The organism is Photobacterium sp. J15, assembly GCF_963870815.1.
GTDB classification, from domain to species: Bacteria; Pseudomonadota; Gammaproteobacteria; order Enterobacterales; family Vibrionaceae; genus Photobacterium; species Photobacterium marinum.
This window is the reverse complement of the sequence record NZ_CAWMUI010000001.1, coordinates 632503-863188: the sequence shown is the minus strand read 5'-3', so window position 1 is coordinate 863188 and position 230686 is coordinate 632503. Positions and strand designations below refer to the sequence as shown.

Below are 230686 nucleotides of genomic sequence, written 5' to 3'. Positions count from 1 at the left end.
CAATGGCATACTCAGAGCAAACAAAGCAATCACTATAGCCTGAGGCAATGCATCATAGTTATTAAACGCCATTTGGCTCAAAACACTCATCACAGCAACAGCAGGCATCACCCGGTTGGCAAATTTGGTTGCCCTGATGTAACGGGCCTCCGGGAACATTACCGCCAACTCCTTTCGCATCGGCCAGGTTGCCATGTACTGCTGGCCATTTTGGAAGCACTGCCAGATCGAGATTCTTTGACTCATACAACACCAAAACTCAAAAAAAATAGTAAAGGTTCAAATTTAGTGACAATAAACTTGATTGAAATTAAATTTTTCTAAAAATCTTTTTGTTAAATTGCTTAACTATCGCTATCCTAAGCACGCCTAAACTAATTGTTGCCTGTAATCACTGTTCTGGCAACCTAGGGCGACCTCCAGGAAGGACCGGAATTGCGGTAACCTCAATTCTTATATATGGACATAATACATACGAATTTAACCCTGTGTAGGCAGACTTAAACAATCGTCGTCTATTCTTTGGGTACTTTTTTCAGTTGAATATCAACTCTCAGACAGATTATAGGTAGTCACTCATGTCTAAGCTGGTTTTAGTTCTTAACTGCGGTAGTTCTTCTCTAAAGTTCGCAGTAGTTGACGCAGTATCAGGTGAAGAGCACCTGTCAGGTCTAGCAGAATGTCTGCACCTTCCAGAAGCACGTATCAAGTGGAAACTTGACGGTAAGCACGAAGCACAACTAGGCGAAGGCGCTGCTCACGAAGAAGCACTGTCTTTCATGGTTGATACTATTCTTGCTTCTAAACCAGAACTAGCTGAGAACCTAAAAGCTATCGGTCACCGTGTTGTACACGGCGGCGAGCAGTTCACTCAGTCAGCTCTGATCGATGAAGTTGTACTTAAGGGTATCGAAGACGCAGCGACTTTCGCTCCTCTGCACAACCCTGCACACATCATCGGTATCAAAGCAGCTCAGAAGTCTTTCCCAAGCCTTCAGAACGTTGCTGTATTCGACACTGCGTTCCACCAGTCTATGCCTGAAGAAGCGTACCTGTACGCTATCCCGTACAACCTGTACAAAGAGCACGGCATCCGTCGCTACGGCGCACACGGTACTTCTCACCTGTTCATCACTCGCGAAACTGCGAAGCTGCTGAACAAGCCAGAAGAAGAACTGAACATCATCAACTGTCACCTAGGTAACGGTGCTTCTGTTTGTGCAGTTAAGAACGGTAAGTCTGTAGACACTTCTATGGGTCTGACTCCACTAGAAGGTCTGGTAATGGGTACTCGTTGTGGTGACCTGGATCCTGCAGTTATGTTCCACCTACACGACAAGCTGGGCATGAGCGTTGACGAAATCAACACTATGTTCACTAAAGAGTCTGGCCTTCTAGGTCTGACTGGCGTTACTTCTGACTGCCGTTTCGTTGAAGATAACTACGGCGACAAAGAAGAAGCAACTCGTGCAATGGACGTATTCTGCCACCGTCTGGCTAAGTACGTTGCTGGCTACACTGCAACTCTTGAAGGTCGTTTGGACGCAATCACTTTCACTGGTGGTATCGGTGAAAACTCTGCACCAATCCGTGAGATGGTTCTTAACCGTCTGGCTATCCTGGGTGTTGAAGTTGACTCTGAAGCTAACCTGAAAGCTCGTTTCGGTGGTGAAGGTGTTATCACTACTGAAAACAGCCGCATCCCTGCAATGGTTGTTTCTACTAACGAAGAACTAGTAATCGCAGAAGATACAGCTCGTCTGACTAATATCTAATCTAGTGATTCTCCCTATGCCTTGGGCATAGCGATTATTAACGGCTGGCTTAGGCCGGCCGTTTTTCATGGCATTCTGCTATATAGGAAAGCTATGACTTATTCTTGTGGTGCTGTTCAATAACGGTTCCCAAATCGTTATTGAACAGCACTTTCGTGTCAAATAGTTGAGGAATCCACAGTGTCCCGTACTATTATGCTTGTTCCGGTTGGTGCCGGAGTTGGTCTTACCAGCGTAAGCCTTGGTGTTCTACGCGCAATGGAACGCAAAGGTGTTCGCGTTTCTTTCTTCAAACCTATTGCTCAGCCACGTCACGGCGGTGAGCAACCAGACCTGACAACTACTATCATCCACGCTAACAGCGATATGAAAGTAGCAGAACCTTTCTCAATGGTTCGTGCGGAAGAGCTTATCCGTAACGACCAGAGCGATGTTCTGCTGGAAGGTATCGTTGCACGCTTCAAAGAAGCAACAGCTGATTCAGAAGTAGCTCTGATTGAAGGTCTGGTACCAACTCGCAAGCACCCGTTCGCGAACCAGATCAACTTTGAAATCGCAAAAACGCTGGATGCGGAAATCGTATTCGTTGTTGCACCAGGTACAGATAACCCTGCACAACTTAAAGAGCGTATCGAAGTAGCATGTTCTAACTTCGGCGGTATCAAGAACGAGCAAATCTCAGGTGTTATCGTTAACAAACTGAACGCTCCTGTAGATGCTGAAGGCCGCACTCGTCCAGACCTGTCTGAAATCTTTGACGATGCAGATAGCACTGTTCCTTCAAACGTTGAAGTAATGCAAGTGTTCAACTCAAGCCCAATCCGTGTACTAGGCTGTGCACCTTGGAGCGCTGAGCTAATCGCAACTCGTGCAACTGACATTGCACACCACCTGAACGCTGAAATCATCAACCACGGTGAAATCGAATCTCGCCGCATCAAGAGCATCACTTTCTGTGCACGCTCTATCCCGCACATGGTTGAGCACTTCCGTCCAGGTTCACTGCTGGTAACTTCTGCCGACCGTCCTGACGTTATCGTTGCAGCATGTCTTGCAGCAATGAACGGCGTTGAAATCGGTGCCCTACTGCTGACTGGCGGCTACGAGCTGCCTAAGCCTGTAATGGAGCTATGTGAGCGCGCATTCGAAACTGGCCTTCCAGTTATGACAGCACAAGGTAACACTTGGCAGACTTCTCTGAACCTTCAGAGCTTCAGCCTGGAAGTTCCTGCTGACGACAAAGAGCGTGTTGAGCTGGTTAACGAATACATGGCAGGCCACATCGACGGTCAGTGGATTGAGTCTCTGACTGAAGGTTCGACTAAAGAGCGTCGCCTGAGCCCTCCTGCATTCCGTTACGAGCTAACAGAACTTGCACGTAAAGCAGCTAAGCGTATCGTTCTTCCTGAAGGTGACGAACCTCGTACAGTTAAAGCAGCAGCTATCTGTGCTGAGCGCGGCATCGCGGAATGTGTGCTTCTGGGTAACCCAGAAGAAATCAAGCGTGTTGCTGAGCAGCAAGGTGTTGTTCTGGGTTCTGGCGTAACTATCATCAACTCTGATGAAGTACGTGAAAACTACGTTGCTCGCCTGGTTGAGCTTCGCGGCGCGAAAGGCATGACGGAAGTTGTTGCTCGCGAGAAACTACAAGACTCTGTTTTCCTTGGCACAATGATGCTGGAAAACGACGAAGTAGACGGCCTGGTTTCTGGTGCGGTACACACGACTGCTAACACAATCGTTCCACCATTCCAGATCATCAAGACTGCACCTGATGCATCTATCGTATCTTCTGTATTCTTCATGCTTCTGCCTGATCAAGTACTGGTATACGGTGACTGTGCAATCAACCCAGATCCAAACGCTGAGCAGCTAGCAGAAATCGCTATCCAGTCTGCAGATTCTGCAAAAGCATTCGGTATCGAACCTCGCGTTGCTATGATCTCTTACTCTACTGGTGAATCTGGTAAAGGTGCCGACGTAGATAAAGTACGTGAAGCAACTCGCATCGCTCAGGAAAAACGTCCAGATCTAGTTATCGACGGTCCTCTACAGTACGACGCCGCTATCATGGAAAACGTTGCTGCTTCTAAAGCACCAAACTCTCCAGTAGCTGGTAAAGCGACTGTATTCGTATTCCCTGACCTGAACACTGGTAACACGACTTACAAAGCCGTACAGCGTTCAGCAGACCTGGTTTCTATCGGTCCAATGCTTCAGGGCATGCGCAAGCCTGTTAACGACTTGTCTCGTGGCGCACTGGTTGACGATATCGTTTACACAGTTGCACTGACTGCGATCCAGGCGAAACAAGCTGACGACGCAAAAGCTTAATCGTTATTAACGACTAAGTGACTGAAAAGCGCCTCCGCCATGCGGGGGCGTTTTTGTATCTGACTGTTGGATTTTCTAACAAAAAAAGAGTGAGGCAATAAAGTCACTCACTCCGTGATAGTGTTTCTCTTTAGGGGGAACAAAAGAGTTATCAGCTATCCAAATACCATTACGCCAAACATGGCATAGTCATTAACAGTTCATACAAGAATTAGCTTTGATACTGGCTGGCTTGTTTAATGTCGCCATCTCCTGATTGAATTCCTGTACTGATTGATAACCAAAGACTTTCCAGTCGCGGCTACCGCTATACCCATAAGTAACCAGCAGGGTGTAAATCCACTCACGACGGGTGTTGCTGACTAAACGCCGAATCACCTGATACAACTTTTCCATTTGTTGGCTCCTTATTATGTCGCTCGTTATGGACACAATCTAAGCCTGCATACTTACAAAGCTAATACTAAGCCTCAAAAAAACAGTACTTTTCTGTCAGCAGTGCAAATCATGCTAGAAAACCAATAGTTTTTTGCTAAAAATACGTACTATCTCTGCATTCCAAGGTAGTCAGGTGATGAAGTACAAACTTGAGAAAGTCCCTCAACGACCGGGCATGTCCTGGCGCCACCAAATACAAACCGCACTAACAACAAATTCGGAAACCCATTACCATCATGAATTTGAGCTGAATTTGCAGGTAGCGAGTAAAGGGCAGATCCGCCTGGGACAATTTCAGGGAGAGTTAAATGAATATCATCTGGTGCTGATCCCGCCACATATGCCTCATGCTATTGAGCTGAATACTAAAAACCGGGAGGAAAAAGCAGAGTCTCACTCGGTCTGGTTTAAGAAAGAGTGGATTGCCAATATGATTTTCAGTTGCCTGGAATTAAGAAAGATGGAAACGCTGCTTAAACGTTCAGACAAGGGCATCTTATTTTCGGAACAAACCGCCAGGTTGGTACATAGCCTGTTAAAGCGCATCGACTATAGCTCAACGACTATCCATCAACTAGCCATATTAATTGAAATTATTGCAATACTTTGTCAGGACAAAGATGCAGTAACTTTAGTGCCTATATCCACGCAAACAGAAGAAAGCAAAGAAGATGAGAATAAAGACAAAATAGAAAAGCTGTCGGCGTACATAAACCAGAATTATGCCGAGAACATCACTCTCAGCCAGCTGGCAAAACATTTATATATGAGTGAAAGCAGTATTCACCGCTTGTTTCAACGGCATTTCGGGGAGAGTTTCAGCCAGCATTTGAAGAAAATCCGTCTCAGTCATGCAGCCCGCTTACTGGAAACAACAACCCTCAGTGTGGGGTATATTGCTGATGCCGTCGGCTACCGTAACCAGGCCAACTTCAACCGCAAATTCAAGAGCTATAAAAACTTAACCCCGAGGGAATACCGCAATAAATACCGACAGTGACAGGAAGCAAAAAAAGACCATAGTACCGAAGTACTATGGCCAAACTCAGACTCGATAATAAAACAAGGAAAACAACTAACGAATTAGTTAATAAACGTAGAACTAGGAATAAGGAAACTTTATTTACCGCGCAGGTAAATGATCCAATAACCCATACCGACAAATACGCCGCCACCGATGATGTTACCAATGGTCACCGGGATCAGATTATTGAGAATAAAATTGCTCAACGTCAAATCGGCAAAATCAGCCGGGTTCATGCCGCTCATCTGCCAGAATTCTGGTGAAGCCAGGTTCTTAATTCCAATTGCCATCGGCACCTGGAACATATTCGCGATACAGTGCTCAAAGCCTGCAGAAACAAACATTGCCACCGGCAGCACCATTACAATGATCTTGTCTGTCAGGGTACGGCCACTGAAAGTCATCCACACCGCCACACAAACCAGCACGTTACACATGATGCCCAACGCAACAGCCTGGAAGAAGCTGTGATGCAGCTTATGCTGGGCAATTTCCATGGTATTGATACCAAGGCCGCCATCAGCTGACATGTACTGTTTACTAACCAGCATAATACCCACCAGTAGCAAAGCACCGATAAGGTTACCGATATACACAACACCCCAGTTTAACCACAGGCTCTTCCAGCTTATTTTACCGCTGGCTCGTGCAACCAAAGTCAGCACCGAGCTTGTAAACAGTTCACCACCAGTGATCACAACCAGGATAAGGCCAAGACTGAATGCCAGTCCGCCAACAAATCGAGACATTCCCCACGCCATATCACCCGCTCCTGTGGTGACTGTCGTGTAAAACACAAATGCAATTCCAATATGCATACCGGCGGTCACCGCCAGTAACAACGACTTTATTGGATCTTTGGTCGCTTTACCGACACCGATCTCAGCCGCCTTCTCCGCCATTTGAGGCGGTAACAAAGAATCAAAATGACCCTGACTCATATTTATTGCACCTGATACTCACTGAAACACATAAAAAGCGTTGCCGGATATTGAACTTTATTCAGATAAAATTCAAGGCTAGATCACAACAAAAACTCGATAAAAACGAATCAATACTTCGAATATACCGAATCAACAGATAAAGTAAACATACATCAACATTTCGGTAATTCTATTGATCAATTTGCACAAAATAGCACTCACAATACCACGGCCAAACCACGTGAGTTCTTATCTGCCATAGCCGGTAAGAGCTGGTGATTTTGCTTCTCTTCGACAAAGCATCAACCAAAAATCAACAGATCGATGCCATAACAACATTCGGTTTAGCCGAAACCGACATCCCCCCAGTCATTGCTCTGGCTCATTCAATCACATAACTGTTAAGATGATTTCATTGCAGGTAAAAGGAATCACCGCATATTTATGGAATTATTCAACACTTTCGGCCTGTTTCTGGGCTCGCTATTCGCCAATACCCTGGCCTCCCTCTCTGGAGGCGGCTCAGGTCTGCTTCAGTTTCCCCTACTGATTTTTCTTGGACTGCCATTTGGTATTGCCCTCGCGACCCACAAAGTCGCCAGCGTTGCTTTAGGAATGGGAGCGGCAGTGAAACATATTCGATCCGGAACCTTAGACTGGAACCTGACCCTGGCAATCATTCTCGCCGGTATGCTGGGCGTTATTCTCGGCGCGAACCTGATCCTGTTTGTACCGGGCCGGATTGCTGAAGCTATGTTGGGCGGGTTAATTCTCGGGCTGGGAATTTATTCACTGACGAAAAAAGAGCTAGGCCAACAGGAAGAGACTCGCAATCGTCATCGCACCGGCATCATTCTCGGTGGTTTGGGCCTTGCTGCGATCGGTGTATTAAACGGTTCACTGACTGCAGGAACCGGGCTTTTCGTAACCCTGTTTTTGATCCGCTGGTTCGGATTTGACTACAAGCAAGCAGTAGCGCTTACCTTGGTCAGTGTCGGATTGTTCTGGAACGGCATTGGCGCAGCAGCTATCTATCTGGCAGGTGCTGAGATATATTGGCCGTGGCTTCCGGTATTACTCGCAGGCTCCCTGCTTGGCGGCTATCTCGGGGCTCACCTGGCGAGCCAGAAAAGCAATGCCCTCATTAAACGCTGCTTTGAGCTGCTAACCTTTGTCGTCGGTTTTAAGCTACTGCTAAGTATCTGATCTGACAAAAAGCAGACATAAAAAGAGCGGCACTCCGGCCGCTCTGAGTCATTCAGTTAAGTTGCATTTATGCCAGTTCTACCTGGCAAATCACTTCACCAGAGAAGTCCAATACCTTCAGGGTATTATCTTCCAGCATACCGTAGCTAGCTTTATGTTCGCCGCGAGGGATAGTGACAGAACCCGGATTGTACAGGTACAGCTCACCTTTCTGCTCAGCGACCGGAAGATGAGTATGACCAGACACAATCACATCACCGGCACGCAGGCGTGGATGCTTGTCACCGTTATAAAGGTGACCATGAGTCAGGAACAGGCGACGGCCGTTTGGCAACAGAACCAGGTTGTAATCAGCCATCATTGGGAAATCGAGCAGCATCTGATCGACATCGCTGTCACAGTTACCACGAACAGCAGTGATGCGAACAGCGTATTGATTCAGCTGCTCAGCCACTTCAATCGGGGCATAACCGGCAGGCAACGCATTACGCGGACCATGATTAAGCACATCGCCCAACAAGATCAAGTGCTCAGCGCCACTTTGTTCAAAAGCCGCCAGTGTCTTTTTGGTGCTCTCGGCACAGCCATGGATGTCAGATGCAAAAAACAACTTCATAAGGGGAAATTACCAGCTAAAACAGGATACGCCGATCCTACACTTATCACTGTGACATTTCTAATCGCAAATCCCGGCGTCAATCCTCTTTGAGACAGGTGAATCCTGGCTAATCAACCCGCAACATGCCATTAAGCACAATATTGTTGTAACTCACCATTCCCAACACTTTGCCATCTTCAATAACCGGCGCGCGGCTGATACCGAAACGCTCAAACAGACGGGCACAATAGCGGACATCCATCCCCGCATTTACCGACAGTGCCGGTTTCGTCATGATCTCATAAACATTGGTGCGCTGAGGTGAACGGTCAATTGCCAGCACTTTCTTGGCTATGTCATTCATCAGAACAATGCCGTACTCGTCATCGTCATGTCGTTTATTGACGATCAACGCCTTCACCTGACGCTCTTTGGCAATCTCCACCGCTTCAGCCACTGTGGTCAACCCCTCAACGATGGCGTAGGTATCCATCATCACATCCCTGACCCTGATCACCTTCTTGCTCATATTCTCTCCTCAACCACCTTGGTCAACGACTCAACCTGGTGCGCCACCCCGACCGCATCCTCTACATCAAGCTGAACCGCAATCCCCTCTCCGGTCCCGCGGTCGAACTCACCAACTTCTTCAATTGTTTCAAGAATCGATCGCGCCAAATGCTCTTCAACCACAAACAGCAAGACATCACGCTGGACTTCCAGATTCAGGCCGAAAAACGTCTTCTTTTTGCGAAGCCCTTCGCCGCGGGCATTGTTAATCACCGTTGCGCCGGTCGCCCCCGCAGCCCTTGCCGCATCCAGTACGTCATCCGTTCTGGAATCTTCAACAAATGCAAGTAACAACTTAAATCGCATTACTCTTCCTCCTTGCGCCCCCGCCATACCGACAACTGGGCATAGCCCATCACAGTGATCATCGGAAACAAACTGGCAAAAGCGATTAAACCAAAGCCATCCAGCATCGGGTTGCGTCCCGGTACATTCGACGCTAATCCCAACCCCAATGCTGTAACAATCGGCACTGTTACCGTAGAGGTTGTCACACCACCCGAGTCATAAGCCAAAGGAACAATAGTCTTGGGCGCAAAATAGGTCTGGATCACTACAATAATGTAACCGACGAGAATGTAATAATGCAGCGGATCACCGGCTACAATCCGATAACTTCCCAGCGCAATCCCAAACGCCACCCCTAGGGCAACCGCAATTCGCAACCCGTTAACCTTAATCGTGCCACCTGACACCTGATTAGCCTTAATAGCAACGGCAATCAGAGAGGGCTCAGCCACCGTCGTACTGAAACCAATCGCGGCTGCAAACAGATAAACCCAATAATACTCATCCCAGGGTACCGGTTGCGGTATCACCTCATCCGAGTCGAACAAAAAACCGATGTCTGTCAGCTGAGCTGCCATCGACTCGCCCAGTGGAAACAATGCCAGTTCCAGCCCCATCAGAAACAGGGATAAACCCAGTATCACATAAACGAAGCCCAGTAATACCCGATGCCAATTCGCCACCGGTCGCCGCAGCACCGCGAGCTGAAAGCCAAATATAATGATTGCGATCGGCAGCACATCCCTGACTGTCGTCGCCAACGTCTCAAAAAACAGACTTACTACTGATGTTAGCTCAATCATGCGTCCTTCAATTAATGCACCAACATGCCGTATCCCATAACAAAAATCATCGGAGTCAGCGAGGCAAAGGCAATCAGGCCAAAGCCGTCGATCATCGGATTACGTCCTTTAATTGATGAAGCCAACCCGACCCCGAGCGCAGTCACCAATGGTACTGTGATAGTCGAGGTGGTAACCCCGCCAGAATCATAAGCAATCCCGACAATGCTCGGCGGTGCAAACCAGGTCATCACCATCACCAACACATAACCACTGATAATCATCCAATGGATCGGCCAGCCTCTGATTATTCGAATCACCCCGAGCATAATCGCTATTCCAACTGACAGGGCAACCGTCAACCGCAACCCTCCAGCGTAATCATCCATCACCTCGAAGTTTTCTTCGATCAAGCCGCCCTCAGCGGCGACTTCAGCCGCTTCTGCCGCCACCGCAGTCAGCGCCGGCTCAGCAATGGTTGTTCCGAATCCCAGGCAAAATGCGAAAATAAGTAACCAAACCAGGCTGCCTTTACTGGCAAATGAACGAGCCATGGATTCGCCGATAGGAAACAGCCCCATTTCCAGGCCGAATATAAAAAACGTCAGACCGGTTACGACCAATACCAAACCAAGCAGAATGGACCCCAAAGCAGGCAAAGGCTGCTGCAATACCACCAGCTGAAAAAAAGCAATCACCACAATAATGGGCAGCAAATCGCGCAGACTGCTTAACATTGCTTTTAGCATTGCCACCACGCCCTTCATGCTGCCTCCTGCACTGCATCCATTCCCTTACAATTAAGGTAGTAGTCATTTACATTCATAAACACTATTTTTGTTCAAGGCGAGATACCAGACACATTATTTCTGTATCGTGCAATTTTGCCCGAATTCATCATCCTGAGAACTCGTATCCGGCTCTCAAATTTTCTTTTCTCTTGAGCAAACTGAACAGCAATGCGTTGATTAGGCTATGATTATGTGAATCGTTTATAATTGTTTTAATACTCTGATTAAGTACATTACTTCAGCTTTAACCACGGAAAGTAAGGACTATGGACGGCATGAATATTTTGGTAACCGGTGGTACCGGACTTATCGGCAAAGCACTTCTCGGCCATTTCTGCCACGATCACGTTACCGTACTCAGCCGCAATCCCAACCGCGCTTACCAGCGTCTCGGCCATCACATCAACGTCATCAGCGATTTAGATCAGTTAAGTGACTTAAATAACATCGACGTGGTGATCAACCTGGCCGGAGAGCCGATCGTTAGCAAGCGTTGGAGCGACCGTCAGAAAGACATCATCTGCAAGAGCCGCTGGGAAGTTACCCGTAAACTGGTAGACAAGATCAAAACCAGCAGTAATCCGCCCCACACTTTTATCAGTGGTTCAGCCGTTGGTATTTACGGGGATCAAAAGGCAAACTGCATTGATGAAAACTGCGAAACTGACGCGGATGATTTTGCCCATATGGTTTGCCAGAAATGGGAAGAAGCAGCACTGGAAGCTCAGTCAGATAAAACCCGTGTCTGCCTGCTCAGAACCGGGATTGTACTGGCTAAACACGGCGGAGCGCTGGCGCGGATGCTGCCGGCTTACCAGCTTGGGCTGGGCGGGCCGATTGGTGACGGCAAGCAGTATTTTCCATGGATCCATATCCACGATATGGTGAAAGGTATTCTGTTCCTGCTTAAACATCCTGAAACTCAGGGCGTCTATAACTTTACCGCCCCGAACCCGGTGACGAATAAGGAGTTCAGCCAGACCCTGGCTCGGGTGCTGCGCCGCCCGCACATCATGAAAACCCCGGCCTGGGTGCTAAAAGCGGCGATGGGAGAGTCTGCTACCTTGTTGCTCGACAGCCAGCGAGCCATCCCGACCCGTCTACAGCAAGAAGGTTTCCACTTCTGCTTCCCGAACCTGGAACATGCACTGCGAGAAACGTTGGGCTAAGAGCGAGAAGCGAGAAGCGAGAAGCGAGAAGCGAGAAGCGAGAAGCGAGAAGAAAAATTCCTCTTTCCTCTCGCTTCACAAACATAAAAAACTCGCTATCCCCTTAACGGCAGCAATAGCTGCCGGATCATCGAACGAATAATGATCACCACCAGTAATAAAGACAGCAAAGGCACAACCAGCCATAAGGCTGGATGCCATTGCAGCGGTAACTCAAAGCCCCACTTCACCAAAGCGGCCACGACCGCCTCAGCACCGGCGGCTGCCATTATGCCGGCAATCAAAGCCATAATGCCGTACTCACTCCACACAGTAGCAGAAATCCGCTGACGGCTGGCTCCCAGAGTCCGATACAGTTTTAGCTCTTCCTTACGCTGAGACAAACTAAGCCGCAGCAATGTCAGCACCAGCAATAAACCACTACTGACACCCAGTGCCGCCAGCACAGACAACGATAGCGACACCTGCTGCAATATTCCCTGAATTCGCTCAGCCATAATCCGCAAGTCCAGCAGAGTAACGGTCGGGAAATTACGGCCGAGCTGGTTCACCAGTGCATTCTGTTCGGCCTCTATCCGATAACTCACCAGCCAGGTCGCAGGCAGTTCAGCCATAACATCCGGAGTAAAGATAAAGTAAAAGTTCGGCCGCATATTACGCCACTCAACCTGACGAATACTGGTAACGGTCGCGCTGAAAGGCTGACTGTTAACGTTGAAAGTCAGCTCATCACCTAAACCTATACCCAGCCGATCCGCAATGCCGGATTCCACCGAAACGCCGCCCTGAGAGTGCCAGTCGCCTTCCAACAACACATTGTGAACAGGCATAGTCTTGCGCCAGGTAAAATTCAGCTCACGCCTGAGTGACTCATCACTCAGCTCACCGGAGGCTTTCTTCGCCTCAACATCCTGTCGGTTTATCGCCGTCAGGCGGCCACGAACCACAGGGTAGCTGTCAGAGCGAACAACCTGGTTACGATCCAGTTCACTGATATAGGCCTCTTGCTGCTCCGGACTGATATTCAGAGCGAAAACATTCGGCGCATTTGCAGGCAGCGTCTGTTGCCAGTCGGCCAGCAAATCAGTTCTGAGCAACCAGATAACCGCCAGCAACATCAACGAGCTGGTGAGCGCCGCCAACTGAGCTCCGGTTGCCATCGGGCTACGACCAATCCGGCTTAATGCTAATCTGACCGCTGCACCCCACTTACCGCGCCGCAGCAAAGCAACAAACAACAGTCCGAATATAGCCAGCACCACCAACAGAACCGAGAGACCTGCCAGTGTCAGCCACATTAGAGTATTACTTCCAAACCAGAACAGCGCAGTCACTACCGGCACCAGAATGAGCACATAACCGCGCCGCTTCACCGGCCAGTCCACCTGCTGTTGGATCACAGAAATAGCCGGCGCATCTACCAGTCGAAGAAGAGAAATACCAACTCCGGGGATGGCAACCAACAAAGCAACCAAGAGGCTAACGGCGAAAGGCGTCACACCAATCCCCGGCAAAGGATCCGGCAGCGCATCAGACAAAGGCAGGCGCAGCAAAAATTCCAGTCCCCATCCCAGTGACAAACCGGCAACTGCCGCAATACCAAACAACATCATCAGCTGCCTTGATAACCAGCGCCACAACCAGGCTTTTCCAGCCCCTAAGCTTTTCATCATGGCGACAGTTTCAATTCGAGTGGAAGTATAGTGCAGGCAGGTCAGCACCAGTGTGGCCGTTGCCATCAGGATCACCAGAATCAGTGTTAGGGATAAATACTGCCTTGCCCGCTCAATCAAATCACCGGTTCGGCCCTGCGACGTTTCACTGATCCAACGCTGACCAGGTTCAAGTGTTATCCCCTGCTGCAACTGAGCCAACTTTTCGTCCGGGCCAACAAAATACGCCCGGAACTGTACCCTACTGCCGGGTTGAACAGCCCCGGTTCTGTCCAGATCGTCACTATGGATCAAGACAGCAGGCATCTGACTGAAAGGATTAAAAGACAGCTCAGGCTCCTGAACGATCCGTCCGCTGACCTTCAGTTCAGCATCACCAATCGAAACGACATCGCCCGGCTCGACTTCCAACAGAGAAAACAGGCGTTCAGCCAGCCAAAGCTCTCCCGGACGTACCTGATGCTGAACATCTTCACCTTTTTTGAGTATCAACTCGCCGCGCAGCGGAAAGTCACTCTCAACCGCCTTGGCACTAACCAGTTGCATCTGTTGCTCACTAAAGGCCATCGTACCGAAGCGCGTCTGTTGAGAGACCGTCAGCCCCTGCGTCCTTGCCTGTTCAAGCACAGCATCATCGATAGGGTTCGGTGATCGAAACACCAGATCAGCCGCAATCATCGATCGCCCCTGATCCACCATGATCTTTTCAACCCTGACCACCAGCGACGACAGGGCAAACACACAGCCGATAATCAGGGTCAACGCAACTGCCACTGGCCACAGCTGCCCGTGCCATAATTCTCGCCAGCACCACTTCAGCAACAGTGAAGGTTTGCCGGGCAGAGTCAGCTGGCTGGTTTCACTCATTTCCGTCATGCCGCCTCCACACATCCACCCTGAATCCGAAATACCCGATCACAGCGGTCAGCCAGCTGTGGATCATGAGTCACCAACACTAGGGTCGTACCATGCTCACGGTTAAGCGCAAATAACAAATCAATCACAGTTGCGGCCGTATGCTGATCCAAATTTCCTGTTGGCTCATCAGCAAACAGTACTCGTGGCCGAGTCATAAAAGCCCGTGCCAACGCTACCCGTTGCTGCTCACCGCCGGAAAGCTGAGCCGGTAAGTGAGTCTCCCTGCCCGCAAGACCAACCTGATGCAACAACTCAGCGGCGCGTAGCTCATCCCCTTCCTCATCTTTAATAATCGATGGCAGCATCACGTTTTCCAGCGCGCTGAGCGAGGGAATTAACAAAAAACTCTGGAAGACAAACCCAATCGCATCACTGCGAAGTGCAGCTCTGGCCTCATCATCCAACCGGGACAACGACTGCCCGAGCAGCTCAATCTCACCACTGCTCGGGGTATCCAAACCGGCCAACAAAGTCATCAACGTGGATTTCCCGGCACCGGACACCCCGACCAGCGCAATTGCTTCTCCCTGCTCGACCTCAAGGGAAACATCCTGCAGAATGGTGAGAGACGATGTTGCTGTCGTCACCTGTTTGGATACTGATGAAGCCTTAATTACGGATGTAGACATGATGCGATTCCTTTCCGTTGTCCTGTTGGTGTTTTTTTCATTCAGCGCCTTCAGCAATACACTGCTGGTGGTCGGCGATAGCCTCAGTGCCGGTTACCGAATGCCTGCTGAGAAAAGCTGGCCGGTGCTTATGGAGTCTGTCCTGGAGCAAAAAGGCCATTACATCACTGTGGTCAATGCCAGCATCTCAGGGGATACCACGGGAAATGGCCTTGCCCGCTTGCCTAAATTATTACAACAACATAAACCAGACTACGTCATTATTGAGCTGGGAGCGAATGACGGGCTACGTGGTTTTCCTCCTTCAACTATACGCAAGAATCTCAGTCAGATGATCACTCAGGTACAGGAACAAGGCGGCAAAGCCATGCTGGTACAAATCCGCGTCCCGCCAAATTACGGCAAGCGGTACAGTGAGGTTTTCAGCAATATCTATCCTCAACTGAGCCAGAAATACGATGCCCCGCTGCTACCTTTCTTCCTGGAAGAAATTATTCTCAGACAGGAATGGATGATGGAAGACGGATTGCATCCCAAGCCGGATGCCCAACCCTGGATTGCGGAATTTATGGTGAGTGAGTTGATGCCACATCTGTAACGGAGCCTTCCTGCATGGGGGTTACTACAGGCTTAACACTTCATCCTAAAGTTGTATTTTTTTGTCTTCAGGAGGATAAAAAAACAAACATTGGCTAAGCTTCAACCTGTCAGAGAACAGAAGTGAGTGCTTATGTTAAAGGGATATACCATTACGTTTGCAACTGTATCAGCCCTATTGGTTCTTAGCGGTTGTAAATCAACTTATGATGACACCTATGAGCTTTATCAGGACTACCGCCTGCAAACAAACAATAAGGCTTATGCCATTGGTACCAACAAAATTGCCGGTGCCTCATGGGGAGCACGCAATACCAGAGAAGCGGCAGAACTGGCCATCAAAACCTGTGAGGGCCTAGGTGGTGTGAACTGTAATATCGTTGATGTTAACGGTTCTTCACTTTCCAAATAATCAGCCTCTCTTCCCTTATGGCTATAATCTGATAAGTGACAACAGCAAATAGTTAAATTCCCCCTGAGAGAGCAGTTTTAATTACAAACTGTTCTCTTTTTATATCCCCCTCTTCCGCAACTTTTCCGATAAAACAGGTACTAATAGATAATCAAGCATATCCCGTTTGCTATAAGGGCAGTTAATTTGCCATAAGAGCAGTCAATTAAGTACATTCAGTTAAACCCAACTAATACAACATTCAGGAAACACACTTAAGGAACAAGAATGAAAGAATCCATCCTGATCACCGGATGCAGCAGTGGTATCGGGCGCTACTGTGCCGAGCAACTTCATAAAGCTGGCTATAACGTAGTTGCCAGCTGCCGCCGTCACGAAGATGTTAAAGCCCTCAGGCAACAGGGGCTCAATTGCGTACAACTGGATCTGGACGATACCACTTCAATTCACCAGGGACTGCAAGAGTGCTTGGCTATTACCGGAGGTCGACTTGATGTTTTGTTCAATAATGCCGCCTACGGCCAACCCGGCGCTCTGGAAGACTTACCGACTGACGCCCTGCGCCAGCAGTTTGAAACCAACCTGTTCGGCTGGCATGAACTGACTCAGGCTGTCATTCCGATTATGTTGCAGCAAGGCAGCGGCAAAATCGTACAAAACAGTTCAGTACTCGGCCTCGTTGCCATGAAATACCGTGGAGCCTACAACGCCAGTAAATTTGCTCTGGAAGGTTATACCGACACCCTACGACTTGAACTTGACGATACCCCTGTTCATGTCAGCCTGATCGAACCCGGCCCTATCGAAAGTCACTTCCGGGCCAATGCCAAAAGCAAATTTGAACAGCATATCGACCTGAATGCTTCCCGCCATCAGACCAGCTACCGTAAAACACTGGAAAGGCTCGGTAAGTCGTCACCATCGAGTAAGTTTACCCTGCCACCAGAAGCCGTACTCAAACCGCTACTCAATATCCTTGATAGCCAGCGGCCAAAGCCCCGCTATTATGTCACCCAGCCAACCTATATTTTTGGCTTCCTGCGCCGTCTGCTGCCAACACGAAAACTGGATATGTTACTCAGTAAAAGTGCCTGACTCGCACTCCCTCAATCAGCAATGTATTAAGACCGGCTCGGAAAATAACAGCAGCACAGATTGAGGGAGTTCTTACAAATACATTCAAAATCAGCCTCCTAACAGAGGTTCTCCATTATTATCATCTGGCGCTTAACGACAAAAAAACACTACCTGACAATCACATTTAGGACTGTTAGAACACAAAAAACTCCCTGTTGCGCCTTAAAAGTGATAATTTCCACCAAAAAAGAAAGAAACGTCATATTTGTGTCACACAATCAGGTTAATTTAAAAGGGTAAATTGAAGGGGAGCCCAGAAATCCCCCCCCCATTACAGTTACTCATCCGATTGCTGAAACTAACATCCAAAGGTGTGGTTATGACGTTGCGCCAAATCAACATTCTCTGTGTCTGTGTGACACTTGCCCTGATGCTGACAATGCAAAATTAAAAAGGAGAGCCTGGCTCTCCTTTTTTCTATCTCCCTGTTTTATGACTCTAACTTCACTTTCCCCCTTGATTTCCATCGATAACCCCCCATAACTATTAGCAAAGACTGATTAAGTGAAGAGCAGCAACATGTATGAGAAACTAGCAATCGAACTTAACGAGCAAAACCTGCAACAAGTTATCGAAACCTCCATGCAGACCCCGGTGGTGATCAGCTTCTGGGCACCATCCATGCCTGAAACTATCGAGGTGAATAACACGCTGGAAAAAATAGCTGCGGAGTATCAGGGACAACTGGTACTGGCCACCCTGGACTGTGAAACTCAGCAGATGGTTGCAGCCCAGTTCGGTGTTCGCGGCTTACCAACAGTTGCGCTGTTCAAAAACGGTCAACCGGCTGACGGTGCCGCCGGCCCGCAAACCGAAGAAAGCCTTCGTGAAATGCTGGCCAAACACCTGCCAAGCCAGGAAGAGCTGAAACTAAAAGAAGCTCTTGCACTGGTAGACAGCCAGCAACACAACCAGGCACTGCCAATCCTGCGTGAACTGGCCGCTAAATTTGAACAAAACAGCATCATCAACTTAGCTATCGCTGAATGTCTGATTGAAACAGCTCAGTTTGATGAAGCAGAGCCACTGCTGGATAGCATCCCAATGCAGGATCAGGACGCTAAATACAAAGGGCTGATGGCTAAGCTGGAACTGCATAAAAAAGCAGGCAATTCACCAGAAATCCAGTTGTTGGAACAACAGCTACAGGCAGATCCGGCCAACACCGATGTAGCTTACGAGCTAGCCGTGCAGTACAGCCAGGTAAACCGCCCTCAGGATGCGTTGGAGCTGTTGATTAGCATTCTGCGTAAAGATATGAACTTTGCCGACGGCAATGCCAAAAAGACCATGATGGATATCTTGTCTGCACTAGGCCAAGGCAATGCGGTTGCCAGCCAGTACCGTCGTCAGCTGTACTCTTTGCTGTACTGATTCACCAAATACTGAATCAGGTACAGTCCCCATCAAAGAAGCCGCGATATTCTCGCGGCTTTTTTACTCTTTGCTACCCTGATTGGCGTGGCGGCACAAACCTTCAATAATCGGGCAACGGGCACTGTCATCACCCGGACACTGAACCGTCAATGCCTCAAGGGTTGTCTTCATCTCCATCAGCTCAGCAATCTTGTGATCAATTTCAGCCAACTTCTGCTCGGCCTTGGCTTTCACATCCGCACTCTTCCTTTGCGGATCGCGTGAAAAATCTAGCAGCTCCCGACATTCATCCAGATTAAATCCCACCAGACGCGAGCGGCGGATCAGCAACAGCTCATCAATATTAGTCTGGCTGTAGTAACGGTAGCCATTCGAGGAACGGGAAGGCGGCGTAATCACACCTTTATCCTCGTAGAAACGGATTGTTTTGGCAGTCAGGCCGGTCAGCCTGGCAACTTCACTGATGTTCACTATTCATCCTTACAGTTTCTGGAAGGTTATAGAGTTATTATTTCTCTATTGATGACAAAAACACAACCGAAAATCTTACTGAAACAATTTCATTGACATTCCACTTGATGGAAGGTTTATCCTCATGCCATCGTTATAAAAAGACTGCCTGGACAGTCAATCAAGCGCTATTGTTTGATAGCTAAGGTGAAACAAATGGCTGAGTACATTCTCCCGCTCAGCAAAGTTCGCTGCATGAATTGTGCGGGAAAAATCAAAGCATCCTTATCTGCCCTGCCCGGTATTGAGTCGGTAGACGTTGATACCCGACAAGCGGTTGTTCGCGGGGAAACGACACTCCCTCCTCTACTGCAGGCCGTTACCGACCTCGGCTATGAAGCCGGATATCACCACTCGCTGGGATTAAGCGGTTTGTCATGCTGTAAGTGTGTCAAGAAAGTCGAAACCGAACTGGCCGCTCATCCGGCAATAGCTGATTTCAGCGTCAGCAAAACCCATCTGTCGGTCACAGGTACTCTTCCCGAGACAGAGCTGATCAGCATTATTGAAAAACTGGGGTTTCAGGCCATCACCCGCCAGCATCACAACCTGCCGCTTGAAGGGCTGTCATGTGGCAAATGCGTAGCAAAACTGGAAAAAGCTTTTACCGAAACGCCGGAGATTGAACAGATCAGCATAAGCAAAACTCAGGCTGAAATCACCGGCTTCCTTACCCGTAAATCTGCCGTAGCCGTTGTGGAAAAAACAGGCTTTCAGGTTGTCGATGACAATACCGTCATTCTGGCACTAAGCGGCCTCAATTGTGGCAAGTGCGTCGCTAAAGTCGAAAAAGCACTAAATGAAAATCCGCAAATATCCAAATTCAATGTCAGTAAAACCCGTGCCGAAATCAAATCAGCGGTAGATGCAGATGGCCTGGTTTCGCTCATCAATGATCTGGGATTCTCAGCAAAACTGACTGATAGCTCAAAACCTGAAAACAGCACAGCACAAACAGAAACAGAAACAGAGTCCATATTGACGCCTGAAGCCACTCCGCAAACCGCAGCGGAACCAGCGCCGATTGGCAACCCAACTGACAATAGTAAGAGACAAAGAGAAAGCGACGAGACAGTTCAATTACTGCTGTCAGGGATGACTTGCGCCAGCTGTGTCGCCTCCGTCGAAAAAGCCATTATCGGAGTGCCCGGTGTCAGTCATGCCAACGTCAACCTTGCAGAAAGAACCGCTCTGGTAAGCGGTCATGCGCCAGTCGAGAGCATCATTTCAGCCATTACTGATGCCGGCTATGGTGCGGAACAGAGTGAAGATGAACAAACCCGCCGTCAAAAACAGCAACAGCAGAATGAACAAAACTTCCGCCAACATGTCCGCAATGCCATTATCGCTCTGGCTGTCGGCATTCCGATGATGGCATGGGGTGTTTTCGGCGGCAGTATGATGATTGACTCAACTACCAGCCAGATAGGCTGGGGATTGGTCGGGCTGATTACTTTTGTCCTGCTATGCACTATCGGCCGTCATTTTTACATCAATAGCTGGAAAGCCTTTAAACATCACCGCGCGACGATGGACACGCTGGTGGCTTTAGGTACTGGTGCAGCCTGGCTTTATTCGATGATGGTAGTGCTGCTGCCGGATCTCTTCCCCGATCAGGCCCGCCATGTCTATTTTGAAGCATCGGTGATGATCCTCGGGCTTATCACTCTGGGGCACGCTCTGGAAGCACGGGCACGAAGCAGGACATCCAAAGCGCTCGAACAACTGATCGACCTGCAACCACAAACTGCCATTATCGTCAGCGACGACACAGAACGCGAAGTACCGCTGGCCGAAGTCAAAGTCGGTATGCTGCTACGCCTGTATCCGGGAGCCAAAGTCCCGGTTGATGGTCGTATTGAACAAGGTCAGAGCTACCTGGATGAGTCCATGCTGACCGGTGAACCGCTGCCGGCGAACAAACAGCCCGGCGACAAACTTCATGCCGGAACTATTAACCAGAACGGCAGCCTGCTGTTCCGCGCCGAACAAATCGGCAACGATACTATGCTGGCACGGATCATCAGCCTGGTTCGTCAGGCACAAAGCAGTAAGCCGGCATTGGCACGAATGGCAGATACCATCTCAGCAATTTTTGTTCCTGCCGTGATGATTATCGCGATCCTTACTGCCATGATCTGGTATTACGTCGGGCCTGAGCCATCCTCTATCTACATGCTGGTAACGGCAACCACAGTGCTGATCATTGCCTGTCCTTGTGCACTCGGACTGGCAACACCGATGTCTGTAACCGTCGGAGTCGGCCGCGCCGCAGAATACGGGGTGCTGATCCGCAATGCAGAAGCGATGCAAGTTGCCGCCGACGTAGATACTGTCGTACTGGATAAAACAGGCACCCTTACTGAAGGGAAACCAAAAGTCATTGATTGCCGGAGCTACAGTGAAATAAGCAGTAAGCAACTGCTTACTCTTGCAGCCAGCCTGGAACAAGGCTCCGAACACCCGCTGGCTCGCGCTATTGTCACTGCAGCGGAAGAAAAGTCCCTTCTGCTAGTGCCACAATCAGAGTTCAAAGCCTTACCCGGCTATGGTGTACAAGGCAAGGTAAGCGGTCACCAACTTCTGCTCGGTAATACAAAGTTGATGACTAAACACGACATTGATATTTCAGCAGCCAAAGAAGATGCCAAAGTCATTGCCAGCCAAGGAGCGACTCCGATCTATGTTGCTGTGGATCATCAATTGACCGGACTGATGGGGATCAGTGATCCGCTCAGAACTGATTCAATAGCAGCAATTAAACGCCTGAAGAAAATGCGACTTGAAGTAGTAATGCTGACAGGTGATACCGAGATCACCGCCAAAGCCATCGCCAAACAAGCCGGTATTGATACCGTAATTGCCGGAGTACTGCCGGATGGTAAAGCGGCTAAGATAGCGGAGCTCCAACAGCAAGGTAAACGCGTAGCCATGGTCGGTGATGGCATCAACGATGCGCCAGCGTTAGCTCAGGCCGAAGTCGGGATCGCCATGGGCAGCGGCAGTGATGTTGCCATTGAAAGTGCCCAGCTGACTCTGATCCGCCACTCACTTAATGGCGTGGCTGATGCGCTTGAACTGTCTTCAGCGACTCTGAAAAACATGAAGCAGAACCTGTTCGGGGCATTTATTTATAACAGCCTGGGTATCCCCGTGGCAGCAGGGGTTCTGTTCCCGCTAACCGGCACCCTACTCAGCCCGGTTATTGCCGGAGCAGCGATGGCCCTGTCGTCCATTACCGTGGTCAGCAATGCCAACCGCCTGCGACTATTCACCCCAAATCACCAGGAGAAATAATATGGTTGCACTCATCGGCCTTGCCGCTATCGCCTTTATCATCTGGTGGTTCTGGCTACATCCGGAAACCAAAAGCTAAAGCCTGCCACCGTTAGCTATTCAAACAGATAACTGATATAACCTTGTCAGTTATCTGTTTTTTCCCGGTGTATCATGTTCAAATCACTGCTCACCAAAGCCCTGCTTCTCCTTCCTTTTGTCGCAGGCCAAGCACTTGCCGAACCTATGGTATGGCTGGCAAAAGATGAACAACGACAATTTGTTCTTCTCGGCTCTATACATGCAGGAGAACAAGACTTCTACCCTCTACCGCAGGCATTTCTGGACTACTGGCCAAAAGCTGACAGTCTGGTGGTCGAAGCCAATATCCTTAAGCCGGTTGATATTCAGCTCGACCGAACTATTCCTTCGGCTAATGCCCTACTGCAAGCCCAAGATAAAGAAACTCTGGCTGATATTGCCAAACAAACCGGACTGCCCTACCTTTCCCTGCTCCACAGCCCGCCATGGCTGGCAGCCGTTAATCTGCAAATGGCGATGGTTTCCGGTGTAGGCCTTAATCCGGAAAAAGGAGTCGATATCGTCCTTCTTAAACGGGCTGAGCAGCAAAAATTACCGGTACTTGAACTGGAAGGCGTCAAACAGCAACTGGCCGTGATGGAGGAACTGCCGGATCATGGTCAAGATATTCTGCTCTCAACCATTCGCGACTGGGACAAGATGCAATCGCAGCTCTCCTGCCTCATTTCAGCGTGGAAATCCGGTGATCACCAGCAACTCAACGAGCTGTTTGAAGAAAGTCAGTATGGAGAAGCCACGGACGAAAAGCTGATTTTTGAGCGTAATCGTAACTGGGCACAACAACTGACCCAAAGCCCGGATTACCGCAAAGGTACCTACTTGATTGTTGTAGGCGCGCTGCACCTATTTGGAGAGCAAGGATTGCCTTCATTGCTGGAAAAAGAAGGGATGACAGTGACTTTGCTGACCAAAGGACAATCAGCGGCGTGTCAGTTGGCAAAAGAATAAAGAGTTGTAGAGGCTGAGCTCTGGATGCGCTGCCAAACTGCGCTATTTTCTTTCAACAACACCAAAACGAAAAAAGCCAGCTCAATGAGCTGGCTTTCAAATGGTGGTCGGTGAAGAGCCAATTCCAAATCCTGGGAACCCCCGACCCTCTGGTCCGCATTTTACCAAGAGCTCTGGATACGCTATCAAACTGCGCTATTCTCTTTCAACAACACCAAAACGAAAAAAGCCAGCTCAATGAGCTGGCTTTCAAATAGTGGTCGGTGAAGAGCCAATTTCAAATCCTGGGAACCCCCGCCCCTCAGGTCCGCATTTTACCAAGAGCTCTGGATACGCTATCAAACTGCGCTATTCTCTTTCAACAACACCAAAACGAAAAAAGCCAGCTCATTGAGCTGGCTTTCAAATAGTGGTCGGTGAAGAGGGATTCGAACCCCCGACCCTCTGGTCCCAAACCAGATGCGCTACCAAACTGCGCTATTCACCGACTTGTAAGCAACAAACTATTCTAATCTGCCACTTGAAATAGTGGTCGGTGAAGAGGGATTCGAACCCCCGACCCTCTGGTCCCAAACCAGATGCGCTACCAAACTGCGCTATTCACCGACTTGTAAGCAACAAACCATTCTAATCTGCCACTTGAAATAGTGGTCGGTGAAGAGGGATTCGAACCCCCGACCCTCTGGTCCCAAACCAGATGCGCTACCAAACTGCGCTATTCACCGACTTGTAAGTAACAAACTATTCTAATCTGCCACTTGAAATAGTGGTCGGTGAAGAGGGATTCGAACCCCCGACCCTCTGGTCCCAAACCAGATGCGCTACCAAACTGCGCTATTCACCGACTTGTAAGCAACAAATTATTCTAATCTGCCACTTAAAATAGTGGTCGGTGAAGAGGGATTCGAACCCCCGACCCTCTGGTCCCAAACCAGATGCGCTACCAAACTGCGCTATTCACCGACGTTATTAACAGCACTCTGTACTGCTGAGGCCGCTTATGTTACTCGCCGGAAAAAATTACGCAAGTACTAAACAGGATTTTTTTATAATATAAATTCGTTTGCTCATCAAACCATCAACTGTCTGGAAAAACTGACAATTCAGTGATCACTGCCGCAGGCATATAACACAATTGTTAAACAACACACCTACCATTGATCCAGATCATCGTAACAATTTTGTTTCATTGCGTATCTTGTAACCACTCTCTCACGACAAAAGGACTGCATATGGAATTTTGGCTGGATCTTTTATTTGGCAATGCCGTTGGGCTGTCTTCAATGATCGTGATATTCGGAGCTCTGGGATTAATGCTTTTTTTTGCGGGGTATTTTATTTACAAAGCCCTGTCATCACCTTCTCCTCACTAGAGCCATTTGCAAACGTAACCGCTTGCACCAGGATCAATTGTCGGTGTTGATCCTGGATTTCTTTTTGCTCTCCGCTCCGGAATGAAACTTGGTATAATCAAAAAACCATAGTCAGATTCCGAACCACCATGTCAGATTACGATGATCTCGATCTCTTCCGAGAGATGATGTCCGACGTCTCGCCAATCAAGCAAGATCAGGTCGAAACCGTTCAGAAACAAAAAGTCACTGACGCTCATATCGCCCGACGACTTGCTGCTCAGACACTGTCTGATGGCGACCCTGAATATTTGTCACTCGACTACGCAACCATGTTAAAGCCCGACGATATGGTTGAGTTCAAACGCGATGGCGTCCAGGACGGAGTTTTCCGTAAACTTCGTCTGGGCAAGTATGAAATCCAGGCCCGACTTGACCTGCACCGTAAAACGCTGCAGGAAGCTCGTGATGAAGTCCTTAAGTTCCTGAAACAATGCCAGCGGATGGATATCCGCACAGTGATCATTGTACACGGCAAAGGGGAACGCTCTAATCCACCAGCACTGATGAAAAGCTTTGTCTCTACCTGGTTACAGCAAATCAGTGATGTAATGTGCTTTCATTCAGCCCTGCGACAGCACGGTGGCAACGGCGCACTCTATGTCATGCTCAAGAAGAGCCCAGAGAAAAAGCAGGAAAACCGAGAAAGGCACCTAAGCCGAAAAGCATGATCTTACAAAAGAAAAGAGGAGCAACCTGCTCCTCTTTTCTTTTAACTCATATACTCGTTTACACCTGCACCACTACCCGTAACGCCAGCAGAATCAATACCACACCGGACAGGCGATCAATCAGCTGCGCTTTGTGCTTCAGTTTATCCAACACTTTAGGATTGGATAGCACAAAAGCAATCAGGGTGTACCAAAGCCCGTCCACCAGCAAAGGAGTCGCCACAATCACCGCCCGACTGGAAACCTCTGTTCCCACAGCGACAAACTGACTGAACAGTGCCAGGAAAAACAAAGCCAGCTTCGGATTCAACAAAGAAATCATCAAGCCATCACGGGCGGCGAAAAGTAAGCGGGTTGGCTTCCCGGCTGCTAGCTTTGCCGCTACACCACCTTTGGAACGTAAGGCATTCACACCAAGGTAAGCAAGGTAAGCCGCCCCTGCATAGGTGATAAATGTAAACAGGGTTGGTGACTGCTTAAGGACCACGGCAAGGCCAAGTAAAGTCAGAAATGCATAGAATCCTACGCCCATCGCATGTGCCCATGAGGTAACCACCCCATGCAGGCGGCCACCAGCCAGACTGTGTTTGGCAACCACAGCCAAACTCGGCCCCGGAGACATGGCACCGAGGATACAAATCATTAATAACGAAAGCCAAATACTGAAAGTCATTCTTTTACTCCTTTATGCTGACACCCAAGTTATCAGCCAGAAGCTATAATCTGAAATCAAAAGAACTCATCACAGTTATGATCTGAAATCATAGAGATGGAATACATAGAACTTTGCATCACAGCCAGTACCTGCTCCCTCAACCAGCGATGCGAGGGATCACTGTCGAACCTCGGATGCCACAACAACCAATACCTGTGCTCGGGAGCGTTGAAAGGAAGTGGTTTATAAATGATAGGAAACATCTGCTGCATGTTCGATGCGATATGCTCCGGGATCACCATCAGCATATCGGTGCGGCAAACTGTCTGAAATGCGGAGCTAAAGAAAGGTACTGAAAATTGGATCCGGCGTGACAGGCCACGTTCTGCCAGTTCTTTATCAACAAAACTGTCCTTATCACCGCCACCGGATACTGACATATGACCATAGCGGATGAAATCGACAGCGGACATGGTTTCATTTACCGCAAGAGGATGGGAGCTGCGCATCACACATACCGGATAATCAGCACCAATCTGAGTGCCACACAACCCCGGCGGGATACTTGGCAACATAGTGGAGACCAGCTGAATATCGAGATCAGCCAACCTGGAAAACTGATCCGGCGACCACAACTGATACGCCAACTTAAGGTTCGGTGCCTGGCGCTGAACCCGCTCGACTATCTCCGGCAAAATATATTGCGCCACATAATCCGATGAAGACAGCACCACTCGCCCTTCCCAGCTTTGCGGCTCAAATTCATCACTGATAAACAACTCCTGGCACTCTGCCAGCAAGCCATCGAGCTTTTGTTTGAGCTGCTGTGCTTTAGGAGTCGGCAAAAGGCGGTTACCGTCCCTCACCAACAGGGGATCACCAAACAGCTCTCGCAACTGATTAAGCTGGCGGCTGACCGCCGACTGGGTAATGCACAAATGCTCGGCTGTACGGCTGACATGGCATTCATCCAGCAATACCTGCAAGGTGCGCAATAAATTAAGATTAATCGACTTCATCCGACCATCTTATACCAGGTTGCAGCTCCGATCCGGCATTAATTTGCGTACTCTTTCAGGCGATCAACCTGCTGTGATGTCAGAGCTTCCATGCAGTCCAGATACCCCTGACCGGCCCCGCTACCAGAACCATAACTGGCCATCACAAAACGGCATTGCTGCTCCCGCCAGGTTCGAAAAGCAGTAACGGATTGACTAAATGCAGCCTCAGCGCCGATATCAGCAGAACTGATTGCATCCAGCTCCGCCATACTGCCCTGCACCTGCTTTTCGAGAGCTTGCAACTCTTCATCCACCTGCTGGTAAGCCTGTTCAAGACACTGACTCAACGCCTGATGACCTTCACTTTTCTCACTGCAATCGGCCAGTGATGAAGCAAAAACCGGTGCGGATAACATTACAAGGACCATCACAAAAACAAGGCTGAATTGACGTAACATCGGCATATCTCCTTTCATAGCCACCAGGCGCAGCTAACCTCTCGAACTGATATCAGCTCTTCGCTATAGGTGCGAAACTACCACTGGTCAGAGACAGCAGGTCCTGAGGAGCCAGTTCAATTTCCAGACCACGACGGCCGGCACTGACACAAATCGTTTCAAACTGTTCAGCAGAGGCATCAAGAAAAGTCGGCAAGCGTTTCTTCTGACCCAGCGGGCTGATACCACCGACAATATAACCTGTCGTTTTTTCAGCAATCTTCGGATCCGCCATGTCGGCTTTTTTACCACCAGCGGCTTTGGCTGCGGCTTTCAGATCCAACATGCCAGATACAGGCACAACAGCCACGGCTAGTTTCTTGGCATCGCCATTTAACGAGAATAGCAGGGTCTTGAAAACTCGCTTCGGATCCTGCCCCAGCACTTCAGCCGCTTCATGACCAAAGTTGGTATTGGCCGGATCATGGTCATACTGATGAACGGTGTAATCTATCTTTTGTTTCTTAGCTAATTTAATCGCAGGAGTCATAACTCTCTCATGCTTGTTATTTGTGTGACATATTAAATCAATATATCTGACCCACCGATAATAAAAAAGCCCCGGCACAAAACCGAGGCTTTTTTGACTACCGCATGGATTAATCACATGCCTGAGTTCGGCGATTATTTATAAACAATCTCACCTTTAGGTGCGAACTTGTTCACATCAACCGGGCTGTTTGTTTCCAGGAAGTCTTTCAGTACTTCTGCATCAACAAAACCAGTGTTCACATGGCCTGGGTGGTTAGTCAGCTTAGGATAGCCGTCACCGCCTGCTGCGTTGAAGCTTGGTACTGTGAAACGGTAAGTTTTCGCCATATCCAGTGACTGACCACCGATCTTAACGTCATGGACCGTACCGTTTTCAACCACCATTGAAATACCGTAGAACTGAGCGTAAGCACCAGAATCGATTGGCTTGGTTGCAACAACATTCAGGTAATCCATCACTTCTTTACCTGTCATGTCGTTGTAAGTCACGATGTTGCCGAATGGCTGGACAGTCAGAACATCTTTATAAGTGATGTTACCGCCGGCAATAGAATCACGAACACCGCCAGAGTTCATTACCGCGAAATCTGCTTTCGCACGCTGCATGTGAGAAGCAGCAATCAGACGACCCAGGTTAGTTTGCTTGAAGCGAACAACGTTACGGTCACCTTCCAATTTGCCGTTAGATTCAGCAATTTTCACATTCAGTTTCGCCTGGCCACGATCCTGGTATGGCTGTAGGAAGCTCTTCACGTCCTGGTTCTGAGCAATCTCATCTTCGATGAAGACATACTTCTTACCACCGTCAGCAAGCTTCACTTTCTTCTTCAGGTTAACTGGGATCAGGTCATAGCTAACCATCTGCAGCTCGCCGTTCTTGAATTCAAAGTCAGCGCGACCTACGTATTTACCCCACTCGTGAGCCTGTACGATCCAAGTACCGTTCTGCTGGTCCGGCTTACACTCATCACCTGGCTTGAAGTTCTTGTTATACATGTTCGGACCTTCCATGCAGACAGGCTCTTGCGAGTGACCACCTACAATCATGTCCAAATCACCGGAATCCAGGTAGCGAGCCAACGCTACGTCACCCGGTGCGTTAATACCGTTATTAGCGTTAGCATAGTGACCCATGTGAGTCGCAGCGATGATCACATCCGGCTTTTCAGTCTCTTCCAGCTCAGCGATCAATTTTTTCGCTTCAGCTTTCGGATCGCGGAAGTCAACATTCGAGATAAATTCAGGGTTACCGATTTTCGCTGTATCTTCAGTAGTCAGGCCGATTACCGCAATCTTGATGCCCTGACGCTCGAAGATCTGGTATGGCTGGAACATACGTTCGCCAGTAGTCTTGTCGTAAATGTTTGCTGAAAGCATTGGGAATTCAGCCCAGTCTTCCTGTTGGCGCAATACTTCAATCGGGTTATCGAACTCGTGGTTACCCAATGCCATTGCATCGTAGCCCAGCATGTTCATACCTTTGAAATCAGGTTCTGCATCCTGAAGGTCCGACTCAGGAACACCGGTGTTGATATCACCACCGGACAGAAGCAACGTTGTACCACCTTCAGCGGCAACTTCCGCACGAATCTCGTCAAGCAGAGTCTTACGCGCTGCCATGCCGTATTCGCCTTTAGAGTTCTGCCAGAAACGGCCGTGGTGGTCATTCGTATGCAAGATAGTCAGTTTATAGGCTTTGTCCTGCTGCCACGCAGGTGCGTTGTCGCCAGCCTGGCCAGCGCAACCGGCCATAGTTGCCAGTACTGCCGCCGCTAATGCTGTTCTTGCAAAGAAACGTTGCTTCATGGGGATCCCCTTAACCATAGGTATAATTCTTCTACAAAGCGACACACTAATACCCCTCATCCTCGCCGGAATATCCACTGCTCCGGAGCTGTAGGGAGGGTTAAGTAATAGTGTTCACTCTTCCATGTAAATGGTCTAAGTAGCTGTTTCTACTTATTTCAGTGGCGTCAGTTTAAATTAATTAGTTAACACGTGCGTTGTGATTTCATCAATCTGTTGACTGGATCACTTTACCGATAATTTGTTAGCTCAATACTTTGAATACATGCAAAAAAAAGCCCCGCATATGCGAGGCTTTTGATATCATTCTCAGTTTTTCAACGAGCAGTAAAACCGCTTCGCGTCACATTATGCACTGGCCAGCTTGCGTGCAGGGTGTTTTACAAACACCGCGACGATGGCCGCAAAAGCCAGGAAGAAACAGTAATAAGAATGGCTGACCACAGCCAGTGGCGACAGACCGAATACCGAACCAAGCAGCAGCGCCTGAGCACCGTATGGTAGCAATCCCTGAACTACGCAAGAGAAAATATCCAGCAGACTTGCCGCACGTCGCGGTGTCACACCATTTTCTGCCGCCAGCTCTTTCGCCACGCCACCAGATACAATGATGGCAACTGTATTGTTCGCCGTACAACAGTTAGTCAGGCTGACCAAACCGGCAATACCCAACTCGCTGGCACGCAAGTTCTGTCCTTCGGTATGATCTTTACTAAACACTCGGATAATGCGGCTGATCAGTGACGTCAAATAAGCCAGACCGCCCTGCTGACGCATCAGCTCACTAATTCCGCCAATCAGCATCGACAGCAGGAAAATTTCCTGCATATTACCGAAACCGGCATAGATGTCCTTACCGTAAGCAGCCAGGCTGTAATCTGCCGAAGCAAACAGGCCAACACCACCTGCCAGCAGAATACCAATACTCAACACAACAAACACATTCACACCTGACACAGCCAATACCAGAATGGTGACGTAAGGCAGCACTTTCAGCCATTCGATATCTGTTGCGGCAGGCACTTCCGTCGGCGTACTGCTGAACATGAAGATCACAATCGCAGTAATCGCTGCCGGCAAAGCAATACGAATATTCTCACGGAACTTGTCTTTCATCTGACAGCCCTGAGAGCGCGTTGCAGCAATGGTCGTATCCGAAATGATTGACAGGTTATCGCCAAACATAGCACCGCTCAGCACGACACCGGCAGTCAGCGCAATATCCATACCCGCAGCCTGAGCGATACCCAGCGCAACCGGTGCAACGGCTGCAATTGTACCCATTGAGGTACCCATCGCTGTTGCAATAAAAGCAGAAATAACAAAAATGCCCGGCAGGATCATGCTGGCTGGCAGCATAGACAGGCCAAGGTTAACCGTTGCATCCACACCACCCGTTGCTTTTGCAACAGAAGCAAAAGCACCGGCAAGCAGGTAAATCATACACATGGCAATAATATCGCCATGACCGACACCGCGAAGAAACTGCTCAATTGCCTTATTGAGCTTTTCCTTACTAAGCAATAACGCTACGATAACGGCTGGCAACGCAGCAACCGGCGCCGGTAGCTGGTAAAAAGCAAAGTCCACACCCTGCATAGTCAGATAGCTGCCAACACCAATAAACAGGGAAAGAAAGATTCCCAATGGTAATAGCGCCAAGGCTGATGGGGCATGCGTTAAATCAGATTGTTTTGTTGTGTTTGACATGATGACTACAGGACATCTTTTTTAAAATTTGCCCTAGACTAAAACTTAGCTATAGATGTGTCAACATCTAGACGTCTAAACATCCAAATCAACACTCTCCCGCCTTCCCATCTGATTTCAAATTAACCATCAAAAATCACCCGGAATACAGAACCTATACGGGAAGTCTCCGAACAACTGGCTCAGAAAGCCCGTGATGCAGCCATTCAGGCCCGTCAGCTTTCGTAACTTTCAGAACAACTAAGAGATGATATATCCCGGTTTGAGCTATAAATTAGAAACTGAGCAATATTATTAATAACTGTTATCAAATTTATGCCGCCATAACACTTTGCCATGGCGGCATTTTTTTGACTCTCATGCCAACAATAGCGTCAAATCACCCACTTCTTGTGTCAACATATGTCGTTTTATATGTGAATTGTCACTTTTTCGTGCATATTATGCTGAATGCCTATAAAATCCGCCGTGAACAATACTTGAGAACCCCCCCACTCTTTGAGACTCCAACAACAATGAAACTTACATTAAAGCAAAAACTCATTGGAGCCAGTTTGTCGGCAGTGGTCATTATGGCTACCGTCCTGACATGGCTCGCAGCGGGTCAACTATTTGATCAGACTCGTAGCGGAATTTACTCACGTGCTGACAGCCTATCGGCTGCGGCAACCGAAGGCATCGCGGACTGGATTTCTATCCGTAGCGATATTGCCTCGGCATTTAATGACTACAGCACAGAAGCCGATGTCGTTCCTTTCCTCCAGCAAGCGCGAAAAGCTGGCGGTTTTGATGACATCTTTCTGGGTACTCCTGCTGGCGGCATGTACCGCTCGCATCCGGAACGTAACCGTGCAGATTATGACCCTCGTACCCGCCCTTGGTACAAGGATGCACAAAACGCAGGTAAACAGATCATCACAACTGCTTATCGTGATGCGATCACCAATGCTCTGCTGGTAACCATCGCAGAACCTGTGATGAAGAACGGTACTATGGTTGGTGTTGTCGGTGCCGACGTACTGATCGACCAGTTGATCAACGACGTAATCAACTTGGATGTAGGTAAAAATGCCTACGCCATGCTAATTAACAAGCAAGACAACAGCTTCCTTGCCCATCCTGACGAATCCCTGCTGCTACAGCCAATCAGCCGTTACAGCCAGGAAATCAACATGGCCAGCATTGAAGCAGCGATCCAGTCAAACAGCATTGAAACTGTCACTATCAACGGTCAGGAAAAAATGCTGTACTTCGCCCATGTACCAGGTACTGAGTGGATTCTGGGCATTGAGATGGATCGCGCGACTGAAGAAGCAAGCAACACCAGCCTTCTGCGCCAGCTTATTACCACTTCTGTCCTAATCACTCTTATTGTTGTCAGCGCCGTTGCATGGCTGGTTGGCTTCCTGTTCCGCGATCTTGGTCGTGTCTCTGAAGCCCTGGCTGAAATTGCCACCGGTGAAGGCGACCTGACTCAGCGTCTGGAACCTCGCAGTGATGATGAAGTTGGTCAGCTTGCCGATAACTTCAACCGTTTTGTCGGCAACATGCACGGCATGGTAAGTCGTCTGAGCGAAGTGTCTGCAGCCCTGAGCCAACAGGCTCACATTACTGCTTCTCAGGCGGAAGAGCGCAGCACGCGTATCCAGCACCAGCAAGATGAAATCAACATGGTCGCTACCGCAATCAATGAGATGGCAGCAGCTACTCAGGAAATTGCCGGTAATGCGGACAACACAGCGCAAACCTCCAGCGAAACAGTGGAAGTTTCCGAGCACGGTGCCACTCAGGTAGGCCAGAGCCAGCAATCAATTTCCAGCCTGGCAGGTGAAGTGGAAACGGCAACAGAGGTAATTGAAGAGCTCAACACTCACGCTCAGAGCATCAACACCATTCTGTCTACGATCCAGGGTATTGCCGAGCAGACTAACCTGCTGGCACTGAACGCAGCAATCGAAGCAGCGCGTGCCGGTGAGCAAGGCCGAGGTTTTGCCGTGGTTGCTGATGAAGTACGTGTGCTGAGCCAGCGTACTCACGCTTCAACGCAAGAAATTCAGCAGATGATTGAAACACTGCAGCAGACAACCGGTCGTGCCGTCGGCATTATGGAAGACAGCCGCCGCCTGGCTGAAACCAGTGTTGACGATGCCAACGCCGCCTCTGCCAGCCTGTCGCAAATCAACAGTGCTGTTACCAACATCAGCGACATGGCAACCCAAATTGCTTCTGCCGCTGAAGAGCAGTCTTCTGTTACATCAGAGATCACCCGTAATACCGAAGGGATCCGCGATGTTTCCAACGAACTGGCAGTAGAGGCCGATGAAGCAGCTAAACAGGCTGCCGAGCTGTCTCACTTGTCGCACGAGCTGCAGCAGGAAATCAACCGCTTTAAGCTGTAAAAGCAAACACGCTTAACGCAAAAACGGGAGCCCAAAGCTCCCGTTTTTTTATATCTGTACAATCGATACCATTCAGTTATCCCTCAGCACCTCCCCCCAGCCCAGCACATTTCATCGCCACAGAGATTAAAAACACCTCAAACGGATAGATTGTATGACAAAAAAGCATAATATTACTTCACTTAATAAACGCAAATGATAATGTGTCTCAACAACAATTATTCAGTGCGGTAGAAAAGCCATACATCAACGCTCTCTGTCCATCTTCCCCACAGCGAGAGAGGTATTTCACGCCGCGCCACAGAACAGCAAACACAATGAAACTACTTTTAAAACAGAAACTCATCGCAGCAAGCCTGTTCACCGTGCTGCTGATGGCTGGCTCGCTGACCTGGCTGGCAGCCAATGAACTGCAACTCCAGACCCAAAACGATATCAATACCCGGGCCAGAACCCTGGCCGCAACAGCAACTAAAAACCTTGCCGACTGGATCACCGTCCGCAGTGAAATTATCCATAGCCTGGACCACATTACAGACAAGCCAGCTCTTGGCTCCTACCTGCAACAAGCAAAAAAAGCGGGAAACTTTGATAATATATATGTTGGTTTTCCGACCGGGAATTTCTACCGGGCTGACGAATCCCGCTCTCGAAATGACTATGACCCACGAATTCGTCCCTGGTATAAAACGGCGAAACAACAGAATCAGCAAATCATCACCTCGGCTTATCGCAGCGTCACCAGTAACGCTCTGATGATCACCATTGCAGAACCTGTCAGCGAGAATGGCTCACTCAAAGCGGTCATCGGTGGTGACATCCTGATTGAACAACTGGTTGATGATATTACGCGTCTGAAGATCGGTAAAAATGCTCAGATAATGCTTATCGATAAACAAACCCAGTCTTTCTTAGCTCACTCGGAAAAAGCCTTACAACTACAGCCTGTTACCCGTTACAGCAATGTGCTGAGTATGAAAAATATCAGTGACACCATGCGAAGCCACGAAGTCGAAGCTCTGACTATCAACGGAAAAGGAAAGCTGCTTTACTTCACTCCGGTTCCAAAAACACAGTGGCTGCTAGCGATCGAGATGGATCAGGAAACTGAAGAAGCAGGCTACCACCATCTGCTGCAGAAACTGATCATTTCCTCTGTCATCATTACTTTATTTACCGTCATGCTGGTTGCTGCTTTGGTGAACTTCCTGTTCAGGGATTTAGGGCGAGTATCAGCAGCACTGGCAGATATTGCCAATGGTGAAGGTGATTTGACCCAGCGTCTTGAACCATGCAGTGATGATGAAGTCGGTCAGCTGGCACACAACTTCAACCGCTTTGTCGGCAATATGCACAGTATGATGTCACGCCTTCAGCAGGTTTCTAATACGATGAATCAGCAATCTGAGCTCACTGCCACGCAAGCTGAAGAACGTAACAAACGAATTCAGCATCAGCAGGATGAAGTCAATATGATCGCCACCGCCATAAACCAAATGGCCTGCGCAACTCAGGAAATCGCCGATAACGCAAACAACACAGCCAAAACCGCGGAACAGAGTGTCACAATATCGCAGCATGGCTCAGCCCAAGTAAGCCAGAGCCAGCAGTCAATTTCGAAACTGGCAGGTGAAGTAAAAACCACAACAGAAGTGATTGGTGAGCTTGATGTTCATGCGCAAAACATCAACACCATCCTGTCAACGATTCAGGATATCGCTGAGCAAACCAACTTACTGGCACTGAATGCGGCAATCGAAGCAGCCCGTGCCGGTGTGCAGGGACGAGGTTTTGCTGTCGTGGCTGACGAGGTGCGAATACTGAGCCAGCGAACGCACAGCTCAACGCAGGAAATTCAGCAAATGATCGAAAACCTGCAACGTACCACCAACCGGGCTGTTGGCATCATGAATGACAGTCGCCGCCTCTCTGATACCAGCGTCGATGATGCCAACTCTGCAGCAGCAAGCCTTGCACAAATTAATAGCTCGGTTAACAACATCAGTGATATGGCAACCAGAATTGCTTCTGCGGCAGAAGAGCAATCATCAGTCACGACCGAGATCACCCGCAACACAGCCGGAATTCGTGACGTAGCGAACCTATTAGCTACAGAAGCAGATGAGGCCGCTCAACAGGCAGCCAAACTTTCTCTGTTATCACAGGACCTGCAACAGGAAATCGGTCAGTTTAAGCTATAAAACCAGATGGTGGGGAGCAGCTTTACAATCATCAATTCCGCTTCTCACCTGTCTCCGGCTTCTCTTTTTCTATCATCTCCATCCTTCCTTTTTACCATATCTGTCAGTCCCTAAATGGTTTAAGTTATTCAACCAATGGTCGCACTTTACCTGTGCCGAGAAGCATGATTTCAACTAATCCCTAATCAACAATCCTTTCGATTCCTCATTCTCTTGGGCTGAACTTTCCTTTTTGCCCTATCAGATTCATTCGCACAATTAATCACTTACCACAGAAAAAGTGTGACTTGGGTCACATTTTGATGCATGATACTCAGTTCCCTACACATTCATATCAACAAGAAAAACAGCCTTTAAGAAAAGAATGAAACTGACACTGAAGCAAAAAATCATTGGCTCCTGTTTATCTGCCGTGGTGATAATGGCCACTACGCTTACCTGGCTGGCAGCAAGCCAGCTCGCCAACACAACCCAGAAAGGTATTTACGATCGCGTAGAAAGTCTGTCCAACGCGGCTTCCACCAGTATATCGAACTGGATTTCCATCCGTTCCCAAATTGCCAAAGCCGCAGGGAACTACACCCGCCACGAAGATTTTGTCTCTTACCTGCAACAAGCTCGTCAGGCTGCCGGGTTCGATGATATCTACTTCGGTACACCTACCGGTGAAATGATCCGTGCACGTACCGAGCGTAATCGCGCCGGGTATGACCCTCGTATACGCCCTTGGTACAAAAAAGCAGTCAATGCTGGTGAGCAGGTTATTACTTCTGCCTACTTAGGCGCGGCAACCAATGCCCTTCAGATTACAATCACTGAGCCGATCTACCATAACGGTAAGCTGCTTGGTGTCATTGGTGCCAACGTCCTTGTTGAGCAATTAATAAATTACGTCATCAACCTGGATGTTGGTACCAACGCTAATACCATGCTGCTGAGCAATAATGGTACCTTCCTGGCTCATCCTGATAACAGCCTGATCCTGGAACCTTATGACCGTTTAAATCCCAAACTGACCGTGCCGCATATTCGTGAAGCAATCCAAAAAAGAACCATTGAGACGGTAACGATCAACGATGTAGAAAAACTGTTTTACTTTACCGAGGTACCAAACTCAAACTGGGCATTAGGTATCGAACTAGACAAAGCAACAGAAGAAGCAAGCCAGAAAAACCTACTGCGTAACCTGCTTGTTATTGCTTCAGTAATCACCCTACTGGTTGTCGCAGCAGTTTCTTATCTGGTTAACTACCTGTTCCGAGACTTAAGCCGTGTTTCTGATGCCCTGGCAGAAATTGCCACCGGTGAAGGCGACCTTACCCAACGCCTGGAACCACGCAGTGATGATGAAGTCGGCCAGCTGGCGCACAACTTCAACCGTTTTGTCGGCAACATGCACGGTATGGTTTCGCGTCTGAGCGAAGTGTCACAAGCACTGAGCCAACAGTCAGACCGAACGGCTCAACAGGCGGAGGAACGCAACACTCGCATCCAGCATCAACAGGATGAAATCAATATGGTCGCGACTGCCATCAACCAAATGGCAGCTGCCACCCAGGAAATTGCCGGAAACGCCGATAACACCGCCAAGACCTCTGGCGAAACGGTGACTGTTTCAGAGCATGGTGCTGAACAAGTGAATCTAAGCCAACAATCAATAACCAACTTGGCTGGAGAAGTAGAAACCGCAACCGGTGTAATCGAAGAGCTAAACACCCATGCTCAGAGCATCAACACTATCCTGTCTACCATTCAGGGTATTGCTGAGCAGACTAACCTACTGGCACTAAACGCGGCCATTGAAGCTGCTCGTGCCGGTGATCAGGGCCGTGGCTTTGCCGTGGTTGCTGATGAAGTACGAGTCCTGAGCCAGCGAACTCACGCTTCAACACAAGAAATTCAGCAGATGATTGAAACGTTGCAGCAAACAACAGGGCGGGCCGTTGGCATAATGGAAGACAGCCGCCGCCTTGCTGACACCAGTGTTGACGACGCCAATGCCGCAGCGGCCAGCCTGTCACAAATAAACAGCGCAGTAACCAATATCAGTGATCTGGCTAATCAAATTGCCACAGCAGCTGAAGAGCAGTCATCCGTCACATCGGAAATCACCCGTAATACAGAAGGGATCCGCAATGTGTCGGATGAGCTGGCGTCAGAGGCGCAAGACGCAGCTCAGCAGGCAGCCGAACTGTCTCACCTGTCACAGGAGCTGCAACAGGAAATTGACCGTTTTAAGCTATAAAAACATGTCGCTTCACCATATCTAGAAAGCAAAAAGCGAGGGCCCATGGCTCTCGCTTTTTATTGGCATGCTTAATCTGTTAGCAACAGATATCAATTTGCCAAATCATTCTGAGCTTAAGCTTTACCAACATCGGTCGCCTCTCTCCTTATATAAGAAATTGGGTGTCGTTATTTCCATACACGTCATAAACCCAATCAAAACAAAAATATCTTTTCCAGACTCTACAAATCGCATGCCCAGTAGGCAGCAACTTGATAACGATGAAACTATCTTTAAAACAAAAAATAACCGGAGCCAGTCTATCGGCTGTCGCTGTTATGGCTACAGTTCTAACCTGGCTGGCAACCACTCAACTTTATGACCTGACACGCACCGGCGTTCAAACCCGCTTAGAAAGCTTGGCTCAGGCAACCACCGATGGCATTGCAGACTGGGTAGCAATTCGCACCCAGATAGCTCATACAGTGACAGAGTACGCAACCGACAAAAACATTATCTCCTACCTGCAGCAAGCACAAAAAGCAGGAGATTTTGATGATGTATTCCTTGGCACCGTCAATGGTGAAATGTTCCGTTCTCACCCTGAAAGAAACCGCGCAGGTTATGACCCACGAGTTCGTCCTTGGTATAAACTTGCCGTCAGTGTCGGTGAGCAAATGATTTCACCTGTGTATATCGGCAGTTCAACTAAAGCTCTGACAATTTCGATTTCAGAACCTGTTTACCAAAACAATAAATTGGTTGGCGTGCTTGCCGCTGATGTACTAATCGATCAACTGATCAACGATGTCATTAACCTCAATGTCGGTATCAACGCTCAAGCGATGCTGTTTAGCCGTAACGGCTCTGTTCTGGCTCATACAGACAAAAGCCTGATCCTTGAGCCCTTCAACCGCATAAGCCCGAAACTGACTCTTCAACGTATCCTACAAGCCAGTGCCGAACATTCCATGGAGATAATTTCAGTCAACAGCAAAGATAAAGTCTTCTACTTCTCTGAAATCCCCGGTACGGACTGGATACTTGCATTCGAAGCTGACAAGGAAACAGAACTGAGTAGTTACAATGAGTTATTTAGAAAGCTCATTCTTATCGCTATCGCAATTACGCTGGTAATGATTGCGCTCGTTGCCTCTCTGGTTAACTACCTGTTCCGCGACCTGGGCCGGGTTTCTGATGCGTTGGCTGAAATAGCTACCGGCGAAGGCGACCTTACCCAGCGCCTTGAACCACGAAGCGATGATGAAGTCGGCCAGCTGGCGCACAACTTCAACCGTTTTGTCGGCAACATGCACGGTATGGTATCGCGCCTGAGCGAAGTGTCACGAGCACTGAGCCAGCAATCAGACCGAACCGCTCAACAGGCGGAGGAACGCAACACCCGCATCCAGCATCAGCAGGATGAAATCAACATGGTTGCTACAGCCATCAACGAAATGGCGGCTGCCACCCAGGAAATTGCCGGTAATGCTGATAACACGGCCAAAACCTCTGGCGAAACAGTAACGGTTTCGGAACATGGTGCTGAGCAGGTTAACCAAAGCCAGCAATCGATCACTAACCTGGCCGGTGAAGTAGAAACGGCAACCGATGTAATCGAGGAGCTGAACACCCATGCTCAGAGCATCAATACGATCCTGTCTACCATTCAGGGCATTGCCGAACAGACTAACCTGCTGGCACTGAACGCAGCCATTGAAGCAGCACGAGCCGGTGAGCAAGGCCGAGGCTTTGCCGTGGTTGCCGATGAAGTCCGAGTACTGAGTCAGCGCACTCACGCTTCAACACAAGAAATTCAACAAATGATTGAGACACTGCAACAGACAACAGGACACGCCGTCGGCATTATGGAAGACAGTCGCCGACTTGCTGAAACCAGTGTCGATGATGCCAATGCCGCGGCAGCCAGCCTGTCACAAATCAATAGCGCAGTAACCAATATCAGTGATATGGCGAACCAAATTGCCACAGCAGCTGAAGAGCAATCATCTGTGACATCGGAAATCACCCGCAATACCGAAGGGATCCGTAATGTCTCTGATGAACTGGCATCAGAAGCTCAGGATGCTGCCCAGCAAGCTGCCGAACTGTCTCAGCTATCGCATGAACTGCAGCAGGAAATCAGCCGCTTTAAGCTTTAAATCTGGCTCTGCGTGCAAAATCAAAAAGGCGCTCCACCAGGGAGCGCCTTTATTTTTGTCTTAAGATGAAACAGACATTCAAATAAAAGAGGCTCACCACAATGGCGAGCCTCTTTTATTTATCACTGATTTTAAGTAAATCAGATCAAACTAAATACGATTGCCGATACAGCAAGTAAACCAGCAAACAGAATAAAGTAAGTACTGAATTTACCGCGGTACTCTTTCAAGGCATCAACTTTATATACTGCCAGCATTGGCATGATAAACAGAATCATCGCAATTACCGGGCCGGACAGGGCTTCCATCATCCCCAGAATACTTGGGTTCATTACCGCAGCAAACCAGATTGCGAAGAACATGAAAGCAATACCCAGCTTATCCAACTTACCTGGTGCCATTTTCACCTGCTTCTGCAGCATACCGTTCAGGCTCTCCCTTGCGCCCATAAAGTGGCCAAGGAATGAAGATGAAATCGCGATGAAAGCAATCAGCGGACCAAGCGTAATTATAAACGGACTGTTATGAACATTAGCCAGGTACGACAGTACGGATACATTCTGCGCTTTCGCTTCCATCAACTGTTCCGGACTCAGGCTCAATACACAGGAGAAAACAAAGAACAGAACAAATGAAATCAGCATGATTGAAGTGCGCTTCAGGATCTGTTCTGATTTCTGACCGGCTTCTTTACCGTAATGACGACGCTGTACATTAGCAAAGCTAGAAATCGCCGCGGCATGGCTGAAAGCAAACACTGTTACCGGAATCGCCAACCACAAAGTCACGGAGAAACCTTGCCAGTCCTGCATGATAGCCAGATCCGGCATCTGCCAGTTCGGGATCAGGTAGAACGAAAGACCAGCCAGAATCGCAGCCAGCGGGTAAACAATCACTTCAAAGGCTTTCAACATCACCTTTTCACCGGCCATCATGATCGCAATCATAGCGAACACAAGCACGCCAGACAGCATGATGCGGGACGGCGAGTCCATACCCAGCTGATTAACAATAAAGCTGTCGACTGTATTTGTCAGACCCACACCGTAAATCAGCAGGATCGGGAAAATAGACAGGAAATACAACAGAGAGATCAGGCGACCCGCGCTGGCACCAAAGTGCTCTTCCACTACATCGGTAAAGTCGGCATCCGGCTTGGATGAAGACAGAACGAAACGGGCCAGACCGCGGTGGGCAAGAAATGTCATTGGGCCTGCCAGTACGGCCATAATCAGCAGAGACCAAAAGCCCCCGGCTCCAATATTGATTGGCAGGAACAAAATACCGGCACCGACAGCAGTACCGAATAAGCTCAACATCCAGCTGGTATCGTGTTTAGTCCAGCGAGAAACTGTCTCCTCTGTATTACCCAGAGGTATATCATGAGATAATGACACGTCACACCCTACATCTACGAAATTTTACTCGGCACTGAGTATACAGATGCAGAATTAAATACTCACAAATGAACCGACAAAGATATCGCTCTCATTCCGCGCCATGCCTAGGTATATGGTCCAGTGATATTGGAATGACTAATGAATATCTCCACCAAAACCGCAATGAGCAGATAGATTCACTAAATTTTTACGATTTTCATTTTTTTTATTTTTTATAAATTTGCTCAAAAAACAAACAGCCCAACAGGTAAACCTGCCGGGCTGTTGGCTTTTCCGGATAAATCCGATTATTTAATATCGATAGGCTCGAAACCTTTGATCAGATCATCCAGCTGTTTAATCTGCGCCAGGAACGGCTCCAGTTTATCCAGCGGGAATGCAGATGGACCGTCACAGCGCGCCTGATCCGGCGTTGGGTGTGCTTCCATAAATAGGCCGGCAATACCAGTTGCAATACCGGAACGAGCCAGATCAACTGTTTGCTCACGACGACCACCAGATGCAGCACCCAGCGGATCACGACACTGAAGGGCGTGAGTCACGTCAAAGATAATCGGGCTGCCTTTAGAAGCCTTCTTCATCACATCAAAGCCCAGCATATCCACTACCAGGTTGTCGTAACCATGCAGAACACCACGCTCACACAGAATTACCTGCTCGTTACCGCACTCCGCAAATTTTTCAACGATGTTACCCACCTGACCAGGGCTCATGAACTGAGGTTTCTTCACGTTGATCACTGCACCAGTCTTGGCCATAGCTTCAACAAGGTCTGTCTGGCGCGCCAGGAATGCTGGCAATTGGATCACGTCAACAACGTCAGCAACAGGCTGAGCCTGGTACTGCTCGTGGATATCGGTAATGATCTTCACACCGAAAGTGTCTTTCAGCTCCTGGAAGATCTTCAGGCCTTCTTCCATGCCCGGACCACGGTATGAATGAACTGAAGAGCGGTTTGCTTTGTCGAATGACGCCTTGAATACGTAAGGAATGCCAAGCTTGTCAGTCACTTCAACATACTTCTCACAGATCTGCATTGCCAGATCACGAGATTCCAGTACGTTCATACCGCCAAACAGGACAAACGGCTTATCGTTGGCAACGTCAATATCACCAACTCGAACAACTTTCTGTTCCATCATATCTTCTCTTCTCATTCTAAAAAGAGAGGCAATAGTGTTGCTATTGCCCCTGAATGTATCACCAACAATCAGTGTAGGGTGACAGGCTCTTCGTAAAGAGCCTCAACCTGTAATTTCAGCAGCTCAGCCGCCGGATCTTCCGGGCACTGCTCAATGAAATATTCGTAATCCATTGCCGCCACATGACTGCATTCGAGCTGCTGATAAATATAGCCGCGATCGCGAATTTCATGCGGATCTCCCGGACGGAATGACAGTACCATATCGCTGCATCGCAGGGCGTCGGCAAAATGTTCCTCCCTAAGCAGGGCACTCTTCATAACCGTCAGCCAGCGGGTAAGGATATCGCTGTTCTCAGCAGAATTCATATCCGACGACTGAAGTTCAACAAACGGCCCGCGATGACCTTTCAGCCACGCACGCAGCGTATGTTTGCTCAGGTACTCCCCGTCAAATGGGTTGATGTATTGCTGCTCACCGTCATACCAGTCAACCTTGAGGATAAACTGAGTCGGAAAGCCGACACTGGTCACCGGCAGATCAAGATGTCGGGCAAGGTAGAGGAATATAGCCCCCAGGCTTACCGGGATCCCTTTCTTACGTTCCAGTACTTTATCCAGAAAAACATTGTCGGAAGAAAAGTACTGCTGATGGTCACCGTGGAATCCCCACTCGCGGTAAAACAAACGGATCAAGCCTTCCAGACGCAGATGCGGATTCAGTTCATCCATCAATGCCTGTTCAGCTTCCTGAGCAAGTTTCCGTAGTTGGATACGTACCCAGCCAGCCGGAAACGCAGGTTTAACAGCGGCTGTCATTTCCAGCGCACCTTCCACCAGCGGCATTTGTTCCAGTTCTTCATCAGTAAAACGTAACATGATTACCCCAGAAATGATGTTTTAGTCACAGCAATCTTTGCGGCGGCCATCACCCAGCCAAGCGAGCCCAGGAAGGCAAAGGTCTTGAACACCTTATTTTTGCCATGGTGCAAAGTGAAATAGCCCAAAGCAATATAAGCCAGAACACAACTCAGCTTTTGCGTCAGCCAGCTTCCGGATTCAGTAAACGGCATAAAACCGGTCATGAAAATCAGCACAATACCGGTCAACAGCACCAACGTATCCACAACATGCGGCGTGACTTTAAGGAATTTTTTCTCAATCAGCGACGAGTTAGCCATTACCATCAGGTATCGGGCGACAAACAGCAGAACACTCAGTGCAATGGCTGTCATGTGAAGGTGTTTAAACGCAGCGTACATATTTTAGTTCTCTCTATCCTTGCCAGCAGCCCATGGTTACCCGGTCAAGGCCGGCATAATCCTGTACTGTTGAGACCTGGCTATATCCCAGTTCCAGTAAAATATCCCTTACCGCCTCACCCTGCTCGAAGCCGTGCTCCATCAGCAGCCAACCGCCCTGTTGCAGGAACTGACGCCCCTGTTCACTGATAATACGTATATCAGCCAGGCCGTTTTCATCTGCCACTAAGGCACTTTTCGGCTCAAAACGCACATCGCCCTGTTCAAGGTGCGGATCGGTTTTATCAATATAAGGCGGGTTGCTGACGATAACGGCAAAACGTTCGTCGGCAGTCAAAGGGCTGTACCAGCTTCCGGAAAGGAAACGGGTATTTGTAATTTGCAGATTCTGGCTGTTATCACGAGCCAGTTGCGCCGCTTCCGGACGAAGGTCAATCCCGGTGACCTGCAGATCCGGACGCTCTGAAGCAATTGCCAGCGCAATCGCTCCTGTACCAGTCCCGAGATCCAGCACCGAGCATGGTTCCGCCGGAATTTTCTCCAACGCCAGCTCAACCAAACGCTCTGTATCAGGGCGTGGAATTAAGGTGTGCGGCGCGACTTTCAGCGACAATGACCAGAATTCACGCTCACCGACAATATATGCCACTGGCTCACCTGCCAAGCGACGCTGCAATGCCGCATCAAACGCAGCCTGCTGCTCAGTGTCGAGAATCTTTTCCGGCCAGGTCAGCAAGTAACTACGCGGTTTATCCAGCACGTAACACAGCAGAACTGCCGCATCAATTTGCGGGCTTTCAGAGCCCGCATCAGCTAGCTGTGCGGCAGCCTGCCGCAACAGCGTTTCAATGCTCAGTGACATTAATTTTGCTCAGCCATCGCCGCCAGCTGATCGGCTTGGTGCTCTTGCAGAACAGGCTGAAGCAGACAGTCCAGTTCACCTTCCATCACTTCGTTCAGGCGGTAAACAGTCAGGTTAATACGGTGGTCAGAAACACGGCCCTGCGGGTAATTGTAAGTACGGATACGGTCAGAACGGTCACCCGAACCCAGCAGGTTACGTCGTGTGCTGGCTTCTTCAGCATGACGCTTCTCTTCTTCCGCTTTGATAATACGAGCCGCCAGAACAGACATCGCTTTCGCTTTGTTCTTGTGCTGAGAACGCTCATCCTGACACTCAACCACAATACCGGTTGGCAAGTGAGTAATACGGATAGCTGAGTCCGTGGTGTTTACGTGCTGACCACCCGCGCCTGATGCACGGAAAGTATCAATCTTCAGATCGCCAGTGTTGATTTCCGGAATTTCTGCTTCTGGAATTTCAGGCAGAATCGCAACAGTACAGGCAGAAGTGTGAACACGGCCCTGGGATTCAGTTGCAGGTACACGCTGAACTCGGTGGCCGCCTGATTCAAACTTCAACGTACCGTAAACGCCTTCACCGTTCACTTTGGCAATCATTTCTTTGTAACCGCCATGCTCTGCATCATTGGCGCTCATCACTTCGACACGCCAACCGCGACTTTCCGCATACTTGCTGTACATACGGAACAGGTCACCGGCAAAGATACCCGCTTCGTCACCACCCGCACCGGCACGGATTTCGATGAAACAGTTACGCTCATCGTTCGGATCTTTCGGGATCAGAAGAACCTGAAGCTCATCTGCCAGACGCTCGATTTCAGACTTAGCTTCCTTAACTTCTTCCTGCGCCATTTCACGCATGTCAGGATCGTCTTCCATCGCCATCATTTCTTCAGCTGTCGCCAGGTCTTCTTTGGCCTGCTGATAAGCCTGGAAACACTTGGTTACTTCTTCCAGTTGTGAATACTCACGGGAAAGCGCACGGAATTTATCCTGGTCACCGATCACATCAGGATCGCTAAGCAGGTGCTGAACTTCTTCGTAACGCTCAACCAGCGTTTCTAGTTTGACTAAAATAGACGGTTTCATAATCGACTTAAATTGTGTTCCGGTAATGGCAGCGCAAGAGCGCGCCTGATATTAATTTTTTTGCGACTCCAGACCCAGACTTTCACGAATCAACGCCAGTTTTTCCGGCTCACCATGATGGGCGGCCTGCTGCATTGCCCGGGTCGGGGCATGGATGAGTTTATTGGTCAGCTTGTTACTTAACTCTGTCAAAACTTTCTCTGGCTCACCACCGTTTGCCAGCGCCTGAAGGCCACGGTTAAGCAACTCTTGTTTAATTTCCTCGGCATAACAGCGGTACTGGCGAATGCTGTCAACCGCTTCAAGCGAGCGAAGCCAGCTCATAAAAGCGGCGCTCTCTTCGCTGACTATGGCTTCAGCCTGAATCGCAGCAACTTTGCGCTGCTCACGGTTCTTCTCAACGATACTGTGCAAATCATCGACAGTATACAGGTATGCGTCGTTAAGCTCACCGACTTCCTGTTCAATATCGCGCGGAACGGCAATATCAACCAGCAGCATTGGCTGATGGCGGCGAGCTTTGAGGGCTTTCTCAACCATCCCTTTACCGACAATCGGCAGCGGACTGGCTGTTGAACTGATCACGATATCAGCTCGTTGAAGATGGTCAGGGATATCCGGCAAACCAATCACTTCCGCACCAAATTCCAGCGCCAGGTTAGCCGCGCGTTCTTTGGTTCGGTTTGCCACAATCAGCTTATTACACCCCTGCTCGACCAAGTGACGGGCAACCAATTCGATGGTTTCACCAGCACCGACCAACAGGACGGTCGCATCAGACAGGGATTCAAAAATTTGCTTGGCCAGCGTACAGGCGGCAAAGGCTACCGATACAGCATTACCGCCGATATCAGTTTCCGTACGCACTCGCTTAGCCACGGTAAATGATTTGTGGAACAGTTTTTCCAACATGCCGTGAACCGCATCGTGGTCACGGGAGTCAGAGTAGGACTGCTTGACCTGGCCCAAAATCTGAGGCTCACCAAGCACCAGAGAATCAAGACCACAAGCAACACGCATCAGGTGTCGCACCGCCGCTTGTTCTTCGTGAAAATACAAGCTTGGCATCAACTCTTCAGCACTAAGCTCGTGAAATTGGCTCAACCAGTCAATGAGGATCCCCGGCCCGGTCTGTGTCACATCACAGTAAAGCTCTGTTCGGTTGCAGGTAGAGACGATAACGCCGCTGTTTACTTCCGGGTGGGCTTCTAACTGCTGCAATGCCTTTTTCAGCTTTTCCGGTGGAAATGCAACACGTTCGCGCAATTCGACCGAAGCTGTTTTATGATTTATTCCTAATGCAAGCAATGTCATGGAGACGGTGTACCAACTTCGCCGGTGAAAAAGATCCAGGGCGCGATTTTACTTGATGCCCCACCGTAATTAAAGAAACTAACGCAATCAATCTGGCATTACTGACTTATCAAACAGGTTTGAACACCATAAATTCCCCACAAAAACAGCGCCCACGAAACAATGTTCCGCCTGATTACACGCAGTACCAGTGATGTCCCGATATCAATTCTTCACTGCAACAACATGAGCAATTCATTGTTGTAGTTGGTATTATGGCTCAAATCTCGCTATTGTTTGCCTAAACCCACAAGATAACCATAAATTATGCCATCGTTCTCATTTTCAGATCGGTTTTCACGTCCGGTCCGGCAACTGCTGGGGGGCGCTTTTCTTCTCTCTGCCCTGGCTGGCTGTGCAACCCAACCAGTCAATGTACCGACGGTTGACTGGGAGATTCATCAGGCATCACTGGAACAACTGAATCAATATCAAGCCAAAGGTAAACTGGGTTACCGGGGAAAACAGCGTTTCGGTGCTAATCTGGTATGGCGTTCATCACCACAGGCAGACCACTTACTACTGACCAACTTCCTTGGGAAAACCCTGCTTAAACTTGATGCAACTCCGGTTCGCGTCACTCTTGTTTCGCACGACGGTGCAATACACCGCGGTACTGATGCTTCAAGCCTTATTCGCCAACTGACTGACATTAACCTGCCGGTCGAACAAATGCGTGACTGGCTGATTGGCCTGCCGACTGCCGCAGATACCTATCAGCTCAACAGCGAAAACCGGGTCGCCTACCTGGCCAAACAGATTGATGATCAACTGTGGCAGCTTGATTACAACGAATACGACACGTCTGTGACGCCGGCCCTACCCACCCGCATGCTACTGTCACAAGGCCAGGTTAAAATTACCCTCGTCATCAATGACTGGCTAATACCGGAACAACAATAAAGCATGAGCAACACTATGATCACCCGCACAACCCGCTGGCCGGCACCGGCCAAACTTAACCTGTTCCTTTACATTACTGGTCGCCGCCCAGACGGATACCACGAATTACAGACTCTGTTTCAGTTCCTTGAGCACAGTGACACCCTGACCATCACCGCCAATGATTCTGGTGTAATCAACCTGTCTCCTGCTATCGAAGGAGTTAAAACAGAGGATAACCTGATCTACCGCGCAGCCGATACCCTACGCCGCGCAGCCGGAAGCACAGCCGGTGCGGACATTCATCTGGATAAAATTCTGCCGATGGGCGGTGGTCTGGGTGGCGGTTCATCCGATGCAGCAACAGCACTGGTTGCCCTCAACTACCTTTGGCAAACCAACCTGAGTGTTGATGAACTGGCAGAAATCGGCCTAAAACTCGGTGCCGATGTGCCGGTTTTCGTTCGCGGATTCAGCGCATTTGCCGAAGGTGTCGGGGAAGAACTGCAGCCGGCAGAGCCTGAAGAAAAGTGGTATTTAGTGGCAAAACCGGACGTCAGCATTGCAACTGTTGATATTTTCACCCATCCGGAACTCACCCGTGACACGGAAAAAAGGTCGCTGGAAGCACTATTGGCGGGGGTTTACGAAAACGATTGCGAAAAAATCGTTAGAAGACTGCACCCTAAGGTTGATAAGGCGCTTTCGTGGCTGTTAGAATACGCGCCGTCAAGATTGACCGGCACTGGCGCTTGTGTTTTTGCTGAATTTAGCACTCATCAAGAGGCCATTGCAACACTGAAAAATTTACCTGGCTGGCTCCAAGGATTCGTCGCTAAAGGTGTCAACACATCTCCTCTTTTGACAGCCTTGCACGCAAATTCTAAGGATAGTCAGTAACTACAACTTGGACGCAACCTGAGGTTTCCACCGTGCCTGATATGAAGCTGTTTGCTGGTAACGCCACACCAGAACTAGCCCAACGCATCGCTGACCGTCTCTACATCTCACTAGGAGACGCTACAGTTAACCGCTTTTCCGATGGTGAAGTATGTGTTCAGATTAATGAGAACGTTCGTGGTAGCGACGTATTCATCATTCAATCAACTTGTGCGCCAACCAATGACAACCTAATGGAATTGGTTGTAATGATCGATGCACTTCGCCGTGCTTCTGCAGGACGTATTACCGCTGTAATCCCTTACTTCGGCTATGCCCGCCAAGACCGCCGTGTCCGTTCAGCCCGTGTACCAATTACGGCAAAAGTTGTTGCCGATTTCCTTTCTAACGTTGGTGTTGACCGCGTTCTTACTGTTGACCTTCACGCAGAGCAAATCCAGGGCTTCTTCGATGTTCCTGTAGATAACGTATTCGGTAGCCCTGTTCTGCTGGAAGATATCCTAGAGAAAAGCCTGGAAGATCCAGTTGTTGTTTCCCCTGATATCGGCGGTGTGGTTCGTGCACGCGCTATCGCGAAACTACTGGATGACACAGATATCGCTATCATCGACAAACGTCGTCCACGTGCGAACGTTTCTCAGGTAATGCACCTGATCGGTGACGTTGAAGGCCGCGACTGCATCATCGTTGACGATATGATCGACACCGGTGGTACACTGTGTAAAGCAGCTGAAGCACTGAAAGAACGTGGCGCTAAGCGTGTATTCGCTTACGCAACTCACCCGGTATTCTCAGGTAACGCACCAAAAAACATCAAAGAATCTGTGATCGACGAAGTGATCGTGACTGACTCTATCACCCTGTCTAAAGAGATGGTTGACACCGGTAAGGTATCTGTCCTGACTCTGTCTGGCATGCTGGCTGAAGCTATTCGCCGCATCAGCAACGAAGAGTCAATCTCTGCGATGTTCGAGCACTAATCTGCTCATGCTGTCGACCTGAACTGACAGCAGCAAAACATCCTGACGCCCCGCAATCTGCGGGGCGTTTTGCGTCCAGTGATATCAATCTGGCGCGGTTTGGTATAACATATCGCGCGTTTTAAGCCCCTAAGACTTGAGAGACCAGCGTGAGTAACAATATTCGTCTATTAGTTGGCCTGGCTAACCCTGGCGCCGAATATGCTAAAACCCGCCACAATGCGGGAGCATGGGTAGTAGAAGAACTTGCCCGAGTGCATAACATCAGCCTACGGGAAGAATCAAAATACTTTGGCCTGACCGGCCGGATCCAGGCTAACGGCCACGATCTTCGCTTGTTGATCCCGACCACATTTATGAACCTGTCAGGTAAATCTGTGGCGGCTCTGGCTAAGTTCTTCCAGATCAAGCCAGAAGAGATCTTAGTTGCACATGATGAATTGGATTTACCACCGGGCGTGGCCAAGTTCAAGAAAGGCGGCGGCCACGGTGGACACAACGGCCTGCGCGACATCATCAGCAAGATGGGCAATAACAAAGATTTCTACCGCCTTCGTGTTGGCATCGGCCATCCGGGCGACAAAAACAAAGTGTCCGGCTTTGTACTGGGCAAAGCGCCGGCCAAAGAGCAGGACAATATCGATGCTGCGGTTGATGAAGCCGTTCGCTGCATGGATATCCTGCTAAAAGATGGCCTTAACAAAGCGCAAAACCGACTACATTCATTCAAAGCTGAATAATGTACTCACTCTAATATAATATTGCTCTGCCCATGCGGTACTAAATTATCGTTATTGGCATAGTTGTTTCACAGAATCATCACCAAAAGGGTTTCAAACCATGGGTTTTAAATGCGGAATCGTCGGTCTGCCTAACGTAGGTAAGTCCACACTATTCAACGCCTTGACAAAAGCGGGTATCGAAGCTGCGAACTTCCCGTTCTGTACTATTGAACCAAACACCGGCGTTGTACCAGTGCCAGATCTGCGTTTGGATGCACTGGCGGAAATCGTCAATCCTGAACGCGTACTGCCTACCACAATGGAATTCGTTGATATTGCAGGCCTGGTTGCCGGCGCATCGAAAGGTGAAGGTCTGGGTAACAAATTCCTGGCAAACATCCGTGAAACAGATGCAATCGGCCACGTAGTTCGCTGTTTCGAAAACGACAACATCGTTCACGTTGCTGGTAAAATCAGCCCGCTGGATGACATCGAGGTGATTAACCTTGAACTTGCACTAGCTGACCTTGATACCTGTGAACGTGCAATCCAGCGCCAAGCAAAACGTGCAAAAGGCGGCGACAAAGACGCTAAATTCGAAATCGCGGTACTGGAAAAAATGCTTCCGACACTGACAGAAGGTGGTATGGCACGTTCTGTTGAGCTGACAAAAGAAGAATTTGCAGCTATCAGCTACCTGAACTTCCTGACGCTGAAACCAACCATGTACATCGCGAACGTTAACGAAGACGGCTTCGAAGACAACGAGTACCTGGACATGGTTCGCGAGCACGCTGCGAAAGAAAACGCAGTCGTTGTTCCTGTTTGTGCGGCAATCGAATCTGAAATCGCGGAGCTTGACGATGCAGACCGTGAAGAATTCCTTGCGGACATGGGCATTGAAGAACCAGGCCTGAACCGTGTGATCCGTTCTGGCTATGAACTGCTTAACCTGCAGACCTACTTCACAGCCGGTGTTAAAGAAGTACGTGCATGGACTATCCCTGTAGGTGCAACTGCGCCACAGTCTGCCGGTAAGATCCACACCGACTTCGAAAAAGGCTTCATCCGTGCAGAAGTTATCGGTTACGACCACTTCATCGAATTCAAAGGTGAAAGCGGTGCGAAAGATGCCGGTAAATGGCGTCTTGAAGGTAAAGACTACATCGTTAAGGACGGCGATGTAATTCACTTCCGCTTCAACGTTTAATTCTGCAACTGCCCAACAAGGCAAATAACAGACAAAAGTAAGTAAGCCAGCCATGTTGCTGGCTTATTTTTTATCTCTCTGACAATTAAGTGAAAAGAGTGCAACCCCTTCAAACCCAGTGAATTAGGCCTAAAAATAAGAATGTCAGTTTGGCATTCGCCCATTTCGCCCAAATATCAAGCGAACAAACGTGTTTTCTGAAGATATTAAAAAAAACTGTTGACGCTATTAGCTGGGATGAGCATAATGCGCCCCGTTCCCGAGACAACGGTCACTAAGAAAGACCGGGGTTGGGAAAGACAAAATGGCTACGTAGCTCAGTTGGTTAGAGCACATCACTCATAATGATGGGGTCACAGGTTCGAATCCCGTCGTAGCCACCATCCTCCCTTTTTATTGGGATGATGTAAAATATGCGGAAGTGGCGGAATTGGTAGACGCACCAGATTTAGGTTCTGGCGCCGCAAGGTGTGAGAGTTCAAGTCTCTCCTTCCGCACCATTATCTCTTCTTCGTTAAGAGATGACTCTTAGAAAGAGTACCCTGTAGGGCTATCGCCAAGCGGTAAGGCAACGGGTTTTGATCCCGTCATCCCCTGGTTCGAATCCAGGTAGCCCTGCCACCTTTTCAAGGTGTTGATTGTCATTTATAGTCGGCATTCTTAAAAATGGCTACGTAGCTCAGTTGGTTAGAGCACATCACTCATAATGATGGGGTCACAGGTTCGAATCCCGTCGTAGCCACCATCCTCCCCTTTTGTCGGGATGATGTAAAATATGCGGAAGTGGCGGAATTGGTAGACGCACCAGATTTAGGTTCTGGCGCCGCAAGGTGTGAGAGTTCAAGTCTCTCCTTCCGCACCATTATCTCTTCTTCGTTAAGAGATGACTCTTAAAAAGAGTACCCTGTAGGGCTATCGCCAAGCGGTAAGGCAACGGGTTTTGATCCCGTCATCCCCTGGTTCGAATCCAGGTAGCCCTGCCACCTTTTCAAGGTGTTGATTATCGTGTATAGTCAGCAACCTTAAAACAAAATGGCTACGTAGCTCAGTTGGTTAGAGCACATCACTCATAATGATGGGGTCACAGGTTCGAATCCCGTCGTAGCCACCATCCTCCCTTTTGCCGGGATGATGTAAAACATGCGGAAGTGGCGGAATTGGTAGACGCACCAGATTTAGGTTCTGGCGCCGCAAGGTGTGAGAGTTCAAGTCTCTCCTTCCGCACCATTCTCTCTTATTATTAAGAGACTACTCTGATAAAGAGTACCCTGTAGGGCTATCGCCAAGCGGTAAGGCAACGGGTTTTGATCCCGTCATCCCCTGGTTCGAATCCAGGTAGCCCTGCCACCATTTAGCTTAACGTCTATGACGGTAAGCGTTGCGGAAGTGGCGGAATTGGTAGACGCACCAGATTTAGGTTCTGGCGCCGCAAGGTGTGAGAGTTCAAGTCTCTCCTTCCGCACCATTATTCTTTAGTTAGAATCACCAATTTTCTAACTAGAAAATACAATCAGAGAAACTGCTGGCAACAGCAAACCAAAATGCGGAAGTGGCGGAATTGGTAGACGCACCAGATTTAGGTTCTGGCGCCGCAAGGTGTGAGAGTTCAAGTCTCTCCTTCCGCACCATTCTCTCTTATTATTAAGAGACTACTCTGATAAAGAGTACCCTGTAGGGCTATCGCCAAGCGGTAAGGCAACGGGTTTTGATCCCGTCATCCCCTGGTTCGAATCCAGGTAGCCCTGCCACTATTTAGCTTAACGTCTATGACGGTAAGCATTGCGGAAGTGGCGGAATTGGTAGACGCACCAGATTTAGGTTCTGGCGCCGCGAGGTGTGAGAGTTCAAGTCTCTCCTTCCGCACCATTATTCTTTAGTTAGAATCACCAATTTTCTAACTAGAAAATACAATCAGAGAAACTGCTGGCAACAGCAAACCAAAATGCGGAAGTGGCGGAATTGGTAGACGCACCAGATTTAGGTTCTGGCGCCGCAAGGTGTGAGAGTTCAAGTCTCTCCTTCCGCACCATTATCTCTGATTACTTCTCTGCTAAAGAGAACGCTCCGAAAAGAGCATCCTGTAGGGCTATCGCCAAGCGGTAAGGCAACGGGTTTTGATCCCGTCATCCCCTGGTTCGAATCCAGGTAGCCCTGCCACCTTTTCAAGGTGTTGATTATCGTGTATAGTCAGCAACCTTAAAACAAAATGGCTACGTAGCTCAGTTGGTTAGAGCACATCACTCATAATGATGGGGTCACAGGTTCGAATCCCGTCGTAGCCACCATCTTTCCTTTCGAAAGATGATACCACTGTGCGGTGGTGGCGGAATTGGTAGACGCGCTAGCTTCAGGTGCTAGTGTCCGCAAGGACGTGAGGGTTCAAGTCCCTCCCTCCGCACCAAAATTCAAGTCTTATGCCTTTGGCATGAGCAACAAAATATGCGGAAGTGGCGGAATTGGTAGACGCACCAGATTTAGGTTCTGGCGCCGCAAGGTGTGAGAGTTCAAGTCTCTCCTTCCGCACCATATTTTGAAAGTTTGAATCACCAATTTTCAAACTTGAAAATACAATCAGAGAAATTGCTGGCAACAGCAAACCAAAATGCGGAAGTGGCGGAATTGGTAGACGCACCAGATTTAGGTTCTGGCGCCGCAAGGTGTGAGAGTTCAAGTCTCTCCTTCCGCACCATTATCTCTGATTACTTCTCTGCTAAAGAGAACGCTCCGAAAAGAGCATCCTGTAGGGCTATCGCCAAGCGGTAAGGCAACGGGTTTTGATCCCGTCATCCCCTGGTTCGAATCCAGGTAGCCCTGCCACCTTTTCAAGGTGTTGATTATCGTGTATAGTCAGCAACCTTAAAACAAAATGGCTACGTAGCTCAGTTGGTTAGAGCACATCACTCATAATGATGGGGTCACAGGTTCGAATCCCGTCGTAGCCACCATCTTTCCTTTCGAAAGATGATACCACTGTGCGGTGGTGGCGGAATTGGTAGACGCGCTAGCTTCAGGTGCTAGTGTCCGCAAGGACGTGAGGGTTCAAGTCCCTCCCTCCGCACCAAAATTTGAAAGTTTGAATCACCAATTTTCAAACTTGAAAATACAATCAGAGAAGTTGCTGATAACAGCAAACCAAAATGCGGAAGTGGCGGAATTGGTAGACGCACCAGATTTAGGTTCTGGCGCCGCAAGGTGTGAGAGTTCAAGTCTCTCCTTCCGCACCATTCTCTCTGATGACTTCTCTTTTAAAGAGAACGCTCGAAAGAGCACCCTGTAGGGCTATCGCCAAGCGGTAAGGCAACGGGTTTTGATCCCGTCATCCCCTGGTTCGAATCCAGGTAGCCCTGCCACTATTTAGCTTAACGTCTATGACGGTAAGCATTGCGGAAGTGGCGGAATTGGTAGACGCACCAGATTTAGGTTCTGGCGCCGCAAGGTGTGAGAGTTCAAGTCTCTCCTTCCGCACCATTATTTAGAAACCCACCTTTTGGTGGGTTTTCTTTTGTCTACAGTAAATGGTAGATTACAGTTTTTACAACCTACCAAATGATCGTATCTCTCTGGTTGTGAAGCCGAATGTTTTGATAACACTCGGCTTTTTCTTTACCTATACCCAACACTTTAATTTCTTATACCTATCTCAGGATAAGCAAAACAGGTATCACATCCCCATCGCGTATTTCAAAACCTGCTTTTTCAACGGTCCTGCGTGTTCGGCTAACTTAAGCCCGGCATTACGCATCAGTTTTATAGGCAGCAGTGAATTACTAAACGTGGTATAGAAAACATCCATTCCAGTTTGCATCAACAGGTTATCAGGGCGACGACGACGTTCATAAGCTTTGAGTACCGAAGGCACCGCCCACTCTTTGCCGGCCTTCTCAATTTCATGCAGTAACACATCAACATCCTTGAAGCCTAAATTAACGCCCTGCCCTGCAAGCGGGTTGATCGTATGGGCAGCATCGCCCAGCAACACCACGCCCGGTTTAGAGTAATCCTGCGCATGACGACGAGTCAGCGGGAAGCTACCGTGGTTAAGTACCTTGAACTCACCCAGCTCTTCCGGGAAATGTGCTTTGATCTGCTCATGCAGCTGCGCAGGTGTCATTCCACTTAACTGGTGGATTCGCAGCGGGCTGTCATACCATACCAGCGAAGCCTGATGGCCAGGCAACGGCAAAAAAGAACGGGGACCATTAGGCGTAAACATCTGCCAGGTTATATCCTGTTGCGGCAATGCAGTTTCAACATTGATCAACATGCAATGCTGACGATAATCCCAAGCTGTAATACCGATTCCCGCCTGTTGGCGAACCTGCGAATTAGCCCCGTCAGCACCAACCAATAATCGTGTCTGGAGCAAGCGGCCATCACTGAGTACAACCCGATATCCGCCTTCTACTGCTTCAGCCTGCTCCATCCGAGCCGGGCAAAGCAAAGTCAGTGTCGGGTAATCACTGAACTGCTGCCATAAACCTAACTGAATTATTCGGTTTTCGACAATGAACCCCAGCCGATCCAGATTCATTTCATCCGCACTAAAGCGTGTCCGGCATTCAGGATGCTCCCAGGTTTCCAGGCGCTTAAAAGGGCAAAGGCGCATTTTCAGGATGTTGTCCCAGGCTCCCAACCTTGTCAGGAGGGCAACCGAATTAGGAGAAATCGCAGACACCCGCAAGTCCATCGGCTGTTCCGGGTGATAAGGCTGAGGCTCCTTTCCTTCTATCACGGCAACGCTCAGTCCCTGCTGTGCCAGTCCTAATGCAGTCGCAGCACCGACCATACCGCCGCCTGCAACCACTACATCATATTGTTCCATATCTGCTCTCATCTCAGTGCTATACAGAATCCGGCAACCGTTGTTTCGAACCGGACAAACTAAACAGAATCATTCTCAACATGTTACCTGATTCCCTTTCACCGGACAGCGATAATTAGCTGACAATAAAAGATAATACACCTCACTCCGAGACAACGGTGCTAACTCCCGTCCGCTTTGGAAGCCAAATGCCAACTAGACTATAGACAGAAATCAGCTTGCCGGGCTAAATCCACATTTTATTCGGGGTGGTGATGATCTGGTCAGGCAGAGCTTAAAGCAGTACAATACGCCGCTTGCTACAGCTAACTGCTGCTCTTTCGCCGCTGTTAGCCGAATGATGCAATGTTGAATGCAATGAATAAAACACTACGAGCGAAGAGTTAGACATGGCTAAGAAACTGCTTATTAAAACCTGGGGTTGCCAGATGAACGAATACGATTCATCAAAAATGGCCGATCTTCTAAATGCAGCCAATGGCTTCGAGTTAACGGAAGAACCAGAAGAAGCAGACGTTCTGCTACTAAACACCTGTTCAATCCGTGAAAAGGCTCAGGAAAAAGTTTTCCACCAGCTTGGCCGCTGGAAAACACTGAAAGATAAAAAACCAAGCCTGGTGATCGGTGTTGGTGGTTGTGTAGCAACTCAGGAAGGTGACTCCATTCGCCAGCGTGCTCCTTATGTTGACGTAATCTTTGGCCCGCAAACCCTGCACCGCCTGCCAGAGATGATCAAACAGTCTCAATCTGACGATGCACCTGTAATGGATATCTCTTTCCCGGAAATCGAGAAGTTCGACCGTCTGCCAGAACCACGTGCAGAAGGCCCGACCGCATTCGTATCCATCATGGAAGGCTGTTCTAAGTACTGTACTTACTGCGTAGTACCATACACCCGTGGTGAGGAAGTAAGCCGCCCGCTTGACGACGTACTATTCGAAGTTGCCCAGCTTGCAGATCAGGGTGTACGTGAAGTTAACCTGCTGGGACAGAACGTTAACGCATACCGTGGTGCAACTCACGATGACAATATCGCAAGCTTTGCTGAGCTGCTGCGCCTGGTTGCTGCTATCGACGGTATCGACCGTATCCGTTACACCACCAGCCACCCAATCGAGTTTACTGACGACATTATCGAAGTGTACGAAGATACCCCTGAGGTAGTCAGCTTCCTACATCTGCCAGTACAGAGCGGTTCTGACCGTATCCTGACGATGATGAAACGTCCTCACACTGCAATTGAGTACAAATCAAAAATCCGTAAGCTGCGCAAAGCACGTCCTGACATCACAATCAGTTCAGACTTCATCGTTGGTTTCCCGGGTGAGACTGATCAGGACTTCCAGGACACCATGAAGCTAATCCGTGATATTGACTTCGATATCAGCTTCAGCTTTATCTATTCTCCTCGTCCAGGCACACCTGCGGCAGACTATCCTTGTGATCTGTCTGAAGAAGTGAAGAAGCAGCGCTTGTATGAACTGCAGCAACAGATCAATACTCAGGCAATGCGTTACTCTCGCCAGATGCTGGGTACTGAGCAGCGTATCCTGGTTGAAGGTCCTTCGAAGAAAAACATCATGGAACTTCGCGGCCGTACTGAAAACAACCGCGTGGTTAACTTTGAAGGCTCAGCAGAGCTGATTGGCCAGTTCGTTGACGTGAAAATCACCGACGTATTCACTAACTCACTACGTGGTGAGCTGGTACGTACCGAAGCAGAAATGGATCTGCGTGTGGCGATGTCACCATCCGAGGTAATGGAAAAAACACGTAAAGAAGATGAATTGGGTGTAGGCGTATATACTCCATAGTAAGAATGAGACGCCAGTCTGAACACAAGTAGGACGCGCCCTGAACACATGGTCGCCCGGCAACCCGGGCGACCGCAATGAGAGGCAAATCTTGAGCAAAATTATCACTAAAGAATTCAATCTGGAACCCGCCGATAACCAGCGTCTTTCCAGCCTTTGTGGCCCTTTCGACGATAACATCAAACAACTTGAACGCCGTTTGGGTGTAGAAATCAACCATCGCGGCAACAGCTTCAGCGTGGTAGGTAAACCACACACCGCCCAGGCAGCAGTGCACATCATCAAAACCCTGTACGTTGACACTGCCCCGGTTCGCAATAACATTCCTGACATTGAGCCTGAACAGATTCACCTTGCCATTAAAGAATCCGGTGTCCTGGAACAACATACTGAAAGCTCAATCCCTTACGGTAAAGAAGTTAACATCAAAACCAAAAAGGGTGTGATCAAGCCGCGTACACCGAATCAGGCTCAGTACATCAGCAACATGGTTACCCATGATATTACCTTTGGTATTGGCCCCGCCGGTACAGGTAAAACTTACCTTGCGGTAGCTGCCGCTGTTGATGCCCTTGAGCGCCAGGAAATCCGCCGTATCCTGCTGACCCGCCCAGCGGTTGAAGCCGGTGAAAAACTGGGCTTCCTGCCAGGTGATTTAAGTCAGAAAGTCGACCCTTACCTGCGCCCACTGTATGACGCCCTGTTTGAAATGCTGGGCTTTGAGCGCGTAGAAAAGCTGATTGAGCGTAACGTAATTGAAGTTGCCCCGCTGGCTTACATGCGTGGCCGTACTCTGAATGATGCCTTCATCATTCTGGACGAGAGCCAGAACACCACGGTCGAGCAAATGAAAATGTTCCTGACCCGTATCGGTTTCAACTCTCGTGCCGTGATCACCGGTGATGTTACTCAGATCGACTTGCCTCGCGGTGCCCGTTCCGGCCTGCGCCATGCAATCGAAGTACTGTCGGATGTAGACGAAATCAGCTTCAACTTCTTCCAAGCCGATGACGTTGTCCGCCATCCGGTCGTCGCACGTATCGTTCAGGCCTATGACAAATGGGAAACTGAAGATCAGAAACAACGCAAGCTTGCCGAGCAACGCCGCCGTGAACAACAACAGGCTACAGCTCCCCTTGCCGCAACAGAAAGTAACAATTAATGGCAATTTACCTAGATCTACAATACGCCACTGAAAACCAGGAAGGCATGCCGGGCGAAGCCGAGTTTCAACAATGGCTGGATGCAGCAATTACGCCATTCCAACCTGATGCTGAAGTCACAATCCGCCTGGTTGATGAAAAAGAAAGCCACGCACTGAACCATGAGTACCGCGGTAAGGACAAACCAACCAACGTTTTGTCATTTCCGTTTGAAGCCCCTCCGGGCATTGAGATGGATCTGCTGGGTGACTTAATTATCTGCCGTCAGGTGGTTGAAAAAGAAGCTCGAGAGCAGAATAAACCGTTAAATGCCCACTGGGCGCATATGGTTGTACATGGCAGTCTCCATCTGCTAGGTTATGACCATATTGAAGATGATGAAGCTGAAGAAATGGAAGGCTTGGAAACGGAAATCATGGTAAAGATGGGCTTTACCGATCCGTACGCCGAAGAAAAGCTGTAACCTTTTCCGAAAGCCGTTGTCGAAGATTTAAATACAATCCCGTGGCACCGCCACTCAACTGACAGAGAATTATTTCTTACAAGCAATGAACGAAGATAACTCGCAAAATTCTGAAGGTCCGAGTAGAAAGTCCTTCTTTGAACGTATTGGCCAACTATTCCAGGGTGACCCCCAAAACCGTGAAGAGCTGGTCGAAGTTTTCCGTGATTCGGAAGAAAACGATTTGATCGACCATGACACCCGCGACATGCTGGAAGGTGTAATGGAAATCTCGGAAATGCGTGTTCGTGACATCATGATCCCGCGCTCCCAGATGGTCACAATCGAGCGTTCTCAGAAGCTGGAAGACCTGATTGATTTAATTGTTGATGCCCAACACTCCCGCTATCCGGTGATCAGTGACGATAAAGATCATGTTGAAGGCATTTTGCTGGCCAAAGATCTACTGCGTTACCTGCTCCCGAACAGCGAACCATTTGATATGGACAAAGTGCTTCGCCCGGCCGTTGTCGTGCCGGAAAGCAAACGCGTTGACCGCCTGCTGAAAGAGTTCCGCGAGGAGCGCTACCACATGGCAATCGTGGTCGATGAGTTTGGTGGGGTATCCGGTGTTATCACCATTGAAGACATCCTGGAGCAAATTGTCGGCGAAATCGAAGACGAATTCGACGACGAAGAAGAACAGGATATCCGTCAGTTAAGTAAGCATACTTTCTCGGTTAAAGCACTGACGACCATTGAAGACTTCAACGAAATGTTCCAGACCCGCTTCAGTGATGAAGAGGTCGATACGGTTGGCGGCCTGGTTATGACCAGCTTCGGTCACCTGCCAAACCGGGGGGAAATCGTTGAACTCGACGGCTATTCGTTTAAAGTGACGTCGGCCGATAACCGCCGGGTTATTCAGTTGCAAGTGACAGTGCCGCATGAAGCACATCAACCGACAACGACATCATAAATAATGAAAAAAACTTCATTACAAACGCTGGGGCGGCTTTTGCCAGCCGCTCCGGCGGGTGCGCTCGCCACCCTTTCGTTTGCACCTTATAACCACTGGTATCTCGCACCGGTTTCTCTTTTTGCCTTCTTTTACCTGCTCCAAAATCAAACGGTCAAACGTTCAGCCCTGATCGGCTTCCTGTGGGGACTGGGCCTGTTCGGCACCGGGATCAGTTGGGTACATGTCAGTATTGATACTTTTGGCGGCATGCCAAAGATTGCCAGCCTATTTTTAATGAGCATACTGATAGGCTACCTGGCACTTTTTCCTGCAACCTTTGGTGCCCTTTTCAATCGCTTTAACCGCGGTCGCCCGTTCCATCAGTTGCTTCTGAGCGGTCCGGTACTATGGCTGCTACTCGACTGGTTCCGCGGTTGGTTCCTGACCGGCTTCCCCTGGCTTTGGATGGGCTACAGCCAAATTGACAGCCCACTGGCATCCATAGCACCAATTCTTGGGGTTGAAGGAATCACACTGGCATTGATTCTGTGCAGTGCCGCGCTTGTTGCAGCCTTGAGCTACCGAAATTGGAAGCCTCTGCTGATCCCAGTCGCAATAATGATAATCAGCACCTTTGCCAGTACGATTCAATGGGTAACCCCGGCTCCGGAAAAAAGTGTCGACGTAGCCCTGATCCAGGGCAATATCTCACAGGCCATGAAATGGCTGCCAAGCCAGCGCTGGCCAACCCTGATGAAATATACCGACCTGACCCGTGAGAACTGGGATGCAGATATTATCATCTGGCCGGAAGCGGCAATCCCTGCACTGGAGACCCAAGTACCAAGTTTTCTCCAGAACCTGGACAGTGCAGCTCGCTACAATCAGACCACAGTGATCACCGGAGTGTTGGATCAAAAGCCTAACGGGGAGTACTTCAATAACATTCTGACGTTGGGTATGAATGAAGCAAGCTCTTACAAGTACGAAACAGCCAACCGCTACAGCAAACACCATCTGCTGCCGTTCGGCGAATTTGTCCCGTTCGGTGAATTGCTGCGTCCACTGGCTCCTTTCTTCAATCTGCCGATGTCATCTTTCAGCCGGGGGGAATTTATCCAGCCCAATCTGGAAGCCAGCGGCTATTCACTGGCACCGGCTCTTTGCTATGAAATCGCCTTTAGCGAACAAGTTCGGCAAAATGTCAGCCTGGACACAGAGCTATTGCTGACCCTGTCAAACGATGCCTGGTTCGGTAAATCTATCGGCCCATTCCAGCACATGGAAATTGCTCAGATGCGTTCTCTGGAACTCGGCAAGCCGTTGCTTCGCGCCACCAACAACGGCGTCACTGGCGTTGTCGATCATACCGGCCGTATCGTTAAGCAAATCCCGCAGTTTGAAACCGCTGTATTACGGGCAACAGTTGTACCAACAGAAGGCCTGACACCTTACACCACGCTGGGCAGCTGGCCACTCTACTTTTATGTATTGTGCTCACTTATGCTGTCTGCGGCTCTGATCCGCCGCAAGAGCAGCCATTTGCGAGATCACCGTCCACAAGCCAGTGATTAACAGCAAAAAGACGCAGAAATAGCTGAATATAAACTGAAAAGGCGAAGATTAATTCTTCGCCTTTTTTTCCGTATTGCTAAGATAAAATCAGAACTCACCTCATACGGAAACACAATGAAAGCCATCAACCGACTCTTTACTATGCTGGGCTCACTGGCCCTGCTATGTGTTGCCTCAGGCTCTGTAGCCAACGAAGATCTTGATACTCAGGCGACACTGGAAAAATTCCAGACAGCGCCACAAACTCAGCCTTTTTTCAATTCAGCCTACGGCTACGCTGTATTTCCGTCTGTCGGCAAAGGAGGCTTCTGGGTTGGAGGGGCTTATGGCAGTGGTAGCGTCTATCAGAACCACCAACTCACCGGCACCGCCAAACTCTACCAGGTCTCATTCGGCCTTCAGTTCGGAGGACAATCTTACAGTGAGATCATCTTTTTCCAGGATAAACGGGCTTATGAGCGTTTCACCAGCGGCAGCATCGAATTGGACGCTCAGGCATCAGCAGTTGCCCTGACAGAAGGCGCTCAGGCTAAAGCAGGAACCGCCGGACTGAGTGCAAGCTCCGGTCAGCAATATGTCGATGCCAACTATACCAACGGACTGGCTGTCTTTACTTATGCCAAAGGCGGCATGATGATTGAGGCTTCTCTGGCGGGACAAAAGTTCAGTTATGAACCTCTGGGAAAAACCAAGTGATTTAAACGGCATTCAGCATTTTGTTAAAGCCAATGAGTGCCGCATTTACCAAAGCAACCTCACTGTCACATTCCGCTTGATCATAATCACGATATTAAATATGGCAATATCGACACATAATTAGAAAATAAATCTCAATTTATGCTCCATTATCAAATGATAATTTGGCTGAATATCACTATTTCAAATTAACCCTCTGAAAACATCAATTCTTTTTTTGATATGCATTTGATTTCTTATAGTTCTTTCTGAAAAAAACAATTTCTTTGTCAACACTTGGGGCTGAGGAGCCATTACTACCTCATAACAACAAAGATATAAACAAGGAAGAAAAATGAGAACCATACCTACTGCAACAGCACTGGCTGTGCTCATTGCTACCTGCCCGGCCCTTGCTCAAAATAACGAACTTATTACAGATCAGATCATCGTTAAATACCGCAGCCACAGCCCTGTTATGCTCGCGGAATCAGCCACGGATAACAGTGTGGCTCACTTACAGCAAATTACGGACAGTGAAGTGCTTTATGTTCGTCCAAGTTCTAACAACACTCATGTGCTAAGAGTACCGGATCAGCAGGATCTGGATACAGTGATTAAGCAGCTTCGCCAGGATCCTAACATTGAATACGCCGAGCCTGACCGCATTATGTGGCCGACAGCGATTCCTGACGATCCCGGCTACTCTCTGCAATGGCATTATTCTTCTGCGGTAAGTGGTATAAATATGCCAAAAGCCTGGGACATCACTACAGGCAGCCCTGATGTTGTTGTTGCGGTCATTGATACCGGTGTTCGCTTTGATCACCCGGATCTGATGAATAACTTACTTCCTGGCTATGACTTTATTAAGAACGCCGCAGGTGCCCGTGATGGCGACGGCCGCGATGCTGATGCAACAGACGAAGGTGACTGGCTGGTTGCCGGTCAGTGCGGAAGAAACTACCCGCCTCGTGACAGAAACTCATCATGGCACGGTACCCACGTAGCCGGTACCATTGCTGCCGAAGGCAACAACGGACAAGGTGTCACAGGTGTATCCTGGAATACCAGAATCCTGCCTGTAAGGGTATTGGGTGCTTGTGGTGGTTACACATCTGACATTACAGACGGTATGCGCTGGGCGGCAGGTCTATCTGTTCCGGGTGCGCCAGCAAACCCTTATCCAGCCCAAGTACTGAACCTGAGCTTGGGTGGTCAGGGAGCATGTGGTTATACCTATCAGCAAACAGTCAATGAAGTACGTGCTGCAGGTGCAACCGTTGTTGTTGCCGCCGGTAACGACAACCTTAACGTCCGTGATTTTAATCCGGGTAACTGCCAGGGTGTAATATCTGTAGCCGCCAACAACAAAGAAGGTAACCGCGCTTTCTACTCTAACTTTGGTGACATGATTGATATTACTGCGCCAGGTGGTGGTCGCTCTGAAGGCATTCTATCGACTTACAACACTGGTAAGCGCCAAGCCGAGAAGAACAGCTACAACTACTCAATGGGTACCAGTATGGCAACCCCACACGTTGCCGGTGTCGCAGCTCTGATGTATTCACTAGATGCAAGCCTGACTCCGGATCAAGTCGAGCAATACATCAAAGAAACCGCTCGTCCGTTCCCAGCAGGCAGTACCTGTAACACTGCGATCTGCGGTACAGGTATTATTGATACTCTCGCAGTTCTGGAACGCGTGAAAGGTGTTCAACCTACACCAAAACCAACACCACAGCCTGGTACCGTTGACTGCAGCAACATGCCTTTGTGGTCAGCTTACAATGTTTATCAGACTGGCGAACAGATCCAGCAAAATGGCGTCGCTTACGAGGCAAAATGGTGGAGCCAAAATCAATCCCCTGCAGATAACAGCTCTGATTGGGGCGTATGGACTAAACTTGGGCAGTGCAAATAACCAACTGACTTAAAACCAACAGCGGGCCAATCGGCCCGCTGTTTTTTTATTGTGTTTTTATGTTTGAAGAAGAGTACGAGTTTTCAATTAATACTGGTGATATTCAAGGAGACAACGGTCGACGGGTAAATTGGGTATGACCACAATGCGGACACGGTTCAAGCCGTTTTACATGGGTGAACTGTTCGTGGTAACCACATTTTTCGCAAACCAGATTACCAAGCCCGACAATCTCACCGGCCTGATAGACGCCCTGGTGCTGTAGGTCATCCATCACTTCGTGCCATTCGAGCTGAGTCTTATCGGTTGCTTCCGCCAGACCACTCCAGATGGTTTCTGACACTAGTTTATAGAACGGACTTTCAGAAAATGGCTCAGGGCTTTCCTTCACACTCTGGGCAAATTCTTGCATATCGCGCTTGAGGTAAGCTGAAATCAAAGCCAACTCATCTTTGGTCATGTCGCTGGCAGCCTGACGATACTTAGCAGTGAGCTCCCCCCAATGCTTTAGCTCATCCGGACTGTGCTTCAAAGTTTCTGTCACCTGCTCAAGCAGAGCTTCGTATTCCTTTTTTTGCTTAGCCATAGGTCACCTCCTAGTTCTGTGGCTCAATTCTGGCTATTTGAGGAATAAACTCCTGCAATCTGGATAAGAACTAACAATTACTCTCCGAATTGGCCTCAGCTATTGTTGACACCTCTACCTTTAGTTATTCTATGTCGATTATATTGAAAGTGTATGTACTTAACTCACAAAATCCTGGATGTCATCGATGCAAGAACAATATCGCCCACAGGACATTGAACAGAAGGTTCAAGAGCACTGGGACAACAACAAAACCTTTGTTGTAAGTGAAGACCCAAACAAAGAAAAATTCTACTGTCTCTCCATGTTCCCGTACCCAAGCGGTCGACTGCACATGGGTCACGTTCGTAACTACACCATCGGTGATGTGATTTCTCGTTACCAGCGCCTTCAGGGCAAGAACGTTATGCAGCCAATCGGCTGGGACGCATTCGGCCTGCCTGCAGAAAACGCCGCGGTGAAGAACAAGACAGCACCTGCTCCTTGGACTTACGAAAACATTGAATACATGAAGAACCAGCTGAAACTGCTGGGCTTCGGTTACGACTGGAAGCGTGAATTCGCGACCTGTACGCCTGAATACTACCGCTGGGAACAAGAGTTCTTCACTAAGCTGTACAACAAAGGCTTGGTTTACAAGAAGACCTCTTCAGTTAACTGGTGTCCGAATGACCAGACAGTACTGGCAAACGAGCAGGTTGAAGACGGCTGCTGCTGGCGCTGTGACACTCCGGTAGAGCAGAAAGAAATCCCACAGTGGTTTATCAAGATCACTGAATACGCTCAGGAACTATTGGACGATCTGGAGCAACTGGATGGCTGGCCTGAAATGGTTAAGACCATGCAGCGCAACTGGATTGGTCGTTCTGAAGGTGTAGAACTGAAGTTTGCTGTTAAGGGCCACGAAGATCTGGAAGTGTACACCACTCGTCCGGATACCCTGATGGGTGTAACTTACGTTGGTATCGCAGCCGGTCACCCACTGGCAGCAGCAGCGGCAGAAAACAACCCTGAGCTGGCAGCATTTATCGAAGAATGCCGTAACACCAAAGTTGCTGAAGCAGAGCTGGCAACGATGGAGAAAAAAGGCATGGCGACCGGCCTGACTGCGATTCACCCGCTTAACGGCCGTGAAGTACCGGTTTACGTCGCTAACTTCGTTCTGATGGACTACGGTACAGGCGCAGTAATGGCTGTCCCTGCACACGACCAGCGTGACTTTGAATTCGCAACTAAGTACGGCCTGGATATCATCCCGGTTATCAAGCCTGCTGACGGCAGCGAGTTGGACATCTCTGAAGCAGCATACACTGAGAAAGGTGTTCTGTTCGATTCGGGTGAATTCGACGGCCTGGGCTTCCAGGAAGCATTCGATGCGATTGCGGCGAAACTGGAATCTGAAGGCAAAGGCAAGAAAACTGTTAACTTCCGTCTTCGCGACTGGGGTGTATCTCGTCAGCGTTACTGGGGTGCGCCAATCCCGATGGTAACGACTGAAGATGGTGAAGTTCATCCGGTACCGGCTGACCAGTTGCCGGTGATCCTGCCTGAAGACGTGGTAATGGACGGCGTTACCAGCCCAATCAAAGCTGACAAGTCGTGGGCTGAAACCACAATCAACGGCCAACCTGCGCTGCGTGAAACAGATACCTTCGATACCTTCATGGAATCGTCTTGGTACTACGCGCGTTACTGCTCACCTCAAGCTGACGAAATGCTGGACTCTGATGCAGCAAACTACTGGCTGCCTGTTGACCAGTACATCGGTGGTATCGAACACGCGTGTATGCACCTGCTGTACTCTCGCTTCTTCCACAAACTGCTTCGCGACTGTGGCATGGTAAACAGCGACGAGCCGTTCAAGCAGCTGCTGTGTCAGGGCATGGTGCTGGCTGATGCGTACTACTACAACAACGACAAAGGTGCGAAAGTATGGGTTGCTCCAACTGACGTAACCGTTGAGCGTGACGAAAAAGGCCGCATCACTAAGGCTGTAGACAACGAAGGCAACGAAGTTATGCACTCAGGCATGACTAAGATGTCTAAGTCTAAGAACAACGGTATCGACCCGCAGGAAATGGTCGACAAATACGGTGCTGACACCGTTCGTCTGTTCATGATGTTTGCATCACCGGCTGACATGACACTGGAATGGCAGGAATCAGGCGTTGAAGGTGCGAACCGCTTCCTGAAGCGTGTATGGAAACTGGTTCACGACCACACAGCTAAAGGTGAGGTTGAAGCTCTGGATGTTGCCGCTCTGACTTCTGATCAGAAAGCACTGCGCCGCGACGTTCACAAGACCATCGCTAAAGTAAGCGACGACATCGGCCGCCGTCAGACATTCAACACCGCGATTGCTGCAATCATGGAGTTGATGAACAAGCTGGCTAAAGCATCTCAGGAAAGCGCACAAGACCGTGCCCTGCTGGACGAAGCACTGAAAGCTGTTGTTCGCATGCTTTACCCAATGACTCCGCACATCAGTTTTGAAATGTGGAAAGCACTGGGCGAGTCAGACATCGACCACGCAGAGTGGCCTGCTGCTGACGAGAAAGCACTGGTTGAAGACGAGAAGCTAATCATCGTTCAGGTTAACGGTAAGCTGCGTGCCAAGCTGACTGTGCCAGCAGATGCAACCAAAGAGCAGGTTGAAGAGCTGGCGCTGAACGACGAGAACGTTACTAAGTTCACTGACGACAAAACTGTTCGTAAAGTGATCTACGTACCAGGTAAATTGCTGAACATTGTTGCAAACTAAAAAGTTGCGAACTAAAGCAATTTATTTGTGCCTAACCTGTGGTCCCCGCGTGTCGGGGACCATGGATGGCTCCTGCCGGTCCACCCTATCCCTTACCCGGCTCAACCGTGTTGACCGGTCAGTTATCACTAACTTTTTCATGGAGCAGACTCGGTGAAAGCTTTCTTATCCCTAAAAAGCACTATCCGAACCCTCTTGGTAGTCGTCATGGCCCTGGCCACGGCATCCTGTGGTTTCCACCTTCGCGGTAACTACATGCTACCTGATGATATCGCCAAACTATCCCTGACCAGCTTTGACCGTTACGGCCCATTGACTCGTGAGGTTAAATCCCAATTCAATCTGCATGGTATCGAAGCCGTTCCGCCATCACCGACAGTGCCCAACCTGCACCTGATCAGTGAATCAAGCGGCGAACGTACCCTGTCGCTATACCAGAACAGCCGCGCGGCCGAATACGAACTGACTTATACCGTCAGTTACCGTATTGTGGTTCCGGAAAAAGGCAGCCAGACCTATAGCACTAAGGTTAACCGTACTTTCCTTGATAACCCGCTGACAGCACTGGCAAAATCTGTCGAACGAGACATGATTAAAGACGAAATGCGCGAACAAGCTGCCCGCCAGATCATGCGCCAGCTGGCTCGCTTAACCGCCGTTTTCAATAAGATGGAAGAAGAAGAGCTGGAAGCGATGATGGACGACAACACCGCATCAAATACCAGCGTCACAACGGAAGCTGTGCAGGATACCCAGGCAGCCAATGCCCTGTTTACCAATGACAACAGCCCGAGCAACAAAGCAGAATGAGAATCTACCCGGAACAACTGGCGCAGCAACTTGGAAAAGGGCTGCGTCAGGCCTATCTCCTGTTTGGTAACGAACCACTCCTGAAACAGGAATGCGGCGATCAAATCAAGCTGGCAGCACAACAAGCCGGATTTGACGAACGCCACGCCTTTACCATTGATGCCCAGCTCGACTGGAACCAGATCCTTGACTGTACTCAGGCCATGAGCCTATTTTCAGCCCGGCAGATCATTGAACTGGAAGTCCCGGAGTCCGGCCTTAACGCCAACCAGGCGAAAGCCCTGCAGGAAGTGATTGCAACACTACACAGCGATATTCTGCTGCTGATGCACGGCCCGCGCCTCAACAAGAAACAGGAAAATGCCAAGTGGTTCAAGTCTGTGGCGGAATTGGGGCTGTATATCCCATGCAACACCCCGGATGCCCGTCATCTGCCTCGCTTTATTCAGGGGCGCTGTCAGCACCTGGGACTGAAGCCTGACCATGAATCCGTACTTATGCTGGCGCAGTGGCACGAAGGTAACTTGCTGGCACTGGCACAGAGCCTGCAGAAACTCACCCTGCTCTATCCCAACGGAAAACTGACGGTTGCTCACCTTGAAGAAGCGTTGAGCCGACATAACCACTACACTCCGTTCCAGCTGTTAGATGCCTTGCTGGCCGGTCAGAGCAAACGAAGTCAGCGCGTACTCCGCCAATTGGAAGGTGAAGGCATTGAGCCTGTTATTCTGCTACGCACCCTGCAACGAGAACTTACTCAGCTGTACAAAATGCAGGAAATGGGCAGTAAAGGTACGCCACTGAACATCATTTTTGAACAGTTCAGGATTTGGCAAAGTCGTCGCGAGGTATATATAGGCGCTCTGCACCGTCTACCGCTTGTAACCCTGATACACCTATTGCAACAACTGGCTCATTTGGAAGTGCAGGTAAAAACGAATTTCGATTACCAGCCGTGGCCAGCATTATCTGCCTTATGTGCCGAAATGTGCGGAATACAAACACACACAATGGCAAAATTGTAAAATTACAGCCAACTTGTATCGTACAAGGTTGTGCATGGTATACTGCGCCGCTAAATTGTGACTCAGCCTGGGCTGAGGCCAATAATTAACACCAATTCACTCAAATGAGGGGATCCCTTTGCAGGTTCAAGAACTACACGATTTCATCGTAGATAAAGTTGACGATATCAAAGCTAAAGACATTGTGACTATCGACGTACGCGGTAAGTCGAGCATTACCGACTTCATGGTCGTTTGTACCGGTACATCAAACCGCCACGTTGCTTCTATTGCCGATCACGTTAACAAAGAATCCAAGCTGATCGACTTCCCTCCTTTCGGTATCAGCGGCGAAGAAGACGGCGAATGGGTAATTGTTGATATGGGAAGCGTGATGCTGCACATTATGCAGGAAGACGCACGTAACCTGTACCAACTGGAGAAGCTTTGGGGCTAACTGACGATGAAGCTTCAATTGATTGCTGTCGGCACCAAGATGCCGAAATGGGTTGAAGAAGGCTATAAAGAATACAGCCGACGCTTCCCGAAAGACATGCCGCTGGAACTGATTGAGATCCCGGCAGGAAAACGAGGCAAGAATGCCGACATCGCCCGTATTCTGCAAAAAGAAGGCGAAGCAATGCTAGCAGCGGTTCCCAAAGGTAACCGCATTGTTACTCTGGATATTCCGGGTAAGCGCTGGGACACTGAGCAACTGGCTGATCAACTGGAAAGCTGGAAGCTGGACGGACGCGATGTATCAATCCTGATCGGCGGACCGGAAGGGCTGGCACCAGCCTGTAAAGCCGCAGCAGATCAAAGCTGGTCATTGTCTCCCCTGACTTTACCTCATCCTCTGGTTCGAGTGGTGATGGCCGAAAGCCTTTACCGCGCGTGGAGTATTACCGCCAACCACCCTTACCACAGAGAATAATTGCCAATGAGACAAAAGCGAACCCAGATCCGCGACCACCGCGCTGAGTCGGCACTCTTTTTCCGCCGTGCTCTTGTCTCATTTATCGGCATCATCGTGCTGGTAAGTGTGCTGCTGGCAAACCTGTATAACATTCAGGTTCGCCAGCATGAAGACTACCAAACACGTTCTAATGACAACCGGATCAAAGTTGTTCCGGTTGCTCCTAACCGCGGGCTGATCTACGACCGCAATGGTATTCTGCTGGCTGAAAACCGCCCTGTTTATTCCCTGGAAATCACCACAGAAAAAGTGCCTGATCTCGAAGAAACCTTTATCGGCCTTAAAGATCTGATGGGGATAACTGACGAAGACATCCAGCGATTCCGAAAAGAGCGCCGCCGTACCCGTCGCTTTAAATCTGTTCCGATGCTTAACCAGCTGACAGAAGAGCAGGTTGCGTTGTTTTCCGTCAACCAGCACCAATTTCCCGGCGTTGAAGTTAAAGCATACCTCAAACGCTATTACCCTTATGGTGAAGCCCTGACTCATGTTCTGGGTTATGTCGCCAAGATCAACGATCGCGATTTACAGAAGCTGGAACGCGATGAAAAGATCAACAACTACAAAGCCACCCGCGATATCGGCAAGATCGGTATCGAAAAATATTATGAAGATCTGCTGCACGGTACTTCCGGCTATCAAGAAGTCGAGGTCAACAGCCGTGGCCGGATCATCCGCACCCTGAAATATGTTCCCCCGGTTCCGGGCAAAGATATTCGACTGAATCTAGATATAGAGCTACAACTGTATGTCCAGGAACTGCTGACCGAACGCAAGCTGGATCCGGATACCGGCGAAGAAATTATCAAACGTAAACGTGGTTCTGTAGTGGTTCTTGACCCGCGTGACTCCTCGGTACTGGCGATGGTGTCCAGCCCGAGTTATGACCCGAACCTGTTCGTTCATGGCATTTCCGGTAAGAAATACCGCGAGCTGCTGCACGATAAAAACCGTCCTCTGGTTAACCGCATCACTTTAGGTATCTATCCGCCGGCATCCACCATTAAGCCAATGATTGCCGTAGCTGCGCTGACTGAAGGGGTGATCACCACCCGAACCACCCGAAATGATCCGGGTTACTGGAAAATACCAAACTCCAAGAGCCGGGCCTTCCGTGACTGGCGTCGTTGGGGCCATGGCAAGGTTAATATCTACAAGGCAATCGAAGAATCTGTCGATACTTTTTACTACCAGATAGCCTATGATCTCGGTATTGACCGCCTGTCTGACTGGATGAGGCGTTTCGGTTTCGGTGAATACACAGGTATAGATATCCACGAAGAGAGCCAGGCCAATATGCCGACCCGTGAATGGAAGCAGGCTCGCTTCCGCAAACCTTGGTACCAGGGTGACACAATCCCAGTTGGTATCGGCCAGGGTTACTGGACGGCTACCCCGCTCCAGATCGCCAAAGCAACCACAGTATTAGTTAATAATGGTGTTGTTAAAGCGCCGCACCTGCTCAAAGATATTATCGGTGAAGACGGTGAGAAGCCGGCTAAATTTGATGACTATCCGCCTATCGTTAATGTCGATCCAAAGTTCTGGGACGTCGCTAAAGAAGGTATGTATCAGGTACTGTTCGGCAAAAAAGGGACAGCAAGACGAGCATTCCACGGCGCAACATACAAGGCCGGTGGTAAATCCGGTTCGGCCCAGGTATTTGGCTTAGCCGAAAACCAGAAATACAACGCCGAAGAGCTGGAAGAGCACCTGAGAGACCATGCCCTGTTTACCGCTTTTGCTCCGTTTGATAAACCTGAAATCGTCGTATCTATGGTATTGGAAAATGCCGGTGGCGGCTCATCCAACGGTGGTCCGGTTGCCCGTAAAATCTTCGACCATATGCTGTTAAAACCCGTGGACGAACAGTCACAACAGGCAGTAAGGGATGCTAAGTTAGCCGAGGTGAACCAATGAGTATCATGGACGCGACAGGAAAGAAAAAAACACTCGGCGACCGCCTACATCTGGATATCCCGCTATTGCTGGGCATCCTGACTCTGATGGGTTTTGCCCTGATGGTAATGTACAGTGCCAGCGGGCAGAACTTGGCGATGATGGAACGCCAGGCTGTACGTATGCTCTTGTCGCTCGGGATCATGTTTATTCTGGCACAAATTGCTCCCCGGCATTACGAAACATGGGCTCCCTACCTATTTGGTGTCGGGCTGTTGCTGTTACTCGGAGTACTCCTGTTCGGTGAAGCCTCCAAAGGGGCACAGCGCTGGCTGAACCTAGGATTTGTTCGCTTTCAGCCTTCTGAGCTAATAAAACTGGCCGTACCGCTAATGGTGGCACGCTTTATCGGCAAGCAACCACTGCCCCCGACTCTGCGTAACATTGTCATTGCCCTTGTCATGGTTTTTGTGCCGACGATCCTGATTGCCAAACAGCCGGACCTCGGTACATCCATTCTGATCGCAGCTTCAGGGATCTTTGTGCTGTTTCTGTCCGGGATCAGCTGGCGACTCATTGGGGCAGCGGCTGTGATGCTGGGCGCATTCATCCCTGTTTTATGGCTCTTCCTAATGCGTGATTATCAGCGTCAGCGGGTACTTACTCTGTTTAATCCAGAGTCTGATCCACTCGGAGCCGGCTACCACATTATCCAGTCAAAGATCGCTATAGGCTCAGGAGGCCTGGTCGGCAAAGGCTGGCTGCACGGCACCCAGTCCCAGCTGGAGTTCCTGCCTGAACGCCATACCGACTTCATCTTCGCCGTCATTGCTGAAGAATGGGGACTATTCGGCGTGCTTTGCCTGCTTGGTATCTACCTGTTTATCATTGGACGCGGCTTATTACTGGCAAGCCGGGCCCAGACCGCCTTTGGCCGTATGATGGCTGGCAGTATCGTACTGAGTTTCTTTGTCTATATCTTCGTTAATATCGGGATGGTAAGCGGCCTGTTACCTGTGGTCGGGGTTCCCCTGCCGCTGGTCAGTTATGGCGGCACCTCCATGGTAACCCTGATGGCCGGCTTCGGGATCCTGATGTCAATTCACACCCATAGAAAAATGTTGTCTAAGGCGACCTGATAAATGCGCGCATACTTTGTTTTATTTTTGTTGTTACTGACAGGCTGTAGCTCGACACCAGACAATCAACGTTACGACCTTGCTGACGATGTGGCTCCGGAATCATCACCGACACTGGATCATATCGAAGATGCACAGCCGCGCTATGAGCCTCAAAGCCTGGCAGGTAACAAAGACTACTCCCTACGCGGAAAAGACTACAAAATCGTTAACAGCAGCAGTGAATTCACTGAGGAAGGTTATGCTTCCTGGTATGGCCAGAAATTCCACGGTCACAAAACCTCTAACGGTGAAATTTATGATATGTACTCGATGACAGCAGCCCATAAAACCCTGCCGCTACCGAGTTATGTCAAAGTCACCAATACCAGCAACGGCAAAACGGCCATTGTTCGCGTTAATGACCGCGGTCCGTTTCATGATGGGCGAATCATTGACCTCAGCATGGCAGCAGCAGCGAAACTGGACATAATCAAAAACGGAACCGCACCGGTCAAAATTGAACTGATCCGGGTACAGAAACCCGAATCCACCGATGAATGGCAAAGTGCCAACCCGAACTTCTATTTTGTCCAGCTGGCAGCCGTCACCGATGCAGCTAAAGCAAAGCAGATGGCCCAACAGTTAGAACATGACTACGCAACCACTGTTGATATGAAAAAAGCTGACTCTGCTGAAGTGTACCGCCTTCGCCTTGGCCCTTATATTGACCGCGACGAGGCCATCGCTCAGCGTGATAAAGCCCAAGCAGGCAGCTATCCGGGTGCTTTTATCATCACATCTCAGCGAGAACTGGAACAAAAGCAATAATTCAGACTCTATACCCAAGTGTCCCCAACACTTGGGGGTATCGACAACTGATACACACAGATTAATGTCAAAGAATATCAAGAATCTCAAACATGCCCTGTTTCAGTAGCGGCAATCGTGGGTTCTCGTTTTACAATCTGATATAGTGTGTGCAGTTTTTTTTGCAATCGACAAATAAAGTTACAACTATCATGAAGAAATCTGCTGCACTTTTTCGTTCTGTAGCTGTATCAGCAGCCATGCTGGCTTCAGTGTCTGTCGCAGCCGCACCAGCTGTCGTTCCTGAAGCTCCGCAGATCGCTGCGAAAGGCTACGTACTAATGGACTACCATTCCGGCAAAATCCTGGCCGGAAACAAAGAATATAACCAAATCCCGCCAGCCAGCCTGACTAAAATGATGACCAGCTATGTTATCGGTCAGGAAGTTAAGCGTGGCAACATCTCGATGAACGATACTGTCGTGATCAGCAAGAATGCATGGGCGAAGAACTTCCCGGGTTCGTCCAAGATGTTCATCGAAGTAGGCAGCGAAGTTAAAGTTTCTGATCTGAACCGCGGTATCATCATCCAGTCTGGTAACGATGCATGTGTTGCCATGGCTGAACATGTTGCCGGCTCAGAAGACTCTTTTGTCGATTTAATGAATGCCTGGGCCAAAACCTTGGGTATGGATTCTACTCACTTTGCCAACGTTCACGGCCTGGACAACCCGCGCCTGTTAACTACGCCATATGATATGGCACTGCTGGCACAAGGCCTGATCCGCGACGTACCAGAAGAGTTTGCGATCTACAAAGAGAAGTCATTTACCTACAACGGCATTACTCAGTACAACCGTAACAGCCTGCTGTGGGACAAAAGCCTGAATGTAGACGGCCTGAAAACCGGTCACACCAACAATGCCGGTTACAGCCTGGTAAGTACGGCAACAGAAGGCAAGATGCGCCTGATCGCTGTAGTAATGGGTACAGACAGCCCGAATGCCCGTAAAGCGGAAAGTAAAAAGCTGCTGAACTACGGCTTCCGCTTCTTCGAAACGGTGTCTCCACACAAAGCGAACGAAACTTTCGTTACCGAGAAAGTATGGATGGGTGACACTGACGAAGTATCTCTGGGTGTAAGTGAAAATACCTTCGTTACCCTGCCTCGCGGCCAGACTAAAGACCTAAAAGCCAGCTTCGTTCTGGAAAAAGAGCTGAAGGCTCCGATTTCAAAAGGTGATGTTGTTGGTAAGCTTTACTACCGCGTCGGTGATGAAGACATTGCAGAATACCCGCTACTGGCTCTTAACGATGTCAACGAGGGCGGTCTTTTCAGTCGTCTGATTGATTACATTATGCTGCTTTTCAAAGGCTGGTTGAGCTAATTCAGCTGTCTGATTAATCAATAAAAAGAGGTAACTTCGGTTACCTCTTTTACTTTCAGGGCTCCGGACAGCCCGGTTCCTGATGCTTGTTTTATAGTGGTCGACCCATTAATATGCTCGGCTACATACAGTTATACCAATGCATAATCCTGGAGTTCAGAATGCAGCAGCAAGAACAGCCAAAACTTAAAGATCTGTTAGAGTTCCCTTGTAAATTCACTTACAAGGTAATGGGTTTTAATAAACCTGAACTTCCGGATCTGGTTGTTGAAGTTATCCAGCGTCATGCCCCTGGCGATTACTCACCAACAGTGAAACCAAGCGGCAAAGGCACTTACAGTGCTGTTTCTGTCACAATTACCGCAACCTCTATCGAGCAGGTTGAAACGCTTTATAAAGAGCTGGGTGACATTGAAATTGTTCGCGTAGTTCTTTAAAACAATACGGTATATAACCCTACAAATTGGCGGCTGTAAAAACAGCCGCCGAGTTTTATAATGCCCCTATAAGTGATGCCGTTTTAAGGTATTACCAGCCAACAAAATGGGTATTAAATTGAATAATAACATTATCGTTCGAGACCTTGGCCGCCAGGATTACCAAACAACCTGGCAAGCCATGCACGAATTCACAGATCAACGTAATACCGACACCACAGATGAAGTCTGGCTGGTTGAGCACAACCCTGTGTTCACCCAAGGTCAGGCCGGGAAAGCCGAACACCTGCTCAACACCGGTGATATCCCAGTGGTTCAAAGTGATCGCGGCGGTCAGGTAACCTATCATGGCCCTGGCCAACAGATTGCTTATATTCTCGTTGACCTGCGACGTCGTAAGCTCGGTGTGCGCGATTTAGTTACGCACATTGAAAATACGATAATAAATACTCTTTCCCGCTTCGGGATAGAGTCCTATGCCCGCCCGGACGCTCCCGGTGTGTATGTCGACAATAAAAAGATATGCTCGCTCGGACTGAGAATCAGGCGTGGTTGCTCTTTTCATGGTCTGGCACTCAATATAAATATGGATCTGGAGCCATTTTTACGCATTAACCCGTGCGGCTACCAGGGGATGGAAATGACCCAGGTGGCAGTCCTTAATGGCCCGTCTGAACTTGCCAAAGTTCAGCCTGTACTTATAGATGAGCTAGTCAAACTGCTCGATTATCAGAGCATTGAGTGGATAACGGAAAGCAATTCATAATGAGCAAACCAATTAAAATAGAGAAAGGTGTCAAATACCGTGACGCCGATAAAATGGCGCTTATCCCGGTTCGCAATGTCGCGGAAGAAGCCCCAAAGGAAGTTTTACGTAAGCCGGAGTGGATGAAAATCAAACTGCCGGCTGACAGCCAACGAATTCAAGACATTAAGTCAGCGATGCGCAAGAACAAGCTTCACTCTGTGTGTGAAGAAGCCTCTTGCCCTAACCTGGCAGAGTGTTTTAACCACGGTACTGCCACCTTTATGATCCTGGGTGCCATTTGTACCCGCCGTTGCCCGTTCTGTGATGTTGCCCACGGCCGTCCACTGCCACCGAATGCCGAAGAGCCGGCTCAACTGGCACAGACCATCGCAGATATGAAGCTGCGCTATGTCGTAGTCACCTCTGTAGACCGTGACGATCTGCGCGATGGCGGTGCTCAGCACTTCGCTGACTGTACCCGAGAAATCCGAGCTAAAAGCCCGGACATTAAGATTGAAACACTGGTGCCGGACTTCCGTGGCCGTATGGACCGTGCTCTGGAAATCCTGCGTGATAACCCGCCGGATGTATTCAACCATAACCTTGAAACAGCGCCACGCCTGTACCGTAAAGCTCGCCCGGGCGCGAACTATAAATGGTCGCTGGAACTGCTACAGAAATTCAAGGAAATGCACCCTGAGATCCCAACTAAGTCTGGCCTGATGATGGGTTTAGGTGAAACCAAAGAAGAAATCGTTGAAGTGCTGAAGGATCTGCGCGCTCACGGTGTGACAATGCTGACGCTGGGCCAATACCTGGCTCCGAGCCGTCACCACCTGCCGGTTGAGCGTTATGTACCACCTTCAGAATTTGACGAACTGAAAGAGATCGCACTGGAGCTAGGCTTTACCCATGCCGCCTGTGGTCCGTTTGTTCGTTCTTCTTACCACGCCGACCTTCAGGCGCAAGGCAAAGAAGTGAAATAATCACTTCAAAGCGAGGAGCAAGGGAAAAACATGCTCTTCGCTTCTTGTTCAGCAAATACAAAAAAACCGCTGCGGCATTGCCGGAGCGGTTTTTTAATCATACTGAAAAATGATTAGCTCTTGTTAGCGCGTTCAATTGCCGCAGCAAATACAGGAGCCATACTCTTCAGTGCTTCTTCTGTGACGGGCTTACCATCCGTATCTGTTACATTGACTGACGTACGGTTACCCAAATCACCTAACTGCAGTCGGTATGAACGATTATCAAGCTCAATTGGCTGAGTTCCCAGTTCAGTCCAGAATTCATCATCCGGTGAACGGAACTTCACTTCAACAATACCCTGCGAGCGATTTCGGCCTTCCACAGTAAAGCCCAACTGCCCCAACATATTCGGTAAGCGTTCCCAGAACACATTATAAGGAGCGCGGGCAATGATAACCGGCAAACCACTACGGTCCTGACCCATTGAAATAGGGATCTGCTTAACCAGCTCTTGAGCACGCAAGCGGGCCAGTTCGCGCTCCTGCTCATCATAGCGAGACATCACCAGGTTGGTCATCAGAATGCTGTAACGTTCTTTGTTAATCGCAGAAACCGGAGTAGTTTTACCGCCTTCACGCCAGTCAATCAAAGAAATCTTATAGCTATAACGATTTACTTCAGATGACTTCTCGATCAGATAACGGCTGCCAATCTCGCTTTCTTCATCCTCATTAGTCCAGTTGACCCAATCAGTTTCCATCGCATTTGCAGACTGGCTGCGCAACGTAATGTTCCGCTCACTAATCAGGCGTTGAGTCAGTTGCCAGACTTTGGTCAGCTCTTCGGGTTTGAGTAATAACAGGCTAACACCATCCGCATCTTTCACTGCCCGGGCGCCCGGAATCAAAGCCAGCACCTGCTGCGGCGGACGGATATCAACACCTGCACCCAACTCTCCCTGAAAATTCTGGGCAGGGATCGCATAATCATAAACCTGTGAAGCTTGAGCTTCAGCAGGTAGATTCCATGCACCCAAAGGTTTAGTTTCAAGGTAATTGAAATCCTGGTTCGCCTGGCGACGGCGTTCCGCACCACCAGAACACCCCGCTAAAACAGCAACCATTACTGCGGTTACCGCCAGCCTGTATTTATTATTCATTAAGCTTTCGCGCTCCTACGCTCTCGCAAATTACAGCAGCACATTGGCATCTTTCAGCGCTTCAGTCACCACTTGCTGTGCAGGTTCACTCAGCTCAGTCAGTGGCAGGCGCAAGGTTCCGTGCTCAATTAAACCCAGTTGATATGCTGCCCATTTCACCGGGATTGGATTAGATTCAACAAATAGCTCTTTATGCAAAGGCATCAAGCGTTCGTTAATTTCCTTTGCAGCATCAAACTGACCAGACAGTGCCAGCTTGTACATGGTTGCCATTTCTGCTGCGGCCACATTAGCCGTCACCGAAATAACCCCATGTCCGCCTGCTGCAACAAAATCTAACCCTGTAGCATCATCACCGCTAAGTTGGATGAAGTCTTCCCCACAAAGTTCCCGAGTTTTTTGCACTCGAGACAAATCAGCCGTGGCATCTTTAATCGCAACGATATTCTCAATTTCAGCAAGGCGAGCAACAGTCTCTGGTAGCAGGTCAACGCCGGTACGAGAAGGTACATTGTAAAGAATCTGAGGCAGTTCTGATGCTGTCGCTATTGCTTTAAAATGCTGGTACAAACCTTCTTGAGTCGGCTTGTTATAATAAGGCGTAACAGTCAGGCAACCGGCAACACCAGAGCCGTTGAAAAGTTTACTGAAGGTGATGGCTTCATGAGTAGCATTCGCGCCGGTACCAGCAACAACAGGAATTCGACCTTTGGCATATTCCAAAGTTTTCATGACCACTTTTACGTGCTCATCAACAGTTAAAGTTGCTGACTCCCCTGTCGTTCCTACTGCCACAATTGCATCAGTGCCTGCTGCAATGTGATATTCAACTAATGATGCCAAACTGGCATAGTCAACTTCACCGGCTTCATCCAGTGGCGTAACCAACGCAACCATGCTTCCTGAAAACATGTCCATCTCCCCTGTATATGTAAGTTGTCATGGTACTTTTCAGTTACAGTAAACTCAAGACAGATGTATGTAAATCAGTTAAGTAAAACCCGTCCAATAGTTGGCAATAATGTGTTATTTTTCGGCGAGTTCTCAGGATTTCATTCCATTCATCACAACTTCTTCGATTCAAACAGCAGTGACTCCAGCACCGATAGCCTGATTTACAATGACTGTGCTACCATGCCAGTGATAATAACAATCAGATGTGTATAGATATGGAACATTATTTAGTTGTCACCGCCGTAGGTACGGACCGCCCGGGCATATCAGATGAAGTCACCCGACTAATCAGTCAGTGCGACTGCAATATTGTCGACAGCAGGCTTGCCATCTTTGGCAGAGAGTTCACCCTTATCATGCTACTTTCCGGTAATGCTAATGCCATTTCCCGGGTGGAATCGACATTACCATTAAAGGCACAACAGCATGATCTGCTGACCGTGATGAAGCGTACCACCAAGCACGAGTATCGCTTATTCCCCTATACCGCCGACTTCCATATCGAAGCTGACGATGCACCGGGAATTATCGAACAGTTCACCCGTTTCTTTGCCAACCGGCAAATTGACATTGCCTCACTCAGTGCGCATACCCATGAAGCAGGTCAAGAGGGTGATCCGAACCGTTTTCAGTTACAAATCAGTGCCAACCTGCCTGAAGACTGTAACTTAACAACTATACAAGAAGAATATGAAGCACTCTGCCAGGATCTGCTTGCCAGCGGCACAGTGACATTCATCGGCCATAATCAATAAGGAAAAAACTATGAAGACATTGACCGCCGGTACGCTGGCGCCAAACTTCACGCTCATGAACCAGGACAACCAACCAGTTAGTCTGACTGACTTTAAAGGTAAAAAAGTACTGGCCTATTTCTACCCAAAAGCCATGACGCCAGGCTGCACCGTTCAAGCATGTGGCCTGCGTGACAGCAAAGCAGAGCTGGACGCACATAATATTGTGGTTCTGGGAATCAGTATCGACCCCGTCAAGCGCCTGCCTAAATTTATTGAACGCGATAACCTGAACTTTACTCTGTTGTCTGATGAAGACCACGCGGTTGCTGACCAATTCGGAGTCTGGGGTGAGAAAAAGTTCATGGGTAAAATCTATGACGGGCTGCACCGCATCAGCTTCCTGATCAATGAGGAAGGTGTGATTGAACACGTCTTCAATAAATTCAAGACCAAGGATCACCATGAAGTCGTACTGAACTACCTGAACGACAACGCCTGATACTGATTGATTTCAACGTCGGTTTAAAAATCTATTTGAGCAGATGTTCAAAAAAATCCCCCGGCCTTTACCGAGGGATTTTTTTATGAGCGACTTATGAATGCAAGCTGAGGTAATTACAGCTCTGTTGCGTTAACCCAGATAACTGCATCCTGAGACAGTTCTTTGCCTTTGTGCTCTGTTGCAGGGCCTGAACCCAGACATGCAAAGCCCCAAACGCCCGCTTTAGGGATACCAAACGTAAATTCACCATCCTGATCGGTAATCGCTACGATAGCAGTTTCAGGCGCTTCACGGTGTGTAGTTTTACCGAATGCGTTACCTTTCATGTCAATATCTGTGTTGATGTATTCGATCTCACACTCAACACCTGCAGCTGGTTTGCCTTCAGACAGTACCTGACCAGAGAAAGTGCCACCAGCAAATACCTGGTAAGGTTTGTTCAGAGGAACAATCTCGGTTGGCAGACCAAGAGGCTGTTCCCAACCAGTAGGCAGACCACCTTTGTTCACGTAAGACTTAGTGATTTGCTGAATGTAAATATCTTCGCCTTTTTCGTAATACGGAGCTGGAACAACCGCAAATACGTAGTCACCGTTACGCTTCACTTTGTAATCAGCCTGGTAAGCTTTTGCTGTGTTCTCTGGGCCTTCCCAGCTAATTTGCTTTAGCTTGCTCATCAGGTCGATGCGCTTATCTTTGAACTGAACAAAGAACTGCTCTGGCTTATCCATGTCCATAACATGTCCATTTTCCATTGGGTGGCCAAATACCAGTTTCATATTCATTTCAGTTGGTTTTTCTAGCAGCACGTCCGGCGTGTAAGCCAACTGGAAGTGTGCATTAGCAGCACCAGAAACAGCCAGAGCGGCAGCACCAAGGGTGGTAAGAAGCGTTTTTTTCATTTTATGTTATTCCTTTATACTTAGAGGCTCAGCCTCATGACTGCGTATTACTCGGTGATATCTTCACTTGAAATTTCAACCAGGTGACCCGGACCAGCATTGAACTGAACCTTGTAATCACCTTCAGGCTTATTAAATTCGAACTCACTATCCTCGCTCATCTTGCCGTTAATCAAAGCCTTTCCATTGGCATCAACCACGGTCAGTTCCACACCTGCCGCCGATGAACCATCAGAGAAGCCCCCCTCACACAACACGGTACCGTCACCGTTGTCGTAACAGGAGCACAGAGGGGTATGAGCCATAGCAGCAAGCGGCATCATGGAGAACATGAGCGCAAATGAAAGTTGTTTTTTATTCATGTCGTGACCTGATTTCTGTTGTTAGCGGAGCTTGCCGCCCTCAATTATTAAGAGCTATGTAAGCAGCATCCTGAATATCGGGACACAAGATAGCAACACCTCAAATGAGAATCTCTCTTGTTTGCAGTTTTATTGAGATAGATCAATAAAATTGATAACGATTCTCATCTAGCTTGAAAGTTATTGATTTTTATAAATAATGTCTATGACATCACCACTAATTTTTATTCCAATTTGACAACTTGTGAGCAGTATTTATGACACTGAACGATATCCTTCCAAACCAAACTGTTGTTGTTCACCGTCATCTTGCTACCGGCATGATCAGGCAACGCCTGATGGATCTGGGCATCATGCCTCAGGCGGTTGTAACCATGATCAGAAGTGCACCACTTGGTGATCCCATCGAGATTAAAATTGATAACACCCATGTTTCACTGCGCCGTTCAGAAGCCGCAGGTATTGAAGTGACAACCACTGCTCATTCTGAAGCATGTTGTTAATGCCTAAGTAAGGAACGCAATAATGACCAATCGCACGCCGCTGGTTGCCCTGTCAGGTCAACAGAATGCCGGTAAATCCACACTGTTTAATTTGCTTACCGGGGCGCGACAGCATATCGCCAATTACCCCGGCGTCACCGTTGACAAGAAATACGGTTATTTCCGCCATCAAGGTCAGTCCTACCAAGCCGTTGATCTTCCAGGTACGTACAGCCTGTCTTCATTTTCACTGGAAGAACGGGTAGCACGAGACTTCCTCTGCGCCGAAAAACCGGACCTGGTCATCAACGTTGTCGATGCTGCCAACCTGAAGCGTTCCCTACACCTGACGGTGCAGTTACTTGAAATGGAGTGCCCGACCGTACTGGCTCTGAACATGATGGACGTGGCAAAAAAGCAGGGAATTGTGATTGATACTGAAGCGCTCAACCAATACCTGGCCATACCGGTAGTAACGACTGTAGGTCGCAAAGGGGAAGGACGCGAAGAACTCTGTAACGTTATTGAAGCTAACACAATCAAAGCTTCAAATGATCCACAAACAACGCAGGATAAACTTCCCGAATACCCTGCTTTGAACGAAGCCATGGCCGTTTTGAATACCGCCCTTGCTCCGCTGGAAGCGCGAATTGCGGAACTGCCTTACCGCTGGCTTAAACTCAAAATGCTGGAAAACGACAGCCAGATCTACACCAAACTGGCGGAAGTTCTATCCGAATCAGAGCTATCAATACTGCGTGATATTGTTACTAAGCAACGCTCACAGTTTGAACAGCAACATGACACCAGCATCAATGACTATATCGCAGCCGAACGTGAAGCCTTTATTCAGGCAATGCTGAAGGCTGCAGTCAACGTTGCGCCAAGTAAAGGTCCGACGTTGTCACAACGCATTGATAAACTGGTACTGAACCGCGTACTGGCACCTATTTTCCTTGTACTAACCGTCTTTATGATTTATCAGCTGGCGATTGTTCAAGGCTATGAGCTGACTAACTATACCTGGCCTTACCTTGCCAGCATGCGTGAACTGGTTGCCGGACTGCTGCCGGAAGCCGGCTTCCTGTTTGACCCATACACCCGCTCACTGGGACTGTGGATTGTCGATTCAGCCAACACACTGCTGAACTATGTGCCAATCTTCCTGATCCTGTTCGCCCTGATCGCAATACTTGAAGATTCAGGTTACATGGCCCGTATTGCTTTTGTGGTCGACAAGATCCTGAACCGCTTCGGCCTGCACGGGCAAAGCACTTTGCCTATGATCCTTAGTGGTGTCTTTGCCGGCGGCTGTGCCGTACCGGGTATCATGGCAACCAAGGGGATCCCGGATCATCGTGCCCGCATGGCGACTATCCTGACGGTTCCTTTCATGAACTGTCTGGCTAAAGTTCCGCTTTATACGCTACTGGTCGGCATATTCTTCGAGCAGGACAAAGCATTGATGATGTTCTACATCTCAACAATGACCATCATTGCGGCTCTGCTGGTTGCCAAACTGCTGTCTGTCACTGTTCTTCGCGGTGAAGAGAGTGCACCGTTTGTCATTGAGCTGCCACGTTACAACCTGCCTACAGTCAGAGCAGTACTAACCCGTGCGTTCGAACGTACCTGGATTTATATCAAGAAGGTCGGCACCATCGTTGTCGCAGTATCTGTCGTAATTTTCACCTTACTGCAATATCCGGGTCTGCCTCAGGAACGCGAAACCTTCTATCAGCAACGCGCAGAACAGGCGGTTAACACATTCAACAAGAAGATGAAAAACAACCCGTACCTTGAAATTGCTCAGGGCGAACGGTTGGTTTCACTGGTGAATTTCTATAACGATTACAAACGCGCCAAGCTCAATGCCAGCGGTGCTGAAGCCTCCAGAGCGGTCAATGCTACATTCGAAGAGCGAAATCCTGAGTTCTACCCGTTTGTAAAAGCACCGAAAGGCGACAAAAATGCCAAGAAAGCCAACCGTGCTCTTCGCAAATTGGTCAGCGCACGCAAATCGATTCGTCGTGAGATTAAAGAAGAACGCCTGACCAACTCGGTACTTGGCTCAATCGGTCGTTCACTGGAGCCAGCCACCCAATTTGCCGGCTTCGACTGGAAGATCAACGTCGCTCTGCTGTCTTCCTTCGCCGCACGAGAAAGCAGCGTTGCCACCCTTGGCGTTCTGTTCCAACAGGAAGATGACCAGAACAATACGCTGGAAAAACGTATGGGTGATCAGAGCAACAACATTACATCACTGACCGCTGTTGCAATGCTCCTGTTCTTTGCACTGTATCCGCCATGTCTGGCAACCACCATCATGGTTAGGGTTCAGACCGGTCAATATCGCTGGATGCTGCTAGCACTGATCTTCCCGACAGCCCTTGGCCTGGGTGTCGCCAGTACCACCTATACCTTGGGAATGGCTCTGGGTGTATCCGGTATCACCATGATGAGCGGCGCTTACTTCAGTGGGCTGGCATTACTGTTGATAGTCGGTTTTTACCCGGCTCTGAAGCACAAGCTTATGCCCGGCTCAACACCCTCAGCACTGAGTAACCACGGAGTATAATTATGACAACCAAGACTGCACAGACTTTACCTGTTATGCCGGACCTAACTGCAAATACTGACTGGACAGATATCGTCGTTGTCAGTCTGGTCGTCTTTACTGCGCTGGTTTATCTCTATTTCAAATGGTGGAAGAAGCAAGGGCGCTGCGCCGGGTGCAACGGCTGCGGCAAAGCCACTCCTCGTAAGTCTCATTGCCAGACGATGGGGACAATTGCCACCCTGCGCCCTATCGATGATGAAACCACATCATCATCAGCGAACCAGTGACAAAGAACGAGTAAATAACCGCATTTACCCAAAACCAATACAAAAATGCCCGCATCACCTGCGGGCATTTTTTTAATTAGTGATTCGATAAGATCAAACCAGCTTATTCCACCGCCTGCTCTTCGTCTTCACCGGGTTCATTAGACGGCAACGCATTCCACACGGCTTTCACCAATGTCGCCAACGGGATAGCAAAGAACACGCCCCAGAAGCCCCACAAACCACCAAACACCAAAACCGCGATGATAATCGCTACTGGATGAAGGTTCACCGCTTCCGAGAACAGGATTGGCACCAACACATTGCCGTCCAGCGCCTGAATAATGCCGTAAGCCACCAGCAGCCACCAGAAATCAGGGCTAATTCCCCACTGGAACAAACCAACCATAGCTACTGGCAGGGTTACTGCCGCCGCACCGATATAAGGAATCAGAACAGAAAAACCAACCAGTACGCCCAACAATACCGCATAACGCAGATCCATTACCGCAAACGTAATGTAGCTGACAATCCCGACAATCAGGATTTCTGTTACCTTGCCGCGAATATAGTTGGTGATCTGCTCATTCATCTCAGCACCAACCTTACTGGTCAGGCGGCGATTCTTAGGCAGCAGGCCACTCAGGGTTGCTAACATTTCTTCTTTGTCTTTAAGCAGGAAGAAAACCAGCAAAGGCACCAAAATCAGATATACAGCCAGAGTAGCCAGGCTCACCAGTGAAGCTAATGAACCTTTAACCACACTCTCGCCCATGCCCAAGACTTTCTCACGCAGGGTATCCATAAAGGTGGCAACCTGGTGCGGCTGAACAAAATCAGGATAGCGCTCCGGCAGACTGGATACAAAATGCTGCAGACCGTTAAACATATTCGGCACATCAGCGACCAGGTTACTTACCTGATGCCAGATAGTTGGTACCAAACCAAACACAGCCATTACCATCAGTCCGGCAAAAAGGAGCAAGACCAGCACGACAGAAATTGATCGCGGCAAACCTAGCCGGGTAAGCCTCATCACAGGCCATTCCAGCAGGTACGCCAAAACAATCGCCACCAACAATGGAGCGATCAGGTTGCCGAAGAAATAAATTGTCAGAAAGCCAAATAACAGAATGGCAACCAGACTGACGGCATGAGGATCTGAGAATCGTCGCTGATACCAGCGAGTTAGCATGTCCAGCATAAAATGTTTACTGCCTTTTGTTCACGATTATTACAAGCTGTTGCGAGGTTGCAGTGAGCTCTTCAACATTAAACCCATGGTTTAACAGGTAACGGGGTATATCTTGTCGGGCTCCTGCATCAGAAATATAAATTTCAAGACGCTGGCCGCAATGTAGTTCTCTGGTCGCGCGCTTGGCCAGTAACAGTGCCATAGGGCAACGTTCTGCAGTCAAATCTAGCGATAAGGTTTCCATTCCGGCAGGCTGACAGTTATTATCCATCGAAGTATTGTAATTGACATCGATGCGACAAAAAAGAAACCAGAGAAAGGTTTCGTTGTCTCAGACTATGTAAGTTATCACTGTTCAGCAAGGATTTAGCTAAAATAGGGCGCTAATGCTCCTTGCGGACAAGGCGAATACCAGTAAAGGCGGTTTTATTATTAACATGTTTCGATTTACTAAGGCCCCAATTTATCTCTTACTCTGTACCTTATTGGGGTCTGGTGTGACTGCTCAGGCAGAGAATTTTAACAACCTGCCGGAAATAGGGACGACAGCAGCGTCAACGCTGACGATAGAAAAGGAAATGGAGTACGGTGATGCGTATATGCGTATGTTACGTGCCAGCATGCCAGTCATTGGGGATCCCCTGCTATCGGAATATGTTCAGGATCTCGGGCATCGTCTGGTTGCCAATGCCGATGATGTCCGGACACCGTTCAATTTTTTCCTGATCCGCAACCGTGAAATTAATGCCTTCGCATTCTTTGGCGGTCATGTCGCTATTCACTCAGGTCTATTCCTATATGCCAAAAACGAGAGCGAACTAGCCTCGGTTATTGCCCACGAAATTGCTCACGTAACTCAGCGCCACCTAGCCCGCAGCATGGAAGATCAAGCGAAGAAATCACCAGCTACAATGGCAGCGATGATTGGCTCACTCATGCTGGCGATAGCCTCACCAGAAGCTGGAATTGCGGCTATCCACGCCACCACAGCAGCCTCAGCACAGGGCCGGATCAACTACACTCGCAGTAACGAAAAAGAAGCCGACCGCATAGGTATCAATACCCTTGCTAAGTCTGGTTTTGATGTTCAGGCTATGCCCCGCTTCTTTGGTCGCCTGGCCGATCAGTACCGCTATGCCAGTACGCCACCAGCCATGTTGCTGACTCACCCGCTGCCGGAATCTCGTATTTCCGATACCCGCAACCGTGCGAACCAGTACCCAGCTCGCCGAGTAGAAACATCTGAACGCTATCAGCTGGCACGAGCGCGGATTGTCGCCCGTTTTGCCGGCATCGACAGTGAAGCCGCTCTGGACTGGTTTAACCGCCAGTTGAAAAAAGTCAACGGTAAACAAAAAGCCGCCCTCAATTACGGTAAAGCTCTGGTTTATATCGATTCAGGCAAATATCAGCAGGCCCGCGAAATACTGACACCATTGCTGAAGGCTGAGCCGGACAACCGGTTCTATATTGATGCTGCGACTGATCTGGATATCTATGAGAATAAGTTTGATCAGGCTATCACTCGCCTTGAAAACGCACTCAAAGCCAACCCAAATCACAGTGTGCTTCGCCTGAATCTGGCCAATGCCCTGCAAAAAGCCGGGCGTAGTGCAGAAAGTATTCCAGTCCTGACCCGATACACCTACGACAACAGCGATGATAGCAATGGCTGGTATCTGCTCTCTCAAGGCTATGCCAACATCGGTCGTCGTGATGCCGAGCTGGCGGCCCGTGGTGAACTGATGGCGCTGAGAGGACAATGGGACAAAGCAATCCAACATTACATCGAAGCCAGCCAGCTTGTGGATGTTAACTCTCTTGACCAGGCTCGCTACGATGCCCGGATTGACCAGCTCCGCACAGCCCGCGCCAGATTCGCAAATCTTTGATCCAATAGCCGATCTTTCCTTTTCTTACCGGTTGCAGTTCCTCTACAATGGAACTGCAACAATTATTCTCCATTTTGCTAACCTTACTGCTCAACAGGTATCGGCAAATGGGTATAACTATCAGGAGAGATCATGTCAGTTACTATCTATCATAATCCGCGCTGCTCAAAGAGCCGTCAGACCCTTGCCTTGCTGGAAGAAAAAGGCATTACCCCAGACATTGTAAAATATCTGGAGCAAAAACCGGATGTCGACCAGCTAAAAGCCCTACTCAACCAATTGGGTTTTGATTCTGCCCGCCAGATGATGCGCACCAAAGAAGCACTTTATAAAGAACTGGCTTTAGGTGACGAGAGCGTCAGCGAAGAACAACTGTTCGAAGCGATGGCCAGTAATCCTAAACTCATCGAGCGACCAATTGTGGTTAACGGCAGCAAAGCAGCCCTGGGCCGTCCGCCAGAGCAGGTACTGGACATCCTGTAATGCGCAAAATACTGGTGCTTTATTACAGTCGCCATGGCAATACCCGCCAGCTAGCCCGGCATATTGCCCGTGGCATTGAGCAGGTTGACGATTGCGAAGCAGTGCTACGCACCGTCGCTGAAATTGACAGCATGGGGAAATTAGGTGAACCACCGTTTGATGGCGACCCTTTTGTCACCCATGATGATCTGAAAGCCTGTTGCGGCCTGGCCATGGGAAGTCCGGTGAGATTCGGTAATATGGCCGCCCCCCTGAAACACTTTATCGACAGTACCAGTGCCCAGTGGCTGGCCGGAACCCTGATAGGCAAGCCAGCCTGTGTATTTACTTCATCCTCCTCAATGCATGGTGGTCAGGAAACCACTCTGCAATCTATGATGCTGCCACTTCTGCACCACGGCATGCTTATCGTCGGGCTACCATACTCGGAGCCGGAGCTGCATACCACTCGCGCAGGAGGCACACCATACGGCGCTTCTCACCTCAACCAGGGGCAACAGAAACAACTACAGAGCGATGAAACTGCACTGGCGCAGGCATTAGGACGACGACTGGCTGAAACGGCAAGCAAGCTTACCGATAACAGTTAAGGATAACGTGATGAAACCAATGAGTAAGTCAACGCAGAACCTGCGATACTTCGCCCTGACGGCCAACCTGTCGCTAATCCTTTGGGTTGGCCTGTGGCAAAGTACGATATCACCTCATCCCCACCTCAATAACTTTATCCTGGCCGGTGTATGGATCTTGCCGATGCTGTTACCACTCAAAGGGATCCTGCAGGGGAGGCCCTACACCCATGCCTGGGCTAACTTTATCCTGATGCTGTATTTTCTCCATGCGCTGACCATTTTATGGGTCGATGACGGCGAACGTTTACTGGCGATGGTTGAGTTAGGGCTGGCCAGCAGCGCTTTTGTTGCCAATATCCTCTTTGCCCGCAACCGGGGCCGGGAACTGGGAAATAAACTGAAAAAGCTGTCACAGGTAGAAAAAGAAGAGCGGGCTGCTCACGAAGAAAAAACAACGAGCAAAACTGAAAAACCAAATAGGTAGCTCCATTACAGGCGGTTCTAACCCGTAATAAAAAAGCGGTGGCTTCTGCCACCGCTTTTTTTATAACTCAATTCGGTTCGGGTTCCAGTAATACTGGTTGCTTCTACTCTGTGACGGGTCAACGGTTGCCGTGACATCAATAGCCTGAGGGTTCTGCGGCAACGTTTCAGGCTCTGCAACCGGGAAGATTTTCTCTTCGGTTAACAGAGTTTCCGTTTCAGGAGTTACCATGGCCACTTTTTTCATCCTGTCTAATGGAACCAGACGATTATCACGGCTCAGCTCACGTTTAAACGCAGCCTCAGAGCTCAGCAGGTTCACATCAAATACGACCTTGTTACCGTGCACCTTGCTTGCATTCACAGTAGCTACCGAAGTCATATCAGTCAGCAAACGCTCCAGAATGAAGAAATCTTCTGTGGTCTGAATATTATCGACACGGATAGCGAACTTACCATCACTAGCCCCGCCAAGCTGTACAGCGTATTTTGCCGCCAACAGATCAGCTACCTGATTCATCATTTCTGTCACGGCCAGCTCAGAGCTACCGGATGTACGCCCTTCATCAGGCGCTACCTGCGATGAAACCAGATTTTCCGGCTTATCGGTAAACAAGTGCCACGCAAGCTGGACCGTTTCCCCTTGCTGCTGACGCACACGCGCAACTAATACTGCATCAGGCTGATATCGCATACTGGCATCAGCAATCGGCTGAACAAAGCCTCCCCATAAATCAGGAATATTAATTGCCGTAATATCCTCAAAATCACCAATCGGCATCATCACAGGCACGCCGCGCATATCGGCAGCCTGTTTCAACTGTGGCTGGATAACATTGCCTGACTGATCCCAGATAATGCTGCGATCACGGTTAGCCTCTTCGACTACCCACACCAACACTGACGGACGCTGCGCATCCCACAGCGTCGCATTAGCTTGCGTCAGCAAATTACGGATCTGACGGCGGTCAAAAGTCAGCTCAAGAGTCTGCTGCCCTTGGTGGTTACCATAACCAAACTGGCTTACATAAGGGGTATTGTTTTCTACCGCCTTACGGATCACTTCATTTTGTATTATTGCGCTCTGGCCTGATACCTTAATCAGAACCTGCTCCAGCGCTTGTTCACGGGCTTTTTGTTCCGACTCTTTATCAGTGTCGGGCAGTACGACCTGCGCCTCATAAAGGTTGGTGACGTTTGCAGCTTTAAGCGGCAAAGCGAATAAAGCAAACAGTATTAGAGCAAAACGCAACATAGAAAACTCATTCATCACTTAGTTAAGACCTGATCATAAAATGATCGAACCGGAAACAGCAACCACTACTGACACAAAATCCTCTCTATTCTTAGTATTTCTTTATGCATCCAGTCCACATAAAAAGTAAACATCTCTCTCATTCGTATTTAAAAGTCACCCTTCTTTATGGACCAGGTCACAAAAACAGGCTGAAAAAACGCAAGCCTTAAATGTAACGCTTTCAAAAAACCGTGATCGATAACTCACTTTTAAATACTTATAACTATTTAAAACAGTTATCACCGTCGACAATTAGGCAAACGATTACATCCATGCTAGGATTTCGCGATTTTTTTACAGACAGGGTGGAATACTACAATGATGCAGTTATTACAGGGTGCCCAAATGCTCTTTGTCGCATTTGGAGCATTGGTTCTGGTGCCGCTTTTAACCGGACTTGATCCTAATGTTGCCCTCTTTGGTGCCGGTATCGGTACTCTCCTTTTCCAAGTCATCACTAAACGTTCCGTTCCTATCTTCCTCGCTTCCTCTTTTGCTTTTATTGCTCCTATTATGTATGGCGTCCAGGCTTGGGGCGTTGCCGCTACCATGGGTGGTCTGATGATGGCCGGTGTGGTTTATGTTTGTATGGGCGCTCTGATCAAAGTTCGTGGCGTTGCTTTTATCCATAAACTGCTGCCACCAGTCGTTGTCGGCCCAGTTATTATGGTGATCGGCCTCGGCCTGGCTCCAGCAGCCGTCAACATGGCACTGGGTAAAACAGGTGATGGGGCGGTTCAGCTAATCGATGGTGATACAGCACTGTGGATTTCAACAGTTTCATTGCTGACAACCATTATTGTCAGCGTATTTGCCAAAGGTTTTTTCAAACTGGTTCCGATTATGGCCGGTATCCTAGCAGGCTACGGCCTGAGCCTAGGCTTCGGTGTCGTTGACTTTACACCGGTAACACAAGCAAGCTGGCTGGCAATGCCAAACTTTACCTTCCCGGAATTCAACATTAACGCCATGCTGTTCATGATCCCGGTTGCGATTGCACCGGCAGTAGAGCACGTCGGTGACATGCTGGCTATCTCCAACGTTACAGGTAAAGATTACCTGAAAAAACCAGGTCTACACCGCACTATGGCTGGTGACGGTATTGCGACCATTGCAGCTTCTATGTTCGGCGCGCCACCAAATACTACTTACTCTGAAGTTACTGGTGCCGTTATGCTAACTAAAGCTTTCAACCCTGTGATCATGACCTGGGCAGCAGTAACCGCTTTGGTACTGGCATTTGTCGGCAAGCTGGGTGCAGTTCTTCAGACAATCCCGATCCCTGTTATGGGCGGTATCATGATCCTGCTGTTCGGCTCAATTGCGACAGTTGGCCTGAACACACTGATCAAAAACCAGGTCGACCTGCACAAAGCCCGTAACCTGGTGATTGTTGCTGTCACACTGGTATTCGGTATCGGCGGTATGGCTTTCGGTATTGGTGAATTTAGCCTTCAAGGTGTCAGCCTGTGCGGTATCGTCGCAATCGTGCTAAACCTTGTCCTACCTGATGACTTGGGTGAAAACCATGTCGTCGATAACGCTCAAATCGAAGACAGCGCGCTTTAACTCAGCACCAAAAACACTTCAAATTTCAGCGCAGAAGATCACTTCTGCGCTTTTTGCTTTTGTAATATCAACCAGAGAAAGTAAGTGTTCCGGTAATTAAGGAAGGAAAAACGCCCGGAGAAAGGAAAGCCTTTGGCTAACTCATACAGCTAATATACTGGTCTGTCACCAGTGAACTTAATAAACAAGAATGAGCAAAAGCTTGTTGCTTGGATAGAATTCCACTGTAAAAAAATCAAACAAAAAGCCGGGCAGTTGCCCGGCTTTCTTTTTATTGCTTCAGGAAAAAATCACTTCGTACCGAAGATCTTGTCACCCGCATCGCCCAGGCCAGGAACAATATAGCCCTTGTCGTTCAGCTTCTCATCGATTGCAGCAGTGTAAAGCTCAACATCTGGATGAGCTTTCTCAAGCGCAGCAATACCTTCAGGAGCAGCAACCAGTACCAGCACCTTAATAGAGCGACAACCATTCTCTTTCAGCAGGTCGATAGTTGCGATCATCGAACCACCGGTTGCCAGCATTGGGTCAACAACCAGCGCCATACGCTCATCGATGTTTGATGCCAGTTTATGGAAGTATGGTACCGGCTCCAGTGTTTCTTCATCACGGTAGATACCAACTGTTGAGATACGGGCGCTTGGCATGTGCTCAAGTACACCGTCCATCATACCCAGGCCAGCACGCAGGATTGGCACAACGGTTACTTTTTTACCTTTGATTTGATCAATTTCTACTTGACCATTCCAACCCTCAATAGTAACCTTCTCTGTTTCGAAGTCTGAAGTCGCTTCATATGTCAGCAAGCTGCCAACTTCCGTAGCTAACTCACGGAATCGCTTAGTGCTGATGTCACCTTCGCGCATAAGACCAATCTTATGTTTTACAAGTGGGTGTTTAACCTCAACGACTTTCATTTCTGACTCCTAAGCAAACAAAATTTCAAAAAATCGCACTATTATACACTAGACCATTAGCAGTCTGGTAGGGGTAACCGTTTTGATTGCTCAGGTTTTATCCAACGAGATTTATTGACGCAAACGTTTTCCTTTCCGCTATGACTGCTGTTATCATACCCCCGCTTTTATTTTCTTTAATGCGATGAGGGATCTCTGGTGAGCGGCAATAACTCTTCTCTTAGTTACAAAGATGCTGGTGTGGATATTGATGCAGGCAACGCATTGGTTGATCGTATTAAAGGGGTGGTTAAACGCACCCACCGCCCTGAAGTGATGGGCGGTATTGGTGGTTTCGGAGCACTTTGCTCACTACCAACCAATTACAAGGAACCAGTACTGGTATCCGGAACAGATGGCGTTGGCACAAAGCTGCGCCTTGCGATGGATCTGAATAAGCACGATACAATCGGCATCGATCTTGTTGCTATGTGTGTGAACGACCTAATTGTTCAGGGAGCTGAGCCTCTATTCTTCCTTGACTACTACGCAACCGGCAAACTGGATGTTGATACTGCAGCTGATGTTGTAGCTGGTATTGGTGAAGGTTGTATCCAGTCCGGCTGTGCCCTGATCGGCGGTGAGACTGCTGAAATGCCGGGAATGTATCATGGTGAAGACTACGACGTAGCGGGTTTCTGTGTTGGTGTTGTCGAAAAAGCTGACATTATCGATGGCAGCAAGGTTACTTCTGGTGATGCACTGATTGCTGTAGCTTCCAGCGGCCCACACTCCAACGGTTTCTCTCTGATCCGCAAGATCATCGAAGTGTCGCAAGCAGACCTTAGCCAGCAACTTGAAGGTAAGGCTCTGTCTGAACACCTGCTTGAACCGACCAAAATCTACGTTAAATCAACCCTGAAGATGATGGAAAGCTGCGATGTACACGCCATCTCTCACATTACAGGCGGTGGTTTCTGGGAAAATATCCCTCGCGTGTTACCGGCAGGAACAAAAGCTGTGATCGACGGTAATAGCTGGCAATGGCCTGTTGTTTTCAACTGGCTTCAAGAAGCAGGTAATGTCGATACTTATGAAATGTATCGTACCTTCAACTGTGGTGTCGGTTTAGTTATCGCCCTGCCAAAAGAACAAGTAGCCCAGGCTATCGAAATCTTGCAGGCCGAAGGCGAACAAGCCTGGTTGCTGGGTGAAATTGCCACCGCTGAATCCGGTGAAGAGCAAGTGGAGATCAAATAAGCCGATGAAAAGTATCGTGGTCCTGCTCTCCGGTAACGGCTCAAACTTGCAGGCGATGATTGATGCCTGTCAGGAAGGCATCATCAGCAACGCTAGGGTTACAGCAGTGATCTCAAATAAAGCCGATGCTTATGGTCTGGAACGTGCACGCAAAGTCGGTATTGCGACAGTTCATCTGCCCGCCGGTGATTATCAGGATCGTGAAAGCTATGATCAGGCCCTGGCTGAGCAAATTGACCGCTTTGAACCGGATCTGGTTATCTTGGCCGGATTTATGCGGATCTTGAGCGACGAATTTGTCCACCACTACATGGGCCGAATGCTTAATGTTCATCCATCCCTGCTACCTAAATACACAGGGCTTCATACCCACCAGCGAGCGATTGATGCTGGAGACAAGGAGCATGGCACCAGTGTTCATTTTGTTACTGAAGAGCTTGATGGCGGCCCGGTGATCCTGCAGGCAAAAGTACCAATCTTTGACGGCGACTCTGTCGAAGAGGTTACGGCCCGGGTACAAGAGCAGGAGCATAGAATTTACCCTTTAGTTGCCAATTGGTTCCTGCAACAAAGGCTGACAATGAAAGGCGGTAAAGCCGTACTGGACGGAGAAACATTAGCAGAACACGGCTACGCAGCCGAGGACTGAACCTTCCAGCCATCATCAGCAATAAACAAAAACGCGACTATACGTCGCGTTTTTTATTTCTGATAAGCAGGTCAAAGCGTTCGGTTGTAGATCCGTTCACCATAATGGAACATATTGAACTCTCCTACTTCCATCTTGTGCCAGTTTTCATCATTCGTCAGCGGCTGAGTTGCAATCACTGTCACCACGTCATTCGGTGTCGTTTCCTTCTGGAAATCGATAGTTACATCCTCATCAATCAATGATGCCTGACCAAAAGGCGCCCGACGCGTGATCCAATGCAGGTTATTACTGCAATAGGTAAGTACATACTCACCATCACTGAGCAACATATTATAAACCCCAAGCTGACGCAGTTGATCACAGCACGAGGCAACAAAATCTAGCACCGGCTCCAGCTTTTGCGGCATTACCGGAAACCGCTCTTCCATTTGGTTCAGTAGCCAGCAAAATGCTTTTTCACTATCTGTCTGGCCAACCGGATTAAAGCGGCCGGTATCAAGGGACTGATACTCCGTCAACTGGCCATTGTGAGCAAAGGTCCAATAACGCCCCCAAAGCTCACGGGTAAAAGGGTGAGTGTTTTCAAGGCTGACACCGCCACGGTTCGCCTGGCGAATATGGCTAATCACTGCACAGCTTTTTATCGGGTATTCCTGAACCAGTTCGGCAATACGAGAACGAGAGCTCGGGTTCGGATCTTTGAAGGTACGGAAACCTCGTCCTTCGTAAAAAGTGATCCCCCAGCCATCACTGTGCGGACCGGTATTACCGCCCCGCTGCATCAAGCCAGTGAAGCTAAAACAGATATCCGTTGGCACATTGGCACTCATGCCAAGCAATTCACACATTGTCTGTTATGCCCTTCTACTCTATCAGTTTGAAGCCATTTCTTTTTCAACCAGCATGATCAAAATGTGGATGATTTTGATATGCACTTCCTGAATACGATCCGCATAACCAAAGTGAGGTACGCGGATCTCGATATCAGCCAGACCAGCCATCTTACCGCCGTCTTTACCGGTCAGTGCAATAGTTTTCATTCCTTTTGCCTTCGCTGCTTCAATCGCTTTCAGGATATTGCCTGAATTACCCGATGTCGACAGACCGAACAAAACATCCCCCTTTGCACCTACAGCTTCAAGGTAACGGGAGAACACATGATCATAGCCAAAGTCATTACTTACACATGACAAGTGACTAGGATCTGAAATTGCGATACCAGGATAACCCGGACGGTTTTCACGGTAACGACCTGTCAGCTCTTCGGCAAAATGCATTGCATCACAATGCGAGCCACCATTACCACATGACAGCACCTTGCCGCCTTGCTTGAATGACTCCGCAAGCAGCTTAGCCGCCGCTTCAATATCGGCAATGTTCTTATCATCACTTAAAAAGCGGTTCAGTACTTCTGCTGCTTCATTCAGTTCTGCACGAATCAAATCTTGGTACATAGGGCTAATCTCAGGTTATTCATACAATATTATTGTTCAGCCGGGCAAACCCGGCCGAACATTTATGCGCCTTCGTTGGCAGTGTACAAAGAAACTGACGAAGGTGTCGACTCCTGAGAGAGCAGATTGTGACGGTTTGATGCCAAATGCTCACGTAATAACTCGGCTGAAGAGTAAAGCAAAATGTTATCGGCATTAAGCACACCGGCAATAGCCAGCTTTTTCTCAACATTCGGTGCCACGCCCAGCAGGATAACCGGATACTGGTGAATACGGTCCAACGCACTTTCAAAGGCATGGATCGCAGTAATATCCATCATGGTCACATCACTGAAATCCAAAACCACGGCACTGGTCTCCACCCCGGAAAGCTCAATCATATTGAAGGCTTTTTCACTAGCCGCAAAGAACAGCGGGCCATTGATGTCATACACCACAACATCCTCACCGAAGTCCAGGTGCTCGTGCTCACGGTTAACCACAGAGACATTGGTCAAAGTAGCAATACGCTGGATAAACAACAGGCTTGCCAGCAGCAGACCAACAACTACAGCCACAACCATGTCGAAAACTACAGTCAGAGTAAAACAAGTCAGCAACACTGCCACATCGCGACGAGGAGCCACTTTTAATGTGTGCACAAAGTGCGGCGCCTCAGACATATTCCATGCCACCATGATCAGCAAACCGGCTAGTGCACTCATTGGAATGTAAGACAGCATCGGTGCCAGCACAATCATCGCAGCCAGAACAAACAATGCATGCGTAACAGCAGAAACCGGAGAAAATGCACCTGCACGGATGTTAGTCGCAGTACGGGCAATCGCAGCTGTTGCCGGAATACCACCAAAGAAAGGAACAACCATATTAGCCAGGCCCTGGCCAACCAGCTCAGCATTCGGATTATGCTTAGTACCTGTCATACCATCTGCCACTACAGCACACAGCAAGGATTCAATACAACCCAGCATGGCGATAGTAAAGGCAGCCGGCAGCAGCTCAACGACAAGATCCCAGCCAAACGCAGGGTCCTGCCAAGGAGTAACGAACTGTGGCAATACCTGCGGAATACCACGACCAATCAAATCACCAATCTGATACTGGAATTTTTCACCCAACAGGCTGACATGACTGGTGCCCCATTGGTTGAACATGAAAGCCATAATCGTACCGGCCACCAACGCGACAACGTGAGCAGGCAAACGGGTTTTCAATCTTGCCCACAAAATGAAGGCAGCAATTGTTGCCAGACCAACAGCAGCATCAGCATAACTGGCGGAAGGCAATGCACTGGCGTAAGCCATCACTTTTTCAGGGAAATGGATAGGATTGCCTTCAACAGAAAGACCCAGCAGATCTTTCAGCTGAAGAAAGGCAATCACCAGACCAATACCAGCAGTAAAACCGGTTGTCACCGGATACGGCACATAGGCCACCAGCTGACCAAGACGCAATACGCCCATTAAAAGCAGGATCACACCGGACATTAGTGTCGCCAACATTAAGCCGGACAAACCATACTGCTGAGTAATCGGCAACAGGATAACCACAAAGGCTGCAGTCGGACCGGTAATATTAAAACGCGAGCCACCGAACAGGGCCGCCAGCAAACCTGCCACAATAACAGTATAAAGGCCGTGCTGAGGCGGTACCCCAACGGCAATCGCCAACGCCATACCCAGCGGAATGGCAACAACACCTACAGTAACACCAGCAACAATATCTGAACGTAACGCAGAAAAAGAGAATCCTTCACGCCACGCTTGCTTAAACGCATGAAATAACAACACGACAAACCCCTGCACTAAACGTACAAAAGAACAAAATGAATAAAGCTGTCATCCCGAATGAGGGAACCGGCGGGCAATTGTCAGTCGGATTTCGGGAAAGGCAACAAATGACTCATGGAGTCATCCACACCTTAATTTGACGGAGATGTCAAACTCAGGAATAACGTGAACGGCATCACACTGAGGGGTAATCTTAATTGTGTGACTTTTTTTCGCAAGTACATTTTTTAATCTCACTGATCTTGATCAATCCCTTTTGTATCAAGGGATAGCCAGAAATTTCCGCGTAACCCCTCACTTTCAGAACGGAAATTTATTTTACATTCTGTTAAAACCCCCATTACACTTACAACAAGTGGTAAGACCTCTTACCTTAGGTAAACCGTACCCAGAAAATAACAAAATCAACGCCCCGATAAGGAGAATCATCATGGTTACACTTGTGTACCTACTAGGGCTAATTGGTATAACCGGTGTACTCGCGTACCACCGTGCCAACCTGCGGACCTTCACTGCGGCCTTTGTTGCCATGCTGGCTCTAGGCTCTGTATTGGATATCGTTGGTCAGTACAGCTGGATAGTTTTCCTGCTGGTTGCCATTCCGCTTAACGTGATTTCGTTGCGTAAAAACCTATTGAGTAAACCGGCTCTGAAGGCATTCAAGAATGTTATGCCGGAAATGTCACGTACCGAAAAAGAGGCTATTGATGCCGGTACCGTCTGGTGGGAAGCGGACTTATTCCGCGGTGCGCCTGACTGGAATAAGCTTCATGACATTCCAGCCCCCCGGCTGAGTGCGGAAGAAAAAGCATTCCTCGACGGTCCGGTTAATGAAGTCTGCCGCATGGTGAGTGACTATCAGGTTACCCATGAACTTGCAGACCTACCGCCCGAAGTCTGGCAATACCTCAAAGATCACAAGTTCTTCGCAATGATCATCAAAAAAGAATACGGTGGTCTGGAATTTTCTGCCTATGCCCAGTCTCTAGTATTGCAAAAACTGACAGGGGTTTCTGGGGTACTATCCTCAACAGTCGGTGTACCGAATTCACTCGGCCCCGGTGAGCTGCTACAGCACTACGGTACAAAAGATCAAAAAGACCATTACCTTCCTCGTCTAGCGGAAGGTAAGGAAATCCCTTGTTTCGCCTTAACTAGCCCTGAAGCCGGTTCCGATGCCGGTTCAATCCCTGATTTCGGCATTGTCAAAAAAGGCATGTGGCAGGGAGAAGAAGTGCTGGGTATGGAGCTGACCTGGAATAAGCGCTATATCACTCTGGCACCGATTGCGACTGTACTTGGTCTTGCATTCAAACTATACGACCCGGATCACTTGTTGGGTGATGAAGAAGAGCTCGGAATCACCTGTGCGCTGATTCCAACTGATATCGACGGTGTCGAAATCGGCCGTCGTCACTTCCCGCTGAATATTCCGTTCCAAAACGGTCCGACTCGTGGTGACAAAGTCTTTGTCCCAATCGATTTCATTATCGGTGGCCAGGAAATGGCTGGCCAAGGCTGGCGTATGCTGGTTGAATGCCTCTCTGTCGGCCGTGGTATTACCCTGCCGTCCAACTCAACCGGTGGTCTGAAAACCGCAGCCATGGCAACTGGTGCTTATGCCCGAATTCGCCGCCAGTTCAAATTACCAATCGGTAAGATGGAAGGTATCGAAGAGCCACTGGCTCGTGTTGCAGGTAATGCCTATGTCATTGATTCTGCCAGCAGCCTGACTGTTTCTGGTATCGACCTGGGCGAAAAGCCTTCAGTTATTTCAGCTATTGTTAAATATCACTGTACCCACCGCGGCCAGCGCAGTGTCATTGACGCAATGGACATTGTCGGCGGTAAAGGTATCTGTATGGGGCCAAGTAACTTCCTTGCCCGGGGTTATCAAGGTGCGCCGATTGCCGTGACCGTTGAAGGGGCCAACATCCTGACCCGCTCAATGATTATCTTCGGCCAGGGCGCAATCCGCTGCCATCCTTATGTACTGGAAGAAATGAACGCAGCTTATAACGACGATGCAGAGAAGGCTATTGACGGCTTCGACAATGCCCTGTTCGGCCATGTTGGCTTTGTGATCAGCAATATGGTCCGCTCTTTCTGGTTCGGCCTGACGGACGGTCGCGGCTCATCCGCTCCTCGTAAAGATGCCACTGCCCGGTATTACCAGCAGCTCAACCGCTACAGTGCCAACCTTGCACTATTAGCCGACATATCCATGGCTGTACTCGGCGGCTCCCTGAAGCGTAAAGAACGTCTGTCTGCCCGTCTCGGTGACGTACTGAGCCAGCTGTACCTGGCTTCGGCTACACTGAAACGTTACGCTGACGAAGGCTATAAACAAGATGATCTGCCAGTTGTCCACTGGGGTATGCAGGATGCGCTATATCAAACTCAGGAAGCACTGAGCGAATTTCTGCGTAACTTCCCGAACCGTCCAATTGCCGCAGTACTGCATGCGATGATCTTCCCGCTTGGCAAAGGCCGAGTAAAACCATCTGACAAGCTGGATCATAAAGTGGCACGTATTATCCAGACCCCATGTGAAACACGCAGCCGCATAGGTCGCGGTCAGTTCCTGGAGGCTTGTGAAAACAACCCTGTCGGTCTGATTGAGAAAACACTGAAAGACATTCTGGCCGCTGAGCCACTTTATGACCGTATTTGCCAGGCAGCAGGCAAGAAGTTCCCATTCATGCAGCTGGACAAGCTGGCTGAAACCGGACTGGAGCTTAACGCAATTAACGAAGAGGAAGCCAAGCTGCTTCGCCGTGCAGAAGAAGGTCGCCTGCGCACCATCAATGTCGATGACTTCGACCCTCAGGAGTTAGCAGCCAAGCCATACCAACCGGAAGAGAAAAATAAAAATATTGCCGCCTGATGAACATACTCAACAACAAAGGGAAGCCAATGGCTTCCCTTTTTATTTTTCTTACAATGCAAGCAACATAGCTTTTTTTATGAGGTCGGCACAACCAATGCCTTATCTTCTAGTGCCTTCTTCAGCTTCCTTTTACGCCATAAGAAGGTTACAACAACCACCAGCACAATCACCAGCAAGTTAACCGCCATAATAATTTTTAAGGTCTTAGAACGGGCAGCCTGCTTCTCTGCTTCAAGGCGCTTTAACTCTGCCTGCCGCTCTTTCTCTTCCTGATAAGCCCGGAACTCTTCAAGGTTCCGATCAAGCTGCAGCTCAGCCATAACAGCAAAATGATTCTTCGGTAACTTGAAGATCAGTTCACGTTTGTCAAAATTGTCCGTTGCATACAACCAACCAGACCAGGCATAACGCCCCGGCGCTTTAGCATTCGGCAACCGGACTTTCATTTCAGCTTCATCCGCCATAGCATGCTGCTGGCTGATAATCACCTTTCCTTCAGGATCTTCCTGCTCGATATGAGCAGCCAGAGACCCCGGCAACAAGGCACCGTCTTCACTTTCTACCACCACCTGGTGCGCTTCATTAGAGCTGCGCCCCTGAATAAAACTTGCCGTCATCGGCGGCGGATAAACCAGCACCTGCTGCTCAACCGTGCGCAGGAAAATCCCGTTGCCGGAATTAAGCTTAACGCGATATTTTCCCGGCATAATATTGATCTGCAATGCCACAGTAAAAATCCCGTCCCCCGGAACCTCATCAAAATCCAGTCCATCATCAGCAAATTCACCAATGACTATTGGTCCGGGGCGGGCTTCTACCGGCAGGCTTTCTATATCTTCAACATATTCGTAGAACACCACTGAAAGCTTAAGCCGGTCGAGAAAATCTCTCATGGTCAGAAGCTTACCGCCCTGAGTCAGCCGAGCGGTAAACTTGAGGGTTTCAGACTGATAAAGCCGTGAAGGCAAATCAGACACTTCCAATTTCAAATCCGACAGCACCGCCACCTGATTATTTGGAGTCACCTTTCCCACGGCCTGCCAAGGACCGGGCATCGGCTTTTCAATCGAAATAATGTCCATTCCCGGCTCGTCATACCAAGAGACATTTTCCGGGTGACGCCAAGAGTAATATTTCACCCCGTCCGGGCGAACCAACACAATAGATCGACTGTCTTTATCCCGTTTGACCACAAACGAGACCTGATTGACCGTAGGATCAACCCGAAAGCGGTTATCCAGCCACGACATAGTGGTACTGTCCTGAGCCCAGGACAGCACTGGCAGCAAGATCACCAGAAGTAATAACCGCTTCATATAACACCTATTGACGCCAGAGCGTGACGTCACCTTTTTTCTCAATAAGATCCAAACGCGCTTCATGCGCCTGTATTTCATCGGCAGATGCCCGGATGATCTTTAGCGCTTTTCTTCCTGAAGCCAGGCGTCGGATCGTACTTTCTGCACCGCTGTCACCCTCACTGTCTCCAGAACTTAGTGCTAAGGAAGTCTGGCCACCTGTCATCATCAGGTAAACATCAGCCAGAATCTCGGCATCGAGCAATGCTCCGTGGAGTGTACGGTGCGAGTTATCAATACCGTAACGGGAACAAAGTACGTCAAGGTTGTTACGTTTGCCCGGGAACAGGCGTTTTGCCATATCCAGGGTATCGGTTACTTTGCAGAAGTCTTCCGTCTTACCTATTGACGGATCCAGTTTCCTGAATTCGTAATCCATAAAACCGATATCGAAGGGCGCGTTATGAGCGACCAGTTCGGCCCCGCGGATAAATTCCATGAATTCCTCATGGATGTCGGCATAAGTCGGCTTATCCTGCAAAAATTCGTCAGTAATACCGTGAACATCAATCGCTTCCAGATCGATTTCCCGATCCGGCTTGATGTAAACGTGGAAACTGTTACCGGTGAGCTTTCGGTTGATGATCTCAACCGCACCGATTTCAATAATACGGTGTCCTTCATAATGAGGACCGGTCATATTCATACCGGTTGTTTCGGTATCGAATACAATTATGCGTTCGTTAGTGGCTTTCATAGTAGCGATTGTGTCAGACTAAGTTTTTCCCTAAAACGAATACTACCAAATATGACTAAGCAGGTAGAAATTTTCACCGACGGTTCCTGCCTCGGTAACCCGGGTCCGGGCGGATATGGAACAGTTTTGCGCTACAAGCAGCATGAAAAAGAACTTAGTGACGGCTTTTTCATGACCACCAACAACCGAATGGAGTTGCTGGCAGCCATTGTCGGCCTATCAAGCTTGAAAGAGCCCTGCCAGGTTGATCTCACCACAGACAGCCAGTATGTCCGTCAGGGGATCACCCAGTGGATCCATAACTGGAAAAAACGCGGCTGGAAAACCGCCGATAAAAAACCGGTCAAAAATGCCGATCTCTGGCAGCGCCTGGATGACGAGGCCCAACGCCACCACATTACTTGGCACTGGGTTAAAGGACACGCAGGTCATCCTGAAAACGAGCGCTGTGATGAGCTTGCCCGTACCGCAGCGGAATCCCCGTCCAAAGACGACACCGGCTACCAGGCCTGATTCACCACACTAGCCCCAAAAGCAAACAATAGTACTGCCAGTTTAACTCTTTACCCGTTGGCTGGCTTTCGTCCGGCAGTTTACTCCTAGCGGTGTAAGCTGACGCCGTAGCTTCCAGGTCGGCTTTATCGGTTTTAGCGGGAAAGTTCGCTTGCGAGCAACAATCAAGTACATACTGCTAACCGACGAACAGGGATCCTGCAAAATACTCTCAGCCCAAGCCAGACAAGCCTGGTGGCGTGTCGCCGGTAGCACGGCAAAGTTCTCATGGAACACTACTTCATAATTCAGTACTCCAAGCCAGTCCTTTACCCGCATTGGCATAAACATTCGCCCATTCCACGGATAGCGTTTTCGGTTCCAGGGCAACATCCCTCGCATCCCAAGAAGGCTGACCGGATTATTCCCGCTGATCAGCATGTAGCCGTCATCAACTGTTACCCGATCAACTTCGCGCAACAGACGATGAGGGTCAGAGCAATAATCAAGCTGGTGTGCCAATACACAGGCATCAAACGATTTTTCTATAAAAGGCAAGGCAAATGGATCAGCAACGACATTATGCAGAGGATTGAAGTTGTCGATACAAATCTGATGCTGGATGTTACAATAGCCGCTGGCTATCTCACAACTTAAGCCACCCAGCTTTAACATGTGGTAGCCAAAAAGTTTAGGCCACCATTCGTCAAACTGAGCCTGCAGCAGCTCCGCTGCCCATGCCCCATTGACGACTTGCGACCAGGAATGTGGCGGTTCGATATCTCTTAATGTGCGGGCTGGCTTCATAAGTTATGGCTCAACACCTCAAAGGCTGGAGACAAATTACATGCTTACAGTAAAAAGCATACCTGCATTTAACGACAATTACATCTGGTTGATTCACAGTCCCGATAAACGCTGTGTGGTCGTCGATCCCGGTGATGCAGCACCAGTAATCAAGGTGTTAGAAGAAGAGCAACTGACGCTTGACGCTATTCTTATTACTCACCATCACCACGATCACATTGGTGGGATCAGTGAGCTTAAACGCAAATATCCGCAAATCAATGTTGTCGCTCCGACAGCAGAGCCAATCCCGGGAGTTACCCAGACAGTCGATGACGGCGATCAGGTGGAAATTTTCGACGAGCGTTTCATGGTAATCAGTGTACCAGGCCATACCCTGGGTCATGTCGCTTATGTCGGCGACGAAAAACTGTTCTGTGGTGATACCCTGTTTTCCGCCGGCTGCGGACGCCTTTTTGAAGGAACACCGGCCCAAATGTATTCATCATTGCAAAAAATTGCAGCCTTACCCGATGAGACCGAGGTCTACTGTGCCCACGAATATACCAGTAGCAACCTTGCCTTTGCCCTCGTAGCTGAACAGAACAACCCGCACCTACAACGCTATCGTGAAGAAGTCAGTCGCCTTCGCGCTCAGGGGATCAGCACCATCCCTTCAACGCTGGGACAGGAAAAGTTAATAAATCCTTTCTTGCGTTGCGATCAGGCCAGCATCAAAAAATCAGTGGCAGATAAAGCATTTGACGAAAGCGATATTGAAACCTTCGCAGCACTTCGCCGCTGGAAAGACGAATTTTGACCTGCGTCACTTGTGTCCAAGGTAGTAGGGAAAGTATCATCACCAACTATTTTGGCTTTAGGCAGGTTTCATGAAATCCCGATTTTTTTTAGCAGGCGCGCTATTACTGGCCGGTTGCCAAATTACAAATACGACAAAAACAGTAGAAGAACAGACAAACACAACACCGAACGATAACGACACACCAGTTCAGGTACAGGCTGAAACACCAGCTGCTGTACCTGTAAAAAAAGCTGAACCTGTCGTTATTGAACCTGTAAAAGTTCCTACTCCACAAGAACAGGAAGATTTGTGGCAACGTATCAGCATGCAGCTGACTGCCGAAATTCCGGATAACAAACGTATAAAGCACTACCGAAATTGGTACCTACGCTATCCGGGCCACCTGAAAACTGTCGCCCAACGTGCAGAACCTTTTCTTTATTACATCACTGAAGAAGTTGAAAAGCGTGGCCTGCCTCTGGAGCTTGCACTCCTGCCTATCGTAGAAAGTTCATTTGACCAGTTCGCCTATTCCCATGGCCGTGCTGCAGGCTTATGGCAAATAATTCCAGATACCGGCCGCCGCTTCGGACTAGAGCAAAACTGGTGGTATGACGGTCGTCGCGATGTCGTAGAATCCACCCAAGCAGCGTTGGACCTGCTGGAATACCTGAACCGTAAATTTGATGGTAACTGGCTTCACGCTCTTGCCGCCTATAACACTGGTGAAGGTCGTGTCTTCCGAGCTATCCGTCACAATAAACAGGCCGGAAAGCCAACCGATTTCTGGTCACTAGACCTGCCAAAAGAAACTGACGGTTATGTGCCAAAACTGCTGGCCGTTGCCGACGTCATCAAGAACCAGAAAAAATACGGGATCTCGGTACCTGTCATTGCTAACAAGCCAGCAGTTACCGTCATCAAGCCGGGAACTCAGATGGACCTGGCTATGGCTGCCAACTATGCAGGTATGAAGCTGAAAGATTTGCAAAGCCTTAACCCTGCCTATAACCATTGGGCAACCGCTCCAGATGGCCCAAACCACTTGCTTCTGCCTGTCGATAAAGCCAATCGCTTCAGCAGTGAGTTTGAAAAAAATGGTCGTCAGGGCATGAAGGTTGTTCGCTATAAAGTGAAATCGGGCGACACCCTAGGAGTACTGGCTCAAAAGCACCAGACAACGGTCAAGCAGATCCAGCAGGCAAACAATATGACTGGAACCAATATCCGTGTTGGCCGTCATATCTTGATCCCAGTCGCGATGAAAGACGGCGAAACCATCTCGGCACGTCTGGCAGCCCGCACTCAGCAAAATCATGGCGGTGGCTACCGCATTATTTATCAGGTCCAGCCGGGTGACAGCCTATGGAAAATTGCCCGTAGCCAGAAAGTCTCAATTGACCAAATTACAAAATGGAACGGCATCAGCAAGAAGAAGCCGCTTCGTCAGGGTCAGAAGCTGACGCTTTGGAAAGACAGCAAGAGTGGTGGTGTAATCCGCACCGTTTACTACGAAGTACGCGCTGGGGATAACCTCAGCACAATCTCCAAACGCTATAAAGTTAAAGTGTCAGATGTTGTGAAATGGAATCAAATCAACGGCCGGAAATACCTTCAACCAGGCCAGAAACTGAAACTGTATGTTGATGTCACTAAGGTAAGTGTATGACGCCTTCTAAAAACCCGTTCGTCGCGGTATTCGATGCATTCCGCTCCCCTATCGACTGCTTTGCAGCCGTACACGAACGCCCTAAATGGGCAATTTTGCCCTACTTGCTTGTCATCCTTGGGCCATTTTTCCTTTGGGGTGCTTATTTTAACAATGTAGATATGATCTGGTTGCAGCAGGAGTTGATGAGCCAGTTCACGCAAATTGGTCATCAGGTTGAGGAATCCTGGCTAAGCAAAGAAGTCTTGCTTGCCGGTGAAGTGTTCAGTGATATTACCGGTCGTACCGTATGTATCTTTGTGCTGGCACTGTGGCTGAACCTGGCAACGAAAGCCAACACCTACCAGCACAGTTTTGGTAAATGGCTGGCCGCAGCTTGCTTTATCATGCTGCCAGCTCTGATTGGTGACTTTGCCAGCTATATCAATGTTATGTTCAATGACAGCAACATCATGCCAAATGCCGCTGATCTAAACAGCCTTAATGGCCTGCTTAAGCTTCCGCTAAGTAACCCTTGGGCTGCTTTTACCAGCACAATTCCGCTACTTGCACCTTGGTATATTGCTTTGACTTATGCCGTTGTTGGCGCATGGACCGACTTTAACCGCGCTAAAGCAATCATTATTGCCACCCTGCCATGGCTGTTGGTCTTGGTTGTCTGGCCGCTGATGATTATTGCAGCCTAAAGCTAGCAATAATCGGGTTATGATCTGAGGCATCGGTTTTCGGTGCCTCGGCAATCACTAAATCCAACCCGCGGTAATAAATATGATCCAGTGGCTTTCCTAGAATCTTCACGCGCTGGTCTTCACGCAACTGCACATCACGCAATCCCAGGCTTTCCGCAAAGCGATTAACGACATCCATCCTAGCCTGTCGCCAGGTATTAAAGTCACCAGCCAAAATGATCGGGCCATTATGGCGATCCAATACTGATTTAAGGCTTTTTAGCTGTTCTTCATACTCTTCCAGGCCAAAAACAAAATTCACACCGTGAAGATTTACAACAGCTAAAGTGCTGCCATCAGAAAGAGCAAACTCTGATATCAGCGCTGATTTTGGCAAGCGAATCCAAGGCTCCATGGCCAGATAAGCGCATGTCTTTTTGGCATTCACACTGGATAAGTTCATCACTCCGGCCGGAGTATTCATAAACTTAAACGCATTAGCCATTCGCACTTTCCATTCAGAATCATCAAGATAATCCTGAAGGTCCGGATTAAGGCTCGCTTCCTGAAGCAAAACCAGTTCACTGCCTTTTGTAAACCGATCCAGTGCATTGCGCCAGTTTTCCTTTTGCTGCTTATAGATGTTCCAGACCGAAACAGTAAACTCCCCCTCATTATCCAAAGGCATTGCGATATCACTGTCTATACAGCGATATGAAAATTGTGGAGCCAGCACATTGGCACTAACTTCAGGAGCATCAGCGACATCAAATGACCAATTGAATGCTCCTGCTCCCAGCGCTCCTGCGACAACTCCCAATCCAGCAACAACTTTTGTATAACGCGACATCTTAATTACCTTTCTTGGCACAAGGCAGCCCCTAGCAAGAGCTGCCATAAACAATAAACAGTTAAATAAGCGATCGATTAATAGTGCTCGCCGTTATCGTAATAGGCGTGCGGCTTTAGAGCAGTGAAAATAATAGCAACGTCCTGCTCAGGCTCTTCCAGCGCACCACGCACGGCTTCTGTGATTTTCCTTGCCACCTGATCCTGAACTTCCTGACCGCGATCAAACCAAAGGACCTCAACGAACGGGTAAGCATCGGAAACGTCACCATCAAAAATGAAGGTTGTAGAAATATGTTCGACAGTAAAATCTTCGCGAGGACAAGCCATTAAAGGCTGAAGATCATCCACTAATGCTGTTGACAGTGATTTTACTGTATCAAACTCTACAGCACGAAAACGAAGATGAGGCATGTTTACTCCACATTGTGACTTATTTTCAAGGCCCACAAGATACCACTGTTACTATCTATTACCCACCCATTTTTGTCTGATTTATAGACTCTAATGGCTAATAATTTAGTCAAAATTTGCAATTTAGGTCCCTATTCATCTGATGGGAATATAAAATACGACCTCTGGATAAAGATCACACTTTCAGTATTTAATGCAAAATAGCGCTAGTACACTCAACAAACCTAACCAGCAATAAACCAGAGTGAAAAAGCTTCCCGTATTAAGCTGGTTATTGGTTATCAGATATAGATTTGATAACCTACACCCAAATAAAACAGTGTTTATTTTAGTGTTATGAAAAAAATAGTCCTAGTATCCATGCTTTTGTTTACAACACAGGGCCTTGCCGCCAATCAAGAGCAATATGAAAACAGAATAGCCAGACTTGAACACCAAGTTCGTATACTGACAAAACAAGTACATCACTTACAGCAACAAATCGACGAAAGTGATGAATTTCAAACTGGTGGTGATCATATGTATCAATGCCATATAAGTGCATTTGGTAACAAATATATCGGAAGATCATCAAGCCGAGGACGAGCTGTCACCGAAGCTGTTGAGGGTTGTAATGATGCTCAAGACGATATGTTCTGCCGCCCGGATAGCGTGAAATGCGTTAAGTACTGATAACTATGGCAGGACAGCCTTCAAGCAGTAGGCAGTCCTGCTACCCTGCATTACTTCAAAGAAGTAACAAATACAAAAAACTCTGCGTTTTTATAGGCGGCGTCGAGGACGGTAAGGGTGAAGCTATCCTCCAATACGTGCTATTTCTGGTATCAGAGGGGGAGCCGCTGCTCTGCCAATTAGAGCTATAAACGAAAAAAGCCTCAGCATTTCTGCTGAGGCTTCAAAGATGGCAGGGGTGGAGGGATTCGAACCCCCAACACGCGGATTTGGAATCCGCTGCTCTGCCAATTGGAGCTACACCCCTGTAGTCGTTTTTAAGACTTAACTTTGTCTGAATAAGTGGCGGAGCGGACGGGACTCGAACCCGCGACCCCCGGCGTGACAGGCCGGTATTCTAACCAACTGAACTACCGCTCCACTCAGGATTAACGTTCGTTCACAACGCTAACCTAAATTGGAAGCCTGGCGATGTCCTACTCTCACATGGGGAGGCCCCACACTACCATCGGCGCTATTACGTTTCACTACTGAGTTCGGCATGGGATCAGGTGGGTCCATAATGCTATGGTCGCCAAGCAAAATTCTTACAATCTCGGAAAATCTGACTATGTTCTCGCACTACATTCAAGTGCTCATGGAGTCCTATAAAACCCCTTGGGTGTTGTATGGTTAAGCCTCACGGGCAATTAGTACAGGTTAGCTCAACGCCTCACAGCGCTTACACACCCTGCCTATCAACGTTCTAGTCTTGAACAGCCCTTCAGGATACTTAAAGTATCAGGGATGACTCATCTTGAGGCTCGCTTCCCGCTTAGATGCTTTCAGCGGTTATCGATTCCGAACTTAGCTACCGGGCAATGCGTCTGGCGACACAACCCGAACACCAGCGGTTCGTCCACTCCGGTCCTCTCGTACTAGGAGCAGCCCCTCTCAATCATCCAGCGCCCACGGCAGATAGGGACCGAACTGTCTCACGACGTTCTAAACCCAGCTCGCGTACCACTTTAAATGGCGAACAGCCATACCCTTGGGACCGACTTCAGCCCCAGGATGTGATGAGCCGACATCGAGGTGCCAAACACCGCCGTCGATATGAACTCTTGGGCGGTATCAGCCTGTTATCCCCGGAGTACCTTTTATCCGTTGAGCGATGGCCCTTCCATTCAGAACCACCGGATCACTATGACCTGCTTTCGCACCTGCTCGAACCGTCATTCTCGCAGTCAAGCGGGCTTATGCCATTGCACTAACCTCACGATGTCCGACCGTGATTAGCCCACCTTCGTGCTCCTCCGTTACGCTTTGGGAGGAGACCGCCCCAGTCAAACTACCCACCAGGCACTGTCCTCACCCCGGATGACGGGGCCAAGTTAGAACATCAACACTACAAGGGTGGTATTTCAAGGACGGCTCCACAGATACTGGCGTACCTGCTTCGAAGCCTCCCACCTATCCTACACATGTAGGGTCAATGTTCAGTGCCAAGCTGTAGTAAAGGTTCACGGGGTCTTTCCGTCTAGCCGCGGGGACGCAGCATCTTCACTGCGATTTCAATTTCACTGAGTCTCGGGTGGAGACAGCGTGGCCATCATTACGCCATTCGTGCAGGTCGGAACTTACCCGACAAGGAATTTCGCTACCTTAGGACCGTTATAGTTACGGCCGCCGTTTACCGGGGCTTCGATCAAGAGCTTCGACCTAAGTCTAACCCCATCAATTAACCTTCCGGCACCGGGCAGGCGTCACACCGTATACGTCATCTTTCGATTTTGCACAGTGCTGTGTTTTTAATAAACAGTTGCAGCCACCTGGTATCTGCGACTGCCGGCAGCTCCAAGAGCAAGTCTCTTCACCGCCAGCAGCGTACCTTCTCCCGAAGTTACGGTACCATTTTGCCTAGTTCCTTCACCCGAGTTCTCTCAAGCGCCTTGGTATTCTCTACCTGATCACCTGTGTCGGTTTGGGGTACGATTCCTTACTATCTGAAGCTTAGAGGCTTTTCCCGGAAGCATGGCATCAATGACTTCACTGCCGTAGCAGCTCGACATCGGGTCTCAGCCTAACGTATTCCCGGATTTGCCTAAGAATACAGCCTACACCCTTGAACCAGGACAACCGTCGCCTGGCCCACCTAGCCTTCTCCGTCCCCCCATCGCAATAGTAAGAAGTACGGGAATATTAACCCGTTTCCCATCGACTACGCCTTTCGGCCTCGCCTTAGGGGTCGACTCACCCTGCCCCGATTAACGTTGGACAGGAACCCTTGATCTTCCGGCGAGGAGGTTTTTCACCCCCTTTATCGTTACTCATGTCAGCATTCGCACTTCTGATACGTCCAGCAAGCCTTACGACTCACCTTCAACCGCTTACAGAACGCTCCCCTACCCAATACGCTAATGCGCATTGCCGCAGCTTCGGTGTATAGCTTAGCCCCGTTAAATCTTCCGCGCAGGCCGACTCGACCAGTGAGCTATTACGCTTTCTTTAAATGATGGCTGCTTCTAAGCCAACATCCTGGCTGTCTGAGCCTTCCCACATCGTTTCCCACTTAGCTATAACTTTGGGACCTTAGCTGGCGGTCTGGGTTGTTTCCCTCTCCACGACGGACGTTAGCACCCGCCGTGTGTCTCCCGGATAGTACTTACTGGTATTCGGAGTTTGCAAAGGGTTGGTAAGTCGGGATGACCCCCTAGCCTTAACAGTGCTCTACCCCCAGTAGTATTCGTCCGAGGCGCTACCTAAATAGCTTTCGGGGAGAACCAGCTATCTCCAGGTTTGATTGGCCTTTCACCCCTAGCCACAAGTCATCCGCTAATTTTTCAACATTAGTCGGTTCGGTCCTCCAGTAAGTGTTACCTCACCTTCAACCTGCCCATGGCTAGATCACCTGGTTTCGGGTCTAATCCCAGCAACTGCACGCCCAGTTAAGACTCGGTTTCCCTACGGCTCCCCTATTCGGTTAACCTTGCTACTGAAATTAAGTCGCTGACCCATTATACAAAAGGTACGCAGTCACCCCGCAGGGCTCCTACTGCTTGTACGTACACGGTTTCAGGTTCTATTTCACTCCCCTCACAGGGGTTCTTTTCGCCTTTCCCTCACGGTACTGGTTCACTATCGGTCAGTCAGGAGTATTTAGCCTTGGAGGATGGTCCCCCCATGTTCAGACAGGATATCACGTGTCCCGTCCTACTCGATTTCACTCGTTATGCGCCGTCGGCTACGGGGCTGTCACCCTGTATCGCCAAGCTTTCCAGCTTGTTCACCTAACGCAAGACTAGCTTAAGGGCTAATCCGGTTTCGCTCGCCGCTACTGCCGGAATCTCGGTTGATTTCTGTTCCTCGGGGTACTTAGATGTTTCAGTTCCCCCGGTTCGCCTCACTAGGCTATGTATTCACCTAGTGATACTTGCTTATGCAAGTGGGTTTCCCCATTCGGAAATCCGAGAGTATAGTGATTCTTACCATCTCCTCTCGGCTTATCGCAGGTTAGCACGTCCTTCATCGCCTCTGACTGCCAAGGCATCCACCGTGTACGCTTAGTCACTTAACCATACAACCCCAAGAGGTTTCGTATGGCAAACAACCAAGGTTTTCCATCTGAGTATTGATGGAATAGTTTTGCCGGACTCTTACACAAGACACTTGAATGTGTATTGCTTGAGAACTCGTTTGTCTTTCGACAAACAATAATTCAATTATGAATTACTAGTCAGCTTTCCAGATTGTTAAAGAGCATGTGTTTTCTTTCGAAACCACTTTTTAAATATTCTTGTGTAAAAACACTTAAAGAGTGGTGGAGCTAAGCAGGATCGAACTGCTGACCTCTTCGCTGCCAGCGAAGCGCTCTCCCAGCTGAGCTATAGCCCCATCATGGGTATCTTTCAAAGAGAAAGAGTGGTGGGCGATACCGGGCTCGAACCAGTGACCCCCTCCTTGTAAGGGAGGTGCTCTCCCAACTGAGCTAATCGCCCTCCGATGTTTTACATCTTCCGAGGAGAAGATGGTGGGTCGTGCAGGATTCGAACCTGCGACCAATTGATTAAAAGTCAACTGCTCTACCAACTGAGCTAACGACCCGTGGCGTCCCATAGGGGAGTCGAACCCCTGTTACCGCCGTGAAAGGGCGGTGTCCTAGGCCTCTAGACGAATGGGACTAAGTGTGTCAGGTTTGGGTACCTGAACATGTTCTTTACTTTTTAACCAGGCAATCTGTGTGGACACTGCATCAAATGAGCAGTCTATCGTTAAGGAGGTGATCCAGCCCCAGGTTCCCCTAGGGCTACCTTGTTACGACTTCACCCCAGTCATGAACCACACCGTGGTAAACGCCCTCCCGAAGGTTAAGCTATCTACTTCTGGTGCAGCCCACTCCCATGGTGTGACGGGCGGTGTGTACAAGGCCCGGGAACGTATTCACCGTGGCATTCTGATCCACGATTACTAGCGATTCCGACTTCATGGAGTCGAGTTGCAGACTCCAATCCGGACTACGACATATTTTCTGGGATTCGCTCACCATCGCTGGCTGGCCGCCCTCTGTATATGCCATTGTAGCACGTGTGTAGCCCTACTCGTAAGGGCCATGATGACTTGACGTCGTCCCCACCTTCCTCCGGTTTATCACCGGCAGTCTCCCTGGAGTTCCCACCCGAAGTGCTGGCAAACAAGGATAAGGGTTGCGCTCGTTGCGGGACTTAACCCAACATTTCACAACACGAGCTGACGACAGCCATGCAGCACCTGTCTCACGGTTCCCGAAGGCACTCCTCTATCTCTAAAGGATTCCGTGGATGTCAAGAGTAGGTAAGGTTCTTCGCGTTGCATCGAATTAAACCACATGCTCCACCGCTTGTGCGGGCCCCCGTCAATTCATTTGAGTTTTAATCTTGCGACCGTACTCCCCAGGCGGTCTACTTAACGCGTTAGCTCCGAAAGCCAGAACTCAAGGTCCCAACCTCCAAGTAGACATCGTTTACGGCGTGGACTACCAGGGTATCTAATCCTGTTTGCTCCCCACGCTTTCGCATCTGAGCGTCAGTCTTTGTCCAGGGGGCCGCCTTCGCCACCGGTATTCCTTCAGATCTCTACGCATTTCACCGCTACACCTGAAATTCTACCCCCCTCTACAAGACTCTAGCCTGCCAGTTCAAAATGCTGTTCCGAGGTTAAGCCCCGGGCTTTCACATCTTGCTTAACAGACCGCCTGCATGCGCTTTACGCCCAGTAATTCCGATTAACGCTCGCACCCTCCGTATTACCGCGGCTGCTGGCACGGAGTTAGCCGGTGCTTCTTCTGCAGCTAACGTCAAAGATGCACGCTATTAACGTACACCCCTTCCTCACTGCTGAAAGTACTTTACAACCCGAAGGCCTTCTTCATACACGCGGCATGGCTGCATCAGGGTTTCCCCCATTGTGCAATATTCCCCACTGCTGCCTCCCGTAGGAGTCTGGACCGTGTCTCAGTTCCAGTGTGGCTGATCATCCTCTCAGACCAGCTAGGGATCGTCGCCTTGGTGAGCCGTTACCCCGCCAACTAGCTAATCCCACCTGGGCTAATCCTGACGCGAGAGGCCCGAAGGTCCCCCTCTTTGCTCCGAAGAGATTATGCGGTATTAGCTATCGTTTCCAATAGTTATCCCCCACATCAGGGCATATTCCCAGGCATTACTCACCCGTCCGCCGCTCGCCGCCCATAATTTCCACCGAAGCTTCTATTATGTCGCTGCCGCTCGACTTGCATGTGTTAGGCCTGCCGCCAGCGTTCAATCTGAGCCATGATCAAACTCTTCAATTCAACTTTTGGCTCAATGAATACTGATTGTTCCAACCGAAGTTGAAACGAATTGACTGTGCCAAATAATAAGTAAACTTAGTATTTGTATTGGTCACTCAGTTCATTGATAAATCTTTTTGACTAATCATTTCACGAGTGCCCACACAGATTGCATGGTCAAATTGTTAAAGAACTTGGTTATCACCTTGTTCGCTATGAACATTTATCGTGACAACGGGAGCGAATTATAGGGCGATTTTAAAAGTGCGCAATAGTTTTTTTGCGTTTTGTCCTAAAAAACACCTCAAGCGCACAAAGTTCGAGCAAAGAAGGTGTTTTTGTGCAATTGAGCAACAACTTTACTATTAAAACTTCCCGACGCTTCATACTAAGCAACATGTCCTGACGCCAGCTTAGGCTTTTTTCGCTTTCTATCCCTTGGATGGGTAACAGGTATTGCCGACAATAAGGTCTTAGTATAGTCAGCCTGTGGTGAATCAAAGATAGCATTCACCGCATCTAGTTCAACGAGCCGCCCCTTAAACATCACGGCAACCCGATCGGCAACATGCCTAACTACCGATAAATCATGCGAGATAAAAATGATCGCCAAGTCCATCTCGCTTTGCAGACGCAGCAACAGATTTAAAATCTGAGCCTGTACTGATACATCAAGAGCCGATACGGATTCATCACAAATTAACAGCTTCGGTTTTAATGCAATCGCCCGGGCGATACCGATACGTTGCCTCTGCCCTCCTGAAAACTCATGAGGATAACGATCCGCCGCTGATTCTTCTAAACCGACTTTAATCAATAGCGCCTTAACCCAAGCTTTACGCTCAGTATATGTTCCCATCTTGTGCACGATAAAAGGCTCTTCCAGAATCATGCCGACGGTATGGCGCTGGTTGAGTGACTCAAGCGGGTCCTGAAAGACAATCTGCATGTCTTTACGGATCGGACGCATCTGTTTTACTGACAGTTCAGTAATATCTCGCCCATCAAAAAAGATTCGTCCTTCTGTCGGTTCATACAATTTCAGAATTGTACGTCCTAGCGTGCTCTTACCACAGCCAGACTCTCCCACCAGCCCGAGAGTTTCCCCTCGAGCAACAGAAAAGGACACTCCATCGACGGCTTTGACGATATAACCTCTTTTAAAGATTCCCCGCCCTGAGACGAAATATTGCTTCAAATTTTCAATTCTGAGGATTTCTTCCATTCATCCCTCTCTATTCCTCAGTCTTTCTTCAGCTCGAATACAATCAAATCTGACTTTTGAATTCAGGAAAACAAGCCGTATCTATCGGCTTAATCTCAATCAATTGCTTTGGCTCATGACGCAACCCAGGCATCAAACCCAACAACCGCTCGGTATAGGGATGCTGCGGATTATCAAAAAGCTCGAAAACATCGGCAGTTTCAATAATCTTGCCGCCATACATCACTGCCACGTCATCGCAGACTTCAGCCACAACACCGAGATCATGGGTAATAAACAACATTGCCATACCGGTTTCTTCCTGCAACTCAATCATCAAATCCAAAATCGATGCCTGAACTGTTACATCCAGCGCCGTCGTCGGCTCATCACAAATCAGGATGTCTGGCTTACATGCCAGTGCCATCGCAATCATGACTCGCTGACGCATTCCGCCTGATAAGTTATGCGGATACTCCTTAAGTCGTTTTTCCGGCATGGGAATTTTAACTTTCGTGAGCATTTCCAAAGCGTAAGCTGAACGTTGCTTTTTATTGAGATCCGGTCGGTGTAACGCCAACACTTCATTTATTTGATTCTCTACTGTCTGAACAGGATTAAGTGCCGTCATCGGATCCTGAAACACGATAGAAATATGATTACCTCGCATGGTATACATTTGGTATGAGGGAAGGCGAAGTAAATCTTTTCCTTTATAGAGGATCTGCCCCTGTGTCACCCGTCCATAAGGTTTGGGCAGCAGCCCCATGATTGACATCGCAGTCACGCTTTTGCCGCAACCGGACTCCCCGACTAACCCCAGAGTGCGTCCTTTTTTAATCTCAAGGTCGACACCATGGAGAATCCTGACAACGCCATCATCGGTGATAAATTCAGCCTCCAGCTCCTTTACTTGCAGAATTACCTCATCTGTTGGCATATCTCACCTCTCCATCAGTCGGCTCACAACTTATACGTGTTATCCACCACTGTAACGGGCTCAAATGTCTTCCCTTTTTTCATTGCAGACTTAGTTTCTTTTTTTATTTCAGGATCAATCCAGTAGGTTCCAAAGTCTAAAGCTGCGCCAGAGGAAAACAGGTATTCCGTCAACTTTGTCATGGCTGGCGTCGGATATTTTACCCATCGCCAATGAGCTTCGCGGGCATAGGTTCTCATCGCCCCAGGGAGCACCACAGCAGCATCTGCAACTTTCTGCTGGATTTGACGCGAAATAGCTTTCTTCTTTTCTAAATCAAACTCGGATCGATAAGCCATGATAAGAGCATCAAGCTCATCGGAACTGTAATTCGTGAAATTGTTTGTTTGGGGTTTATTGGCATTGTCGGAGTGGAAATATTGCCAATACGCCGGAATCTCCCCTGAGCTCATATCATGAAAAGACAACTCATGTTTTTTCTCGAGGACATACTTAAATGCCGAAGAGCCATCAATCAGGTTTAGCGTCAATTCCAAACCAGCCAGCTTTGCCTGCTCCTTAAGGAAAGCAACCCGAGGACTGTAAGTCGGTCGGGAATAGGTAACAGCAAAAGTCAGGCGCTCACCTTTACCATTGATACGAATACCATCTAATCCGCTCTTATCGAAACCGCCTTTTGCAAAATATTCAGCCGCTAAATCAGGATCAAACTGCGGAGCCTTAATACCAGTGTTAGTGTAATCCCCCTGCCCGACTCCGACCCCGTTAGGCTTACGCTGCAAATCCCCTCTGAGCACCTTCTGGATCAAGCCGTCAAAATCGATGGCATGAAACACGCCTTTGCGAATATCTAAATTATTCAAGTAAGGTTTGGCGGTATTGAGCCATAAACCACCGGCACCAATTGGTACCTGGTTATACCCCCAGAATTTATGAATATAGCCTTTACGATAAGCTTCGGTATTGGTTTTCTCATGCCAAAGCTCTGGTGTGTCGAGCCAGAAGCTATCCAGGTTACCTTTTTCAAAATGCTGACGAGCGATATCTTTATCCCGAATCACCTTAAGCCGTATTTTTTCAACGTTATAACGGTGCTTATAGTAGCGATTGCTGTAACCCCACCAACTTTTCCCAACATGCTTAAAGGTGATTGATTTTCCTTTCTTTATGTCATCAACATAGTAAGGTCCGGCTGCTGGCTCAGCCTTGAAGTTATAACGACGGACAAAATTGTCATCGACACCATCCCTGTTCTTATCGTTTTTCGGTTTATAGAAATGTGCCGGACGAGGTTGCAGGTTGGCATATAACATAAGCTCATCTTTGTTTCGCCTGACGGCCGATACCACGGCAAACGTATGCTCACCAAACTTAATAATATCTTCGACCTGTTCGGTATAGTGCTTGTTGTACCAGGGAGCGACAATGTCTTTGGAGCGCATCAGAGTCAGCACAAAAACATAATCATCGGCCGTAATGGGTTTTCCATCCGACCAACGGGCTTTCGGATTGATTCGAAAGTAGACGGTTTTATCATCATCCCCATAAGCCCAATGCGTTGCGATATCCGGTATCCATTTGTTGGTAATTGGATGGCGAGTTACCGAAGCCGGTCGGCTGTCTAATAACCAGGAACGGAAGCGCCCATTGGAATCCGGGCCGACAATCCGGAAAGTTTGAGGAAAGCTCTCGATATAAGTACGGAAAGTGCCGCCAAAAATGGCATTCGGTGAAGCAAACAACGGCTCTTCAGAGTTAGACTCCCATTGTAGTCCTTCCGGCAGCATCACCTCTGACTGTGCCAATGCATGTGGTGACCACCCCGTACCCAGCAAGATCACAATCAGTCCGAACTTCAACATCTTCAGCATAATTACATCCTTGTCCTGCCATAAAAACTTACCGCTAATGATAAATTTAGCCTAAATCCGTCATCTCTCACTCGAAACCCTGTTGCCGTTATTTATCCGGAAACAGGCTGACTGTAATTCTCAGCTCTATCACAACGTTATAGGAGATAACTCAGACATAGCGGGTAAATTTCTTGGGATCAAAAGCCGCCCGAATGGCTTCACCAATAAAGGTCACCATTACCAGCACAGCGACAATCGCGCTGACCACAGAAATCACAATCCATGGAGAATCCAGATTAGATTTCCCTTGTTGTAGCAATTCACCCCAGCTTGGGGTCGGCGGCATCAACCCGAGCCCCAGGTAATCCAACGCGGTCAGGGCTGTAATATTGGCAGCAATCGTAAAGGGAGCCAGTGTCACCACCATCACCATGGTATTAGGCAATATATGAGTAAAAACGATCCTTGCTGTTGATGCACCAATCGCCTTGGCAGCCATAACATATTCACAGGCGGATTCTTTATAGGTCATGGTTCGCATGTACCAGGTCATTCCCATCCAGCCAAACAGCACGTTAATCGCAACAAACAAAGTGAATGTCGGTTGAGTGACAGAAACCAAAATCATGATGACATAAAGAAACGGCACCATAGACCAGACTTCAATGAAGCGCTGAACCAGCAAATCAAACTTGCCGCCGAAGAATCCCATCGCACAACCCACAGCGATACCAATGGTATAAGAAGCAATCATTGTCAGCAGTGCAAAGCCCATCGCAATCCTGAACCCGTAAATCAGTCGGGCAAGAATATCCCGGCCAATCGTATCGGTTCCCAGATAGTGTTTATCTTCCCAGCTCGGCGGATTAGGCGGGTAGTCACCGCTGAAATCCTGCTCCAGCGGATTCCAGGGAACCAATGGCATGATGACAAAATCGTCCCCGCCCTCTTGCTCAAACAGAGACTGCAGCTCGCGGTAGCGAGTTTCTTGCTGGTATCCTAATCCGTATTCGCTGCCTGCGATCACGCCGCGAAAGACAGGAAAGCTGTACTGGCCGTTATATTTCACCACTAGCGCCTTGCTGTTGATCAGGACTTCAACACACAGCGACAATATCAGCAGGCTTATCAGCAGCACAAAAGACCAATATCCCCTACGAATGGATTTGAAACGCCGGATCTTTTTGATCGTTAAGGGATTCAACTTCAACATATCAAGCTCCGAACTTAACGCGCGGATCCACCAGCGCAACACAAATATCCGAAAGGATGTTTCCCAGCATCAGTAATACCGCATTGATCGCAACGATCCCCATGACCACCGGATAATCACGCTCCATGATTGACTCGTAACCGAGTAGTCCGACTCCGTCGATGTTAAAAATCACTTCAATCAGAAAAGAGCCTGTCATGAAAAACAACAGGGAATTCCCAAAATGGCTGGCGACCGGGATCAAGCTATTACGCAAAGCGTGTTTTCGTACCGCTGTTTTGAATGGCAGACCTTTGGCTATTGCCGTGCGGATATAATCTGATGACAGGTTTTCCATCAGATTATTTTTCATCGTCATCGTCAGAGTGGCAAAATCACCGATGAGATAGCACACCAACGGCAGTGCGGCATGCCACATCAAATCCCTGAGCTTCTCAAAAAAGGTTTCGAGATCCTCAAAATCATCCCCGACAAAACCGCCCATCGGAAACCATTCCAGGTGATAACTGAACAAAGTGATCAACAAGACACCGACGACATAGCCCGGCAATGCATAACCGATAAAAATCAGCACCGAGGTTGACGAATCAAAGACACTGCCGTGCTTCAGAGCCTTATAGTAGCCGAGCGGGATAGAGATAAAATAGCTGATGAAAAACGTCATCCCTCCATAAAACAGAGAGACCGGCAATCGCTCCATGATCATATCCAGCACCGGCTCGTAATAGCGGGTTGATTCCCCCAGATCCAGCATCAGTATCTTGCCCAACCATTCAAAGTAGGCTTCAAACACTGGCTTATCCAGGCCATAGAAAGCATTCAGTTCAGCAATCTGATCATCGGATAACGCATTACTTTCCGCAGAGGAAGACAATGATGAAGGCCCGCTGCTTTGCGCCTGCATCTCGGCCAGCATACGTTCAACCGGCCCGCCAGGCACCAGGCGGGTAATGGCAAAAATAAGGATAGTAATACCGAGAAAAGTCGGCACCACCAAAGCTATCCGTCGCAGGATATAAGACAACATTTAATGACGAACTCCTTGTCAAAATTGTCGCTTACGATTTTTTAAAGATAGCAGTAAGTTAGTAAGAATATAGTGGGATAAAAAAGTGAGGGTACAAAAAAGGCCGCTGAAGCGACCTTTTCACTGAATCTGTAAGCAATTAGCGCGAGGCCAGCCAGGCCGGCACATCTACCACGCTGTCAAGAACAACGCTCGCCAGTGCTTCGCCTTCTTCGGTAACTGGCTTGCCGGTACGAACCAGGATCTTAGTACCGACTTCAGCCGCTTCAGCCGCTTTCATGTCGTCGGTCTTGTCACCAATCATGACCGAATTCTCCATATCAATTTTCAGGAAATCACGGGCAGAAATGAACATACCAGGTTTAGGCTTACGACAGTTACAATCTTGCAGATAATCGCCTTTACCCTCGGTTGGGTGGTGAGGGCAGTAATAAATACCGTCAAACTCAACGCCGTTATCAACAAAATTCCAGTCCATCCACTCAGTCAGAGTCAGGAATTCATCTTCCGTATACATACCACGAGCAATACCCGCCTGGTTTGTTACAAGAACAAGCAAGTACCCCATATCTTTGAGCTTCTTGCACGCTTCAAAAACGCCTTCAACGTATTCAAAGTCATCAACGGTATGAACGTAACCATGATCGACATTAATCACTCCGTCACGGTCGATAAAAACTGCTGGTTTGGCCAAAAGTTAGCCCTCTGTCTATATATATTAAGGCAAATTATGGCATGGCTAAGACAGGGATTCATCTGTTTATCGCGATTAAGCACAACACAATCAACCAGACAAACAAAGCCCACAAAGACGTTTAGACGTCTGGACGTAAAAATATCTATTGACTTAGACGTCTAGACACCCTAGCATCAAGAAATCGGCTGCGAACAGAAACACTTTTCGCACATAACAATGACAATGTAAACACAACATTTAGCATTACGATATACCTTGAATGACAGAGACTTAACTTTTCAAACTTTGTGTTTTAACAGGTATACGGTTCAGGAAGTTCGATGATAGAAATAAACAGAGTTAATAAAGTGTTCTATCAGGGTGACAGGGAGATCAACGCACTACGTGATATCAACCTGACCATTGAACAGGGCACCATTTTCGGCGTAATCGGATCATCAGGGGCAGGTAAAAGTACCTTGATCCGCTGCGTAAACCTGCTTGAAAAGCCAACCAGCGGCCACGTTATTGTGGACGGTATTGATTTAACCCAGCTTTCTAATCAGGAACTGACGCTGGCCCGCCGTAAAATCGGCATGATTTTCCAACATTTCAACCTGCTGTCTTCACGCACGGTTTTCGACAACATTGCCCTGCCGCTTGAGTTGGCAGGTAAAGGCAAAACGGAAATCAAAAACAAGGTCAGTGAACTGCTTCAGCTGGTCGGGCTGGCAGACAAAAGTCAGTCTTACCCGTCCAACCTCAGTGGCGGTCAGAAACAACGAGTGGCCATTGCCCGTGCTCTGGCCTCTGATCCGAAAGTGCTGCTGTGTGATGAAGCCACCAGCGCCCTGGATCCGGCGACCACTCAGTCGATTCTGGAATTACTGAAAGAGATCAACCGCAAGCTGAACCTGACAATATTGCTGATCACTCATGAAATGGATGTGGTGAAAAGCATCTGTTCAGAGGTAGCGATCATCGGCGGTGGTGAGCTGGTCGAGAAAGGTCCGGTAGGTGAAATTTTTGCCCATCCGAAAACCGATCTGGCGCGCAGTTTTATTCGCTCGACACTGGATCTGTCTATTCCTGAAGATTACCAGGCTCGCCTGGTTGAAGCCCGAATTAGCAACAGCTACCCACTGGTACGCCTGGAGTTTACCGGCAACTCCGTCGATGCTCCGCTCATCAGCCAGGTGGCCCGCGAATTTAACATCGACATCAGCATTCTAAGCTCCGACATGGACTACGCCGGAGGGGTCAAATTCGGCCTCATGCTGGCCGAATTTTTCGGTACCGAGCAGGCTGCCGATCAGGCCATTGCTTTCCTTCGAGATCACAAAGTTAATGTAGAGGTGCTGGGTTATGTTGCTTGAATCTATAACTAACTGGTGGCTAACCAACGAACGCCTGATTGAGTTGTTGATCAGCGCTCTGGGTGAAACCCTGATAATGGTGTTTGTCTCCGGCCTGATCGGTTTTGCAATTGGTATCCCGGCCGGTGTCGCCCTGCACCTGACCAAGAAAAACGGCTTACTGGAAAATAAAGCACTCAACCAGATACTGGGAACCATCACCAATATTGGCCGTTCGATCCCGTTCATTATTCTGCTGGTCGCCATTATTCCGTTTACCCGGTTTGTTGTCGGCAGCTCAATCGGTACCGCGGCTGCCATCGTTCCGCTGACAGTCGGCGCCATTCCGTTTATTGCCCGTCTGGTCGAAGGGGCTCTGCTGGAAGTACCGGGCGGACTGGTTGAAGCAGCACAGGCAATGGGCGCAACCCCGCGCCAAATCATCAGCAAGGTACTGCTGCCTGAAGCCCTGCCGGGCATCATCAACGCAGTCACCATCACCCTGGTTACCCTGGTGAGCTACTCGGCCATGGCCGGTACTGTCGGTGGCGGCGGTCTGGGTGATGTCGGTATCCGTTACGGCTACCAGCGTTTCGACGGAACCGTCATGCTTATTACCGTCATCATGCTGGTTGTACTGGTTCAGCTAATCCAGTCACTCGGCGACCATCTGGTCAAGCGAGTCGACCACAGATAATCCCGTGTTTTAATTGGCACAAATAACAACCATCAATAACACTTAACATTTTAGATTTACGGAAAATCCCCAGTTCTAAGGAGAAGTATCATGGCATTTAATCTTAAGAATCTTTTTGCGGTCGCAGGACTGGCATCAGCACTCATTCTGGCCGGTTGTGGCGAGAAAGAAGCGGTGGTTGATAACAGCAAAATTAAAATTGGGGTAATGGCGGGCGCGGAAGCCCAGGTTGCAGAAGTGGCAGCCAAGGAAGCTAAAGACAAATACGGCCTGGATGTCGAGCTTATCACCTTCACCGACTACGTCTCACCAAATGCGGCGCTGGAAGAAGGTTCAATCGATATCAACGCATTCCAGCACAAACCGTACCTGGATCAGCAAGTAACTGACCGCGGCTATAAGTTTGCGATTGCCGGTAATACCTTTGTTTATCCGATTGCCGCCTACTCCAGCAAAATCAAAGCAATTGACGAGCTGAAAGAAGGTGATCAGATTGCACTTCCTAACGATCCGACTAACCTTGGCCGCTCTCTGCTGCTACTTCAACAGCAAGGCTTATTGAAACTGAAAGACGGTGCAGGCCTGACTGCAACAGTTCTGGATATCGTCGAAAATCCGAAGAACCTGAAAATCGTTGAACTGGAAGCAGCACAGCTGCCTCGCTCTCTTGACGATGTTCAGCTTGCGATCATCAACACCACCTATGCCAGCAGCATCAACCTGACACCTGATCGTGACGGTGTATTCGTTGAAGACAAAGAGTCTCCTTACGTGAACCTGATTGTTGCCCGCCAGGACAACGTTGAAGCTGAAAACGTTAAAACCTTTGTTAAGGCTTACCAGTCTGAAACTGTCTATGAAGCAGCGAAAGATATCTTCCAAGGTGGCGTCGTTAAAGGCTGGTAATCACTACTTGCCTGATAGCTAAAACAATCAACTTATAACAATAAGCCCCTCTGTTGAGGGGCTTATTGTTTTTATCTGTCTTTCTTCTGCCGTTATTTTTTCTTTTTCACCCGGCCCTGCACGGCTTTAAAGCGAGGGTTCGACTTACAGATAACGTACAGGCGACCACGACGCTTAACAACCTGGCAATCACGATGACGGCTTTTAGCACTTTTCAGCGAGCTCAGAACTTGCATCTTAGTTTCCTTTCTTTTTACCAAACTGACCAAAACGGCGGGTGAAGTTAGCCATTCGGCCTTCTGTGCTGATAACTCGTTGCTTGCCGGTGTAGAACGGATGTGATTCCGACGACACATCCAGGGTGAAATACGGGTATTCCTTACCATCTTCCCAAGTGATGGTCTTGTCGGTTTTCAGGGTTGAACCAATAAGGAAGTATTTATCAACACTGGTGTCGTGGAACACAACGGTTCGATACTCGGGGTGAATACCTGGTTTCATTTTCTGATCCTCAAATAACTTTTCTTATTCTCAAAGAATAAGGCTTTCGCTCGAGATATGTTATAACATACCACTTGATAACAATTCTCATCAAGCTTTAATTTGATTTTTTATGCTATTTTCTGCGTCAAATGAATCAGGACGCTATCCAGATGAGCTATCAAATTGAACCGGTTGGGATTATCCGCTCCCCTTATAAAGAGAAGTTTGCAGTACCACGCCAGCCGGGGTTAGTACCCAGTGCCCGCTCGGAAATCGTGCTTCAGGGTGAAGCCAATGCCCTTGAAGCGGTACGTGGGCTAGAGCAATTCAGCCACCTATGGCTACTGTTCCTGTTTGATCAAAACCTTGAAGCGGGCTGGCGTCCGACCGTTCGCCCACCGCGTCTGGGCGGTAACGAACGAATCGGTGTGTTTGCCAGCCGGGCAACGTTCCGCCCTAACGGTATCGGTATGTCAGCGGTCGAAATCAAAGGTGTTCGCCAGGAAGGCAGTGATGTCATCATCGAACTGGGTGGCGTTGATCTAGTGGACGGAACACCGATTGTCGATATCAAACCTTACATTCCCTACTCGGACAGCCTGCCACACGCCCACGGCGGTTTTGCCACCGAAGAGCCAGACACTCTTGACGTCATTTTCCTGAAGGAAGCCGCAAGACAACTGACCGGACACCGGGGCGAGCACCAGAAAGCTGTGATTTCTGAAGTGTTAGCGCAAGATCCCCGCCCGGCCTATAAAAAAGGCAAACAGGACGACAAGGAGTACGCGGTTCACTTGTTTAATTACAATGTCAGATTTACAGTAAATAACGAGCAAGTGACCGTTACCACCCTTGAAGTCACCGAAGAATAACAATCTCAGGCTTGTTCTCTTTGGCGAATAGTCATTTGGCTGGTAGTATATGCGGTTATCGCTTCTCAAGCGGTGCGGGGAAATCCCGCCTACCAACAACTACTTCTTATCAACCAACGGATACCATCAATGCGTACCAGTAAATATCTTCTTTCAACGCTGAAGGAGACTCCAAACGACGCAGAAATCATCAGCCACCAGCTGATGCTACGTGCAGGTATGATCCGTAAGCTGGCTTCAGGTCTTTATACCTGGCTACCTACAGGTCTGCGTGTTCTGCGTAAGGTCGAAAACATTGTTCGTGAAGAAATGAACAAAGCAGGTGCAGTAGAAACGCTAATGCCCGTAGTTCAGCCCTCTGAGCTTTGGGTTGAAACCGGTCGCTGGGACAAATTCGGTCCCGAGCTGCTACGTATCGCTGATCGCCACGACCGACCGTTCGTTCTGGGTCCTACGCACGAAGAAGTGATCACAGACATGGTTCGCAACGAAGTGAAGTCGTACAAACAACTTCCACTGAACCTGTATCAGATCCAGACTAAATTCCGTGACGAAGTTCGCCCACGTTTCGGTGTGATGCGTTCACGCGAATTTATCATGAAAGATGCGTACTCTTTCCACCTGGACAAAGAAAGCCTGGTTGAAACGTACGAAACTATGCATCAGGCATACTGCAACATCTTCAACCGTATGGGTCTGGATTTCCGTCCTGTTCTAGCTGATACCGGTTCTATCGGTGGTTCTGGTTCTCACGAGTTCCACGTGCTGGCAGAAAGCGGTGAAGACCTGATTGCCTTCTCGACTGAGTCTGACTACGCAGCCAACATCGAGAAAGCTGAAGCGCTTGCACCTGCAACTGAGCGTGCTGAACCAACTATGGAAATGACGCTGGTTGATACGCCAAACGCGAAGACTATCGCCGAGCTGGTTGAACAGCACGGTATCGCGATTGAGAAAACAGTTAAGACTCTGTTTGTTAAAGCGTCTGACGAAGTTGAAGCTGATCTGATTGCACTGATCATCCGTGGTGACCACGAGCTGAACGAAATCAAGGCAGAGAACCTGTCTTGCGTTGCTTCTCCGCTAGAATTCGCAACTGAAGATGAAATTCGCGCACTAGTTAACGCGGGTCCTGGCTCTCTGGGTCCTGTTAACCTGCCTGTACCATTTATCGTTGACCGCGCTGTTGCTGTAATGAGCGACTTCGGTGCCGGTGCAAACATCGATGACAAACACTACTTCGGTATCAACTGGGGCCGCGACGTTGAGCTGGGTCAGGTTGAAGATCTGCGTAACGTAGTTGAAGGTGACCCAAGCCCATGCGGTAAAGGCACCCTGATGCTGAAACGCGGTATCGAAGTTGGTCACATCTTCCAGTTGGGTAACAACTACTCAGAGTCAATGAACGCTTCTGTTCTTGGCCCAGACGGCAAGAACGTTATCATGGAAATGGGCTGTTACGGCATCGGCTGTACCCGTGTAGTTGCTGCTGCAATCGAGCAGAACAACGACGAAAACGGCATCATCTGGCCAGATGCGATTGCACCGTTCCAGGTATCTATCGTACCGATGAACATGGCGAAGTCTGAAGAAGTTAAAGAAGCAGCTGAGAAGCTGTACGCTGATCTGACTGCCGCTGGTATCGACGTACTGTTCGACGACCGTAAAGAGCGTCCGGGCGTAATGTTTGCGGATCACGAACTGATCGGTATCCCGCACACTATCGTTATCGGTAACCGCAGCCTTGAAAATGGCGAGATGGAATACAAAGACCGTCGTGCCGGCACTAAAGAAGGCGTAGCTGTTACAGATATCGTTGAATTCATTAAGCAGAAGCTGGCTAAATAAGTCTAAGCAGATGCTGACAAAAGCCTCCCTCACGGAGGCTTTTTTATTTCCCCTGAGCCAAAAAACGTCTCAACCATTCAACCCCAGCTGCAGCGCAGCCCCTTTCAACTGCTCCGATGATTACAAGCTCCGCCTGTCCTGTGACCTGAGTTCTCGATTCGGTTTGGTATTACCTTGTATAGTTAGAAGAAAGAATAACAGGCAGAGAAACAGTTGAATGGCAAAGGATAAGCCGAAAATCAGCTTATTATTATCGGGAGGCGGTGCTCGGGCGGCCTACCAGGTCGGAGTGCTGAAAGCGATTTCCGAGTGGTATCCACGCGTCCACCACAGTCCGTTTACGATTTACTGCGGCACCTCGGCCGGTGCAATTAACGTGACAGCCATTGCCAGCTACGCTTCCTGTTTTCGTCTTGGCGTCAAAAAGTTAGAGTGGATCTGGGCACGGCTGCACAGCCGCCGGATATTCAAAGCCAGTACTCTAGGTATGACCGGGCACCTGATGAATCAGTGGTTCGCCCGCCTTCAGGCAGAACACCATGACAGGCCGCCTTTCGGACTGCTGGATAACCGCCCGCTGCGCCAGTTACTCAATCAGGTCAACAACTACGAGCGACTGGAAAAACAGATCCTGGCCGGTAACCTTCACGGTATTTCCGTTACGGTTTCCAGCTATAAAAGTGGCCAGTCCGTCAGCTTCTTCCAGGGCCAGCAAGCACTAACCGACTGGGACCGGGCAAAATCCAAAGGCCGCCGTTCCCTGATCACCACCGAACACCTGCTGGCATCAGCCGCTATCCCGTTAGTATTCCCGGCCACCCGGATAGGACAGTCGTACTACGGTGACGGTTCAATCCACCAGCTGGCACCACTGCGCCCTTCACTGAAAATGGGCGCTGATAAAATTTTAATCATCGATCTTATCAACCAGAAACTCGATGAAAAGGACTACACCAAAGCCCCTGGTCTTGCGACCTTAGGAGGTCACCTGATGGATACCATTTTCAGTGATACCCTGACCGCCGATCTCGAACACCTGTCGCGCACCAATGCCCTTCTTCATGCCCTGCCAACCAAACAACAAAAAAAACTGGGGATGAAAATCGTTGAGCATGTTCACCTATCCCCCAGCCAATCCTTCGAACCACTGGCACGCAAATACTATTGCCATATGCCACCTATGACTCGGACACTCATGCGGCTAATCGGCATCAGCCCGAGAGATGATGCTGCTATCACCAGCTATATCCTGTTTGAGCCAGCATATATTCATGCTCTGATTGAGTTGGGTTATCAAGATGCGCTGGAAAAAGAAGCGATCCTTCGCAACTTTCTAAAATAAAATCAGTAAATTATTTACAAAAAAATGCACTAAGTGTTGAAATGACTAAATAATTGCCTATAGTTAATGCCCTTGTAATTTTTTGTCATCGATATGGATCAATCTCTCTGGAATAATATTTTCGCAGAAAATAACAAACCAAGGGCTAAACCTCTTGGGGCTGATCAGCGCTTGTTATTCCTGCAAAAGTTCCAGGGAAAACTCGACCTAGGGTTATTATTTGAAATCTTCGCCCGTGAAGTTGAGAAACAAATCGATATCATCCGCCTGGTTTGGGATCTGGAAGAAACCTCTACTCTGATTCGTCGCGGCAAGGCCACTGATTATCGTCAGGCCTTTATTCTTCGCCTGGGTGAAAACGACCTTGGCAAACTCCAGTATTCGACGCCTTATCCGCTGGATAAAGACGAAATCAACCTGCTCCATACCTATCATCGCCTGTTTGCCGGCCCTTTAATGAATGCCATCGAGTACCGCCGGGTGAAAAACATGGCCCTACGCGATTACCTGTCGGGTCTTGGCAACCGCAATAGTTTCGAACAGGATTTACAGCAGGCAGTTGCCCTCAGTGAACGTCGTAATGTCGGCCTAGCTCTGCTGATGTTCGACCTGGATAATTTCAAACAGGTGAATGACCGCTTCGGTCACCTAGACGGTGACAAGGTGATCCGCCGTTTTTCGTCCATCCTCAAGCAATCAGTCCGTACATCAGACCGTTGTTACCGCATCGGTGGCGACGAATTTGCGATTCTGCTTCAGCCGGCCACTGATGAGTCAGCCATTCATGTTGCAAAGCGTGTTCAACTGCTGATGAGCGAAGATCAGACTCTGCGAACTCTGCAAATAGGCTCCTCATGTGGTGTTTCCCAATACCATAAGGGCGATACCCCGACCGTGCTTATCGACCGTGCCGATCGCATGCTCTACCGCCACAAGCGTAAAAAATAACCATTCTTACCTAATCCCCTTGCTGAAATATATTCATCTGCCGAACCTCTGGTATAGTAGTTATGTTCGTTCACTCCCTATGTGCACATACACTGTGTCTATAGGGAGTTAACGAATTAAAAGGAAGACCGATGAAAGTCTACGAATGTTGTGAACTAATCCGCATGACTTATGCCCAGATTGGCGGTGGCGAGCAAGGTTATATTCCCAATGCTATCCACTGTGTCGTTAAAACTCTGAACGATATTGCGGCTAATGACGCACTGCCTCAGGACGTCCGTGAGAATGCCGCTTTTGCCGCAGCCAACCTGCTAATGAGTGATCACGAGGATTGATAATGGATTTGAAAAGCTTTGAAACCATGGATCCGGTAATGCTGATGAGCATTGTCAATATGAAGATCCGTGATGACTTCGGCGACCTGGACGGTCTGGTCAAGTACTTTGATATCGATAAGGAAAAGCTGGTTGCCCGTCTGGCTGAAGCCGGTTTTGATTATCTGCCGGAAGCAAAGCAATTCCGCTAAAGTTCACTTTTATGACGCAGCTATCTTTTCCCCCTGATAGCTGCACCAAACAAAAAACGGAAGCTCAAGCTTCCGTTTTTTATTCTCTGATACGTGATTCAGCGTTTATTTCACCATCAAACTAGCCTTTAAAAACAGGCAGTAAATTCAACATTGCCAGTAGATGGAAAGCGGCTGTCAGTACCCCGAATGCAATCACCATATAAATCGTCGCATTTCCCCCAGGAACCACAAACCCATCTTGTTCCGGTACTCGTTGACGTAATGTTTTTGCCAACGTAGCAGGAATAATACAAGTCCAAATAGTAGCTGCAGCACCAGCTAAACCAATCGCAGCAACAAAACCAAACGGTGCCACTAACGAGAACACCAATGGCGGAATAAACGTCACACCCCAGGTTTTTAGTCGCCCTTGCTTAGTATCAGCAAAACCAAATAAGTCAGCCAAGTAATCGAACACACCCAATCCAACACCGATGAAGGATGACACAATCGCAGCAATAGAAAAGACATGCAGGGCTTGTTTAATACTGTTTGAATCAATAGCTGAGGTCAGTGCCGACATCAAAGCATCCACACCACCACCAGCAGTCACAACAGGACCAAACTCCTCACGCGGCAAATTGCCAAAAATACAGATCACCCAGCCCAGATAAAATGTAAGAGCAATCAGAGTTCCGCAAAGAATTGCTTTTTTGGCACGGTGCTCATCCTGATAGTAATCACGCATGGTACTCACCGAGTGGTGGTAACCAAATGATGTTAACGCGACCGGCAACAGGGCTAACGCATAGGCTGAATAAGAAGTTTCACCTTCAGCTTGTGCAAACAAGACCGGCACACTGATATTCGAAGCCAGTCCTGAAATACCCAACACAAAACTGATGATCATAAAGAGGATTAACACAATGGAAATACGATCCACGGCCCGGGTAGAGTGCAAAACAAAGGCCGAGCAGAATGCAACAAACAGAACAGAAGCCAACTCACGTGTAACACCCAGCATTTCACTGAAAATCATGCCTGATGTTGAAATATACGCATAAAGCAGAATGCCGCCCACAAAATACAGCGACAAGTTATTGATAAAATTAACCTTGTTGCTTAATACGTCTTTGGCGACAGTATTGAACGAAGCTTTAAGCTCATAATGCTTAAGTGCTTCTAACAGTAACCAGCCTGAAAGCGTCATCATGATCATAGTGAAAGAAATGGCGATCACACTCCATAACGTCCACGCACCCGCACCTGCACTTGGCAACCCAAGCATGCCTGCCCCAACACAAACACTGGCGATAATACACGCCCCCCCAAGTGTGGATGGTTTACTCATAATGACTCCTAGACAACGTTAATGTATCAGTGTGCTAGTACAATAATACCTACCGTTTTTTTAATCAACCTCAGAATTACCAACTGGTCGAAATATAATCAACCAAATGAAATTTCTGCATCAGAACTATCACTATCACTAGCACGAATTTCTGGATAGACAAAAAAGCCGCCGACGGCATTTACCATCGGCGGCTTACTCAGCTTTTATCTGATCTGAAATAACGTCAGATAAAACGAATTATTTCATTTGTGCAAAATAGGCAGCAACATTGGCTATATCATTATCATTGAGCATTGCAGCTTGAGGCTGCATCATCATCGCCATAGCCCCGGTACGCTCTTTATTTTTATATGCCTTCAAAGAATTTACCAAATACTGTTCATTCTGGCCTTTCAGATTCGGGTATCCCGGGATCACGGCAATACCATCTGCACCATGACAAGCTGAACAGACTGCGGCTTTTGCTTTGCCTGCTGCGGCATCACCGGCAGCCATTGAAGGCGCTGACATCACTGTAGCTAACACTGCGAGTACAAGAACTTTCTTCATTGTATCCTCTTATAGTTCTGATTTATTCCATATCTCTGCCAGACTCAGATGCGAGCAAAACCTGAGCAAATATCAGAGACATAAGAATTGTGCATGCTTTGACTTATCATTGCACATCAGATGCATCATTGTGCCACTCCAGGTCACAATCCCGACCGTGAAACGCCTCGACAACAAACAGCCCGGCAACCGCAGCCAATTCTTCTCCGTAATAAATCAAGGGGGTACGGCGACGATTCCAACTCGGCACTCCATATTCCTGAAACAGCTTCTTGATCTTACGCTTACCGCTGCGACCGAATGGTTTCACTTCCAGGCCTTCTGGTTCAAAACGCACAGTCACAACCTCTCCCGGCTTCGGCTTTCGCAACTGCCCCTGACCGATTTGCTTCAATGTCAGCACGCCGAGATCCTGTGGTAAACAACACGGCTGATCCAGCTCACACTCCTGTTGCCAGTGACGAATATCCGGCCACTGCTTTACCAGGTATAAGCGTTGCTGGTAACGGCGAACCTGCACCTGATTCCAGCACAGCTGGGGATTGGCATCCGGCTTAGCATTAACCACTGAATGCCAGATCTGTTCCAGCTGAGCCAGAGATGGCATCAACACACCACAGCGCCCCAGCCAGTGGCGAATTAACTGCTTACCGATCCGCTCCGAGCCCAGCTGCGAAATAATCAGGCTCTGATCGTGATGCATTGCCTGCTCCAGCTTCTCACTCAGCAATTCTTCTAACAGGGCATCCTGCTCACCACATAATGACGCACTGCGGGCGACCGCCTTTCGAATCCCCGGCCAGCGCGCGATCAGCTGCGGTGCAACTTCGTGACGGAGGAAGTTACGGTCGTAACGGGTATCCTGATTGCTTTCATCTTCGACCCAGTCGAGCTGACATGCGCGACCATATTCTTCAATTTGCAGCCGAGTAACACCAAGCAATGGCCGTAGGTGGTAACCACCAGCAAAAGACGTACATTCCGCCATCGCTGCCAACCCGGCCGGGCCACTGCCGCGTTTAAGCGCCAACAGAACAGTTTCCAGCTGATCATCAGCATGCTGGGCAGTCAGCAGAATATCCTGCGGATGGAAATGTTTTTTTAATGCTTTATAACGCTCATCACGCGCCAGTTGTTCAACACTGCGGCGGTTAGTCAGTTCAAGGTTAACCCGCTCTACAACACAATCAATTCCTTCAGCTTGTGCCCAGTCCAGGCAATTCTGACTCCAGCAGTCAGCATTGTTGCTGAGGCCATGATGCACATGAACCGCCAGACAACGATGCTGTGGATGCTGACGTAAAAACTGTCCCATGAGGTGCAGCAATACCCGGGAGTCCAACCCGCCACTGAATGCCAGGACAAAACGCCGGGGAGTATCACAATATGTTTCAAGGCCGGAAGCAAAACGGGAGTAAAGCATCGAAGGTAAACTCATTACAAATTGGACTAACTGGCGGGTAGTATATCACTTCATGCACATAAACATTGGCAAGCTCAAACACTCCAATAAAAAACGGGTCAACCTAAGTTGACCCGTTCTGTTAAATTCAGTTTCTGTGCTTTGCTGTAATTAGCAGTAACCGTAGCTCAGCAGGCGCTGGTAACGACGCTCAAGCAACGCTTCAGTATCCAGAGCTTCAAGCTCATCAAGCGTTGCCAGCAGTTGCTTCTTCAGCGAATCAGAAATCGCAAGTACGTTTCGGTGCGCACCGCCCAAAGGCTCTTCGATGATATTGTCAATCAACTCAAGCTCTTTCAGGCGCTGAGCAGTCATGCCCATCGCTTCTGCTGCCTGAGGCGCTTTATCTGAATCACGCCACAGGATAGACGCACAACCTTCCGGTGAAATCACAGAGTACGTTGAGTACTGCAGCATGTTAACACAGTCACCCACACCGATAGCCAGAGCACCGCCAGAGCCACCTTCACCAACAACGTTACAGATAACAGGCACTTTCAGACCTGCCATTTCTTTCAGGTTAGTTGCAATCGCTTCTGACTGGCCGCGCTCTTCCGCACCAACACCCGGGTATGCACCAGCTGTGTCGATGAAAGTGATGATAGGCATCTTGAAACGCTCAGCCATTTTCATCAGGCGCAACGCCTTACGGTAACCTTCCGGCTTTGGCATACCGAAATTACGCAATACTTTCTCTTTGGTTTCGCGACCTTTCTGGTGACCGATCACCATTACCGGACGACCGTCCAGACGAGCGATACCGCCAACCAATGCCTTGTCATCAGCAAATGCACGATCACCTGCCAGCTCATCAAACTCTGTGAAAATGTGCTCAACATAATCAAGGGTGTACGGACGCTGTGGATGACGGGCTAACTGAGCAACCTGCCAAGCGCCAAGATCACCGAAGATTTTCTTGGTCAGCTCAAGGCTCTTCTTTTCCAGCTGTTCAATTTCTTTTTCGAGGTCAACCGACTGTGACTCATCATGGCGCGAAACATCACGCAACGCTTCGATTTTGGCTTCTAGTTCCGCAATCGGCTGTTCAAACTCAAGGAAGTTCAGGCTCATACCACTTCAATCCTTTTGCACACAATCATTATTCTGCTTAATAACTATGGGCTAATTTAATTAAACTCAAGCTCAACTTGCTTTTCACCCAGCAAAATTTTGAGATCAGAGATTAACTGATCCGCCGGGGTAACACGCCATTCCGTCCCTAGGGTCAACTTGGCGCGTGCATTCGAGCGCTGATAATACACATTGACAGGCACAGTACCTGCGCGGTGCGGCTCCAGCACCTTGCTGAAGCGTTCAAAAAACTGTTCATCAATTTGCCTCTCTGTCAGAGAGATGGCAAGTCCCCGCAGATGCTTTTCTCGTGCATCTGAGATATCAAGCACTTCACGGGCGGACATTTTAAGACCACCGTTGAAATCATCAAAGCTGACCTGTCCGGAAACAACCAGAATTCTATCTTTTTCAATCAGATCCAGATAACGATCCAGAGCATCCGAGTACAGCATAACTTCCATTCGGCCGGAACGATCGTCTAGGGTCAATAACCCGATCCGCGTTCCACGCTTGGTGGTCATTACCCTGGCCGCAATAACCAGACCAGCCACAGTAACAACTTTGTCTCGCCCCGTCGGATGGGCATCTTTCAGGCGCCAGGTTGTATAGTGTTTCAGCTCAGACACATAAACATTGATCGGGTGACCGGTCAGGTAGAGCCCCAAGGTGTCACGTTCGCCTTCCAGCCAAACTTTATCAGGCCACTCCGGAATATTGGCATATGCATGTTCCACTTCTTCCGGCGCGGCAGTAAGTACACCGAACATATCGGTCTGACCGAACGCTTCCGCCTGGTGGTGCTGGCTCGCCGCACGGATAGCATCATCTAACGATGCCATCATCGCAGCACGGTTAGGACCCAGACGGTCCAAAGCACCGGACTTAATCAATTTCTCCAGTACCCGCTTGTTCACCTTCTTAGTGTCAATTCGGGCACAGAAATCAAACAGGTCCTTAAAGTGACCGCCTTTCTCGCGGGCTTCGATGATATTTTCAATCGGGCCTTCACCGACACCTTTTACCGCGCCGATACCATAAACAATCGCACCTTTATCATCGACATTGAAACGATACAGGCCTTTGTTTACGTCCGGCGGCAACAGTTTCAGCTTCATCCGATGACATTCATCCACCAGACCGACGATCTTATCGGTGTTATCCATATCGGCGGTCATTACCGCCGCCATGAATTCGGCTGGATAGTGCGCCTTCAGCCACAGGGTCTGATAAGAAACCAATGCGTAAGCAGCGGAGTGGGATTTGTTGAAGCCATAACCTGCGAATTTCTCCACCAGGTCAAAGATCCTCATTGCCAGCTCGCCGTCAACGCCGTTCTTGATCGCCCCGTCTTCGAATATGGCACGCTGCTTGGCCATTTCTTCTGGCTTTTTCTTACCCATCGCACGGCGAAGCAAGTCCGCTCCACCCAAAGTATAGCCAGCTAATACCTGGGCGATCTGCATAACCTGTTCCTGGTACAGGATAATGCCGTAGGTCGGGTCAAGAATTTCTTTCAGCGATTCGTGCTGCCACTTTTCATCCGGATAGGATACCGCTTCACGACCATGCTTACGGTCGATGAAGTTATCTACCATGCCCGACTGCAACGGCCCCGGACGGAACAGGGCCACTAGTGCGATCATATCTTCGAAGCAGTCCGGTTGCAGACGCTTGATCAGATCTTTCATACCGCGGGATTCGAGCTGGAATACCGCCGTCGATTCTGAACGCTGCAACATGGCGAACGACTTGGCATCAGCCATCGGGATCGCCGCGATGTTTACCGGGTCTTTACCTTCCTTCTCCAGCCGCGGGTTAATCATTCCCAGCGCCCAGTCAATAATGGTCAGGGTACGCAGGCCCAGGAAGTCGAACTTAACCAGACCCGCCGTTTCCACGTCGTTCTTATCGAACTGGGTAACTGGGTGATGACCTTCGGCATCGCAGTACAACGGCGAAAAATCGGTAATTGTAGTCGGGGAGATAACCACACCACCGGCGTGCTTACCGGCGTTACGGGTTACCCCTTCCAGTACCCGACACATATCAATCAGGTCTTTGACTTCCTCGTCGGAGTCATAGGTTTGCTGGAGCTGCGGCTCAGCATCAAAGGCTTTCGCCAGTGTCATGCCCGGCTCAGCCGGTACCAGCTTGGAAATACGATCGACAAAACCATACGGATGCCCCAGCACCCGGCCTACATCGCGGATAACCGCCTTAGCAGCCATTGTACCGAAGGTGATGATCTGAGATACCGCATCCCGGCCGTACATTTCCGCAACGTGGTCAATAACCTGATCTCGTTTATCCATACAGAAATCGACATCGAAATCGGGCATAGATACACGTTCTGGGTTCAGGAATCGTTCGAACAGCAAGTCGAACTCCAGCGGATCCAGGTCGGTGATATCCAGCGCATAGGCCACCAGGGAACCTGCACCGGAACCACGTCCCGGCCCTACCGGCACCCCGTTATCTTTCGACCACTGGATGAACTCCATTACGATCAGGAAGTAACCAGGGAAACCCATCTGGTTGATTACGTCCAGCTCAATCTGCAGACGTTCATCATATTCAGGGCGGCGTTTCTTACGCTCCTCCTCGTCTGGGAACAAGAATGCCAGACGACGCTCCAAACCTTCCTGAGACTTAACCACCAGGAAGTCTTCGGTGCTCAGATCACCGGTCGGGAAGTTCGGCAGGAAGTATTCGCCCAGACGAACTGTCACATTACAACGCTTGGCAATCTCGACACTGTTTTCCAGCGCTTCAGGAATGTCCGAGAACAACTCACACATTTCTTCTTCACTGCGCAGATACTGCTGATCACTGTAAAGCTTTGGACGGTTCGGATCGGCCAGCGTATAACCATCATGGATAGCCACCCTGATCTCATGGGCATCAAACTGATCCGGGGTCAGGAAGCAAACATCATTGGTTGCAACTACAGGCAACTCAGCCTGCTCGGCAAGTTCAATGGCAAAATGCAGGTAAGCTTCCTCATCGGCACGACCGGTACGAACCAGTTCAAGGTAGTAACTATCCGGGAAATGAGTCTTGTAGAACTCAACACAGCTGTTAACCATGCCCTGGTTGCCTTTCAGCAATGCCTTACCAACATCGCCGCTCTTACCACCAGACAGCAGGATCAAACCCTGCTTATGGTTTACCAGCCATTCTTTATCAATAACCGGCATATGCTGAACATGACCACGCTGGTAGGCCTCGGAGATCAGCAACGTCAGGTTCTTATAACCATCGTTATCAGCTGCCAGGATCGTCAGATCAAACAGCTCTTCGCCCATTTCCTCCGACTGAACCTTAAAGTCAGCACCAATGATCGGCTTCATCCCCGCCCCGTGGGCAGCAAAATAGAATTTCACCAGACCACACAGGTTGGTGAAATCTGTCAGTGCCATTGCTGGCATTCCCATACCGGCGACTTTTTTGACCAACGGCGGGACTTTGGACAGACCGTCCACCATAGAGAAATCACTATGGACACGAAGATGAATAAAACGAGGTTCAGCCATGACTAACCAGTTATGATGTGTTCTTGATACGAAGGGACGATTATAGCCCAAAGGCTGATAATCATCACGGTAAGTGACTTAATCATCAGTACTCTGATGATTAAGTCAACGAATTACGGCTCGACTGTAAATTCCATCAGTCCAGACCAAGAATACGCCTTACCGGCTTGAAGCTTTTACGGTGCTGTTCAATCGCACCGTGCTGCTCCAGAGCCTCAAAATGCGCTTTGGTCGGGTAACCTTTGTGCTTGGCGAAACCGTACTGCGGATACTGAACATCCAACTCTTCCATTTCACGGTCGCGGGTTACTTTCGCCAGGATCGAAGCCGCACTGATTTCAGCAACACGTAAATCGCCTTTCACTACCGACTGAGCAGCCATTGGCAATTCCGGCACCTTGTTTCCGTCCACCAGCACATAATCCGGCTGCACGGATAAACCCGCCACAGCGCGCTGCATCGCAACCATTGTTGCCTGCAGGATGTTGAGCTGATCAATTTCTTCCGGCTCACAACGGCCCAAGGACCACGCCAGCGCCTTCTCTTTGATTTCATCAAACAGGACGTTGCGCTTTTTCTCACTCAGCTTTTTTGAATCTGTCAGTCCTTCAATCGGGTTGTTCGGATCCAAAATTACCGCAGCGGTTACCACTGCACCGACTAACGGGCCACGGCCGACTTCATCCACACCGGCAATCAATTCAGCCTGCGGGTACTCAAACGGTTCAAAATCAGTTGTTGCCATTATTTTTATCTATCAGTTTCAGGACAGCTGCCGCCGCCTGTCTGTCTGCATCACACTTGATCAGTTGGTGCAAACGGGAAAATTCTGTCATCAGTTCGCTGTTGTCCGCCGTCAGGAAGCGATCGACTTCTGCGCACAACTTCTCTGGCACACAGTCGTCCTGAAGCAACTCAGGAACTAACTCACTATCGGCAAGGATGTTAGCCAACGAAACATATTTGGTTTTCAGCATCCGTTTCGCCAACCAGGCCGTCAACGGTTTTACTTTATATCCGACGACCATCGGACGCTTAACCAGCATACACTCCAAAGCCACCGTACCGGATGCCAAGAGCACCGCATCAGAGGCAATCATCGCATTACGGGCAGTGTCGTCCACCAGTACAAAATCAAGCTCAGGAGCCGTTTCCTGCCAAGCCTGCTCGAACTGCTGACGGCGCTTCTGGTTAACCAGCGTGACCACAAAACCCAAATCAGGGTGTTTCTGTTTCAACAGTTTACAAGTTTCGATGAAAGGCGGAGCCAGCATCTCCATCTCGCTACCGCGACTGCCCGGCAATACCGCCAACCACCGTTTGTCATTGTCGAGATTGAGCAGCTCTCGGGCCGCCTGCTTGTCGGTCTCCAGCGGAATCGCATCAGCCATGGTATGACCGACAAACTCACAAGGGACATTGAACTTGTCGTAAAACGCTTTTTCAAACGGCAGGAAAGCCAGCACCAGGTTCGTTGCAGCTTCGATTTTGAAGATCCGCTTCTGACGCCAGGCCCATACAGACGGACTGACATAGTGAACCGTTTTGATCCCGCGTTTTTTCAGATCCAGCTCAAGTCGCAGGTTGAAATCCGGCGCATCAATGCCGACAAATACATCTGGCGGGTTCTCGGAAAAATACTTAACCAGCTCGGCTTTTACCTTGAACAGGCGTGGCAAGCGACCCAGTACTTCGACGATCCCCATCACTGCCAGCTCTTCCATATCGAAAAGTGTCTGACAGCCAGCTTCTTGCATTCGCGGGCCGGCAATACCGACAAACTCCGCATCCGGGTACTGTTCCCTGACCGCCTTCATAAAGCCGGCACCTAAAATATCGCCGGAGATTTCCCCGGCGACAATTCCTATTCGAAGTGGCTTCGTCATATTAGCGAATAATTCCGCGCGTTGATTTTTCGAAAAACTCAACGAACAGCTCCAGAGACTTATGCTCTTTCGCCATTTCTTCAATTTCCGGCTTCACTTCAGCCAGTGTCTTACCTGAACGGTACAGTGACTTATAAACAGAACGAATCGCTTTGATCTCTGCTTTTTCAAAGCCACGACGCTTCAGGCCTTCAACGTTAATACCGAATGGCTGACAGTGGTTACCCTGAGCCATCACATATGGAGGAACGTCCTGAACCACAATAGAGCCGCCACCCAGCATACAGTGGTCACCCACAGTACAGAACTGGTGAATAGCTGACATGCCGCCCACAATCGCGAAGTTGCCCACAGTTACGTGGCCAGCCAGAGTTGCATTGTTCGCAAAGATACAGCGGTCGCCAATCACACAGTCGTGTGCCACGTGGGCGTTGATCATAAACAGGTTGTCACTACCAACTTTAGTGAGGCCATTGTCCTGAACCGTACCGCGGTGCATGGTTACACTCTCACGGATAGTATTACGATCACCGATTTCCAGGCGAGTAGGCTCACCGGCGAATTTCAGGTCCTGACACTCTTCACCGATTGAAGCGAACTGGAAGATTCGGTTCTCACGGCCAATCGTTGTCGGGCCTTTAATTACCACGTGCGACATGATTTCGGTGTCTTCACCGATTTCCACGTCAGCACCGATATAAGTAAACGGGCCAACTTTTACGTTCGCGCCAATGATTGCACCCTCTTCAACTACTGCTGACGGGTGGATTTGTGCCGTTTCGTGAATCATTAAAACTCTCGTCTTGCGCATTTTAGCTCAGCAGAGCAAACCACTTCGCCGTCGACTTTCGCTACACCATTGAACATAGCAATACCACGGCGCTCTTTTAGAAATTCCACTTCAATGATCATCTGATCACCCGGGCCTACCGGCTTACGGAATTTCGCGTTATCGATACTAGCGAAGTAATACAGTTCATTTTCAGCCGGTGCACCGAAGGTCTTAAATGCCAGCAGACCTGTCGCCTGAGCCATTGCTTCCAGGATCATTACACCAGGGAAAACCGGTAGTTTCGGGAAGTGGCCGGTGAACTGAGGCTCGTTGACTGACACATTTTTAATCGCAGTCAGTGTTTTGCCTTCTTCGTAATGAGTAACACGGTCAATCATCAAAAAAGGGTAACGATGAGGCAGAAGCTCTTGAATTTCCGTGATATTCATCGTTTTAGTTTCGCTAGTCAAAACTCTATTCCTGTATCAATTAAATTTAAAAAATACGGTACAACTATAACGCAAAACGGCCTACACAGTGTGCAGGCCTACTCATTATGCAAACTGATCCAGCACTATTCGCCTTTTTCCGCCAGTTTCTTTTCAACGGACTTAAGACGTTTGTTCATTTCGTCAATCTTCATGACTCGTGCCGCCGTCTTGCGCCATTCTCTGTTTGGCTGGAGCGGGATACCGGAAGAGAACATACCTTTCTCTTCAATACTGCGCATCACCATGCCCATACCAGTAATGGTTACACCATCTGCAATCTCAATGTGGCCATTAAGAACTGACGCACCACCGATAATACAGTACTTACCGATTTTTGTGCTGCCAGCAACAATGGTACCACCCGCCATCGCAGTACCATATCCGATCTGCACATTGTGGGCGATTTGCATCTGGTTATCGATGATCACATTGTCTTCGATAATTGTGTCATCCAAAGCACCGCGGTCAATCGTAGTACATGCACCGATTTCCACACGGTTACCGATACGAACCGTACCCAACTGAGGGATTTTAATCCACTCGCCTTTGTCATTGGCATAACCGAAACCATCGGCACCAATAACAGTGCTTGATTGCACCAGGCACTTCTCGCCAAGAACAACACTGTGGTAAATAGTCACATTGGCCCACAGTTTGGTTCCTGCACCGATTTCAGCATTCTTGCCAATAAAACAACCGGCACCAATCTGAACATTATCACCGATGCGGGCACCCGCTTCGATTACAGCGTTATGGCCAATCGATACGTTCTCACCCAACACAGCCGTTGGATCAACATATGCTGATGATGCAATTTCCGTTGCTGACGCCGGAGTCGTATCCAGCAACTGAGCAACTAATGCATAGCAAAGATACGGATCTTTAACTACCAGTGCATTACCCTGGAAATGCTCGACATCCCCTTCTCGTAGCATTACAGCCGAAGCCTTGCAGTCAGCAAGCAACTTGCGGTATTTGCTATCAGAAAGAAACGTAATCTGTCCTTCACCAGCCTTGCTCATATTGGCAAGAGAATGAACTTCAACAGAGCCTTCACCACGAAGCTCTGCACCCAGTTTGTCTGCTAGTTCAGCAAGAGTAATTCCAGCCATTGTTAACCTTAATCGTTTGTATTTATTCAGCTGTTTACACCGGATTATAAAGCAAAACGAAAGTGCGGACCCGGATTACCGTTATCACGCACTTTCGACAAAGCTTCAGCCAACTCGGCGATACTGATGATTGCAGTTTATTTTACTGCAGAGATCACCCTGGTAGACAAGTCATCTTTAGGGCTGGCGAAAAGAACGGCATTAGCATCAACAATGATGTCGTAGCCTTCTTTTTTCGCTACATCCTGAATCGCTTTACGGATTTTCTGTACCAGCTTCTGCTCTTCTTCTGCACCGCGACGGCGCTGATCTTCCTGAAGGGCTTTCGCTTTCAGCTTATAGTTAGATTCAAGTGATGCCATCTCACGTTTGATCTGAGTGCGCTCGCTAGCGCTCATCAGCTCACCATCACGCTTAACTTTGTCTACTTTAGCTTTGATTTTGCTTTCAATTCCACGTAGCTCGTCAATACGGTCTTTGAACTCACCACGTAGTTTCTCAGCCACATTATAACGTTTTGCAAGCTGAGCCATAGCCTGACCAGTTGATACATAGCCGATTTTTTGGGCAGCGTCAGCAGCCTGGGCGTACATAGAAGATGAAAGAATCACCAGGCTTAAACTTGCCGCTTTAATCCACTGTTTCAAAAGGGTATCTCCTTAAATAATTAGAATGTTCGTCCAATTGTGAAGGTAAAGAACTCTTCATCATCACCATCGTATTTCTTGATCGGACGGGCAATCGAGAATACTAGCGGCCCCATTGGCGACATCCACTGTAACGCGGCACCATATGACGCTCGAATCAATGACGGATCGGAATAATCATCTGAGAAGCTATCATTAATATAGCGACCGACTTCGTCAGGATTAAACTCTGTATCCCATACTGTACCGGCATCCACGAATAAACTGGTGCGGATCTGGTTACGCACTTCGTCTGACGCAAACGGTGTCGGAACAATTAGCTCCATACTGGCCAGTGCCACGGCATTACCACCTGCCGCATCATCAGTACCGACCGCACAGTTGTTGTTACCGCCACCACCAATACCGCCAGACGGACAGCCACTTACGTAAACCGCTTTCGGACCAACAGTGTTAGATCGGAAGCCTCGCAGCGTTGAGAAACCACCAGCATAGAAGTTCTCATAAAACGGTAACAAGTGATCACTACCGTTATCAGTTGTACCGTAACCGTTGCCGTAGCCCAATCGGCCTCGCAGCAACAGGCTGAAGTCATGGCCTTCATTCAGCGGGAAGTACTGACGGACATCGTACTGCATCTTAAAGTACTGAGCATCAGAGCCCGGGATAGTCATGCGGAACGATGCACGCTGATGGTTACCGGCTGTCGGGAAGTAACCCCGGTTAAGATTGTTGCGGGTCCAAGAGATCGACCAATCAAAGTCATCAAGCTCAATGACGTTATCACCCCGATCGAAGTCGTGAATCGCCTTGAACTTCTCAATCTGGAAGTATTCCTGAGTATTCGAAATCTTGTTATGGTCGTAACCTAAACCAAACTCGAAAAAGTTCAATTCATCAAACGGGAAGCCCCAGGTCAGGCTGGTTCCGTAACTCTGGTTGGTATAGTCCGAGATGTTAGCATCAGAAGCTTCGAACTCATTGTAGTAAATCTTTCCACCAAGGCTGATTCCGTCGAGGGTAAAGTACGGGTCACGATAATCCAGACTGATATTTTTCTGGTAATCGTTCATCATCGCATTGATACCGAAACGGTTACCTGTACCCAGGAAGTTATCCTGCTGGATACCAGCCTGGAAACTGATCCCTGACTCAGTACCGTAACCAACACCGAAGTTAATGCTACCGGCGTTAGCTTCTTTAACGTTGTACTTGATATCCACCTGGTCGTCAGTACCCGGCACACGTACAGTCTGCACATCAACCGTTTCAAAGAAACCGGTACGGCTCAGACGTTCTTTACCACGCTCAACCGATTTCGAGTTCAGCCAGCTGCCTTCCATCTGACGCATTTCGCGGCGCAACACCTCATCTTTGGTCGAGGTGTTACCTGAGAAGGAAATGTTGCGAACATAAACACGCTTGCCCGGATCGACATTAATAACCAGCGATACCTGCTTGTTATCTTCATCGAAGTCAGGAATAGTTGTGACCTGTGGGTAGGCATACCCCATTTCACCCAGTTTGCGCTTAACTGCCTCTTCAAGCGCCGTTACTTTGGCGCCATTGTAGGTTTCACCGGCTTCAATCGTCACCAGTGCATTCAGCTCTGCTGCTTTACCGACCAAATCACCGCGGAAGCTGACACCCTGTACACTGTACTGCTCACCTTCATTGATCTTCAGGGTGATATACACACCTTTTTTATCTGGTGAAATCGAAACCTGAGTCGCTTCCAGTTTGTATTTCAGGTAGCCATTATTGAGGTAATGAGAACGAAGGGTTTCCAGATCCCCGGCCAGCACCTGCTTCTGGTACTTTTCATTAGCCAGGAAATTCCACCACGGCACTTCTGCCTGAAGGTTGAACTTGTCCTGCAAATCTTCATCAGCAAACACTTCGTTACCGACAAAGTTAATCTGCTGAATTTTGGCTGAAACACCTTCGGTAAACACAAACTTCAGGTCTGCGCGGTTACGCGGCAACGGCGTTACAACCGCTTTTACCGTCGCATTGTATTTACCGACACTGTAATAGAAGTCTTCAAGACCCTTTTCGATCTTGCTTAGCGTAGTACGGTCCAGAGCCTCACCAACACTGATACGAGAGGCATCAAGATTCTCTTTCAGTTGCTCTTCTTTGATCGCTTTGTTGCCGGAAAACGTAATGCTGGCAATTGTCGGACGCTCAAGTACCTTAATTAACAGCGCATTTCCGTCACGGAATACTTTAATATCTTCAAAATTACCGGAAGCAAACAGAGACTGAATCATCTCCGAGATATCACGCTCATCAACATTGTCACCCACCCGGACAGGCATCTTCAACAATGCCGCACCTAAGGTGACGCGTTGCAGGCCCTCGAAACGAATATCATTAACTACAAATTGTTCCGCGCTCTGCGCAACACTACTACCGAGTAAAAGTGATGCGACCAACAGTTTTTTCATCGCCATTACTGTTCTGATTATTCCTTGCTAAAAACGCACTTATTATTAAAGGCGGGTAAAATCATTGAATAGCGCTACGGCCATTAATACAACCAAAATGGCTGATCCCACTCTGTAGCCTATATCCTGAACTCGTTCAGACACAGGACGGCGTGTTACCGCTTCAATAGCGAAGAACAATAAATGTCCTCCGTCCAATATAGGCAGCGGCAACAAATTAACTATCCCCAAATTGACACTAATCAGCGCCAGGAAACCAAGGAAATACACCACTCCATAATCAGCGGTCATTCCGGCCCCTTTAGCAATTGAGATCGGTCCACTCAGGTTCTTTATTGCAACATCGCCCGTAACCAGTTTAGTGACCATATCAAAGGTCAAACTCACCAGTTGCCAGGTTTTCTCTGCCGCTTTAGCGACAGCTTCAAATGGACCATACTGCAGTACAATCCGATACGATTCCGGCCATGGATCAATCTTAGGCGCAAAACCTGCGTACCCAATGACTTCACCATCCCCCAAGGTTTTGGCATTTGGTGTCAGGGTCAGTGCGATACGCTCCCCTTCTCGCAGCACTTCCATTGTCAATGACTGCGACGGGTGAGAACGAACAGCATCAACAACCTGCTGCCAGTCAGTTATTGGTGAACCGTCAATCGAGACAATCTCGTCATTTAACTGTAAACCCGCAGCAATTGCCGCACCATTATCAACAAGTTGTGATATCACCAACGTAATCGATGGTGAGTATGGCTTGATCCCCAGAGTCGTAAGTACTTGCTCTTTTTCAGGGTCAAAAGACCATGATGTCAGATCCAGAGTACGTCGAACTTCGTACTCGGTTCCCGGCACCACTGCCGTCAATACCATTTCATCATCACCAATATGGGAAATCATTGCCATATTGACAGATTCCCAATCAGCGGTTTTGATTCCTGAAATGGATTTTAGTTCCATACCATCGCTTAAACCGGCCTGTGCAGCAATAGAATGCGGAGCTATCTCACCAATTACCGGGCGAACTGCTGGCACACCAATCAGATAGACGACCCAATAAGCAAAAACAGCAAAAATGAAATTAGCCAGAGGCCCAGCTGCAACAATAGCACTTCGTTGCCAAAGTGCTTTGTTATTGAAGGCCTGATGTCTTTTCTCTGCAGGCACGGCTTCGATGCGCTCGTCGAGCATTTTGACGTAGCCACCCAACGGGATCATCGCAAGAGTATATTCAGTTCCGTCCTTACCGACCTTACGCCAAAGCGGCTTACCAAACCCAATTGAAAAACGTTCAACGAAAACACCGCAACGGCGAGCCACCCAAAAGTGACCGTATTCATGAACAGCAATCAAAATTCCCAGCGCAAGTAAAAAAGCACCAAGGTTCCACAAAATTCCCATCATACGGATACCTTACGAATCGCTTCACGAGCCAAAATACGAGCCATTTTATCCAGCTCAATAACGCTTTCCAAGTCAGTCGGTTCGGTCATTTGCGCCACCTCAAGAACCTGACGGTTAATAATTGCAATCTCAGTAAACCGGATTTTATTTGCCAAAAAAGCAGCAACAGCTTCTTCATTAGCAGCATTTAGCGCAGTTGTCGCAGCCTGGCCGGCATAACAAGCATCCATCGCCAATTTCAGGCATGGGTAACGATTGAAATCAGGTTTAAGGAAGGTGAACTCACCTACCTGACTGAAATCCAAAGGTGCCACACCAGCTTCTACTCTTTCAGGATAGGACATAGCACAGGCAATTGGCGTACGCATATCAGGTAAGCCCATCTGAGCCAGCACTGAACCGTCTTTGTATTGCACCATGGAGTGGATAACTGACTGAGGGTGGATAATTACATCCATCTGCTCGCGGGTGGCATTAAACAACCAGCGAGCTTCAATATATTCCAACCCCTTGTTCATCATAGTTGCCGAGTCGACTGAAATTTTCGGCCCCATAGACCAATTCGGGTGAGCAATTGCCATCTCAGGCGTCACAGCCTCAAGCTCAGCAACATCGGTATATCGGAACGGACCACCGGAGCCGGTCAGCAAAATCTTACTAACACCGAACTTGTCTAAATCACAATGCCCCATCGCCCGCTGAACTTCTGCCGGCAAACTCTGGAAAATCGCATTGTGTTCACTGTCAACCGGCAACAATTCAGCACCGTACTCGCGGCAGGCATCAATAAACATCTGCCCGGACATAACAAGGGCTTCTTTATTTGCCAACAGAATTCGTTTGCCAGCCTTAACCGCCGCCATCGTCGGCAACAGCCCTGCAGCACCAACAATCGCCGCCATTACAGTGTCAACTTCTTCCAGCTCCGCCACCTGACACATACCAGTGTCACCAGACAAAACCTGAGTCGGGATATTATGCTGTTTCAGTAACGCGGCTAGCTCTAAAGCCGCAGATTCCGAGGCCATCGCAGCAAATTTCGGCTGCCACTGTCGGCATAGCTCAAACATCTTCTGGTAATTCGACCCGGCAGCCAGTGCGACTACCTCAAACAGATGCGGGTTTTGAGCCGCGACAGCAAGCGTGCTACTACCGATAGAGCCCGTAGCACCAAGAATCGTTAACTTACGCATAAAATCACTTTAATTCAGCTATGAAAAGCAGCCGGTAACGGCTGCTCGATCAAACAACTAACTGCAAGTTCTCCTTGCCAGACAACAAAGAGTAACGGGAGCAATCACTGGTAATACCAATCAGCAGTCTGACGTGAATGAAGAAACAACTGCTCCCATGCAGCAAAAATTGACTACATCATACTAGCCAAAGGTAGAGTAAGGCAAAAACAGGGAAGGCAGCCGTCAGGCTATCAATACGGTCAAGGATACCACCATGACCAGGCAGGATGTTACCGCTGTCTTTGATGCCGGCCACACGTTTGAACATACTTTCAACCAGATCACCAAATACCGAAGCAATAACCGATAACACAGCAATCACCAGCAAGCTCCCTGTACCGGAAAAAGGAATATCCATTATCGCCGCACCACCCCAGGTAACCAAAACAGCTAAGGCTGCACCACCAATTAAGCCTTCAATCGTTTTTTTCGGGCTAACTGCAGGTGCCATTTTATGCTTACCAAATTGCTTACCCGAAAAGTATGCGCCAGTATCTGCAGACCAGACAAGGAAACAAACTAACAGTACCAGTTGAGCACCATGGTATGGTGATTCTGCATAGTTAACAGCGCGGAGCATCAAAACACTCCAGAAGAAAGGAAGCAGGGTCAACAAGCCAAAAATGTATTTTAAAGGTACTGACTTTGACCACAGCGAGGTACTTGAAGGATAAGTGACCGCTAATGCAGAAGCAATTAGCCACCATACGCCACCAATTAACAACATCAACTGATGAGACGGAGCCATAACAGCCAGTGTCATTGCATCTGTTGGCATGATAGCGATTGAAGCCCCCAGAGCAATAGCGGGTACTAACATCGCGCCCAAACGCGATTTAGCATCAACAAATTGGGTCCACTCCCAGAAACCAGCCAGGGTTACTGCCGCCAAAGCGTAAACAAAAGCAGGAAAAGGTAAAAAGAAAATCCCTGCAATTACTAAAGGAGCGAGGATAAGTGCGGTAATAATACGTTGCTTAAGCAAGCTGCGTCCTCTCGTTTTTCGATTTATTGTAGTAACAGCCCGGCATCTCTATCATGCTTTCTGGCCGTTTTTCTCCAGGCTTGACAAGAAAAAGGCATCTTGATAAATCCAGGATGCCTAATCATTGTTACCGCATAAACGCGATAAGCCATTTAATTCAGTGTTACTTTTGCATTAAAGCCTGAATCTGCTCACCGGTACAGCCAAAGCGGCGCTCCCGGCTCACATACCATGCCACAGCATCTGCCAGACTTTTTTCGTCAAAATCAGGCCAGTGCTGCTCAGTAAAGTACAGCTCAGCATAGGCTGCCTGCCATAGCATGAAATTACTGATTCGACACTCGCCGCTGGTACGGATCAGCAAATCAACATCTGGCAAACCAGACGTCGTCAGTTCTGCTGTCATCATCTCTTCTGTGATTTCATCCGCAGTCACCCCCTGCTCCAGCACTTGTTGTGCCAGGCGCTTGGTTGCCTGCAAAATATCCCACTGGCCGCCATAGTTAGCTGCTACATTCAGCACCATACCTGTATTGTTGGCAGTCAGAGTCTCAGCGTCAGCGATTTTTTTCTGCAGCCGCTGGCTAAAACGCGAAGTATCGCCAATGATCCGTAACCGAATATTATTCTTGTGCAGACGTTTTACTTCACGACCCAATACTGTCATGAAGAGTTCCATCAACAGTGACACCTCATCTTCCGGACGACGCCAGTTTTCGCTGCTAAAAGCGAAGAGTGTCACCACCTGGATACCGAGGCGATTTGCAGTCGAGACTGTTTTACGTACGGCTTCAACTCCGGCCTTGTGGCCAAACACTCGAGGCTTACCCTGTGCCTTTGCCCATCGGCCATTGCCATCCATGATGATCGCAACATGCTTCGGCAGGCTCTCAGCACAAAGAGCAGTATCGATTGTATGCTCTGCCATACATCTCCCTCAAAATAAAAAGCGCCGTGCTGCACGCACAGCGCCTCAAACCTCATAAAGCAAAATGGAAAGATTAAACTTCCATCAGCTCTTTTTCTTTCGCTTCCAGAATCACATCAATTTCTTTAACTGCTGCGTCTGTAAGCTTCTGGATGTCATCCTGAGCGCGACGATCATCATCTTCAGAAATTTCTTTCTCTTTCAGAAGAGCTTTAACATCTGCGTTAGCGTCACGACGGATGTTACGAACCGCAACACGGCCCTGCTCTGCTTCAGCGCGCACGATCTTAACCAGATCACGACGACGCTCTTCCGTTAGCGGTGGAAGTGGAACACGAATTACAGTACCCGCAGACATTGGGTTCAGGCCCAGATCTGACATCATAATCGCTTTTTCAACTTTAGGTGCCAGTTCTTTGTCAAAAACAGTAATCGCCAGAGTACGAGCATCTTCAGCTACTACGTTAGCAAGCTGCTTAAGTGGCGTGTTTGCACCGTAGTATTCAACATAGATAGTGTCTAGCAGGCTTGGGTGTGCACGGCCGGTACGAACCTTAGCCAGCTGGTTTTTCAGCGCTTCTACGCTTTTGCCCATGCGCTCCTGCGCATCTTGTTTAATTTCTTCAATCACTATTTATACCCTTTTGATTCGGTAACAACGGAAGCAATATTCATGCTCCCGTTCAGAATGAGTTGGTCAAACTTAGTCGTTAGAGATCAGGGTGCCTTCTTGCTCACCCATCACTACGCGGCGTAGTGCACCTGGCTTATTCATGTTGAATACACGAATAGGCATACCGTGGTCGCGAGCCAGAGTAAATGCAGCTAAGTCCATCACTTTCAGTTCTTTTTCAAGAACGTCATTGTAGCTTAGCTTATCACAAAGAACAGCTTCTGGGTTTTTCACTGGATCATCTGTGAATACACCATCAACTTTTGTTGCTTTCAGTACCACATCAGCTTCAATTTCGATACCACGCAGACATGCCGCCGAGTCTGTAGTGAAGAATGGGTTACCAGTACCGGCAGAGAAAATTACCACACGGCCCTGACGCAGCTGGCTGATCGCATCAGCCCAGTTATAGCTGTCACACACACCATTTAGCGGAATTGCAGACATAACTCGAGCGTTCACATAGGCACGGTGCAACGCATCACGCATCGCCAGACCGTTCATAACAGTTGCTAGCATACCCATGTGATCGCCCACAACTCGGTTCATACCAGCCTCAGCAAGGCCTGCACCACGGAACAGGTTACCACCACCAATTACAAGGCCGACTTGCACGCCCAGTTCAATAAGTTCTTTGATTTCCTGAGCCATACGGTCAAGAACTTGCGCGTCGATACCAAAACCTTCGTCGCCCTGCAGAGCTTCACCGCTAAGTTTCAGCAAGATTCGTTGATAAGTCGGTTTAGGATTTGTGGTCATTTTTACCTTCCAGGCTTACAAATAGAGATATGGAGTTGTGAAAAGACCGCAGCCTAGGCCACGGTCTTCAGAGTGCAATTCGCTAAGGATTAACCTTTCTGCGCCAGTGCAACTTCTTCTGCGAAGCTCAGGCCTTCTGCTTTCTCGATGCCTTCACCTACTTCTAGACGTACGAAGTTAGAAACTGTTGCGCCAGTTTCTTTCAGGTGGTCACCAACAGATTTCTTAGGTTCCATGATGAATGCCTGACCTGTCAGAGAGATTTCGCCTGTGAATTTCTTCATACGGCCAGTAACCATCTTCTCTGCGATTTCAGCTGGCTTGCCTTCGTTCATCGCGATTTCAACCTGAACCTGACGCTCTTTTTCAACTACGTCAGCTGGTACGTCTTCTGGGTTCACGTACTCTGGGCGAGAAGCAGCAACGTGCATTGCTACGTGCTTCAGAGTTTCTGCATCGCCGTTACCTGCAACAACAACACCGATACGGTCGCCGTGACGGTACTGAGCTACTTGCTCACCTTCGATGTAAGATACGCGACGGATAGAAACGTTCTCACCGATCTTAGCAACAAGAGCTACACGCTTCTCTTCGAACTGAGCCTGTAGTTCAGCGATGTCAGCTTTGCTAGCTGCAGCAGTTTCTGCTACTTCGTTAGCGAAAGCTAGGAAGTTGCCGTCTTTAGCAACGAAGTCAGTCTGGCAGTTCACTTCTAGAAGTGCAGCTACACCTTCACCTTCTTTAATGATGATTGCGCCTTCAGCAGCTACGTTGCCTGCTTTCTTAGCAGCTTTAGCAGCACCGCTCTTACGCATGTTTTCAATTGCCAGCTCGATGTCAGCGTTAGCTTCTACTAGCGCTTTTTTACATTCCATCATACCTGCGCCAGTACGTTCGCGCAGTTCTTTAACTAGGGCAGCTGTAACTGTTGCCATTGTTATATCCTCAGTTTGAATTCTTGGTATAAAAATCAGGGGCCAATTCGGCCCCTGGTAACCATTCTTAGTTTACACAAGGTAACTTAAGATGCTCAAAGAGCCGGCTATTACTCAGCTTCTACGAAACCGTCTTGCTCAGCTTGTGCAACGATGTCTTGGTTACGACCTTCAGTTACAGTTGCTGCTACAGCGTTAGTGTAAAGCTGGATAGAACGGATTGCGTCATCGTTACCTGGGATAACGAAGTCAACGCCGTCTGGGTTAGAGTTAGTATCTACTACTGCAAATACTGGGATACCCAGGTTGTTAGCTTCTTTGATTGCAATGTGCTCGTGATCAGCATCGATTACGAACAGAGCGTCTGGTAGGCCGCCCATGTTCTTGATACCGCCTAGAGACTTCTCAAGCTTCTCCATTTCACGAGTCAGCATTAGAGCTTCTTTCTTGGTTAGCTTGTCGAAAGTACCGTCTGTAGACTGAGTTTCAAGATCTTTTAGACGCTTGATTGACTGACGAACAGTTTTCCAGTTAGTCAGCATACCACCCAACCAACGGTTGTTTACGTAGTACTGGTCACAGTTAACTGCAGATTCTTTGATTGATTCGCTGGCTGCACGCTTAGTACCAACGAAAAGTACTTTACCCTTGCGAGCTGCAATCTTGTTGATTTCAGCCAGAGCGTCGTTGAACATTGGTACAGTCTTCTCAAGGTTGATGATATGCACCTTGTTACGAGCACCGAAGATGAATGGCTTCATCTTAGGGTTCCAGTAACGAGTTTGGTGACCGAAGTGAACACCAGCCTTAAGCATGTCGCGCATTGATACAGTTGCCATTGAATATTCCTCTTGGGGTTAGGCGTCCACATATCCCATTCAACCGACCCGTATAACCTGCCATACAGCAAATTAGCAGCCTCGCGTAAGGCTGACGAGCACCCCGGAGAATGTGTCGATATGTGTGAGTGATAAAAAATAGTAAGTGCAATCTTACTTATTTGGTCGAAACACAAGTAAGCAAATTACGGCGCGCTTTATACCATATTTTGACAAGCAAAATCCAGCCTAATTATAGTTGAGCGCCCTCAACCCGGTTTCCATCCGACGTCCTCACTGTTACCATGTATGCAATAGAAACAGTCAATGCAGAGAAGATTGAATGAGCATCAAGATCAAAACGGCTGATGAAATTGAAAAAATGCGCGTTGCCGGCCAACTGGCCGCAGATGTGCTGGAAATGATCGAACCACACGTAAAAGCCGGTGTAACCACCGAAGAGTTGGATCGCATCTGCCATGAATACATCACCAAAGAGCAAGGTGCCGTTCCGGCTCCGCTTAACTACCATGGTTTCCCGAAATCAATCTGTACTTCGATTAACCACGTTGTTTGTCACGGTATCCCGGCAGAGCTTGATGAGCCGGTAAATGGCAAATACAACAAACCTGCGGTACTGAAAGACGGTGACATCATCAATATCGACGTTACTGTAATCAAAGATGGCTACCACGGCGATACCTCGAAGATGTTCGAGATCGGTGAAGTTTCACTGGAAGACAAACGCCTGTGCCGCGTGGCTCAGGAAAGCCTGTACCTGGCAATGAAAAAAGTGAAGCCTGGTGCCAAACTGGGCGAAATTGGTACTGCTATCCAGAAATTCATCAAAAACGGTAACAGCCGTTTCTCTATCGTTAAAGATTTCTGTGGCCATGGTATCGGCAATGAGTTCCACGAAGAGCCTCAGGTTGTTCACTACAAAAACAACGACCGCACCGTACTAAAAGCAGGTATGTGCTTCACTATCGAGCCAATGATCAATGCCGGTAAGTTCGGTTGTGATGTTGACGACGATGATGGCTGGACGGTTTACACTGTTGACGGCAAGAAATCAGCCCAGTGGGAGCATACTTTGCTGGTAACCGACACTGGTTGTGAAGTGCTGACCCTGCGTAAGGAAGAAAGCATTCCACGCCTGATGCATAACGCATAATCCCTGAGCCGGCCTAGTGCCGGCTTTTTTGAACCTTCCTAATTTCATCGCATTACGGTTATAGTAGTAACTAATCACCGACTCAACATGGCACGGACTGCGATGACAAACACCTCTCCCGCATCTTCAGCACAACCATCATCTATCGTTCAAGAGCAACTACGCACTGAGCTCAACCAGTTTGCTGAATTACAAAAAAAGCAGTTCAGCGCCCACATTCCGGTAACTGAACTGGTGCAGGCCCGCTCAGCCTTTATTGATGAGCTGTTGCAACGGCTATGGCTGCAATTCGGGCTGAATAAAGTCAGCGAACTGTCGCTAATTGCCGTCGGCGGCTACGGACGAGGCGAGCTTCATCCGCTATCTGATGTCGATATCCTTTTACTCAGCCAGAATGAACTGGATGATGCTACCGGCAAAACAGTCAGCGAATTCCTGACCCTGCTGTGGGATCTGAAGCTCGAAGTCGGCCATAGCGTCCGCACACTTGAGGACTGTATTAAGATTGGATTGGAAGATCTGACTGTTGCTACCAACCTGCAAGAATCCCGCTTGCTTTGTGGCAGCAGCGAGACTTATCAGCACCTTGAAGAAACGGTTAATTCCGGTAAGTTCTGGCCCAGCGAGCAATTCTATCGTGCCAAAGTTGAAGAACAGCGAGCCCGCCATGCCCGCTACCACGATACAACCTATAACCTTGAGCCAGACATTAAATCCAGCCCCGGCGGCCTGCGTGATATCCATACCCTGAGCTGGGTGGCCCGTCGCCATTTCGGCGCCACCAACCTGCTCGAAATGAGCCGATTTGGCTTCCTAACCGATGCCGAATACCGAGAGCTGGCCGAATGCCAGGACTCACTGTGGCGGATCCGTTTTGCCCTGCACAGCGAACTGCGCCGCTACGACAATCGCCTCACTTTCGAACATCAGGCATCGGTAGCCCATCAGCTTGGCTACACTGGGGAAGGTAACCGCCCGGTTGAAATGATGATGAAAGAGTTCTACCGCACCCTACGCCGGGTTTCAGAGCTCAACAAAATGCTGCTGCAACTGTTCGACCAGGCCATTCTTAACAACGGACTGGAAACAGAAGCCACACCGCTTGACGATGACTTCCAGATCCGCGGTCATCTGATCGAAGCCACCAAGCCTGCGCTATTTCAGGCCCGGCCGGAAACCATCCTGGATATGTTCTTGCATGTAGCGCGCAATGCGGAAATCGAGGGTATTGCCGCACCGACCCTGCGCCAATTGCGCACAGCCCGACGCCGCCTGAACCGCTTTCTGGTCGATATTCCTGCTGCCCGCGAGAAGTTCATGGAACTGGTTCGCGAACCTAATGTACTGAGCAAAGCCTTCCGCCTGATGCATCGCCACGGCGTCCTCTCAGCCTATCTGCCGCAATGGAGTCAAATTGTCGGCCAGATGCAGTTTGACCTGTTCCACGTCTATACCGTGGATGAGCACAGCATTCGTCTGTTGAAAAACCTCAAGAAATTCAGTGATCCCGAAAACCGCCAGCGCCATCCGATTTGCTGCGAGATCTATCCACGGATCGCAAAAAAAGAACTGTTGATCCTGGCTGCTATTTTCCATGACATTGCCAAGGGCCGCGGCGGCGACCATTCCGAACTCGGTGCTACTGAGGCTTACGATTTCTGCATTCAGCACGGACTGTCCCGCCCTGAAGCCAATCTGGTTAAATGGCTGGTCAACCAGCACCTGCTGATGTCGGTAACAGCGCAGCGCCGGGATATTTATGATCCTGAAGTCGTAGCTGAATTTGCCAAAGAAGTAAGAGATGAAGAGCGACTGGATCACCTGATTTGCCTGACCGTGGCTGATATCTGCGCCACCAACCAGGAGCTTTGGAACAGCTGGAAGCGAACCCTGCTGGCCGAACTATACTACTCGACTCAAAAAGCCCTGCGCCGCGGCCTGGAAAATCCACCTGATGTTCGCGAGCGGATCCGCCACAATCAGCAAATGGCCTCGGCGATCCTTCGCAGTCACAATTTTACCCAACGGGAAATTGATGTACTGTGGCAGCGCTTCAAGGCCGACTACTTTCTGCGTCATACCCACAAACAAATCGCCTGGCATGCCGAAGCGATCCTGACTAATGACGATCCGGAAATGCCGCTGATCCTCCTGAGCAAAAAGCCAACCCGCGGTGGTACCGAAGTCTTCGTCTACTGCCAGGATAAAACCAAACTGTTTGCGATTGTGGTATCCGAGCTCGACAAGAAAAACCTCAGTGTCCATGACGCCCAGATCATGACCAGTAAAGACGGTTATGCGCTGGATACCTTCATGGTACTCGACCCTAGCGGCAAAGCCCTGAGCGAAGGCCGACATAACAGTGTCCGCCGCGCACTAATTAAAGCCCTGACCCAAATGAAGTCTGAGCGTAAGAAAAAGCGGCCACCGCGCAAACTGCTGCATTTCAATGTCAAAACCCGGGTTGATTTCCTACCGACCAAAACTGGCAAGAAAACCATGATGGAACTGGTTGCACTGGATATGCCGGGACTGCTGGCGAGAGTCGGCTCGGTCTTTGCCCGCCAGAACATCAGCTTGCAAGCGGCCAAAATCACCACTATTGGCGAGCGGGCTGAAGACTTCTTCATCCTGGTTAACGAAGAAGGCAGCCAGCTGACCGATGAGCAGCAACAACAACTTAAAACTGCCTTAATCGAACGACTGGATGCGGCCAGATAATCAGCCTAGATAGAAGGTGAAACGTCTCTCCCGAAGCAACAAAAACAGCTCGGGGGAGAAGTTAGATCTTACCCACAATTCAGGTGCCACAGAGGGACGTTACCATTCGGAGTTGCTACATTAATAGCAAAAGCAGCCAGCATAATGAGGTCCCTATGTACCCACACCTCACCGGTATCGGTATCGAACACCCGGAAACCATTGATCGTTACAGCCTGCGTCAAGAAGCAGCTAATGACATCCTCAAGATCTACTTTGCCCGCCAGAAAGGTGAACTCTTTGCCAAAAGCGTCAAATTCAAATTCCCTCGCCACCACAAATCAGTGGTTATTAACAGCGGCAACCGGGAATACAAAGAGATCACAGAGATCAACCGCAACCTTACCTTTATCATCGACGAACTTGATCAGTTAACTCAAAGAAAGCACACCGAAGTCGATGTGAAGAAGAAAATCCTCAATGATCTGCGCCATCTGGAACAGGTCGTCACACATAAGATTGCCGAAATCGAAGCTGATTTGGAAAAACTGAAATAGCGGGCGCTAGAAGAAAACAGCTGACAGATAACTAACTTAGCTAAATAGAAATCGCACTCCTGAAAACCACCACAGTGAACCAGGAGTGCGAGATAGCCGAGGGAGCAAGCAAGTTATCCCAGTCGGCTGACAAATTCGTCCAGCCAGGGCATAGCGACTTCCAGCGCATCAAAATTCACACAGGCATCAACCCGCAAAATAGGAATCAATGGCTTGGCCTGAAGCTGTTGCAACAGTTCATCGACCTGACGCCCCCCACCGCAAAAGCGTTCTTCGCCGTAACTCAAGTCACCCAATGCAATCACACCGTAATTAAGTTCAGGCATCTGAGGAAACTGCTCATTCAGGGCCAGATAAAGCGGCATAAGATTATCAGGGATCTCCCCTTCTCCGGTGGTAGATGTCACCACCAGCACCACATTTTCCCGATACCGGATAAAATCATCAAACTGAGGTTCAGGGTAAAGTTGGGCATCATGCCCGCTCGCCACCAACTTCTCTACTGCGGCTTCAGCCACTTCCTCTGCGCCGCCGTACACAGTACCGACAAAAACACCTATCTTTTTCCCTACAGCCATAGCTTCCTGCCTCGCAATTACTGATAACCGTTTCTTCTTACTGTGGTCGCATACCTGGCAAGATGCAAATAAAACAAACGCCTAGCGAGATCGCTATTATGTTGTAGCCATAGGAAGAACCAGACCGACGAACAGAACTAGTCTTGCGGAGCCATCATAGACAGAGGCCAATCAAAAGCAGTCATAACCCGATTCCATGCCTCATCCGTACCAGCCCGGATATCCAGCTGTTCACCGGTGATCGGATGCTCCAGCTCTAAGCGGGAAGCATGCAACATCAGACGGCGACAATCATAATTATCCCTGAAGCTGCGGTTATGACGACCGTCGCCATGGTTCACGTCACCGATAATATGGTAGCTGAGATGGTGCATATGACGACGCAGCTGGTGCTTGCGACCCGTTTCCGGCTTCATTTCTACCAGGGTGTAACGGCTGGTTGCGTAGCGGCCAACGGCAATATCCGTCTCTACTTTCGCCAAAGGTCCATACGCCGTCACTGCCGGCTGGGCTTCTTTATCCTGATCGGCATGTTTATCTGCGATCTTATCCAGCTCTTCTTTCAGCGGATAATCAAGCACTGCAGCTTCTTTAATCCAGCCGCGTACTACGGCGTGGTAGGTTTTCTTCACGTCACGACCGGCAAACTTCGGCATCATTTGTGAAGCCACTTCGCTCGACAGCGCAAACAGCAAAACACCGGATGTCGGGCGATCCAGACGGTGAAGCGGAAAAACATGCTGGCCGATCTGATCACGCAGCGTCTGCATTACAAACTGAGTTTCGTGGCGATCCAGCCATGAACGGTGCACCAGCATACCCGCCGGCTTATTAACAGCAACCAGGTACTGGTCTTGATAAAGGATTTCTAATTCCATGGCTTATTCGGCTCTAAACAGATCATCTAATTTAAGGGTAACGGCCAACACTGACGCCCTGCCCGGTAGCTCTTTCATCGCTTCTTCAACATAAGGAGAAATCGCAAACTGCGCTGGTAGCGGAGCCTGCATCAGCACCAACTGAGTCATACGCGCGATAAAGATCCACTGCAACCACTGGGCACACGTCAGCGTATCGACCGCAAACGGCTCGGTACTGGCCAACGCAGCTGGCTCCGGAGAGGTGTTTTCCCACAAACAGGCTTCACGCATGATTGCTTCTAGCTGCTCCAGCAGTTGTTGGGTCTGATGGTATTTGTCCATCGTTTTTCTCCCTACAAGGTTTATCAATACCAGCAATAAAGCGCGCAAGGATACCATCTTAAGCGCGGAGTCCATATAATCAGGGGAATCATTTAAGAGTAAGCATCATGTCCATGGATAAATTTCATACCCTGACCGAACTGCTGGATAACGCTGGTTGCCAGTATAAAATTTTTGATCTTGGCCGCCGCGTGTGCGAAATCGACATCAACCAATTCAAAGCGGTTGAAGATAACCGTCAACCCTATCCATGGCCGCTACAGCAGCACGCCCACTTGTCGATTTCCTTCTGGCAACAAGGTAATGCACCATGGATCTGGTTCCTGCGCTTACCATTGGACGAGCGGGGGCTGCTGAAACAGGCCGCTGTCGGTGACTTTATCAAGTATGTCATAGAAGCGATGGGTGCCACCCTCAATAGTGCCCCGACCGAAGAAGAGCAGGAGAAGCTTGCCGCTAACCCTTATACCTTCAAGCCAAACGACGACAAAATGGCGATTTTCCACGCCCAGCTTCGCCAGCAATTATCCCTCCCTGCCAGCCAATACTATGAACATGCACAGCATTACCTGACCGGTGCTCTCGGCTGGGACAAATGGCAAAGCATTGGCCTGCAAGGCCTGGCTGATGTTTGTGCCCGAATGAAGCAAGAAAATAACACAACCCTGCTGCGTAAGTCGTTGAGCAATCTGCCGATGACTCCGCTCTACGCCCTGCTGGGCTGCCTGGAACATTGTGAACTGCCTGAAACGCTTGGTGAACGCATCGCCGAAATCCTTGAGCAAGAATGCCAAAAAGCAGAACCGGATCTGTTTTTGATTTCCGCACTGATCCGTGCCCTTTCAGGCAGCGACAATCAGCTACTGAACCGACAACTGAAAAAACTATTGTCAGAACCGGCACTGTGCCACCCTGAAATTCTGGTTGCGATCGCCGGGCGCTGCTGGAATGGCCTGACCGACATTGAGAACGCCAGCCAGTTCCTCCTACGCTTGGCAGAAACAGAAGATCAGAGCCTGTTCAATCAACTGTTTGCCGACCTGGTGATGCTACCCGTTCTGCGTGGCATCATGCTGCAAATCCTGCACAGTGAAGCCAATCCAGCACTGGTTACCGCCATTGCCAAACTGCAGCAACACGCCCGTGGGCAGGCTTAACTCCTGCTGAAAAGAGGTAAGAGATGGATAACTTACTGGGCATTCTGGCCCTTGCGTTACTGGGCTACTTGTTCTGGCAACAACGCCGTCAAACTGAGTTTGCCCAGAAGTTCATAGAACAACGCTGTGACACCCTGAACCTGCAATTACTGGCGATTGCCAGAGGCGAACACAAGCTCAAAGACAGTGAAGGTCGATGGCAGTGGCACACTGTGTACCTGTTTGAGTTTTCCGCTGATGGTCATGACTCTTATCAGGGGTATGTGGTGATGAAAGGATTTCGGCCAATGCAGTTTTATGTTCCGCCGCATCATATGCCGGATTGATGTATTTTGGGGATATAGAAAAAGAACGGGCGCGACTTTCGTCGCGCCCTTAGGTCTTACATGCAGCATTCCCGCTACTAAGATGCTCCCTGCATCATTCCTTTGAATTGCTGGAATCCGTCAGCATATTCCTTTTAATCTTCTTCCTGAAGTGGTCTTTAGGCCTTCCTGACCCGTCAGTCTTTCCTGTACTGACTCTCTTCGTCCTTCCTGGCGGTGTCCCTGACTTCTTCCTGAAGTGGTCCTTGTGTCTTCCTGACCAGCAAACTTCCTGCCTGCTGCTAACCGATCCCTTCGGCTGTTCCCTTCACAGTCCTTGTTCGATATATCTTCCTGATACACCGGCCTCTTCCTGAGACTGCCAATTCCCTGGCTCTTAGTTCCTGTTCCGTTCCGTCAGTTCCTTCCGACACAGTTAAGATTACGCTTTTCGAGCCCAAACAGAACCACCATCCGGTCATTCTTTCTCTGTCAGAAGAATGTCAAACAAGAACAAGGTGATACAAACACTTTAAAAACAATTACTTATGCAAGTACGAAAGTTATTTACTTGCTGATATCTCCGGTTTATCCCACAAGTTTGTAAGAGATCTCGCACAAATGAGTTGGATAATGGCGGAAAAGGACGTTTTACTGGATGTGAAAAAAGAACGGGCGTGACTTTCGTCACGCCCTTAGGTCTTACTTGCAGCTATCCCGCTACTATGTTGCTCCCTGCATCAATCCTTGATAATGCTGTTTCCTTCAGGTAATCCCTAATCTCTATCCCAGAGTTGTCCTTCGGTGGTTCCATGACCCGTCGAATCATCCTGTTCCGACTCTCTCATCCATCCTGGAGGTGTCCTTTAACTTCATCCTGAAGTGTTCCTTGCCTCTGTCCCAGAGGTGTCCTTGACTTCTTCCTGAAGTGATCCTTATGTCTTCCTGACCAACAAACATCCTGTCTGCCGACGATATCCCTACCGTGTCCTTTACCATCCTTGTCAGTCGGCTATCCACGCCAACTCACTCTCTTCCTGAGTATTTCCCCATCCTGAGGAAAGCCACGTCCTGCGACCTGTTCAAATCCCTGATGTCGTTTCCTTTCGACGCAATCGATATTACTCGCTTTAAATCGGCAAACAATGCGACGAAGTCGACATATTTAATCAGCGAAAGCATTCACTAACAAAATCAAAGTATAAGCATTTGTATTTTAAGAACAAAAAAGGAAGTGAACAGTGATTTAAGATCCTGTCCTAAGAATTTATCCCACACCAATGTAAGAGATCTCTTACAAGAACTATAGGCGATATCTGGGAAGCGGTTGCACTAGAGGAAAAATTTAAATAGTGATAAATCAGCAAACTTATCGTCTATCAATTTACAATTCACTATGTAAATAAACTAATTGAATAAAGTGAGTGTGGCGAACCTGATTATCTGGAAAACATCACTTAGACCAATCGGGATAAGTAAGTGTTAGGTTAATTGCGCAGGAAAAATCGCCTAGAAAAAGGAAGAATTTGCAGTAACTAGTGGCGTTAATTACAAAAATACTGACGCCATAATAGGTGATTTTAACCAGCAATAATGATCAAATACTTATGCTAATTGTATTAAGCGAAGATAATACGAACGGCCTGAACAGATATAAAGCTAGAGCCCAAAAAAGAACGGGCGCGACTTTCGTCGCGCCCTTAGGTCTTACATGCAGCATTCCCGCTACTAAGATGCTCCCTGCATCATTCCTTTGAATTGCTGGAATCCGTCAGCATATTCCTTTTAATCTTCTTCCTGAAGTGGTCCTTAGGCCTTCCTGACCCGTCAGTCTTTCCTGTACTGACTCTCTTCGTCCTTCGTGGCGGTGTCCCTGACTTCTTCCTGAAGTGGTCCTTGTGTCTTCCTGACCAGCAAACTTCCTGCCTGCTGCTAACCGATCCCTTCGGCTGTTCCCTTCACAGTCCTTGTTCGATATATCTTCCTGATACACCGGCCTCTTCCTGAGACTGCCAATTCCCTGGCTCTTAGTTCCTGTTCCGTTCCGTCAGTTCCTTCCGACAAGGTTCATATTACGCTTTCTCCTCTCCGGAACAACGCCCGGGAAATAATTAAATTTCCCCCACAGCCTGACAAACGCAACAAAAGCATTAAAAAAAACAAACACTTAATATCAAAGCTAAACCATTATCCTACCGTTTTCTCAAATATGTCTTACGGCTTTGTAAGAGATCTCGCACAAAGCAACAAGAGATATGAGTCCTGAAGCCCTTCAACGAAGAAAATACAACGGGCTCACATCACATGACACAGTGAAAATATGCGCTTGCTTCGGGCCTAATCGTGACTTTATCCCCTCTTGATCCTCTCTATACTTAGGAACATATCAGCCAGTCTTTACAACGGAAATGGAGCAAGTCATGGAAACGTTCAATCACAACCTATCCAGCTTATTCAGCCAGTTAGGCCTAAATAACTCCAAAGAATTCATCGAATCTTTCCTAAGCGAGCACCACCTGGATCAGCATGAGAAACTCACAGAAGCCAGTTTCTGGCAACCCTCACAGAAGCGATTTCTCAAAGAATCCCAAGAGCAGGACGCCGACTGGTGTGAAGTTATTGATCAATTGGATGCTTTGCTACGAAAATAGCCAAAACATCCAGCAACGTCAGGAAGCGTTATGTCATCAGAAATTACTCAGGCTTTGGAACAGGCCATCAACTCACTGGTTGCAGAAGGAAAGGAACCATCAGTTGCGTTGATAAAATCCCGCCTTGCCGACCCTTTACCCATGCCGCTGATCATCAAAGCACTGCAAGCATGGAAGAAAAACGCCAAAGTACCGAAAATAGAAAAGACAGAGCCAACAATCAGCATGGAAGAAAGGGTCAAACAGCTTGAGCAGCAGGTCGCTGCACTGACCGCCCGCATTGAGCAGCTTGAAAACAGCTGAGCATACATTCTCAACCGTCAACGCTGATGGTTCAGGTTTAAAGAGGATGACAAACAGGGCAAAGCCGTGCCCTGTTTGTTTATCTGACATATCAGATTATTGGTAGTCCCAGGATAAGTTAGAAACTATCCGGCAGTTATCGCATTTAAAGTGGAAGATGCCGTGTAAAGGTTCATTCTGGTGCCATTCACCGCCACATTTAGGACACGGGCGATTTTTCTCCGCCTCCAGGCTTTCTCCACCAACCTGGTACTGGTAGTAATAAGTCGGGATCTTAGTGATATATTCAATCCGGCCACGTAAATCCCAACCACGGCGGAACAAATCACTGTCAACATCACGAATTTCATGCAGTGCCGCATGTTCCGCCTGACAACCACCAGCCATCTGAATTTCATCACAAGCCTGCCACTCTGTCTGCCACTTCACGACAGCTTTATGATCACCATTTAACGTCGGACCTATCCGGTACAGCGGGATCGGCATCAGGGTTTCACCACAGCGCAGCGGCGAGCAGGTATGAACATAAGTGGTATAAATCACCTGCCAGCTGGGTGAAAATTCTTCCGCCGCCGCTTCCGAGTTAATGTCCCGGCCCAGTACCTTAATCTTAGGGCTCAGCAAACAGGCCTGGCTCAGGCGATTCATACAGGCTTTAACACTGTCACTATGAAATTGTGGATGCAGACTTTCTTCCTCTGGGCACACTACCCTGACCCGGAACATCCCTTCATCCATAACAATCGGAAACTCACGGCCTAAGATCTGGCCGTTGTAACGCAAAGCATCCAGCAAACCGTTAACCGCCATGTCGACAGCCGACACCGTCGTGTTATCAAAACACTCAAATTGCAATTCAACCACATACATCTGTCAGCATCCCCGCACAACAGGCTGTAGTTCCTGCAAGAAGGTTTCGACATCAGCAGTCAGCACTTCTCGGCTATCCTTACCCAGTGTCTCCAAAATAACCTGACCGGTGAGGTTACAAATAGCAATCACCTTATCTTCATCATCCAGCACGCCGATAAATACGGTCGGTTTCTGTTTCAAACGACGCTGCATCACCAGGTGACCCAGAATATTTTCCTGCAACCGCTTTTCATCTGCCTCACTGAAGACCTGAAGCAAGTCGAATTCCAGACCACGGAAACTGGCTGCCATGTCACCACTGAACTGAGCGCCGTAAAACACTTTAATATCTTCGTGAAGGCGAAGCTCTATCCCTCTTTCAACTGCCGCCAGATCGCCCTGGGGATCACGTTTGACCGGCTTCCATGTCACTTTATACCCAGAATCCTGTTCAACACATGGTGATACCAGCCCCACCAAATCTTCACTTTGTGGAAAACCTTGACCTGCATCACACCATGCTTGCAAAAAGCGGGATGAGAAATCAAATAACGCGTCCGCAACGGGATGATTCATTCGCAACCTCATTAAAGATTAAGTAAACTTTGCACATTCTAATCCAAGTGTGTCCAGGACAGTATGAGCAAATATAAAGACGCTAAAGAATTAGCAGGTTTAACTCTCGGCAAGAATACCGAGTACAAAGATCAGTATGACCCATCACTTCTTCAGCCGGTACCTCGCAGCCTGAACCGTGATGATCTGGCCCTGGGCGAAGACCTGCCATTTACCGGCTATGATATCTGGACACTGTATGAACTGTCCTGGCTCAATAGCAAAGGTTTGCCACAAGTGGCGATCGGTGAAGTTCGCCTGCCGGCATCCAGCCCGAACCTGATTGAATCCAAGTCGTTCAAGCTCTACCTGAACAGCTTCAACCAGACCCGCTTTGCTTCATGGCAGGAAATCGCTGATATCCTGCAAAAAGATCTGAGTGATTGTGCCGGTGCCACTGTCGATGTGACTATCCAGCCACTGTCTGACTTCGATGGTCAGCCAATTGCCAACTTCGCCGGTGATTGCATCGACGATCAGGATATTGAAATTACTGACTACAGCTTCAACCCGGATCACCTTGAAGGTGCCGCTGAAGGTGAGATTGTAACTGAAGAGCTGAACAGCCACCTGCTGAAATCGAACTGCCTGATCACCAGCCAGCCGGACTGGGGAAGCGTTAAAATTTCATACAAAGGCAAAAAGCTGAACCGTGAAAAACTACTGCGCTACCTGATCTCATTCCGTAACCACAATGAGTTCCATGAACAGTGCGTTGAGCGTATTTTCACTGACCTGATGAAATACTGTCAGCCGGAACTGCTGACCGTTTATGCCCGCTATACCCGTCGCGGCGGTCTGGATATCAACCCGTACCGTACCAATCAGGGTAAGACGCCAAGCAACAACGATCGCCTGGCTCGTCAGTAACAGGGAACCATTCCTGCATCCTGCAAATCCCGCTATTCCCTTTATAGGGGAAGCGGGATTGTTATATTCTCCCGGTTGATATTCCTGCCCAAATTGCTGCGAAAGTAATAAAAAACACATTGTTTCTGCTGATTAAATTCAGCAAATTCGAGTACTTTGCTGGACTTGATTGAGCAAGCCAGTAATATTAGACCCAGAGTTTTTTTGGGGTTTAAGAATAAGTATGTATCTGCGCCGTTGGCTGGTAAGTGTGCTATTTGTCCTGGCCGCTTCATTTAATGTAAGTGCCAAAATCTACACCACACCAATTTTGGCGGATGCCAACGAGCTGTTACAAACCAGTCCGGACAAGACAGTAGAAATCACTGCCAGCTACCTGGAACAGCGCCGTATGAGCAACCCCACAGAGCTGTCACGGGTACACGTTAACGACGAAGCCGACCATACTATCCGTACCCCACTCAATACAATCAATGCACTTCAGCTTCAGGCCCGAGCCTATTCCCTGCTCAATCAACCAGAAGAAGCCTTGCAGGCTGTCAAACAAGCCGAGAAACTGGCTGTCGATAATGCCCTGTCATTTACTCTGCTCGAAAGCCGCCTGATCCATGCCCATATTTACTGGGAAAACCTGAAAAACAACGCTGTCGCCCTGAACATGTTGGATCAAGTAGATCAGGAAATGGAACAATCTGAAGCTCTTCAGCTGACCAAACAGATTAAGGTTTTGCAGTATCAGGCGCTGATGCAGCGCGCGGTGATTGAGTCTGAACTGAACAATGAAAACAAAGCCGAAAAACTCTTTACCCGCGCCAAGCGTTTTCTGGTGAATATCGACGACAACAACGAACTCATCAACTATCAGCTGACTATCGGCCACCACTATTTACAGCATCGCCATTTCGATCTTGCTCTTGATCGCCTGCTCAGTGGTTATTGGCTGGCTGTCGAGCAGGACAACAATGCTCTGGTTGCCATGGCCAACTACGAACTCGCCAGCCTGTTTGAGCAACGTAAGGTCTTCGACAAAGCGCTGGAACATGCCACCCAGGCAGGAGAATTCTTCGAGCACTTCAACCGCACCATGCCGCTGGCCAAAACCCTGGCACTGATCGCTTCTGTCTACGAGCAACAGGGGCGCTATAACCTGGCACTGGTTCACTACTTCAATGCCCTGGACCAAGAAACCCAGCTCAAGCACGAAATCCGCTCGGCCCGGCTGCGCCTGAGTATTGCCCGGGTCTACCTGCAGCTTTACAACTACCCGAAAACCGAACAATATCTTCAGCATACCCGCCAACTGGCAAAACAGAGCGGTAATGAATCCATCCAGGCTGAAGCCCAGATCCTCCAAGGCAAACTTGAACTGGCCGAAGGCCATATCGATAGAGCGGTATCAAACCTGCAGTCTGGCCTTATTGCAGCCAGCCGCCTCGGTGACCTTGACCTTCAACTGATGGGCGAGTCCGTGCTGTCCAATGCCTTCGAACAGCAAAACGACTACTACAATGCCCTGTTGAGTCAACGCCGCTACGAACAGCTTTTCTCCAGTAAACAGGAAGATCAGGTTAAAAGTAATGTCGAAGTCTTCAAGCAGCAGCAACGTATGCTTGAACGCTCCCTGCAGCTGGAAGAGATGGAACGACAACAGTTTGAGAGTGAAAAGGCCCTTTACACGCAGCAAAAAGTCACCGTCTTCCTGCTGAGCGTTATCCTTGTCATGCTCATTGTACTGTGGCGTCGTCACCGCGTCGCAAAACAGCTTCAGGGACGCCTGCTTCGTCTGCGTACTGAGTTCTACACTCATCCGCGCAGCGGCCTGCGTAACCTGCGGATGCTTAATGCACGCCTGCCGAACTCCCTGCAGCAAAGCAGTGCCAACTTCGAGCAGTGGCATCTCGGTGAGATCATCAACGAGCCGCTCAGCGACAGACTACGCTTTGCCCTGTTTGAAATCCCTTTCCTCAAGCATATTTACCTCAAACACGGTTACCAGCATGGGCTGGAACTGGAACGTCAGTTTGGTGACTACCTCCAGGAACAGGTGTGCGAACCGGCGCGCCTCTACCACTTCTCTGACAATATGTTCCTGTATATTGAGCCGAACTCACGTCTTGATACCGATCCGCACCAGATGGCTGACTCAATCCAGCAGCTGGTTGACAGCTTCTTTGGCACTCGTAATCTCGATAATCGAGTCCGCATCGGCTTGGCGGAATACCCGTTCCTGCCACGCGCCTATACCGCGATTAACGACCATGAACTGCTTGATATCCTGCTGATGGCCGCCAATGCCGCCCGCCAGCTCAGTAAAAAAGAAAGCGGCAGCCAGTGGGTTCATCTCAGTGCCATTGATGCCGCTCCGGCAGCCAGCTTTGCCAGCGATAACATTCGCAAAGCGTGCCTTCAGGGCATAGATAACGGTTTGGTTAAAGTTCAAAGTTCCTCTTCCACCCCCATAGTCTGGAACAATGATCACGAATCTGACAAAAAGCTCAGTTAAACTACAACTGAACTCTTAGTTAGTACTGATTGCTATGAATTCCAGGGGCAATTTTGCTAGCATGGTTAGCCAGTCTTTACAGGCTGGCCAATGGATGGCTTAAATTATGGCGTTTGCCCTGAAGGTTTATTTGCAACAACGTGACTGATATCAATGCCGTAGCTTCTGAAGTGAGTAAGTTGAAGCTGCGTTTAGACCAAGCTCAATTGACCTATCGCGATGCTTCATTGAAGTCCCGTCGTGAAATTGTCATTCTCAAGCGTCTAATCAGCCGTTTGTCCGTTGCCTGCAAAGGTCTAGACAACGAGCTGGACGAAAAGCTCAGTGAACTGCGTACTGAACTGGAACAGCAGAAAGACGTCAGCAAACTGATCCCGCGACTGGCTGTTGTCGAACGCCTTGTAACCCGCCAGGCTTCGTTCACCGAAAACGAAAATCACCTTTTAGAGCAGCAAATCACCCACAGTGGTGAAACGCTTACACGCTTGCCCGGCCTGCCAGCCCAGCTGAAACGAGAACTCCGCAACCTGCTGGGACAACCTTCGAAAACACTGGCTCAGACCCACAAACATACAATCCAGTTACTGGAGCTGTATGAACGGGCTCTGAAGCTGATATCAGTTTCTAACAATGCCATGGGGATGAAAGACGCCCTGGACCATGACCTTCAGCTTCAACTGACCAATGAACTTCAGCGACTGATCACTGAGCTTGATTTCGACGGTGAAAATGGTGACAGGCTGATGAACATCCGCAACCGCCTTCTGGTTGGCGTTTCACCGAAAACCCTTATTGAGCTATCACTGGAGGTGCTGCGTCTGGTTCTGGACGGAACCCATCACGAACGCCGCTCATCTCAACACTTCCTTGATGGTATTAACAGCGATCTGGCTACCCTTCAGAAAACCACCAACCAAAGCGTCGGACAAGGTTCGGCTCTGTATGAACACCGCAGCGAGATGACCTCAGAGCTGGCTACTCTGGCGGGATCCATCAGACAGGGACTGGGTGAACACAAAAACCTGGAAGCCTGGCGTCCGACACTGACCGACCTGACCAAAGAGCTGCTGGTACTTGCCGAGCGCAACAAAGCTCTGGAGAAAAGAGAAAAGGCGCTGGTTGAACAGCTCAGTTACAACGAAGGCAAAATCAACAACCTGTTTGAACAAACCCAGGACTACCGACGGCGACTGCATGATCAGGAACGTAAGATGTTCCTTGATAACCTGACCCGGGTGTATAACCGCGCCGCCCTGAATGAACGTCTGGAGCACGAGTACCGCCGCTGGCTGCGCTACCAGCACCCGCTGAGTGTCGCGATGATCGATATCGACCACTTCAAGGAAGTCAATGACAACTACGGTCACCTGGCCGGTGATAAAGTACTAAAAATAATTGCTCGTACCATTCGCCAAAACCTGGAAGAAACCGACTTTATCGCCCGCTTTGGTGATGATGAGTTTATGCTCATCCTGCCTGATGTCAGCGAAGAAGAACGTACAAAACGGCTGTCGAACATCAGAGAAAATATCACCCAATTGCCGTTTCGTTTCCGTGAACAGAATGTCTCAATCACTGTCTCTGTCGGTGCCACCCTGTTCCATGGTAACGATACCCCGGACGATATCCTCGAACGCACCGAAAAAGCCCTGTTCAGCGCCAAAAGTGCCGGCGACAACCGCATGCTGTGGATCTCATAACCGGTAATATATACTGACACGGCTATCATCTGTCACACCAATTTCTGGTCAAATCGTCCGTCCCTGTGTATGGTGAATAATATCAGGCGGAGCAATGACCTGTTCTAAAACGGCCAATAGCAACTCATTGTCCTGCTTGCTGATTTTTAAGAAATTGATGCCTGTTCGCATCCTCCTTAAAAACCTCTGAATACTCTCTCCGGACATGTTCACCAACAATCTATCAACCATCAAAGCGTGAACGTAGCCGTATTATCATGACCAGGGAGGTTACCATGATTACTCATATCAGCCCTGTCGGGGCCATGGACCTGCTTTCCCAACTGGAAGTAGATCGCTTGAAAGCTACGGCATCCAGTGACCTGTATCGCCTGTACCGTAACTGCTCGCTGGCAGTACTGAACTCCGGCAGCCACACCGACAACTCAAAAGAGCTACTGGAGCAGCACAAAAGCTTTGATGTCAACGTAATGCGCAGGGAGCGCGGGATCAAGCTTGAGCTGATGAACCCGCCAGAAGATGCCTTTGTGGACGGCAAAATCATCCGCGGTATTCAGGAACATATGTTCTCGGTGCTGCGTGACATCGTCTACGTCAATATGCATGTCGAGCTGCGCAAGGATCTTAACCTGACCAGCGCACCGCACATTACCAATTTCATTTTCAGTATCCTGCGCAACGCCAAAACAGTCCGCTCGGGCGTTGATCCGAATATTGTTGTCTGCTGGGGCGGCCACTCCATTAACCAAATTGAATTCCAGTACACCCGCGAAGTCGGCCACGAGCTGGGCTTACGGGAACTGAATATCTGTACCGGTTGCGGTCCCGGCGCAATGGAAGGGCCGATGAAAGGCGCAGCCATCGGTCATGCCAAACAACGTTATAACCAAAGCCGTTTTATCGGCCTGACCGAACCGTCAATCATTGCTGCCGAGCCGCCAAACCCGATTGTTAACGAACTGGTGATCATGCCGGATATAGAAAAACGCCTCGAGGCCTTTGTGCGGGTCGGCCATGGTATTGTGATCTTCCCGGGCGGTGCAGGTACCGCCGAAGAGCTACTGTATATCCTCGGTATCCTGATGCATCCAGAAAACAAAGGTCAACCATTCCCACTGGTTCTGACCGGACCTAGGGAAAGTGAACCTTACTTCCGAACCCTGGATGCCTTTGTCAAAGATACCCTCGGCGAAGACGCCGCTAAACACTATGAGATCGTGATAGATGACCCGGCGAGAGTGGCCCGGATCATGAAAAATGCCATGCCACTGATCAAAGAGCAGCGACTGGCTACCGGTGACGCCTATACCTATAACTGGTCACTCAAGATCCCGCCGGAGTTCCAGCTACCGTTTGAGCCGACCCATGAATCCATGGCCAGTCTTGATCTGCACATGAACCAGCGGCCGGAACAACTGGCTGCCAACCTGCGCCGGGCGTTCTCCGGCATTGTAGCCGGTAACGTCAAAGAAGAAGGGATCAAAGAAATCGAACGCAAAGGCCCGTTCCAGATCAATGGTGACCTGAAACTAATGAAACGGATGGACAAGCTGCTACGCAAATTCGTTGATCAGCAAAGGATGAAACTGCCGGGTACGGCTTATGTGCCATGCTATGAGATCATCACCAATAATAACCATAACGGAAAATAACATCAGAACAGATTTCCTCCCTATGGAGGTTACACTCTGATGCCACAATGCGTACAATAAAGGGCCTGTATCGGCCCTTTATTTTTCTGCTAAGCCACTGCTATGTCTATTCATCTTGTTGTTATTGATGCCCTGAACCTCATCCGCCGCGTCCATGCCGCCCAGCATGGCGAACCCGACGTTGCCAATACCGCACGAGTATGTTGCCAGGCACTAAGCAAGATCATCAGCAGTAGCAATCCAACCCATATTGTTGCGGTATTTGACCACCACGGAGAAGATCGTGGCTGGCGGGCCGAACTGTTACCCGGTTATAAAGAAGGCCGAAAGCCGATGCCGCAAGAATTGCTCGAAGGCATGGATATGATCCAGGATGCCTTCATGGAGATGGGGATCGACTCTCTGCTTTCTGACGGTGATGAAGCTGATGATTTGGTTGCGACCCTGGCACTAAAAGTGGCCGACCGCGATCAGCAGGTTACCATTATTTCGACTGATAAAGGTTATTGTCAGCTACTGCGCCCGACCCTGCGGATCCGGGATTATTTCCAGCAGCGCTGGCTCGACAGCCCGTTTATTGAAAAAGAATTCGGGGTAAAACCGGAACAACTGCCGGACTACTGGGGACTAGCCGGTATCAGTTCCAGCAAGATCCCAGGGGTAGCGGGTATTGGCCCTAAAGCTGCCGTTGAACTCCTGTCACTTTACCCTAACCTAGAAGCGATTCTGGCTGCCGACGATCTGCCGCCAAAGTGGAAAAAGAAAATCGACGGTCATCATGAAGAAGCAATTGCCAGCAAACAGGTATCCCAACTGAAAACCGATCTCCAACTGGGCTTTAACTTGCAGGATATCCGTTATCAAATAACGGCATAAACAGCAGGTACGGACTAGGAATAACGACCTTGAGGAGCTATGATGCTGAGAATAAATATCAATCTCAGGTCGTATTATGGGTAGTTCGCTGAAGGCTTTGATAAAAGTACCAAAGAAGATAAAAAAGAAATCCACCAAAGCCCTGAAGGCGCTGCAACCAAAGCAATATTCCGCCCCTCAATCACAGACCTCTTCCGGAACAGTCAGCGACGAGCTGGCTGATATTGCCCGCCAGGCGGGAACTGATGCGCTGACAGAGCTGGCAACACCGTTACAGCCGTTTTTGTCATGGTTTAATGAAGGTAGCAGTGGATATGCCAACCAGACACTCAGCACCTCAACGCGTTTAACCTCTGTCGCCACGCCTCCAGGCAACAGGGCAAACTCACCTGCTCTGCTTCGTTTGCCGCTAAAATCGCCCCCGTGTAAGCGATGCCCGGCACTCATCGGTGATATATGCAAATGTGCCGCAAAGCGATTGGGGTAACCGCCAACCGAAAATATAGAGAATAACGCTGGCCTTAAACTGCGCTGCTTACAACTCGCATCGCAACCGGCCCTATTGCCTTTTTCAACACCATCATTGCCATTCCGCGGCATAGCGTATGAGTCCCGGCGCGAACCGCATTTTCCACTAACTCTTTACGTTGCGATGAACGAAGCCAGCCATGGCTCTCCACCGTTTCCATCAAAACCTCAGCATCCACAACGTTTGAATCAAATACAATCGCGACAGAGCCGGCATAACGTTTATGGCGTACTGACGTAATTCCCTCTATTTTCTCAAGCTGTTCAATGAGTACCTTCACTTCCTTCGGGTGCTCGCGGATGAAATCAGAGCGAAATCGAAGACGGTTAGCTGTACGGTGGATATAAGGCTGCATAAGCGACTCTGCAATAATAATTATTGTCATTTAGATTACCGTTTTAAATCTAATTCGCAAATCATTTCATTGATCTATCTCAATATTTATAAAAGTAGCTGATGCCAGAATCCAGCGACCATAATCATAATGAATAAAATTGCCTGAAATGGAAAAAGAGCTCTATCCCACACTGCTGGCACTTCGCCAGTTTTTAACCGTTGCCCACCATATCCCTGGCCGCATTCGCCTGAAATTCAATATCGGTATTTTGCAGCAACTTGCCGGTTTTGATCTCGGCCAGGCAAAAGGTGCCATCAGCAACTTTCCGGCACTAAAAGACTACCGCATCAACCTGGCTACCAGCAGCGTCGTGATCGAATATGACCATGCGCTGGTTAACCCGACACTGGTTGATTCCCTGTTTGCGGACGATGAGCCATCTTTCCGCAGTGCCGTATCAGAAATCCATACCCTCGCACTATCCCTATAACCAATAAGAGAAATAACTATGTCTGATCAAAACCAGCCTCAGGATCCGTGGCAAGGCATGCCGTACCCACCTCAGGGACAGGCAGCATGGCCTCACCACCCACCTCACATGCATGGCTACCCTTATCCTCCACACCCTCATCACGCCATGCCGCCACACGGTTACCATCCACACCCGGGTTATCACCACCCATACGGTTACCCACCAGTACCGCCGCACCACTACCACGGTATGCCACCACACCATCCGGAACACCATGAATCTCATCCGGAGCATGACGCACTGTTCCAACAGGCTCAGGGCATGCTGGAAGGTGTGATGGGTGAACAGGCCGGAATCTTCAAGGATTTGATGCACAAGATGGGCGTCGATGACAAAGAATTCTGGAAAGGTGCGATGATCGGTGCCGCAGCCGCACTGGTGCTGAGCAATGAAAACGTCCGCAACAACCTGCTGCAAATGCTGAGCGGTGCGGGTGACATGCTTAAAGCGGGCGGTTCAAAAGTTAAAGACACAACAGTCAATACTGCACAGAATGTGTCTGACAACATCCAGATGGGAAATGAAATTTTCCGCGATACCTTCAATGCAGGTAAACAAGGCTTCCAGGAGTCTGTAGCTCGCCACCGCGACCCGCAGGACCCAGCACAAACCGAGCCTGACTATGAGTAACAGCCGCGATCAACTCAGTCCGGCCAGCCGGGCCATGCTGGTTGGTGCCCTGCTCGGCGGCAGCGCCTCAGGCGTGCGTCAGTGGCAGGCCTGCCAGCAGGGTGAAGTCGAAGTCAATGACGCAGTACAACAAGTATTGCGTGATGCCGGTAAAGCCGCCCTTGCCAGTGGTGCTGCTACGGCCATTGCCGATCGCCTGGCTGGTCGCCCGGTACTCTCCATGCTGACAATCCTCAGCGCAGGCGCAGCCGGTCTCTACCTGCTTGACGAATTACAAGGAAAATCCCATGAAGAAAACTAACTATTCCCCTTATTACTACGGCATGCCGACACCACCTCCGGCAAACTACCGCCAGAAAAACAGCCGCAGCCACCTGGTTACCGGTATCGTAGCCGGTGCAGCCGTTGCCTACCTGCTCAGCAATAAAAAAGTACAGTCCAGCCTGGCATCCACCGGCTCAAAAGCCTGGTCAGCCGTGCGCGGTGAAGTTGAAGAGCTTAAAGAGCGTCTGGAAGATACTCAGGCAGAGCTGGAGTACTACCGCAACCTTCACAAAGAGCAAGACTGATTGTGATTAAGCTGATCCACCATATTCCAGGCCGGGCCCGTTTCCGCCTGCCTGAACTGGCGGCCAACTCGGATACCACCTCGTGGCTAAAAAAAGGCCTGATGGGGATTCAGGGTGTCAGCCAGATCCGCGTCAACGAGGCCGCCTGCAGTATCACTATTCATTATGATACCCAACTGCTGAACCCGGAACGTCTGGAAGAACGCCTGACCCTGCTTGACTGGAGCGAATCCGAAACCGGTGAACACGAACATGAGTTCACCCGCGGCGAAATCGCGCTGAATGTCATCGGTACTCTGGCTGCCAGCCTGTTACCGGGACGCTGGGGCAGTCTGCCGACTCTGCCTTTGATTGCACCGACTATTCAGGAAGGCATTGAAAGCCTTACTGAAGGCAAACTCAAAGTTGAAGCGCTGGATGCCATAGCCATCGGCCTTGCCAGCTCGCGCGGCGACTACCGCACAGCCATGCTGACCCAGTCACTGCTGACGCTGGGTGAGTATATGGAGCAGGAAACCAGCCGCAACAGCGACCGCGTACTTTCTGAACTGATGACACCAAACACCAGCCAGGTCTGGGTTAAGCGTGACGGTGAAACTCTCCAGATCAGTTCAGATGACATCCATGAACGTGAAGTGATCTTGTTAGGCCCAGGGGATTCGGTTCCGGCTGACGGCAGGATTCTGAACGGCACTGCGCTGGTTAACCAGTCTTCGCTGACTGGTGAAAGTGTCCCTGTGCGTCGGGAGCCTGACGCCTACCTGTACTCAGGTACAGTGATCCAGGACGGTAATATCACCATGCAGGCAGATAAAGTAGGCTCTGAAGCCACAACGGCTCGCATTGCCCACTTTATCGCCGAGTCACTCAGCCAGCAGAGTGAAACCCAGCAGGTTACCCAGCAGATGGCTGACCGCCGTGTGAAAATCACCCTGGGTGTCGGTGCGGCTGTGTTTGCCCTGACCCGTGATATCAACCGTTTGGCTTCCGTGTTCCTGGTTGACTATTCCTGTGCGCTGAAACTCAGCACGCCGGTAACCTTCAAGTCAATCATGTACCGTGCTGCGCAGCAGGGCATTCTACTAAAAGGCGGACGCGCCATTGAACAGCTGGCGGAAATCGATACCTGTGTGTTCGATAAGACCGGCACCCTGACCTATGGCGATATGGAAGTAACGGATGTGGTCTGCTTCAACGAGCAGGACTGTACCCGTGAACTACTAGCCATTGCCGCTTCAGTTGAAGAGCACTGCCAGCACCCGTTATCGCAGGCAATTGTCAACGCAGCCAAGCATCATGACCTGCCGCATATCGAACACGGTGAAGTCGAGTATGTTATTGCCCACGGCCTGCGCAGTACCTTAAACGGTATGCCACTGGTCATCGGCAGCCGCCACTTCCTGGAAGCCCATGAACAGGTTGATTTCAGCAAGGCCGAGTCACAAATCGCCGATCTGGAACAGCACGGTCGCCATCTACTGTATGTGTCGAGCAACCATGAGCTGGTCGGGATTATCGGCCTACGTGATCACCTGCGTCCGGAAGTCGCTGAAGTACTGAGTCAATTACGTAAATCCGGCATCAAACAGCTGGTTCTGCTGACCGGCGATAAAACCAGTAAAGCCAATGAGATTGGCAAGCGCTTTGGTTTTGACCTTGTCTATGCCGAGGCGACGCCTGAAAGCAAATCGTCAATCGTCGAAAACCTGCAACAGGCTGGTCATCGCGTTATGTTCATCGGTGACGGTGTCAATGATGCCCCGGCACTGGTTCAGGCCGATGTCGGTATGGCAATGGCGCAAGGTACGGAACTTGCCCAGCAGACCGCCGATACTGTTTTGCTGAACAGCACGCTGCACGGCGTTGCCGAATCCCGCCAGCTGGCCCTGGAGGCAATGAAGCTGGTGAAAAGCAACATCCGCCTGGCTGAGGTAGTTAACAGCGGCATCATGCTGGCAGCAGCCTTTGGTAAGCTGTCACCAGCCGCCAGTGCCATCCTGCACAACGGTACGACCCTTGCGGTTCTGTTGCGTTCCCTGGCTGCCCGTAACGGCTGATCCAGTCACGTTACAATTGGGCCATAATAAAAAACGCCATCATGATGATGGCGTTTTTTTACAGGTATCTTCAGGTAATAATCCTGATTAATGTGGCGAGCGACTGTCCAGACGCTCAATGTGTACCGTGATTTCTTCACGGTCATGGTACAGATGCTTCGCCTGCAGCTTGAATTTCACACCGTTCTGGATCAGGTACAGCTTCAGGTTTTCGATATCCTGCAGTACCTCATCGTAACGACCTTTCATCGGCAGTTTCAGGTTGAAAATCGCTTCTTTCGCCCAGGCCTTGATCAGCCAGTCACCCATCAGGTGAGCAACTCGCGCCGGCTTTTCAACCATGTCACAAACAATCCAGGTCACGTTCTTGCGTGGTGGCTCAAACTTAAAGCCATCAACAGCATGGTGTTTCACCTGGCCAGTTTCCATCAAGCTGTCAGCCATCAGACCATTATCAATGGCATGAACAAACATTGAACGCTTCACCAGCTGATAAGTCCAGCCCCCCGGACAGGCACCCAGATCCACGCCCCACATACCCGGAGCCAAACGCTCATCCCACTCTTCACGAGGAATGAAGACATGGAAAGCTTCTTCCAGCTTCAGAGTTGAACGGCTTGGCGCATCTGTCGGGAATTTCAGGCGCGGGATACCCATGAAGAACTGCGAGTTGTTGTTCGTATAGGAGTAACCGATATAACAACAGCCCGGTGCAATGAAGCACAAGTGCAGCACAGGTTTTTTCGGGTTGTCTTTGTTATACAGCGCACCCTGTTTACGCATAGCCTGGCGCAGTGGCACCGTAAATTTACGGCAGAACTTCAACAGTTCTTTTGCTTCGTTGGTGTCCGGCGTTTCAACACGCAGATCGCCACAGCGCGGGAAGTCTTCAACCGCTTCCAAAATTGGCGAAATACGATCGTCCTGCGGCAGATCAGTCAGCAGAGTTGAAACTGCAATCATCTGACGGGCGAAAATCAGCTCAGAGAATGGCTGCAGCTGAATGAACTTATCGGCATCACCCTGCTGGTAGAACTCAAACACCACATAACCGGTGTTGTTCTTAGCACGAGGAAAACCATACAGCTCCAGTGCATTGGCTTTGTCTTGAACTTCCCCGGCACATTCTTTCTCAAAGCCAGGACGGCAGTACAACAGAACTTGATTCACTTTCAACCCTCAAGCTGTTCGCCAGGCAGCTACTGCAAGTACCACCCAGCCAATAATAAAACACATGCCCCCGATTGGAGTGATGGGGCCAAACCACTTTATGCCCGTCAGCACCAGCGCATACAGGCTGCCGCTGAAGCACAATATCCCCGTTGCAAAAAACAGGGCTGCGTATGATACCGCTTTTGTCGGCATAATGCGCAACCAAATTCCACATCCCATCATGGCAAGGCTGTGCCAGATTTGATACTGAACGCCGGTTTTAAACACATCCAACATATCGGCCGATATCCGCACTTTAAGCCCGTGGGCAGCAAAGGCCCCAAGAGCGACTGCCAGTGCTGCGCTAATCGCCGATAAAAATAGGATTTTTCCCGGCCAGCTCTTATTCACTGGCATCGACACACTCCCGAATAAAGGCAGCTAATAATTCCACTGCCTGTTCCCGGTTCTGTTGCTCTGTCAGCCCGGATGCTTTTCTTGGCTTGAAACCGTGGTCACCGTCTGGCAGATATTTGATACGAACCGAATTGGCAAACTGCCAGCCCTCGACTTCAGCACGGGTACCGAAGGTATCGCGCTCTCCCTGAAGGATCAGGGTTGGCAGAGTCGTATCCTGCAAATGACCGCCGCGGAAATTATCCGGCTTGCCCGGCGGATGAAAAGGAAAGCCCAGGCAGGCAACACCGCTCACTTTTTCGTGGCAGTTTTCGACATCCGGAGATTCTGCGGCAATATCGGACACCATCAGGCTGGCCATTCGGCCTCCCATGGATTTACCGCCAATCACCAGTTTGCCCTCATCAGCAAAGGCATCAATATGATGCTGAAAGTCCAGCAGCAGTTTTGGCTGGCGATCCGGCGGACGCTTCTTGCCATCCTCGCGACGCTTCACCATATAAGGGAAATCGAACCGGATAACCCGAATGCCGTGTCCGGCCAGGCCTTTGGCAATCGCCGTCATAAACTCATGATCCATGCCGGCACCGGCGCCGTGGGCAAACAGAAACGTTGCTACGGCATCTTTGCTGTCAGGCCCGTCAATTAAATACTCAGGTAATACATCAGACATCCGGCATATCCTCTTGTTCACGGGCTGCTTTCGCCAGTACCCAGTCACGGAAGATCTGAATACGACCGGTCTCCGCCTGCTTCTCCTGGCACACCAGGTAGAAAGCGTTCTTGCTCATCAGAACTTCATCGAACGGACAGACCAGACGACCGGCTTCCAGCTCCGGTTGCGCCAGTACATTGTTTCCCAAGGCAATACCCTGACCGTGTACTGCCGCCTGCAATACCATGGTCGAGTGACTGAAGATCGGCCCCTGGTTTACATTGGTACCAGTAATTTCATGGTGGCGGACAAAGTTCTTCCATTCTTTACGGGAAGTATCATGAAGCAAAGTATGGTTTTTGAGGTCTTCGAGGGAGCGCAGCGGCTTCGGGCCGGTCAATAGCATTGGTGAACAGACGGGGAGCAGAAATTCCTGATACAACTTGTCGGCACGCAGCCCCTGCCAGTTACCACGACCATAATAAATAGCCACATCCACATCATCGGTCAGCGAACCTTCATCCAAATCCACCGCTTTAATGCGAACATCAATATCCGGATGCTGCTCATTGAAATCCGCCAGCCGAGGAACCAGCCATTGGATCGCAAAACTAGGAGGTAAACTAATGGTTAAGGCACCTTTTGCACCTCGCTCCAAGACTTTATCCGTGGCATCTGAGATTGCAGAAAAGATGTCTTTGATGTCCAGAAAATAACTCTGGCCTTCTTCAGTCAACAACAAAGATCGGTTGCGGCGGCGAAACAGCTTAAGTCCCAAAAACTCTTCGAGAGCCTTAATTTGGTGGCTCACAGCGGCTTGAGTAACGAACAATTCTTCAGCAGCACGGGTAAAACTCAGGTGCCTTGCTGCCGCTTCGAACACTTTTAATGAATTTAAAGGAGGTAGACGTCTTGACATACTTTTCCTGCATTAGTTTTTTTTATGGCAAACATTATAAATTGTCCATTGCCGGAGTGCTACATAAACCCTATGATTTGCATCGCAACGGTGAGAGAGGTTCAGTTTTGCCCCCTCGGCATCTTAACTCTCAGTCATAGTTGCGATGTTGTGTTTGCATATTGTCCGGGTTGTGCCGGACGGGTAGTCAATCTACCACTTTTACTTCCTGTATTTTTGACCTGTCTGTCAAAGTTTATTGTTAGCACTGTGCCCCAACACGGTGCTTTTTTTTATCTCTTTTTCCCCAATTCGCCACATTATCAATACCAACACCGTTATAATTAGCCTGAGCCAGCTGATAATCCCTTGCTCTTATGGCAAATAATGGCATGATCGCCACCTCCTTTTTCGCAATGTGACTCACCATGACTGTTCAATTTGATATCAACCAAATCCGCCAGCAGTTCCCGGCACTTGCCCAGGAATGCAACGGCCAGCCGCTTGTCTATCTCGACAGTGCAGCGACAACCCAAAAGCCAACAATTGTTATCGAAACCATCCGACAGTACTACAGCGGTCACAATGCTAATGTTCACCGAGGCAGCCATGCCCTGACGGCTGCGGCAACCACACAATTTGAACAGGCACGCGAAACTGTCCAGCGCTTTATTAACGCCAAACAAAATAAAGAGATCATCTGGACTCGGGGTGCAACCGAAGCCCTGAACCTGATTGCCCAGACCTACGCCCGCCAGAACCTCAAACCGGGTGACGAAATCCTGGTGAGCGAGCTCGAACACCACGCCAATATCGTACCGTGGCAACTCGTGGCGGAGCAGACCGGAGCCAAAGTCGTTAAAATTCCGATGAAACCGGATTGCACCTTAGATATGGACGCCTTCCACCAGCTACTGGGCGAGGAGACTAAAATTGTCGCCGTTGCCCATGTCACCAATGTGACTGGCACCCGAAATCCGGTTGAGGAAATCATTACGGCCGCCCACCAATATGGCGCAGTCGCGGTAATCGACGGTGCCCAGGCAGTTGCACATGAAACGGTAGATGTTCAGGCTCTTGATGCTGACTTCTATGTGTTCTCCGGCCACAAAATCTTTGCCCCTGCAGGGATCGGCGTGCTTTACGGTAAATTTGAGCTGCTGAATGCGATGCCGCCCTGGCATGGCGGCGGTAAAATGGTAGAAAAGGTCTCGTTCGAAGGCACAACGTTTTCAGCCGTTCCGGGGAAATTTGAAGCCGGAACACCGAACGTTGCCGGCAGTCTGGCACTGGCCGCGGCTATCGACTGGCTGACCAGCCTGGATCGCCAAGCCGCCGAAGACCATATCCATCACCTGCGCCAGAAAGCACTGGAAGGCATCAAAGATATTGAAGATCTGCGCATTGTCGGCCTTCAGCCGGATGCCAGCCTGTTTTCCTTTGTGGTTGACGGCGTTCACCATCAGGACATCGCAACTCTGCTTGATCAGCAAGGCATTGCACTTCGCGCTGGCCACCACTGTGCCCACCCGATGCTGGACGCTCTTGGCCTGAACGGTACCCTGCGGGTATCTCTGGCACTATATAATACAGAACAAGATGTTGAACGCTTTGTTGCAGCCCTGCACAAAGCGTGCAGCCTGCTTTAGGAGAAACTGATGAGCCTACCACACCACCCTTTCGGCACAGATATCACCAGCGACCAGATTGTTAACCAAATGGCCGCTGCCAATGGCTGGGAAGACAGGTACCGCAATGTTATTCAGCTTGGTAAGAAGCTGCCTGCACTGCCGGAAGAGCTGAAGCAGGACCAACTGAAAGTAAGCGGCTGTGAAAGCCAGGTCTGGCTGGTCCACCAGCAGGAGGGAGAAGTGTTCCACTTTGCCGCCGACTCCGATGCCCGCATCGTCCGCGGCTTGATCACTCTGGTTCTGGCAGCTTACGAAGGTAAAACGGCAGAAGAAATCAAAGCCTTTGATATTGATGGCTACTTTGACAGCCTTGGCCTGATGGCTCACCTGAGCCCGTCCCGCGGCAACGGCCTGAAAGCCATTGTTGAGCAAATCAAAGCACTGGCCGACGCATAACGGACTGTTTCCGAAAACACTCCGGACAACGAAATAAAAAAGCGAGAGTCTCACAACTCTCGCTTTTTTATACCAATCGGAATTAAGTAAGTGTTCAGATAATTGCGCAGGAAAAATCGCCTAGGACAAGGAAGAGTTTGCCGTAACTAGTTGTGCTAATTACAAAAATTCTAACGCAGCAATAGGTGATTTTAACAAGCAAGAATGATCAAACACTTATACTGATTGGTATCATTTGAGGTGCTTTTCAATCAGCTTATTCAGAATACGCGATACCGCGACAAAACCGAACGTGGCGGTGACCATAGTCGCGGCACCGAATCCGCTGGCGCAGTCCATACGCTTCGGCCCTTCGGCTGATGCCTTAGCACTGCATACCGAACCGTCTGCCTGCGGGTATTTCAGTTGCTCAGTCGAGAACACACACTCGATACCGAATTTGCGCTTCGGATTTTTCGGGAAGTTATGGTGACGACGTAAAGTATCACGCAGCTTCTTCGCCAGCGGGTCCTGAATAGTTTTAGTCAGATCGGCAATCTGGATCTGAGTCGGGTCAATCTGTCCACCCGCACCACCCGTGGTGATAACTTTGATTTTGTTGCGCTTACAGTATGCCAGCAGTGCCGCTTTCGGCTTCATGCTGTCGATGGCATCCAGCACATAGTCAAAACGACCATCAATATACTCAGCGATATTTTCCGGGGTAATAAAGTCATCAATCAGATTCACTTTACATTCCGGGTTAATCAGCTTTATTCGCTCAGCCATCACTTCAATTTTGCTCTGACCGACTGTACCTGTCATGGCATGGATCTGACGGTTGATGTTAGTGACACAAACATCGTCCATATCAATCAGGGTCAGCTCGCCGACACCGGAACGCGCCAGCGCTTCCGCAGCCCATGAACCCACACCACCGATACCGATAACACACACATGGGCAGCACGCAGTATTTCTACTTCACTGTTACCGTACAGGCGGCGAGTACCACCAAAACGCTGGTTGTAGTTGTCAGAAGCCGGGGTATCTAATTCACGCATAACTTTCAGTCGTTCAGATAAAGAATGAGCGCGTTTTATACGCGCTCTGATAACAATTGTCCAGCCTGTGGGTCAGGCAAACTTGCATTATTGCCTATGAAGGTCTACCCGCCAACATTCTGCCACGGACTTCCGGTCTGGCTGCCCTCAAGCCCCAGCTTCCATACCCGGCCGTAATGTTTGTAATGGCCGGCATCAAGCCCGGCTTGCGGCCCCATACCATGGTAGAGATCCAGGTGGTTTTTCTTCACCGCACCGCCAGTATCCAGCGCCATTAATAATTTAAGCACATGCTGGCCGTTCCAATTGCCCTCGCTGTCAAGCTGCGGCACTTCTGCCAGCAACACACTACCCATCGGCAGGTATTCACGATCCGCCGCGACTGAAGCGTGGGCCTGAAGCGGAATACCGGCTGTCCCCATTACATCCAGGCTGTCTTGTGGTTTGAAGAACACAAACGACGGGTTCTGCTCCAGCAGCTCCCTTACAGAAGCGTCATCCTGCTGGCTGACCCAATCTTTAATGGCTTTGAGCGACATCTTCTCGCGCGGAACTTCATCACGCTCAATCAGCACCTTACCGATACTGACATAAGGATGACCGTTCTTGCCGTTATAAGCGAAATACTGCAGCTGGTCGTTATCTTCAAAGTGAACAAAGCCACTGCCCTGCACTTCCATCATAAAGATATCCAGCATCGAAGCGCTGTAACCCAGTTCCAGCCCAAGTCCTTCAAGTGCACCAGCGTAAATATCAGCTCGGGTCGGACACTGCTCTTCGCATTTCGGCATGGCGTAAACCGGATAGCGGAATGTTTCATTCGACTCATGACGCAGTTCAATCACCGGCGAAAAGTAACCGGTAAACATGACATTACCGAACTCATCAGCACCGCCCATCTGAGCAATCTGAATACCGTAATTACTCAGTTGTGTCGGGTCACCACTTTCCTCTGCCCACTTCTGAAGGTGCTGATAAAGCGGCTGATACTTTGCAGCCATTGACGGTGAGCGCTCCAATACCAGCTCCATCTGCTGTTCAAACTGGCTGTAATCCCTCGGTTTATCAGACTCTACCGTCGATACCTGATTTAATACCTGGTCAAAGCGGCCATCAATATATTGCTGACCATGGTCTGTCGGCCTGGCACAACCGACCAGACCCAGAATTAACATTGCAATTGTTGCTTTACGAAACACGGTAAAGACCTATGAAATAATTAGGATATTTTCATCGCAAGTATGCACAAAGCGATGACGGCATGAAAGTAAGAATGTTTAACACTTTGTATAAAACAATATGTCAGGGCTCTGTCTTTTATCAAAAACAGTTACCTGCGACAGCAACAAAACTTAACGGAACCGACAGTTTTCAGGAAGGAAAGGGAAAGAGATGAGTAAAATTATGTGCAATTGAGCAGACAATGTTCAGGATCGCCTTCACGGGCAAAAGACGAAATGTAATGCGCCGGCTGCTGACGAACAAAACGGCCTTCATGAAGCTTATAGACATAGGTGTCATCACCCTTACGATAACTGAGAATCTCACCATCCCAATCATATCGAGTGGTAACCTGACGACCGCCAACAAACACACCCTCCGGGCGAATTTCAAAACGGTCAGCAACATAAGGGGCAACTTCTTTTTCTACCCAAACACCGTTGATATCAGGAGGCGGCTCCTGACCAAGCGTTTGTGCATCAATAGCGCCTACTGCAAGCATGGCTGAGAAGAGAAAGCCGATCACAACACCCGTCACAACGAAGGCAAACTGCATTTTCATTTTCTGGTTTTTCTTCATAGGGCGGATTCTCAATTTGATCAATTCTGAATATACCTCAAGCAAGTCAGTTTTCGACAAAATGAACAATATGGAGTACGACAACGAGATCTTGAATCCAAAAAATCCGCTTTGATGCTGAACGGTACTGCTTGAACCAACCACTATTATCAGCGACTATGCTTGCATAATTATTAAGCATTTTTCGACGATAAACTGAATGATGCCTCACACTAATAGCAGCCTAATAACAAATCACTCAATAAATAACACGGATGTATGACAGTGAAGCTACGAAGTACCGATTTGGTAAAAGGATTTCGCCAATCCGCACCGTACCTCAACGCCCATAACGGCAAAACAATAGTGATCATGCTCGGTGGTGAAGCCATTGCCGACAGCAACTTCCCCCGTATTGTTAATGATATCGCCTTGCTGACCAGCCTTGGCCTGCGCATCGTGCTGGTTTACGGCGCCCGACCGCAGATCAACCAATTGCTTGAGGCGCATAACGTTTCCAGTCCTTATCACAAACGGATCCGAGTCACCGATAAGCGCACCCTTGAGCTGGCTAAACAGGCTGCCGGACAGCTCCAGCTTGATATCACCGCTCGTTTTTCCATGGGGCTGAACAATACCCCGATGGCTGGCTCGCAGATCCATATCGTCAGCGGCAACTTCATTATTGCCCAGCCGCTCGGGGTTGATGACGGTACCGACTATCACAACAGTGGCCGGATCCGACGCATAGACTGCCAGGCTATCAATCGCCAGCTTGAACAAGGTGCCGTTGTCCTGCTGGGACCAATCGCCAGCTCCGTCACCGGCGAGTGCTTCAACCTCACTTCAGAAGAAGTTGCCACCCAGCTCGCGATCCGCCTTAAGGCCGATAAGCTGATCGGCTTCTGCTCCGAACAAGGAGTGCTTAATGATGACGGTAGTGTCGCCTCAGAGATGCTGCCTCACGAAGCAGAACAAGCCCTGCAAAAGCTGATAGAAAATGATGCTGACGACTGCGGTACAGGACGCTTCCTGCGTGGCGCAATCACAGCCTGTCTGGCAGGCGTTCCCCGCAGCCACCTGATCAGTTACAAAGAGGATGGCGCGCTGATCCAGGAGCTGTTCTCCATCGACGGTATCGGCACCCAGATAGTTATGGCCAGTGCCGAGAAGACCCGCCAGGCTGGCATTGATGATATCGGCGGAATACTGGCCCTGATCCGCCCGCTGGAGCAAGACGGAATTCTGGTACGCCGCTCACGGGAACAACTGGAGCAGGAAATCGGGCAATTTACCATTATCGAGCGCGACGGCCTGATCATCGGCTGTGCCGCCCTGTACCCGTTTGAAGATGAAGAAATGGCGGAGATGGCCTGTGTCGCCATTCATCCCGATTACCGCGACGGCGACCGGGGCGTTATCCTGCTCAATAAATTACGCCAGCAGGCTAAAAGCATAGGTCTGAAGCAACTTTTCGTCCTGACTACCCGTAGCCTGCACTGGTTCCTGGAACAAGGATTTTATGAATCCAGTGTCGAGCAGCTGCCGATGGCCAAAAAAGCCCTCTATAACTTCCAGCGCCGCTCTAAAATTTTAATTCTGGAGCTATAACTTCAAACATAGCCTCAAACAAAAAGAGCCGGCACAAGCCGGCTCTTCCACTAAACTATACTCCTGACTCCCCCTTGCCTAACCAAGCAGCTGAGCCAGACCACTGGCCCGCTCCGTCCGCAAACGCACCGAGCGATGAACAATCTCCGGCAAGGCAAACATATACAGCTTCTCCTTGGCTCGGGTTACACCTGTGTAAATCAGCTCCCGGGTCAGGATAGGGCTGAAATCAGTCGGCAACACCATCAGGGTATCGGCAAACTCCGAACCCTGTGATTTATGAATGGTCATGGCATACACCGTCTCATGTTCAGGCAAACGGCTCGGCAATACCGCACGGATAGAGCCGTCCGGCATATCAAAATATACCCGCAGGCGGCGCTTTCCGGTTTGCGGATCCGGCTCGGCATCCAGCATAGCAATACCGATATCACCGTTATACAGGCCGAGACCATGATCGTTTCGGATGATCATCACCGGACGACCGACATACCAGGTGTCATCCCCCGGATTGATCTTACCCGCCCGCATAAGACCTCGTTCAATACGCTGGTTCAGGCCGGAAACACCGAAGTCCCCTTCCCGCAGCGCACAAAGCAGACGTACCCGTGAAAATGCTTTCAATACCTTTTCCGGTTTCTCACCGATTTCAATCGCATCAAGGTAATCACGGTAAAAGTTCACCGTCATATTGATCATCCGTTCATAACTCTCGGTACAAAGCGGGTACTGGTGAATATCCTTAAAACCTTGCTGCCAGACCTGCTCAACCTGATGCGGCTGACCACCATTAATGGCTTTAGCCAGCTGGCCGATCCCAGACTGAGCATGGAATCGATAGCTCTTGCGCAGCATACACAGGCTATCTGCCACTGTTGCCGCTCCGCCTTCCACGGCAGCAGCAAAACGGTAGCCGGTCAGCAGGCTAAGCTGCTCACCCTGCTCCGGACTGTATTCCTGATTCGAGAAAGAGCAGATATCCCCCAGCACAGCACCGGCTTCAACCGAGGCCAACTGATCCCGGTCCCCCAGCAAAATCAGCTTAGCGTGAGGCGGCATCGCATCCAACAGGCGGGCCATCATCGGCAAATCCACCATTGAGGCTTCATCAACCACCAGCACATCAAGGTGCAGCGGGTTTTCACGGTTATGACGGAATTCAACCCGATTCGGAATCGAACCCAGCAGACGGTGAATAGTACTGGACTGGGTCGGGATCAGATCTTTCACTTCCTTCTCAATTGCCAGTGACTGCACCGCAGCACCAATCGACTCTGTCAGACGCGCCGCCGCTTTACCGGTTGGCGCCACCAATTTGATGGTCGGCACCTGTTCGGCATCACCGCCACTGGCCTGCATTGCCTGAGTCACCAGAGCTGCCAGCAGCTTAGCAACCGTGGTGGTTTTACCTGTCCCCGGCCCGCCGGAAATGACGGCAAACTGACGGGTCAGCGCAACCGCGGCCGCCACTTTCTGCCAGTTCAAGCAAACCGCATTCGGCACTAAAGTATCCAGCATCGCCAGATCAGAGGCACGGGTAGCCGCAGTCAGCACCCGGTCGATGGCACCCCAGTCGAGTTCTCCGGCTGCGACCACATCCAGCTTATCGCACACTTCCGCCTGACGCGCCTGCGGGCTATCCGGCTCAGCTTTTTCCCCATTGCGCAGCTTCTGCAACGCTTCAAACAAATAGGTGTAACTGCGGGCAAACAGTTCATCGAGTTTAGCGGCCATCTGAGGCATCGCAACAGCAGCCGATGACGCAGCGCCCGATGACTGTTTCAGGCGCGAAGCAACCGTCTGCTCAAACTGCCAGTAACGGTTGAGGTACAAACGTCCGAGCTCCAGCACCAATGGCGTCGCTCCGTGGCCGACAGACACAGCCGCCGAAGCTGACAGGACCGAGCCCCACGTCTCCAATGCCGGCAGACCTTCAAGTAACTGGCTGGAATGCTCTGTCCCCAGTCCCAATACATGACCTCGTTCCAGTTTGGACAGCAGCAGGCAGACATGCCCCTGCCCTAGTTCATAGCTGGTTTGTGCCGCCGCCAGTGTCACCAGCTGACGGGTTTCTTCGCAGTCTGAAGCCGCCACTGTCGTTGCTATAAACTTAGCGAACTGATAATCCAGCGGACGGATAGCCCCTTGCCGGGAAAGTAATTCAAGCCGTTTAAGCATCCAGGTATTCTCCGTCAATCAGTGTTTCCAGTTCAGTCAGCAACTCCAGACTCGGGCGGGCATTGAAAATACCGCTGTCACCCTCAGCCCTGACACCACGCAGGAACAGGTAGTAGACACCACCGAAATGGGTGTCATAATCATAATCAGCCTTACGGCTCTTGAGGAAACGGTGCAGTGCCAGCGCATAAAGCTGGTACTGAAGATCGTAACGGTGTTCAGCCATCGCATGAGCCAGCTTATCGCCCCGGTAAACATCCGGATCATCACCGAGGTGATTAGATTTCCAGTCCAGAACGTAATAGCGTCCCTGATGCTCAAACACCAAGTCGATAAAGCCCTTGAGCATCCCGCTGACCGTGGTGAAACCCAATTCCCCGGCCTTTGCTGACAGGGGATCATGACGGGCAATCACCTTATTGAGCAAAGGTGCCGACAGCACATTGATCGGCAACATAAACTCCATTTCGGTCAGGCGGCTGGAAGCCTGTACCCTGCCCAGTTGCAGGCAGTCACCGTCAAGGTTACAACTCAGCACATCACGAATCATGGTTTGCAGTACCGGCAACCACTCCTCGTCATAGTTTTCCAGTCTCAACAGTTCAAGAATCTTACTGCGGGTAGCTTCGCTGTCGACCGGCTCAGTGAACTCAATTTCTTCAAACAAGGTGTGCAGGAAAGTACCCGGACGCGCACCGCGCGGGAAGGTATAAATAGTACGCTCCGGCTCGACTAATTCACCGTCTTCGCCGTCACTGTCCTGTGAAGAATCGGTATCAAAACCCGGCAGTTCAAATGAGGCATCAAGATGATGACTGCCCTGCTTAACCAACCCAGAGTAACTGGTGATCCACCAGTTACGTTCAATCTCTGTTGTAAACTGAGCGACAGACAGAGCCGGTTTTTCTTCTTCCAGCGGAGTCCATGGTGACTCCGGCAGCTCTGGCGGGGTAACGACAGCCATGGTCGATGATGCCTGAACCAGACGTGCAAGCGCCGCATCCAGATCTGCCACACTTCCTTCCTGACCGTCCTGAACCAACCAGCCAATCGCTGAATTATGCAATCCAGTCGGCTCTTTACGACTTAGTCCGTTACGCAACGGTGACATGCCGATATAACAGCCGTAGACAGCACGGGTCAGGGCCACATAAATCAGACGCAGATCTTCCGCCAGGCGCTCTTTCTCAGCCAGCTCCATACTCTCGTCGGTACCGGCAACATCCAGCACCGCCTGCTGAGTCTGCTCATCATGGAACAGGGCCGTCCCCGCCGTCCGGTAACCACAGACAAACGGCAGGAAGACGATGTCATACTCCAGACCTTTGGATTTATGGATGGTAACGATTTGCACCAGGTTACGATCTGATTCCAGGCGCAACTGCTGCTCTTCGGCATTACCGTTCGGCTCTTCGATATGTTCAGCCAGCCAGCGGATCAGCGCATGGTCACTGTCGAGCGTCTGACTTGCCTGTTGAAGCAACTCGCCGATATGGAGGATATCTGTCAGGCGACGCTCTCCGCCGTTTTCACTTAACAGACGCTCAGGGATCCGACGGCTCGCCAGCACATGGCGCAGCATCGGCAATACCCCGCGGCTGTGCCACAGCTTACGATATTCCCGGAATTCCGCCACATGCTGTTCCCATTTGTCTTCATCGACATTGAGCTCATCAAGCTGGCTGGCACTGAGCGCAAACAGGCCGGAAGCCAACGCCGCACGCAGGCCGCGTTCTTCTTCCGGCACCAGAACCGCCACCAGCAGGCGCTGGATATCACAAGCTTCGGCACTGGCGAAGACACTGTCACGGTTCGACAGGTAAACACTGGCAATCCCCTGCTCGGCCAAAGCATGACGGATCATCGCCCCTTCCGCACCGGTACGCACCAGTACCGATATATCACCGGCCCGGATCGCTTGGCGCTTCTCGCCTTCGACCAGCACTGCTTCACCCTGTTGTGAAAGCGTAAGGATCTTCTGAATTTCCGCAGCAGTCGCAGCTGCCATCACCTGCTGGTAATCACCTTTTCTAACCGGTTCATCAGCTTCCTGACGCCAGAAACTCAATGCTGGTTGCTTGCTCCCTGCCAATTGCCAGCTCCGATCCGTTGCCTTCGGGCTGTGGTTCACCGGCAGGAAAGTAATGTCCTGATCATAAATAAACGGGCGCTGCGGCGTGCGGAAGATGGTGTTGACGGCTTCAACCATTTCAGCTGTTGAACGCCAGTTGGTTCCCAGGGTGTAGTGAGCTTTCACCTGGCGACGAGCCTGAATATAAGTAAAGATATCAGCACCACGGAAGGCATAAATCGCCTGCTTCGGGTCACCGATCATAAACAGTCCACAGGCCGACTCCTCACTGCCAGCGTCAACTTCAGCTTCTGACGGCTTTTCACCATAAACAGTGTTAAAAATGCTGTACTGAAGCGGATCGGTATCCTGGAATTCATCGATCATCGCAACCGGAAACAGAGTACGGATCCGCGCAGCCAGGCTGCCGTCTGCATCATTGCTCAGCGCCGCAGCCAGTTGGGTCAGCAGATCGTCAAATGACAGCCAGCCTTTACGACGTTTGGCCTCAGTCAGCAACTGACGGCACTCTCTGATAGCATGTGCCAGCAGCGGATCCCTGACATTCGGCTTGTTAGCCAGCAGCTCGCCAATAGCAACAAACACAGGATGCTCCGGCGGATTCCCTTTGCTGGTCTTATCAAACAGCACCTGTTGATCAAATTTTTCCAGCGCTTTCGGTAACTGGTAACCGGAGGTTTCCTGCTCGGCCCAGGCACTGACTTCCGCCAGCGCCTTCGGCAAACTGGTCTTGGTATAACTGCGCTTGTTGACCCCGGAACCGGCAATCAAATCCTGGAAATCAGCCGCATCAGCACGCCACAAGCGCTTCACATGCTCAATTCGGGCAATATTGTCGTCATGAACCTGTTGCAACGAATCTTTCAGCTCCGGCGCACGAATTTCCACCTCGGCACCGGACAAAAACGGGTTAACATCACGTAGCAAAGTTGCCGGCGATACCCAGATGCTGCGCACCTCACCAGCCAGTGTTTTCGGCAATGGGTAGAAGTTGCGGCGCCAGTAATCAGCCACCACCTGCGCCCGAAGGTGACTCTCTTCGGTGACGAACTCATTGTTGAACAGGCTGCCAGACTCAAACGCATTCTGGGTCAGCATCCGCTGACAGAAACCATGAATAGTGAAAATGGCGGCTTCATCCATCTGACGTTCGGCCTGCAGCAAGATCGATGCCGCCGCTTTATGATCGGCAAGATCATCCAACAAGGGTTTGATCACCGGATCGTCACTATGGCCTCGGCTGAATGCCAGCCGGGCATCATGGATCCGGCGGCGAATACGATCACGCAGCTCCGCAGTTGCCGCTTCGGTAAAAGTCACCACCAGAATCTGATCAACAGTCAGCTCGCGAGGGAAGCGGCTGTTGTTATCACCATGCCCGAGCAGCAGACGCAGGTACAGACTGGCAATGGTAAACGTCTTGCCCGTACCGGCCGAGGCTTCAATCAGCCTGTTACCGTGCAACGGGAAGGTCATCGGCTTAAGCTCCTGCGGCTCAATGAGTACCGCAGAATCAGTAAGGTCAGGCGAAATGTGTTGTTGAGTCATAGGATGCGCAAGTTCCTGTTATTGCACGAACATGGGTTCGGGCAAAATAAATTTTTGTGATCGAGCACAAATTCAAACAAAAATATCGAATTAGCCAACTTTGAGTTCTATCACTATGAGAGCTGTTTCACGGTTTATCCCAATTCGATCCGCTACTATCCGCGTCATGAATTCGGTCTACCTCTGGACCTGTGGCCGTACGGTGAACACCCTACAATCAATAATGATTTATCGACGGCCACCTACCCCCCTTAGTGATTAATCCTCTTTCTTCAAATGCAGGTGCAGCAATGCCGGTTTGAGCAATTGTTCTGCCTGTTGTGTGGCATCATCAGCCAGCTCACAATTCCACTCCGGCCATACCCGGTAGATATAAGCATTGTTTCCTTCACCTTCGAACATGTAACCGCCGTTAAAGGCTTCTGCCATCTTCGCTTTTGCTTTATCCAGAATATCAGCATCATCGCACCAGTTACCCTGCTTATCCTGGCAAGCCTGCAAACCGGCAAGTGCGGTGCGGGGGAAATATGCCAGCGGCCGGGTCAGTCCCTGATAGTACGCCTGCATTAATACTGCCAACTGTTCACGGGCATATTCAGCATTGACCGGTTCCAGCCAGTAGTGACCGTCAATGCCAATCAAATGAGTGTCTTTCGATTCGGCGACCAGAGCCAGACACAAATGTTCGATCCAGCCCTGCAGAATATCCTGTGCCCTGACCTTGCCCGGACGATAACGAACCAGCCCACTCCGGCTGTGATACTTGAGCCAGCCCTGAAATTGCACAGACCGTCCTTCAATCTCAATTAACTGGTCAACTTCAACATCTGGCAGTGAGTCGGCCAGCAGACCGGCTACTTTGTCAGCCAGACTTTCAATCTGTCCCCGCTCATCCATCAGCTCCAGCTCACCAAACTCAGCCAGCGGCAGGCCACCCGCAGCCTGCTGATATTCGGCAAAGCGCTCAAATACGGCGTCTTTATTGCTTTCACCCTGAAGGTGGCTATCAAGGAAAGTCGTCAGCAAATCACTGCGAAGCTGATAACGGCTCAGACCATCAAGAACAAACGGCTCGTCATCTTCGACTGCGCCAGCTGCCGATTCAAAGAACACTTTCAGGCGGCGGTTAAAGAAATACTGCACAGGCAGACGCCAGAAGCGAGACAGTTCGGCCAGCTCCAGCACTGGCATGCCGGTGCTGTCTTCAGGCTCGGCAATAAGTGGCTGCTCCTGAAATTCAGGCGTTGCAATCAACTCTCGACTGGCTGCGGGCAACCATTCTGCGGCATAACTCGGTGCAGCTCCCAGAAAGGCTTCCGGACTGAACGGCACCAATGGGTGGACATGTAGCATGGCTTTCGCCAGGCGCTCGGCCGACTGATCGGCAGGCAGAGCTTCATCCCCTTCAAGACAGTATCCCTGCTGGCAGTATTCCAGCAGCTCGCTAACCAGTACCGACGGCATTTTTTCACTGTTGTCCTGAATAGAGCGTCCGACATAACTGATGTACAACGTTTCCTGAGCTGACTGCAGTGCCTCAAGGAACAGGTAGCGGTCGTCATCACGGCGGGAGCGGTCACCATAACGGGTTCGTCCGGTCATCAGATCAAAGCCTTCCGGCGGAATAGAGCGCGGATAGATACCGTCATTCATCCCCAGCAGGCACACTACCTTGAACGGGATCGAACGCATTGGCATCAGGGTACAAAAGTTTACCTGACCGGCAAGGAAACGCTGACTGACCCGTTCACCCGATAATTTGCTGTTGAGGTAATCACGCAGCACTTTCGGCGTGATCTCATCCTGATAACCGGCATCTTTCAGCTGCTGCTCAAGTTGCTGCAGCTTGTCGCGGATCATCCGCAATACCATCTCGCCGTCAGTATCGACGGCAAAGAAATCATCCAACAGCTGGTTAAGTACTGAAATCCACTCCGCCACCGGCTGTGGCTTGGCAAGCAAAGTGCGGTAGTGCATCAGCATTTCGACAAATAAACCGAGCTGCCCGGCCAGCTCGGCATCCATACCCTGTACCTCATCATAGGCCAGCACCCCCTGATACAATCCGGCATCCTGCGGCATTGCGTAACCGAGCAGCATCCGCTGCAAACCAAACAGCCAGGTATTTTGTTGCTGGCGCGGCAGTTGGAATTCACTGGCTGTGCCATCATCCAACCCCCAGCGGATCCCGACTTCTTCAATCCAGCCTTTAACCCGTTCAAAACGCTCGCTGTCAAAACCGAACTTCGCCATCACCGCCGGTACTTCCAGCAACTCCAGCAGTTCAGAAGCCTGACAGCGGCTCTCCGGCAGTTCCAATAAACGCAGGAAGGCCAGCAGAACCGGATTTTCCTGGTCGGCACTGCGGTCAGAAATAGAGAAAGGAATGTAGCGCTCACCCGGCGCGTTACCGAACACCGCCTGAATATACGGGCTGTAGCTGTTGATATCGGCCACCATCACTACGATGTCTCGCGGCGACAGTTCCGGATTGTCAGCCATCATCGCCAGCAGCTTGTCATGCAACACCTCAACCTCTCGCATCGGCGAGTGGCAGGCGTGGACAGCCAGCGACTGGTCCTGCGGCGAGATCGCCAGCTTGTGGTGACTGGTTTCAGTCAACTCATCATTGACACGATCTTCAAGGTTAAGGATATCGGCTTGAATCGAATGCAACATGGAATCCGGTTCGATATCGACAAAAGCTTCGACATCATAGGCTTCCATCTCCGACAGCAGGTACAGGTTATCCCGCCCCAGCTTACCCAGTGACGCCAGCAAGGTATTACCGACTGCGTCTTCATGGGTATCATCAACCAGGTTGGCCTCGATATCTCCCTTCAGCGGAGAAACGACACCACCAAGCTCACTGTGATCGGCGCACCACTGCAACTGCTGACGCTGCTTGGCTGCAAGGCGGGCGAGATATTTACGATCCCGCACTTCCCCCCAGTAATGGCGACAAGGGTTAGTAAACATCAAGTGGACATCGATATGCTTACCCAACGCAGCAAGGGCATCGAGATAGCGCGGCGGCAGAGCAGAAATACCGAATACGAACAGGCGCTTTGGCAGGCCTTCCGGTAGCGGAGAACCGCTTTGCAGGTAACTTTCCAGGGTCTCTATAAAGTTATCGTACAAGTTAGCCCTGTGGTACGGCGACTGGTCGAGAGCCAGAGTCTGATCATATAGCGCCTGCCACAGCAACGGCTGCCAAGGGTGATCCTCCACCAGCTCAGGATCGACCTGATCTGACTCCCAGGACTGAATCCACTCCGGGCGGTACACTAAATACTGGTCAAAGATATCTGCAATCTTTTCTGCCAGCTGGTAGCTCTTTTGCTGCTGGTCGTCCTCACTCAGATAGCGGGCCAGCGGCTCAAATTCAGGCTTATCCAGCTGTTGCGGCAACACCTGCATCAACTTCCAGGTCATCGCTTCTTTATTGAATGCACTTCGCTCCGGCACATCGCTGAGCACCTTGGTGAACATGTTCCAGATGAAGGTAGCCGGTAGCGGGAATTCAATATTGGCGGCAATACCAAGGGACTTCGCCAGCTCCAGCTTCAGCCATTGCGACATGCCCGGACTCTGTACCAGGATTTGCTCCTGCTCGAACGGGTTATCCAGCGGCTCGCGACGGATAAGTTCAACCAAAAGGGATTTCAGCAGATCGAGCTGATTTGAGTGATAGACAGTAAACACGCAGATATCTCACGAAAAGAGAAAATTACAACGATTGTCTACCAATAGGCTACTGGCTGCAAACGAAAAAAGCCCGGGCTGCTACATCAGCAACAGCCCGGGCTATAACAGGATTTTCAGTAACTCAGGCTTGCTGTGGCAGAGGTCTGAACATTTGGCTGACCGGGCGGTAATAAGCCAGATAACGCAGCGCGACATACCCGACAACCAAGGTGGCAATAAACAGTTCGGCTTTTGCCAGCATGAACACCTGATCGACATAATGGCTTTCCAGTCCCATCCCCGCCATCCAAGTTGCAGCTTTGAACAGAGCTGTCGCGCTAATCACCATTGGGAATGTGAAGGCCGCATAGCCCGGACTGAAAGGCAGCCGCAACAGGCGATAAAATGCTAAGTAAATAACAAAAGTCATCAATACCGCGATACCGGCCAGCAGGCCAATCACCAGTGGAGACGGCTCGACAGACACTGTCAGATAGCCAGCCAGCGACAGTGAGGCCGGTGCCGCCATAATGGCAATGGTTGGTTTGGCGGCATCTGGTATTTCATGACAGAAAATCAGACGGTAAACCATCAACGGCAGCAGGACAGCATAGGCAACCATACCGAAATACAGCAGACCTTCTGCCAGTTGGTGCAACTCTCCTCCCGGGAAAGAGACATCGGCAACAATAATACCGATAGGCGGTACAAACCAGCTTGGCACCATATGATGCAATTCAAACTCACTAACTCGGTGGTATGCAAACAACAGTAAGAAAACCAAATGCAAAGCCACCGCGGCCAACCAAAGTGCCTGACCGGTTAAAGGGAAATATTGTCCGACAGCTTTCGACACCACCATCAGTGCCATCGCAAACGTCGGCGCCACACTGCCCACCACCGGATGAGTTAAATCATCCCAAAGCAGCTTCGGGTGACAGATAAACTTCACCAACAACACCATCAGCAGCAGTGAGGCAATTGCCGCTCCTGTCAGCTGACCGTAACCGTTGAGATCAGCGGCGTTCTCCCAGCACCAGCCAAGGCTGGCAATCCCAAGGGCGAGTCCTGCCATCGGGGTTGGCGCTCCTGCGACTTTTTTCCTGGTTGCCCGGATCATGAATCCCACTCCAAATACTTAGCCTGAGGTATTCAAGGCTTTAACTGAACACAGAAATAGTCTATCCAAATTGAACTGTTTAGAATACTTGAATATATTTAAACCAACTTTAAGCATCACTTAACATGGAAGCACCATGAACATTGCCCTTAAACAGCTCAAGGTCTTTGTCACTGTCGCCCAGGAGCGTACTATCACCGCTGCAGCAGACAAACTGTTTCTCTCCAAGCCCGCGGTAAGCATGGCGCTGTCTGAACTGGAAAAGCACCTCGGACACAAACTTTTCGACCGCAACAACAATCGTTTGATCATTAACGAGCAAGGCAAACGGCTGCTTCCTCTGGCCGATGAACTATTAGCCCGCAGCCATGCCATTGAGCAGTTGTTTGATCAGACAGGGCCGGTTACCGGCAAGCTCAAGATCGGTTCCAGTGATACCGTCGGCAACCAGATCACCCCTTTCTTGCTAAGAGACTTCAGGGCCACCTGCGAACACAGAGATCAGACTCTGTTTATTTCAAATACCGCACAGATCTGCCACATGCTGAGCGAATTTGAACTGGATGTCGGTTTAGTCGAAGGGAAGGTACAGCAAGCCGATTTGGAGATCCTGCCCTGGCTGAGTGATGACATGGTCGTAGCCTGCCACCCAGAACATCCGCTGACAAAAATACACCATCTGTCTTTGGCTGATTTGGAAGGGTCAGAGTGGATCCTGCGCGAGCCGGGCTCAGGTACCCGTGAATACTTCCTGAACCGGATAGCGCCGCGCCTGGAAAAATGGCATCAGGCATTTGAGCTGAATACAACCGAAGCCATTATTAACTGTGCTGCAGCCGGGCTGGGTATTACCTGCCTGTCGCGCCTGGCCGTGGAACATGCAGTGCACGACAACAGGCTGGTTATCCTGGAGCTTCCGCTTGATATGCAACGCCAGTACTGGTTGCTCTATCACAAAGAAAAATACCAGAGCCCGCTGCTAAGGTTGTTTCTTCAGTTTTGCCATAACTGGCAGCTGAGCGATAAGTAATCCCAGTAAAATAAATAACTTAAATTCGGTTATCGCCGCAGCTAAAGGCAATGATCTGGCTGATCTGACAAAGCGGACGGCCGGATTCCTGTTGCCAGTCACTAAAAGCCGATTGGGCAGCCTGAAGTGATCGCTGGGTGTCCCGCCCGCCATCAATAATGCCGGTATTGCGAAGATACGACTCAACATCCTGACTGAGGATAAATGTATCTTTGCCCATCACCCTTAATGTATACGGGCCGGTATTGCCGCCAAGTCGCTTGCCATGCTTTTTCAGGTGGCGCCAAAGGCCGACAATATCGTCACCCGGCCAGTCAGCCACCATTGCTGCAAAGGAGCCATGCTCAACAGCCGCTTCATGGATCATCTGGGCATTGGCCGGAATCGTCATCACTTTACCAAGATGGCGGATGATAGTCGGATCGGTTGCTTTGCGCTCCCACATCTCAGTTGGCATCAACAACATCTTCTCGATATCGAAATCAAAGAAAACCTGCTCAAAACCGGGCCACTTATTGCGGACGACTTTCCAGCTCATTCCGGACTGAAACACTTTCTGACTGAACGCCGCCAACCAGCGATGATCCGGAATTGCCCGGAGTTGTTCTGCGTTTAACGGGGTTGCCAGTAAACTTTCCAATCCGGCTTCACCGCCTTTCCTTTCGGCGGCGCGAGCATAAATATGAGTAAATTTTTCCCGTACCATCACATTAACACGCTTATTTCTGGACATTGACCTTTATGCTACTGTATAAACAGCCAGTAAATCAATTTCGGAGAGGGTGACCATGGCTGTTATCGTCAAATATGTGGTTGAGCGCAACGGAGAAGAAAAGATGACTTTCACCTCTAAGTCCGAAGCCGACGCATACGACAAAATGCTGGATATGGCTGAAGAGATGTTCACTTTACTAAGCGAGAGTGAACTGTTCGAAGATGAAGCCAAGCAAGAAGAACTGTCTTTGTTCCTTGCCCAGAAACGTGAAGAAGTACTAATCGCACTGGGTGCCAAGAAAAAAGCGGCCCCAAAAAAGAAAGCAGCTAAACCTGAAGTTGTTGCCGAGCAACCAAAGGAAGATGCGGCTTAATCTTTAGCGCTGATGACTTCATCATGAATAAACCTCCGTTCCGGAGGTTTTTTTATGCGCCCATTTCCACCGCTTCCATGCAAATTCAATAACAAAGGAAATAATCTCACCATTTTCCACTGATTCTCTGCCGCCCCCTTCAATATCGTGCCAAGTGTCATTATGATGGTTCAATCTTGTTATCGAGCTATCGTATAAAGCTGCCTGCCTTGCAGCGCAGTGCTCAACACTTTTGATATGGAGACCTACCGATAATGGCCAGCTTTTCACTTGCCCTTGGTACAGCAACTAAAAACCGTGACGGTAAAATCATTGAAGCTTTCTTCCCGACTCCGGTTCTGAATCCATCTGACGAACTGGTTGCAGCCATTGCCGCTGTGGTTAACTACAAAGAAGGAAACCAAGCGATTGAAGTCGCTCCGGCTCAGTGCGCAGAGCTGGCTGAAGCATTCAAAGCAGCAGGCGATGAGCAGAGTGCAGTATTTGCGACTAAAGCGTCACAATCCACTCAACCGCTTGTAATCGTTATTCTAGCAACCGACGAGAAGCCAGCTTCTGTTGCTGAAGGCTTCCTGAAACTTCAGCTTATCTCTCACCGCCTGGTTAAGCCGCACGGTGTGGTACTTGATGGTATCTTCGGCCTGCTACACAACATCGCATGGACCAGCCACGGCCCAATCGATTTGCCGGAGCTGGCTGAACGCCAGATGGAAGCTCGCCTGAACGGTGAAGTTCTAACTGTCGACTGTGTTGATAAATTCCCTAAAATGGTCGATTACGTGGTTCCGGCCGGCGTTCGTATTGCTGATACTTCCCGTGTTCGCCTTGGCGCGCATGTGGGTGAAGGCACAACCGTTATGCACGAAGGCTTCATTAACTTCAACGCAGGTACAACTGGCGTGAGCATGGTTGAAGGCCGTATTTCTGCAGGCGTTGTAGTTGGCAACGGTTCAGACATCGGTGGTGGTGCATCTATCATGGGCACACTATCTGGCGGCGGTAAAGTGGTGGTTTCTATCGGTGAAAACAGCCTGCTGGGTGCTAACGCGGGTCTTGGCTTCCCTATGGGCGACCGCTGTACTATCGAATCAGGCCTGTACGTAACAGCCGGCTCTAAAGTACGTATGCTGGATGCCGACGGCAAAGAAGTTGAGTTTGTTAAAGCTCGCGATCTTGCCGGCAAACCGGATCTGCTGTTCCGCCGCAACTCAATGACCGGCCAGATTGAATGTCTGACCAACAAGTCAGCAGTTGAACTGAACAGCGAACTGCACAGCAACAACTAAATCATTGCTGAATTTTGCGTTTAAACCGTACGCAATAAAAACAGGCTGCCTTGGCAGCCTGTTTTTTGATATCAATATCTTAGTGACTAATAACCCCGATCAATCAGCCCATAGCTACCCTGACCGTTATTACATTCATCAGGATACCCCGGATTGACCACGGTACTGACTTGCTTCTTACCGCTACAGTATTCAAAGCGCCCTTTCATGTACCCGGCACGATATTTCTCGTATTCGGTCTCTGTCATCGCGCCCTGCTTGTTCAAACGCTCCTGATCCCATTCCCGGTAGCCCTGTGCACCATGGTAAGCACCGAGCTGTTCCCACTCCTGCTGTTGCGACAATTGCGCTTCATACTGGCTGACGCAGGCCGTCAGGACGAGCACCGCCGCCAGGCTAATCAATCTCAGCATGATTCCGTCCTCTGTGTATTGCCTAAGTATGGCTTACAGAAGACTACAGTTCAGATTACTTGGTAATAATGTAGGTAAACGGATTAGAAAAAGAGAACTTGCTGCCGGAAGTGGTCACTTTCCCCTGCTTCATCGCAACCAGTACTTCTTTCTGCACCCGGATCAGCGAAAAGAAACGAATGACAATAAAGACCATAAACACAGGCATGATAATTTGAGCCATCGGAGCCGACTGTAGAACCAGATCATTAGTCAGCCACACAGCCAGCATAGCCAACATCGCATAGAGAGAATGCGGCTTTAAGGTAATCTGTACCTTGTCATCAGATTCCTTACGTTCAAAGAAAATATTCATGTTGATATCCCATCAATACTTCAGATAACGCTAACGGTCTCATAACTGCTTACCCGCAGGCAAGAAAGCGTTACACATTTTAAATTTTGGCAGCAATTACGCCCCCTGCAAGCAAGAAAAATGGCAGCCGAAGCCGCCCTTTCTGTCACCATACACAGATTTATAAGAGCCAACATAGGCAAAAAAATACACTACATATACAAGGTCTTGCTTTGTTCTGCCTTCGGTTTGAGCATGATGCTTTCCGTCACTAATTTCCCGGCGGCGACAACTTGAATCTCGTGCTCACCGGGAACAAGATAGGTTTTTATCGAACCGGTACTGTACACATTACCGGTCATCCCGGCTAATTCACCATCAATGAAGACCTTTACCCCCGACACTGGCTGTTGCTCATTATCCAACACATTCAGCACCAAGGCTCCCAGGCTCTGTTTGGTTCTCACCTGTTCACGCTTGAGTTTAAGTCGGCATTCTGATTTATGGCTGTCACCAAGATTAATCGTTATGTTGCAACTGGCAAAAGGCGTGAGATTAAAGCCATCGGACGCTTCACTAACTTTATGAAACGCCAAATAAGCATCAACTTTATCCACCCCCTGAGTTTCAAACAGCTCCCTGGCTTTATAGAGGCCGCCATCATAACGTACCGTTAGTACTCGTTCCTGCACTGGCATGTTCTCTCGGGCAAGGCGGACAATTAATGCTAAGTCCTGCGCAGAGCCAACTTCATCCACCACTTCATCAGGAATGGTAAAGGTAAATGTCCCCTGATCCTTGAGCTCGGTAAGCGTGACGTTTGCTTTCGCGTTAACACCGCCTATCGCGACCTTAGTACACTTATCCCTTGCAAATCTAACTCTTCTGTCGGCCTTACCAACCATCATATCAGCATCATAAAGGTGCAACTGAAGCCGATGGTAGCCAGGCTCTAGGTTAAGACGAAACTGAGCCGCTTCCGTCGCATGATTAAGGGTAAATACCTGTTCAGGTTCACCGTTAACTGACAGGCCTAATTGCGGCTCAGCCAGAGCAGAAAGCTCTTCTAAAGAGAACGCAATTTTGAGTACAGGTAGCGACCGGACATCATCAATGTTGATCTTGGTTTCGCCCAAACTCGGATAGAGCACAAAATCAAGTTCACTCAACGAATCTTCAGATACTTCCTTTCCGGCTATATTAGCGACGAATTGCTGGTCATTACCATCAAGGGTAAGCACCAAATCCATATCATAACAACCAGGCTCTATTGGAAGTGTCTGTTGAGAAACCACCTTTCCGTCTGCCTGTTGAGTCACAACCCAATCGAAGCGCTGTTCTTCTCCGGTCTGGGTATTGGTCACTTTAAGCCGACCATGATACTGACGCTCTAAACCGTCTTGATCGCCTAACTTAACCATTTCTCCCATCGCAGCCTGTGAATATTTCAATGCTGACTGAAATAAATCAGACCCCAAACTCTGTAAATACGTCGCTGCAAACTCTGTATTCACAGTTACCAAATTATTATCCTTCGGGCTATTTTCAACCGTACCGCTTCCTTCGCCACAGCCAACCATAAATAAACCAAGTAGGGTACTTAGTAATTGTTTTTTAGTCTTATGCATAGTTATTCTCAGCCCTAAGATAAATAACAATGTGCAACAACACACACAAAACAAAAGTACGCGAATTTAACACAAACCAGCTAAAAACAAAAAGTTGTGATGAGAATAAAAGCCTTTTCCTGCTACTTTTTTGGTCATAAATCGATTATCCCAGACCCGGAAATCAGAGATTGGTTACATTACATTCGATTTTGATTTTTTATAGAAAAGAGCCAAATGCACAGCTATGCACTTTCTGCTAAACAGACATAGGCAGAAAACAGAACACAGGGTCAAACGGGACTCATCCGACCGAAGGGAGGACAAAGATAACAAATGCAAAAAAGCCTCAGCATTTCTGCTGAGGCTTCTTAATAAGTGGCGGAGCGGACGGGACTCGAACCCGCGACCCCCGGCGTGACAGGCCGGTATTCTAACCAACTGAACTACCGCTCCACTCAGGATTAACGTTCGTTCACAACGCTAACCTAAATTGGAAGCCTGGCGATGTCCTACTCTCACATGGGGAGGCCCCACACTACCATCGGCGCTATTACGTTTCACTACTGAGTTCGGCATGGGATCAGGTGGGTCCATAATGCTATGGTCGCCAAGCAAAATTCTTACAATCTTGAAAACTGACTATGTTCTCGCACTACATTCAAGTGCTCATGGAGTCCTATAAAACCCCTTGGGTGTTGTATGGTTAAGCCTCACGGGCAATTAGTACAGGTTAGCTCAACGCCTCACAGCGCTTACACACCCTGCCTATCAACGTTCTAGTCTTGAACAGCCCTTCAGGATACTTAAAGTATCAGGGATGACTCATCTTGAGGCTCGCTTCCCGCTTAGATGCTTTCAGCGGTTATCGATTCCGAACTTAGCTACCGGGCAATGCGTCTGGCGACACAACCCGAACACCAGCGGTTCGTCCACTCCGGTCCTCTCGTACTAGGAGCAGCCCCTCTCAATCATCCAGCGCCCACGGCAGATAGGGACCGAACTGTCTCACGACGTTCTAAACCCAGCTCGCGTACCACTTTAAATGGCGAACAGCCATACCCTTGGGACCGACTTCAGCCCCAGGATGTGATGAGCCGACATCGAGGTGCCAAACACCGCCGTCGATATGAACTCTTGGGCGGTATCAGCCTGTTATCCCCGGAGTACCTTTTATCCGTTGAGCGATGGCCCTTCCATTCAGAACCACCGGATCACTATGACCTGCTTTCGCACCTGCTCGAACCGTCATTCTCGCAGTCAAGCGGGCTTATGCCATTGCACTAACCTCACGATGTCCGACCGTGATTAGCCCACCTTCGTGCTCCTCCGTTACGCTTTGGGAGGAGACCGCCCCAGTCAAACTACCCACCAGGCACTGTCCTCACCCCGGATAACGGGGCCAAGTTAGAACATCAACACTACAAGGGTGGTATTTCAAGGACGGCTCCACAGATACTGGCGTACCTGCTTCGAAGCCTCCCACCTATCCTACACATGTAGGGTCAATGTTCAGTGCCAAGCTGTAGTAAAGGTTCACGGGGTCTTTCCGTCTAGCCGCGGGGACGCAGCATCTTCACTGCGATTTCAATTTCACTGAGTCTCGGGTGGAGACAGCGTGGCCATCATTACGCCATTCGTGCAGGTCGGAACTTACCCGACAAGGAATTTCGCTACCTTAGGACCGTTATAGTTACGGCCGCCGTTTACCGGGGCTTCGATCAAGAGCTTCGACCTAAGTCTAACCCCATCAATTAACCTTCCGGCACCGGGCAGGCGTCACACCGTATACGTCATCTTTCGATTTTGCACAGTGCTGTGTTTTTAATAAACAGTTGCAGCCACCTGGTATCTGCGACTGCCGGCAGCTCCAAGAGCAAGTCTCTTCACCGCCAGCAGCGTACCTTCTCCCGAAGTTACGGTACCATTTTGCCTAGTTCCTTCACCCGAGTTCTCTCAAGCGCCTTGGTATTCTCTACCTGATCACCTGTGTCGGTTTGGGGTACGATTCCTTACTATCTGAAGCTTAGAGGCTTTTCCCGGAAGCATGGCATCAATAACTTCACTGCCGTAGCAGCTCGACATCGGGTCTCAGCCTGATGTATTCCCGGATTTGCCTAAGAATACAGCCTACACCCTTGAACCAGGACAACCGTCGCCTGGCCCACCTAGCCTTCTCCGTCCCCCCATCGCAATAGTAAGAAGTACGGGAATATTAACCCGTTTCCCATCGACTACGCCTTTCGGCCTCGCCTTAGGGGTCGACTCACCCTGCCCCGATTAACGTTGGACAGGAACCCTTGATCTTCCGGCGAGGAGGTTTTTCACCCCCTTTATCGTTACTCATGTCAGCATTCGCACTTCTGATACGTCCAGCAAGCCTTACGACTCACCTTCAACCGCTTACAGAACGCTCCCCTACCCAATACGCCAATGCGCATTGCCGCAGCTTCGGTGTATAGCTTAGCCCCGTTAAATCTTCCGCGCAGGCCGACTCGACCAGTGAGCTATTACGCTTTCTTTAAATGATGGCTGCTTCTAAGCCAACATCCTGGCTGTCTGAGCCTTCCCACATCGTTTCCCACTTAGCTATAACTTTGGGACCTTAGCTGGCGGTCTGGGTTGTTTCCCTCTCCACGACGGACGTTAGCACCCGCCGTGTGTCTCCCGGATAGTACTTACTGGTATTCGGAGTTTGCAAAGGGTTGGTAAGTCGGGATGACCCCCTAGCCTTAACAGTGCTCTACCCCCAGTAGTATTCGTCCGAGGCGCTACCTAAATAGCTTTCGGGGAGAACCAGCTATCTCCAGGTTTGATTGGCCTTTCACCCCTAGCCACAAGTCATCCGCTAATTTTTCAACATTAGTCGGTTCGGTCCTCCAGTAAGTGTTACCTCACCTTCAACCTGCCCATGGCTAGATCACCTGGTTTCGGGTCTAATCCCAGCAACTGCACGCCCAGTTAAGACTCGGTTTCCCTACGGCTCCCCTATTCGGTTAACCTTGCTACTGAAATTAAGTCGCTGACCCATTATACAAAAGGTACGCAGTCACCCCGAAGGGCTCCTACTGCTTGTACGTACACGGTTTCAGGTTCTATTTCACTCCCCTCACAGGGGTTCTTTTCGCCTTTCCCTCACGGTACTGGTTCACTATCGGTCAGTCAGGAGTATTTAGCCTTGGAGGATGGTCCCCCCATGTTCAGACAGGATATCACGTGTCCCGTCCTACTCGATTTCACTCATTATGCGCCGTCGGCTACGGGGCTGTCACCCTGTATCGCCAAGCTTTCCAGCTTGTTCACCTGACGCAAGACTAGCTTAAGGGCTAATCCGGTTTCGCTCGCCGCTACTGCCGGAATCTCGGTTGATTTCTGTTCCTCGGGGTACTTAGATGTTTCAGTTCCCCCGGTTCGCCTCACTAGGCTATGTATTCACCTAGTGATACTTGCTTATGCAAGTGGGTTTCCCCATTCGGAAATCCGAGAGTATAGTGATTCTTACCATCTCCTCTCGGCTTATCGCAGGTTAGCACGTCCTTCATCGCCTCTGACTGCCAAGGCATCCACCGTGTACGCTTAGTCACTTAACCATACAACCCCAAGAGGTTTCGTATGGCAAACAACCAAGGTTTTTCCATCTGAGTAAATGATGGAATAGTTTTGCCGGACTCTTACACAAGACACTTGAATGTGTATTGCTTGAGAACTCGTTTGTCTTTCGACAAACAATAATTCAATTATGAATTACTAGTCAGCTTTCCAGATTGTTAAAGAGCATAACGCAAAAGCGTTAATCAATAACTGACGTTATTCATTAGCACTCTTGCCGTTCTTTCACATATTAACCAAGCAATCTGTGTGGACACTGCATCAAACAAGCAGTCTATCGTTAAGGAGGTGATCCAGCCCCAGGTTCCCCTAGGGCTACCTTGTTACGACTTCACCCCAGTCATGAACCACACCGTGGTAAACGCCCTCCCGAAGGTTAAGCTATCTACTTCTGGTGCAGCCCACTCCCATGGTGTGACGGGCGGTGTGTACAAGGCCCGGGAACGTATTCACCGTGGCATTCTGATCCACGATTACTAGCGATTCCGACTTCATGGAGTCGAGTTGCAGACTCCAATCCGGACTACGACATACTTTCTGGGATTCGCTCACCATCGCTGGTTGGCCGCCCTCTGTATATGCCATTGTAGCACGTGTGTAGCCCTACTCGTAAGGGCCATGATGACTTGACGTCGTCCCCACCTTCCTCCGGTTTATCACCGGCAGTCTCCCTGGAGTTCCCACCCGAAGTGCTGGCAAACAAGGATAAGGGTTGCGCTCGTTGCGGGACTTAACCCAACATTTCACAACACGAGCTGACGACAGCCATGCAGCACCTGTCTCACGGTTCCCGAAGGCACTCCTCTATCTCTAAAGGATTCCGTGGATGTCAAGAGTAGGTAAGGTTCTTCGCGTTGCATCGAATTAAACCACATGCTCCACCGCTTGTGCGGGCCCCCGTCAATTCATTTGAGTTTTAATCTTGCGACCGTACTCCCCAGGCGGTCTACTTAACGCGTTAGCTCCGAAAGCCAGAACTCAAGATCCCAACCTCCAAGTAGACATCGTTTACGGCGTGGACTACCAGGGTATCTAATCCTGTTTGCTCCCCACGCTTTCGCATCTGAGCGTCAGTCTTTGTCCAGGGGGCCGCCTTCGCCACCGGTATTCCTTCAGATCTCTACGCATTTCACCGCTACACCTGAAATTCTACCCCCCTCTACAAGACTCTAGCCTGCCAGTTCAAAATGCTGTTCCGAGGTTAAGCCCCGGGCTTTCACATCTTGCTTAACAGACCGCCTGCATGCGCTTTACGCCCAGTAATTCCGATTAACGCTCGCACCCTCCGTATTACCGCGGCTGCTGGCACGGAGTTAGCCGGTGCTTCTTCTGCAGCTAACGTCAAAGATGCACGCTGTTAACGTACACCCCTTCCTCACTGCTGAAAGTGCTTTACAACCCGAAGGCCTTCTTCACACACGCGGCATGGCTGCATCAGGGTTTCCCCCATTGTGCAATATTCCCCACTGCTGCCTCCCGTAGGAGTCTGGACCGTGTCTCAGTTCCAGTGTGGCTGATCATCCTCTCAGACCAGCTAGGGATCGTCGCCTTGGTGAGCCGTTACCCCACCAACCAGCTAATCCCACCTGGGCTAATCCTGACGCGAGAGGCCCGAAGGTCCCCCTCTTTGCTCCGAAGAGATTATGCGGTATTAGCTATCGTTTCCAATAGTTATCCCCCACATCAGGGCATATTCCCAGGCATTACTCACCCGTCCGCCGCTCGCCGCCCATGATGTCCACCGAAGCTTCTATCATGTCGCTGCCGCTCGACTTGCATGTGTTAGGCCTGCCGCCAGCGTTCAATCTGAGCCATGATCAAACTCTTCAATTCAAGTTTTGGCTCAATGAATACTGATTGTTCCAACCGAAGTTGAAACGAATTGACTGTGCCAAATAATAAGTAAACTTAGTATTTGTATTGGTCACTCAGTTCATTGATAAATCTTTTTGACTAATCATTTCACGAGTGCCCACACAGATTGCATGGTCAAATTGTTAAAGAACAATACTGACTCAGTAGCGACATTCGCTGTCGTATTCCGTGTCAGTGGGGTCGCATTATAGAGACTTCGATCACGTTGGCAAGCGGTATTTCTAAAAAAAATCGCAAAACCCCACCAACCGAACAAAACTCGAACAACACAAGCTGATTATGGGCAAATTCACTACAGCAGCACCATTTTACGCACGAGCCTGCTGCTCAATTCGGTATTTCAATTCTTGAGGTAATGATAGTGATGCTGCCAATTGTTCGAGATAGGCTTTCTCAAGGAAATGGTCGACATCAATAGCCAACAGAGAAGCAAGGTAAACTTCCGATGCCTGTTCAAGATTGTCCACCTGCGTTGAGATAACTTGTGGATCCAATGGTTCATCGATCCAGCGTGCGATCAAGGTTTCGACATCCTGTCCCAGTTGCTGCTGAGCCAAAGCTTCCTTGATGGCTTGTTTTTCTTGCTCATCAATATGACCGTCAGCTTTTGACGCAAAAACCATAGCCTTTATCAGCAGCATTGGATCTGACTGGGTCGAATAGGCATTTTCTAACGACTCAAACTCTTCTCGCTGATATTGTCCATTGTACCCCGCACTTCCTTCATAATCCTGTCGCCAATTCTTATAAGCTTGATATGCCAGCGTCCCGACAACAGCAGCGCCACCGACAACCGCTGCTTTCTTGCCGTATTTTTTAACCAGTTTGCGACTCTTCTTATTTCCTAGCAATGCTCCAATAACACCTCCCGAAGCCATTCCTTTCAGCAAGTCGGTTTTACCGGATAAAGCTGACTGAGATTGAGTGCTGCTATTAACATATTTTCCGGCCTGGGAAAGCAGTTGTTCCATTAAGCTATTCATTATCCCTCCTCACACAAAGCTTGATCGCTCTTTCTGCATTACGAGTCTACGAATGTTCCGAACGCAGATATAAGCTTCTATGTGCAGCAGGTTAACGCTTCAAAAATGAATTGAAGATGAATGCCGCGTAAAGCTGAGTAAAGAAACAAAAACGCCAGCGGTTAATCGCTGGCGTTTTACTTCATTTTATTTCAACCGTTAGTGGTTATTACTGCTGAGCTACAATCTGCTCATTTTCTGCCAGCAGCTTAATCGGCTTACCAGTAGTGAATTTACCGGACAGAATATCCTGAGCCAGCGGGTTCTCGATATAATGCTGAATCGCCCTTTTCAGCGGACGGGCACCATAAACCGGATCAAAGCCAGCCTGAGAAATCAGCTCCAGCGCACTTTCTTGCAGTTCAAGCTGATAATCTTTTTCTTCCAGGCGTTTCACCAAGCGCATGATCTGAATATTGGCAATATTCTTAATATGCTCTTGTCCCAGAGGGTGGAAGACTACAGTCTCATCAACCCGATTGATAAATTCTGGTCGGAAATGTTGGCCCACAACTTCCATCACCGTATGCTTGATACCGTCATAATCCAGTTCACCGAAGTGTTCCTGAATTCGATCCGACCCCAGGTTAGACGTCATGATGATCACGCTGTTACGGAAATCTACCGTTCTGCCTTGGCCATCAGTCAAACGACCGTCATCCAGCACCTGAAGCAAAATGTTAAACACATCCGGATGGGCTTTTTCCACCTCATCCAGCAGGATCACAGAGTAAGGTCGACGACGAACCGCTTCTGTCAGGTAACCACCTTCTTCATAACCGACGTAACCCGGAGGCGCACCGACCAAACGGGCAACCGAATGTTTCTCCATAAATTCAGACATATCTATCCGAACCATGGCATCTTCACTGTCGAACATGAAGTTCGCCAATGACTTACACAGTTCTGTTTTACCAACTCCGGTTGGCCCCAAGAACAAGAACGAACCAATCGGACGGTTTGGATCCGATAATCCGGCACGGCTGCGGCGAATCGCATTAGCAACGGCATCAACAGCTTCATCCTGACCGATCACCCGTTTATGAAGCGCTTCTTCCATGTGTAGCAATTTTTCACGCTCGCCTTCGAGCATTTTGGCAACCGGGATCCCTGTCTGGCGGGAAAGAACTTCGGCAATTTCGGCATCAGTTACTTTGTTCTTAAGCAGGCTCATTTCCTGCATTTCAGCCTGGGCTGCCAAATCCAGCTGTTTTTCCAGCTCAGGGATTTTACCGTATTGCAGCTCCGACATACGGTTTAGATCACCGGCTCGGCGGGCAATTTCCATATCAGTGCGCGCCTGCTCGAGTTCTGTCTTGATATGCTGCGTACCGGAAAGTGCGGCTTTTTCGGCATTCCACACTTCTTCTAATTCCGCATATTCGCGTTCTTTTTTATCCAGCTCTTCGGACAGATCCTTCAGTCGTTTGTGGCTGGCATCATCGATCTCTTTAACCAGTGCCTGCTGTTCAATCTTCAGCTGAATGATCCGACGTTCAAGGCGATCCAGCGATTCCGGTTTAGAATCAATCTGCATCCTGATGCTTGATGCTGCTTCATCGATCAAATCAATGGCTTTATCCGGTAACTGGCGATCGGAGATATAACGATGAGACAAGCTGGCCGCAGCGACAATCGCCGGGTCAGTGATTTCAACATGGTGATGCAGCTCATAACGCTCTTTCAGTCCTCGCAAAATTGCCACAGTATCTTCAACCGTCGGCTCTTCCACCAGCACTTTCTGGAAACGACGCTCAAGGGCGGCATCTTTTTCTATATATTGGCGATATTCATCCAGAGTGGTTGCACCGACACAATGCAATTCCCCGCGCGCCAATGCCGGCTTGAGCATGTTACCAGCATCCATAGAACCTTCGCCTTTACCGGCACCGACCATGGTGTGCAGCTCATCAATGAACAGGATGATATTGCCTTCTTCCTGTGACAGCTCATTCAGTACTGCCTTCAGGCGCTCTTCAAATTCACCACGGTATTTCGCACCGGCGATCAGCGCCCCCATGTCCAGGGAAAGCACACGTTTATGGCGCAGTCCTTCCGGCACTTCACCATTCACAATTCGCTGCGCAAGGCCTTCGACGATCGCTGTCTTACCCACCCCGGGCTCACCGATAATGACCGGGTTATTTTTAGTGCGGCGCTGCAGCACCTGGATTGTACGGCGGATTTCATCGTCCCGGCCGATCACAGGATCCAACTTGCCCTGCTCTGCCCGTTCAGTCAGATCAATGGTGAACTTCTTCAATGCCTGGCGGTTTTCTTCCGCATTAGGATCATCAACATTCTGGCCGCCACGGACCTGTTCAATCGCTTTCTCTACTTTTTCAGCAGTCAGACCTTTGTCTTTCAGCAACTGACCAAGCGGACCTTTATCCTCGATAGCCGCCAGAATAAATAATTCAGATGAGATATATTTGTCTTTGCGCTTTTGAGCCAACTTGTCGCAAATATTCAGCAACATCCCCATCCCATGGGACAACTGAACATCACCACCAATACCGGTCACCTTCGGCTGGCGATCCAGAATCTCAGACAAGCCTGAACGCAACTGGGAAACATCGATATTCAACATCGTCAACAACGGACGAATCGTGCTGCCATCCTGATTGAGCAAAGCCACCATCAGGTGAGCAGGTTCGATATACTGATGGTCTCGCCCTAAAGCCAGCGATTGTGCATCAGATATCGCCATTTGGAATTTGCTGGTAAAACGGTCAAGACGCATAAGGCCTCCCTACATCATCATTTCTCTCGTTAGATATGGTGGCTCAAGAAGCTGATTTCAACCAATTAACGTCGAGTTATTGCTGCCTTTGCTACTCCCTTATTTTTCAGCACACTCCTGATATACAGCTGCAAACTATTTGATCACCGGATATTTCAATGACGCTCGTCGCAGCAAATAAAAGCAGTTCTTCATTACCAGAATAAAAGCTGAATACTGCCACCAAGGTTCTGACATCACATATAGTGGAGGGAGTAAATAAATGAGCAAAACAAAATCCTGGATGATTCCGATACTGGCCGGTTGCTTAGGACTGTTGGCACAGCCAGGGTGGGCGATGGGGTGTGATCCTGCTGCCGGGGCTAATTTCAACCTAGTTTATGTGGAAAACTATGCAGAAGGTGCCAGTGCAGGCCAGATAGTGAAGCAAAAAGTGGAATATTTGCGGGGCGTTATGTCGAACTCAGCGTTTGAAGCCGTCCAGCCCATTCAATCGAGTGTGTCTATGTACGATGAGAGTGAAGCAGAAAAGAGCCTGGTCATTACATTAAGCGGCCAATACTCAGGCTCTTTTGATGCAATGACCCAGCTAATCAACAGCAAGGGGTATATCTCTGTTGATGTCTCACAATGCAATTAAGCGTATTACATTGTTCTTAATTCTTACGGATGATTAACGGTCAGCCAACCAAATAAGGCTGGCCTGGCGACCGGTTACTCCATCACGACGATAGGAATAGAATCGCTCTGCATCACTGTAAGTACACAGATTGCCGCCATAAACATCCTTAACACCGAATGCCTGCAAACGCAGGCGGGCCAACAGGGGTAAATCCGCTAACCATTTATCACCATGAGGCTGAAATGCCTGGCTGGCGCTCGGAGAAGCAGCGATAAACTGATCACGAACCTCACTACCGACTTCAAATGCAGAGGGGCCAATGGCCGGACCGAGCCAAGCAATAATGCGATCCGCCGGTACCGTAAATTTTGCCAGGGCAGCTTCAATCACCCCGTCAGCCAAACCTCGCCAACCAGCATGAACAGCCGCCACCTGAGTGCCAGCCTTATCACAAAGCAAAACCGGCAAACAATCGGCCGTCATCACTACACAGGCAAGATTGGTATTCTGGGTATAACTGCCGTCAGCATCCGGCACCTCGGACAAAGGCGACAACAAACGAACCACCCTGTTACTGTGAATCTGATTCAACCAAACCGGCGCTGTCGCCAGACCGATCTGCTGTTGCAGCAAGGTACGGTTCTGTTGTACCAACTCAGCATCATCCCCGACATGCATTCCCAGGTTCATCGCCTGGTAAGGCGTTTGACTGACGCCGCCCTGTCGCGTGGTTGAAAACGCTTTAACATGTTCAGCTACAGGCCAGTCAGGGATGATAAGCATATTAGTACTCGTCCTCGTGATGCTCTTCTTTGTCTTTACGAAGAATATTGATCATCGCCACCATATCAACTGGCAACGGCGCATGCCATTCCATCAACTCACCAGTGATCGGGTGCTCCAGACGCAGCATACGCGCATGAAGAGCCTGGCGATCAAAAGCACGCAGTGCCTGGATCAGCTCATCGGATGCATTGCGCGGCGGACGCGGGCGACCACCGTAAGTTGCATCACCCACTAGCGGATGGGTCAGGTATGACATATGAACACGGATCTGGTGTGTACGACCGGTTTCAAGGCGCAACACAATACGGGTGTGCTCACGGAAGTGTTCTGCCACACGGTAGTGAGTGACCGCAGGTTTACCCAATTCATGTACCGCCATACAGGTACGCTTGGTCGCATGACGGCCGATTGGTTTCTCAACCACACCGCCACCGGTCATTTTACCCATAGCGATCGCTTCATACTCACGGGTGATCTTGCGTTTTTGCAGGGCGCGAACCAGGCGAGTCTGTGCCTGAATGGTTTTAGCCACTACCATCAGACCCGTGGTGTCCTTATCCAGACGGTGAACGATACCGGCACGCGGTACTTCAGCCAATTCAGGACAATGATGCAACAAAGCGTTCAGAACTGTGCCGTCAGGTGTACCGGCACCTGGGTGAACCACAAAGTCACGCGGCTTGTTGATCACCAGGATGTGTTCATCTTCATAGACGATATCCAGCGGGATATCCTGGGCAACCCAGCGAACTTCGTCTTCAATTTCGGCCGTAACCTGGAGCGCTTCACCGCCCATCATTTTGGTACGTGGTTTTTTGACAGTTTCACCATCAACGGAAACCATGCCATTTAAAATCCACTCTTTAATACGAGAGCGGGAGTAATCCGGGTATAATTCAGCGATAACCTGATCCAATCTCAGGCCTAACTGACTATCTTTTACGGTATTTGTTAACTCTATCTGCTGTGCCATAGCGAACTTTTTCAAAAAGCGTGGGACTAAATGCCAAACGCTGCGTAAAATAACATATCAGTGTCATTGTATCTGTTAACGGCTCCGACCGTAATGGATCCACAGAAATAAAATTTTTTATCAAGGAAACAGACGCCGCAATGAAACGCCTGACAATCACGACTTTTCTTGCCGTTGCCATTCTTTCAGGCTGTTCAAGTACTGAAGAAGTAGTACCAGATGTCCCGCCATCGGAGTTGTATGCCACCGCGCAACAAGCCTTACAGAGTGGGAGCTGGGTGACGGCAATCGAACAGCTGGAAACTCTGGACTCACGCTACCCGTTTGGTGCTTACTCAGAGCAGGTACAGCTTGACCTGATTTATGCGTACTACAAAAACGATGATCTGGCTCTCGGCGAAGCAACTATCGACCGCTTCAACCGCCTGAATCCGGCGCATGAAAAAGCAGACTGGGTACTGTATATGCGTGGCCTGACCCACATGGCGCAGGATCGCAGCTTTATGCATGATCTGTTCAACATTGACCGCTTTGATCGAGATCCGGAACCTGCTCGTCAGGCTTTCCGTGACTTTAAACGCCTGCTGGAACGTTACCCGAACAGCCACTACGCAGCTGATGCCAAAGCGCGCATGACCTTCCTGAAAAACCGTCTGGCTGACTATGAGCTGGCCGCGGCTGATTTCTACATTCGTCGTGAGGCCTGGGTTGCAGCAATTAACCGCACCCAGGTGATCCAGCGTAATTATCCAGATACCCAGGCTGCCCGTCAGTCTCTTGAGCTGATGGAAATTGCTTACGAAAAACTGGGGCTTCAGGAACCGTTAGAACATACGAGAAAGCTTATCGCCCTGAACCCGCAATAACCTGCGACAAGTTCGGCAAAAACAAAAACAGCAGCCATATGGCTGCTGTTTTTTTATTCATTCTTTTTTGTCGTCATTTTTTACTGATAAATGACTCATACCAGAATCAGTAATGAATTTTTAAACGAACAAAATTCACCCAACCCTTTGTTATAGCTCGAATAAAGCCCCTGAACAGCACCAGCCGTCAGCGTTCTTTATTCCTCCATACTGCCCTAATTAAATCCGGTTCGACAAGCATTTTATTCAAACTTTTTTGCAACAAACCAAGACCGATCACAGAATTTTTCTGGACTTTCCCACATGACTGCAAACGTGATTGCCATCACATTATTAGCCCCTGATTTTAGTAATCTGAAGTCAACCCAACGAAGGGTAGCAAAAGAGGAAAGATAATTATGACAGTAAACATCGCCGGTAAAAATCTTGAAATCACCCCTGCTATCCGTGAGCGCATTGAGTTTAAATTCAAGAAGTTAGAAAAGTATCAAGTCCAGCTAATTAATAAGCACGCAGTCATCAGCACAGAACCAAACAGACAATTTAAAGTCGAGGCATCTGCAACAATCCCAGGAGGTCAGCTTGTAGCCTCAGCAGAACACGATGACATGTATGGTGCAATTACCGAGGTATATCAGAAGCTGGAACGACAACTGAATAAGCAGACTCACAAACCATCGGCGCGCCGTGCCAGCCACTGCGACAAACCAGAGCTTCCTGAAGAAGCCGAAGCATAATTAGAAAAATAATAAAGAGGATTTCCAAACAGCCCTGCCCTTGCAGGGCTGTTTACATTCTGCTTGACAAGATTCGGCCCTCTGCATAATGTTGAATCACATTCACTACAAAATAATCAGTTAGCAAACATGCAATCAATCAACCTGTTTTTCTTTAGCTTCTTTTTTCTGTCACCTTAACGGGGGCTTTTCGTTACGCAAGAAATAAGCTAAAGACGAACAGAAGGCCTCCTCAACCAGGAGGCCTTTTTTGTATCGGTTGCAGGTTTCAGACAGACAGGGATAAACAATGACAGACACGCCATATTCACTGGACGACATCAGACAGAATGTCAGCCGCATCGACAACGAAATCATCAAGCTGCTGGCTGAACGCCGCAAACTGAGCCTTGAAGTGGCTAAAAGTAAAATCCAGACCGCCAAGCCGGTGCGAGACCAAGCAAGAGAGCATGACCTTCTGCTCAGGCTGATTGAAGCCGGCGAAGCGGAACAGCTGGATGCACAATATGTTACTCAGATCTTTCACACCATCATTGAAGACTCGGTTCTCTATCAGCAGGCTTATTTACAGAAGCGGGCCAATCCGGACAGCCTGCAACCTGTCGCCAGAGTCTCTTTCCTTGGTGCCAAAGGTTCCTACTCCAACCTGGCCAGCCGCAGTTATTTCAGTAAGAAGCAAACCAAACTGGTAGAAATGAGCTGCTCAACTTTCCGCGATGTTATCAGTATGGTTGAAACCGGCAATGCTGATTACGGTGTACTTCCGATAGAGAACACCAGTTCCGGCTCCATCAACGAAGTCTATGATCTATTGCAGCACACCAGCCTGTCTATTGTCGGGGAAATATCCCAGCCAATTGAGCACTGCCTGCTAACTGCCGTCGACACAGGTATTGACCAAATCGATACCCTGTACTCACACCCGCAACCCCACCAACAGTGCAGTGAATACCTACATTCCCTGGGAAACATTACCCAGGAATACTGCTCAAGCACCGCCGAAGCAATGAAGAAAGTCGCGGAACTGAAGCTGCCTAATGTAGCCGCTATCGGTAACGCCTCCAGTGGCGAACTCTACGGCCTTAGCCCGCTCAAAACCAATATTGCCAACCAGCCGGAGAACGTCACCCGCTTTATTGTGGTTGCCCGTAAGGCCGTTGATGTAACTTCACTGATCCCGGCCAAAACCACACTAATTATGTCAACGCCGCAAAAAGCTGGCTCACTGGTTGAATGCCTGTTAGTGCTGCGTAACCTCAACATCAACATGACCAAGCTGGAATCACGCCCGGTTATTGGTAACCCGTGGGAAGAAATGTTCTACGTCGATGTCGAGGAAAACCTGAAATCACCGGTGATGCAAGAAGCACTGGAAGAGCTAACCCGAGTGACTCGCTTTATTAAAGTGCTGGGCTGCTACCCGAGTGAAAACGTCAAACCGACAGAAGTAGAAATAGAAGAATAAATATAGCGGATTCGAGGCTCGAGCAATATAAAAACAAAAGCCCACGCAAGTCGTGGGCTTTGTCATGTTAAGACCGGTACCGGCTTATTTTCTTTGAGTTGTATCGTTCGCCTGTCTAAGCAATCCCTGGCTCTCGATTAAAAAATGCTGAGCATAATCTCCAAACCAATGCTCCACCTGATTGAAGGCCCGCTTAAAGGCTTCCTTATCCTGAGTATCCAGCATTTCAATCGCTTCACCAAAACGTTGGTGGAAGCGCTTAATCATCGACAAATTCTGCGGCGACGACATTATAATATCCGCGTATAGCTGGGCATCCTGAGCGAACAGTCGGCCTACCATCGCCAGTTCCAGGCGGTAAATAGGAGAGCTCAATGACATCAGCTGCTCAAGCTTAGGATCTTCTTCAGCCAGGTGCACCCCATAAACAAACGAAGTAAAGTGACGCAGCGCCTGGATCAACGTCATCCCCTGATCATGCTCAACCGCACTGATCCGGTTCAGTGTGGCACCCCAGATCTGGAACTGTTCCAGCAACCACTGGTAACTCTCAGGCGAACGACCGTCACAATACACCACCACCTGCTTGGCCAGGCTGGAAATATCCGGGCCAAACATTGGGTGCAAGCCGACTACCGGACCATGGTGCACTTCAAGCATTGCTTGCAGCGGGCCGGCTTTCACCGAGGTTAAGTCTGCCAAGATGCAGTCTTCAGGCAAATTACCCAGTTTTGCGATAACTTGTTCGGTAAGGTGAATAGGTACAGAGACCACCACCATACCGGCATCACTCAACAGCTCATCCGCTCGCCCCCAATCCTGACTACCCAGCTTACGGACTTCGTAGCCAGACAGTTCGAACAGACGGCAGAACAGGCTGCCTAACTGGCCGTAACCACCTACGACCACGATTGGCCGTAAATCCGGTTTCAGGCACTTAAAGCCGGAATCATTCTCACTGGCGTAGGATTCCCGCATAGTACGGCGCAGGATATCTTCAATAAGATCCGGCGGAACCCCTTTACTTTCCGCTTCCTGGCGACGCGAGGCCAGCATCGCAGCTTCACGGTCCGGGGCATAAATCGGTAAACCATGTTGGCTTTTTACATGACCGACCTCTTCTACCAATGCCAGACGGCGAGCCAACAGCTCCACCATCTGCTGATCAACCTCATCGATTTGATCTCTTAATTTACTCAGTTCAGCAACCATGATTTTGCGATCCGTTATTATTCAGTCACATCCGCCACAGCCTCACCCTCAGGCGCAAAAAGAGGCTGGCGGCACAGTTTTTCTGCGCCGTCATTGGCATACAATTATCAGCATTAATTGCGCTGTTGCAGGAATGGCATCAGCTCTTTATGGGTATGACGAAGTAGCTCTTCGGTCGACTCCCAGCTGATACAGGCATCAGTAATTGACACTCCGTAAGCCATTTTATCTCGCGGCAAGTCAGCGCTCTGGTTTCCTTCATGAAGGTGACTTTCCAGCATCAGGCCGATAACCGATTGGTTTCCTTCCCTGATCTGGTGAATCACATCTTCAGCCACCAGCGGCTGACGGCGGTAATCTTTCCGTGAGTTGGCGTGGCTACAGTCTACCATCAAGGATGGAGAAAGGCCTGATGCAATCATCTCCTTTTCACACTCGGCCACCGAGACTGAATCATAGTTAGTCTGTTTGCCGCCACGCAAAATCACGTGACCGTCCGGGTTGCCCTGAGTCGTCAGCAAGGCTACCTGACCTTCACGGTTGATCCCCATAAAACGGTGACCGGATGCTGCCGCTTCCATAGCATTGATTGCTGTCGCCAGGCTGCCGTCTGTACCGTTCTTAAAGCCGACCGGCATCGACAGACCGCTGGCCATTTCACGGTGAGTCTGGGATTCTGTTGTCCGGGCACCAATCGCTGCCCAGCTGAATAAATCCCCCAGATATTGCGGACTGATAGGATCCAGCGCTTCTGTCGCCAAAGGGATCCCCATTTCAACCAAATCAATCAATAGTTGGCGAGCAATATGCAGACCTTCAGCGACTTCAAATGAACCATCCAGATGTGGATCATTGATTAAGCCTTTCCATCCCACCGTGGTTCGCGGCTTTTCAAAATATACCCTCATGACAATATAGAGCTGATCGCTGAGCTCCTCAGACAGGCGTTTCAGCTTAATCGCATATTCTTTAGCCGCTTCGATATCGTGAATTGAGCACGGTCCGCATACCACCAACAGACGGTGATCGCGTTTGTGAATGATATCGGCAATGGTCTGACGGGACTGACGAATAAAATTTAACGCCTGATCACTGACCGGCAACCTTCTGCGCAGCTCATTTGGTGTGATCAGAACAGATTCATCTTGGATATGGACATTATTCAGCTGATCTTTTTGCATGCGGGCTTCCCTGTGTACATTAAACAATTAGCGACATTAAAGAGGTCAATCAGGATTCTCTGTGACATAAGATCAACATAACAGGGGATTTCTCACCTTTCCACCACCTGTAAAGAAAAAACACCAACCGTAAGAAAAAGTTTACACAATGTGATTTTTGGCTATCTAAACTAAAGACAGTTACCATATCGGCAATGCCCAATCGCATAAACTAATGGCAATGGAACTTATATTTTCTCTTCTACAGCAACTCAGCGTGTACTTAGTGATTGCTTACCTATTAAGCAAAACCCCGCTGTTTATGCCGATCACCACAGTATCAGGACGTCTTTCGCAGCGATTTTCGTGCTACATTTTGTTTACCCTCTTTTGTATTTTAGGCACTTACTTCGGACTTCACATCGAAGACGCGATTGCCAATACACGAGCGATTGGGGCTGTAATGGGAGGTTTACTGGGCGGGCCGATTGTCGGTTTTGCGGTCGGCCTGACTGGCGGGATGCACCGCTACACCATGGGCGGCTTTACCGATGTGGCTTGTGCGATTTCAACCACTGTTGAGGGACTGATTGGCGGACTGATGCACAGCTACTTCGTCCGCCGCGGCCAGATAGATCAGATATTCCAGCCATTTGTGGTCTTTACCGTTACCCTAGTAGCCGAAATTATCCAAATGTTCATTATCCTGATGGTCGCCGAACCGTTCGATAAAGCCCTGCACCTGGTCAGCGCCATTGCCTTGCCAATGGTGATTGCCAACTCCGTCGGTGCGGCACTCTTCATGAGCATTATTCAGGATCGCAAGACCATTTATGAAAAATACTCAGCCGCTTTTTCCAGCCGGGCACTGAAAATTGCCCAGCGTTCGGTGGGGATCCTCAGTGACGGCTTCAATGAAGAAACCACCAAGAAAATAGCCAAGATCGTCTATGAGGAAACTGGCGTCGGGGCCGTGGCCATCACCGACCGTGACAAAATCCTGGCCTTTATCGGTATCGGTGATGATCATCACCTGCCGGGCACACCAATCTCATCCGGTTATACCCGCCGCGCTATCGACGGTTGCGAGCTGGTGTATGCCGACGGCTATGACATTCCCTACTGTTGCTCCCTGCATCCGAAGTGCAAACTCGGCTCAGCACTTGTGATCCCGCTGGTCGGCGGTAATAACGAAGTACTGGGCACCATCAAGCTCTATGAGCCAAAGCGGAAACTTTTCTCAACAGTTAACCTGACACTCGGAGAAGGGATCGCTAAGCTGTTGTCAAACCAGATCCTGACCGGACGTTATGCTCAGCAACAGGCCCTGCTGACCCAGGCAGAACTGCGCCTGCTCCAGGCTCAGGTTAACCCGCATTTTCTGTTCAACGCCCTTAACACCATCAACTCAGTCGTACGTCGGGACCCGGATAAAGCCCGCCAGCTGATCCAGCACCTGTCGCAATTCTTCCGCCGGAACCTCAAACAAAATATTGAGACAATTACCCTCGAAGAAGAACTCAAGCACGTAAATTCTTATCTGGAGATCGAACTGGCCCGTTTCTCTGATCGGCTGAATGTCGAAGTCAGTATCGCGCCGGATCTGCTTGGTATTAAGCTGCCGACTTTTACTCTCCAACCGCTGGTCGAGAATGCCATTAAACACGGCACCTCATCACTGTTTGAAAATGGTAAAATCCTCATCCACGGATACCGCGACCAGGGACGTATCATCCTGGAAGTGGAAGACAATGCTGGTAATTACGCGCCAATTGGCGAAGAAAGCGGGCTTGGAATGAAAATTGTCGATAAACGACTGAAAAACATGTTCGGCCTGCAGTATGGCCTGACCATGTCATACCAGCCCCATGAATGGACTCGCGCCACCATCACCCTGCCAGCGAACAAACAACAGCAGGCTAACGGAGAAACTGCCGCATGATCAAAGCCCTCGTCATTGATGACGAGCTTTATGCTCGAGAAGAACTGATCGACTTACTGCATGACACCGGAGAAGTTGAAGTCATCGACAGCTGTAACAATGCCATCGAAGGACTGAAAAAAATCAATGCCCTCAAACCGGATGTCATTTTTCTCGATATTCAGATGCCGCAAATTACCGGGATAGAAATGCTCAGCATGCTCGACCCGGACACCATGCCCAAGGTGGTATTCGTGACCGCCTATGACGAATATGCACTGAAAGCCTTTGAGGATAATGCTTTTGATTACCTGCTCAAGCCGGTAGAAACCTGCCGCCTGGCGAAAACCATCAAACGGCTGAAAAAGGAATGTCAGGAACCGGATTACAGCCCACTGGTGTCCGATATGCTGGAGCTGATCCCCTGCAGTGGCCATAACCGGATCCTGCTGCTCAGCCCGGCTGAAATTGAAACCGCTTATTCCGATCTGACCGGGGTGCACGTGGTCACCAACGAAATCAATGCCACCACCCAGCTGACACTAAAAACGCTGGAAGAAAAAACCCCGTTGATCCGCTGTCACCGCCAGTATTTGATCCACCCACAGGCGATACGTGAAATCAAACTACTGGAAAATGGCCTAGCTGAAATTACCACTCAATACGGCCATCAGGTACCGGTGAGCCGTCGTTATCTCAAAGAACTGAAAGACAGGTTTGGCCTGAGTTAACCCCATCCACTTAACAGCCACTCACTACCGCTCAAAAACCACTAAGAGGCAACTAAGGCATAAAATATGCCTTAGTTCTCACTTTTATAAATTCGTTACCAAACTATCAAAAACACAGCAAAGACATTTAAATCAATATCTTATCGATCAACCTCAATTTTTGCACCTGTCAAGAAAGCTGAATGGCAGCTGACCGAAAAAACCACTCAGTCCACTCACCGACCGCTCACCTCGCCATATAACCACTCACCGCTTTACCGCGTGCATCTATTCATTAGCGTATTAACATGGAACACATCAAAAGAAGTTTTGCGAGTGTTTTGCCGAGGGTGTAAAGGCGCGATAGTCGCAAAGCAATCCATGGAAATGAACGGATAAGAGAGACAAGAGTTATGACCTGGTTCCTGATGTGCGTTGCGGCATTGATAGGTGGTTACTTCATCTACGGTGCATTTATCGAGAAGGTGTTTGGCGTCAACGAAAATCGCAAAACACCTGCCTATACCAAGCAAGACGGCGTTGACTATGTACCAATGTCGAACAAGAAAGTTTACCTGGTACAGCTGCTGAATATCGCCGGTGTCGGCCCTATTTTCGGCCCGATCATGGGGGCACTGTACGGCCCAGCCGCGATGCTTTGGATCGTACTTGGCTGTATCTTTGCCGGTGCAGTTCATGATTACTTCTCAGGTATGCTTTCAGTACGTAACGGTGGTGCATCAGTACCAACCATTACCGGCCGCTACCTGGGTAACGGTGCAAAACACTTCATGAATATCTTTGCCATCATCCTGCTGTTGCTGGTTGGCGTGGTATTCGTATCAGCACCTGCAGGAATGATCACTAACCTGGTAAACGAGCAAACCGGTATCGGTATGCCCATGACGACTATGGTTGTGGTTATCTTCGCTTACTACATCATCGCGACAATTGTTCCGGTTGATAAAATCATCGGCCGCTTCTACCCGCTGTTCGGTGCTCTGCTTATCTTCATGTCAGTTGGTCTTATCACTGCTATTTCGTTCTCAAGTGAACATACACTGCTTGGCAACTACGAAATGAGCCAGATGTTCACTAACATGAACCCGAACAACCTACCGCTATGGCCTGCACTGTTCATCACCATTGCCTGTGGTGCAATCTCCGGCTTCCACGCAACCCAGTCACCTCTGATGGCGCGTTGTATGGAAAACGAGAAGAACGGCCGTTTCGTATTCTACGGCGCAATGATTGGCGAAGGTGTTATCGCCCTGATTTGGTGTGCTCTGGCACTGTCTTTCTTCGGCTCAGTTGAAGGTCTGAAAGAAGCCGTTGCTAACGGTGGCCCTGGTAATGTGGTTTACAGCTCCTCAATCGGTCTGCTGGGCGTATTCGGTGGTGTGATTGCCTTCCTGGGTGTTGTTATCCTGCCAATCACTTCTGGTGATACTGCATTCCGCTCAAGCCGCCTGATCCTGGCTGAATACTTCAACATGGAGCAGAAGTCACTGCGTAACCGTCTGGTTATGGCTCTGCCACTGTTCGTTATCGGCGGCATCCTGACTCAGGTAGACTTCGGTATCATCTGGCGCTACTTCGGCTTTGCGAACCAAAGCACTGCGGTAATGATGCTGTGGACAGCTTCTGCTTACCTACTACGCCACAACAAACTGCACTGGGTAACGACTGTTCCAGCAATATTCATGACCACGGTATGTATTACCTTCATCCTGAACAACAGCCAGCTTGGTTTCGGTCTGCCAATGACAGTATCAACTATCGCTGGTGCACTAGGTGCCCTGTTCATTGCCGGCTATGTTATCAAGCGCTCTAAAGGCAAAGGTGAAACTGAACTAGCCGACGAAGAAGAGAGCAAAAGCGCACTGGAAACCGCGTAAATCAATACTTCATTCCTAAATAAAGAAACCAGCCATTTGGCTGGTTTCTTTTTGCCCGCTTTAGCCTTAGCTGGAAATAAGGCTTATCAGAACAGGTAATTGATACCTAAAGTGTAAGTATTGAGGCTGAACTCTTCGCTCATATACATGTACTGGTATTCCAGGTTGAGCATGACGTCTGCACGAAGCGGGATACGTGTACCCACTGCTAGATAAGGTTTCACGACATTGAGTTCTTGCTGGGAATATTGATTGGACTGAAGGCTAAAGCTGGAGACCAAAACTTCAGAACAAGGCTTTTACACGGACAATCAAAAGACAAAAAAAAGCCCACCATAAGGTGGGCTTTTTTATTAAACGTCTTACGCTAGGCGTATTACTTAGAAGAAAGCTTCTCTTTGATACGAGCCGCTTTACCAGAACGCTCACGTAGGTAGTACAGCTTGGCACGACGTACTGCACCGCGACGCTTAACAGTAATGCTGTCAACTACTGGAGAGTGAGTTTGGAACGCACGCTCAACACCTTCACCGTTAGAGATCTTACGAACAGTGAATGCAGAGTGTAGACCACGGTTGCGCTTAGCAATTACAACGCCTTCGAAAGCCTGAAGACGAGAGCGGTCACCCTCTTTTACCTTAACCTGAACAACAACAGTGTCACCTGGTGCGAAAGTAGGTAGGTCTTGTTTCATTTGCTCTTGTTCAAGAGCCTTGATGATATTACTCATTGGTAAATACCCTAGAATAAACTGATACTAAATTAATTAATTGCTTGCTTTGTATTCGCGGATAAATTCCGCCAGCAAGAATTCCTGATCGTCAGTCAGAGCTAGGTTTTCCAGGAGCTCTGGTCTTCTCAGCCAGGTTCGGCCCAGCGATTGCTTCAATCGCCAGCGACTAATGTCCTTGTGGTTGCCAGACAGCAAGACCTTAGGTACTTCCTGCCCGTCCAACACTTCAGGACGCGTATAATGCGGACAATCCAGCAAGCCATTGGCAAAGGAATCTTCCTCTGCCGACGCAAAGTCACCCAGTACACCCGGTACAAACCGGACTACTGCGTCGACTAAGGTCATGGCTGGCAGCTCGCCCCCAGTCAGCACAAAATCCCCGATAGACCATTCTTCATCTACCTCTTGTTGGATTATGCGCTCATCAACCCCTTCATAGCGACCGCAAATAAGAATCAGGTTCTCATTTTCAGCCAACTCCTCAACACCCGCTTGATCAAGCTTACGGCCCTGAGGCGACAGGTAGATGACTTTAGCCTGGCCATCAACGGACTGTTTGGCAGCATGAATGGCATCGCGCAAAGGCTGTACCATCATCAGCATGCCCGGTCCGCCACCATATGGTCGGTCATCAACCGTACGGTGCTTGTCGTGAGTAAAATCGCGGGGATTCCACGTTTCTACTGACAATAGGCCTCTTTTTACCGCCTGGCCTGTTACCCCAAAATTAGTAATGGCGTTAAACATGTCAGGAAACAGGCTAATAATGCCTACCTTCATTTGTTCACCTATTACCGGGGGTTAAAATCCAGGATCCCAGTCAACTTCGATCCGCTGAGCAGTGCGATCAATCGACTTGATGACCTGCTCATCGAGGAACGGAATTAATCGTTCCTTCTGCCCAAAAGCATCTTTCAGGTTAGCTTTCACTACCAGAACATCGTTCGAACCTGTTTCCAGGATGTCAGTGACTTTACCAAGGTCGTAACCTTCAGTAGTAACCACTGTCATACCGAACAATTCGCGCCAGTAGAATTCTTCATCTGACAGCGCTGGCAGTTGTTCAGCCAGTACAGCAACTTCAGCATTAGTAAATACCTGAGC

The 230686-nt window shown here is 49.3% G+C and carries 201 protein-coding genes, 37 tRNA genes, 6 rRNA genes and 1 other annotated feature (2 of these 245 running past the window's edge); of the genes, 124 read left to right on the top strand and 120 right to left on the bottom strand.

The window, feature by feature from the left end; translation table 11 throughout:
* On the bottom strand, positions 1–246 hold the 5' portion of the coding sequence (yfbV, locus tag AACQ93_RS04365; RefSeq protein ID WP_036800521.1) for a terminus macrodomain insulation protein YfbV. Its footprint begins 207 nt before the window's first position; the window shows 246 of its 453 coding nt (coding positions 1–246); its start codon is at positions 244–246; its stop codon lies beyond the left edge, outside the window.
* Positions 247–578: 332 nt separating this feature from the next.
* Here yfbV and AACQ93_RS04360 point away from each other — a divergent pair, with 332 nt between their 5' ends.
* Complete coding sequence (locus tag AACQ93_RS04360; protein ID WP_007467436.1) at positions 579–1775, top strand: acetate kinase; 1197 nt, start codon at positions 579–581, stop codon at positions 1773–1775.
* Positions 1776–1955: 180 nt separating this feature from the next.
* A complete protein-coding gene (gene pta / locus AACQ93_RS04355) occupies positions 1956–4109 on the top strand; it encodes a phosphate acetyltransferase (protein ID WP_157097512.1) in 2154 nt (717 codons plus the stop codon).
* 192 nt (positions 4110–4301) lie between these two features.
* Here pta and AACQ93_RS04350 read toward each other — a convergent pair whose 3' ends face one another.
* Positions 4302–4505, bottom strand: coding sequence for a hypothetical protein (locus AACQ93_RS04350; protein ID WP_064602433.1), 204 nt, complete (start codon positions 4503–4505; stop codon positions 4302–4304).
* Between the two features lie 178 nt (positions 4506–4683).
* Between AACQ93_RS04350 and AACQ93_RS04345 the strand changes: the two genes are divergently transcribed.
* Positions 4684–5547 (top strand): AraC family transcriptional regulator, encoded by an 864-nt coding sequence (locus AACQ93_RS04345; RefSeq protein ID WP_064602431.1) that lies wholly within the window; start codon positions 4684–4686, stop codon positions 5545–5547.
* A gap of 119 nt (positions 5548–5666) precedes the next feature.
* Here AACQ93_RS04345 and focA read toward each other — a convergent pair whose 3' ends face one another.
* Positions 5667–6512, bottom strand: coding sequence for a formate transporter FocA (gene focA / locus AACQ93_RS04340; protein ID WP_007467427.1), 846 nt, complete (start codon positions 6510–6512; stop codon positions 5667–5669).
* Positions 6513–6938: 426 nt separating this feature from the next.
* Here focA and AACQ93_RS04335 point away from each other — a divergent pair, with 426 nt between their 5' ends.
* Positions 6939–7700: a sulfite exporter TauE/SafE family protein gene (locus tag AACQ93_RS04335; protein WP_064602429.1), complete on the top strand. Its 762-nt coding sequence runs from the start codon at positions 6939–6941 to the stop codon at positions 7698–7700.
* A 67-nt stretch (positions 7701–7767) separates the two neighbouring features.
* Here AACQ93_RS04335 and yfcE read toward each other — a convergent pair whose 3' ends face one another.
* The 5 genes from yfcE to AACQ93_RS04310 form a co-directional block, all read right to left on the bottom strand.
* Positions 7768–8316 carry a phosphodiesterase gene (gene yfcE, locus AACQ93_RS04330; protein WP_064602427.1) on the bottom strand — a complete coding sequence of 183 codons (549 nt, stop codon included), beginning with the start codon at positions 8314–8316 and terminating at the stop codon, positions 7768–7770.
* 109 nt (positions 8317–8425) lie between these two features.
* Positions 8426–8827: a CBS domain-containing protein gene (locus AACQ93_RS04325; RefSeq protein ID WP_007467410.1), complete on the bottom strand. Its 402-nt coding sequence runs from the start codon at positions 8825–8827 to the stop codon at positions 8426–8428.
* Positions 8824–9174, bottom strand: coding sequence for a P-II family nitrogen regulator (locus AACQ93_RS04320; RefSeq protein ID WP_007467401.1), 351 nt, complete (start codon positions 9172–9174; stop codon positions 8824–8826). The genes AACQ93_RS04325 and AACQ93_RS04320 overlap by 4 nt, the downstream gene beginning before the upstream one ends.
* Entirely contained in the window at positions 9174–9959 is a 786-nt protein-coding gene (locus AACQ93_RS04315; protein ID WP_007467399.1) for a DUF1538 domain-containing protein, read from the bottom strand. Before AACQ93_RS04315 ends, AACQ93_RS04320 begins: the two co-directional genes overlap by 1 nt.
* A gap of 11 nt (positions 9960–9970) precedes the next feature.
* Entirely contained in the window at positions 9971–10705 is a 735-nt protein-coding gene (locus tag AACQ93_RS04310; RefSeq protein ID WP_007467396.1) for a DUF1538 domain-containing protein, read from the bottom strand.
* Between the two features lie 299 nt (positions 10706–11004).
* Between AACQ93_RS04310 and AACQ93_RS04305 the strand changes: the two genes are divergently transcribed.
* Complete coding sequence (locus tag AACQ93_RS04305) at positions 11005–11898, top strand: TIGR01777 family oxidoreductase (protein ID WP_064606482.1); 894 nt, start codon at positions 11005–11007, stop codon at positions 11896–11898.
* Positions 11899–11993: 95 nt separating this feature from the next.
* Here the strand turns inward: AACQ93_RS04305 and AACQ93_RS04300 are convergent, their stop codons facing one another.
* Together AACQ93_RS04300 and AACQ93_RS04295 are read right to left on the bottom strand one after the other, a co-directional pair.
* Positions 11994–14447: an ABC transporter permease gene (locus AACQ93_RS04300; protein WP_064602425.1), complete on the bottom strand. Its 2454-nt coding sequence runs from the start codon at positions 14445–14447 to the stop codon at positions 11994–11996.
* A complete protein-coding gene (locus AACQ93_RS04295; protein WP_064602423.1) occupies positions 14444–15118 on the bottom strand; it encodes an ABC transporter ATP-binding protein in 675 nt (224 codons plus the stop codon). Before AACQ93_RS04295 ends, AACQ93_RS04300 begins: the two co-directional genes overlap by 4 nt.
* Between AACQ93_RS04295 and tesA the strand changes: the two genes are divergently transcribed.
* The 4 genes from tesA (at position 15117) to AACQ93_RS04275 (ending at position 18638) form a co-directional block, all read left to right on the top strand.
* Positions 15117–15716, top strand: a complete 600-nt coding sequence (gene tesA, locus AACQ93_RS04290; protein ID WP_064602421.1) for a multifunctional acyl-CoA thioesterase I/protease I/lysophospholipase L1 — start codon at positions 15117–15119, stop codon at positions 15714–15716. The genes AACQ93_RS04295 and tesA overlap by 2 nt on opposite strands.
* Positions 15717–15848: 132 nt before the next feature.
* Positions 15849–16127, top strand: a complete 279-nt coding sequence (locus tag AACQ93_RS04285; protein ID WP_064602416.1) for a hypothetical protein — start codon at positions 15849–15851, stop codon at positions 16125–16127.
* A 267-nt stretch (positions 16128–16394) separates the two neighbouring features.
* The gene (locus tag AACQ93_RS04280) at positions 16395–17222 is read left to right on the top strand and encodes an SDR family oxidoreductase (RefSeq protein WP_064602414.1); all 828 of its coding nucleotides are present in this window, start codon (positions 16395–16397) and stop codon (positions 17220–17222) included.
* A gap of 561 nt (positions 17223–17783) precedes the next feature.
* Entirely contained in the window at positions 17784–18638 is an 855-nt protein-coding gene (locus AACQ93_RS04275; protein WP_064602412.1) for a thioredoxin family protein, read from the top strand.
* A gap of 63 nt (positions 18639–18701) precedes the next feature.
* Here AACQ93_RS04275 and cueR read toward each other — a convergent pair whose 3' ends face one another.
* A complete protein-coding gene (gene cueR, locus AACQ93_RS04270) occupies positions 18702–19112 on the bottom strand; it encodes a Cu(I)-responsive transcriptional regulator (RefSeq protein WP_064602410.1) in 411 nt (136 codons plus the stop codon).
* Positions 19113–19307: 195 nt separating this feature from the next.
* On the opposite strand from cueR, the gene AACQ93_RS04265 reads away from it, so the two are divergent.
* Both AACQ93_RS04265 and AACQ93_RS04260 read left to right on the top strand, forming a co-directional pair.
* A complete protein-coding gene (locus AACQ93_RS04265; protein WP_084418947.1) occupies positions 19308–22448 on the top strand; it encodes a heavy metal translocating P-type ATPase in 3141 nt (1046 codons plus the stop codon).
* A 153-nt stretch (positions 22449–22601) separates the two neighbouring features.
* Positions 22602–23477 (top strand): TraB/GumN family protein, encoded by an 876-nt coding sequence (locus tag AACQ93_RS04260; protein ID WP_064602408.1) that lies wholly within the window; start codon positions 22602–22604, stop codon positions 23475–23477.
* Positions 23478–23887: 410 nt separating this feature from the next.
* On the opposite strand, the gene AACQ93_RS04255 is transcribed toward AACQ93_RS04260, so the two are convergent.
* The 5 genes from AACQ93_RS04255 to AACQ93_RS04235 all read right to left on the bottom strand — a co-directional run bounded on the left by AACQ93_RS04255 (position 23888) and on the right by AACQ93_RS04235 (position 24440).
* Positions 23888–23964: transfer RNA gene (locus AACQ93_RS04255), tRNA-Pro, on the bottom strand.
* A 42-nt stretch (positions 23965–24006) separates the two neighbouring features.
* Positions 24007–24083: transfer RNA gene (locus tag AACQ93_RS04250), tRNA-Pro, on the bottom strand.
* Between the two features lie 42 nt (positions 24084–24125).
* Positions 24126–24202, bottom strand: a tRNA-Pro gene (locus AACQ93_RS04245).
* A 42-nt stretch (positions 24203–24244) separates the two neighbouring features.
* A tRNA-Pro gene (locus tag AACQ93_RS04240) sits at positions 24245–24321 on the bottom strand.
* Between the two features lie 42 nt (positions 24322–24363).
* Positions 24364–24440, bottom strand: a tRNA-Pro gene (locus tag AACQ93_RS04235).
* A 269-nt stretch (positions 24441–24709) separates the two neighbouring features.
* Between AACQ93_RS04235 and AACQ93_RS04230 the strand changes: the two genes are divergently transcribed.
* A complete protein-coding gene (locus AACQ93_RS04230) occupies positions 24710–24850 on the top strand; it encodes a DUF3149 domain-containing protein (protein ID WP_007470691.1) in 141 nt (46 codons plus the stop codon).
* Between the two features lie 128 nt (positions 24851–24978).
* Positions 24979–25560, top strand: coding sequence for a DNA endonuclease SmrA (gene smrA, locus AACQ93_RS04225; RefSeq protein WP_007470693.1), 582 nt, complete (start codon positions 24979–24981; stop codon positions 25558–25560).
* A 58-nt stretch (positions 25561–25618) separates the two neighbouring features.
* Here the strand turns inward: smrA and AACQ93_RS04220 are convergent, their stop codons facing one another.
* The 6 genes from AACQ93_RS04220 to AACQ93_RS04195 all read right to left on the bottom strand — a co-directional run bounded on the left by AACQ93_RS04220 (position 25619) and on the right by AACQ93_RS04195 (position 31721).
* Positions 25619–26233, bottom strand: coding sequence for a LysE family translocator (locus tag AACQ93_RS04220; protein WP_064602406.1), 615 nt, complete (start codon positions 26231–26233; stop codon positions 25619–25621).
* A 56-nt stretch (positions 26234–26289) separates the two neighbouring features.
* Positions 26290–27234 (bottom strand): LysR family transcriptional regulator, encoded by a 945-nt coding sequence (locus AACQ93_RS04215; protein ID WP_064602401.1) that lies wholly within the window; start codon positions 27232–27234, stop codon positions 26290–26292.
* Positions 27235–27272: 38 nt separating this feature from the next.
* Positions 27273–27674: a lysozyme inhibitor LprI family protein gene (locus AACQ93_RS04210; RefSeq protein WP_064602399.1), complete on the bottom strand. Its 402-nt coding sequence runs from the start codon at positions 27672–27674 to the stop codon at positions 27273–27275.
* A gap of 52 nt (positions 27675–27726) precedes the next feature.
* Entirely contained in the window at positions 27727–28203 is a 477-nt protein-coding gene (ybaK, locus tag AACQ93_RS04205; RefSeq protein WP_007470702.1) for a Cys-tRNA(Pro) deacylase, read from the bottom strand.
* Positions 28204–28337: 134 nt separating this feature from the next.
* On the bottom strand, positions 28338–30011 hold the full coding sequence (ushA, locus tag AACQ93_RS04200; protein WP_064602397.1) for a bifunctional UDP-sugar hydrolase/5'-nucleotidase UshA: 1674 nt from the start codon (positions 30009–30011) through the stop codon (positions 28338–28340).
* Between the two features lie 348 nt (positions 30012–30359).
* Positions 30360–31721, bottom strand: coding sequence for a Na+/H+ antiporter NhaC family protein (locus AACQ93_RS04195; protein WP_064602395.1), 1362 nt, complete (start codon positions 31719–31721; stop codon positions 30360–30362).
* Between the two features lie 515 nt (positions 31722–32236).
* Between AACQ93_RS04195 and AACQ93_RS04190 the strand changes: the two genes are divergently transcribed.
* The 4 genes from AACQ93_RS04190 to AACQ93_RS04175 all read left to right on the top strand — a co-directional run bounded on the left by AACQ93_RS04190 (position 32237) and on the right by AACQ93_RS04175 (position 40710).
* Complete coding sequence (locus AACQ93_RS04190; protein WP_064602393.1) at positions 32237–34120, top strand: methyl-accepting chemotaxis protein; 1884 nt, start codon at positions 32237–32239, stop codon at positions 34118–34120.
* Positions 34121–34437: 317 nt separating this feature from the next.
* Positions 34438–36321, top strand: a complete 1884-nt coding sequence (locus tag AACQ93_RS04185; RefSeq protein ID WP_064602391.1) for a methyl-accepting chemotaxis protein — start codon at positions 34438–34440, stop codon at positions 36319–36321.
* A gap of 364 nt (positions 36322–36685) precedes the next feature.
* Positions 36686–38566 carry a methyl-accepting chemotaxis protein gene (locus AACQ93_RS04180; RefSeq protein ID WP_064602389.1) on the top strand — a complete coding sequence of 627 codons (1881 nt, stop codon included), beginning with the start codon at positions 36686–36688 and terminating at the stop codon, positions 38564–38566.
* Between the two features lie 263 nt (positions 38567–38829).
* Positions 38830–40710 (top strand): methyl-accepting chemotaxis protein, encoded by a 1881-nt coding sequence (locus AACQ93_RS04175; RefSeq protein WP_064602387.1) that lies wholly within the window; start codon positions 38830–38832, stop codon positions 40708–40710.
* A gap of 140 nt (positions 40711–40850) precedes the next feature.
* Here the strand turns inward: AACQ93_RS04175 and AACQ93_RS04170 are convergent, their stop codons facing one another.
* The 7 genes from AACQ93_RS04170 to hemA all read right to left on the bottom strand — a co-directional run bounded on the left by AACQ93_RS04170 (position 40851) and on the right by hemA (position 47780).
* Positions 40851–42107, bottom strand: a complete 1257-nt coding sequence (locus AACQ93_RS04170; protein WP_064602385.1) for an aromatic amino acid transport family protein — start codon at positions 42105–42107, stop codon at positions 40851–40853.
* 290 nt (positions 42108–42397) lie between these two features.
* Positions 42398–43252 (bottom strand): 3-deoxy-8-phosphooctulonate synthase, encoded by an 855-nt coding sequence (gene kdsA, locus AACQ93_RS04165; protein ID WP_007470725.1) that lies wholly within the window; start codon positions 43250–43252, stop codon positions 42398–42400.
* A 68-nt stretch (positions 43253–43320) separates the two neighbouring features.
* Positions 43321–44130, bottom strand: coding sequence for a SirB1 family protein (locus AACQ93_RS04160; protein ID WP_064602383.1), 810 nt, complete (start codon positions 44128–44130; stop codon positions 43321–43323).
* Between the two features lie 2 nt (positions 44131–44132).
* Positions 44133–44513 carry a SirB2 family protein gene (locus tag AACQ93_RS04155; protein ID WP_007470729.1) on the bottom strand — a complete coding sequence of 127 codons (381 nt, stop codon included), beginning with the start codon at positions 44511–44513 and terminating at the stop codon, positions 44133–44135.
* Positions 44514–44526: 13 nt separating this feature from the next.
* Complete coding sequence (gene prmC, locus AACQ93_RS04150; RefSeq protein WP_064602381.1) at positions 44527–45375, bottom strand: peptide chain release factor N(5)-glutamine methyltransferase; 849 nt, start codon at positions 45373–45375, stop codon at positions 44527–44529.
* Positions 45375–46466 (bottom strand): peptide chain release factor 1, encoded by a 1092-nt coding sequence (gene prfA / locus AACQ93_RS04145; protein WP_007470733.1) that lies wholly within the window; start codon positions 46464–46466, stop codon positions 45375–45377. The genes prmC and prfA overlap by 1 nt, the downstream gene beginning before the upstream one ends.
* A gap of 51 nt (positions 46467–46517) precedes the next feature.
* Positions 46518–47780, bottom strand: a complete 1263-nt coding sequence (hemA, locus tag AACQ93_RS04140) for a glutamyl-tRNA reductase (RefSeq protein ID WP_007470734.1) — start codon at positions 47778–47780, stop codon at positions 46518–46520.
* Positions 47781–48086: 306 nt separating this feature from the next.
* Between hemA and lolB the strand changes: the two genes are divergently transcribed.
* The 30 genes from lolB to AACQ93_RS03990 all read left to right on the top strand — a co-directional run bounded on the left by lolB (position 48087) and on the right by AACQ93_RS03990 (position 55981).
* Positions 48087–48722: a lipoprotein insertase outer membrane protein LolB gene (gene lolB, locus AACQ93_RS04135; RefSeq protein WP_084418941.1), complete on the top strand. Its 636-nt coding sequence runs from the start codon at positions 48087–48089 to the stop codon at positions 48720–48722.
* A gap of 3 nt (positions 48723–48725) precedes the next feature.
* Positions 48726–49601, top strand: a complete 876-nt coding sequence (gene ispE / locus AACQ93_RS04130; RefSeq protein WP_064602380.1) for a 4-(cytidine 5'-diphospho)-2-C-methyl-D-erythritol kinase — start codon at positions 48726–48728, stop codon at positions 49599–49601.
* A 32-nt stretch (positions 49602–49633) separates the two neighbouring features.
* Positions 49634–50581, top strand: coding sequence for a ribose-phosphate pyrophosphokinase (locus AACQ93_RS04125; RefSeq protein WP_007470738.1), 948 nt, complete (start codon positions 49634–49636; stop codon positions 50579–50581).
* 149 nt (positions 50582–50730) lie between these two features.
* Positions 50731–51321: an aminoacyl-tRNA hydrolase gene (pth, locus tag AACQ93_RS04120; protein ID WP_007470739.1), complete on the top strand. Its 591-nt coding sequence runs from the start codon at positions 50731–50733 to the stop codon at positions 51319–51321.
* Between the two features lie 100 nt (positions 51322–51421).
* Positions 51422–52513 carry a redox-regulated ATPase YchF gene (ychF, locus tag AACQ93_RS04115; protein ID WP_007470740.1) on the top strand — a complete coding sequence of 364 codons (1092 nt, stop codon included), beginning with the start codon at positions 51422–51424 and terminating at the stop codon, positions 52511–52513.
* A gap of 306 nt (positions 52514–52819) precedes the next feature.
* A tRNA-Met gene (locus tag AACQ93_RS04110) sits at positions 52820–52896 on the top strand.
* Positions 52897–52928: 32 nt separating this feature from the next.
* Positions 52929–53013: transfer RNA gene (locus AACQ93_RS04105), tRNA-Leu, on the top strand.
* A 46-nt stretch (positions 53014–53059) separates the two neighbouring features.
* Positions 53060–53134, top strand: a tRNA-Gln gene (locus tag AACQ93_RS04100).
* 47 nt (positions 53135–53181) lie between these two features.
* A tRNA-Met gene (locus AACQ93_RS04095) sits at positions 53182–53258 on the top strand.
* Positions 53259–53290: 32 nt separating this feature from the next.
* Positions 53291–53375 (top strand) — tRNA-Leu (locus AACQ93_RS04090).
* A 46-nt stretch (positions 53376–53421) separates the two neighbouring features.
* Positions 53422–53496, top strand: a tRNA-Gln gene (locus AACQ93_RS04085).
* A gap of 51 nt (positions 53497–53547) precedes the next feature.
* Positions 53548–53624, top strand: a tRNA-Met gene (locus tag AACQ93_RS04080).
* A 31-nt stretch (positions 53625–53655) separates the two neighbouring features.
* A tRNA-Leu gene (locus AACQ93_RS04075) sits at positions 53656–53740 on the top strand.
* Positions 53741–53785: 45 nt separating this feature from the next.
* Positions 53786–53860, top strand: a tRNA-Gln gene (locus AACQ93_RS04070).
* A gap of 33 nt (positions 53861–53893) precedes the next feature.
* Positions 53894–53978 (top strand) — tRNA-Leu (locus tag AACQ93_RS04065).
* 78 nt (positions 53979–54056) lie between these two features.
* Positions 54057–54141: transfer RNA gene (locus tag AACQ93_RS04060), tRNA-Leu, on the top strand.
* Between the two features lie 45 nt (positions 54142–54186).
* Positions 54187–54261 (top strand) — tRNA-Gln (locus AACQ93_RS04055).
* A gap of 33 nt (positions 54262–54294) precedes the next feature.
* A tRNA-Leu gene (locus tag AACQ93_RS04050) sits at positions 54295–54379 on the top strand.
* Positions 54380–54457: 78 nt separating this feature from the next.
* Positions 54458–54542 (top strand) — tRNA-Leu (locus tag AACQ93_RS04045).
* Between the two features lie 53 nt (positions 54543–54595).
* Positions 54596–54670 (top strand) — tRNA-Gln (locus AACQ93_RS04040).
* Between the two features lie 51 nt (positions 54671–54721).
* Positions 54722–54798, top strand: a tRNA-Met gene (locus tag AACQ93_RS04035).
* A gap of 29 nt (positions 54799–54827) precedes the next feature.
* Positions 54828–54914, top strand: a tRNA-Leu gene (locus AACQ93_RS04030).
* 40 nt (positions 54915–54954) lie between these two features.
* Positions 54955–55039, top strand: a tRNA-Leu gene (locus AACQ93_RS04025).
* Positions 55040–55117: 78 nt separating this feature from the next.
* Positions 55118–55202, top strand: a tRNA-Leu gene (locus tag AACQ93_RS04020).
* Positions 55203–55255: 53 nt separating this feature from the next.
* Positions 55256–55330: transfer RNA gene (locus tag AACQ93_RS04015), tRNA-Gln, on the top strand.
* A gap of 51 nt (positions 55331–55381) precedes the next feature.
* A tRNA-Met gene (locus AACQ93_RS04010) sits at positions 55382–55458 on the top strand.
* A 29-nt stretch (positions 55459–55487) separates the two neighbouring features.
* Positions 55488–55574: transfer RNA gene (locus AACQ93_RS04005), tRNA-Leu, on the top strand.
* Positions 55575–55652: 78 nt separating this feature from the next.
* Positions 55653–55737 (top strand) — tRNA-Leu (locus tag AACQ93_RS04000).
* Between the two features lie 51 nt (positions 55738–55788).
* Positions 55789–55863: transfer RNA gene (locus AACQ93_RS03995), tRNA-Gln, on the top strand.
* Between the two features lie 33 nt (positions 55864–55896).
* Positions 55897–55981: transfer RNA gene (locus tag AACQ93_RS03990), tRNA-Leu, on the top strand.
* A 193-nt stretch (positions 55982–56174) separates the two neighbouring features.
* On the opposite strand, the gene AACQ93_RS03985 is transcribed toward AACQ93_RS03990, so the two are convergent.
* Positions 56175–57335 (bottom strand): 2-octaprenyl-3-methyl-6-methoxy-1,4-benzoquinol hydroxylase, encoded by a 1161-nt coding sequence (locus AACQ93_RS03985; protein ID WP_064602377.1) that lies wholly within the window; start codon positions 57333–57335, stop codon positions 56175–56177.
* A gap of 389 nt (positions 57336–57724) precedes the next feature.
* Here AACQ93_RS03985 and miaB point away from each other — a divergent pair, with 389 nt between their 5' ends.
* The 7 genes from miaB (at position 57725) to AACQ93_RS03950 (ending at position 65889) form a co-directional block, all read left to right on the top strand.
* On the top strand, positions 57725–59149 hold the full coding sequence (gene miaB / locus AACQ93_RS03980; RefSeq protein WP_007468425.1) for a tRNA (N6-isopentenyl adenosine(37)-C2)-methylthiotransferase MiaB: 1425 nt from the start codon (positions 57725–57727) through the stop codon (positions 59147–59149).
* Between the two features lie 91 nt (positions 59150–59240).
* Entirely contained in the window at positions 59241–60311 is a 1071-nt protein-coding gene (locus AACQ93_RS03975) for a PhoH family protein (RefSeq protein WP_064602375.1), read from the top strand.
* On the top strand, positions 60311–60775 hold the full coding sequence (ybeY, locus tag AACQ93_RS03970) for an rRNA maturation RNase YbeY (protein ID WP_064602373.1): 465 nt from the start codon (positions 60311–60313) through the stop codon (positions 60773–60775). The genes AACQ93_RS03975 and ybeY overlap by 1 nt, the downstream gene beginning before the upstream one ends.
* 85 nt (positions 60776–60860) lie before the next feature.
* Complete coding sequence (corC, locus tag AACQ93_RS03965) at positions 60861–61733, top strand: CNNM family magnesium/cobalt transport protein CorC (RefSeq protein WP_064602370.1); 873 nt, start codon at positions 60861–60863, stop codon at positions 61731–61733.
* A 3-nt stretch (positions 61734–61736) separates the two neighbouring features.
* Positions 61737–63290 (top strand): apolipoprotein N-acyltransferase, encoded by a 1554-nt coding sequence (lnt, locus tag AACQ93_RS03960; protein WP_064602368.1) that lies wholly within the window; start codon positions 61737–61739, stop codon positions 63288–63290.
* Between the two features lie 114 nt (positions 63291–63404).
* A complete protein-coding gene (locus tag AACQ93_RS03955; protein WP_064602366.1) occupies positions 63405–63986 on the top strand; it encodes a lipid-binding SYLF domain-containing protein in 582 nt (193 codons plus the stop codon).
* 334 nt (positions 63987–64320) lie between these two features.
* On the top strand, positions 64321–65889 hold the full coding sequence (locus AACQ93_RS03950; RefSeq protein WP_064602363.1) for a S8 family serine peptidase: 1569 nt from the start codon (positions 64321–64323) through the stop codon (positions 65887–65889).
* A gap of 103 nt (positions 65890–65992) precedes the next feature.
* Here AACQ93_RS03950 and AACQ93_RS03945 read toward each other — a convergent pair whose 3' ends face one another.
* Positions 65993–66475, bottom strand: a complete 483-nt coding sequence (locus AACQ93_RS03945; protein ID WP_036801004.1) for a zinc ribbon-containing protein — start codon at positions 66473–66475, stop codon at positions 65993–65995.
* Between the two features lie 187 nt (positions 66476–66662).
* Between AACQ93_RS03945 and leuS the strand changes: the two genes are divergently transcribed.
* The 12 genes from leuS (at position 66663) to lipA (ending at position 79412) form a co-directional block, all read left to right on the top strand.
* Positions 66663–69236: a leucine--tRNA ligase gene (gene leuS, locus AACQ93_RS03940; RefSeq protein WP_064602361.1), complete on the top strand. Its 2574-nt coding sequence runs from the start codon at positions 66663–66665 to the stop codon at positions 69234–69236.
* 153 nt (positions 69237–69389) lie between these two features.
* Positions 69390–70046: an LPS-assembly lipoprotein LptE gene (locus tag AACQ93_RS03935; RefSeq protein ID WP_064602358.1), complete on the top strand. Its 657-nt coding sequence runs from the start codon at positions 69390–69392 to the stop codon at positions 70044–70046.
* Positions 70043–71071, top strand: a complete 1029-nt coding sequence (holA, locus tag AACQ93_RS03930) for a DNA polymerase III subunit delta (protein ID WP_064602356.1) — start codon at positions 70043–70045, stop codon at positions 71069–71071. Before AACQ93_RS03935 ends, holA begins: the two co-directional genes overlap by 4 nt.
* Before the next feature lie 118 nt (positions 71072–71189).
* Entirely contained in the window at positions 71190–71507 is a 318-nt protein-coding gene (rsfS, locus tag AACQ93_RS03925) for a ribosome silencing factor (RefSeq protein ID WP_064602354.1), read from the top strand.
* A 6-nt stretch (positions 71508–71513) separates the two neighbouring features.
* Entirely contained in the window at positions 71514–71984 is a 471-nt protein-coding gene (gene rlmH / locus AACQ93_RS03920) for a 23S rRNA (pseudouridine(1915)-N(3))-methyltransferase RlmH (protein WP_007468400.1), read from the top strand.
* A 6-nt stretch (positions 71985–71990) separates the two neighbouring features.
* Positions 71991–73946 (top strand): penicillin-binding protein 2, encoded by a 1956-nt coding sequence (gene mrdA / locus AACQ93_RS03915; RefSeq protein ID WP_064602352.1) that lies wholly within the window; start codon positions 71991–71993, stop codon positions 73944–73946.
* Entirely contained in the window at positions 73943–75064 is a 1122-nt protein-coding gene (gene mrdB, locus AACQ93_RS03910) for a peptidoglycan glycosyltransferase MrdB (protein WP_064602351.1), read from the top strand. Before mrdA ends, mrdB begins: the two co-directional genes overlap by 4 nt.
* Before the next feature lie 3 nt (positions 75065–75067).
* Positions 75068–75874 carry a septal ring lytic transglycosylase RlpA family protein gene (locus tag AACQ93_RS03905; RefSeq protein ID WP_064602349.1) on the top strand — a complete coding sequence of 269 codons (807 nt, stop codon included), beginning with the start codon at positions 75068–75070 and terminating at the stop codon, positions 75872–75874.
* 191 nt (positions 75875–76065) lie between these two features.
* The gene (locus tag AACQ93_RS03900) at positions 76066–77241 is read left to right on the top strand and encodes a serine hydrolase (RefSeq protein WP_007468391.1); all 1176 of its coding nucleotides are present in this window, start codon (positions 76066–76068) and stop codon (positions 77239–77241) included.
* Between the two features lie 161 nt (positions 77242–77402).
* A complete protein-coding gene (gene ybeD / locus AACQ93_RS03895; RefSeq protein WP_007468389.1) occupies positions 77403–77678 on the top strand; it encodes a DUF493 family protein YbeD in 276 nt (91 codons plus the stop codon).
* 106 nt (positions 77679–77784) lie between these two features.
* Complete coding sequence (gene lipB / locus AACQ93_RS03890) at positions 77785–78444, top strand: lipoyl(octanoyl) transferase LipB (RefSeq protein ID WP_369808734.1); 660 nt, start codon at positions 77785–77787, stop codon at positions 78442–78444.
* Positions 78444–79412, top strand: a complete 969-nt coding sequence (gene lipA / locus AACQ93_RS03885) for a lipoyl synthase (protein WP_064602347.1) — start codon at positions 78444–78446, stop codon at positions 79410–79412. The genes lipB and lipA overlap by 1 nt, the downstream gene beginning before the upstream one ends.
* Before the next feature lie 113 nt (positions 79413–79525).
* On the opposite strand, the gene bamC is transcribed toward lipA, so the two are convergent.
* Together bamC and dapA are read right to left on the bottom strand one after the other, a co-directional pair.
* Positions 79526–80554, bottom strand: coding sequence for an outer membrane protein assembly factor BamC (gene bamC / locus AACQ93_RS03880; RefSeq protein WP_064602345.1), 1029 nt, complete (start codon positions 80552–80554; stop codon positions 79526–79528).
* 30 nt (positions 80555–80584) lie between these two features.
* Positions 80585–81466: a 4-hydroxy-tetrahydrodipicolinate synthase gene (dapA, locus tag AACQ93_RS03875; protein ID WP_064602343.1), complete on the bottom strand. Its 882-nt coding sequence runs from the start codon at positions 81464–81466 to the stop codon at positions 80585–80587.
* 257 nt (positions 81467–81723) lie between these two features.
* Between dapA and AACQ93_RS03870 the strand changes: the two genes are divergently transcribed.
* Positions 81724–82263 carry an ACT domain-containing protein gene (locus AACQ93_RS03870; RefSeq protein WP_064602342.1) on the top strand — a complete coding sequence of 180 codons (540 nt, stop codon included), beginning with the start codon at positions 81724–81726 and terminating at the stop codon, positions 82261–82263.
* A 10-nt stretch (positions 82264–82273) separates the two neighbouring features.
* Positions 82274–82744, top strand: coding sequence for a thioredoxin-dependent thiol peroxidase (gene bcp / locus AACQ93_RS03865; protein WP_064602340.1), 471 nt, complete (start codon positions 82274–82276; stop codon positions 82742–82744).
* A 116-nt stretch (positions 82745–82860) separates the two neighbouring features.
* Here bcp and AACQ93_RS03860 read toward each other — a convergent pair whose 3' ends face one another.
* A complete protein-coding gene (locus tag AACQ93_RS03860; protein ID WP_007468374.1) occupies positions 82861–83649 on the bottom strand; it encodes a DUF4198 domain-containing protein in 789 nt (262 codons plus the stop codon).
* A gap of 47 nt (positions 83650–83696) precedes the next feature.
* Positions 83697–84011 carry a hypothetical protein gene (locus AACQ93_RS03855; RefSeq protein ID WP_007468371.1) on the bottom strand — a complete coding sequence of 105 codons (315 nt, stop codon included), beginning with the start codon at positions 84009–84011 and terminating at the stop codon, positions 83697–83699.
* Positions 84012–84268: 257 nt separating this feature from the next.
* Between AACQ93_RS03855 and AACQ93_RS03850 the strand changes: the two genes are divergently transcribed.
* Genes AACQ93_RS03850 through AACQ93_RS03840 form a run of 3 tightly spaced genes read left to right on the top strand, consistent with a single transcriptional unit; the run spans position 84269 to position 87340 of the window.
* Positions 84269–84514 (top strand): FeoA family protein, encoded by a 246-nt coding sequence (locus AACQ93_RS03850; protein WP_064602338.1) that lies wholly within the window; start codon positions 84269–84271, stop codon positions 84512–84514.
* A gap of 22 nt (positions 84515–84536) precedes the next feature.
* The gene (feoB, locus tag AACQ93_RS03845) at positions 84537–87071 is read left to right on the top strand and encodes a ferrous iron transport protein B (RefSeq protein ID WP_064602336.1); all 2535 of its coding nucleotides are present in this window, start codon (positions 84537–84539) and stop codon (positions 87069–87071) included.
* A 2-nt stretch (positions 87072–87073) separates the two neighbouring features.
* Complete coding sequence (locus AACQ93_RS03840; protein ID WP_064602333.1) at positions 87074–87340, top strand: FeoB-associated Cys-rich membrane protein; 267 nt, start codon at positions 87074–87076, stop codon at positions 87338–87340.
* Between the two features lie 103 nt (positions 87341–87443).
* Here the strand turns inward: AACQ93_RS03840 and AACQ93_RS03835 are convergent, their stop codons facing one another.
* Together AACQ93_RS03835 and AACQ93_RS03830 are read right to left on the bottom strand one after the other, a co-directional pair.
* Positions 87444–88523 carry an AI-2E family transporter gene (locus AACQ93_RS03835; protein ID WP_064602331.1) on the bottom strand — a complete coding sequence of 360 codons (1080 nt, stop codon included), beginning with the start codon at positions 88521–88523 and terminating at the stop codon, positions 87444–87446.
* 7 nt (positions 88524–88530) lie between these two features.
* A complete protein-coding gene (locus AACQ93_RS03830) occupies positions 88531–88758 on the bottom strand; it encodes a sulfurtransferase TusA family protein (RefSeq protein ID WP_036801012.1) in 228 nt (75 codons plus the stop codon).
* Positions 88759–88951: 193 nt separating this feature from the next.
* On the opposite strand from AACQ93_RS03830, the gene AACQ93_RS03825 reads away from it, so the two are divergent.
* The 4 genes from AACQ93_RS03825 (at position 88952) to AACQ93_RS03810 (ending at position 91945) form a co-directional block, all read left to right on the top strand.
* Positions 88952–90406 carry a beta-barrel assembly-enhancing protease gene (locus AACQ93_RS03825; RefSeq protein WP_064606473.1) on the top strand — a complete coding sequence of 485 codons (1455 nt, stop codon included), beginning with the start codon at positions 88952–88954 and terminating at the stop codon, positions 90404–90406.
* A 132-nt stretch (positions 90407–90538) separates the two neighbouring features.
* Positions 90539–90889 (top strand): arsenate reductase (glutaredoxin), encoded by a 351-nt coding sequence (gene arsC, locus AACQ93_RS03820; protein ID WP_064602329.1) that lies wholly within the window; start codon positions 90539–90541, stop codon positions 90887–90889.
* Entirely contained in the window at positions 90889–91479 is a 591-nt protein-coding gene (gene wrbA / locus AACQ93_RS03815) for an NAD(P)H:quinone oxidoreductase (protein WP_064602327.1), read from the top strand. Before arsC ends, wrbA begins: the two co-directional genes overlap by 1 nt.
* A gap of 10 nt (positions 91480–91489) precedes the next feature.
* Complete coding sequence (locus AACQ93_RS03810; RefSeq protein WP_064602325.1) at positions 91490–91945, top strand: DUF2069 domain-containing protein; 456 nt, start codon at positions 91490–91492, stop codon at positions 91943–91945.
* A 60-nt stretch (positions 91946–92005) separates the two neighbouring features.
* Here the strand turns inward: AACQ93_RS03810 and AACQ93_RS03805 are convergent, their stop codons facing one another.
* Positions 92006–93199, bottom strand: a complete 1194-nt coding sequence (locus tag AACQ93_RS03805; protein WP_064602323.1) for a DUF2066 domain-containing protein — start codon at positions 93197–93199, stop codon at positions 92006–92008.
* Between the two features lie 360 nt (positions 93200–93559).
* Between AACQ93_RS03805 and AACQ93_RS03800 the strand changes: the two genes are divergently transcribed.
* Positions 93560–94810 (top strand): uracil-xanthine permease family protein, encoded by a 1251-nt coding sequence (locus AACQ93_RS03800; protein WP_007468349.1) that lies wholly within the window; start codon positions 93560–93562, stop codon positions 94808–94810.
* Positions 94811–95100: 290 nt separating this feature from the next.
* Here the strand turns inward: AACQ93_RS03800 and upp are convergent, their stop codons facing one another.
* On the bottom strand, positions 95101–95727 hold the full coding sequence (gene upp / locus AACQ93_RS03795) for a uracil phosphoribosyltransferase (RefSeq protein WP_007468347.1): 627 nt from the start codon (positions 95725–95727) through the stop codon (positions 95101–95103).
* A 198-nt stretch (positions 95728–95925) separates the two neighbouring features.
* Between upp and purM the strand changes: the two genes are divergently transcribed.
* Together purM and purN are read left to right on the top strand one after the other, a co-directional pair.
* Positions 95926–96966: a phosphoribosylformylglycinamidine cyclo-ligase gene (gene purM, locus AACQ93_RS03790; RefSeq protein ID WP_064602321.1), complete on the top strand. Its 1041-nt coding sequence runs from the start codon at positions 95926–95928 to the stop codon at positions 96964–96966.
* Positions 96967–96970: 4 nt separating this feature from the next.
* Positions 96971–97615 (top strand): phosphoribosylglycinamide formyltransferase, encoded by a 645-nt coding sequence (purN, locus tag AACQ93_RS03785; protein ID WP_064602319.1) that lies wholly within the window; start codon positions 96971–96973, stop codon positions 97613–97615.
* A 71-nt stretch (positions 97616–97686) separates the two neighbouring features.
* Here purN and AACQ93_RS03780 read toward each other — a convergent pair whose 3' ends face one another.
* The 3 genes from AACQ93_RS03780 to dauA form a co-directional block, all read right to left on the bottom strand.
* A complete protein-coding gene (locus AACQ93_RS03780; RefSeq protein WP_064602317.1) occupies positions 97687–98466 on the bottom strand; it encodes a class II glutamine amidotransferase in 780 nt (259 codons plus the stop codon).
* Between the two features lie 24 nt (positions 98467–98490).
* Positions 98491–99072 (bottom strand): D-sedoheptulose 7-phosphate isomerase, encoded by a 582-nt coding sequence (gene lpcA, locus AACQ93_RS03775; protein ID WP_064602316.1) that lies wholly within the window; start codon positions 99070–99072, stop codon positions 98491–98493.
* Positions 99073–99134: 62 nt separating this feature from the next.
* Positions 99135–100862 (bottom strand): C4-dicarboxylic acid transporter DauA, encoded by a 1728-nt coding sequence (gene dauA, locus AACQ93_RS03770; RefSeq protein WP_064602315.1) that lies wholly within the window; start codon positions 100860–100862, stop codon positions 99135–99137.
* A gap of 430 nt (positions 100863–101292) precedes the next feature.
* On the opposite strand from dauA, the gene fadE reads away from it, so the two are divergent.
* Positions 101293–103749 carry an acyl-CoA dehydrogenase FadE gene (gene fadE / locus AACQ93_RS03765; protein ID WP_064602313.1) on the top strand — a complete coding sequence of 819 codons (2457 nt, stop codon included), beginning with the start codon at positions 101293–101295 and terminating at the stop codon, positions 103747–103749.
* A gap of 77 nt (positions 103750–103826) precedes the next feature.
* Here the strand turns inward: fadE and AACQ93_RS03760 are convergent, their stop codons facing one another.
* Positions 103827–105068: a TIGR03503 family protein gene (locus tag AACQ93_RS03760; RefSeq protein WP_064602312.1), complete on the bottom strand. Its 1242-nt coding sequence runs from the start codon at positions 105066–105068 to the stop codon at positions 103827–103829.
* Positions 105069–105075: 7 nt separating this feature from the next.
* On the bottom strand, positions 105076–105807 hold the full coding sequence (dnaQ, locus tag AACQ93_RS03755; protein ID WP_064602305.1) for a DNA polymerase III subunit epsilon: 732 nt from the start codon (positions 105805–105807) through the stop codon (positions 105076–105078).
* A gap of 51 nt (positions 105808–105858) precedes the next feature.
* Here dnaQ and rnhA point away from each other — a divergent pair, with 51 nt between their 5' ends.
* Positions 105859–106320: a ribonuclease HI gene (rnhA, locus tag AACQ93_RS03750; protein WP_036800987.1), complete on the top strand. Its 462-nt coding sequence runs from the start codon at positions 105859–105861 to the stop codon at positions 106318–106320.
* 42 nt (positions 106321–106362) lie between these two features.
* Here rnhA and AACQ93_RS03745 read toward each other — a convergent pair whose 3' ends face one another.
* Complete coding sequence (locus AACQ93_RS03745) at positions 106363–107106, bottom strand: methyltransferase domain-containing protein (protein ID WP_064602303.1); 744 nt, start codon at positions 107104–107106, stop codon at positions 106363–106365.
* Positions 107107–107146: 40 nt separating this feature from the next.
* Here AACQ93_RS03745 and gloB point away from each other — a divergent pair, with 40 nt between their 5' ends.
* From gloB to AACQ93_RS03730, 3 genes are all read left to right on the top strand, one after another.
* Positions 107147–107905: a hydroxyacylglutathione hydrolase gene (gloB, locus tag AACQ93_RS03740; RefSeq protein WP_064602301.1), complete on the top strand. Its 759-nt coding sequence runs from the start codon at positions 107147–107149 to the stop codon at positions 107903–107905.
* 70 nt (positions 107906–107975) lie between these two features.
* The gene (locus AACQ93_RS03735; protein WP_064602299.1) at positions 107976–109556 is read left to right on the top strand and encodes a lytic transglycosylase; all 1581 of its coding nucleotides are present in this window, start codon (positions 107976–107978) and stop codon (positions 109554–109556) included.
* Positions 109553–110242, top strand: a complete 690-nt coding sequence (locus AACQ93_RS03730) for a YIP1 family protein (protein WP_064602298.1) — start codon at positions 109553–109555, stop codon at positions 110240–110242. Before AACQ93_RS03735 ends, AACQ93_RS03730 begins: the two co-directional genes overlap by 4 nt.
* Here AACQ93_RS03730 and AACQ93_RS03725 read toward each other — a convergent pair.
* A complete protein-coding gene (locus tag AACQ93_RS03725; RefSeq protein ID WP_064602296.1) occupies positions 110229–111074 on the bottom strand; it encodes an endonuclease/exonuclease/phosphatase family protein in 846 nt (281 codons plus the stop codon). The two genes, AACQ93_RS03730 and AACQ93_RS03725, sit on opposite strands and share 14 nt — an antisense overlap.
* Positions 111075–111151: 77 nt before the next feature.
* On the bottom strand, positions 111152–111487 hold the full coding sequence (locus tag AACQ93_RS03720) for a DUF1904 domain-containing protein (protein WP_064602294.1): 336 nt from the start codon (positions 111485–111487) through the stop codon (positions 111152–111154).
* A 336-nt stretch (positions 111488–111823) separates the two neighbouring features.
* On the opposite strand from AACQ93_RS03720, the gene AACQ93_RS03715 reads away from it, so the two are divergent.
* Complete coding sequence (locus tag AACQ93_RS03715) at positions 111824–112159, top strand: hypothetical protein (protein WP_064602289.1); 336 nt, start codon at positions 111824–111826, stop codon at positions 112157–112159.
* 230 nt (positions 112160–112389) lie between these two features.
* Here AACQ93_RS03715 and AACQ93_RS03710 read toward each other — a convergent pair.
* From AACQ93_RS03710 to gmhB, 15 genes are all read right to left on the bottom strand, one after another.
* Positions 112390–112466: transfer RNA gene (locus AACQ93_RS03710), tRNA-Trp, on the bottom strand.
* A 36-nt stretch (positions 112467–112502) separates the two neighbouring features.
* Positions 112503–112579 (bottom strand) — tRNA-Asp (locus AACQ93_RS03705).
* Positions 112580–112622: 43 nt separating this feature from the next.
* Positions 112623–112738 (bottom strand): 5S ribosomal RNA (rrf, locus tag AACQ93_RS03700).
* Positions 112739–112827: 89 nt separating this feature from the next.
* Positions 112828–115715, bottom strand: a 23S ribosomal RNA gene (locus AACQ93_RS03695).
* A 241-nt stretch (positions 115716–115956) separates the two neighbouring features.
* Positions 115957–116032 (bottom strand) — tRNA-Ala (locus AACQ93_RS03690).
* 28 nt (positions 116033–116060) lie between these two features.
* Positions 116061–116136: transfer RNA gene (locus AACQ93_RS03685), tRNA-Val, on the bottom strand.
* Positions 116137–116166: 30 nt separating this feature from the next.
* Positions 116167–116242, bottom strand: a tRNA-Lys gene (locus AACQ93_RS03680).
* 1 nt (position 116243) lies between these two features.
* Positions 116244–116319: transfer RNA gene (locus tag AACQ93_RS03675), tRNA-Glu, on the bottom strand.
* Positions 116320–116410: 91 nt separating this feature from the next.
* Positions 116411–117962: ribosomal RNA gene (locus AACQ93_RS03670) — 16S ribosomal RNA — on the bottom strand.
* Together the 16S, 23S and 5S rRNA genes with 6 tRNA genes alongside form the textbook arrangement of a ribosomal RNA operon.
* A 367-nt stretch (positions 117963–118329) precedes the next feature.
* Positions 118330–119166, bottom strand: coding sequence for an ABC transporter ATP-binding protein (locus tag AACQ93_RS03665; RefSeq protein WP_084418934.1), 837 nt, complete (start codon positions 119164–119166; stop codon positions 118330–118332).
* Positions 119167–119209: 43 nt separating this feature from the next.
* On the bottom strand, positions 119210–120085 hold the full coding sequence (locus AACQ93_RS03660; RefSeq protein ID WP_064602287.1) for an ABC transporter ATP-binding protein: 876 nt from the start codon (positions 120083–120085) through the stop codon (positions 119210–119212).
* A gap of 23 nt (positions 120086–120108) precedes the next feature.
* Entirely contained in the window at positions 120109–121956 is a 1848-nt protein-coding gene (locus AACQ93_RS03655) for an extracellular solute-binding protein (RefSeq protein ID WP_157097509.1), read from the bottom strand.
* Between the two features lie 151 nt (positions 121957–122107).
* The gene (locus AACQ93_RS03650; protein ID WP_064602285.1) at positions 122108–123151 is read right to left on the bottom strand and encodes an ABC transporter permease; all 1044 of its coding nucleotides are present in this window, start codon (positions 123149–123151) and stop codon (positions 122108–122110) included.
* A gap of 1 nt (position 123152) precedes the next feature.
* Positions 123153–124178 (bottom strand): ABC transporter permease subunit, encoded by a 1026-nt coding sequence (locus AACQ93_RS03645; protein ID WP_064602283.1) that lies wholly within the window; start codon positions 124176–124178, stop codon positions 123153–123155.
* A 139-nt stretch (positions 124179–124317) separates the two neighbouring features.
* Positions 124318–124872 carry a D-glycero-beta-D-manno-heptose 1,7-bisphosphate 7-phosphatase gene (gene gmhB / locus AACQ93_RS03640; RefSeq protein ID WP_064602281.1) on the bottom strand — a complete coding sequence of 185 codons (555 nt, stop codon included), beginning with the start codon at positions 124870–124872 and terminating at the stop codon, positions 124318–124320.
* Between the two features lie 323 nt (positions 124873–125195).
* On the opposite strand from gmhB, the gene metN reads away from it, so the two are divergent.
* The 3 genes from metN (at position 125196) to AACQ93_RS03625 (ending at position 127812) form a co-directional block, all read left to right on the top strand.
* On the top strand, positions 125196–126230 hold the full coding sequence (gene metN / locus AACQ93_RS03635; RefSeq protein WP_064602279.1) for a methionine ABC transporter ATP-binding protein MetN: 1035 nt from the start codon (positions 125196–125198) through the stop codon (positions 126228–126230).
* Positions 126220–126906, top strand: a complete 687-nt coding sequence (locus AACQ93_RS03630) for a methionine ABC transporter permease (protein WP_064602277.1) — start codon at positions 126220–126222, stop codon at positions 126904–126906. The genes metN and AACQ93_RS03630 overlap by 11 nt, the downstream gene beginning before the upstream one ends.
* Before the next feature lie 90 nt (positions 126907–126996).
* A complete protein-coding gene (locus AACQ93_RS03625) occupies positions 126997–127812 on the top strand; it encodes a MetQ/NlpA family lipoprotein (protein WP_007470237.1) in 816 nt (271 codons plus the stop codon).
* A 92-nt stretch (positions 127813–127904) separates the two neighbouring features.
* Here AACQ93_RS03625 and ykgO read toward each other — a convergent pair whose 3' ends face one another.
* On the bottom strand, positions 127905–128048 hold the full coding sequence (gene ykgO, locus AACQ93_RS03620; RefSeq protein ID WP_007470239.1) for a type B 50S ribosomal protein L36: 144 nt from the start codon (positions 128046–128048) through the stop codon (positions 127905–127907).
* Position 128049: 1 nt separating this feature from the next.
* Positions 128050–128313: a type B 50S ribosomal protein L31 gene (locus tag AACQ93_RS03615; RefSeq protein WP_007470241.1), complete on the bottom strand. Its 264-nt coding sequence runs from the start codon at positions 128311–128313 to the stop codon at positions 128050–128052.
* A gap of 152 nt (positions 128314–128465) precedes the next feature.
* Between AACQ93_RS03615 and tsaA the strand changes: the two genes are divergently transcribed.
* The 6 genes from tsaA (at position 128466) to AACQ93_RS03585 (ending at position 133831) form a co-directional block, all read left to right on the top strand.
* The gene (gene tsaA, locus AACQ93_RS03610) at positions 128466–129167 is read left to right on the top strand and encodes a tRNA (N6-threonylcarbamoyladenosine(37)-N6)-methyltransferase TrmO (RefSeq protein ID WP_064602275.1); all 702 of its coding nucleotides are present in this window, start codon (positions 128466–128468) and stop codon (positions 129165–129167) included.
* 129 nt (positions 129168–129296) lie between these two features.
* Positions 129297–131015 carry a proline--tRNA ligase gene (locus AACQ93_RS03605; RefSeq protein ID WP_064602273.1) on the top strand — a complete coding sequence of 573 codons (1719 nt, stop codon included), beginning with the start codon at positions 129297–129299 and terminating at the stop codon, positions 131013–131015.
* Between the two features lie 217 nt (positions 131016–131232).
* Positions 131233–132357 carry a patatin-like phospholipase family protein gene (locus AACQ93_RS03600; protein ID WP_064602271.1) on the top strand — a complete coding sequence of 375 codons (1125 nt, stop codon included), beginning with the start codon at positions 131233–131235 and terminating at the stop codon, positions 132355–132357.
* 93 nt (positions 132358–132450) lie between these two features.
* Positions 132451–133305: a GGDEF domain-containing protein gene (locus tag AACQ93_RS03595; RefSeq protein WP_007470250.1), complete on the top strand. Its 855-nt coding sequence runs from the start codon at positions 132451–132453 to the stop codon at positions 133303–133305.
* A 131-nt stretch (positions 133306–133436) separates the two neighbouring features.
* Entirely contained in the window at positions 133437–133640 is a 204-nt protein-coding gene (locus AACQ93_RS03590; protein ID WP_007470253.1) for a YaeP family protein, read from the top strand.
* 2 nt (positions 133641–133642) lie between these two features.
* Positions 133643–133831: a DUF4250 domain-containing protein gene (locus tag AACQ93_RS03585; RefSeq protein ID WP_007470256.1), complete on the top strand. Its 189-nt coding sequence runs from the start codon at positions 133643–133645 to the stop codon at positions 133829–133831.
* 121 nt (positions 133832–133952) lie between these two features.
* On the opposite strand, the gene AACQ93_RS03580 is transcribed toward AACQ93_RS03585, so the two are convergent.
* From AACQ93_RS03580 to rpsB, 20 genes are all read right to left on the bottom strand, one after another.
* Complete coding sequence (locus AACQ93_RS03580; protein ID WP_007470259.1) at positions 133953–135164, bottom strand: aromatic amino acid transporter; 1212 nt, start codon at positions 135162–135164, stop codon at positions 133953–133955.
* Between the two features lie 240 nt (positions 135165–135404).
* Positions 135405–135716, bottom strand: a complete 312-nt coding sequence (locus tag AACQ93_RS03575) for a c-type cytochrome (RefSeq protein ID WP_064602268.1) — start codon at positions 135714–135716, stop codon at positions 135405–135407.
* 106 nt (positions 135717–135822) lie between these two features.
* Positions 135823–137139, bottom strand: coding sequence for a tRNA lysidine(34) synthetase TilS (gene tilS, locus AACQ93_RS03570; protein ID WP_064602267.1), 1317 nt, complete (start codon positions 137137–137139; stop codon positions 135823–135825).
* Positions 137140–137289: 150 nt separating this feature from the next.
* On the bottom strand, positions 137290–138249 hold the full coding sequence (gene accA, locus AACQ93_RS03565; RefSeq protein ID WP_064602266.1) for an acetyl-CoA carboxylase carboxyl transferase subunit alpha: 960 nt from the start codon (positions 138247–138249) through the stop codon (positions 137290–137292).
* 56 nt (positions 138250–138305) lie between these two features.
* Entirely contained in the window at positions 138306–141785 is a 3480-nt protein-coding gene (dnaE, locus tag AACQ93_RS03560) for a DNA polymerase III subunit alpha (RefSeq protein WP_064602264.1), read from the bottom strand.
* Positions 141786–141921: 136 nt separating this feature from the next.
* Complete coding sequence (rnhB, locus tag AACQ93_RS03555; protein WP_007470271.1) at positions 141922–142530, bottom strand: ribonuclease HII; 609 nt, start codon at positions 142528–142530, stop codon at positions 141922–141924.
* The gene (gene lpxB, locus AACQ93_RS03550; RefSeq protein WP_064602262.1) at positions 142517–143671 is read right to left on the bottom strand and encodes a lipid-A-disaccharide synthase; all 1155 of its coding nucleotides are present in this window, start codon (positions 143669–143671) and stop codon (positions 142517–142519) included. Before lpxB ends, rnhB begins: the two co-directional genes overlap by 14 nt.
* 1 nt (position 143672) lies before the next feature.
* A complete protein-coding gene (gene lpxA, locus AACQ93_RS03545; RefSeq protein WP_064602259.1) occupies positions 143673–144461 on the bottom strand; it encodes an acyl-ACP--UDP-N-acetylglucosamine O-acyltransferase in 789 nt (262 codons plus the stop codon).
* Entirely contained in the window at positions 144461–144913 is a 453-nt protein-coding gene (fabZ, locus tag AACQ93_RS03540; protein ID WP_036801424.1) for a 3-hydroxyacyl-ACP dehydratase FabZ, read from the bottom strand. The genes lpxA and fabZ overlap by 1 nt, the downstream gene beginning before the upstream one ends.
* 104 nt (positions 144914–145017) lie before the next feature.
* Entirely contained in the window at positions 145018–146046 is a 1029-nt protein-coding gene (gene lpxD, locus AACQ93_RS03535) for a UDP-3-O-(3-hydroxymyristoyl)glucosamine N-acyltransferase (protein WP_064602256.1), read from the bottom strand.
* 137 nt (positions 146047–146183) lie between these two features.
* Positions 146184–146693, bottom strand: coding sequence for an OmpH family outer membrane protein (locus AACQ93_RS03530; RefSeq protein ID WP_064602253.1), 510 nt, complete (start codon positions 146691–146693; stop codon positions 146184–146186).
* A gap of 20 nt (positions 146694–146713) precedes the next feature.
* Positions 146714–149149, bottom strand: coding sequence for an outer membrane protein assembly factor BamA (gene bamA, locus AACQ93_RS03525; RefSeq protein WP_064602251.1), 2436 nt, complete (start codon positions 149147–149149; stop codon positions 146714–146716).
* Positions 149150–149188: 39 nt separating this feature from the next.
* On the bottom strand, positions 149189–150544 hold the full coding sequence (gene rseP, locus AACQ93_RS03520) for a sigma E protease regulator RseP (protein ID WP_064602249.1): 1356 nt from the start codon (positions 150542–150544) through the stop codon (positions 149189–149191).
* Positions 150541–151737 (bottom strand): 1-deoxy-D-xylulose-5-phosphate reductoisomerase, encoded by a 1197-nt coding sequence (gene ispC / locus AACQ93_RS03515; RefSeq protein ID WP_064602246.1) that lies wholly within the window; start codon positions 151735–151737, stop codon positions 150541–150543. Before ispC ends, rseP begins: the two co-directional genes overlap by 4 nt.
* 178 nt (positions 151738–151915) lie before the next feature.
* Entirely contained in the window at positions 151916–152764 is an 849-nt protein-coding gene (locus tag AACQ93_RS03510) for a phosphatidate cytidylyltransferase (RefSeq protein WP_064602243.1), read from the bottom strand.
* A 163-nt stretch (positions 152765–152927) separates the two neighbouring features.
* Complete coding sequence (locus tag AACQ93_RS03505; protein WP_064602240.1) at positions 152928–153692, bottom strand: isoprenyl transferase; 765 nt, start codon at positions 153690–153692, stop codon at positions 152928–152930.
* A gap of 73 nt (positions 153693–153765) precedes the next feature.
* The gene (gene frr, locus AACQ93_RS03500) at positions 153766–154323 is read right to left on the bottom strand and encodes a ribosome recycling factor (RefSeq protein ID WP_007470294.1); all 558 of its coding nucleotides are present in this window, start codon (positions 154321–154323) and stop codon (positions 153766–153768) included.
* Between the two features lie 72 nt (positions 154324–154395).
* The gene (gene pyrH / locus AACQ93_RS03495; protein ID WP_007470296.1) at positions 154396–155124 is read right to left on the bottom strand and encodes a UMP kinase; all 729 of its coding nucleotides are present in this window, start codon (positions 155122–155124) and stop codon (positions 154396–154398) included.
* A gap of 89 nt (positions 155125–155213) precedes the next feature.
* Entirely contained in the window at positions 155214–156059 is an 846-nt protein-coding gene (gene tsf / locus AACQ93_RS03490; protein WP_007470298.1) for a translation elongation factor Ts, read from the bottom strand.
* A gap of 110 nt (positions 156060–156169) precedes the next feature.
* Positions 156170–156898 (bottom strand): 30S ribosomal protein S2, encoded by a 729-nt coding sequence (gene rpsB, locus AACQ93_RS03485; RefSeq protein WP_007470300.1) that lies wholly within the window; start codon positions 156896–156898, stop codon positions 156170–156172.
* A gap of 322 nt (positions 156899–157220) precedes the next feature.
* Between rpsB and map the strand changes: the two genes are divergently transcribed.
* The 3 genes from map (at position 157221) to AACQ93_RS03470 (ending at position 161308) form a co-directional block, all read left to right on the top strand.
* Positions 157221–158051 carry a type I methionyl aminopeptidase gene (map, locus tag AACQ93_RS03480; protein ID WP_007470302.1) on the top strand — a complete coding sequence of 277 codons (831 nt, stop codon included), beginning with the start codon at positions 157221–157223 and terminating at the stop codon, positions 158049–158051.
* A gap of 102 nt (positions 158052–158153) precedes the next feature.
* A complete protein-coding gene (gene glnD / locus AACQ93_RS03475) occupies positions 158154–160772 on the top strand; it encodes a bifunctional uridylyltransferase/uridylyl-removing protein GlnD (RefSeq protein WP_064602238.1) in 2619 nt (872 codons plus the stop codon).
* A gap of 155 nt (positions 160773–160927) precedes the next feature.
* The gene (locus AACQ93_RS03470; RefSeq protein ID WP_064602235.1) at positions 160928–161308 is read left to right on the top strand and encodes a DUF3461 family protein; all 381 of its coding nucleotides are present in this window, start codon (positions 160928–160930) and stop codon (positions 161306–161308) included.
* A 113-nt stretch (positions 161309–161421) separates the two neighbouring features.
* Here the strand turns inward: AACQ93_RS03470 and AACQ93_RS03465 are convergent, their stop codons facing one another.
* From AACQ93_RS03465 to AACQ93_RS03455, 3 genes are all read right to left on the bottom strand, one after another.
* The gene (locus AACQ93_RS03465) at positions 161422–161886 is read right to left on the bottom strand and encodes a flavodoxin (protein ID WP_064602233.1); all 465 of its coding nucleotides are present in this window, start codon (positions 161884–161886) and stop codon (positions 161422–161424) included.
* Positions 161887–162023: 137 nt separating this feature from the next.
* Entirely contained in the window at positions 162024–162764 is a 741-nt protein-coding gene (gene truC, locus AACQ93_RS03460; RefSeq protein WP_064602230.1) for a tRNA pseudouridine(65) synthase TruC, read from the bottom strand.
* 3 nt (positions 162765–162767) lie between these two features.
* The gene (locus AACQ93_RS03455; RefSeq protein ID WP_064602227.1) at positions 162768–163088 is read right to left on the bottom strand and encodes a YqcC family protein; all 321 of its coding nucleotides are present in this window, start codon (positions 163086–163088) and stop codon (positions 162768–162770) included.
* 113 nt (positions 163089–163201) lie between these two features.
* On the opposite strand from AACQ93_RS03455, the gene AACQ93_RS03450 reads away from it, so the two are divergent.
* The 4 genes from AACQ93_RS03450 to AACQ93_RS03435 all read left to right on the top strand — a co-directional run bounded on the left by AACQ93_RS03450 (position 163202) and on the right by AACQ93_RS03435 (position 167504).
* Complete coding sequence (locus AACQ93_RS03450; protein ID WP_064602224.1) at positions 163202–164245, top strand: DUF3549 family protein; 1044 nt, start codon at positions 163202–163204, stop codon at positions 164243–164245.
* A gap of 23 nt (positions 164246–164268) precedes the next feature.
* Positions 164269–164571, top strand: a complete 303-nt coding sequence (locus AACQ93_RS03445; protein WP_064602221.1) for a DUF3301 domain-containing protein — start codon at positions 164269–164271, stop codon at positions 164569–164571.
* 2399 nt (positions 164572–166970) lie between these two features.
* Complete coding sequence (locus AACQ93_RS03440; RefSeq protein ID WP_007470858.1) at positions 166971–167201, top strand: DUF2789 domain-containing protein; 231 nt, start codon at positions 166971–166973, stop codon at positions 167199–167201.
* Positions 167202–167231: 30 nt separating this feature from the next.
* The gene (locus AACQ93_RS03435) at positions 167232–167504 is read left to right on the top strand and encodes a hypothetical protein (protein ID WP_064602218.1); all 273 of its coding nucleotides are present in this window, start codon (positions 167232–167234) and stop codon (positions 167502–167504) included.
* Positions 167505–167600: 96 nt separating this feature from the next.
* Here AACQ93_RS03435 and AACQ93_RS03430 read toward each other — a convergent pair whose 3' ends face one another.
* Positions 167601–168374, bottom strand: coding sequence for a Zn-ribbon-containing protein (locus AACQ93_RS03430; protein ID WP_064602216.1), 774 nt, complete (start codon positions 168372–168374; stop codon positions 167601–167603).
* Between the two features lie 3 nt (positions 168375–168377).
* Positions 168378–168932 (bottom strand): SecY-interacting protein, encoded by a 555-nt coding sequence (gene syd / locus AACQ93_RS03425; protein ID WP_064602213.1) that lies wholly within the window; start codon positions 168930–168932, stop codon positions 168378–168380.
* Between the two features lie 63 nt (positions 168933–168995).
* Here syd and queF point away from each other — a divergent pair, with 63 nt between their 5' ends.
* From queF to AACQ93_RS03395, 6 genes are all read left to right on the top strand, one after another.
* The gene (gene queF, locus AACQ93_RS03420; protein ID WP_064602210.1) at positions 168996–169841 is read left to right on the top strand and encodes an NADPH-dependent 7-cyano-7-deazaguanine reductase QueF; all 846 of its coding nucleotides are present in this window, start codon (positions 168996–168998) and stop codon (positions 169839–169841) included.
* Positions 169842–170064: 223 nt separating this feature from the next.
* Complete coding sequence (locus AACQ93_RS03415; RefSeq protein ID WP_064602207.1) at positions 170065–172344, top strand: tetratricopeptide repeat-containing diguanylate cyclase; 2280 nt, start codon at positions 170065–170067, stop codon at positions 172342–172344.
* Between the two features lie 140 nt (positions 172345–172484).
* Complete coding sequence (locus tag AACQ93_RS03410) at positions 172485–174044, top strand: GGDEF domain-containing protein (protein WP_064602204.1); 1560 nt, start codon at positions 172485–172487, stop codon at positions 174042–174044.
* A 275-nt stretch (positions 174045–174319) separates the two neighbouring features.
* The gene (gene ppnN / locus AACQ93_RS03405) at positions 174320–175696 is read left to right on the top strand and encodes a nucleotide 5'-monophosphate nucleosidase PpnN (protein ID WP_064602201.1); all 1377 of its coding nucleotides are present in this window, start codon (positions 174320–174322) and stop codon (positions 175694–175696) included.
* 102 nt (positions 175697–175798) lie between these two features.
* Complete coding sequence (gene xni / locus AACQ93_RS03400; RefSeq protein ID WP_064602198.1) at positions 175799–176572, top strand: flap endonuclease Xni; 774 nt, start codon at positions 175799–175801, stop codon at positions 176570–176572.
* Between the two features lie 76 nt (positions 176573–176648).
* Positions 176649–177059, top strand: coding sequence for a hypothetical protein (locus AACQ93_RS03395; RefSeq protein ID WP_157097508.1), 411 nt, complete (start codon positions 176649–176651; stop codon positions 177057–177059).
* Positions 177060–177093: 34 nt separating this feature from the next.
* Here the strand turns inward: AACQ93_RS03395 and AACQ93_RS03390 are convergent, their stop codons facing one another.
* Positions 177094–177486 (bottom strand): HMA2 domain-containing protein, encoded by a 393-nt coding sequence (locus tag AACQ93_RS03390; protein WP_064602192.1) that lies wholly within the window; start codon positions 177484–177486, stop codon positions 177094–177096.
* Positions 177487–177595: 109 nt separating this feature from the next.
* On the opposite strand from AACQ93_RS03390, the gene AACQ93_RS03385 reads away from it, so the two are divergent.
* Genes AACQ93_RS03385 through AACQ93_RS03365 form a run of 5 tightly spaced genes read left to right on the top strand, consistent with a single transcriptional unit; the run spans position 177596 to position 181226 of the window.
* Positions 177596–177928, top strand: coding sequence for a cation transporter (locus AACQ93_RS03385; RefSeq protein ID WP_157097507.1), 333 nt, complete (start codon positions 177596–177598; stop codon positions 177926–177928).
* Positions 177929–177946: 18 nt separating this feature from the next.
* Complete coding sequence (locus AACQ93_RS03380) at positions 177947–178600, top strand: YtxH domain-containing protein (protein ID WP_198160091.1); 654 nt, start codon at positions 177947–177949, stop codon at positions 178598–178600.
* Positions 178593–178901: a hypothetical protein gene (locus AACQ93_RS03375; RefSeq protein ID WP_007470889.1), complete on the top strand. Its 309-nt coding sequence runs from the start codon at positions 178593–178595 to the stop codon at positions 178899–178901. The genes AACQ93_RS03380 and AACQ93_RS03375 overlap by 8 nt, the downstream gene beginning before the upstream one ends.
* Positions 178888–179169, top strand: a complete 282-nt coding sequence (locus AACQ93_RS03370) for a YtxH domain-containing protein (RefSeq protein ID WP_007470891.1) — start codon at positions 178888–178890, stop codon at positions 179167–179169. Before AACQ93_RS03375 ends, AACQ93_RS03370 begins: the two co-directional genes overlap by 14 nt.
* 2 nt (positions 179170–179171) lie before the next feature.
* The gene (locus AACQ93_RS03365) at positions 179172–181226 is read left to right on the top strand and encodes a heavy metal translocating P-type ATPase (protein WP_232323282.1); all 2055 of its coding nucleotides are present in this window, start codon (positions 179172–179174) and stop codon (positions 181224–181226) included.
* Between the two features lie 87 nt (positions 181227–181313).
* Here the strand turns inward: AACQ93_RS03365 and rlmM are convergent, their stop codons facing one another.
* The 5 genes from rlmM to AACQ93_RS03340 all read right to left on the bottom strand — a co-directional run bounded on the left by rlmM (position 181314) and on the right by AACQ93_RS03340 (position 184742).
* Positions 181314–182396 (bottom strand): 23S rRNA (cytidine(2498)-2'-O)-methyltransferase RlmM, encoded by a 1083-nt coding sequence (gene rlmM, locus AACQ93_RS03360; protein ID WP_064602177.1) that lies wholly within the window; start codon positions 182394–182396, stop codon positions 181314–181316.
* Between the two features lie 9 nt (positions 182397–182405).
* Positions 182406–182795 (bottom strand): DUF423 domain-containing protein, encoded by a 390-nt coding sequence (locus tag AACQ93_RS03355; RefSeq protein WP_064602174.1) that lies wholly within the window; start codon positions 182793–182795, stop codon positions 182406–182408.
* Entirely contained in the window at positions 182782–183468 is a 687-nt protein-coding gene (locus tag AACQ93_RS03350) for an alpha/beta fold hydrolase (protein ID WP_064602171.1), read from the bottom strand. The genes AACQ93_RS03355 and AACQ93_RS03350 overlap by 14 nt, the downstream gene beginning before the upstream one ends.
* Positions 183461–184369, bottom strand: a complete 909-nt coding sequence (locus AACQ93_RS03345) for a transcriptional regulator GcvA (protein WP_007470899.1) — start codon at positions 184367–184369, stop codon at positions 183461–183463. The genes AACQ93_RS03350 and AACQ93_RS03345 overlap by 8 nt, the downstream gene beginning before the upstream one ends.
* Positions 184370–184610: 241 nt before the next feature.
* Positions 184611–184742, bottom strand: coding sequence for a hypothetical protein (locus AACQ93_RS03340; protein ID WP_255377045.1), 132 nt, complete (start codon positions 184740–184742; stop codon positions 184611–184613).
* Positions 184743–184776: 34 nt separating this feature from the next.
* On the opposite strand from AACQ93_RS03340, the gene csdA reads away from it, so the two are divergent.
* Together csdA and csdE are read left to right on the top strand one after the other, a co-directional pair.
* On the top strand, positions 184777–185997 hold the full coding sequence (gene csdA / locus AACQ93_RS03335; RefSeq protein ID WP_064602168.1) for a cysteine desulfurase CsdA: 1221 nt from the start codon (positions 184777–184779) through the stop codon (positions 185995–185997).
* A gap of 9 nt (positions 185998–186006) precedes the next feature.
* Positions 186007–186435, top strand: a complete 429-nt coding sequence (csdE, locus tag AACQ93_RS03330) for a cysteine desulfurase sulfur acceptor subunit CsdE (protein WP_064602166.1) — start codon at positions 186007–186009, stop codon at positions 186433–186435.
* 231 nt (positions 186436–186666) lie between these two features.
* On the opposite strand, the gene tcdA is transcribed toward csdE, so the two are convergent.
* The 3 genes from tcdA to AACQ93_RS03315 form a co-directional block, all read right to left on the bottom strand.
* Positions 186667–187476 carry a tRNA cyclic N6-threonylcarbamoyladenosine(37) synthase TcdA gene (tcdA, locus tag AACQ93_RS03325; protein WP_007470907.1) on the bottom strand — a complete coding sequence of 270 codons (810 nt, stop codon included), beginning with the start codon at positions 187474–187476 and terminating at the stop codon, positions 186667–186669.
* A 104-nt stretch (positions 187477–187580) separates the two neighbouring features.
* A complete protein-coding gene (gene mltA, locus AACQ93_RS03320) occupies positions 187581–188675 on the bottom strand; it encodes a murein transglycosylase A (protein ID WP_084418928.1) in 1095 nt (364 codons plus the stop codon).
* Between the two features lie 203 nt (positions 188676–188878).
* The gene (locus tag AACQ93_RS03315; RefSeq protein ID WP_064602161.1) at positions 188879–189277 is read right to left on the bottom strand and encodes a DUF2850 domain-containing protein; all 399 of its coding nucleotides are present in this window, start codon (positions 189275–189277) and stop codon (positions 188879–188881) included.
* Between the two features lie 264 nt (positions 189278–189541).
* Here AACQ93_RS03315 and argA point away from each other — a divergent pair, with 264 nt between their 5' ends.
* Positions 189542–190867 (top strand): amino-acid N-acetyltransferase, encoded by a 1326-nt coding sequence (gene argA / locus AACQ93_RS03310; RefSeq protein WP_064606469.1) that lies wholly within the window; start codon positions 189542–189544, stop codon positions 190865–190867.
* 78 nt (positions 190868–190945) lie between these two features.
* Here argA and recD read toward each other — a convergent pair whose 3' ends face one another.
* The 4 genes from recD to AACQ93_RS03290 all read right to left on the bottom strand — a co-directional run bounded on the left by recD (position 190946) and on the right by AACQ93_RS03290 (position 201492).
* Positions 190946–193045, bottom strand: a complete 2100-nt coding sequence (recD, locus tag AACQ93_RS03305) for an exodeoxyribonuclease V subunit alpha (protein WP_064602158.1) — start codon at positions 193043–193045, stop codon at positions 190946–190948.
* A complete protein-coding gene (gene recB / locus AACQ93_RS03300) occupies positions 193038–196685 on the bottom strand; it encodes an exodeoxyribonuclease V subunit beta (RefSeq protein WP_084418925.1) in 3648 nt (1215 codons plus the stop codon). The genes recD and recB overlap by 8 nt, the downstream gene beginning before the upstream one ends.
* Positions 196686–196943: 258 nt before the next feature.
* The gene (gene recC / locus AACQ93_RS03295) at positions 196944–200390 is read right to left on the bottom strand and encodes an exodeoxyribonuclease V subunit gamma (RefSeq protein WP_064602154.1); all 3447 of its coding nucleotides are present in this window, start codon (positions 200388–200390) and stop codon (positions 196944–196946) included.
* Between the two features lie 124 nt (positions 200391–200514).
* Positions 200515–201492: a TDT family transporter gene (locus AACQ93_RS03290; protein WP_064602151.1), complete on the bottom strand. Its 978-nt coding sequence runs from the start codon at positions 201490–201492 to the stop codon at positions 200515–200517.
* A gap of 136 nt (positions 201493–201628) precedes the next feature.
* Between AACQ93_RS03290 and AACQ93_RS03285 the strand changes: the two genes are divergently transcribed.
* Positions 201629–202522: a LysR family transcriptional regulator gene (locus AACQ93_RS03285; RefSeq protein WP_064602149.1), complete on the top strand. Its 894-nt coding sequence runs from the start codon at positions 201629–201631 to the stop codon at positions 202520–202522.
* 19 nt (positions 202523–202541) lie between these two features.
* On the opposite strand, the gene AACQ93_RS03280 is transcribed toward AACQ93_RS03285, so the two are convergent.
* On the bottom strand, positions 202542–203228 hold the full coding sequence (locus AACQ93_RS03280) for a DNA-3-methyladenine glycosylase I (RefSeq protein WP_064606465.1): 687 nt from the start codon (positions 203226–203228) through the stop codon (positions 202542–202544).
* Positions 203229–203310: 82 nt separating this feature from the next.
* On the opposite strand from AACQ93_RS03280, the gene AACQ93_RS03275 reads away from it, so the two are divergent.
* Complete coding sequence (locus AACQ93_RS03275) at positions 203311–203610, top strand: YebG family protein (RefSeq protein WP_007470929.1); 300 nt, start codon at positions 203311–203313, stop codon at positions 203608–203610.
* A 254-nt stretch (positions 203611–203864) separates the two neighbouring features.
* Positions 203865–204896 (top strand): 2,3,4,5-tetrahydropyridine-2,6-dicarboxylate N-succinyltransferase, encoded by a 1032-nt coding sequence (dapD, locus tag AACQ93_RS03270; RefSeq protein WP_064602146.1) that lies wholly within the window; start codon positions 203865–203867, stop codon positions 204894–204896.
* A gap of 86 nt (positions 204897–204982) precedes the next feature.
* On the opposite strand, the gene AACQ93_RS03265 is transcribed toward dapD, so the two are convergent.
* From AACQ93_RS03265 to clpB, 9 genes are all read right to left on the bottom strand, one after another.
* Positions 204983–205309 (bottom strand): DUF2799 domain-containing protein, encoded by a 327-nt coding sequence (locus AACQ93_RS03265; protein ID WP_064602143.1) that lies wholly within the window; start codon positions 205307–205309, stop codon positions 204983–204985.
* A gap of 55 nt (positions 205310–205364) precedes the next feature.
* Positions 205365–205664, bottom strand: a complete 300-nt coding sequence (locus tag AACQ93_RS03260) for a hypothetical protein (protein ID WP_007470935.1) — start codon at positions 205662–205664, stop codon at positions 205365–205367.
* Positions 205665–205855: 191 nt separating this feature from the next.
* Positions 205856–207271: a hypothetical protein gene (locus tag AACQ93_RS03255; protein WP_064602141.1), complete on the bottom strand. Its 1416-nt coding sequence runs from the start codon at positions 207269–207271 to the stop codon at positions 205856–205858.
* Between the two features lie 358 nt (positions 207272–207629).
* Positions 207630–207706, bottom strand: a tRNA-Asp gene (locus tag AACQ93_RS03250).
* A 43-nt stretch (positions 207707–207749) separates the two neighbouring features.
* Positions 207750–207865: ribosomal RNA gene (gene rrf, locus AACQ93_RS03245) — 5S ribosomal RNA — on the bottom strand.
* Between the two features lie 87 nt (positions 207866–207952).
* Positions 207953–210840, bottom strand: a 23S ribosomal RNA gene (locus tag AACQ93_RS03240).
* A gap of 300 nt (positions 210841–211140) precedes the next feature.
* Positions 211141–212692, bottom strand: a 16S ribosomal RNA gene (locus AACQ93_RS03235).
* 350 nt (positions 212693–213042) lie between these two features.
* On the bottom strand, positions 213043–213717 hold the full coding sequence (locus tag AACQ93_RS03230) for a tellurite resistance TerB family protein (protein WP_064602140.1): 675 nt from the start codon (positions 213715–213717) through the stop codon (positions 213043–213045).
* Between the two features lie 208 nt (positions 213718–213925).
* Positions 213926–216499: an ATP-dependent chaperone ClpB gene (gene clpB, locus AACQ93_RS03225; protein WP_064602136.1), complete on the bottom strand. Its 2574-nt coding sequence runs from the start codon at positions 216497–216499 to the stop codon at positions 213926–213928.
* Positions 216500–216761: 262 nt separating this feature from the next.
* Here clpB and AACQ93_RS03220 point away from each other — a divergent pair, with 262 nt between their 5' ends.
* Positions 216762–217139, top strand: a complete 378-nt coding sequence (locus tag AACQ93_RS03220; RefSeq protein WP_007466431.1) for a hypothetical protein — start codon at positions 216762–216764, stop codon at positions 217137–217139.
* A 33-nt stretch (positions 217140–217172) separates the two neighbouring features.
* Here AACQ93_RS03220 and pgeF read toward each other — a convergent pair whose 3' ends face one another.
* Together pgeF and rluD are read right to left on the bottom strand one after the other, a co-directional pair.
* Complete coding sequence (gene pgeF / locus AACQ93_RS03215) at positions 217173–217904, bottom strand: peptidoglycan editing factor PgeF (protein WP_064602134.1); 732 nt, start codon at positions 217902–217904, stop codon at positions 217173–217175.
* A gap of 1 nt (position 217905) precedes the next feature.
* The gene (gene rluD, locus AACQ93_RS03210) at positions 217906–218880 is read right to left on the bottom strand and encodes a 23S rRNA pseudouridine(1911/1915/1917) synthase RluD (RefSeq protein ID WP_064602131.1); all 975 of its coding nucleotides are present in this window, start codon (positions 218878–218880) and stop codon (positions 217906–217908) included.
* Between the two features lie 140 nt (positions 218881–219020).
* Here rluD and bamD point away from each other — a divergent pair, with 140 nt between their 5' ends.
* The 3 genes from bamD to pheA all read left to right on the top strand — a co-directional run bounded on the left by bamD (position 219021) and on the right by pheA (position 221948).
* Positions 219021–219746: an outer membrane protein assembly factor BamD gene (gene bamD, locus AACQ93_RS03205; protein ID WP_007466428.1), complete on the top strand. Its 726-nt coding sequence runs from the start codon at positions 219021–219023 to the stop codon at positions 219744–219746.
* A gap of 398 nt (positions 219747–220144) precedes the next feature.
* Positions 220145–220483 carry a ribosome hibernation-promoting factor, HPF/YfiA family gene (hpf, locus tag AACQ93_RS03200; protein WP_007466427.1) on the top strand — a complete coding sequence of 113 codons (339 nt, stop codon included), beginning with the start codon at positions 220145–220147 and terminating at the stop codon, positions 220481–220483.
* 131 nt (positions 220484–220614) lie between these two features.
* Positions 220615–220737: a sequence feature (Phe leader region), on the top strand.
* 35 nt (positions 220738–220772) lie between these two features.
* Positions 220773–221948, top strand: a complete 1176-nt coding sequence (gene pheA / locus AACQ93_RS03195; RefSeq protein ID WP_064602128.1) for a prephenate dehydratase — start codon at positions 220773–220775, stop codon at positions 221946–221948.
* 84 nt (positions 221949–222032) lie between these two features.
* Here pheA and tyrA read toward each other — a convergent pair whose 3' ends face one another.
* Both tyrA and AACQ93_RS03185 read right to left on the bottom strand, forming a co-directional pair.
* The gene (gene tyrA, locus AACQ93_RS03190; protein WP_064602125.1) at positions 222033–223160 is read right to left on the bottom strand and encodes a bifunctional chorismate mutase/prephenate dehydrogenase; all 1128 of its coding nucleotides are present in this window, start codon (positions 223158–223160) and stop codon (positions 222033–222035) included.
* Positions 223161–223273: 113 nt separating this feature from the next.
* Complete coding sequence (locus AACQ93_RS03185) at positions 223274–224341, bottom strand: 3-deoxy-7-phosphoheptulonate synthase (RefSeq protein ID WP_007466424.1); 1068 nt, start codon at positions 224339–224341, stop codon at positions 223274–223276.
* Positions 224342–224561: 220 nt separating this feature from the next.
* Here AACQ93_RS03185 and AACQ93_RS03180 point away from each other — a divergent pair, with 220 nt between their 5' ends.
* From AACQ93_RS03180 to AACQ93_RS03170, 3 genes are all read left to right on the top strand, one after another.
* Positions 224562–226262: a sensor histidine kinase gene (locus AACQ93_RS03180; RefSeq protein ID WP_064606464.1), complete on the top strand. Its 1701-nt coding sequence runs from the start codon at positions 224562–224564 to the stop codon at positions 226260–226262.
* Complete coding sequence (btsR, locus tag AACQ93_RS03175) at positions 226259–226972, top strand: two-component system response regulator BtsR (protein WP_064602122.1); 714 nt, start codon at positions 226259–226261, stop codon at positions 226970–226972. Before AACQ93_RS03180 ends, btsR begins: the two co-directional genes overlap by 4 nt.
* 392 nt (positions 226973–227364) lie before the next feature.
* Positions 227365–228849, top strand: coding sequence for a carbon starvation CstA family protein (locus AACQ93_RS03170; RefSeq protein ID WP_007466421.1), 1485 nt, complete (start codon positions 227365–227367; stop codon positions 228847–228849).
* An 86-nt stretch (positions 228850–228935) separates the two neighbouring features.
* On the opposite strand, the gene AACQ93_RS03165 is transcribed toward AACQ93_RS03170, so the two are convergent.
* The 4 genes from AACQ93_RS03165 to rimM form a co-directional block, all read right to left on the bottom strand.
* Positions 228936–229073, bottom strand: a complete 138-nt coding sequence (locus tag AACQ93_RS03165; protein WP_157097506.1) for a hypothetical protein — start codon at positions 229071–229073, stop codon at positions 228936–228938.
* Between the two features lie 152 nt (positions 229074–229225).
* On the bottom strand, positions 229226–229579 hold the full coding sequence (gene rplS, locus AACQ93_RS03160) for a 50S ribosomal protein L19 (protein ID WP_064602119.1): 354 nt from the start codon (positions 229577–229579) through the stop codon (positions 229226–229228).
* Between the two features lie 36 nt (positions 229580–229615).
* Positions 229616–230362, bottom strand: coding sequence for a tRNA (guanosine(37)-N1)-methyltransferase TrmD (gene trmD, locus AACQ93_RS03155; RefSeq protein WP_007466418.1), 747 nt, complete (start codon positions 230360–230362; stop codon positions 229616–229618).
* 21 nt (positions 230363–230383) lie between these two features.
* On the bottom strand, positions 230384–230686 hold the 3' portion of the coding sequence (gene rimM / locus AACQ93_RS03150; RefSeq protein ID WP_198160142.1) for a ribosome maturation factor RimM. The gene runs 258 nt beyond the window's last position; only the last 303 of its 561 coding nucleotides appear in the window; its start codon lies off the right edge, out of view; its stop codon occupies positions 230384–230386.

Excerpts from the sequence above, each read along its gene's own strand:
- AACQ93_RS03380 (WP_198160091.1), top strand. The coding sequence starts at position 177,947 with ATGTCTGATCAAAACCAGCCTCAGGATCCGTGGCAAGGCATGCCGTAC.
- AACQ93_RS03255 (WP_064602141.1), bottom strand. The coding sequence starts at position 207,271 with ATGCATAAGACTAAAAAACAATTACTAAGTACCCTACTTGGTTTATTT.
- ykgO (WP_007470239.1), bottom strand. The coding sequence starts at position 128,048 with ATGCAAGTTCTGAGCTCGCTGAAAAGTGCTAAAAGCCGTCATCGTGAT.
- prfA (WP_007470733.1), bottom strand. The coding sequence starts at position 46,466 with ATGAAACCGTCTATTTTAGTCAAACTAGAAACGCTGGTTGAGCGTTAC.
- rlmH (WP_007468400.1), top strand. The coding sequence starts at position 71,514 with ATGAAGCTTCAATTGATTGCTGTCGGCACCAAGATGCCGAAATGGGTT.
- AACQ93_RS04310 (WP_007467396.1), bottom strand. The coding sequence starts at position 10,705 with ATGAAGGGCGTGGTGGCAATGCTAAAAGCAATGTTAAGCAGTCTGCGC.
- AACQ93_RS04360 (WP_007467436.1), top strand. The coding sequence starts at position 579 with ATGTCTAAGCTGGTTTTAGTTCTTAACTGCGGTAGTTCTTCTCTAAAG.
- ybeD (WP_007468389.1), top strand. The coding sequence starts at position 77,403 with ATGCAGCAGCAAGAACAGCCAAAACTTAAAGATCTGTTAGAGTTCCCT.
- AACQ93_RS03780 (WP_064602317.1), bottom strand. The coding sequence starts at position 98,466 with ATGTGTGAATTGCTTGGCATGAGTGCCAATGTGCCAACGGATATCTGT.
- lnt (WP_064602368.1), top strand. The coding sequence starts at position 61,737 with ATGAAAAAAACTTCATTACAAACGCTGGGGCGGCTTTTGCCAGCCGCT.
- accA (WP_064602266.1), bottom strand. The coding sequence starts at position 138,249 with ATGAGCCTGAACTTCCTTGAGTTTGAACAGCCGATTGCGGAACTAGAA.
- AACQ93_RS03730 (WP_064602298.1), top strand. The coding sequence starts at position 109,553 with ATGACGCCTTCTAAAAACCCGTTCGTCGCGGTATTCGATGCATTCCGC.
- AACQ93_RS04210 (WP_064602399.1), bottom strand. The coding sequence starts at position 27,674 with ATGTTACGTCAATTCAGCCTTGTTTTTGTGATGGTCCTTGTAATGTTA.
- AACQ93_RS03580 (WP_007470259.1), bottom strand. The coding sequence starts at position 135,164 with ATGAGTAAACCATCCACACTTGGGGGGGCGTGTATTATCGCCAGTGTT.
- lpxB (WP_064602262.1), bottom strand. The coding sequence starts at position 143,671 with ATGACGAAGCCACTTCGAATAGGAATTGTCGCCGGGGAAATCTCCGGC.
- AACQ93_RS04230 (WP_007470691.1), top strand. The coding sequence starts at position 24,710 with ATGGAATTTTGGCTGGATCTTTTATTTGGCAATGCCGTTGGGCTGTCT.
- AACQ93_RS03835 (WP_064602331.1), bottom strand. The coding sequence starts at position 88,523 with ATGCTGGACATGCTAACTCGCTGGTATCAGCGACGATTCTCAGATCCT.
- bcp (WP_064602340.1), top strand. The coding sequence starts at position 82,274 with ATGAAGACATTGACCGCCGGTACGCTGGCGCCAAACTTCACGCTCATG.
- AACQ93_RS03905 (WP_064602349.1), top strand. The coding sequence starts at position 75,068 with ATGCGCGCATACTTTGTTTTATTTTTGTTGTTACTGACAGGCTGTAGC.
- AACQ93_RS04265 (WP_084418947.1), top strand. The coding sequence starts at position 19,308 with ATGGCTGAGTACATTCTCCCGCTCAGCAAAGTTCGCTGCATGAATTGT.
- AACQ93_RS03450 (WP_064602224.1), top strand. The coding sequence starts at position 163,202 with ATGGATAAATTTCATACCCTGACCGAACTGCTGGATAACGCTGGTTGC.
- purN (WP_064602319.1), top strand. The coding sequence starts at position 96,971 with ATGAAAAGTATCGTGGTCCTGCTCTCCGGTAACGGCTCAAACTTGCAG.
- AACQ93_RS04260 (WP_064602408.1), top strand. The coding sequence starts at position 22,602 with ATGTTCAAATCACTGCTCACCAAAGCCCTGCTTCTCCTTCCTTTTGTC.
- hpf (WP_007466427.1), top strand. The coding sequence starts at position 220,145 with ATGACAGTAAACATCGCCGGTAAAAATCTTGAAATCACCCCTGCTATC.
- AACQ93_RS03185 (WP_007466424.1), bottom strand. The coding sequence starts at position 224,341 with ATGCAAAAAGATCAGCTGAATAATGTCCATATCCAAGATGAATCTGTT.
- AACQ93_RS03170 (WP_007466421.1), top strand. The coding sequence starts at position 227,365 with ATGACCTGGTTCCTGATGTGCGTTGCGGCATTGATAGGTGGTTACTTC.
- AACQ93_RS03615 (WP_007470241.1), bottom strand. The coding sequence starts at position 128,313 with ATGAAACCAGGTATTCACCCCGAGTATCGAACCGTTGTGTTCCACGAC.
- AACQ93_RS03440 (WP_007470858.1), top strand. The coding sequence starts at position 166,971 with ATGGAAACGTTCAATCACAACCTATCCAGCTTATTCAGCCAGTTAGGC.
- AACQ93_RS03315 (WP_064602161.1), bottom strand. The coding sequence starts at position 189,277 with ATGAAGAAAAACCAGAAAATGAAAATGCAGTTTGCCTTCGTTGTGACG.
- AACQ93_RS03465 (WP_064602233.1), bottom strand. The coding sequence starts at position 161,886 with ATGGCTGTAGGGAAAAAGATAGGTGTTTTTGTCGGTACTGTGTACGGC.
- AACQ93_RS03285 (WP_064602149.1), top strand. The coding sequence starts at position 201,629 with ATGAACATTGCCCTTAAACAGCTCAAGGTCTTTGTCACTGTCGCCCAG.
- ispC (WP_064602246.1), bottom strand. The coding sequence starts at position 151,737 with ATGCGTAAGTTAACGATTCTTGGTGCTACGGGCTCTATCGGTAGTAGC.
- AACQ93_RS03735 (WP_064602299.1), top strand. The coding sequence starts at position 107,976 with ATGAAATCCCGATTTTTTTTAGCAGGCGCGCTATTACTGGCCGGTTGC.
- dnaQ (WP_064602305.1), bottom strand. The coding sequence starts at position 105,807 with ATGAAAGCCACTAACGAACGCATAATTGTATTCGATACCGAAACAACC.
- lipA (WP_064602347.1), top strand. The coding sequence starts at position 78,444 with ATGAGCAAACCAATTAAAATAGAGAAAGGTGTCAAATACCGTGACGCC.
- AACQ93_RS04160 (WP_064602383.1), bottom strand. The coding sequence starts at position 44,130 with ATGTTACGTTTTACTGATGAAGAACTGGAACAAATGCCGCTGGTGGAA.
- AACQ93_RS03470 (WP_064602235.1), top strand. The coding sequence starts at position 160,928 with ATGTACCCACACCTCACCGGTATCGGTATCGAACACCCGGAAACCATT.
- pheA (WP_064602128.1), top strand. The coding sequence starts at position 220,773 with ATGACAGACACGCCATATTCACTGGACGACATCAGACAGAATGTCAGC.
- lipB (WP_369808734.1), top strand. The coding sequence starts at position 77,785 with ATGGGTATTAAATTGAATAATAACATTATCGTTCGAGACCTTGGCCGC.
- AACQ93_RS03370 (WP_007470891.1), top strand. The coding sequence starts at position 178,888 with ATGAAGAAAACTAACTATTCCCCTTATTACTACGGCATGCCGACACCA.
- dapA (WP_064602343.1), bottom strand. The coding sequence starts at position 81,466 with ATGTTTTCAGGAAGCATGGTTGCGTTGGTTACGCCACTGGATGAAGCC.
- AACQ93_RS04285 (WP_064602416.1), top strand. The coding sequence starts at position 15,849 with ATGTTAAAGGGATATACCATTACGTTTGCAACTGTATCAGCCCTATTG.
- rplS (WP_064602119.1), bottom strand. The coding sequence starts at position 229,579 with ATGAGTAATATCATCAAGGCTCTTGAACAAGAGCAAATGAAACAAGAC.
- focA (WP_007467427.1), bottom strand. The coding sequence starts at position 6,512 with ATGAGTCAGGGTCATTTTGATTCTTTGTTACCGCCTCAAATGGCGGAG.
- AACQ93_RS03595 (WP_007470250.1), top strand. The coding sequence starts at position 132,451 with ATGGATCAATCTCTCTGGAATAATATTTTCGCAGAAAATAACAAACCA.
- AACQ93_RS04180 (WP_064602389.1), top strand. The coding sequence starts at position 36,686 with ATGAAACTGACACTGAAGCAAAAAATCATTGGCTCCTGTTTATCTGCC.
- queF (WP_064602210.1), top strand. The coding sequence starts at position 168,996 with ATGAGCAAATATAAAGACGCTAAAGAATTAGCAGGTTTAACTCTCGGC.
- prmC (WP_064602381.1), bottom strand. The coding sequence starts at position 45,375 with ATGTCACTGAGCATTGAAACGCTGTTGCGGCAGGCTGCCGCACAGCTA.
- AACQ93_RS03230 (WP_064602140.1), bottom strand. The coding sequence starts at position 213,717 with ATGAATAGCTTAATGGAACAACTGCTTTCCCAGGCCGGAAAATATGTT.
- AACQ93_RS04320 (WP_007467401.1), bottom strand. The coding sequence starts at position 9,174 with ATGCGATTTAAGTTGTTACTTGCATTTGTTGAAGATTCCAGAACGGAT.
- AACQ93_RS03645 (WP_064602283.1), bottom strand. The coding sequence starts at position 124,178 with ATGTTGTCTTATATCCTGCGACGGATAGCTTTGGTGGTGCCGACTTTT.
- gloB (WP_064602301.1), top strand. The coding sequence starts at position 107,147 with ATGCTTACAGTAAAAAGCATACCTGCATTTAACGACAATTACATCTGG.
- truC (WP_064602230.1), bottom strand. The coding sequence starts at position 162,764 with ATGGAATTAGAAATCCTTTATCAAGACCAGTACCTGGTTGCTGTTAAT.
- pgeF (WP_064602134.1), bottom strand. The coding sequence starts at position 217,904 with ATGCTTATCATCCCTGACTGGCCTGTAGCTGAACATGTTAAAGCGTTT.
- AACQ93_RS03585 (WP_007470256.1), top strand. The coding sequence starts at position 133,643 with ATGGATTTGAAAAGCTTTGAAACCATGGATCCGGTAATGCTGATGAGC.
- AACQ93_RS03665 (WP_084418934.1), bottom strand. The coding sequence starts at position 119,166 with ATGGAAGAAATCCTCAGAATTGAAAATTTGAAGCAATATTTCGTCTCA.
- bamC (WP_064602345.1), bottom strand. The coding sequence starts at position 80,554 with ATGAATAATAAATACAGGCTGGCGGTAACCGCAGTAATGGTTGCTGTT.
- AACQ93_RS04155 (WP_007470729.1), bottom strand. The coding sequence starts at position 44,513 with ATGTACGCTGCGTTTAAACACCTTCACATGACAGCCATTGCACTGAGT.
- dapD (WP_064602146.1), top strand. The coding sequence starts at position 203,865 with ATGGCCAGCTTTTCACTTGCCCTTGGTACAGCAACTAAAAACCGTGAC.
- AACQ93_RS04345 (WP_064602431.1), top strand. The coding sequence starts at position 4,684 with ATGAAGTACAAACTTGAGAAAGTCCCTCAACGACCGGGCATGTCCTGG.
- AACQ93_RS03840 (WP_064602333.1), top strand. The coding sequence starts at position 87,074 with ATGACAACCAAGACTGCACAGACTTTACCTGTTATGCCGGACCTAACT.
- AACQ93_RS03290 (WP_064602151.1), bottom strand. The coding sequence starts at position 201,492 with ATGATCCGGGCAACCAGGAAAAAAGTCGCAGGAGCGCCAACCCCGATG.
- AACQ93_RS03825 (WP_064606473.1), top strand. The coding sequence starts at position 88,952 with ATGTTTCGATTTACTAAGGCCCCAATTTATCTCTTACTCTGTACCTTA.
- AACQ93_RS03340 (WP_255377045.1), bottom strand. The coding sequence starts at position 184,742 with ATGCCATTATTTGCCATAAGAGCAAGGGATTATCAGCTGGCTCAGGCT.
- ushA (WP_064602397.1), bottom strand. The coding sequence starts at position 30,011 with ATGAAGCAACGTTTCTTTGCAAGAACAGCATTAGCGGCGGCAGTACTG.
- AACQ93_RS03605 (WP_064602273.1), top strand. The coding sequence starts at position 129,297 with ATGCGTACCAGTAAATATCTTCTTTCAACGCTGAAGGAGACTCCAAAC.
- AACQ93_RS03810 (WP_064602325.1), top strand. The coding sequence starts at position 91,490 with ATGAAACCAATGAGTAAGTCAACGCAGAACCTGCGATACTTCGCCCTG.
- AACQ93_RS03955 (WP_064602366.1), top strand. The coding sequence starts at position 63,405 with ATGAAAGCCATCAACCGACTCTTTACTATGCTGGGCTCACTGGCCCTG.
- AACQ93_RS04325 (WP_007467410.1), bottom strand. The coding sequence starts at position 8,827 with ATGAGCAAGAAGGTGATCAGGGTCAGGGATGTGATGATGGATACCTAC.
- AACQ93_RS03260 (WP_007470935.1), bottom strand. The coding sequence starts at position 205,664 with ATGAATATTTTCTTTGAACGTAAGGAATCTGATGACAAGGTACAGATT.
- AACQ93_RS04280 (WP_064602414.1), top strand. The coding sequence starts at position 16,395 with ATGAAAGAATCCATCCTGATCACCGGATGCAGCAGTGGTATCGGGCGC.
- AACQ93_RS03505 (WP_064602240.1), bottom strand. The coding sequence starts at position 153,692 with ATGGCAGAGCATACAATCGATACTGCTCTTTGTGCTGAGAGCCTGCCG.
- recB (WP_084418925.1), bottom strand. The coding sequence starts at position 196,685 with ATGACTCAACAACACATTTCGCCTGACCTTACTGATTCTGCGGTACTC.
- AACQ93_RS03805 (WP_064602323.1), bottom strand. The coding sequence starts at position 93,199 with ATGTTGCGTTTTGCTCTAATACTGTTTGCTTTATTCGCTTTGCCGCTT.
- AACQ93_RS03355 (WP_064602174.1), bottom strand. The coding sequence starts at position 182,795 with ATGCCAGTGAATAAGAGCTGGCCGGGAAAAATCCTATTTTTATCGGCG.
- glnD (WP_064602238.1), top strand. The coding sequence starts at position 158,154 with ATGACAAACACCTCTCCCGCATCTTCAGCACAACCATCATCTATCGTT.
- tesA (WP_064602421.1), top strand. The coding sequence starts at position 15,117 with ATGATGCGATTCCTTTCCGTTGTCCTGTTGGTGTTTTTTTCATTCAGC.
- AACQ93_RS03850 (WP_064602338.1), top strand. The coding sequence starts at position 84,269 with ATGACACTGAACGATATCCTTCCAAACCAAACTGTTGTTGTTCACCGT.
- metN (WP_064602279.1), top strand. The coding sequence starts at position 125,196 with ATGATAGAAATAAACAGAGTTAATAAAGTGTTCTATCAGGGTGACAGG.
- lpxA (WP_064602259.1), bottom strand. The coding sequence starts at position 144,461 with ATGATTCACGAAACGGCACAAATCCACCCGTCAGCAGTAGTTGAAGAG.
- AACQ93_RS04315 (WP_007467399.1), bottom strand. The coding sequence starts at position 9,959 with ATGATTGAGCTAACATCAGTAGTAAGTCTGTTTTTTGAGACGTTGGCG.
- dnaE (WP_064602264.1), bottom strand. The coding sequence starts at position 141,785 with ATGGCTGAACCTCGTTTTATTCATCTTCGTGTCCATAGTGATTTCTCT.
- AACQ93_RS03575 (WP_064602268.1), bottom strand. The coding sequence starts at position 135,716 with ATGAAGAAAGTTCTTGTACTCGCAGTGTTAGCTACAGTGATGTCAGCG.
- AACQ93_RS03945 (WP_036801004.1), bottom strand. The coding sequence starts at position 66,475 with ATGGCTAAGCAAAAAAAGGAATACGAAGCTCTGCTTGAGCAGGTGACA.
- leuS (WP_064602361.1), top strand. The coding sequence starts at position 66,663 with ATGCAAGAACAATATCGCCCACAGGACATTGAACAGAAGGTTCAAGAG.
- AACQ93_RS03435 (WP_064602218.1), top strand. The coding sequence starts at position 167,232 with ATGTCATCAGAAATTACTCAGGCTTTGGAACAGGCCATCAACTCACTG.
- yfcE (WP_064602427.1), bottom strand. The coding sequence starts at position 8,316 with ATGAAGTTGTTTTTTGCATCTGACATCCATGGCTGTGCCGAGAGCACC.
- AACQ93_RS03275 (WP_007470929.1), top strand. The coding sequence starts at position 203,311 with ATGGCTGTTATCGTCAAATATGTGGTTGAGCGCAACGGAGAAGAAAAG.
- rnhB (WP_007470271.1), bottom strand. The coding sequence starts at position 142,530 with ATGGCAACAACTGATTTTGAACCGTTTGAGTACCCGCAGGCTGAATTG.
- kdsA (WP_007470725.1), bottom strand. The coding sequence starts at position 43,252 with ATGATGGAACAGAAAGTTGTTCGAGTTGGTGATATTGACGTTGCCAAC.
- AACQ93_RS03830 (WP_036801012.1), bottom strand. The coding sequence starts at position 88,758 with ATGGAAACCTTATCGCTAGATTTGACTGCAGAACGTTGCCCTATGGCA.
- AACQ93_RS03430 (WP_064602216.1), bottom strand. The coding sequence starts at position 168,374 with ATGTATGTGGTTGAATTGCAATTTGAGTGTTTTGATAACACGACGGTG.
- AACQ93_RS03455 (WP_064602227.1), bottom strand. The coding sequence starts at position 163,088 with ATGGACAAATACCATCAGACCCAACAACTGCTGGAGCAGCTAGAAGCA.
- corC (WP_064602370.1), top strand. The coding sequence starts at position 60,861 with ATGAACGAAGATAACTCGCAAAATTCTGAAGGTCCGAGTAGAAAGTCC.
- AACQ93_RS03800 (WP_007468349.1), top strand. The coding sequence starts at position 93,560 with ATGATGCAGTTATTACAGGGTGCCCAAATGCTCTTTGTCGCATTTGGA.
- mrdB (WP_064602351.1), top strand. The coding sequence starts at position 73,943 with ATGAGTATCATGGACGCGACAGGAAAGAAAAAAACACTCGGCGACCGC.
- hemA (WP_007470734.1), bottom strand. The coding sequence starts at position 47,780 with ATGACATTGCTTGCATTAGGAATAAATCATAAAACAGCTTCGGTCGAA.
- bamD (WP_007466428.1), top strand. The coding sequence starts at position 219,021 with ATGAAACGCCTGACAATCACGACTTTTCTTGCCGTTGCCATTCTTTCA.
- lolB (WP_084418941.1), top strand. The coding sequence starts at position 48,087 with ATGCCATCGTTCTCATTTTCAGATCGGTTTTCACGTCCGGTCCGGCAA.
- ybeY (WP_064602373.1), top strand. The coding sequence starts at position 60,311 with ATGGCAATTTACCTAGATCTACAATACGCCACTGAAAACCAGGAAGGC.
- btsR (WP_064602122.1), top strand. The coding sequence starts at position 226,259 with ATGATCAAAGCCCTCGTCATTGATGACGAGCTTTATGCTCGAGAAGAA.
- miaB (WP_007468425.1), top strand. The coding sequence starts at position 57,725 with ATGGCTAAGAAACTGCTTATTAAAACCTGGGGTTGCCAGATGAACGAA.
- syd (WP_064602213.1), bottom strand. The coding sequence starts at position 168,932 with ATGAATCATCCCGTTGCGGACGCGTTATTTGATTTCTCATCCCGCTTT.
- AACQ93_RS04220 (WP_064602406.1), bottom strand. The coding sequence starts at position 26,233 with ATGACTTTCAGTATTTGGCTTTCGTTATTAATGATTTGTATCCTCGGT.
- AACQ93_RS04190 (WP_064602393.1), top strand. The coding sequence starts at position 32,237 with ATGAAACTTACATTAAAGCAAAAACTCATTGGAGCCAGTTTGTCGGCA.
- AACQ93_RS03860 (WP_007468374.1), bottom strand. The coding sequence starts at position 83,649 with ATGAAAAAAACGCTTCTTACCACCCTTGGTGCTGCCGCTCTGGCTGTT.
- pyrH (WP_007470296.1), bottom strand. The coding sequence starts at position 155,124 with ATGACCACAAATCCTAAACCGACTTATCAACGAATCTTGCTGAAACTT.
- AACQ93_RS03395 (WP_157097508.1), top strand. The coding sequence starts at position 176,649 with ATGGGTAGTTCGCTGAAGGCTTTGATAAAAGTACCAAAGAAGATAAAA.
- ybaK (WP_007470702.1), bottom strand. The coding sequence starts at position 28,203 with ATGACTCCTGCGATTAAATTAGCTAAGAAACAAAAGATAGATTACACC.
- AACQ93_RS04305 (WP_064606482.1), top strand. The coding sequence starts at position 11,005 with ATGAATATTTTGGTAACCGGTGGTACCGGACTTATCGGCAAAGCACTT.
- AACQ93_RS03445 (WP_064602221.1), top strand. The coding sequence starts at position 164,269 with ATGGATAACTTACTGGGCATTCTGGCCCTTGCGTTACTGGGCTACTTG.
- AACQ93_RS03375 (WP_007470889.1), top strand. The coding sequence starts at position 178,593 with ATGAGTAACAGCCGCGATCAACTCAGTCCGGCCAGCCGGGCCATGCTG.
- mrdA (WP_064602352.1), top strand. The coding sequence starts at position 71,991 with ATGAGACAAAAGCGAACCCAGATCCGCGACCACCGCGCTGAGTCGGCA.
- AACQ93_RS03345 (WP_007470899.1), bottom strand. The coding sequence starts at position 184,369 with ATGTCAAGACGTCTACCTCCTTTAAATTCATTAAAAGTGTTCGAAGCG.
- AACQ93_RS04215 (WP_064602401.1), bottom strand. The coding sequence starts at position 27,234 with ATGAAGTCGATTAATCTTAATTTATTGCGCACCTTGCAGGTATTGCTG.
- AACQ93_RS03660 (WP_064602287.1), bottom strand. The coding sequence starts at position 120,085 with ATGCCAACAGATGAGGTAATTCTGCAAGTAAAGGAGCTGGAGGCTGAA.
- holA (WP_064602356.1), top strand. The coding sequence starts at position 70,043 with ATGAGAATCTACCCGGAACAACTGGCGCAGCAACTTGGAAAAGGGCTG.
- AACQ93_RS04185 (WP_064602391.1), top strand. The coding sequence starts at position 34,438 with ATGAAACTACTTTTAAAACAGAAACTCATCGCAGCAAGCCTGTTCACC.
- AACQ93_RS03630 (WP_064602277.1), top strand. The coding sequence starts at position 126,220 with ATGTTGCTTGAATCTATAACTAACTGGTGGCTAACCAACGAACGCCTG.
- lpxD (WP_064602256.1), bottom strand. The coding sequence starts at position 146,046 with ATGGCTGGAATTACTCTTGCTGAACTAGCAGACAAACTGGGTGCAGAG.
- AACQ93_RS03720 (WP_064602294.1), bottom strand. The coding sequence starts at position 111,487 with ATGCCTCATCTTCGTTTTCGTGCTGTAGAGTTTGATACAGTAAAATCA.
- AACQ93_RS03985 (WP_064602377.1), bottom strand. The coding sequence starts at position 57,335 with ATGGAACAATATGATGTAGTGGTTGCAGGCGGCGGTATGGTCGGTGCT.
- clpB (WP_064602136.1), bottom strand. The coding sequence starts at position 216,499 with ATGCGTCTTGACCGTTTTACCAGCAAATTCCAAATGGCGATATCTGAT.
- csdE (WP_064602166.1), top strand. The coding sequence starts at position 186,007 with ATGAGCCTACCACACCACCCTTTCGGCACAGATATCACCAGCGACCAG.
- AACQ93_RS04275 (WP_064602412.1), top strand. The coding sequence starts at position 17,784 with ATGTATGAGAAACTAGCAATCGAACTTAACGAGCAAAACCTGCAACAA.
- ppnN (WP_064602201.1), top strand. The coding sequence starts at position 174,320 with ATGATTACTCATATCAGCCCTGTCGGGGCCATGGACCTGCTTTCCCAA.
- feoB (WP_064602336.1), top strand. The coding sequence starts at position 84,537 with ATGACCAATCGCACGCCGCTGGTTGCCCTGTCAGGTCAACAGAATGCC.
- AACQ93_RS04175 (WP_064602387.1), top strand. The coding sequence starts at position 38,830 with ATGAAACTATCTTTAAAACAAAAAATAACCGGAGCCAGTCTATCGGCT.
- AACQ93_RS03590 (WP_007470253.1), top strand. The coding sequence starts at position 133,437 with ATGAAAGTCTACGAATGTTGTGAACTAATCCGCATGACTTATGCCCAG.
- bamA (WP_064602251.1), bottom strand. The coding sequence starts at position 149,149 with ATGGCGATGAAAAAACTGTTGGTCGCATCACTTTTACTCGGTAGTAGT.
- tilS (WP_064602267.1), bottom strand. The coding sequence starts at position 137,139 with ATGCTTTACTCCCGTTTTGCTTCCGGCCTTGAAACATATTGTGATACT.
- recD (WP_064602158.1), bottom strand. The coding sequence starts at position 193,045 with ATGCTTAAACGGCTTGAATTACTTTCCCGGCAAGGGGCTATCCGTCCG.
- AACQ93_RS03650 (WP_064602285.1), bottom strand. The coding sequence starts at position 123,151 with ATGTTGAAGTTGAATCCCTTAACGATCAAAAAGATCCGGCGTTTCAAA.
- AACQ93_RS03715 (WP_064602289.1), top strand. The coding sequence starts at position 111,824 with ATGAAAAAAATAGTCCTAGTATCCATGCTTTTGTTTACAACACAGGGC.
- AACQ93_RS03265 (WP_064602143.1), bottom strand. The coding sequence starts at position 205,309 with ATGCTGAGATTGATTAGCCTGGCGGCGGTGCTCGTCCTGACGGCCTGC.
- fadE (WP_064602313.1), top strand. The coding sequence starts at position 101,293 with ATGGTTACACTTGTGTACCTACTAGGGCTAATTGGTATAACCGGTGTA.
- csdA (WP_064602168.1), top strand. The coding sequence starts at position 184,777 with ATGACTGTTCAATTTGATATCAACCAAATCCGCCAGCAGTTCCCGGCA.
- AACQ93_RS03760 (WP_064602312.1), bottom strand. The coding sequence starts at position 105,068 with ATGAAGCGGTTATTACTTCTGGTGATCTTGCTGCCAGTGCTGTCCTGG.
- AACQ93_RS04335 (WP_064602429.1), top strand. The coding sequence starts at position 6,939 with ATGGAATTATTCAACACTTTCGGCCTGTTTCTGGGCTCGCTATTCGCC.
- AACQ93_RS03280 (WP_064606465.1), bottom strand. The coding sequence starts at position 203,228 with ATGGTACGGGAAAAATTTACTCATATTTATGCTCGCGCCGCCGAAAGG.
- upp (WP_007468347.1), bottom strand. The coding sequence starts at position 95,727 with ATGAAAGTCGTTGAGGTTAAACACCCACTTGTAAAACATAAGATTGGT.
- tyrA (WP_064602125.1), bottom strand. The coding sequence starts at position 223,160 with ATGGTTGCTGAACTGAGTAAATTAAGAGATCAAATCGATGAGGTTGAT.
- tcdA (WP_007470907.1), bottom strand. The coding sequence starts at position 187,476 with ATGCGTGAATTAGATACCCCGGCTTCTGACAACTACAACCAGCGTTTT.
- AACQ93_RS03350 (WP_064602171.1), bottom strand. The coding sequence starts at position 183,468 with ATGTCTGATGTATTACCTGAGTATTTAATTGACGGGCCTGACAGCAAA.
- ychF (WP_007470740.1), top strand. The coding sequence starts at position 51,422 with ATGGGTTTTAAATGCGGAATCGTCGGTCTGCCTAACGTAGGTAAGTCC.
- rnhA (WP_036800987.1), top strand. The coding sequence starts at position 105,859 with ATGACTAAGCAGGTAGAAATTTTCACCGACGGTTCCTGCCTCGGTAAC.
- AACQ93_RS03900 (WP_007468391.1), top strand. The coding sequence starts at position 76,066 with ATGAAGAAATCTGCTGCACTTTTTCGTTCTGTAGCTGTATCAGCAGCC.
- AACQ93_RS03950 (WP_064602363.1), top strand. The coding sequence starts at position 64,321 with ATGAGAACCATACCTACTGCAACAGCACTGGCTGTGCTCATTGCTACC.
- rpsB (WP_007470300.1), bottom strand. The coding sequence starts at position 156,898 with ATGGCAACTGTATCAATGCGCGACATGCTTAAGGCTGGTGTTCACTTC.
- arsC (WP_064602329.1), top strand. The coding sequence starts at position 90,539 with ATGTCAGTTACTATCTATCATAATCCGCGCTGCTCAAAGAGCCGTCAG.
- tsf (WP_007470298.1), bottom strand. The coding sequence starts at position 156,059 with ATGGCAACAGTTACAGCTGCCCTAGTTAAAGAACTGCGCGAACGTACT.
- trmD (WP_007466418.1), bottom strand. The coding sequence starts at position 230,362 with ATGAAGGTAGGCATTATTAGCCTGTTTCCTGACATGTTTAACGCCATT.
- AACQ93_RS03870 (WP_064602342.1), top strand. The coding sequence starts at position 81,724 with ATGGAACATTATTTAGTTGTCACCGCCGTAGGTACGGACCGCCCGGGC.
- AACQ93_RS03745 (WP_064602303.1), bottom strand. The coding sequence starts at position 107,106 with ATGAAGCCAGCCCGCACATTAAGAGATATCGAACCGCCACATTCCTGG.
- rluD (WP_064602131.1), bottom strand. The coding sequence starts at position 218,880 with ATGGCACAGCAGATAGAGTTAACAAATACCGTAAAAGATAGTCAGTTA.
- AACQ93_RS03855 (WP_007468371.1), bottom strand. The coding sequence starts at position 84,011 with ATGAATAAAAAACAACTTTCATTTGCGCTCATGTTCTCCATGATGCCG.
- tsaA (WP_064602275.1), top strand. The coding sequence starts at position 128,466 with ATGAGCTATCAAATTGAACCGGTTGGGATTATCCGCTCCCCTTATAAA.
- xni (WP_064602198.1), top strand. The coding sequence starts at position 175,799 with ATGTCTATTCATCTTGTTGTTATTGATGCCCTGAACCTCATCCGCCGC.
- AACQ93_RS03655 (WP_157097509.1), bottom strand. The coding sequence starts at position 121,956 with ATGCTGAAGATGTTGAAGTTCGGACTGATTGTGATCTTGCTGGGTACG.
- AACQ93_RS04295 (WP_064602423.1), bottom strand. The coding sequence starts at position 15,118 with ATGTCTACATCCGTAATTAAGGCTTCATCAGTATCCAAACAGGTGACG.
- wrbA (WP_064602327.1), top strand. The coding sequence starts at position 90,889 with ATGCGCAAAATACTGGTGCTTTATTACAGTCGCCATGGCAATACCCGC.
- AACQ93_RS03390 (WP_064602192.1), bottom strand. The coding sequence starts at position 177,486 with ATGACAATAATTATTATTGCAGAGTCGCTTATGCAGCCTTATATCCAC.
- AACQ93_RS03625 (WP_007470237.1), top strand. The coding sequence starts at position 126,997 with ATGGCATTTAATCTTAAGAATCTTTTTGCGGTCGCAGGACTGGCATCA.
- AACQ93_RS03600 (WP_064602271.1), top strand. The coding sequence starts at position 131,233 with ATGGCAAAGGATAAGCCGAAAATCAGCTTATTATTATCGGGAGGCGGT.
- ispE (WP_064602380.1), top strand. The coding sequence starts at position 48,726 with ATGAGCAACACTATGATCACCCGCACAACCCGCTGGCCGGCACCGGCC.
- AACQ93_RS04350 (WP_064602433.1), bottom strand. The coding sequence starts at position 4,505 with ATGGAAAAGTTGTATCAGGTGATTCGGCGTTTAGTCAGCAACACCCGT.
- AACQ93_RS03220 (WP_007466431.1), top strand. The coding sequence starts at position 216,762 with ATGAGCAAAACAAAATCCTGGATGATTCCGATACTGGCCGGTTGCTTA.
- map (WP_007470302.1), top strand. The coding sequence starts at position 157,221 with ATGAGCATCAAGATCAAAACGGCTGATGAAATTGAAAAAATGCGCGTT.
- AACQ93_RS03180 (WP_064606464.1), top strand. The coding sequence starts at position 224,562 with ATGGAACTTATATTTTCTCTTCTACAGCAACTCAGCGTGTACTTAGTG.
- AACQ93_RS04300 (WP_064602425.1), bottom strand. The coding sequence starts at position 14,447 with ATGACGGAAATGAGTGAAACCAGCCAGCTGACTCTGCCCGGCAAACCT.
- AACQ93_RS03725 (WP_064602296.1), bottom strand. The coding sequence starts at position 111,074 with ATGTCGCGTTATACAAAAGTTGTTGCTGGATTGGGAGTTGTCGCAGGA.
- rseP (WP_064602249.1), bottom strand. The coding sequence starts at position 150,544 with ATGATGGGAATTTTGTGGAACCTTGGTGCTTTTTTACTTGCGCTGGGA.
- smrA (WP_007470693.1), top strand. The coding sequence starts at position 24,979 with ATGTCAGATTACGATGATCTCGATCTCTTCCGAGAGATGATGTCCGAC.
- lpcA (WP_064602316.1), bottom strand. The coding sequence starts at position 99,072 with ATGTACCAAGATTTGATTCGTGCAGAACTGAATGAAGCAGCAGAAGTA.
- AACQ93_RS04195 (WP_064602395.1), bottom strand. The coding sequence starts at position 31,721 with ATGTCAAACACAACAAAACAATCTGATTTAACGCATGCCCCATCAGCC.
- AACQ93_RS03415 (WP_064602207.1), top strand. The coding sequence starts at position 170,065 with ATGTATCTGCGCCGTTGGCTGGTAAGTGTGCTATTTGTCCTGGCCGCT.